Source organism: Stenotrophomonas sp. 05N37 (assembly GCF_056397365.1).
In genome coordinates this window covers 1,077,666-1,308,351 of sequence record NZ_JBFTNG010000001.1, presented here as the reverse complement: position 1 = coordinate 1,308,351, position 230,686 = coordinate 1,077,666, and the positions used below count along the sequence as shown (strand labels likewise).

187 protein-coding genes, 4 pseudogenes and 1 riboswitch (2 of these 192 only partly in view) are annotated in these 230,686 nt (G+C 67.7%); of the genes and pseudogenes, 90 read left to right on the top strand and 101 right to left on the bottom strand.

Features of this window, described 5'->3' with window-relative positions; all coding sequences use genetic code 11:
• From AC1DGC_RS05665 to AC1DGC_RS05645, 5 genes are all read right to left on the bottom strand, one after another.
• Positions 1-399, bottom strand: the 5' end (the start) of a protein-coding gene (locus AC1DGC_RS05665) for a family 43 glycosylhydrolase (RefSeq protein ID WP_478047392.1). The gene continues 1,179 nt to the left of window position 1, outside the view; only the first 399 of its 1,578 coding nucleotides appear in the window; it begins with the start codon at positions 397-399; the stop codon falls past the left edge of the window.
• A gap of 68 nt (positions 400-467) precedes the next feature.
• The gene (locus AC1DGC_RS05660) at positions 468-1,751 is read right to left on the bottom strand and encodes a TRAP transporter large permease (RefSeq protein ID WP_259207959.1); all 1,284 of its coding nucleotides are present in this window, start codon (positions 1,749-1,751) and stop codon (positions 468-470) included.
• A 3-nt stretch (positions 1,752-1,754) separates the two neighbouring features.
• On the bottom strand, positions 1,755-2,294 hold the full coding sequence (locus AC1DGC_RS05655) for a TRAP transporter small permease (protein WP_259207961.1): 540 nt from the start codon (positions 2,292-2,294) through the stop codon (positions 1,755-1,757).
• 11 nt (positions 2,295-2,305) lie between these two features.
• Positions 2,306-3,310: a TRAP transporter substrate-binding protein gene (locus tag AC1DGC_RS05650; RefSeq protein WP_259207963.1), complete on the bottom strand. Its 1,005-nt coding sequence runs from the start codon at positions 3,308-3,310 to the stop codon at positions 2,306-2,308.
• Between the two features lie 38 nt (positions 3,311-3,348).
• Positions 3,349-4,170 (bottom strand): 2-keto-4-pentenoate hydratase, encoded by an 822-nt coding sequence (locus tag AC1DGC_RS05645; RefSeq protein WP_478047391.1) that lies wholly within the window; start codon positions 4,168-4,170, stop codon positions 3,349-3,351.
• Between the two features lie 154 nt (positions 4,171-4,324).
• On the opposite strand from AC1DGC_RS05645, the gene AC1DGC_RS05640 reads away from it, so the two are divergent.
• The 5 genes from AC1DGC_RS05640 (at position 4,325) to AC1DGC_RS05620 (ending at position 8,971) form a co-directional block, all read left to right on the top strand.
• Positions 4,325-5,326, top strand: a complete 1,002-nt coding sequence (locus AC1DGC_RS05640) for an alpha/beta hydrolase (protein WP_478047390.1) — start codon at positions 4,325-4,327, stop codon at positions 5,324-5,326.
• Complete coding sequence (locus AC1DGC_RS05635; RefSeq protein WP_478047389.1) at positions 5,323-6,951, top strand: carboxylesterase/lipase family protein; 1,629 nt, start codon at positions 5,323-5,325, stop codon at positions 6,949-6,951. The genes AC1DGC_RS05640 and AC1DGC_RS05635 overlap by 4 nt, the downstream gene beginning before the upstream one ends.
• Positions 6,952-7,104: 153 nt before the next feature.
• Positions 7,105-7,695 (top strand): cysteine dioxygenase family protein, encoded by a 591-nt coding sequence (locus tag AC1DGC_RS05630; RefSeq protein ID WP_478047388.1) that lies wholly within the window; start codon positions 7,105-7,107, stop codon positions 7,693-7,695.
• A 49-nt stretch (positions 7,696-7,744) separates the two neighbouring features.
• Positions 7,745-7,951 carry a hypothetical protein gene (locus AC1DGC_RS05625; protein ID WP_478047387.1) on the top strand — a complete coding sequence of 69 codons (207 nt, stop codon included), beginning with the start codon at positions 7,745-7,747 and terminating at the stop codon, positions 7,949-7,951.
• Positions 7,952-8,131: 180 nt separating this feature from the next.
• Positions 8,132-8,971, top strand: coding sequence for a PhzF family phenazine biosynthesis protein (locus AC1DGC_RS05620; protein WP_478047386.1), 840 nt, complete (start codon positions 8,132-8,134; stop codon positions 8,969-8,971).
• A 123-nt stretch (positions 8,972-9,094) separates the two neighbouring features.
• On the opposite strand, the gene AC1DGC_RS05615 is transcribed toward AC1DGC_RS05620, so the two are convergent.
• Positions 9,095-12,910 (bottom strand): LamG-like jellyroll fold domain-containing protein, encoded by a 3,816-nt coding sequence (locus AC1DGC_RS05615; RefSeq protein ID WP_478047385.1) that lies wholly within the window; start codon positions 12,908-12,910, stop codon positions 9,095-9,097.
• A 204-nt stretch (positions 12,911-13,114) separates the two neighbouring features.
• On the bottom strand, positions 13,115-15,862 hold the full coding sequence (locus AC1DGC_RS05610) for a TonB-dependent receptor (RefSeq protein ID WP_259207975.1): 2,748 nt from the start codon (positions 15,860-15,862) through the stop codon (positions 13,115-13,117).
• 270 nt (positions 15,863-16,132) lie between these two features.
• On the opposite strand from AC1DGC_RS05610, the gene AC1DGC_RS05605 reads away from it, so the two are divergent.
• Complete coding sequence (locus tag AC1DGC_RS05605; RefSeq protein ID WP_478047384.1) at positions 16,133-17,149, top strand: sugar kinase; 1,017 nt, start codon at positions 16,133-16,135, stop codon at positions 17,147-17,149.
• A complete protein-coding gene (gene eda, locus AC1DGC_RS05600) occupies positions 17,136-17,774 on the top strand; it encodes a bifunctional 4-hydroxy-2-oxoglutarate aldolase/2-dehydro-3-deoxy-phosphogluconate aldolase (RefSeq protein ID WP_478047383.1) in 639 nt (212 codons plus the stop codon). Before AC1DGC_RS05605 ends, eda begins: the two co-directional genes overlap by 14 nt.
• A gap of 14 nt (positions 17,775-17,788) precedes the next feature.
• On the opposite strand, the gene AC1DGC_RS05595 is transcribed toward eda, so the two are convergent.
• Positions 17,789-19,675, bottom strand: a complete 1,887-nt coding sequence (locus tag AC1DGC_RS05595) for a sigma-54-dependent Fis family transcriptional regulator (protein WP_478047382.1) — start codon at positions 19,673-19,675, stop codon at positions 17,789-17,791.
• A 236-nt stretch (positions 19,676-19,911) separates the two neighbouring features.
• On the opposite strand from AC1DGC_RS05595, the gene adh reads away from it, so the two are divergent.
• The 4 genes from adh (at position 19,912) to AC1DGC_RS05575 (ending at position 23,476) form a co-directional block, all read left to right on the top strand.
• Complete coding sequence (gene adh, locus AC1DGC_RS05590; RefSeq protein WP_478047381.1) at positions 19,912-21,441, top strand: aldehyde dehydrogenase; 1,530 nt, start codon at positions 19,912-19,914, stop codon at positions 21,439-21,441.
• Between the two features lie 81 nt (positions 21,442-21,522).
• Positions 21,523-22,551: an alcohol dehydrogenase AdhP gene (adhP, locus tag AC1DGC_RS05585; protein WP_478047380.1), complete on the top strand. Its 1,029-nt coding sequence runs from the start codon at positions 21,523-21,525 to the stop codon at positions 22,549-22,551.
• 111 nt (positions 22,552-22,662) lie between these two features.
• Positions 22,663-23,040: a DUF779 domain-containing protein gene (locus AC1DGC_RS05580; RefSeq protein ID WP_394164354.1), complete on the top strand. Its 378-nt coding sequence runs from the start codon at positions 22,663-22,665 to the stop codon at positions 23,038-23,040.
• A 19-nt stretch (positions 23,041-23,059) separates the two neighbouring features.
• Positions 23,060-23,476: a hypothetical protein gene (locus AC1DGC_RS05575; RefSeq protein ID WP_259207993.1), complete on the top strand. Its 417-nt coding sequence runs from the start codon at positions 23,060-23,062 to the stop codon at positions 23,474-23,476.
• A gap of 79 nt (positions 23,477-23,555) precedes the next feature.
• Here the strand turns inward: AC1DGC_RS05575 and ligD are convergent, their stop codons facing one another.
• From ligD to AC1DGC_RS05560, 3 genes are all read right to left on the bottom strand, one after another.
• Positions 23,556-26,111, bottom strand: coding sequence for a DNA ligase D (gene ligD, locus AC1DGC_RS05570; RefSeq protein ID WP_478047379.1), 2,556 nt, complete (start codon positions 26,109-26,111; stop codon positions 23,556-23,558).
• 6 nt (positions 26,112-26,117) lie between these two features.
• Positions 26,118-27,065, bottom strand: coding sequence for a non-homologous end joining protein Ku (gene ku, locus AC1DGC_RS05565; RefSeq protein ID WP_478047378.1), 948 nt, complete (start codon positions 27,063-27,065; stop codon positions 26,118-26,120).
• A 91-nt stretch (positions 27,066-27,156) separates the two neighbouring features.
• Complete coding sequence (locus tag AC1DGC_RS05560; RefSeq protein WP_394164351.1) at positions 27,157-27,552, bottom strand: hypothetical protein; 396 nt, start codon at positions 27,550-27,552, stop codon at positions 27,157-27,159.
• A 145-nt stretch (positions 27,553-27,697) separates the two neighbouring features.
• On the opposite strand from AC1DGC_RS05560, the gene AC1DGC_RS05555 reads away from it, so the two are divergent.
• A complete protein-coding gene (locus AC1DGC_RS05555; protein ID WP_259208002.1) occupies positions 27,698-28,024 on the top strand; it encodes a hypothetical protein in 327 nt (108 codons plus the stop codon).
• 30 nt (positions 28,025-28,054) lie between these two features.
• On the opposite strand, the gene AC1DGC_RS05550 is transcribed toward AC1DGC_RS05555, so the two are convergent.
• A complete protein-coding gene (locus tag AC1DGC_RS05550; protein ID WP_478047377.1) occupies positions 28,055-30,181 on the bottom strand; it encodes a TonB-dependent receptor family protein in 2,127 nt (708 codons plus the stop codon).
• Between the two features lie 174 nt (positions 30,182-30,355).
• Here AC1DGC_RS05550 and AC1DGC_RS05545 point away from each other — a divergent pair, with 174 nt between their 5' ends.
• The 3 genes from AC1DGC_RS05545 to AC1DGC_RS05535 all read left to right on the top strand — a co-directional run bounded on the left by AC1DGC_RS05545 (position 30,356) and on the right by AC1DGC_RS05535 (position 34,389).
• On the top strand, positions 30,356-31,558 hold the full coding sequence (locus AC1DGC_RS05545) for an amino acid aminotransferase (protein ID WP_394164349.1): 1,203 nt from the start codon (positions 30,356-30,358) through the stop codon (positions 31,556-31,558).
• A 980-nt stretch (positions 31,559-32,538) separates the two neighbouring features.
• Positions 32,539-33,555, top strand: a complete 1,017-nt coding sequence (locus tag AC1DGC_RS05540; protein WP_394164895.1) for a class 1 fructose-bisphosphatase — start codon at positions 32,539-32,541, stop codon at positions 33,553-33,555.
• A 123-nt stretch (positions 33,556-33,678) separates the two neighbouring features.
• The gene (locus AC1DGC_RS05535; RefSeq protein ID WP_394164894.1) at positions 33,679-34,389 is read left to right on the top strand and encodes a 2OG-Fe(II) oxygenase; all 711 of its coding nucleotides are present in this window, start codon (positions 33,679-33,681) and stop codon (positions 34,387-34,389) included.
• Positions 34,390-34,829: 440 nt separating this feature from the next.
• Here AC1DGC_RS05535 and AC1DGC_RS05530 read toward each other — a convergent pair whose 3' ends face one another.
• Positions 34,830-35,195, bottom strand: coding sequence for a hypothetical protein (locus tag AC1DGC_RS05530; RefSeq protein WP_449335616.1), 366 nt, complete (start codon positions 35,193-35,195; stop codon positions 34,830-34,832).
• A gap of 101 nt (positions 35,196-35,296) precedes the next feature.
• Positions 35,297-36,151: pseudogene (locus tag AC1DGC_RS05525) on the bottom strand (PA0069 family radical SAM protein); the annotation flags it as partial.
• A gap of 593 nt (positions 36,152-36,744) precedes the next feature.
• Here AC1DGC_RS05525 and AC1DGC_RS05520 point away from each other — a divergent pair.
• Positions 36,745-36,933, top strand: a pseudogene (locus AC1DGC_RS05520) (hypothetical protein); the annotation flags it as partial.
• 21 nt (positions 36,934-36,954) lie between these two features.
• Here the strand turns inward: AC1DGC_RS05520 and AC1DGC_RS05515 are convergent.
• The 5 genes from AC1DGC_RS05515 to AC1DGC_RS05495 all read right to left on the bottom strand — a co-directional run bounded on the left by AC1DGC_RS05515 (position 36,955) and on the right by AC1DGC_RS05495 (position 44,634).
• Positions 36,955-37,446 (bottom strand): hypothetical protein, encoded by a 492-nt coding sequence (locus AC1DGC_RS05515; protein WP_478047376.1) that lies wholly within the window; start codon positions 37,444-37,446, stop codon positions 36,955-36,957.
• Positions 37,431-42,035: an RHS repeat-associated core domain-containing protein gene (locus tag AC1DGC_RS05510; RefSeq protein WP_478047375.1), complete on the bottom strand. Its 4,605-nt coding sequence runs from the start codon at positions 42,033-42,035 to the stop codon at positions 37,431-37,433. Before AC1DGC_RS05510 ends, AC1DGC_RS05515 begins: the two co-directional genes overlap by 16 nt.
• Positions 42,036-42,135: 100 nt before the next feature.
• Entirely contained in the window at positions 42,136-42,417 is a 282-nt protein-coding gene (locus AC1DGC_RS05505; protein WP_478047374.1) for a hypothetical protein, read from the bottom strand.
• 639 nt (positions 42,418-43,056) lie between these two features.
• A complete protein-coding gene (locus AC1DGC_RS05500) occupies positions 43,057-44,148 on the bottom strand; it encodes a PA0069 family radical SAM protein (protein ID WP_478047479.1) in 1,092 nt (363 codons plus the stop codon).
• Positions 44,149-44,298: 150 nt separating this feature from the next.
• Entirely contained in the window at positions 44,299-44,634 is a 336-nt protein-coding gene (locus AC1DGC_RS05495; protein ID WP_478047373.1) for a hypothetical protein, read from the bottom strand.
• Between the two features lie 80 nt (positions 44,635-44,714).
• Here AC1DGC_RS05495 and AC1DGC_RS05490 point away from each other — a divergent pair, with 80 nt between their 5' ends.
• Positions 44,715-44,939 (top strand): helix-turn-helix domain-containing protein, encoded by a 225-nt coding sequence (locus tag AC1DGC_RS05490; protein ID WP_478047372.1) that lies wholly within the window; start codon positions 44,715-44,717, stop codon positions 44,937-44,939.
• 158 nt (positions 44,940-45,097) lie between these two features.
• On the opposite strand, the pseudogene AC1DGC_RS05485 reads toward AC1DGC_RS05490, so the two are convergent.
• From AC1DGC_RS05485 to dnaA, 15 genes and pseudogenes are all read right to left on the bottom strand, one after another.
• A pseudogene (locus AC1DGC_RS05485) lies at positions 45,098-45,334 on the bottom strand (PA0069 family radical SAM protein); the annotation flags it as partial.
• Positions 45,335-45,614: 280 nt separating this feature from the next.
• Positions 45,615-46,358 carry a pyridoxine 5'-phosphate synthase gene (locus AC1DGC_RS05480; protein ID WP_259208021.1) on the bottom strand — a complete coding sequence of 248 codons (744 nt, stop codon included), beginning with the start codon at positions 46,356-46,358 and terminating at the stop codon, positions 45,615-45,617.
• Between the two features lie 4 nt (positions 46,359-46,362).
• The gene (locus AC1DGC_RS05475) at positions 46,363-46,620 is read right to left on the bottom strand and encodes a hypothetical protein (protein WP_259208023.1); all 258 of its coding nucleotides are present in this window, start codon (positions 46,618-46,620) and stop codon (positions 46,363-46,365) included.
• A gap of 64 nt (positions 46,621-46,684) precedes the next feature.
• Positions 46,685-48,145 carry a cardiolipin synthase gene (cls, locus tag AC1DGC_RS05470; RefSeq protein ID WP_259208025.1) on the bottom strand — a complete coding sequence of 487 codons (1,461 nt, stop codon included), beginning with the start codon at positions 48,143-48,145 and terminating at the stop codon, positions 46,685-46,687.
• 122 nt (positions 48,146-48,267) lie between these two features.
• Positions 48,268-48,681, bottom strand: coding sequence for an ExbD/TolR family protein (locus AC1DGC_RS05465; protein WP_038691524.1), 414 nt, complete (start codon positions 48,679-48,681; stop codon positions 48,268-48,270).
• A gap of 3 nt (positions 48,682-48,684) precedes the next feature.
• Positions 48,685-49,110, bottom strand: a complete 426-nt coding sequence (locus AC1DGC_RS05460; protein WP_259208030.1) for an ExbD/TolR family protein — start codon at positions 49,108-49,110, stop codon at positions 48,685-48,687.
• A gap of 57 nt (positions 49,111-49,167) precedes the next feature.
• Positions 49,168-49,926, bottom strand: coding sequence for a TonB-system energizer ExbB (gene exbB, locus AC1DGC_RS05455; RefSeq protein WP_259208031.1), 759 nt, complete (start codon positions 49,924-49,926; stop codon positions 49,168-49,170).
• Positions 49,927-50,012: 86 nt separating this feature from the next.
• A complete protein-coding gene (locus tag AC1DGC_RS05450) occupies positions 50,013-50,681 on the bottom strand; it encodes an energy transducer TonB (RefSeq protein WP_449335620.1) in 669 nt (222 codons plus the stop codon).
• Positions 50,682-50,827: 146 nt separating this feature from the next.
• Positions 50,828-52,024, bottom strand: a complete 1,197-nt coding sequence (locus AC1DGC_RS05445; protein ID WP_259208033.1) for a heme biosynthesis protein HemY — start codon at positions 52,022-52,024, stop codon at positions 50,828-50,830.
• Between the two features lie 132 nt (positions 52,025-52,156).
• Positions 52,157-52,963, bottom strand: a complete 807-nt coding sequence (locus AC1DGC_RS05440) for a M48 family metallopeptidase (protein ID WP_259208035.1) — start codon at positions 52,961-52,963, stop codon at positions 52,157-52,159.
• Positions 52,964-53,035: 72 nt separating this feature from the next.
• Entirely contained in the window at positions 53,036-53,878 is an 843-nt protein-coding gene (locus AC1DGC_RS05435; RefSeq protein ID WP_478047371.1) for a lysostaphin resistance A-like protein, read from the bottom strand.
• A gap of 73 nt (positions 53,879-53,951) precedes the next feature.
• Positions 53,952-56,411, bottom strand: coding sequence for a DNA topoisomerase (ATP-hydrolyzing) subunit B (gene gyrB, locus AC1DGC_RS05430; protein WP_259208039.1), 2,460 nt, complete (start codon positions 56,409-56,411; stop codon positions 53,952-53,954).
• 114 nt (positions 56,412-56,525) lie between these two features.
• A complete protein-coding gene (gene recF / locus AC1DGC_RS05425) occupies positions 56,526-57,623 on the bottom strand; it encodes a DNA replication/repair protein RecF (RefSeq protein ID WP_478047370.1) in 1,098 nt (365 codons plus the stop codon).
• A 928-nt stretch (positions 57,624-58,551) separates the two neighbouring features.
• Positions 58,552-59,652, bottom strand: coding sequence for a DNA polymerase III subunit beta (gene dnaN, locus AC1DGC_RS05420; protein WP_019184048.1), 1,101 nt, complete (start codon positions 59,650-59,652; stop codon positions 58,552-58,554).
• 276 nt (positions 59,653-59,928) lie between these two features.
• Positions 59,929-61,263: a chromosomal replication initiator protein DnaA gene (dnaA, locus tag AC1DGC_RS05415; protein WP_259208052.1), complete on the bottom strand. Its 1,335-nt coding sequence runs from the start codon at positions 61,261-61,263 to the stop codon at positions 59,929-59,931.
• A gap of 252 nt (positions 61,264-61,515) precedes the next feature.
• On the opposite strand from dnaA, the gene rpmH reads away from it, so the two are divergent.
• The 7 genes from rpmH (at position 61,516) to AC1DGC_RS05380 (ending at position 70,268) form a co-directional block, all read left to right on the top strand.
• Positions 61,516-61,656 (top strand): 50S ribosomal protein L34, encoded by a 141-nt coding sequence (gene rpmH, locus AC1DGC_RS05410; protein ID WP_006404565.1) that lies wholly within the window; start codon positions 61,516-61,518, stop codon positions 61,654-61,656.
• A gap of 5 nt (positions 61,657-61,661) precedes the next feature.
• Complete coding sequence (rnpA, locus tag AC1DGC_RS05405; RefSeq protein ID WP_259208055.1) at positions 61,662-62,153, top strand: ribonuclease P protein component; 492 nt, start codon at positions 61,662-61,664, stop codon at positions 62,151-62,153.
• Positions 62,153-63,853: a membrane protein insertase YidC gene (gene yidC / locus AC1DGC_RS05400; RefSeq protein WP_394164889.1), complete on the top strand. Its 1,701-nt coding sequence runs from the start codon at positions 62,153-62,155 to the stop codon at positions 63,851-63,853. Before rnpA ends, yidC begins: the two co-directional genes overlap by 1 nt.
• Positions 63,854-63,991: 138 nt before the next feature.
• Entirely contained in the window at positions 63,992-66,667 is a 2,676-nt protein-coding gene (locus tag AC1DGC_RS05395; protein WP_478047369.1) for a polysaccharide deacetylase family protein, read from the top strand.
• 3 nt (positions 66,668-66,670) lie between these two features.
• Positions 66,671-68,020, top strand: a complete 1,350-nt coding sequence (mnmE, locus tag AC1DGC_RS05390) for a tRNA uridine-5-carboxymethylaminomethyl(34) synthesis GTPase MnmE (protein ID WP_478047368.1) — start codon at positions 66,671-66,673, stop codon at positions 68,018-68,020.
• Positions 68,021-68,183: 163 nt separating this feature from the next.
• Positions 68,184-69,236 (top strand): glycerophosphodiester phosphodiesterase, encoded by a 1,053-nt coding sequence (locus AC1DGC_RS05385; protein WP_259208242.1) that lies wholly within the window; start codon positions 68,184-68,186, stop codon positions 69,234-69,236.
• 120 nt (positions 69,237-69,356) lie between these two features.
• Complete coding sequence (locus tag AC1DGC_RS05380) at positions 69,357-70,268, top strand: hypothetical protein (RefSeq protein ID WP_478047367.1); 912 nt, start codon at positions 69,357-69,359, stop codon at positions 70,266-70,268.
• Positions 70,269-70,271: 3 nt separating this feature from the next.
• Here the strand turns inward: AC1DGC_RS05380 and AC1DGC_RS05375 are convergent, their stop codons facing one another.
• Entirely contained in the window at positions 70,272-71,054 is a 783-nt protein-coding gene (locus AC1DGC_RS05375; protein WP_478047366.1) for a rhomboid family intramembrane serine protease, read from the bottom strand.
• Positions 71,055-71,151: 97 nt separating this feature from the next.
• The gene (locus tag AC1DGC_RS05370) at positions 71,152-72,111 is read right to left on the bottom strand and encodes a TerC family protein (RefSeq protein ID WP_259208073.1); all 960 of its coding nucleotides are present in this window, start codon (positions 72,109-72,111) and stop codon (positions 71,152-71,154) included.
• Positions 72,112-72,471: 360 nt separating this feature from the next.
• On the opposite strand from AC1DGC_RS05370, the gene AC1DGC_RS05365 reads away from it, so the two are divergent.
• Both AC1DGC_RS05365 and AC1DGC_RS05360 read left to right on the top strand, forming a co-directional pair.
• A complete protein-coding gene (locus tag AC1DGC_RS05365) occupies positions 72,472-73,641 on the top strand; it encodes a class I SAM-dependent rRNA methyltransferase (protein ID WP_394164885.1) in 1,170 nt (389 codons plus the stop codon).
• 543 nt (positions 73,642-74,184) lie between these two features.
• The gene (locus AC1DGC_RS05360) at positions 74,185-75,438 is read left to right on the top strand and encodes a dipeptidase (protein ID WP_478047365.1); all 1,254 of its coding nucleotides are present in this window, start codon (positions 74,185-74,187) and stop codon (positions 75,436-75,438) included.
• A 192-nt stretch (positions 75,439-75,630) separates the two neighbouring features.
• Here AC1DGC_RS05360 and AC1DGC_RS05355 read toward each other — a convergent pair whose 3' ends face one another.
• The 4 genes from AC1DGC_RS05355 to AC1DGC_RS05340 form a co-directional block, all read right to left on the bottom strand.
• Positions 75,631-77,043 carry an amino acid permease gene (locus tag AC1DGC_RS05355; RefSeq protein ID WP_259208078.1) on the bottom strand — a complete coding sequence of 471 codons (1,413 nt, stop codon included), beginning with the start codon at positions 77,041-77,043 and terminating at the stop codon, positions 75,631-75,633.
• A 142-nt stretch (positions 77,044-77,185) separates the two neighbouring features.
• A complete protein-coding gene (locus AC1DGC_RS05350) occupies positions 77,186-77,596 on the bottom strand; it encodes a hypothetical protein (RefSeq protein ID WP_478047364.1) in 411 nt (136 codons plus the stop codon).
• Between the two features lie 45 nt (positions 77,597-77,641).
• Entirely contained in the window at positions 77,642-78,316 is a 675-nt protein-coding gene (locus AC1DGC_RS05345) for a suppressor of fused domain protein (protein ID WP_478047363.1), read from the bottom strand.
• Positions 78,317-78,386: 70 nt separating this feature from the next.
• Positions 78,387-79,382 (bottom strand): aldo/keto reductase, encoded by a 996-nt coding sequence (locus AC1DGC_RS05340; RefSeq protein ID WP_259208084.1) that lies wholly within the window; start codon positions 79,380-79,382, stop codon positions 78,387-78,389.
• 144 nt (positions 79,383-79,526) lie between these two features.
• Between AC1DGC_RS05340 and AC1DGC_RS05335 the strand changes: the two genes are divergently transcribed.
• The gene (locus tag AC1DGC_RS05335; RefSeq protein ID WP_478047362.1) at positions 79,527-80,429 is read left to right on the top strand and encodes a LysR family transcriptional regulator; all 903 of its coding nucleotides are present in this window, start codon (positions 79,527-79,529) and stop codon (positions 80,427-80,429) included.
• A 9-nt stretch (positions 80,430-80,438) separates the two neighbouring features.
• Here AC1DGC_RS05335 and AC1DGC_RS05330 read toward each other — a convergent pair whose 3' ends face one another.
• From AC1DGC_RS05330 to AC1DGC_RS05320, 3 genes are all read right to left on the bottom strand, one after another.
• Positions 80,439-80,807: a hypothetical protein gene (locus tag AC1DGC_RS05330; RefSeq protein WP_259208087.1), complete on the bottom strand. Its 369-nt coding sequence runs from the start codon at positions 80,805-80,807 to the stop codon at positions 80,439-80,441.
• A 187-nt stretch (positions 80,808-80,994) separates the two neighbouring features.
• Positions 80,995-81,621: a leucine efflux protein LeuE gene (gene leuE / locus AC1DGC_RS05325; protein WP_259208089.1), complete on the bottom strand. Its 627-nt coding sequence runs from the start codon at positions 81,619-81,621 to the stop codon at positions 80,995-80,997.
• Between the two features lie 61 nt (positions 81,622-81,682).
• Positions 81,683-82,606, bottom strand: a complete 924-nt coding sequence (locus AC1DGC_RS05320; RefSeq protein ID WP_394164735.1) for a LysR family transcriptional regulator — start codon at positions 82,604-82,606, stop codon at positions 81,683-81,685.
• 90 nt (positions 82,607-82,696) lie between these two features.
• On the opposite strand from AC1DGC_RS05320, the gene AC1DGC_RS05315 reads away from it, so the two are divergent.
• Both AC1DGC_RS05315 and nfsB read left to right on the top strand, forming a co-directional pair.
• Positions 82,697-83,704 (top strand): zinc-binding alcohol dehydrogenase family protein, encoded by a 1,008-nt coding sequence (locus AC1DGC_RS05315; protein WP_478047361.1) that lies wholly within the window; start codon positions 82,697-82,699, stop codon positions 83,702-83,704.
• Positions 83,705-83,729: 25 nt separating this feature from the next.
• On the top strand, positions 83,730-84,383 hold the full coding sequence (nfsB, locus tag AC1DGC_RS05310) for an oxygen-insensitive NAD(P)H nitroreductase (RefSeq protein ID WP_478047360.1): 654 nt from the start codon (positions 83,730-83,732) through the stop codon (positions 84,381-84,383).
• Positions 84,384-84,389: 6 nt separating this feature from the next.
• Here nfsB and AC1DGC_RS05305 read toward each other — a convergent pair whose 3' ends face one another.
• Entirely contained in the window at positions 84,390-85,013 is a 624-nt protein-coding gene (locus tag AC1DGC_RS05305) for a glutathione S-transferase family protein (RefSeq protein ID WP_478047359.1), read from the bottom strand.
• 50 nt (positions 85,014-85,063) lie between these two features.
• On the opposite strand from AC1DGC_RS05305, the gene AC1DGC_RS05300 reads away from it, so the two are divergent.
• From AC1DGC_RS05300 to AC1DGC_RS05285, 4 genes are all read left to right on the top strand, one after another.
• Complete coding sequence (locus AC1DGC_RS05300; protein ID WP_449335634.1) at positions 85,064-86,647, top strand: DNA recombination protein RmuC; 1,584 nt, start codon at positions 85,064-85,066, stop codon at positions 86,645-86,647.
• Positions 86,648-86,721: 74 nt separating this feature from the next.
• Positions 86,722-87,090, top strand: a complete 369-nt coding sequence (locus AC1DGC_RS05295) for a hypothetical protein (RefSeq protein ID WP_259208100.1) — start codon at positions 86,722-86,724, stop codon at positions 87,088-87,090.
• 57 nt (positions 87,091-87,147) lie between these two features.
• Positions 87,148-87,708 carry a glutathione peroxidase gene (locus AC1DGC_RS05290; protein WP_259208102.1) on the top strand — a complete coding sequence of 187 codons (561 nt, stop codon included), beginning with the start codon at positions 87,148-87,150 and terminating at the stop codon, positions 87,706-87,708.
• 99 nt (positions 87,709-87,807) lie between these two features.
• Positions 87,808-88,098 (top strand): DUF6916 family protein, encoded by a 291-nt coding sequence (locus AC1DGC_RS05285; RefSeq protein ID WP_394164732.1) that lies wholly within the window; start codon positions 87,808-87,810, stop codon positions 88,096-88,098.
• On the opposite strand, the gene AC1DGC_RS05280 is transcribed toward AC1DGC_RS05285, so the two are convergent.
• The 4 genes from AC1DGC_RS05280 to AC1DGC_RS05265 are packed head-to-tail and all read right to left on the bottom strand — an operon-like array spanning position 88,091 to position 90,340.
• Entirely contained in the window at positions 88,091-88,654 is a 564-nt protein-coding gene (locus AC1DGC_RS05280) for an N-acetyltransferase family protein (protein WP_478047358.1), read from the bottom strand. The genes AC1DGC_RS05285 and AC1DGC_RS05280 overlap by 8 nt on opposite strands.
• Entirely contained in the window at positions 88,654-89,193 is a 540-nt protein-coding gene (locus AC1DGC_RS05275; RefSeq protein ID WP_394164730.1) for a phage tail protein, read from the bottom strand. Before AC1DGC_RS05275 ends, AC1DGC_RS05280 begins: the two co-directional genes overlap by 1 nt.
• A gap of 30 nt (positions 89,194-89,223) precedes the next feature.
• Positions 89,224-89,754, bottom strand: coding sequence for a phage tail protein (locus tag AC1DGC_RS05270; RefSeq protein WP_259208108.1), 531 nt, complete (start codon positions 89,752-89,754; stop codon positions 89,224-89,226).
• A 52-nt stretch (positions 89,755-89,806) separates the two neighbouring features.
• Positions 89,807-90,340: a phage tail protein gene (locus AC1DGC_RS05265; protein ID WP_259208110.1), complete on the bottom strand. Its 534-nt coding sequence runs from the start codon at positions 90,338-90,340 to the stop codon at positions 89,807-89,809.
• Between the two features lie 269 nt (positions 90,341-90,609).
• Here AC1DGC_RS05265 and AC1DGC_RS05260 point away from each other — a divergent pair, with 269 nt between their 5' ends.
• On the top strand, positions 90,610-95,889 hold the full coding sequence (locus AC1DGC_RS05260; protein WP_478047357.1) for a putative Ig domain-containing protein: 5,280 nt from the start codon (positions 90,610-90,612) through the stop codon (positions 95,887-95,889).
• Between the two features lie 650 nt (positions 95,890-96,539).
• On the opposite strand, the gene AC1DGC_RS05255 is transcribed toward AC1DGC_RS05260, so the two are convergent.
• Positions 96,540-97,595: an NAD(P)-dependent alcohol dehydrogenase gene (locus AC1DGC_RS05255; protein WP_259207707.1), complete on the bottom strand. Its 1,056-nt coding sequence runs from the start codon at positions 97,593-97,595 to the stop codon at positions 96,540-96,542.
• A gap of 107 nt (positions 97,596-97,702) precedes the next feature.
• On the opposite strand from AC1DGC_RS05255, the gene AC1DGC_RS05250 reads away from it, so the two are divergent.
• The 3 genes from AC1DGC_RS05250 to AC1DGC_RS05240 all read left to right on the top strand — a co-directional run bounded on the left by AC1DGC_RS05250 (position 97,703) and on the right by AC1DGC_RS05240 (position 99,553).
• Positions 97,703-98,593 carry a LysR family transcriptional regulator gene (locus AC1DGC_RS05250; protein ID WP_394164148.1) on the top strand — a complete coding sequence of 297 codons (891 nt, stop codon included), beginning with the start codon at positions 97,703-97,705 and terminating at the stop codon, positions 98,591-98,593.
• Between the two features lie 69 nt (positions 98,594-98,662).
• Positions 98,663-99,331: an SMI1/KNR4 family protein gene (locus AC1DGC_RS05245; RefSeq protein WP_478047356.1), complete on the top strand. Its 669-nt coding sequence runs from the start codon at positions 98,663-98,665 to the stop codon at positions 99,329-99,331.
• 9 nt (positions 99,332-99,340) lie between these two features.
• Positions 99,341-99,553, top strand: coding sequence for a hypothetical protein (locus AC1DGC_RS05240; protein ID WP_478047355.1), 213 nt, complete (start codon positions 99,341-99,343; stop codon positions 99,551-99,553).
• A gap of 92 nt (positions 99,554-99,645) precedes the next feature.
• On the opposite strand, the gene AC1DGC_RS05235 is transcribed toward AC1DGC_RS05240, so the two are convergent.
• Positions 99,646-100,749, bottom strand: a complete 1,104-nt coding sequence (locus AC1DGC_RS05235; RefSeq protein ID WP_478047354.1) for an alkene reductase — start codon at positions 100,747-100,749, stop codon at positions 99,646-99,648.
• Between the two features lie 127 nt (positions 100,750-100,876).
• On the opposite strand from AC1DGC_RS05235, the gene AC1DGC_RS05230 reads away from it, so the two are divergent.
• Together AC1DGC_RS05230 and AC1DGC_RS05225 are read left to right on the top strand one after the other, a co-directional pair.
• Positions 100,877-101,785 (top strand): LysR family transcriptional regulator, encoded by a 909-nt coding sequence (locus AC1DGC_RS05230; protein ID WP_478047353.1) that lies wholly within the window; start codon positions 100,877-100,879, stop codon positions 101,783-101,785.
• 150 nt (positions 101,786-101,935) lie between these two features.
• Positions 101,936-102,226 carry a hypothetical protein gene (locus AC1DGC_RS05225; RefSeq protein WP_478047352.1) on the top strand — a complete coding sequence of 97 codons (291 nt, stop codon included), beginning with the start codon at positions 101,936-101,938 and terminating at the stop codon, positions 102,224-102,226.
• 30 nt (positions 102,227-102,256) lie between these two features.
• On the opposite strand, the gene AC1DGC_RS05220 is transcribed toward AC1DGC_RS05225, so the two are convergent.
• Positions 102,257-105,265: an autotransporter outer membrane beta-barrel domain-containing protein gene (locus tag AC1DGC_RS05220; protein WP_478047351.1), complete on the bottom strand. Its 3,009-nt coding sequence runs from the start codon at positions 105,263-105,265 to the stop codon at positions 102,257-102,259.
• 289 nt (positions 105,266-105,554) lie between these two features.
• On the bottom strand, positions 105,555-105,893 hold the full coding sequence (locus AC1DGC_RS05215) for a DUF4240 domain-containing protein (protein ID WP_478047350.1): 339 nt from the start codon (positions 105,891-105,893) through the stop codon (positions 105,555-105,557).
• 146 nt (positions 105,894-106,039) lie between these two features.
• Between AC1DGC_RS05215 and frmR the strand changes: the two genes are divergently transcribed.
• Genes frmR through fghA form a run of 4 tightly spaced genes read left to right on the top strand, consistent with a single transcriptional unit; the run spans position 106,040 to position 108,688 of the window.
• Positions 106,040-106,315, top strand: a complete 276-nt coding sequence (frmR, locus tag AC1DGC_RS05210) for a formaldehyde-responsive transcriptional repressor FrmR (RefSeq protein ID WP_256777333.1) — start codon at positions 106,040-106,042, stop codon at positions 106,313-106,315.
• A 55-nt stretch (positions 106,316-106,370) separates the two neighbouring features.
• Positions 106,371-107,480, top strand: coding sequence for an S-(hydroxymethyl)glutathione dehydrogenase/class III alcohol dehydrogenase (locus tag AC1DGC_RS05205; RefSeq protein ID WP_394164141.1), 1,110 nt, complete (start codon positions 106,371-106,373; stop codon positions 107,478-107,480).
• Positions 107,481-107,487: 7 nt separating this feature from the next.
• On the top strand, positions 107,488-107,847 hold the full coding sequence (locus tag AC1DGC_RS05200) for a YqcC family protein (RefSeq protein ID WP_478047349.1): 360 nt from the start codon (positions 107,488-107,490) through the stop codon (positions 107,845-107,847).
• 10 nt (positions 107,848-107,857) lie between these two features.
• On the top strand, positions 107,858-108,688 hold the full coding sequence (gene fghA / locus AC1DGC_RS05195; protein WP_259207688.1) for an S-formylglutathione hydrolase: 831 nt from the start codon (positions 107,858-107,860) through the stop codon (positions 108,686-108,688).
• Positions 108,689-109,352: 664 nt separating this feature from the next.
• Here the strand turns inward: fghA and AC1DGC_RS05190 are convergent.
• The 3 genes from AC1DGC_RS05190 to AC1DGC_RS05180 form a co-directional block, all read right to left on the bottom strand.
• The gene (locus tag AC1DGC_RS05190; RefSeq protein WP_259207686.1) at positions 109,353-110,213 is read right to left on the bottom strand and encodes a PA4780 family RIO1-like protein kinase; all 861 of its coding nucleotides are present in this window, start codon (positions 110,211-110,213) and stop codon (positions 109,353-109,355) included.
• A 124-nt stretch (positions 110,214-110,337) separates the two neighbouring features.
• On the bottom strand, positions 110,338-111,036 hold the full coding sequence (locus AC1DGC_RS05185; protein ID WP_478047348.1) for a M23 family metallopeptidase: 699 nt from the start codon (positions 111,034-111,036) through the stop codon (positions 110,338-110,340).
• Between the two features lie 4 nt (positions 111,037-111,040).
• Positions 111,041-112,006, bottom strand: coding sequence for a L,D-transpeptidase family protein (locus AC1DGC_RS05180; protein WP_394164136.1), 966 nt, complete (start codon positions 112,004-112,006; stop codon positions 111,041-111,043).
• A 183-nt stretch (positions 112,007-112,189) separates the two neighbouring features.
• Here AC1DGC_RS05180 and AC1DGC_RS05175 point away from each other — a divergent pair, with 183 nt between their 5' ends.
• Positions 112,190-113,644: a GGDEF domain-containing protein gene (locus tag AC1DGC_RS05175; RefSeq protein WP_478047347.1), complete on the top strand. Its 1,455-nt coding sequence runs from the start codon at positions 112,190-112,192 to the stop codon at positions 113,642-113,644.
• Between the two features lie 130 nt (positions 113,645-113,774).
• On the opposite strand, the gene AC1DGC_RS05170 is transcribed toward AC1DGC_RS05175, so the two are convergent.
• Both AC1DGC_RS05170 and AC1DGC_RS05165 read right to left on the bottom strand, forming a co-directional pair.
• On the bottom strand, positions 113,775-114,251 hold the full coding sequence (locus tag AC1DGC_RS05170) for a hypothetical protein (protein ID WP_394164134.1): 477 nt from the start codon (positions 114,249-114,251) through the stop codon (positions 113,775-113,777).
• Between the two features lie 18 nt (positions 114,252-114,269).
• Positions 114,270-114,716, bottom strand: a complete 447-nt coding sequence (locus tag AC1DGC_RS05165) for a universal stress protein (protein ID WP_478047346.1) — start codon at positions 114,714-114,716, stop codon at positions 114,270-114,272.
• Between the two features lie 150 nt (positions 114,717-114,866).
• Here AC1DGC_RS05165 and AC1DGC_RS05160 point away from each other — a divergent pair, with 150 nt between their 5' ends.
• The 4 genes from AC1DGC_RS05160 to AC1DGC_RS05145 all read left to right on the top strand — a co-directional run bounded on the left by AC1DGC_RS05160 (position 114,867) and on the right by AC1DGC_RS05145 (position 120,065).
• On the top strand, positions 114,867-115,781 hold the full coding sequence (locus AC1DGC_RS05160; RefSeq protein ID WP_449335811.1) for a LysR family transcriptional regulator: 915 nt from the start codon (positions 114,867-114,869) through the stop codon (positions 115,779-115,781).
• A gap of 176 nt (positions 115,782-115,957) precedes the next feature.
• Complete coding sequence (locus AC1DGC_RS05155) at positions 115,958-117,505, top strand: MFS transporter (RefSeq protein WP_478047345.1); 1,548 nt, start codon at positions 115,958-115,960, stop codon at positions 117,503-117,505.
• Between the two features lie 17 nt (positions 117,506-117,522).
• Positions 117,523-118,578, top strand: coding sequence for an HlyD family secretion protein (locus tag AC1DGC_RS05150; RefSeq protein ID WP_394164130.1), 1,056 nt, complete (start codon positions 117,523-117,525; stop codon positions 118,576-118,578).
• Positions 118,575-120,065: an efflux transporter outer membrane subunit gene (locus tag AC1DGC_RS05145; protein ID WP_478047344.1), complete on the top strand. Its 1,491-nt coding sequence runs from the start codon at positions 118,575-118,577 to the stop codon at positions 120,063-120,065. The genes AC1DGC_RS05150 and AC1DGC_RS05145 overlap by 4 nt, the downstream gene beginning before the upstream one ends.
• Here the strand turns inward: AC1DGC_RS05145 and AC1DGC_RS05140 are convergent.
• The 6 genes from AC1DGC_RS05140 to AC1DGC_RS05115 form a co-directional block, all read right to left on the bottom strand.
• Positions 120,030-120,464, bottom strand: a complete 435-nt coding sequence (locus AC1DGC_RS05140; RefSeq protein ID WP_394164128.1) for a hypothetical protein — start codon at positions 120,462-120,464, stop codon at positions 120,030-120,032. The genes AC1DGC_RS05145 and AC1DGC_RS05140 overlap by 36 nt on opposite strands.
• A gap of 87 nt (positions 120,465-120,551) precedes the next feature.
• Entirely contained in the window at positions 120,552-120,890 is a 339-nt protein-coding gene (locus tag AC1DGC_RS05135) for a hypothetical protein (protein WP_259207665.1), read from the bottom strand.
• Between the two features lie 64 nt (positions 120,891-120,954).
• Positions 120,955-121,899, bottom strand: coding sequence for a DegV family protein (locus tag AC1DGC_RS05130; protein WP_259207664.1), 945 nt, complete (start codon positions 121,897-121,899; stop codon positions 120,955-120,957).
• 80 nt (positions 121,900-121,979) lie between these two features.
• Entirely contained in the window at positions 121,980-122,618 is a 639-nt protein-coding gene (locus AC1DGC_RS05125; RefSeq protein WP_259207662.1) for a 2-hydroxychromene-2-carboxylate isomerase, read from the bottom strand.
• Positions 122,619-122,674: 56 nt separating this feature from the next.
• Positions 122,675-123,955 carry an amidohydrolase family protein gene (locus tag AC1DGC_RS05120; protein WP_394164126.1) on the bottom strand — a complete coding sequence of 427 codons (1,281 nt, stop codon included), beginning with the start codon at positions 123,953-123,955 and terminating at the stop codon, positions 122,675-122,677.
• The gene (locus AC1DGC_RS05115) at positions 123,952-125,364 is read right to left on the bottom strand and encodes an amidohydrolase (RefSeq protein WP_394164125.1); all 1,413 of its coding nucleotides are present in this window, start codon (positions 125,362-125,364) and stop codon (positions 123,952-123,954) included. Before AC1DGC_RS05115 ends, AC1DGC_RS05120 begins: the two co-directional genes overlap by 4 nt.
• Positions 125,365-125,822: 458 nt before the next feature.
• Between AC1DGC_RS05115 and AC1DGC_RS05110 the strand changes: the two genes are divergently transcribed.
• The 3 genes from AC1DGC_RS05110 (at position 125,823) to AC1DGC_RS05100 (ending at position 131,211) form a co-directional block, all read left to right on the top strand.
• On the top strand, positions 125,823-129,230 hold the full coding sequence (locus AC1DGC_RS05110; protein ID WP_478047343.1) for an autotransporter domain-containing protein: 3,408 nt from the start codon (positions 125,823-125,825) through the stop codon (positions 129,228-129,230).
• 611 nt (positions 129,231-129,841) lie between these two features.
• Positions 129,842-130,618, top strand: a complete 777-nt coding sequence (locus AC1DGC_RS05105; protein WP_259207652.1) for an AMP nucleosidase — start codon at positions 129,842-129,844, stop codon at positions 130,616-130,618.
• Between the two features lie 53 nt (positions 130,619-130,671).
• The gene (locus tag AC1DGC_RS05100; RefSeq protein ID WP_478047342.1) at positions 130,672-131,211 is read left to right on the top strand and encodes a DUF924 family protein; all 540 of its coding nucleotides are present in this window, start codon (positions 130,672-130,674) and stop codon (positions 131,209-131,211) included.
• A gap of 403 nt (positions 131,212-131,614) precedes the next feature.
• Here AC1DGC_RS05100 and grxD read toward each other — a convergent pair whose 3' ends face one another.
• Positions 131,615-132,541 (bottom strand): Grx4 family monothiol glutaredoxin, encoded by a 927-nt coding sequence (gene grxD, locus AC1DGC_RS05095; RefSeq protein ID WP_259207648.1) that lies wholly within the window; start codon positions 132,539-132,541, stop codon positions 131,615-131,617.
• 58 nt (positions 132,542-132,599) lie between these two features.
• Between grxD and AC1DGC_RS05090 the strand changes: the two genes are divergently transcribed.
• Positions 132,600-133,388 (top strand): polysaccharide deacetylase family protein, encoded by a 789-nt coding sequence (locus AC1DGC_RS05090; RefSeq protein ID WP_259207647.1) that lies wholly within the window; start codon positions 132,600-132,602, stop codon positions 133,386-133,388.
• Here AC1DGC_RS05090 and AC1DGC_RS05085 read toward each other — a convergent pair.
• Genes AC1DGC_RS05085 through AC1DGC_RS05065 form a run of 5 tightly spaced genes read right to left on the bottom strand, consistent with a single transcriptional unit; the run spans position 133,381 to position 136,759 of the window.
• On the bottom strand, positions 133,381-133,704 hold the full coding sequence (locus tag AC1DGC_RS05085; protein ID WP_259207644.1) for a hypothetical protein: 324 nt from the start codon (positions 133,702-133,704) through the stop codon (positions 133,381-133,383). The genes AC1DGC_RS05090 and AC1DGC_RS05085 overlap by 8 nt on opposite strands.
• Before the next feature lie 29 nt (positions 133,705-133,733).
• A complete protein-coding gene (locus tag AC1DGC_RS05080; RefSeq protein ID WP_259207642.1) occupies positions 133,734-134,102 on the bottom strand; it encodes a hypothetical protein in 369 nt (122 codons plus the stop codon).
• A 60-nt stretch (positions 134,103-134,162) separates the two neighbouring features.
• Positions 134,163-134,804 carry a methyltransferase domain-containing protein gene (locus tag AC1DGC_RS05075; RefSeq protein WP_478047341.1) on the bottom strand — a complete coding sequence of 214 codons (642 nt, stop codon included), beginning with the start codon at positions 134,802-134,804 and terminating at the stop codon, positions 134,163-134,165.
• Between the two features lie 56 nt (positions 134,805-134,860).
• The gene (locus tag AC1DGC_RS05070; RefSeq protein ID WP_259207639.1) at positions 134,861-135,484 is read right to left on the bottom strand and encodes an SGNH/GDSL hydrolase family protein; all 624 of its coding nucleotides are present in this window, start codon (positions 135,482-135,484) and stop codon (positions 134,861-134,863) included.
• Positions 135,485-136,759, bottom strand: coding sequence for a pyridoxal phosphate-dependent aminotransferase (locus AC1DGC_RS05065; protein WP_259207637.1), 1,275 nt, complete (start codon positions 136,757-136,759; stop codon positions 135,485-135,487).
• Between the two features lie 186 nt (positions 136,760-136,945).
• Here AC1DGC_RS05065 and rsgA point away from each other — a divergent pair, with 186 nt between their 5' ends.
• Together rsgA and AC1DGC_RS05055 are read left to right on the top strand one after the other, a co-directional pair.
• Complete coding sequence (gene rsgA / locus AC1DGC_RS05060) at positions 136,946-138,043, top strand: ribosome small subunit-dependent GTPase A (RefSeq protein WP_394164118.1); 1,098 nt, start codon at positions 136,946-136,948, stop codon at positions 138,041-138,043.
• A gap of 274 nt (positions 138,044-138,317) precedes the next feature.
• Positions 138,318-139,559: a flavohemoglobin expression-modulating QEGLA motif protein gene (locus AC1DGC_RS05055; RefSeq protein ID WP_478047340.1), complete on the top strand. Its 1,242-nt coding sequence runs from the start codon at positions 138,318-138,320 to the stop codon at positions 139,557-139,559.
• Between the two features lie 28 nt (positions 139,560-139,587).
• Here the strand turns inward: AC1DGC_RS05055 and AC1DGC_RS05050 are convergent, their stop codons facing one another.
• On the bottom strand, positions 139,588-140,139 hold the full coding sequence (locus tag AC1DGC_RS05050) for a DUF4274 domain-containing protein (RefSeq protein ID WP_478047339.1): 552 nt from the start codon (positions 140,137-140,139) through the stop codon (positions 139,588-139,590).
• Positions 140,140-140,339: 200 nt separating this feature from the next.
• Here AC1DGC_RS05050 and AC1DGC_RS05045 point away from each other — a divergent pair, with 200 nt between their 5' ends.
• Positions 140,340-142,631, top strand: a complete 2,292-nt coding sequence (locus AC1DGC_RS05045; protein WP_478047338.1) for a TonB-dependent receptor — start codon at positions 140,340-140,342, stop codon at positions 142,629-142,631.
• 147 nt (positions 142,632-142,778) lie between these two features.
• Complete coding sequence (locus AC1DGC_RS05040) at positions 142,779-143,882, top strand: DUF4274 domain-containing protein (RefSeq protein ID WP_478047337.1); 1,104 nt, start codon at positions 142,779-142,781, stop codon at positions 143,880-143,882.
• A 68-nt stretch (positions 143,883-143,950) separates the two neighbouring features.
• Here AC1DGC_RS05040 and phbB read toward each other — a convergent pair whose 3' ends face one another.
• The 3 genes from phbB to AC1DGC_RS05025 are packed head-to-tail and all read right to left on the bottom strand — an operon-like array spanning position 143,951 to position 147,219.
• Positions 143,951-144,691, bottom strand: a complete 741-nt coding sequence (gene phbB / locus AC1DGC_RS05035; protein WP_128097684.1) for an acetoacetyl-CoA reductase — start codon at positions 144,689-144,691, stop codon at positions 143,951-143,953.
• 25 nt (positions 144,692-144,716) lie between these two features.
• Positions 144,717-146,045 carry a CitMHS family transporter gene (locus tag AC1DGC_RS05030; RefSeq protein WP_394164181.1) on the bottom strand — a complete coding sequence of 443 codons (1,329 nt, stop codon included), beginning with the start codon at positions 146,043-146,045 and terminating at the stop codon, positions 144,717-144,719.
• A gap of 40 nt (positions 146,046-146,085) precedes the next feature.
• On the bottom strand, positions 146,086-147,219 hold the full coding sequence (locus tag AC1DGC_RS05025; RefSeq protein ID WP_478047478.1) for an OprO/OprP family phosphate-selective porin: 1,134 nt from the start codon (positions 147,217-147,219) through the stop codon (positions 146,086-146,088).
• Positions 147,220-147,455: 236 nt separating this feature from the next.
• On the opposite strand from AC1DGC_RS05025, the gene AC1DGC_RS05020 reads away from it, so the two are divergent.
• The 7 genes from AC1DGC_RS05020 (at position 147,456) to AC1DGC_RS04990 (ending at position 156,858) form a co-directional block, all read left to right on the top strand.
• Entirely contained in the window at positions 147,456-148,154 is a 699-nt protein-coding gene (locus AC1DGC_RS05020) for a response regulator (RefSeq protein ID WP_394164094.1), read from the top strand.
• Positions 148,144-149,526 (top strand): sensor histidine kinase N-terminal domain-containing protein, encoded by a 1,383-nt coding sequence (locus AC1DGC_RS05015; protein ID WP_478047336.1) that lies wholly within the window; start codon positions 148,144-148,146, stop codon positions 149,524-149,526. The genes AC1DGC_RS05020 and AC1DGC_RS05015 overlap by 11 nt, the downstream gene beginning before the upstream one ends.
• Entirely contained in the window at positions 149,523-150,581 is a 1,059-nt protein-coding gene (locus AC1DGC_RS05010) for an ABC transporter substrate-binding protein (RefSeq protein ID WP_259207619.1), read from the top strand. The genes AC1DGC_RS05015 and AC1DGC_RS05010 overlap by 4 nt, the downstream gene beginning before the upstream one ends.
• Before the next feature lie 39 nt (positions 150,582-150,620).
• Positions 150,621-151,277 carry a LuxR C-terminal-related transcriptional regulator gene (locus tag AC1DGC_RS05005; protein ID WP_478047335.1) on the top strand — a complete coding sequence of 219 codons (657 nt, stop codon included), beginning with the start codon at positions 150,621-150,623 and terminating at the stop codon, positions 151,275-151,277.
• A gap of 414 nt (positions 151,278-151,691) precedes the next feature.
• On the top strand, positions 151,692-151,961 hold the full coding sequence (locus tag AC1DGC_RS05000) for a hypothetical protein (protein ID WP_478047334.1): 270 nt from the start codon (positions 151,692-151,694) through the stop codon (positions 151,959-151,961).
• A gap of 27 nt (positions 151,962-151,988) precedes the next feature.
• Entirely contained in the window at positions 151,989-156,515 is a 4,527-nt protein-coding gene (locus tag AC1DGC_RS04995) for an RHS repeat-associated core domain-containing protein (RefSeq protein WP_478047333.1), read from the top strand.
• Positions 156,484-156,858 carry a DUF6984 family protein gene (locus AC1DGC_RS04990; protein ID WP_394164090.1) on the top strand — a complete coding sequence of 125 codons (375 nt, stop codon included), beginning with the start codon at positions 156,484-156,486 and terminating at the stop codon, positions 156,856-156,858. Before AC1DGC_RS04995 ends, AC1DGC_RS04990 begins: the two co-directional genes overlap by 32 nt.
• A gap of 711 nt (positions 156,859-157,569) precedes the next feature.
• Here the strand turns inward: AC1DGC_RS04990 and AC1DGC_RS04985 are convergent.
• Positions 157,570-157,752: pseudogene (locus tag AC1DGC_RS04985) on the bottom strand (hypothetical protein); the annotation flags it as partial.
• A gap of 221 nt (positions 157,753-157,973) precedes the next feature.
• Here AC1DGC_RS04985 and AC1DGC_RS04980 point away from each other — a divergent pair.
• Positions 157,974-158,384 (top strand): DUF4279 domain-containing protein, encoded by a 411-nt coding sequence (locus AC1DGC_RS04980; RefSeq protein WP_394164089.1) that lies wholly within the window; start codon positions 157,974-157,976, stop codon positions 158,382-158,384.
• Between the two features lie 545 nt (positions 158,385-158,929).
• Here AC1DGC_RS04980 and AC1DGC_RS04975 read toward each other — a convergent pair.
• Positions 158,930-161,575, bottom strand: coding sequence for a hybrid sensor histidine kinase/response regulator (locus tag AC1DGC_RS04975; protein ID WP_394164088.1), 2,646 nt, complete (start codon positions 161,573-161,575; stop codon positions 158,930-158,932).
• 59 nt (positions 161,576-161,634) lie between these two features.
• Positions 161,635-162,801, bottom strand: a complete 1,167-nt coding sequence (locus AC1DGC_RS04970) for an OprO/OprP family phosphate-selective porin (protein ID WP_259207615.1) — start codon at positions 162,799-162,801, stop codon at positions 161,635-161,637.
• A 300-nt stretch (positions 162,802-163,101) separates the two neighbouring features.
• Between AC1DGC_RS04970 and AC1DGC_RS04965 the strand changes: the two genes are divergently transcribed.
• Both AC1DGC_RS04965 and AC1DGC_RS04960 read left to right on the top strand, forming a co-directional pair.
• Complete coding sequence (locus AC1DGC_RS04965) at positions 163,102-164,451, top strand: dicarboxylate/amino acid:cation symporter (RefSeq protein ID WP_394164087.1); 1,350 nt, start codon at positions 163,102-163,104, stop codon at positions 164,449-164,451.
• Positions 164,452-164,697: 246 nt separating this feature from the next.
• Complete coding sequence (locus tag AC1DGC_RS04960; protein WP_449335797.1) at positions 164,698-166,992, top strand: NADP-dependent malic enzyme; 2,295 nt, start codon at positions 164,698-164,700, stop codon at positions 166,990-166,992.
• 999 nt (positions 166,993-167,991) lie between these two features.
• Here the strand turns inward: AC1DGC_RS04960 and AC1DGC_RS04955 are convergent.
• From AC1DGC_RS04955 to AC1DGC_RS04945, 3 genes are all read right to left on the bottom strand, one after another.
• Entirely contained in the window at positions 167,992-168,177 is a 186-nt protein-coding gene (locus AC1DGC_RS04955) for a hypothetical protein (protein WP_478047332.1), read from the bottom strand.
• A 373-nt stretch (positions 168,178-168,550) separates the two neighbouring features.
• Positions 168,551-169,252, bottom strand: coding sequence for a basic secretory protein-like protein (locus AC1DGC_RS04950; protein ID WP_478047331.1), 702 nt, complete (start codon positions 169,250-169,252; stop codon positions 168,551-168,553).
• A 44-nt stretch (positions 169,253-169,296) separates the two neighbouring features.
• On the bottom strand, positions 169,297-172,647 hold the full coding sequence (locus AC1DGC_RS04945; protein WP_478047330.1) for a GH92 family glycosyl hydrolase: 3,351 nt from the start codon (positions 172,645-172,647) through the stop codon (positions 169,297-169,299).
• A gap of 389 nt (positions 172,648-173,036) precedes the next feature.
• On the opposite strand from AC1DGC_RS04945, the gene AC1DGC_RS04940 reads away from it, so the two are divergent.
• Genes AC1DGC_RS04940 through AC1DGC_RS04930 form a run of 3 tightly spaced genes read left to right on the top strand, consistent with a single transcriptional unit; the run spans position 173,037 to position 175,662 of the window.
• A complete protein-coding gene (locus AC1DGC_RS04940) occupies positions 173,037-173,234 on the top strand; it encodes a zinc-finger domain-containing protein (RefSeq protein ID WP_128097818.1) in 198 nt (65 codons plus the stop codon).
• A 15-nt stretch (positions 173,235-173,249) separates the two neighbouring features.
• Positions 173,250-174,362, top strand: coding sequence for a glycosyltransferase (locus tag AC1DGC_RS04935; protein WP_478047329.1), 1,113 nt, complete (start codon positions 173,250-173,252; stop codon positions 174,360-174,362).
• A complete protein-coding gene (locus AC1DGC_RS04930) occupies positions 174,325-175,662 on the top strand; it encodes an O-antigen ligase family protein (RefSeq protein WP_394164081.1) in 1,338 nt (445 codons plus the stop codon). The genes AC1DGC_RS04935 and AC1DGC_RS04930 overlap by 38 nt, the downstream gene beginning before the upstream one ends.
• A 157-nt stretch (positions 175,663-175,819) precedes the next feature.
• Here AC1DGC_RS04930 and AC1DGC_RS04925 read toward each other — a convergent pair whose 3' ends face one another.
• Entirely contained in the window at positions 175,820-176,740 is a 921-nt protein-coding gene (locus AC1DGC_RS04925) for an LpxL/LpxP family Kdo(2)-lipid IV(A) lauroyl/palmitoleoyl acyltransferase (protein ID WP_259207597.1), read from the bottom strand.
• Positions 176,741-176,826: 86 nt separating this feature from the next.
• Between AC1DGC_RS04925 and waaA the strand changes: the two genes are divergently transcribed.
• Complete coding sequence (waaA, locus tag AC1DGC_RS04920; protein ID WP_259207596.1) at positions 176,827-178,125, top strand: lipid IV(A) 3-deoxy-D-manno-octulosonic acid transferase; 1,299 nt, start codon at positions 176,827-176,829, stop codon at positions 178,123-178,125.
• Positions 178,126-178,143: 18 nt separating this feature from the next.
• On the opposite strand, the gene mgtE is transcribed toward waaA, so the two are convergent.
• The 5 genes from mgtE to AC1DGC_RS04895 all read right to left on the bottom strand — a co-directional run bounded on the left by mgtE (position 178,144) and on the right by AC1DGC_RS04895 (position 183,811).
• A complete protein-coding gene (gene mgtE / locus AC1DGC_RS04915; protein WP_478047328.1) occupies positions 178,144-179,523 on the bottom strand; it encodes a magnesium transporter in 1,380 nt (459 codons plus the stop codon).
• 134 nt (positions 179,524-179,657) lie between these two features.
• Positions 179,658-180,323 carry a hypothetical protein gene (locus AC1DGC_RS04910; RefSeq protein ID WP_449336468.1) on the bottom strand — a complete coding sequence of 222 codons (666 nt, stop codon included), beginning with the start codon at positions 180,321-180,323 and terminating at the stop codon, positions 179,658-179,660.
• A gap of 652 nt (positions 180,324-180,975) precedes the next feature.
• A complete protein-coding gene (locus tag AC1DGC_RS04905) occupies positions 180,976-182,337 on the bottom strand; it encodes a TolC family outer membrane protein (protein WP_259207593.1) in 1,362 nt (453 codons plus the stop codon).
• Between the two features lie 16 nt (positions 182,338-182,353).
• On the bottom strand, positions 182,354-183,001 hold the full coding sequence (locus tag AC1DGC_RS04900; RefSeq protein WP_259207592.1) for a protein-L-isoaspartate O-methyltransferase family protein: 648 nt from the start codon (positions 182,999-183,001) through the stop codon (positions 182,354-182,356).
• A gap of 138 nt (positions 183,002-183,139) precedes the next feature.
• A complete protein-coding gene (locus AC1DGC_RS04895) occupies positions 183,140-183,811 on the bottom strand; it encodes a TetR/AcrR family transcriptional regulator (protein ID WP_259207591.1) in 672 nt (223 codons plus the stop codon).
• A gap of 124 nt (positions 183,812-183,935) precedes the next feature.
• Here AC1DGC_RS04895 and AC1DGC_RS04890 point away from each other — a divergent pair, with 124 nt between their 5' ends.
• Together AC1DGC_RS04890 and AC1DGC_RS04885 are read left to right on the top strand one after the other, a co-directional pair.
• Positions 183,936-185,066: an efflux RND transporter periplasmic adaptor subunit gene (locus AC1DGC_RS04890; protein ID WP_394164078.1), complete on the top strand. Its 1,131-nt coding sequence runs from the start codon at positions 183,936-183,938 to the stop codon at positions 185,064-185,066.
• A gap of 4 nt (positions 185,067-185,070) precedes the next feature.
• A complete protein-coding gene (locus AC1DGC_RS04885; RefSeq protein ID WP_478047327.1) occupies positions 185,071-188,241 on the top strand; it encodes an efflux RND transporter permease subunit in 3,171 nt (1,056 codons plus the stop codon).
• Between the two features lie 918 nt (positions 188,242-189,159).
• Here AC1DGC_RS04885 and leuB read toward each other — a convergent pair.
• The 9 genes from leuB to ilvC form a co-directional block, all read right to left on the bottom strand.
• Positions 189,160-190,224: a 3-isopropylmalate dehydrogenase gene (gene leuB / locus AC1DGC_RS04880; protein WP_478047326.1), complete on the bottom strand. Its 1,065-nt coding sequence runs from the start codon at positions 190,222-190,224 to the stop codon at positions 189,160-189,162.
• Positions 190,214-190,792 (bottom strand): 3-isopropylmalate dehydratase small subunit, encoded by a 579-nt coding sequence (gene leuD / locus AC1DGC_RS04875; protein WP_478047325.1) that lies wholly within the window; start codon positions 190,790-190,792, stop codon positions 190,214-190,216. The genes leuB and leuD overlap by 11 nt, the downstream gene beginning before the upstream one ends.
• Positions 190,792-192,213, bottom strand: a complete 1,422-nt coding sequence (leuC, locus tag AC1DGC_RS04870; RefSeq protein ID WP_478047324.1) for a 3-isopropylmalate dehydratase large subunit — start codon at positions 192,211-192,213, stop codon at positions 190,792-190,794. Before leuC ends, leuD begins: the two co-directional genes overlap by 1 nt.
• 34 nt (positions 192,214-192,247) lie before the next feature.
• The gene (locus AC1DGC_RS04865; protein ID WP_478047323.1) at positions 192,248-193,030 is read right to left on the bottom strand and encodes a methyltransferase domain-containing protein; all 783 of its coding nucleotides are present in this window, start codon (positions 193,028-193,030) and stop codon (positions 192,248-192,250) included.
• 9 nt (positions 193,031-193,039) lie between these two features.
• A complete protein-coding gene (locus AC1DGC_RS04860) occupies positions 193,040-194,593 on the bottom strand; it encodes a 2-isopropylmalate synthase (protein ID WP_478047322.1) in 1,554 nt (517 codons plus the stop codon).
• The gene (locus AC1DGC_RS04855; protein WP_259207807.1) at positions 194,590-195,687 is read right to left on the bottom strand and encodes a threonine dehydratase; all 1,098 of its coding nucleotides are present in this window, start codon (positions 195,685-195,687) and stop codon (positions 194,590-194,592) included. The genes AC1DGC_RS04860 and AC1DGC_RS04855 overlap by 4 nt, the downstream gene beginning before the upstream one ends.
• Positions 195,688-195,897: 210 nt before the next feature.
• Positions 195,898-196,158: an ACT domain-containing protein gene (locus AC1DGC_RS04850; protein WP_128095641.1), complete on the bottom strand. Its 261-nt coding sequence runs from the start codon at positions 196,156-196,158 to the stop codon at positions 195,898-195,900.
• On the bottom strand, positions 196,142-197,875 hold the full coding sequence (ilvG, locus tag AC1DGC_RS04845; protein WP_478047321.1) for an acetolactate synthase 2 catalytic subunit: 1,734 nt from the start codon (positions 197,873-197,875) through the stop codon (positions 196,142-196,144). The genes AC1DGC_RS04850 and ilvG overlap by 17 nt, the downstream gene beginning before the upstream one ends.
• A gap of 39 nt (positions 197,876-197,914) precedes the next feature.
• Entirely contained in the window at positions 197,915-198,889 is a 975-nt protein-coding gene (ilvC, locus tag AC1DGC_RS04840; protein ID WP_449336362.1) for a ketol-acid reductoisomerase, read from the bottom strand.
• A gap of 655 nt (positions 198,890-199,544) precedes the next feature.
• Here ilvC and ggt point away from each other — a divergent pair.
• The gene (ggt, locus tag AC1DGC_RS04835) at positions 199,545-201,263 is read left to right on the top strand and encodes a gamma-glutamyltransferase (RefSeq protein WP_478047320.1); all 1,719 of its coding nucleotides are present in this window, start codon (positions 199,545-199,547) and stop codon (positions 201,261-201,263) included.
• A gap of 650 nt (positions 201,264-201,913) precedes the next feature.
• On the opposite strand, the gene AC1DGC_RS04830 is transcribed toward ggt, so the two are convergent.
• Positions 201,914-203,482 carry a BCCT family transporter gene (locus AC1DGC_RS04830; protein ID WP_259207568.1) on the bottom strand — a complete coding sequence of 523 codons (1,569 nt, stop codon included), beginning with the start codon at positions 203,480-203,482 and terminating at the stop codon, positions 201,914-201,916.
• 245 nt (positions 203,483-203,727) lie between these two features.
• A riboswitch (TPP riboswitch) is annotated at positions 203,728-203,829 on the top strand.
• A 113-nt stretch (positions 203,830-203,942) separates the two neighbouring features.
• Between AC1DGC_RS04830 and thiC the strand changes: the two genes are divergently transcribed.
• From thiC to AC1DGC_RS04800, 6 genes are all read left to right on the top strand, one after another.
• On the top strand, positions 203,943-205,820 hold the full coding sequence (gene thiC, locus AC1DGC_RS04825; RefSeq protein WP_478047319.1) for a phosphomethylpyrimidine synthase ThiC: 1,878 nt from the start codon (positions 203,943-203,945) through the stop codon (positions 205,818-205,820).
• Positions 205,821-205,924: 104 nt separating this feature from the next.
• Complete coding sequence (locus AC1DGC_RS04820) at positions 205,925-206,602, top strand: ion channel (RefSeq protein ID WP_259207565.1); 678 nt, start codon at positions 205,925-205,927, stop codon at positions 206,600-206,602.
• 251 nt (positions 206,603-206,853) lie between these two features.
• Positions 206,854-209,163, top strand: a complete 2,310-nt coding sequence (locus AC1DGC_RS04815) for a winged helix-turn-helix domain-containing protein (RefSeq protein ID WP_478047318.1) — start codon at positions 206,854-206,856, stop codon at positions 209,161-209,163.
• Between the two features lie 121 nt (positions 209,164-209,284).
• Positions 209,285-210,166: a helix-turn-helix transcriptional regulator gene (locus AC1DGC_RS04810; RefSeq protein WP_259207562.1), complete on the top strand. Its 882-nt coding sequence runs from the start codon at positions 209,285-209,287 to the stop codon at positions 210,164-210,166.
• 68 nt (positions 210,167-210,234) lie between these two features.
• Positions 210,235-213,102, top strand: coding sequence for a TonB-dependent receptor (locus tag AC1DGC_RS04805; protein ID WP_478047317.1), 2,868 nt, complete (start codon positions 210,235-210,237; stop codon positions 213,100-213,102).
• 179 nt (positions 213,103-213,281) lie between these two features.
• Positions 213,282-213,485 (top strand): hypothetical protein, encoded by a 204-nt coding sequence (locus AC1DGC_RS04800; protein ID WP_394164588.1) that lies wholly within the window; start codon positions 213,282-213,284, stop codon positions 213,483-213,485.
• A 60-nt stretch (positions 213,486-213,545) separates the two neighbouring features.
• On the opposite strand, the gene AC1DGC_RS04795 is transcribed toward AC1DGC_RS04800, so the two are convergent.
• Positions 213,546-214,664, bottom strand: a complete 1,119-nt coding sequence (locus AC1DGC_RS04795) for an HDOD domain-containing protein (RefSeq protein ID WP_259207556.1) — start codon at positions 214,662-214,664, stop codon at positions 213,546-213,548.
• Between the two features lie 152 nt (positions 214,665-214,816).
• Positions 214,817-215,353: an inorganic diphosphatase gene (ppa, locus tag AC1DGC_RS04790; RefSeq protein ID WP_259207554.1), complete on the bottom strand. Its 537-nt coding sequence runs from the start codon at positions 215,351-215,353 to the stop codon at positions 214,817-214,819.
• 220 nt (positions 215,354-215,573) lie between these two features.
• Here ppa and AC1DGC_RS04785 point away from each other — a divergent pair, with 220 nt between their 5' ends.
• From AC1DGC_RS04785 to AC1DGC_RS04765, 5 genes are all read left to right on the top strand, one after another.
• Complete coding sequence (locus AC1DGC_RS04785; protein WP_478047316.1) at positions 215,574-216,050, top strand: hypothetical protein; 477 nt, start codon at positions 215,574-215,576, stop codon at positions 216,048-216,050.
• 44 nt (positions 216,051-216,094) lie between these two features.
• The gene (locus AC1DGC_RS04780) at positions 216,095-216,595 is read left to right on the top strand and encodes a hypothetical protein (protein ID WP_478047315.1); all 501 of its coding nucleotides are present in this window, start codon (positions 216,095-216,097) and stop codon (positions 216,593-216,595) included.
• Positions 216,596-216,824: 229 nt separating this feature from the next.
• The gene (locus AC1DGC_RS04775) at positions 216,825-217,325 is read left to right on the top strand and encodes an RNA polymerase sigma factor (RefSeq protein WP_449335936.1); all 501 of its coding nucleotides are present in this window, start codon (positions 216,825-216,827) and stop codon (positions 217,323-217,325) included.
• A 120-nt stretch (positions 217,326-217,445) separates the two neighbouring features.
• Positions 217,446-218,414: a FecR family protein gene (locus AC1DGC_RS04770; RefSeq protein WP_478047314.1), complete on the top strand. Its 969-nt coding sequence runs from the start codon at positions 217,446-217,448 to the stop codon at positions 218,412-218,414.
• Between the two features lie 170 nt (positions 218,415-218,584).
• Positions 218,585-221,509, top strand: a complete 2,925-nt coding sequence (locus tag AC1DGC_RS04765) for a TonB-dependent receptor (RefSeq protein ID WP_478047313.1) — start codon at positions 218,585-218,587, stop codon at positions 221,507-221,509.
• A gap of 92 nt (positions 221,510-221,601) precedes the next feature.
• Here the strand turns inward: AC1DGC_RS04765 and AC1DGC_RS04760 are convergent, their stop codons facing one another.
• Positions 221,602-221,859: a DUF2789 domain-containing protein gene (locus tag AC1DGC_RS04760; protein ID WP_259207541.1), complete on the bottom strand. Its 258-nt coding sequence runs from the start codon at positions 221,857-221,859 to the stop codon at positions 221,602-221,604.
• A 165-nt stretch (positions 221,860-222,024) separates the two neighbouring features.
• Between AC1DGC_RS04760 and AC1DGC_RS04755 the strand changes: the two genes are divergently transcribed.
• The 3 genes from AC1DGC_RS04755 to AC1DGC_RS04745 all read left to right on the top strand — a co-directional run bounded on the left by AC1DGC_RS04755 (position 222,025) and on the right by AC1DGC_RS04745 (position 223,699).
• Positions 222,025-222,618: a biliverdin-producing heme oxygenase gene (locus AC1DGC_RS04755; RefSeq protein ID WP_478047312.1), complete on the top strand. Its 594-nt coding sequence runs from the start codon at positions 222,025-222,027 to the stop codon at positions 222,616-222,618.
• Entirely contained in the window at positions 222,618-222,995 is a 378-nt protein-coding gene (locus tag AC1DGC_RS04750) for a YbaN family protein (protein ID WP_394164580.1), read from the top strand. The genes AC1DGC_RS04755 and AC1DGC_RS04750 overlap by 1 nt, the downstream gene beginning before the upstream one ends.
• 389 nt (positions 222,996-223,384) lie before the next feature.
• Entirely contained in the window at positions 223,385-223,699 is a 315-nt protein-coding gene (locus AC1DGC_RS04745) for a hypothetical protein (protein ID WP_449335932.1), read from the top strand.
• Positions 223,700-223,773: 74 nt separating this feature from the next.
• Here the strand turns inward: AC1DGC_RS04745 and AC1DGC_RS04740 are convergent, their stop codons facing one another.
• Positions 223,774-225,801, bottom strand: a complete 2,028-nt coding sequence (locus AC1DGC_RS04740; protein WP_259207531.1) for a sodium-translocating pyrophosphatase — start codon at positions 225,799-225,801, stop codon at positions 223,774-223,776.
• Between the two features lie 558 nt (positions 225,802-226,359).
• Between AC1DGC_RS04740 and AC1DGC_RS04735 the strand changes: the two genes are divergently transcribed.
• Positions 226,360-226,863, top strand: coding sequence for a hypothetical protein (locus AC1DGC_RS04735; RefSeq protein ID WP_259207529.1), 504 nt, complete (start codon positions 226,360-226,362; stop codon positions 226,861-226,863).
• 93 nt (positions 226,864-226,956) lie between these two features.
• Here AC1DGC_RS04735 and AC1DGC_RS04730 read toward each other — a convergent pair whose 3' ends face one another.
• Both AC1DGC_RS04730 and AC1DGC_RS04725 read right to left on the bottom strand, forming a co-directional pair.
• Entirely contained in the window at positions 226,957-227,754 is a 798-nt protein-coding gene (locus AC1DGC_RS04730; RefSeq protein ID WP_259207527.1) for a hypothetical protein, read from the bottom strand.
• A 170-nt stretch (positions 227,755-227,924) separates the two neighbouring features.
• Positions 227,925-229,184, bottom strand: coding sequence for a 6-phosphofructokinase (locus AC1DGC_RS04725; protein WP_259207523.1), 1,260 nt, complete (start codon positions 229,182-229,184; stop codon positions 227,925-227,927).
• A 141-nt stretch (positions 229,185-229,325) separates the two neighbouring features.
• Between AC1DGC_RS04725 and AC1DGC_RS04720 the strand changes: the two genes are divergently transcribed.
• Positions 229,326-229,889, top strand: a complete 564-nt coding sequence (locus AC1DGC_RS04720) for an adenylate kinase (RefSeq protein ID WP_259207520.1) — start codon at positions 229,326-229,328, stop codon at positions 229,887-229,889.
• Positions 229,890-230,215: 326 nt separating this feature from the next.
• Positions 230,216-230,686, top strand: the start of a protein-coding gene (mpl, locus tag AC1DGC_RS04715; protein WP_478047311.1) for a UDP-N-acetylmuramate:L-alanyl-gamma-D-glutamyl-meso-diaminopimelate ligase. It continues 894 nt past the right edge of the window; only the first 471 of its 1,365 coding nucleotides appear in the window; it begins with the start codon at positions 230,216-230,218; the stop codon falls past the right edge of the window.

Here is a 230,686-nt window from a genome sequence, read left to right as displayed (position 1 = left end):
CACGAAGTTGCTGCGGGCCTCGGCGGTGCGCGCGGGAAAGTAGATGAAGTAGCGGCCCTGGTGCTTGACGATGTCCGGTGCCCAGATCGCGCCCACGTTCCTGGTGATGGCATGACCCAGCGGCTGCCAGTTGACCAGGTCGCGCGAGTGCCAGATCGGCAGGCCGGGGTAGGCGTCGAACGAGGACAGGGTGAGGTAGTAGTCCTCGCCATCCTTGAGCACGGAGGGGTCGGGATGGTCACCGGCCAGCACCGGGTTGAGGAAGGTGCCATTGCCGAGGTCGGCCTGGCGCTGGTGCTCGATGCCCCGCTTCCATGGCGTGGTGGGTGGGGCGGCGTGTACCGCCGTGGCCAGCAGCAGGCCGGCGGCGAGGCCGGCCAGGGTCTTGCACAGGGTCATCGCAGGTCTCCGCAGTTCAATGGCGGGACGCGCGCGTGCAGGCCGCGTCCCGGGCACCCCAGCCCGGCTCAGCCGCGCAGCAGCGCGGGCAGCCACAGCGACAGTTCGGGGAAGAAGGTGACGATCACCAGTACCCCCAGCGCGGCGAACCAGAACGGCCAGATCGACCGCATGCTCTCGCCGACGCTGATCTTGCCGATCGCCGTGCCGATGAACAGCACCGAGCCCACCGGCGGGGTGACCAGGCCGAGGCCACCGGTCAGCACCAGCACCAGGCCGAAGTGGATCGGGTCGATCCCGTAAGCCTTGGCCACCGGCAGGAAGATCGGCGTGCAGATCAGGATCATCGGCGCCAGGTCCATGAAGGTGCCCAGCAGCAGCAACATCACCACGATCATCAGCAGCACCATGAACTGGCTGTGCGCGAAGGACTGCAGGAAGTCCACCGCGGCCGCCGGTACCTGCAGGTAGGCCAGCAGCCAGCCGAACACGGCGGCGGTGGCGATCACGAACAGGATCACCCCGGTGCTGCGTGCGGCATGGGTGACCGTGCCGAGGAACTCGCGCCAGTTGAGCTGGCGATACAGCACGGTGGTGACCAGCAGCGCGTAGACCACCGCGATCGCCGCGCTCTCGACGGCGGTGAAGATGCCGGCGCGGATACCGATGAAGATCAGCGCGACCAGGCCCAGGCCGGGCAGGGCCGAGACCATCCGCAGCAGCACCGCGCGCCAGCCCGGGAACACTTCCACGCCGTAGCCACGGCGGCGCGCCACCACGTAGCCGGTGACCATCAATGCGAGGGTCATCAGCAGGGCCGGCACGATGCCCGCGGCGAACAGGTCGGCGATCGACAGCCCGCCCCCGGCCGCCGCCGAGAACAGGATCAGGTTGTGCGAGGGCGGCACCAGCAGCGCGACCAGCGCGGCGGTGATGCTCACGTTGACCGCGAAGTCGCGGTCGTAACCGCGCTTGACCATCTGCGGGATCATCGTGCCGCCCACCGCCGAGACATCGGCGATGGCCGAGCCGGACACGCCGCCGAAGAACAGCGAGGACAGGATCGAGACCTGGCCCAGGCCGCCGCGCATGCGTCCCACCAGCGAAGACGCCAAGGAAATCAGGCGCTCGGAGATGCCGCCGCGCATCATGATTTCACCGGCGAAGATGAACAGTGGAATGGCAATCAGCGAGGCCGAGCCGGTGCCGGCGGAGATCTGCTGGACCAGCACCAGCGTGGGCAGGTCCAGGTACCACAGGGTGGCCAGCGCGGCGGCGGCCAGGGCGTAGGCGACCGGCACGCCGAGCAGCAGCAGTAGCGCGAAAACAGTAAAGAGGATCGTGATGCCCATGGTTCAGCGGTCTCCCTCGGCAACGGTGGCGGCGTCGGCGGGTCGCACGGCCTGCACCATCTGGTTCACGGCGAAGATCGCCATCAGCGCGCCGCCCACCGACAGCGGCAGGTAGTTGATGCTCTGCGGCAGGTTGGCGCCGGCGGCCTTGATGTCCAGGCCGTCCAGCAACAGCACGGCGGCCCACCAGGCGATCACCACGCCCAGCACGGCCACCACCAGCGCGGAGAACACCTCCACGGCGCGACGCAGGCCGGCGTGCATGTGCGCGGCCAGCAGGAAGAAGCCGAAGTGGCGGCGGGTATGTACGCCGGTGGCCGCGCCCAGGCTCATCGCGGTGGCCAGCAGCAGCAGCGTGACCGGCTCGGTCCAACTGGGCGAATCGTTGATGACGTAGCGGGCGAAGACCTGCCAGCCCTGCACCACCACCAACCCGAGCAGGGCCAGCACGGCGATGTGGATGGCCACCTCGGCGATGCCATTGAGCAGGCGTTGGGGCGCGCTGGGGACGATCACGAGCGGTTCGGAAGCGGTATCGGACATCGCGGCAGGCCTCAGGCGAAGTCGCGGATGCGACGGGTGAGCGCGGCCAGCTCCGGCTGCTGCAGGTACTGCTGCAGCAGCGGATCGGCGGCCTTGCGGAAGGCGGGCATGTCGACCGCGTTGAACTGGATGCCGAAGTCGGCCACCGCCTGGCGGGCGCTGTTTTCCGAGGCATCCCACTGCTGGCGCATCACGTTGACCGATTCGCGCGCGGTCTCCAGCAGCAGCTGGCGGTCGGCCGGGCTGAGCTGCTCGAAGCTGTCGCGCGACATCAGCAGCACGTCCGGCGCATAGGAATGGTCGCTCTGCGACCAGTAGTGCGCGGCCTCGAAATGGCGGCTGGAGTGGAAGCTGCGCATGTTGTTTTCCGCACCGTCGATCATGTGCGTCTCCATGCCGGAGAAGGTGTCGCCCAGCGACATCGGCGTGGGATTGGCACCGAGCAGGCGCATCAGCTGGATGAAGATGTCCGAGGACGCCACGCGCAACTTCAGGCCGTGCAGGTCCTTGGGTTCAACGATGGGATGCTTGGTGTTGTAGAAGCAGCGCGCGCCGGAATCGTAGATGGCCAGGCCGACCAGGTCGCGCGTCTCGAAGCCACGCAGCACCGCATCGGCGATGCCGCCGTCCAGCGCGCGGCGCATGTGCGCCACCGATTCGAACACATACGGCAGGCACAGGGCCTGGGTCAGCGGGAACGCGTTGTTGAGCGCGCCGGAGTACACCCGGGTGATGTCGATGGCGCCGAAGCGGGCCATGTCGATCGCCTCGGATTCGCGACCGAGCTGGCCGGAGTGGTACTGGCGCAGCTTCAGGCGCCCCCCGGTCTTCTGTTCGAGCTGCTGGCCGATCCACTTCACCGCGGTCACGGTGGGGTAGTCGGCCACGTGCACGTCGGTGGCGGTCAGCAGGTGCGCGCCCGGCACGTCGCTGCCGGTGCTGCGCGAACACGCCGACAGCACGGGCACGCTCAGCGCGCCCAGACCGGTGGCAAGGAAATTTCTGCGAGTGAACATCTGCGCCCTCCCAAGCGGACTGTCCATGGCTGCGCGGTTTACCCGGCAGCGATGGCCCTGCAGGTAATGTCGCCGTAGCCGGCGAAACGGATCAATGCCTGTTGCCCAACGGCGATGTCGTGGATGCCGGTGGCGTTGCCGCTGGCGATCAGGTCGCCGGCCTTGAGCGGCCGCCCACGCTGCGCCGAACGCGCCAACGCGAAGGCGTAGGCGGTACGCAGCCCACCGGGCAGCAGGGTGGCACCGCCGGTGCCGACCACCTCGCCCTCGATGCGGGTTTCCGCGCGCAGGTCGGCGTCGTCCATGGCGGTCCAGTCGGGGATTTCCCCGCCCAGCACCAGGCCGTTGTTGTTGCCGAAGTCGGACACCACCACGCGCGGGCCGAGCTGGTTGATGGTGGCCAGCGGGCTGCTGGCCACTTCCACGCCGTAGAACAGCTTGGCCGGCAGGGCTTCGGCTTCCTCGGCGGTCCAGTGCAGCTTGTCGGCCGGCGCGTCTTCCAGCAGCTGGATCACGAACTCGGCCTCGACCGCGCCGAAGCCGCCGACGAACACCGGAATGTCCACTGTTCCACCGGTGGCATTCCAGAGCCGGCGGGAGAAGATCGGGCCCAGCAGGCGGTCGTCGCCCGAGCTGTCACGGCGCTCGGCCGCGATGTAGCCGACCTTCCAGCCGACCACCGTGTCGTCCCACAGATCGATGGCCTGGTCCTGCACGCGGTAGGCGGTGACCAGGTCCGGCGGGATCTGGCCGGGGAAATCGGGCACTGCGCGGCCCTGCTGGCGGGCGCCGACGAAGGCGCGGGCGATCTCGCCCAACCCCTGGTCTGGCAGGTCGTGTGTGCCGTGATCGTTGCTCAAGCGGGTCTCCCGGTGAATGGTGCACTGCCCATCGACAGCGTCTGGATGTGCTGTATATGGTAAACCGGTGTCATTGGCAATGTGCAGCGCGTCAGAACGCTGCGGCCGGGGCACCATGGACCCGATGCCCCTGATCACGAGGACACCTGCCGCTATGTTCCGCGCCGTTCTGCTGCCCTTGCTGGCCTGCCTGTTGCTGGCAGGCGCTCCGTCGCCCCTGCGTGCCGCCGAACGCAGCGTGCCGGCCACCGAACCCGCCGTCGGCAGCGCCGACCGCATCGCGCTGTGGCCGGCCGGGCAGGTGCCGGGCGAATCCGGGGCGCCGCGCACGCCGCACGTCATCGAGCGCAGCGATGACCCGACATTGCCGGACCGCTACATCGACGATGTGGATGCGCCCTATCTGGTCGCCTACCGGCCCAAGCACCCCAACGGCAGCGCCCTGCTGGTGATTCCCGGCGGCGGCTACCAGCGCATCGTGCTGGACAAGGAAGGCACTGCGCTGGTGCCGGCCTTCGTCGAGCGCGGCGGGGTAACCCTGTTCGTGCTGCGGTATCGGCTGCCGGCCGGGCGCAGCGATCGCCAGGCCGCGCTCGCCGATGCGCAGCGCGCACTGCGGCTGATCCGCGACGGCGCGAAACGCTGGCAGCTGGATCCAGGCCGCATCGGGGTGATCGGCTTCTCCGCCGGCGGCCATGTCGCCGCACGCTTGAGCACCGGCTTCGACCTGCCGGCGTACCCGGCGCGCGATGCGGTCGACCGCCAGAGCGCGCGGCCGGACGTGGCCCTGCTGCTGTACCCGGTGATCGACATGGGGCCGCATGCACACAGCGGCTCGCGCGCTCGACTGCTCGGCGAGCATCCGGATGCGGCCTTGGTGGCGCAGTTCTCGATGCAGGACCACGTGCGCGCCGACATGCCGCCCACCTTCCTGGTACATGCGCAGGACGACAAGGTGGTGTCGGTGCACAACAGCCTGGTCTATTACCAGGCGCTCACCCGGGCCGGTGTTGCCAGCGAGATGCACCTGTTCCCGCAGGGCGGGCATGGCTTCGGCGTGCGCATCCAACCCGGACTCACCACCGCGCAGTGGCCCACGCTGGCCCTGCAGTGGATGCAGGCACGGTACGCACCGGTCGCGGAGGCCCGCCCATGATCGATTCGCCCGCCGATCTGCAGCGCCGCCGCTTCCTGCGCGACAGCGCGCGTTACGCAGCGATGCTCGCCGCTGGCAGCGTGCCGCTGCTGTCGACCGCCGCCCCTGCCGTGCCCGGTCCGCGCCAGGCCGCCGCGCCGCTGGCGACGGTGCGCAGCGGACGCCTGCGCGGCCAGGCCGAGCACGGGGTGAACGTGTTCCGCGGTGTTCCCTACGGGGCCGACACGCGCGCGCGGCGCTTCCTGCCGGCGCTGCAGGAGCTGCCGTGGCGCGGCGTGCGCGATGCCAGCGCGTACGGGTCGTCCGCCCCGCAGGGTGGCAGCGATGGCCCGGGCAGCGAAGACTGCCTGTACCTCAACGTGTGGACGCCGGCGCTGCGCGACGGCGGCAAGCGGCCGATCCTGTTCTATATCCACGGCGGTGCCTACAACAACGGCTCGGGCAGCGATCCGCTGTACGACGGCAGCGCGCTGTGCCGCCGCGGCGACGTGGTGGTGGTGACGGTCAACCACCGCCTCAACGTGTTCGGCTATCTGTACTTGGGCGCCTTCGGCGACCCGGCCCTGGCCGGCTCGGGCAACGTCGGCCAGCTCGATCTGGTGCAGGCGCTGCAGTGGGTGCGCCAGCACGCGCAGGAGTTCGGCGGCGATGCCGGCAACGTCACCGTGTTCGGCCAGTCCGGCGGCGGTGCCAAGATCGCCACGCTGATGGCGATGCCGGCCGCGCGCGGGCTGTTCCAGCGCGCTTGGACCATGAGCGGCCAGCAGGTGACCGCGGCCGGGCCGCGTGCGGCCAGCCAACGCGCACGGATCGCGATGCAGGCAGTGGGTGCGAATGATGTGGCCGCGCTGCGTGCGCTCTCGACCGAGGCGCTGCTGGCGGCCACCCGCGCGCGCGATCCGTCGCGGGTGGAAGACACCGGCCTGTATCTCGGCCCGGTGCTGGATGGCGCAGTGCTGCCGGTGCATCCGTTCTGGCCGGAGGCAGCCGCGCAGTCGGCGGGCATCCCGATGGTGATCGGCAACACCCACGATGAAACCCGCGCCTTCCTCGGCAACGACCCGGCCAACTTCGCCCTGACCTGGGAAACCCTGCCGGCCAAGCTGGAGAAGGAGCAGTACACCGACCTGCTGCCGTCGACCGTGATCGCCGAATACCGGCGCCTGTACCCGCACTACACGCCGTCGGAGGTGTTCTTCGCCGCTACGACCGCCGGGCGCTCCTGGCGCGGCGCGGTCGAGGAGCTGGAGGCGCGCGCACGCCAGGGCGCACCGACCTGGGCGTACCAGCTGGATTGGGGCTCACCGCTGGACGGCGGCCGATTCGGGGCGTTCCACACGCTGGATATCCCGCTGGTGTTCGACACCACCGGCCAACCGGGATCGCGCACGGGCGGGGGCGATGACGCCCGGCAGGTGGCCGCGTCGATGAGCGAGGCGTTGATCGCGTTCGCGCGGCACGGCGATCCCCACCATGCGGGCCTGCCGCGCTGGGACAGGTATTCGCTGGAGCGCCGCGAGACGATGCTGTTCGACCGGGTTCCGCGCCAGGCCAACGATCCCCGCGGTGGCGAGCGCGAACTGTACCGGCAGGCGCCTTTCATCCAGCGCGGTACGTTCGGGTGAGGCGCAGGGGGTGAATACGTCATGGCACGCGCGTCGTTTGATAGACGTTTGGGACTTTTTCGTCGACTTTGATCGGCGCTGCGCTTGATTTGACCCGATCTGTCGTGATTCCCGTCAAACACCGCGTTCACCGCAATCGCCTAGACTGGGGGCATGCAAGATTTCCGCGACCCGTTTCCCCCGTTTCATGGACGTGATCGATTGATCGCCGCCGTCGATCACGCGGTCCAACACGATGATGCCCACCAGATCGCCGCGACGCTGCGCCATGCGCTGCGGGAGGCGATCGCCGACAGCCGCATCCAGTTGCCGGCCTGCGTACACCACCCGATCGAGGACCACTACGCGCGCCGCGAGCTGTACCGCAGCGCGGCGCACGGCTACAGCATCGTGGCGATGAGCTGGGGGCCGGGGCAGGGCACGCCACTGCACGACCACAGCGGCCTGTGGTGCGTGGAAGGGGTGTGGCTGGGCCAACTGGAAATCACCCAGTACCAGCTGCTGGAACGCGACGGCGAGCGCTTCCGCTTCCGCGCACAACCGGCGATCCTCGGCGACTGCGGCAGCGCCGGCAGCCTGATCCCGCCGCACGAGTACCACACCATCCGCAATACCAGCGCGGACGACCTGGCGATCTCGGTCCACGTCTACCAGGGCGAAATGACCCGCAGCGCGGTGTTCGAGCCCGACGGGGGCGACTGGTACGCGCGCCGCGTGCAGGTGATGGACACCGACGCGGCATGACCCGGTAGTGCCGAGCCATGCTCGGCAGCAGCGCAATGCGGCGTGGGTCATGCGCCGCTCTCCACGTGCGGGCCGGTTGTCTTCTGCCAAGGGCAGCCGAGCGTGGCTCGGCTCTACCGGGGGTGGCGTGGGTGTGGGCGTGGGCGTGGGTCATCCCGCGGTGCTTGGCGAAATAACCCGCAGCGCGGTGTTCGAGCCCGATGGCGGCGACGGGTACGCGCGCCGCGTGCAGGTGATGGAAACCGACGCGGCGTGATCCGGTAGTGCCGGGCCATGCTCGGCAGCAGCGCAATGCGGCGTGGGTCATGCCCTCTCTGCGTTTCGACCGGTTGTCTTCTGCCAGGAGCAGCCGAGCGTGGCTCGGCTCTACCCGGCGTGGCGTGGCGTTGGCGTTGGCGCGGGCGTGGATAATCCCGTGATGCTTCCGGAGTTTCCGATGTCCATTCATCCGTTCCAACAGGTCAACGTGTTCAGCGCCGATCCGCTGCTGGGCAATCCCCTCGCGGTCGTGCTCGATGCCGCCGGTATCGACGAGTCGCGCATGGCGGCGTTCGCGCGCTGGACCAACCTGAGCGAGACCACCTTCGTGTTGCCGCCCACCGATCCGCGCGCGGACTACCGGGTGCGCATCTTCACCACGCTGGAGGAACTGCCGTTTGCCGGCCACCCGACCCTGGGCAGCTGCCATGCGTGGCTGGCGCAGGGCGGGGTGCCGAAGGGGCAGGAGATCGTGCAGGAGTGCGGGATCGGCCTGGTGCGTATCCGCCACGGCGAGGCCGGGCTGGCGTTCCTGGCGCCGCCACTGCTGCGCGGCGGGGCGCTGGACCCGGCGTTGCGCGAGCGCGTGCGCGCCGGTCTCGGCGTGCGTGTGGAGGACGTGGTGGACGCGCGATGGGTGGACAACGGCACCGGTTGGCTGGCACTGCGCCTGCGTGACCGCGCCACGGTGCTGGCGCTGCAGCCGGACTACACGCAGCTGGACGGACTGAAGGTCGGGGTGTTCGGGCCGTGGCAGCCAGGCGACGGCGACGCGGCACAGTTCGAGAGCCGCGCCTTCATCGCTGGCGACGGCGCGCCGGAGGATCCGGCCACCGGCAGCCTCAATGCGGGTATCGCGCGCTGGTTGCTCGAGGAAGGGCAGGTGCCGGACCGCTATGTGATCAGCCAGGGCACCGTGCTGGGGCGTGCCGGGCGGTTGCAGGTGGAACGGGTGGGCGATGCGCTGTGGATCGGCGGGGCCTGCGTGACCTGCATTGCAGGCACGGTCACGCTGTAACGGGGATTGGGCGCGGCAGGGTCGCACCCCGATCGACCGCCGGTATCCTCCGGCGGCACGGGAACGGGCTGAGCCCCACCGTACGCCGCATTGCTGCGTTGTTGCGCTGCGCCGCTACGCGCGTCAGTCCAGCACGACCACATTGTTGCGCTGGGTCACTTCGGCCCCCCCGTCGGCCAGCATCACCCGCACGCGCAGGCCGCGGTGCTTTCCCGACGGCAACGGCAGGCTCAGCGTATGGGTCTTCGGCAACAGGTCGCTGGGCGCGGCCATCGCCGGCACGTCGGCACGCGCGAGTTCGCGGCCGTTGCCGTCCTCCAGCAGCGCCACGCCTGCGCCAGTGCCCACATGCCCCAGGCTGTGCACGGTTACCTGCACCTGGCCGGCGTCCACGCGTACATCGCCGCGGCCGATGCCCAGGTCCGGGCGCTGCTCGACCGGCTGCCCGGCCTGCACCAGTTCGAACTCGAACACCTGTGCCTGCCCCGGCACGAACCGCAACGTGGTGGACGCGCTGCGTTCGAGCGCCAGCTCACGCACGCTGGCCTTGCCGTCGATGCGGTCATCGCCATCGCGATCCACGCCGCTGGTCATCCGCCACTGCCCCGCCGTGACGTTCCAGGCGGTCATGTCCGCATCCACCGCACGCTTGCCGAGGTTGTAGGCGATCACCTTGAAGCGCGCCGGCGACGGCGCGTGCACCAGCAGCGCCACCTGCTCGGCGGCATCGGGCTGGGCGAAGCGCCAGCTCACGGTGTGCCCCGGCCAACTCTGGTTGCGCTTGAGCGCGATACCGCCGAGCCGCGCGCGCTGCAGGAACTCGCTCGGCGCTTCGACCCGGTCGGACCACCAGTGGCCTTCGGTATTCATGTACTCGCGCTGCGCCTTGGCCTGGATGCCGTCGGCGTGCAGGGCTTCGAGGTATTTCTTGTCGCCACTGGCCTGCCACGCCATCAGGCTGGAGAAGCCGGTGTTGCCGGCGTCGGCATCGGCGATCAGGCGTGGGTTCCATTCCGCGCCACGGCCCAGTACTTCCACGTAGTTCTCGCCCAGGTTGGCCAGCGCGCCGGGGCCGCCGCGTTCGACGCGGTAGTCCAGCGCCTTGAGGTACCTGGCGTCGCCGCTCCAGCGCCACGCGGCCCAGAAGGTATGCATGACATCGCCACCGCCGGAACCGTTGTTGAGCTCGCCGCCACGGGTCTTGCCGGTGGCCCAGCTGATCTCGTTGGGCAGGGTCCAACGGCCTTTGTCGTCGGTGTAGGCGTGGGCCAGGTAGCTGTCGGCCAGCCCGGTGACGAGTTTGCGGCTGGTGGCATCGGCGTTGTACTGGCCGACCAGGAACGCCGGATGCAGCGCGGGGAACGAGTACGGCTTCTGCCACTGCCAGTTGGGTTCGCGGTAGACCTTGTTGCCGCCGTACCAGTTGCTGGAGAACAGCAGGTGGCCCTGCGGGTTGGGCAGGATGATGCGTTCGTCGAACGCCTTCACCGTCTCCATCAGCCGCTCGACGGTGAGCGGGTCGCCCCAGTTGAGGTAGAGCATGGCGCTGTTGGTGTTGATGCCTTCCTCGTAGGCATGCAGTTCGTCGGTCTCGATGCTGCTCAGGCCGTTGCTGAACATGCCATTGCGGTACACCGCATCGGACAGCGCGGTGAGCGAGGCATTGAGCCGGTCCGGCTGCACGCCCATCAACGCCAACCCGGGCCATTGCTGGGTGAGGTCGGAATCATCGGAGATGCCGCCACCGAAATCGCCGTAGGCGATCTGGCGGTTGTCGATCCACCAGTCCACGAAGCGGCGCACGTACTTCAGGTCCTCGGTCTGGGCGAACGCCCACTGCGGCACGCCCTTGGGTGCTACCGGCGCGGTGAACGGCGGTTTGCCCTGGCTGTTGTAGCTGATGTAGTTCCAGTAAAGGCGGCCGAGTGCGTGGTCCGGGTCGACCCGCAGCAGATCGGTCAGGTCGGCGTAGACGCGTGCATACAGGCGCTGGCGCTTGGACGTGGTGTGCTCTTCGACCAGGAAGCCCCAGTTGTCGCGCGCCTGGTTGAAGCGGTCGGCCACGTGTTCCTGTTTTGCCGCTTCGCGATCCTTGTAGACCATGCGGATCTCCGCACCGTCCAGCGAGGTGGCATTGAAGCCCGGCGCGGCCGAGGCGATGGACACCCACAGGCTGTCGGCGGTGAGGATGCGGTCGCGCAGGTCCAGCCACAGCGTGCGCCTTTCGCCCGGCTTGACCGATACCGACACATCGATCATGTCGCGCGCCGGCCAGATCGGGTCCTTGATGCGGATGTTGAGCGGGATCAGGCCGTTGTTGGTCGCCGGCAGATCCAAGGCGGGCAGGTCGATGGCCACGCCATCCAGCCCGTCGTGCATGTTCTCCCAGCTGTAGGCCCAGCTGCGGATCAGCGGCTGGGCAGCCGGCGCGTCGCCCACGCCCGAGGGAATCAGCACGTGCACGATCGGCAGCGGCTGCGCGGGCAGCGTATCTGCGCTGCGGCGGCGCGAACCGGCGCCCTTGGGCAGGGCCATCACCGTGCTGCGTTCGGCCACCGGGAAGCGCCCGTCGATGTACTGCCGCAGGCTGGCGATGTTGAGGTAGTCGGGCAGGGCCTGGCTGTCGATGACATAGCGCTGCTTGACCGTGCCGGCGGGCTCGGCCGCCGCACCGACGTCGTAGGCCCAGATTTCCTGGATCGGGGTTTCCTGTTCGGTATTGCGGAAATGCAGTACGCCGCCGGTCTGCGCGGGGATGTCATCGACGCTGCGCACCACGCCCTGGCGGCGCTGCAGCAGCGGCGTCGGCGGTTGGCCGTCGTCGCTGTGGCTGAGCGAGCCGAACGCAGCGCCGCGCACTTCGATGCGGTTGACTGTCTCGCCCGCCGGCAGGGTCAGGTCGAGCTGCTTCCCGCCGTCGACGTAGGTGTTCCAGTCCGGCAGCTGGAAATAGTCGTTGCGGCCGGGCAGTCGCGAGCGGTTGTAGACGCCGGGCCAGGTGGTCTCGGCGATGCCGTCGGTGGCCTTCCACATCCACTGCTTGTGGTCCTTGGTATCGGCGAACTCGACCTTCCGGATGCGCGTGGTCGGTGCGGTCAGCGCCGGTGGCGCCGCGCTGTCCCAGCCGAAGCGATGGCGCCAGGCACGCATCGGATCGGGCGCGGCCACGGCCGTGATCGGTGCCGTATTGCGTGCCAGCGCAGCCATGCCGGCCGGGTCGAGCAGGCGATCGTAGACGCGGATCTCGTCCAGGTCGCTGCCACGCAGGAAGTTGTAGCGGCTCTGCACCTGGTAGGGCGCCATCACCCGCCCGGCCAGGCCCAACTGGTCGAGCGCGGCGTCGTAATCGGCAGTGGTGTCCTGGCGTGCCACTTCCTTGCCGTCGACGTACAGGCGTACGCCGTGGTCCTCGTCCCAACCGAAGGCGATGTGCTGCCACTGCTGCGGCGAGGGGGCATGGTCGAGCGCGAAGGAAACCCGCGTGCGCGCGAGGTTGGCGTCGGTGACGAACGCGTCGAAGCCGTGGCCGTTCCAGTCGATGCGCAGCCAGGCCATGTCCCAGCTGCTGTGGTCGGCGTAGCCGACCCGGAAGATCACGAACGGCGCTTCACCCACCGCATAGCGCGGGCGCCAGAAGAAGCCGAGCGTGCCACGCTGGGCCTGGATGTTGCCGGGCGCGTTCCACGCGAGCACGCCGTCGTCTTCCCACTGGATCGCCGATCCGCGCGCGCCATCGGGCACGCGTTTTACCTTGTCCAGGAAATTGGGGACCGCATCGCCCTGCGCGGTGTCGGCGGTGAAGCCGTTGTCGGCCGAGACGTGGAACAGCAGCTGCGGTGCCGGCTGTGCCCAGGCCCCGGCGCTGCCTCCCAGCAGCATCCACAGCAGGCTGGCCGAAAGACGGGTGCGACGGAGCGAACGGACAGCGTGCAGCGGCATGGCAGGTTCCTTTCGACAGCTCAACGTTACGGCGGTGGCGCGGGGAGCTGGATCGACGGCAGTGCCAATGCGCTGCGTGCGGGCGCGCAGCCTCCCCGCCGCGTGTCCTGCACGCAACGCACGCTAGCAAAGCCGACGTTCCCCAACATCTTGCGACGCAACAGCGGCGGCGCGATCGCTCACGCCGCCGCCGTCTGGCGTGGATCAGAACTTGTAACGCACGCCGAGCATGAATTGACGCCCCGTCTCGGTGTACTGCAGCGGTAGCTGGCCGGTGGACGGCGAGTAGACCCACTCGTCGCTGGCTTCGTTGGTCAGGTTCATGCCTTCCAGGCTCAGCTCCAGCTTCTCGTTGATCGCGTAGCGGATCGAGGCGTCGATGAAGGTGGTGCCGGTCATGCCGTGGTAGCCGTCGAGGTTGAAGCCGGCTTCCGTACCCGTCACCTGGGTCAGGTAGTCGTCGCGGTTGGTCGCCGAGACGCGGCCGGAGAACACCTTGCCCTCGTAGAACAGCGTGGCGTTCCACGAGTTGCGCGACAGGCCGGTGAGATCGGCCTTCAGCACCGGCTGGCCGCTGGAGTTGATGTACTGGATCTGCGAATCGACCCAGGTGTAGTTCAACTGCACGCCCAGGTTGGACCACTTGCCCGGCAGGAAGGTGAACGGCTGGGTGTAGTTGACTTCCACGCCCTTGAGCTCGCCGCCCGGCGTGTTCACCGGCTTGGTGTAGGTGAAGTCGCTGTCCGGGCTGGCGCCGGTGCCGATCAGCAGCGCGTCGGGCAGGCCGCTGAAGCTGTACGGGTGGGTTTCGCGGGTGGTCTGGATGAAGGTCTCGATGTCCTTGTAGAACAGACCGACACCGGCCATCGCGCCTTCGGCGAAGTACCACTCGAAGCCGAGGTCCACGTTGGTCGCGCGGATCGGGTCCAGGTCCGGGTTGCCGGTGGCGATGGTGCGCGCCGCGCCGGCCACGGCCACGGTGGAACCGGGGGTCAGGTTGCCCAGGCCCGGACGGCTCATCACCTTGGCCGCGCCGAGGCGGATCAGGAAGTCCGGGGTGATTTCCGCCACCAGGTTGAACGAGGGCAGGGTGTCGTCGTAGGTGCGCTCGGCGGTGGTGGACACCGTGGTGGTGGTCAGCGTGGACAGGCCGGTGGCGGTCTGCTTCGTGCGCACATAGCGCACGCCGACGTTGCCCGAGAACGGGATGCTGCCCAGCTCGGTGGAGAACTCGCCCATCAGGTAGCCGCCACGATCCTCTTCGTCCACGCTGCGCACGTTGTTGGCGCGCGGGGCGACGGCGAAGATGCCGCTGTTGCTGTAGATGTCGAACTGGTCGGCGATCGCGTCGAGGTTGGGCACTACCCAGTTGTTGGGGCTGCCGGTGATGCCCTTCAGGCCTTCCTGCTGGGTCATGTCCACCGGCACGATCTTGCTGCCGTTGGGGAAGTTGGGCACGGCCAGCTCGCTGGCGCGGCGCAGCTCGACCGTCTTGAAGGTGTAGTTCTTGGCCAGGATGCCGCCCTTCAGGCGGAAGCCGGGGCTGATGTTCCAGTTGAAGTCGATCTGGCCGGTATCGAAGTCATTGTCCACGTACTGCGGGCGCAGGCGGATTTCGGCCAGTTCCCAGCCCGCCGGATTGGTCGGGTCGATGCCGTAGTTCAGCGTCGGGAACCGGCTGTTGCCCCGGTAGTCGTAGCTGTAATTGTCGACGTCGTACTTGTCCATGATGATCGTGGTCTGGATCGGGTTCTCGTGCTTGGAGCGCGAGATGCCGACCTTGCCGGACAAGGTGAAGTCATCGCCGAAACGGTGCTGGCCGTTCAGTGCGATCTGCTTGAATTCGGTGCTCCACTCGTCATGGCGGTTTTCGGTGCGGATGTCGACGTTGTCGAACTCACCGTAGACCAGGGCGTTGTTCTCGATCGCGCCGTTCTTGACGATCATCGCCGGCTTGCCGACCAAGCGCGGGGTGGTGCTGGTGCCGCGGCTGAAGGAAATCGCCTCGATGTAGTGCTCGTCGCGCTTGGCGTCGATCTTGGAGTACAGCGTGTCCAGCGAGATTTCGGTCGATTCGGTCGGCTTCCACTGCAGGGTGCCGGTGACGCCCAGGCGCTTCTGCTCGTGTTCCATCTGCACGTAGCGCGGGAAGCGCGGATGGTAGACGTTGGCACTGCGCGCGGCGGCGAACGGCGAGGCGGCGTTGAAGTTGTTGTTGCTCGGGCCGTTGGCCCAGCGGCCGGTGTTGGAGCCTTCCTCCAGCGCCTGGCGCTCGGAGTAGGCCACCGACAGCAGCGCGCCGAAGGTGCCATCGGCGAAGGTGTTGGAGATCAGTGCGGCCACGCGCGGGTCGGCCTTTTCGGCCATGGCGTTGTAGCTGGCCTGGCCGCTGGCGGCGAACGTGAAGCCGTCGTAATCGAACGGGCGCGCGGTGCGCAGGTCCACGGTGGCGCCCAGCGAGCCTTCCTCGACATCGGCCGAGGCGGTCTTGCGCACCAGCAGCTGCGAGAACAGGTCCGAGGCGAACACGTTGAAGTCGAAGCCGCGGCCGCGGTTGGTACCGCCGCTCTGGTCGCCGGCGCCGACGGTGGTCAGCGCTTCCATGCCGTTGATGCGCACGCGGGTGAAGTCCGGGCCCAGGCCACGCACGGAGATGTTGCGGCCTTCGCCGGCTTCGCGGGTGATGACCACGCCGGGGATGCGCTGCAGCGATTCGGCCAGGTTCAGGTCCGGGAACTTGCCGATGTCTTCGGCGACAATCGCATCGACCACGCCGGCTTCGCCGCGCTTGATGTCCAGCGCCTTCTCGACGCTGGCGCGGTAGCCGGTGACCGTGACCGTGTCCAGGTCGGTGGGCGTTTCCTGGGCCAGCGCGGTACCACTCAGCGCCAGGCCGATCGACAGGGCAAGCAAGGTAACCGGTGTCTTTTTCTGGATGTTTCGAGATTGCATGTTTTCCCTCTCCCAAGGTGCTACATGAAACAGCTATCCGGCGACATGTCAGTGCAATGACACCGCTGGTCAGGGCGGACGTTAACAGCCCGCTCCAGAAGGAGCATCTTGCAGCGCAACAGATTTTGAATGTCCCCTGGAGGCTTGCGGGACAATGCTTTCGACATTCCGCCCGGTGGAAGGCTGGCGCCGCAAGGCTAGAATGACACCGCTAGCCATTCCGCTTGGGCGGCTTTCCACCGGCCCTGGCCTTCACAAGGATCCACCACCATGAGTCGTGTCGTCTGTTTTGGAGAATTGTTGCTGCGCATGAGCGCGCCCGGCCGTGAGCTGCTGCTGCAGAGCGCGCAGCTGGCGGTGCACGCCGGCGGTGCGGAGGCCAATGTCGGCGTCTCGCTGGCGCACCTGGGGCACGCGGTGGCGATGGTCAGCACGCTGCCGGACAACCCGCTGGGCAGCTTCGTCGCCGGCGAACTGCGCCGGCACGGCGTGGACACCGGCCACGTGCGGGTGCGGCCGGGGCGCATGGGCCTGTACTTCCTCACCACCGGCGCGGTGCAGCGCGCCAGCGAAGTGGTCTACGACCGTGCCGACTCGGCGTTCGCCAGCGGCAGCGCCGCCGACTACGACTGGGACGCGCTGCTGGTCGGCGCCGACTGGCTGCACCTGTCCGGGGTCAGCCCGGCGCTCAACCCGGCGATGGCCGAGGCCACGCTCGCCGCGGCGCGCGCGGCCTGCGCGCGCGGGGTGAAGGTGTCCTTCGACGGCAACTTCCGCCCATCGCTGTGGGCGCGCTGGCAGGGCGACGCGGCCGGCATCCTGCGCGACCTGTTCGCCTGTGCCGACGTGGCCTTCGCCGACTACCGCGACATCGGCGTGGTCCTCGGCGGGGACTTCCCGCAGGCGCAGCTCGCCGAGCGTGTCGATGCGGCGGCGGCGCAGGCGTTCGCCGCCTTCCCGCGGCTGCAGTGGATGGCCTGCACCCAGCGTACGCCGCACAGCGTGGACAACCATGCGCTCGGGGCGATGCTGCTCGGGCGCGACGGTACCCGTGCGGTGGCACCCACGCGCGAGATGATCGGTATCGTCGACCGCATCGGCGGTGGCGATGCCTTCGCCGCCGGCATCCTGCATGGCATGATGCGCGGCTTCGCGCCGGACGCGATCGTGCGCTTCGGCCTGGCCGCGGGCTGCCTGAAGCACTCCATTCCCGGCGACTTCAACCCTGTCAGCGAGGCTGACATCATGGCCCTCACGGGCGAGGAGCGATTCGATGTCCGGCGCTGATCCGCGCGTACGCGCAGTCCTGAAACTGGCCCCGGTGATTCCGGTGTTCACCCCGGAAAGCGTCGACGATGCCGTCGAGGTAGCGCGCGCGCTGTTCAACGGCGGGCTGCCGGTGATCGAGGTGACCCTGCGTACGCCGGTGGCGATGGAGGCGATCAAGGCGATGGTGGACGCCGTGCCCGACGCGGTGGTCGGCGCCGGCACCGTGCTCAGTGCCGCGCAGATGGAACAGGTGAAACAGGCCGGTGGCCGCTTCGCGGTGGCCCCGGGCGCGACCCCGCGGCTGTATGCCGCCGCGCGCGATAGCGACCTGCCGTTCCTGCCCGGCGTCGCCACGTCCTCCGAACTGATGCTCGGACTGGAACAGGGCCTGGATACCTTCAAGTTCTTCCCGGCCGTGCAGGCCGGTGGTGCCGCGATGCTCTCGGCCTGGAACGGGCCGTTCGGCGACGTGAGGTTCTGCCCCACCGGCGGGATCAGCGCGCAGACCGCGCGCGATTTCCTGCACCTGCCCAACGTGCTGTGCGTGGGCGGTTCCTGGCTGACCACGCGGGCGCTGCTGCAGGCCCGCGACTGGGCCGGGATCGAACAGCTGGCGCGCGATTCGGCCGCCCTGGTCGGCTGAGGCGGAGCGCCGGCTCAGCGCCGGTGGGCGGCCTCGCCGAGGCGGCGGTACAGGGTGCTGCGGCTGATGCCCAGCGCCCGCGCCGCCTGCGCCACATTGCCCTCACTGGCGGCCAGCGCGTCGCGCATCGCCGCCAGGGTCATCGCCTGCAGTCCTGCGTCAGCGCCACGCGCCGGCGCCACCGCTGGCGCGGGCATGCGGACCTGGGCCGGCAGTGCGTCCAGGCCGATGGCCTCACCGGGTTCGCTCAACGCCACCAGCGTGCGCAGGCACGCGCACAGTTGGCGTACGTTGCCTGGCCAGGCATGCGCGGCCAGCGCCGCCTGCGCCGCGGGCTCCAGCACGCGGCCCTGGCCCAGGCGTGCCCACAGCCCGGCCACCAGGGCGGGGCGGTCGGCATGCTCGCGCAACGGCGGCAAGGTGACGGTGTGGTCGGCGATGCGGTAGTACAGGTCGCTGCGGAACCCGCCGGCCTGCATGGCCTGGTCCAGGTCGCGGTGGGTGGCGCAGATCAGCGCGAAATCCAGTTGGACCGGCTTTCCACCGCCCAGCGGCGACAGCGTGCGTTCCTGCAGGACCCGCAACAGGCGCGGCTGCAGGGCCAGCGGCATGTCGCCGATTTCATCCAGGAACAACACCCCGCCCTGCGCCTGGCGCAGCAGGCCCGGGCTGCCTTGCCGGCGCGCACCGGTGAACGCGCCCTCTTCGTAGCCGAACAACTCGGCTTCGATCAGGCCCTCGGGCAGCGCCGCGCAGTTGACCGCCACGAACGGCTTGCCGGCACGCATGCTGCGCCGGTGCAGTTCACGCGCGACGACGTCCTTGCCGGTCCCGGTCTCGCCCTGCAGCAGTACCGGTAGCTGCGCATCCAGCACGCGGCAGGCCCGTTCCAGCACGCGCTGCTGGTCGGCATCGAACAAAGGCGTGGCATCCACCGGGGCGACACGGCGCGGCGGCACCGGCAAGGCGGCGGGCGCACGCCCGGGGGCAGGTACCCGCGACGGCGCGTGGCTGCGATCGTCCAGGTGACCGTACAGCGCGCGGCCCTGGCGGTCGATCAACGCGCCATCGTCGTGCAACCGCGCCAGCGGCCCATCGAACAGCGCCGCATACGGTGCGTGGCCGATGTCGGCATGCTCCAGCCCGAACAGCGCCAGCCCGGCGCGGTTGGCCGCCACCAGCCGCCCGCTGCGGAAGCCGAGGATGCCTTCGCGGGCGGTGCCCAACAGGGCCGCATCATGGTGAAGGCGCAGCAGCTGGCAATCGGCCAGCCCGCTGTCGAAGTAGCGGTGCTCGATGTGCGCCACGGCCTGCCGCGCCAGGACCCGGGCATGCAGGTGCTGCAGGCGCGCGTCCCCGGAGATGTCCAGCACGCCCACGCGCTGGCCGTAGGGGTCGAAGATCGGCGTGGCCGAGCAGGTCAGGATGCCGTGCGGGGCGAAGTAGTGTTCGCCGCCGCGCACTTCCACCGAGCGGCCTTCGACGATCGCGGTGCCGATCGCGTTGGTGCCCACCGTGGTCTCATCCCAGCGCACGCCCGGCATCAGCGCCACGCGCCCGGCTTTGTCCAGGAAGCCAGGATTGCCTTCTGCGTCGAGGATCCAGCCATCCTCGTCGGTGAGCAGCACGATGCTGCCGGCCGCGGCGATATCGGCCGCCAGGCCGTCCAGCTCCGGGCGTGCCAGGCGCCACAGCTTCTGCTGGCGCTCGCGCAGTTCGCGCAGGCGCGCATCCGGCAGCGGCTCCACCTCCGGCTGCGCATCCACCGACAAGCCGCCACGCAGGCAGCGTTGCCACGACTGCAGGATGGTATCGGGGACGATGCCGACCGGCGCCGCGCCGCGCTCGAAGAACGAGCGGCGCGCATTGCCGACGCGGTGCTGGAGCGGAAGCTGGGACACCTGATTCTCCAGTGTCGCACTCTGCGACAGTTGTAGCGGGACCTGTTCCGATAAACAGCACAGCCGGCGTTACCGCGCAATGACCTGCCGTGCTGCACTGCCACAGATTCGATGGGTCGAGTGCGGCACCGCACCGCATGAGCGGGTGCCGCAGTGCAGCAGGGCAAAGCTGGCATCGTCCTTGCGGCAGGGAAGGGACCCCGATGGGCCTTTCCACCTCTGCCGGAGACACCCCGATGAACGCTGTCACGTCCGCCAAGCCGCACGCCACCGATCCCCAGTCCATCTTCAAGCCGCGCTACGGCAACTACATCGGCGGGGAGTGGGTGGCCCCGCGCAGCGGCCAGTACTTCGAGAACACCACCCCGGTGACCGGCAAGGTGTTCACCGAGGTGGCGCGCTCCAATGCCGAGGACATCGAGGCCGCCCTCGACGCCGCGCACGCCGCCAGGGCCGCCTGGGGCCAGACCTCGACCACCGAGCGCGCCAACATCCTCAACCGGATCGCCGACCGCATCGAAGAGAACCTCGAGCTGCTCGCGCATGCCGAGACCTGGGACAACGGCAAGCCGATCCGCGAGACGCTCAACGCCGACGTGCCGCTGATGGCCGACCACTTCCGCTACTTCGCCGGTGCGGTGCGCGCACAGGAAGGCAGCCTGTCGGAGATCGACAAGGACACCGTCGCCTACCACTTCCATGAGCCACTCGGCGTGGTGGGGCAGATCATCCCGTGGAACTTCCCGATGCTGATGGCCGCCTGGAAACTCGCCCCGGCGCTGGCGGCCGGCAACTGCGTGGTGCTCAAGCCGGCCGAGCAGACCCCGGCCTCGATCCTGGTGCTGATGGAGGTCATCGGCGACCTGCTGCCCAAGGGCGTGCTCAACGTGGTCAACGGCTTTGGCGTGGAGGCGGGCAAGCCGCTGGCCTCCAACCCGCGCATCGCCAAGATCGCCTTCACCGGCGAGACCACCACCGGCCGTCTGATCATGCAGTACGCCAGCCAGAACCTGATCCCGGTGACGCTCGAACTGGGCGGCAAGTCGCCGAACATCTTCTTCGCCGACGTGATGGCCGAGGACGATGACTTCCTCGACAAGGCCGTTGAAGGCTTCGTGCTGTTCGCCTTCAACCAGGGCGAGGTGTGCACCTGCCCCTCGCGCGCGCTGATCCAGGAATCGATCTACGAGAAATTCATGGAGCGTGCGCTCGCGCGCGTGGCCGCGATCAAACAGGGCAATCCACTCGATCCCACCACCATGGTCGGCGCACAGGCCTCCTCCGAGCAGTTGGAAAAGATCCTCTCCTACTTCGACATCGGCCGGCAGGAAGGTGCGCAGGTGCTGATCGGCGGCGAGCAGGCCAAGCTCGACGGCGACCTGGCCGGCGGCTTCTACGTGAAGCCGACGGTGTTCAAGGGCCATAACAGGATGCGCGTGTTCCAGGAGGAGATCTTCGGGCCGGTGGTCTCCGTGACCACGTTCAAGACCGAAGAGGAAGCGCTGGAGCTCGCCAACGACACCCTGTACGGCCTGGGTGCCGGCGTGTGGAGCCGCGATGCCTCGCGCCTGTACCGCATGGGCCGCGGCATCCAGGCCGGGCGGGTCTGGACCAACTGCTACCACGCCTACCCGGCGCACGCGGCCTTCGGTGGCTACAAGCAGTCGGGCATCGGTCGCGAGAACCACAAGATGATGCTCGACCACTACCAGCAGACCAAGAACCTGCTGGTCAGCTACTCGCCGAAGAAGCTGGGCTTCTTCTGAGCCCCCGGTTGATTCCGATCAAGGCGCCGGCATGAGGCCGGCGCCACAGTGCCGTCATTGGCAATCCACGGAGATCCACGCATGAACAAGACCATGAAGGCCGCGGTCGTCCGCGAGTTCGGCACGCCGTTGCGCATCGAGGAGGTCGAGGTGCCGCGTCCCGGCCCGGGCGACATCCTGGTGAAGATCGAAGCGTGTGGCGTGTGCCACACCGACCTGCACGCGGTCGACGGCGACTGGCCGGTCAAACCCAATCCTCCGTTCATCCCCGGCCATGAAGGCGTCGGCCACGTGGTCGCGGTGGGTGCCGGTGTGCGCCATATCCGCGAAGGCGACCGCGTCGGCATCCCGTGGCTGTACTCGGCGTGCGGCCACTGCGAGCACTGCATGGGCGGGTGGGAAACCCTGTGCGAAGCCCAGCAGAACACCGGTTACTCGGTCAACGGCGGCTTCGCCGAATACGCCCTGGCCAACGCCGATTACGTGGGCCTGCTGCCCAAAAACGTGGGCTTCATCGAGGTGGCGCCGATCCTGTGCGCCGGCGTCACCGTGTACAAGGGCCTGAAGGTCACCGACACCCGGCCCGGGCAGTGGGTGGTGATCTCCGGGATCGGCGGGTTGGGCCACATGGCCGTGCAGTACGCCAAGGCGATGGGGTTGAACGTGGCGGCGGTGGATATCGACGATGGCAAGCTTGCGCTGGCCGAGCGACTCGGCGCGACGATCACCGTCAACGCGCGCAACACCGACCCGGCCGCCTTCCTGAAGAAGGAGATCGGCGGTGCGCATGGCGCGCTGGTCACGGCCGTCTCGCCGAAGGCCTTCGAGCAGGCGCTGGGCATGGTCCGCCGTGGCGGCACGGTCTCGTTGAACGGCCTGCCGCCGGGCAACTTCCCGCTGGATATCTTCGGCATGGTGCTCAATGGCATCACCGTGCGCGGCTCGATCGTCGGCACCCGGCTGGACCTGCAGGAATCGCTGGTATTCGCCGAGCAGGGCAAGGTGGCCGCCACGGTCACAAGCGATTCGCTGGAGAACATCAACGATATCTTCGCGCGCATGCACGCCGGCAAGATCGAGGGCCGCGTGGTGCTGGACATGAGCGCGTAACCGGCTGCGCGTTGCCGTCCTGCGTCGCTCCCCTCTCCCGGCGGCAGCAGGACGGCAGCGCCGGTTCTTCCGTCCTGCCGGCCATGGGCCGGCGCCCATGGCACCCCGATCATGACCGACCTCCCGCTCCAGGTAATGGCCACGCTGCCGGCGTTGCGACTGATCGAGACGCTGCAGGCTCGCCATGGCGACCTGCTGTTCCACCAGTCCGGCGGCTGCTGCGATGGCTCCTCGCCGATGTGCTTCGCGCAGGGCGACTTCATCGTCGGCGATCGCGACGTGCGGCTGGGGGACATCGGCGGCGCGCCGTTCTACATCAGTGCCTCGCAGTTCGAGTACTGGAAGCACACCCAGCTGATCATCGACGTGGTGCCCGGGCGTGGCGGCATGTTCTCGCTGGAGAACGGCGAGGGCGTGCGCTTCCTGGTGCGCTCGCGGCTGTTCAGCGATGCCGAGTTCGCCCGGCTCAGGGCCGCCGGCAAGGCCTGAGCCGGCGCAGGCGTCCATAATGGGCGCCCTGCCCGTGCCCTGGATCGCCATGTCCGCGTTGTCGCTTGCCAAGACCGCCGTGCTCTCCGTGCTGTGCGTGGTGGTGGCGCTGTTCGTGCTCGGCATGGTCAGCGGCGCCGCCGGCTGGATCGCGCCGTGGATCGGGCTCGGCGAGGGCGGGCAGGCACGGCTGGGCTGGGACCTGGCCTGGACCATCCTCGGTGGCGCGGCCGCCACCGCGTTCGCCGCGCGCTATGCACCGAAGGCGCCCTACGTGCACGGGGGCGTGGTCTGGGCGGTGATTGCCGCCGCATCGGTCTATGCGGCCTGGGACCTGGGCAGCGAGTTCCCGTTCTGGTTCGTGGTGGTGCTGCTGGTCTCGCTACCGGTGCAGGCGGCCGGGATCTGGCTGGGCGCGCGCTGCCGACCGCGTTGAGGGTCATGCACGGCGAGGCAGGGCCGCCTCCGCGCGCGTGTCCGGAAGGCGGGTGGAAGGGCGACGGTGCTGCGGTGGATCAGGCCCCGGGCAGGACCTGCTTCACCGTGTCGATGCCCTCCCACGGGTCCTGCTTCAACCGCTGCGCCCGCTGCAGGGCCTTGGCCAACGGGAACGCATCCGGTGCGCTTACCCGGCCCAGCTCTTCCCAGCGCAGCGGCACCGCCACGCCGGCACCGGGCCGCGCGCGCAGCGACCAGGAACACACGCTGGTGGCACCGCGCGCATTGCGCAACCAGTCGATGAAGATCACCCCCGTGCGCTTGGCCTTGCTCATGGTGGCCACGTAGCGGTCCGGGGCATGCTCGGCCATGGCCTGCGCGAAGGCCTCGCAGAACACCTTGGCCTGCGCCCAGTCGGCCTTGGGCTGCAATGGCACCACCACGTGCACGCCCTTGCCGCCGGACAGGCGTACGAAGCTCTGCAGGCCGGTCTCCAGCAAGCGGTCGCGGATATCGCGTGCGGCGGTCTTGACCTGCGCCCAGCTGACGCCCTCGCCAGGGTCCAGGTCGAACACCAGCCGGTCCGGGTGCTCGGGGTCGGCCACCGTGGCGCCCCATGGGTGCAGCTCCAGCGTGTTCATCTGCACCAGCTGCAGCAGGCCCTGCACATCCTCGATGTAGAGGTAGTCCTCGCGCCCGCTCTTCTGTTCCAGCGGGATGGCCTGCACCGCCTCGCCCAGGCCGGTGCCGTGGTGCTTCTGGAAGAAGCAGGGTTTGTCCACCCCATCCGGGCAGCGCAGCAGCGACAGCGGCCGGCGCGCCACCTCGGGCAGGATCCACCGTGCCATCTGCCGGTAGTAGTCGGCCACCTCGCCCTTCGTGATTTTCGCCTTGGCGAACACCACGCGCTCGGGGTGGCTGATGTTGACGTCACCCGCGTCGTCATCGGCACCGCGGGTTGCCGCCGCGGCGCTGGCCTTGGTCCGGGTCTTGCTGGCGTGGGGTTTTTTTTCGGCGGTAGAGGCTTTCCGCGCGCCGCCCAGATCTTTCGCGGCCTTGTCCTCGCGCAGGCGCTTGAAACTGGCCTGGCGCAACAAGCCTTCCTTGGCCCAGCCGCGGAAGGCAACCTCGGCCACCAGTACCGGCGCCACCCAGTGCACGCTGCGCGCGGGGAACGGCACATGCGCGGGCAGGGTGACCGCCGCATCGTCCACGGCCAGGGCGGCGAGCTGCCGGGTCAGCGTGCGCAGCAGCGCATCGTCGAACCCGGTGCCGACACGGCCCACGTAGCGCAGGCCGCCCTTGTCCGGGGTGGCCATCAACAACGAACCAAACCCGCTGCGTGCGCCCTTGGGTTCGGTGTAGCCGACGATCAGGAACTCATCGGTGTTCTCGTGCTTGATCTTGATCCAGGCCGGCGATCGCGCGTTGACGTAGGCGGCATCGATGCGCTTGCTGATGATGCCTTCGAACCCGGCATCGCCGCTGGCCGCGAACACCTCAGGCCCGTGATCGATCACGTGCTCGCTGTAGGCCAGCGTGCCGGGCGTGGGGCCGATCAGGTCCTTGAGCAGCGCCTTGCGTGCCAGCAACGGCGAGCGGCTGATGTCCACGCCGGCAAGGCCGGGCATGTCGAATGCCACATAGCGCAGCGGTTGTTTCGCCGTGCCGTCGATGACCTTCTGCAGCGCGGTGAAATCGCTGCGACCCTGCGCATCCAGCACCACCAGCTCGCCGTCCAGGCGCAGGTCGCGCACCGGCAGCGCCGACAGCGCCTGCACCACTTCGGGGAAGTCATCGGTCCAGCTCAGGCCACCGCGCGAGCGTAACGACACCACGCCATCGCTGACCTCGGCCAGCAGGCGGTAGCCGTCCCATTTGATCTCGTGCAGCCAGCCATCGCCGTCCGGGGCGGTGGCGCGGTGATCGGTCAACTGCGGCTTGAAGCCGGGCGGATAGGGTGTGTCCCGCGCGTCCGGGAGCGCCAGCGCGCGCGCGTGCCAGCGCGCGTCGGCCTTGCGCACCGCCGGTGCCTTGGCGGCCTTCTTCACTGCCTTGCCGGTGCCAGCGCGGGGCGTCGAGGCGGCCGTCCGCTTGCCAGCCGTACGCCGTGCAGGCGCCGTATCGAGCAGGTCGTCGGCCTCCGCATCGCGTGCATCGTCATCGTCGCGTTTGATCAGCAGCCACTGGTGCTGCTTGCCCTTCATCGCGGTACGCACCAGCTTCCAGCCGCCCTTGAGCCGCTCACCGTGCAGGACGAAGTCGAGCTTGCCGGCGGCCATCGCCTCGAGCGGATCGCCGTCGCACGCCCAGGTGCCGTGGTCGTACACATCCACGTGTCCGGCGCCGTAATGGCCGGTCGGAATATCGCCTTCAAACGTCGCATAAGACAGCGGATGGTCTTCCACTTCCACGGCCAGGCGCTTCTCGCCCACGCGCAGCGACGGCCCCTTCGGCACCGCCCAGCTCTTGAGCACGCCATCGGCTTCCAGGCGAAAGTCGTAATGCCGTGAACTGGCGTGGTGCAGCTGCACCACGAAGATCGGGCGGCGTGCCTGTGCGCCGCGACGCTCGGCGTCGGGTTCGGGCGTGCCATCGAAACGGCGTTTGCGACGGTATTCCTGCAGTGACATGTGCGCTTATCCGGCCTTGCGCGTGGTGCTGCGCGTGGCGGTCTTTTTGGTCGCCTTGGCGGCTTTCCCGGCAGGCTTGGCCTTTTTCGCCGCGGCCTTCTTCGCCGCCGGCTTCCTGGGCGCGGCGGTCACCGCCGTCTTCTTCGCCGGCGTGCGCTTTTTCGCATCCAGGCTTTTCTGCAGCAGCGACATGAAGTCGACCACGTTGGTGGCATCGTCCTCGCGCGGGACAGGCTCGTCCTCCACCCGGGTGGTGCCGCCTTTGGATTTGATCCGCTTGGTCAGCAGCGTCTGCAGGCGCTCGCGGAACTCGTCGTGGTAGTCATCCGGCTTCCACTCACCGGACATCGAATCGATGAGCTGCTCGGCCATCGCGGTTTCCTTGCTGCTGATCCGGTACTCGGCCAGGCTGCCGCTGGGCAGCTTGTAATCGTCCGGGTCCACCAGCTCCTGCGGGTAGCGCAGGATCATCAGCACCAGGCCGTCGCCGTGTGGCATCACCGCGCACAGGTACTCGCGCGTGCGCACCACCACCCGGGCGATGCCGACTTTTCCGGTCTTGCGCAGCGTCTCGCGCAACAGCACGTAGCCCTTCTCGGCCTTTTTGGCCGGCACCAGCAGGTAGGGCTTCTCGTAGTACCGCGGATCGATGGTGGTGGCATCGACAAAGGTTTCCACTTCCACCGCCTCGTGGCTCTCCGGCGCGGCCGAGCGGATGTCGTCCTCTTCCAGCACGACGTAGCTGCCCTTGTCGTACTCGTACGCTTTCACGATGTCCTTCCACGGCACTTCCTCGCCGGTGTCCGCGTTGACCCGCTCGAAGCGGATCGGCTTGCGGTCGCGCGAGTCGAGCATGCGGAACTGCAGGTCGACCTTGCGTTCGCCCGACATCAGCGACACCGGGACGTTGAGCAACCCGAACGACAAGGTGCCGGTCCAGATCGGTCGGGCCATGGCGGTGCTACTCCAGCGTGGTAGAGAACGCAGCTGTACCCCGGCCCACGTGAAACGCCCGTGTCCGCACCGTGCAGGTGCCCTTTACGCGCTACTGCAGCAGGCCGTGCACCGCCGTGGCCGGCATGTGGTCCAGCGCCAGCCAGGCGTCCTCGACGATGCCGCGCGCCTGCGCCCAGCCCAGCCGCGACTGCCCGCGCATCTGTTCCCAGTGCTCGGCCAGCTCGCCATCGGTGTCATCGCTGCCGCGCGGCCAGTCCGCGTAATGGGTGGTAAGCGCGAAGGCATACGCGGGGTACAGGTCGCGCCAACTGCGGTGGCCGTGGCCGCGCCGCTGCTCGTAATCGTTGCGCATGTACTGCAGGTAGTCCTGGGCCACCGCCTGGGCTTCCTCGGTGCGGTCGCGGCGCACGCGACGCGCGCTCCGGACCGGCTCCAGGTAGGCGTGGAACAGCGCGGGGGCGGCGCGGCGGTCGAGGCGGGGCATGGCACGACTCCGGCAGTGCGTGGGGCAGGCAGGAATAGCCCCGCCGCCGTTAGCCAGCCGTGACAGATCCGTTCAAAGCGGGCGATTCGCAGGGACTTCACCTGGCAAGCGCTGTAGTGGTTGCCCCCGTCCTGGAGATACCCCCATGCAACGCGATCCACTGCGCGAAGCCACCACGCCCGTTCCAGGCGAACAGCGCGCCAAGCACGACAACCAGGACGCCGAGGACCGCGGCGCCGGCATGCCCGCGCCCGCCGACCCGGACCACCTGCCGGTGGTCGCCGGCCCCAGCCATGGCTATCGCGACCGCAAGGACCCCACCGGCACCCCGCACCCCGGCGGCCGCGAACACCCCGAGCAGCGCCAGGCCCGCAAGGACCACGCCAGCGACAACCAGGACGAGGCACTGGACGAGACCTTCCCGGCGAGCGACCCCACCTCGCCGTTCGTGCCGGCCAAGGTGCCGCGCTGACCCACCCGCCGGCGCCGGCTCAGGCGCCGGTCACGGCGCCCACTGCCACTGCAGGCCGACGCTGTAACGGCGGTCCGGGCCCGGCTCGAAATAGCGCTGGTTGCCATCGTTGACGATGACCGAGCCGATGTAGCGCTGGTCCAGCACGTTGTCGATCCCGGCGAAGGCGCGCAGCGTGCCTTGGGCGGTGCTCCAGCGGCGCGCCACTTCCAGGTTCAGCAACGCGTATCCAGCGGCTTTCTCGGTGGCCAGGTCGTTGACCACGGTGTCGCTGGAGGCCACCACCTCGGCGGCCCACTGCCAGGGCCCGGGCCGGTACTGCAGACGCACGTTCCACTGCTGCTGGGGTACCCCGGGCAGGCGCGCGCCGGCGGCGACGGTCGTGCAGCCGGAGCTGCCGCACAGCGGATACGGATCACGCACCGTGGCCTCGATCCAGGTGTAGGCCAGCGACAGGTCGGCCTGCGTGCCCAGCGGTTGCGCATAGCGGGCCTCGGCACCCTCACGGCGGGTGCGGCCGATGTTGCGGTAGGTGCTGCGGCCGCCGCTGTTGCTGGCCACCGCCAGCTCGTCATCGGTATCGGCGCGGAACAGCGCCGCCTCGACCTGCGCGCCGCTCTGCGCATGCCACTTGCTGCCCACCTCCACGTTGCGGCTGCGCGCGGCGGACAGGTCCAGCGCCAGCCCGGCCTGGCCGTCGGCGCGATAGCCCAGCTCGTTGAAGGTCGGCGTCTCGAAGCCCCGCCCGGCCGAGGCGTACAGCCGCCAGGCGTCGCTTGCACGGAACACCACCCCGGCGACCGGGGTGGTGGCGTCGTAACGCCGCGAACCGCTGTCGTCGGGGTTGCCGGCGGTGATGTAGTGATCGCTGGAGCGGAACCGCACCGTGCTATGCCGCACGCCGAGCAGCAGCGACCAGCGCGGCGCCCACCGCCACCAGGCCTGGGCGAACTGGTCGACGTTCTCGACGCGGTCGGCCTGGTCGCGACGCAGGCGTCCCTTGATGCCCACCTGATCCCCGACGAAGTTCTCGTAACCGCGGCGATCCTGCGCCTGTCGGTCGGCATTGGCGCCGATCACCAGATCCAACGGCCGCCCGGCCCAGTCGCCATGCCAGCTCCAGCGCGCATCCACGCCACCGTAGTCCCCGTCCAGGTCGATCACCCCGCCGGCATGCAGCGGGTTGGCCTGCGGCGCCGGCGGGATCGCCAGGAACTGCTCGACGCTGCGCTGCCCGGCGTAGCCCATCGCGCGCCAGGTGTGGGCGCCGTCGGTACGGGTGAAGACCAGCCCGGCCTGGGCCTGGCGCACCGATTTGCGGGTGTTGTACTGCGTGGCCACCGACGTGGCCTGGCGCGGGTCGGCGTTGACCTGGGCCCGGCTCAGCCCCAGCGGGTCCTGCGCGTCGGGCGAATCGAAGTAGTTCAGGACCAGGTCCAACTGGCCGCCGCCCACGTCGGCCCCCAGCCGTGCATTGAGCGATTCGCGCCGCGCGGCGCTGTGCTCGCGCCAGCCATCGGTGCGGAAATGGTTGGCCGCCACGTTGTAGCGGATCGGCCCCTGCTGGCCGCGCAGCTGCGCGCCGGCGCTGACGGTGTTGTCGCTGCCGGTGTCCAGGCGCAACCGCCACGGGTCATCCGCTGCGCCCTCGGCGCTCCAGACCTGCACCACGCCGCCGGAGGAGTTGCCATACAGCGCGGAGAACGGGCCCCGCAGCACCTCCACCCGCTGCGCCGAGAGCAGGCTGGCGTGGGAGAGCTGGCCCTGGCCATCGGGCATGGTCGCCGGCACCCCGTCGACCAGCACGCGCACGCCGCGCACGCCGAAGGTGGAGCGCGCACCGAAGCCGCGGATCGACAGCTGGGTGTCCTGCGCATAGTTCTGGCGATCACGCGCGACCACCCCGGGAATGCCTCCCAGCACCTCGGACAGCTGGGCCAGCCTCCCGTTGGCCTCGTCATCCAGCCACACCGTGGTGAGCGACGCCGGCAGGTCCACATCCTCCACCTGCTGTACCCGCGCGGCCTGCACCTGAACGGTGGGCAGTCGCTCCACGGGCGGGGCACCGTCGGCGGGGGGTGCAGCCTGTGCCAGGTTCGGCAGAAACACCGCCGAAAGCAGCGCGCAGGAGGGAACGAACGGGGGCAAACGGCGCATACGGTACGAGGTCCTCGGCGGGGTGGGGGCCGCACGCCATGGTACGGGAAGCGGTTGTGACGGCGGCCGCCGCGCCCTCGGCGTGGCTTTGTTACGATGGGTCGGTTTTGGCTGATTCTGCCGCAACCTGCGTCGCGACATCCTCCCCCTTCCGTCATCCGAATGAGTACCGCCGTGTCCTTCTTTGCAAATGTGGAACTGGTCCCAGGCGACCCGATCCTGGGCCTGACCGAGGCATACAACGCCGACAGCCGCCCGACCAAGGTCAACCTGGGTGTGGGCATCTACTACGACGAGAGCGGCCGCATTCCGCTGCTTCGCGCCGTCAAGCAGATCGAGCAGCAGCTGGCCAATGACGCCAAACCGCGCGGCTACCTGCCGATCGACGGCCTGCCGGCCTACAACCAGGCCACCCGCGAACTGGTCTTCGGCAAGGATTCGCCGCTGCTGGCCGCCGGCCGCGTGGCCACCTCGCAGACCATCGGCGGCAGCGGTGCGCTGCGCGTCGGCGCGGACCTGCTGCACAAGCTGCTGCCGCACGCCACCATCGCCATCAGCAACCCGAGCTGGGAAAACCACCGCGCCGTGTTCGGCGCCGCCGGCTTCGAGGTCGTCGAATACAGCTACTTCGATCCGTCCACCCATGGCGTGGACTTCGACGCCATGCTGGCCGACCTCGGCAAGCTGCAGCCGGGCACGGTAGTGCTGCTGCACGCCTGCTGCCACAACCCCACCGGTGCCGACCTCACCCTGGCCCAGTGGAAGCAGGTGGCCGAACTGCTGAAGGACCGCCAGCTGTTCCCGTTCATCGACATGGCCTACCAGGGCTTCGACAAGGGCATCAGCGAAGACGGCGCCGCGGTGCGCATCATCGCCGAAGCCGGTATCGACAGCTTCGTGGTCGCCAACTCGTACTCCAAGTCGTTCTCGCTGTACGGCGAACGCATTGGCGCGCTGTCGGTGGTGGCCCCGGACGCGACCGCGGCCAAGGCCGTGCAGTCGCAGGTCAAGCGCATCATCCGCACCATCTACTCCAGCCCGTCCAACCACGGCGCGGCGCTGGTGGCCGGCGTGCTCAACAGCACCGAACTGCGCCAGGTGTGGGAAGCGGAACTGACCGAGATGCGCGAGCGCATCCACGCCCTGCGCCACGGCCTGGTGGAGAACCTCGTCGCCGCCGGTGCACCGCAGTTCGCCTTCATCAACGACCAGGCCGGCATGTTCTCGTACTCGGGCCTGACCCGCCCGCAGGTGGACCGCCTGCGCGACGAGTTCGGCATCTACGCCGTCGGCACCGGCCGCATCTGCGTGGCCGCGCTCAACCAGGGCAACCTGGCGTACGTGGCCCAGGCCGTGGCGACCGTCGCCAGGGGCTGATGCGTTCGGTAGTGCAATGAAGAACGGCCGCCTTGTGCGGCCGTTCTGCTGTTCGCCGCGCGGTGGGACGGGGAGGGACGGGGAGGGACGGGATGGGACAGGACGCGGCGGGACTGGACTGGACGGGGCGCATCCCTGGTAGAGCCGAGCCATGCTCGGCTGCTCTTGTCCCTCGCGAAAGGCAGCCGAGCATGGCTCGGCTCTACCTGGCGTTGTGCCGTATCCCCGCCTGCCTCGTAATGCCGTGGATGACCGGCGACAGTAATGAAGACCGGCCGCCTCGTGCGGCCATTCTCTTGTTCGCGGCGGGTCGGGTCGCGGCGAGATGCGGCGGATCGGGTCCGGTCGCGGCGGCGCGCATCCCAGGTAGAGCCGAGCCATGCTCGGCTGCTCTTGTCCCTCGCGAAAGGCAGCCGAGCATGGCTCGGCTCTACTTGGCGTTGTGCCGTATCCCGCCTGCCTCGTAATGCCGTGGATGACCGGCGCCAATAATGAAGAGCGGCCGCCTCGTGGGGCCGTTCTCTTGTTCGCGGCGGATCGGGTCGCGGCGCGATGCGGCGGATCGGGTCCGGTCGCGGCGGCGCGCGGCCCAGGTAGAGCCGAGCCATGCTCGGCTGCTCCTGCTCCGCGCGAAAGGCAGCCGAGCATGGCTCGGCTCTACCTGGCTTTTTGCCGAATCCCCGCCTGCCTCGTAATGCCGTGGATGACCGGCGCCAATAATGAAGACCGACCGCCTCGTGGGGCCGTTCTCTTGTTCGCGGCGGATCGGTTCGCGGCGCGATGCGGCGGATCGGGTCCGGTCGCGGCGGCGCGCATCCCAGGTAGAGCCGAGCCATGCTCGGCTGCTCTTGCCCCGCGCGAAAAGGCAGCCGAGCATGGCTCGGCTCTACCTGGCGTGGTGCCGTATCCCCACCTGCCTCGTAATGCCGTGGATGACCGGCGACAATATGGCCCCCAAACGTCTTTGGCAGCCACAGTCCATGTCCCGTACGTCGCTTACCCGGTACCTGATCGAAGAGCAGCATGCCGGCCGCATCAACGCCGATCTGCGCCAGCTGATCGCCGTCGTCGCCCGCGCCTGCACCAGCATCTCCATCGCGGTCAGCAAGGGCGCCCTGGGCGGCGTGCTTGGCGAGGCCGGTACCGGCAACGTACAGGGCGAAGCGCAGAAGAAGCTCGACGTGATCAGCAACGAGATCCTGCTCGAGGCCAATGCCTGGGGCGGCCACCTCGCCGCCTGCGCCTCGGAAGAAATGGACCACTGCCAGCCCGTCCCGGACACCTACCCGCGCGGCGACTTCCTGCTCCTGTTCGATCCCCTCGACGGCAGCTCCAACATCGACGTCAACGTCTCGGTCGGCACCATCTTCTCCGTGCTGCGCTGCCCGCCGGGCACCGAGCAGCCCAACGATGCCAGCTTCCTGCAGCCAGGCACCGCGCAGGTCGCGGCCGGCTACTGCATCTACGGCCCGAGCACGCAGATGGTGCTCACCGTCGGCCACGGTACGCACGCCTTCACCCTGGACCGCGAGAAGGGCGAGTTCGTGCTGACCACCCCGGACATGCAGATCCCGGCGGACACCCAGGAATTCGCCATCAACATGTCCAACCAGCGCCATTGGGAAGCCCCGATGCAGGGTTACGTGCAGGACCTGCTGGCCGGCAAGGAAGGCGCGCGTGGCAAGAACTTCAACATGCGCTGGATCGCCAGCATGGTCGCCGACGTGCATCGCATCCTGACCCGCGGCGGCATCTTCATCTACCCGTGGGACAAGAAGGATCCGTCCAAGGCCGGCAAGCTGCGCCTGATGTACGAAGCCAACCCGATGGGCCTGCTGGTGGAGCAGGCCGGCGGCGCCGCCACCACCGGGCGCGAGCGCATCCTGGATATCCAGCCCGACCAGTTGCACCAGCGCGTGCCGGTGTTCCTCGGTTCGCGGCATGAAGTGGCCGAAGCCACCCGCTATCACCGCGAGCACGACAGCGCGCAGGGCTGATCGCCATCGACGGGGCCGATGCGATATCGGCCCCGTCGATCCCTCCGCGCCCCGCACATGGCAACGGCGTGACATCGGCGAGCACAGCGTTCACCATCGGCCCAGATGCCCAGGGACGACACCATGACGGCCGACACGCAACACGACTTCATCGAAGTAATCCACAACGCCATCCCCGTCGAGATGTGCGCAGCCATCCAGGCACGGATGCGATCCAGTGCACAGTTGCGACCGGGGGAAGTAGGCAGTGGTGTGTTCCCGGAACTCAAGCACAGCAAGGATCTGCGCATCAGTGGCGATGCCGCGTGGCGCGATGTCGACATCCAGCTGCAACAGGCGGTTTTCCGCGGCGTATTGAGTTATCTACGACGTTATCCACAGGCACTGATCTCGCCGTTGATGTTGCAGATCCAGGACAGCGACGGTAAGCCGCGCCGATTGGCCGCCGAGGATTTCCCCGGCATGGACGATGCCACGCTGTCCGATCTGGCGCGCACGTGCCTGCGCCCCGGTGCCATCAATCTGCAATGGTATGCCGCAGGCGAGGGGGGCTATCCCTATTGGCATTGCGAGCTGTACCCGCGCGATCCGGCCGGCGAGACCCTGCATCGCCACCTGCTATGGACGCTCTACCTCAACGATGATTTCGAACAGGGCGAAACGGAGTTCCTGTTCCAGGATCGCAAGATCGCCCCGCGCACCGGCAGCCTGCTGATCGCACCGACCGCGTTCACCCACACCCATCGAGGCAATCGACCGCACGGCGGCGACAAGTTCATCGCCACCAGCTGGGTGCTGTTCCAGAACGCACAGAAGCTGTTCGGCGGGAACTAAGCGTCGTGCCGACTCGAGATCCCATGAGGCAGGTTGGACGAGTTTGGCTTTCTCGCCGCTGGAGTCGTGCAGTGCCCGACATACGTACGGAGGTCTGTGCCGGCACGACAATGACCGGCGTTCGGGGGTCGGCCCAGGCAGGCGGACACTGCGCGCGCATCGAAATTTCGACGCCGGTCTATTGCGAGCGAGAGACGCGCAACTCGACCGTTTCTGCCAAGCTCTTCGAGCCGTCAACCTGCAAGCTTTAGCCCATGCGGATACGAGGCCTTCACCACTCAATGGCCTGAGCGCATGAGCCGGCGGGCGATGAAAGGCGTGGGCCCCGCGTCTTCTTCTCAATGGAACGGGTGTTGAACTCCGTCGCCAGGACCGTCTGGCATCGGCATAGCGCTTCAGTGCTTGGCAAGACCGGGGCGGAGATACCGCGTGGTCGCCCCTCAGCGCGCCAACACCAGCAGTACGGCACCGACAACCACCACCACCGCCAACACCATCACTGTGATCAGCACATTGCGACCGGTGCGCTTCGCCTTGGCCTTCAACGTCGCCAGCCGGTCCAGATCCAGATAAAGACGATCACCGCCCGCATCGCGGATGACGCCGTTGTCGCGGTAATACGTCAGCGGCGCATGCAGTGCCGTGTCGATGCTATCCGCCGCGATTGCGCTCTGCGGTGACAACGCCTGATGGCTGGTGAAGTGCGCGATCAAGGCATCGCGCTGCTGCTGCACTGCTGCGGCGACGGCGGCGTTGATCGCGATGTTGGCCGCGTTCGACGCGGCCGAGGTGGCTGCCGATGACATGTGGTTCCCCTGCATATCCGATGTGGACGTCAGACCACCGCGGCGCGGCGCCTTGGCCCGATTGTTAGGCGGGCGCGTCCCAAAGTCCACCGGGGCACTGACTAGAACAATGAGCCCTGCGGTGAGTCTGCCCGCGGCGGCAACGGCTTTACAAACCGCGCGCAGTCCAGCTTCGGCCAGTGACTGTGCTGCGCATCGAATCCGAGCCGCTTGCGCGCCAGCTTGAACCGGCTCGACAGCAGGTCGGCGTAGACGCCTTCGCCGCGCATGCGGCTGCCGAACTCGCTGTTGTAGTCCTTGCCACCACGCAGCTGGTTGATGGTGCTCATCACGTGCGTGGCGCGGTCGGGGTGATGGGTGTCCAGCCAGTCGCGGAACAGCGGCGCCACTTCCAGCGGCAGGCGCAGCAGCACGTAGCCGGCGGTGGAGGCACCGGCATTACGCGCGGCTTCGAGCACCGCTTCGAGTTCGGCATCGTTGATCCACGGGATCACCGGCGCCACCATCACCCCGACCGGGATGCCAGCCTCATGCAGGCGACGCATCGCGCGCAGGCGTGCGTGCGGCGCCGAGGCGCGCGGCTCCAGCTTGGCCGACAGGTGCGGGTCCAGCGAGGTCACCGAGAAGTGCACGCTGACCAGGTTCTGCTTGGCCAGGGGCGCGAGCAGGTCGATGTCACGCTCGACCAGCGCGTTCTTGGTGATCAGCGAGAACGGATGCCGCGTTTCCAGCATCACCTCGATCAACTGCCGGGTCAGTTTGAGCTTGCGCTCGATCGGCTGGTAGGCATCGGTGTTGATGCCCAGCGCGATCGGTTGCGGCACGTAGCCCGGCCGCGAGAACTCCTTGCGCAGCAGCTGCGGCGCATTGGTCTTGGCAAACAGCTTGGTCTCGAAGTCCAGGCCGGGCGACAGGTTGAGGTAGGCGTGCGAGGGGCGGGCGAAGCAGTAGGAGCACCAACACTATATGTGTTCGAGGAAAAGTGTTCAGCACTGCGTCCCCTACGGCGGCTTCCCTACAGACTACCTGCGGGGATCCGTCCTCTTGCATTCCAGCCCAGGGCGGTAAAGGGTAGGTTAGCGGGGCATTGCGGCTACCCCCGGACTTGAGGCTCCGCGAGCAGAGGGTCGGCAGGGAATCATTACGTCCCGGGCCAAAAGCCGCCTAAGCGCCTGAAATGCAAGGATGATTGCCTCACCCCAGTGGCGGATCTCCCCATTTATGGGGAATGTTCAAGAACCTTGGCCGTGTAGCTCAATGGCGCCACTTCCCTATCAATTTCGCATCGGGCGCGGGGAGGCCGGACTCTTGTCACCCGAGGAACTCGAGCGCTGGACGAACGCAGAGTGGCCTGATCCACAGTGGTAACTGGACTGACCGAGAGAGTGCGTCTGGAAACACTGGAACAAGGGGTAGACCCAACAGTTGTGTCACCAGCCGCCATCTGACGGCATAGCGAGTTGACTGACCCTGTGAGCCCGGAACTCGGGCCGCCGGCACTCAGGTGGCCCGCTTCGCCAACTTCACAGAGTTTGCGGACTTTCGGCCCCTGGCCGATGCCGATTGCGCGTTGAGCGGGTTGCGAGTGGTGCTGGAAATGCTGCTGGCGGCGGAACGCACCCGGCAGAACGGCGAACCCGAGCGGTACGTGGGCGACCGGGTGATGAAGGGATTGGTCATCGTCTGCCAATCGTTATGCGTGCAGGCGGCCGGGGGGGCAGCGGGAGGGGGAGCGTAGTGCACACCGCTCCCAGCAGCGTCAGCCAGCATCTCGTGGATGAGAGACATTCCTGCCAATTCTTCGCCCACTCTCCTTTCCGCCATAGGTTCTCTTGAGCTTCAACCACGCAGCGCAGAAAGAAAGTGCCCCGACAACCCAGCTGCCAAGTAGCAGCGATACCGGAACGTCCCAAAGAGCAGCAATTGCCCCATATCTTTCGAAGCTGACAACGAGCCGATGAAAGCCATCAACAATTACCAAATTGGACAGCGTAATGGCAAAAGTCCCGCCTACCAACCCGGCGGCGGCCCCGATCCCAGCAACCGCGAGCACCGTCCACTCTTTGCGAATCAATGCAAAGCCATAGAATGCGAAAGACAGAATTAACGAAATCAGCACGACGTATGGAACCCGCATTCCCTCAATCTTCACAAATGCCGCAATCCATCTCCATGCCGCAATGTTGATAACAACACAAAGCACGAAACAAACTGAAGATGCCACCAACCTATCTTTCACTTGACGGGGCATTCGGCCTCCTTCGCCATATCGTTCAGGACACCAGGACGGAACGTTTGAGTGATACCACACATTCCACTCAACGCACCCGACACAGAGGCTGCACACCCGAAACCACGAGGATCGCCCCATTCCTCTGCATTCTGGACCAGAGTAGCTTCCTGCTCCGGGGTCAGGTGAATAACGGTGAACTCAACACGGCTTCCAGTCCCGCGCTGATACTTACTGTATCCAGCCAAGCTAGCATCATCCCCCTCAAAAAGCCCACCAGTTCCCCGACGTCCACCGGGCGCGTACGAACCTGCTGGATCGTATAGGAAGTCGGGTTGTCCGGGCCTTGCGACATGGATCGCAGAGTGACTCCCAATTCCAAAATCGTAGGTGGTTATCAAGGTGGTCTTTAGCCCACTCGGATCGGTAAAATTTATCGGCCTTGATAATACATAAACATAGGTATTCACACCAGAATTCAACCCAATCGGATCACTCTGCGAGTACCGCCCCACCGCCGGGTCATACTCCCGCTGGTAGTTGTAGAACAGCCCACTCGCATCTGTCGCCTGCTGCCCCGGGAAGCGCAGCGCCAGTTCAAACGCCACACCATCTCCATCCGGATCAGCACTAGGAATCTGATCACCGAACACTTCGCTCTTGTTGCTCCACTCCCAGATCGCGACATTCCGCAGCGGGTCGATCACCACGCGCGGCGTGCCCAGGTGATCCGGCTGGATGTAGGCCAGTTCCGGCACGCCGGTGCTCGGCACGTTGATCAACGCCACCGGATAGTTGTCCAGCCAGATGGCCTGCTGCTGCACCTGGCCCGTGGCCGAGTAGTTGCCCAGCCACTGCCCTGCTTCGTCGTACAGCGTGATCTGAGCTGCACCGCCGGCAGGGGTGCGCAGCACGCGCTCACCACGGTGGTTGTAGGCGTAGCTCTCCAGCAGAGTATTGCCTTGCTTCACCGCATTCATGCGGCTGGCATCGTTGTAGGTGAACGCCTTGCTGCCGATGCTGGTGGTGTTGCCCACTGCGTCATGGTTGCGTGCTTCGCCATCCACGGCGGCCAGTCGGTGGCTGGTGGCCGGATAGGTGTAGCTGGCGGTACCTGCCGACGTGGTCAGCGAGGTGCGGTTGCCGGTGGCGTCGTAGCCGTAGGTTTCGATCGGCGTGCCGGTCGCGCCGTCCTGGGTCTGGGTCAGACGGCCCAAGGTGTCGTAGGCGTACTTAGCCAGCACGTCGGACCCTGCGCCGTTCTTCAGCTCGACGATCGAACCGACTGGGTCATAGCCATAGCTCAGGGACAGGCCACCTGCTGCCGGGTCATGGACCGCCAGCGGCCGATAGTCCAAGTCCAGCGAACGCTGCAGCTGGCGGCCGTTGCCGTAGGTCCATCCGATCGCCGGGCCGAAGGCCGCGTAGGTCACGTTGTTGACCACGATCTGGCGCGGCTGGCCGGTGCGCGTCAGGCCAATCTGGCTGACACGGCCCTGGGTGTCACGTACGTAGTCAGCCACGCTGCCGTCGGGGTAGGTCAACGCCGTCAGGCGACCCGACTTGCTGTAGGCGTAGCGCAGCGTGCTGGCGACGCCGTTGACGGTCTGCACCTTGCGGGTGACCTGGCCGAAGCGGTCATGGCAGTACTGGGTGCTGCCATTGGCGTGCAGCACCTGCCCCAAGCGTCCCTTGGCAAAGCGCTCGTCGGCGGCGCAGGCAGCCGGTGCCACGTCATAGCCGTAGCCCACGTCCAGATTGGGGTCCGGGTAGGCGATGCCGATCAGGCGGTTGAGTGCATCGTAGTGATAGGTGGCGGTGACACCGCGCGCGTCGGTGGCGGTCTTGCGGTTGCCCGCCGCATCCACGGTGAAGCTGCTGGCGCCACTGTCCGGGCTGATCTGACCGGTCAGGTCACCGAAACCGTTGTAAGCGTAGGTGGTGTGTAGGCCTTTGGGGTCGGTTACCTGGGTGACCTGGTCCAGCGCGTTGTACTGGCTGCGGATCTCCGCTGCCACGCCGCCCACGTCCTGCAGCGTCCGAGCAAGCCGGTTCAGCGGGTCGTACTGCTGGCTGGAGACGCGCTGCAGGGCGTCGGTCACCGTCTGCGGGTTGCCGTTGGCATCGTAGGTGAAGCCGGTAGCGTGGTTGCCGGCGTCCTTCAGCGCCGTAAGCTGGCCAATCGTGTTGAAGGTGCGTGCCAGGGTGCGGCGCAGGGTGCCGCCGGCATCCAGCGTGTCTTCCTTCAGTCGGTTGCCGGCATTGTCCAGCGCGTAATGGATGGTATTGCCGGTGTTGTCCGCAATATCGGTCAGCCGCTGTGCCGCGTCGTAGACATAGGTGACGCTGCTGCCGTCGGGCTCGGTGATCTGCTGTACCTGACCGGTGGGCCAATAGCTCAGCTGGGTGACCCGATCCTCTGCAGTGCTGGCACCGCGCACGGTAACCGAGGTCGGCCAGCCGCGGGAATGGTAGGTGTAATCGGTGACCACGCCGTTGGCGTCCTTCACCGACAACGGCCGTCCGAATGCGTCGTAGGCCAAGGTCTCGACCGTCTGACCGAGTGCGTTGGTGACGCTGCGCAGATCTCCCTTGCGGTAGGTGCAGGCACCGCCGGTCGGGCACCCTGCGTCATCCGCCGGGTAGTAGGCATAGGTAACGGTATCGACCACATCGGTACGCGGGCCATCCACGCTCTTCAGCAACCCTTCCACGGGGCAGCTGCCTGCCGCAGCCACGTCCGCGGCTTCGCAGTAGGTGTAGCTGGTGATGCGCGCCTGACCGGAAGCAGCGTCGGTCACCGTGTTGGCCGTGGGCTGGCGTCGGGCATTGAAGGCCGTACGCACTTCTCGGCTACCGATCTGGGTGGTCAGTACCGCATTGGTTTCGACGTCGCGCGCGGTGGTTACCACGCGCTGCTCGGGCAGACCGGCCGCTTCGGTCACGGTATGGATGCTGACGGCACGACCGCTCACCGGATCGGTGCCCTGCGCATAGGTGTGCTTGGTCTGGATGCCGCGACGATCAGTATAGGTATCCAGTCGGCGACGGAAGTCTACACTACGATCATAGTAGGCGCGGCTGATGGTTCCCTGGGAGTCGGTCAGCCCCGTTACCTTTCTCCCAAGCCCACTCGCAGCGCTGGACAACTGATAGATTGACTGCTTACCCAACGCATCCGTGACAGTCGTCGTGCCATCAGCCGCGTAACTCAGCAGGACGCCGTCAATGCCGACCGATTGAGAATCGCAGGCCGCGCCATGCCGGCTGCAGATTACCCGTCCCTTCGAATCGTAGGCAACCCAACTATAGCGACCTCCGTCTTCCGCCGTTATTCCCGTGAGATGGGAGGGGAACTGAGCGTTCTCGTAGTGGTAGATTCGATCGCCGCCGTCCACATAGTCAACCAATGTCAACTGCTCGTTGCTGCCATAGTGATAGACCACATATGGTCGACCATTGATCGACAGGCCGGCGACCCGGTCATCGAATTCAGACAGATAGGTGAGCTCAATCCTCCGACCCGTAGAGTGCGTGATCGACGCCAATCGACTGAAACCGTCATAGCTGTACGCAAGCGATGTACCGTCGTCAAATAAACGAGCCAGAAGCTGCCCATTCGCGTTGAACCGCAGCACCTCATCTTCGCGATGGACAATCCACTGCTCTCCCTGCTGGACAGCTCTATCGCCGCTACCATCGACCGCCTCATAGATCTGCCCGACCTGCTCGAACGCAACCTGCGTCCCGTCGCCATTGATCAGGCCAACATGAATGTCTGAAACGGGCGGATAAACCGATAGATCAGGGCCCACGGAAAGATGGACGTTATGTGAATGCGTCCAGTTCTGACCGAACGGGCCACGTGCAGTGCTGGACGACGAGTGATAGTGGCGTGAGAAGCGAATCCACCCGGCATCGAGGTCCACCTCGGTTTCCAGCTTGTCACCGGTGGTCGGATCACAGGGATTTCCGACGATGTCGCATTGTTCCGGCAACGCCGTCGTCCAGTACGCGTAATTCCCGAGAACAGAGGCGCCCACGCACCTCTGCTGCGACTCCGACCACTCCATCACCAAGGAGTTCGGGCAGTAGATATCCCGCGATCGTGAGACGGTGTCGTAGGTCTGCGAGGGAGGCTCGTCTACTGCGCAGTAGAGCGTCAGCGGAACTCTGGCCTCTTCGTCGCGAAAATTCCCGTCGGGCCCAGGCGCCCAGCCGCTCCATTCCTGGAGCGCTCCTGGTTCGACCACGCAGTCGGGATTCTCAGCACGATTCCTTGCCACAAGAGCGGCTATCGCTGCAGATACGTCCGGCACCTCCCCATTATAGAAGTAGCGCCATTCCGTAGTGGTCAACGGACCAGGCTTGATTGTGTAGTGTGAAACAAGCTTCTCACCCACAACAGACTGACTGGCGACTTCAAAGCCGAAGGATCCAAATGCCTGAAAACCCTTGAACACTGCCTCGATCTCAACTTGCGCCCCCCGCTCGGCATCATGACCAGCAGGCTCATAGGCGTACCATCGCTTCTCAACCTCATCCGCCGCCAAAGCGCATGCAGGAAGCGCGCAAGTGACCAGTAGAAGTCCGCCGGCCAGCAAACGCATGAAATTCCCGAACAATCTTCCGCGTCCTTGCACCACCACTCTCCTTTCTTAGATTTCGCGAAACCTGGAAACTGAATATTCCAACTCGCCCCACATCTGATCACTCAAGATCCGAAGGCTGAGGCTTGCCCATCCAGTATGTAATCGATGTCGTGCTGTCCAGTCCGGCCGCTTTCGACATGATCTTGTCGACAGACTGCCCGCCGAACTGGAGCGCCGGCGGAAATGGGCTGGGTTTCGGCAGGTTCTTGATGGCAGCTACCGCCTCCTGCTGGGCCTTGTACTGCGTCGAATTGCCGCCGGACTGGGAAATAGGCCAAGTCATCTTGCTTTCCTGCGCCTGCGCGGCACATAACAATAGGGCCTTTAGTCGTTCCAACATCCCTGTTCTCCTTCCTGGACGAACATAGTGCCGGCGGGGAACGAGAACGCGGAGATGTAAGCCCTCACGTCATGCTTCGGATCGTCCCTGGTCCGGAATGCGGCTCAGCCGCACAAAGTCCTTATCTCCTAAATCGGTGACACATTCAAGTCAAATGCTGTGGAATCGATCACATTCCGTGCCAGTCCTTCCACGAGGTATTGATTGATCGAGACTTGGCGACCATCGGAAGGTCCTTTCGGATGACCTCTTTGCCTCGGGCATTGAATAACGTCGCGGGTCCTTCGGCGCTTGGCACAATGGGAGCGCCTGCGAGCGGAAAGCCGTCAAATCCCAGCATCGCCCCTTGGTGTTCTGTGAGTGGACCGCTAAGAAGACGAAACTGTGGTAGTCGCTCAATCGTGCTTCGGTAGACTGATAAAACTCTCACTTGCTTGGGCATACGCTGGTCCTTTTCATGAGGAAGCGGGATAACCAAATATGTTTGGAGAGCCGTCTAAGCTCGCTGCGGAGGAGATGCTATTTCCTTTTCGGGGAGATGGTATCAGTACTCAGAAACCTAGGACGCCCTGTCCCTGTAGGCGCCGCTCGGACTGCATCCATAGCTTTGTACTGATGCTAGCCACGTTTTCCGTTCGGCTAGAAAAGTTGCCCCTGTGGCGACTTTTCTTGGGGAGGTTGAAAAAGATGAGTGGCCAGCGCTGGCAGCCTAGTGAAACCGAGCTCACGATGCTTCTTTTCAAAGCGCTTCCGGATCAAGTCCGCTACAGGGCCAGTTCCGGACATCCTTGTGCCAAAGCTGGCGTCATATTCCTTTCCACCATGCATCTGTCGCATCAAGCTAAGCACATGCGCGGCGCGGTCCGGGAAGTGCAGCTCGAGCCATTCTCTCCAAATGTCCTTAATCTCGTTAGGTAGCCTGAGAAGCACGTAGCCTGCTGCCCGAGCGCCGTGTTCGCGAGCAGCCTCAAGGATGGCTTCTAGGTCATGGTCGGTGATCATGGGAATGACCGGCGCGATCAAAACCCCTACCGGTACTCCTGCCTCGTGCAGCTGATTCATTGCTCGCAGCCTTGCGTGGGGAGCAGCAGCTCGTGGTTCCAGTTTTGCAGATAGCTTCCTGTCGAGCGTGGTGACCGAGAAGTAGACCGTAACCAACCGATCCTTGGCCATCGACGCCAGCAGTTCGATGTCCCTGGTGATCAAGGCGCTCTTGGTGACAAAGCTCACCGGATGCTTGGCATCGGCAAGCACCTCAAGGCATTGGCGTGTAATCTGGTAATTCCTTTCAATCGGCTGATAGCCGTCTGTGTTTATCCCCAGGGCAATCGGGGTGCACTTGTAGTTCGACTTGCTAATTTCTGCTCTGAGCCGCTCCGGGGCATTTGTCTTTGCAAACAGGCGCGTCTCGAAGTCTAAGCCTGGTGAGAGGCTCAAATAGGAGTGAGAAGGGCGAGCAAAACAGTAAACGCACCCATGCTCGCAGCCGCGGTACGGGTTGACCGACGCACTAAACCCAACGTCAGGGGATGAGTTGTGGCTGATCACTGTGCGCGCTCGCTCTTCCTGCACCTGAGTTCTCAGCCGTGGCGCGTTTTCCATCTCCTGGTAGACCGATTCCCAGCCATCGTCGACTCCCACTGTTGCAGTGGTATCGAAACGGCTTGGGACACGCGATGCGGCCCCTCTACCTTTGAGGGGAACTTGGGCCTTTCGAGCATCCTGTTCCATGGCAACAACTTGGGGTGGACGGGCTGTTAGTATTATTGCTAACCACAGGCGCCGCAACACCGTGAAATTCAGGTAGCTGTAGGCCATACGGTCATCTGGCGAAGTGGTTTTGCCCAAGCTTATCCACAGCTTCGGCTGGCAAGGCCTTTGTCATCTGCGTTGGCCATGGAGCGCTTTGGCTTCCGCCAAAAAGATCTGCATCAATGCCCGCGATAGACGTGTTGCTGCAGGCAGTGGAATGCCCAGCTGTGCGCAAAGCGAAGTCGCGTATGCCATCTGCGCACCCGTGGGCGGCTTGATGTCCCAATCCGTTAGTTGGGGAATTAGCTTTGAGAGCTCTTCTGCCAGGCGGCACTCAAAGCCTCTTGCTTGCCCTTCCTCTTCTTGCATTCGACGCACCTGCATTGCGACTTGCTCCCTGCCCATGGGAGAAAAGGGAAGCTCAAGAGTGAACTCCAGTTCCGGACATACGAGGTAAAAGTTCATGGGAGAGGTGATTAGTACTTATAAGTAGACTACCTTTAGAGGCGTAGTCTTTAAAGTACTGGAACCACAAGCTGCTTCGTATGGTCGAGCATACGAACCAAGCGAAACTTGCAGATGTGATCCGAGCGCATCGTATTGATCTGGGTGTCAGCCAAGAAGCCTTTGCTGACCACATCGATATGCACCGCGCCTACTACAGCAAGATCGAACGTGGCGAAAAGAACCTCACTCTCGCTACCTTGGAGCGAGTGGCTAAAGGCATGGGTACGTCGATGTCGGCCCTGCTACGCGCCGCAGGGCTCTAACTCTCTTTGCAGACCACGAAGGTTGGCCAACACCTCCAGGATGGGCGTGTTGGCCGGCGCTGCGCGGAGGCTTGTGCCGACAGCAATGTGTTTGCTGATTCTTACCTAAGCTGTTGATCTATAGACATTTATCTAGTGAACAATCAGGGGGTATTGATACCATGCTCGCAGCCGCGATACGGATTGACCGATTGGCTGAAGCCCACGTCCTGCGACTTGTTGCGGCTGATGATGCTCCGCGCGGTTTCGGCGCGCACTTCGGTGCGCAGCCGTGGCGCGGCGAATTCCTCGCCCTCGTCGGCGTCCCAGCCGTCATGCACGACTTCGCTGACGGTAGCCTCGAAACGGCCCGCCAGATGCGTGGTGGAACCTCGGCCTTTGATCGCGATACCCATGGTCAAAGCCTATCGCCGCTGCATCTCAGGGACTGAGACGTACGGTCGGCGCTTCGGGAATAGCCGGTTTGGAGCGCGCGGAGGCGGGTGTTCATGGCAGGCGGCTGCAGAGGTTAATCTTTGGTTAGCAGTATTACTAACCACAGCCCCACTATATCCCGAAAGTCCTGCTGCGGCGGGCCTCTGGCGGTACAGGCGCGATTTCGTCCCCAAACTTGTCCACAGGCCAGGCGGACAGGACATCGTGGGTCATGGCGCCAGTCAACGGTCGGTGGCCGCCCTACAGCAGCGCCAGGTATCCCTTCACCGTCGCGTCCAGCCCGGCGTACAGGGCCTCGCTGATCAGCGCATGGCCGATCGAGACTTCCAGCACGTCCGGCACGGCCTGCAGGAAGTCGCGCAGGTTGTCCTGCGACAGATCATGGCCGGCGTTCACCCCGAGCCCGGCGGCCTGGGCGCGCCGGGCGGCATCGGCGAACAGGGCCAGCATCGCGCTGGCATCGCCACCCGCATGCGCTTCGGCATACGGGCCGGTGTACAGCTCGACGCGGTCGGCGCCGATCGCCGCGGCCTGGGCGATGTCGGGGTTGCCGGCGTCGACGAACAGGCTCACCCGGCAGCCATGCGACTTGAGCGCGGCGATCAGCGGGCGCAGGCGCTCGCCGTCACGGCTGAAGTCGAACCCGTGGTCGGAGGTGAGCTGGCCATCGTCATCGGGCACCAGGGTGGCCTGGGCAGGGCGGGTCTGCGCGCACAGCGGCAGCAGGCCGGGGTAGCCCTCGCGCGGGGGCGCGAACGGGTTGCCCTCGATGTTGAACTCCACCCCGCGTTGCGCCGTCAGCGCCGACAGTGCCAGCACGTCCTCGGCATGGATATGGCGGCGGTCCGGACGCGGATGCACGGTGATGCCGTGCGCGCCCGCGTCCAGGCAGGCCGTCGCAGCCTGCAGCACATCCGGGTCGGTGCCGCCGCGCGAGTTGCGCAGCACGGCGATCTTGTTGACGTTGACGCTGAGCTGGGTCATGGCACTACGGGGTATCGGTATCGTCGGCGCCGGTCTGGCGGCGGGCCTGGGCCTGCTCGCGCAGCCGGCGCAGTTCGGCGGGGTCGATGACGCTGGAGATGTCGCGTTGCAGGGTGCCGAAGCGGGCCACGTACATGCCGCGCACCCAGATCAGCAGGAACACCAGCGCGCCCAGCAACGCCAGCAGCATCAGCCCCCATTGGGGCGTTTTGAGCGCGAGGCCGAAGCAGCCCAGCGCCAGCAGCAGGAACAGCCAATGCATCATCGTTCTCCCCGTGGTGCCGGCAAGTGTAGCGCCGCCGGCACGCGGGGTTCCACGTGGCCGGTCACAACAGCGGCGAGGCCAGCCGCGCGAACGCCTCCGGGACCCGGTGCAGCCACAGCGACCGTTTGCGGTCATTGCGGACCTGGACGGCGGCATCGAACTCGGCGGCGAGGATCGCCTCCAGCGCGGCCACGCGGTCGGCGTCCACCAGCATCATCGACAGCTCGAAGTTGAGCCGGAAACTGCGGTGGTCGAAATTCGCACTGCCGACGATGCACACGTCGCGGTCGGCGATGAACGCCTTGGTATGCAGCATGCGCGGGCCGTACTCGTAGATCTGCACCCCGGCCAGCAGCAGCTCGTCGAAGTACGAACGGGCGGCCTGGGTGACGAACCACGAGTCGCTCATCTTCGGTACCAGCAGGCGCACGTCCAGGCCGCCGAGCGCGGCCGAGGTCAGTGCCATGCGCGCCGCCTCGCCCGGGACGAAGTAGGGCGTCACCAGCCAGACCCGTTCGCGGGCTTCGTGGATGGCGGCCACCTGCAGGCGGTGGATGGTTTCCCAGGCCGAGTCCGGGCCGGACACCAGCACCTGTGCGTCGATGCGGCCGTCCTTGCGGCTGGGCATGTCGTGCGGCCACAGCTGCGCGATGGCGAAGCGCTCCGGCGGCTGGCCGGTCGCATAGATCCAGTCCTCGATGAAGACCAGCTGCAGGCTGCGCACCACGTGTCCGGCCAGGCGCATGTGCAGGTCGCGATACGCATCGGCGCGGCGGCTCTCGTCTTCCTCGTCGGTGATGTTGATGCCGCCGGTGAACGCGACGCGGCCATCGATGACCACCAGCTTGCGGTGGGTGCGCATGTTCATCCACGGGCGCTTGAACGGCTTGAGCAGCTGGCGCGGGTGGAACCAGGCCACTTCACCGCCGGCCTCAAGCAGCGGCTGCAGGAAGCGTTTGCGGATCGCCGACGAGCCCACCGCATCCAGCAACAGGCGCACGCGCACGCCGGCGCGGGCGCGCTCGACCAGCGCATCGCGCAGGGCGGTGCCGGCGTGGTCGGGGTTGAAGATGTAGTACTCCACGTGCAGGTGGTCCTGCGCGGTGGCCACGGCAGCGAGCAGGGCCCGGTAGGTAGCGGCGCCATCGACCAGCCACTCCACCTCGGTGGCCGAGGTGGGCGCCAGCCCGGTCGTGGCCTGGGCGATCTTGGCCAACTCCGTGCAATCGGCATCCGGCGGGCAGACGCTGCTGTAGTGCTCCATGCCGGACCGCGCGCGGCCGCGGCGCAGGCGCTGGCGCTTCACCTTCTGCGGGCCCAGCAGGTAGTAGATGAAGAGCCCGAGGTAGGGCAGGGCGGCCAGCGACAGGATCCAGCTCAGCGTGGCGACCGGTTCGCGCTTCTGCAGCATGATCCAGCCGGTCAGCCACAGCAGGTAGAGGATGTAGGCCGCCACGAGCAGGGGACGGAGATGCGGGACGGCGTCGAGCCAGGCCGCAAGGGCAGGGTAGGTGGCGAGCATGGGCGGATGATAGCGGGCCGCGGGCATCCGGCGCGTGCGCGAAGCGCATGGGCCCACACAAAAAAAAAGCGCCCCCGTTTCCAGGGGCGCTTTCCAGTCGCGTCATGACTGCGTCGTGCGATTTACTGCTGTACGAAGCCGATCTTTTTCATCTGAGCATTCTTCGCGGCAGCCAACACCTTGGCCATCACGTCGTACTCCGAGTCCGGGCTGGCGTCGATGCGCAGTTCCGGCTGGTTCGTCGGGTCCTTCTGGACCTCCTGTTCCATCCGCTGCTGCAACTCACCGGTAGCGACCGGGCTGTTGTTCCACGAGACCTGGTTGCTTGCGTCGATCTTGAGTTCGATCGGCGGCGGCGGCTCGACCAGCTGCGGCGGTGGGTTGAGCACGCGCTGCGGCAGGTCCACGGCGATCGGATAGGTCATGATCGGCGCGGTGACGATGAAGATGATCAGCAGCACCAGCATCACGTCCACGAGGGGCGTGACGTTGATGTCGGCCATAGGGCCCTTGTTACCACCAGTACTGAACGCCATGGCTTACTGCCCCTTCTCTTTGGTGGCAACGAAGCCAACGTCGAGCATGCCCTGTTCCTGCGCGATCTTCGTCATCTCATTGATGACGCGCATCTTGGTGGTGCGGTCACCACGCAGGTTGAGCGGCGGCTGCGGGGTCTGCTGGGCGGCGGTCGCCAAGCGCGACTCGAGAGTCTGCTTGTTGATTTCCTCGTCGTTCCAGTAGATCGAGCCGTCTTCCTTGACTGCCAGGGTGATCGGGCCCGAACGCTTTTCAGCGTCTTCCGGGTTCTGCACCAGGTTGGCCTCCGGCAGATCCACCTTGACCTTGTGGGACATCAGGGGCGCCGTGATGATGAAGATGATCAGCAGCACCAGCATCACGTCCACGAGGGGCGTAACGTTGATGTCGGCCATGGGGCCGCCGCTGTTACCACTACTGAAAGCCATAACGGGCTCCGTCTAGATCGTGTTGACTACGTTCTCGCCAGGTGAAGCGCGTCGCAATTAGCGAACGCGCGAACCGGTGGCGAAGAAGTCGTGCAGGTCGTGAGCGAACGTATCGAACTTGCTGATCGTGGCGCTGTTGATCTTGCTGAAGAAGTTGAAGGCGAACACGGCCGGGATAGCGACGAACAGACCGATGGCGGTCATGATCAGCGCTTCACCCACCGGGCCGGCAACGGCGTCGATCGAGGCGGAACCGGTGGCACCGATCTTGATCAGCGCGCCGTAGATGCCCCACACGGTACCGAGCAGACCGACGAACGGAGCGGTTGCACCGACGGTGGCCAGCAGGGTCATGCCCGACTGCAGGTTGTTGCTTTCGCGGGTCACGGCCTGACGCAGGGCGCGATCGACGAATTCCGAACGGCTCAGGTTCTCACCCAGGCCACCGGTGGCGCCGCCTTCGGCACGCTGGTGGTGGGCAGCTGCCTGGGCAGCGTCCAGGGCGATCTTCGAGAAGGGTTCCGAAGCCGGCTGTTCTTCCATCGCACGGATGGCGTCCTGGGCGTTCGGGGTATCCCAGAACAGGCTCACGACCTTGTCGGCAGCGCTCTTCAGGCGGGTAGCACGGAAGATGTTGATGACGGTCCAGTACCAGGACATGGCCGACATGATGATCAGGGTCAGCAGCACGACCCAGGAGACGGCGAAGTCACCCGGCTGGGTGGTCATTTCGTGGATCAAGTGCTCGAAGCCCATCTGCGACAGGGCGTTGGAGTTGCCCCCGGCAGCAGCGGCGATGAAGAGTTCCTGCAGCATGACGCTTACCTTTGTTGTGTGTGGTGATGAATGGTGTAGCTACAAATAACCGATGGAGGCGGTGGCCGGCGGGCCACCTGCAACCATCAGTTCAGCGCAAAGTTGACCGGGACGCGAACGCGACCTGCGACCTTCTTCCCGCCCGACTCCGCAGAACGGAAGCTCCACTTGCGAGCGGCTTCCATCGCGGCGCGGTCGAGGTCACGGTTACGGCTGGACCGTTCGACCGACACATTGGTGACGTTGCCATTGGCGTCGACATCAATGATCAGGATGACTTCACCCTGGATACCTGCACGGAATGCGGCCGGCGGGTAACGCGGGGGGTTCATGTTCTTCGAGGAGATATCGACGCTTGCCTCGATCTGGCTCGGCGGCGCGGGCGGCGACGGCGGGCTCGGCGGCGTAACGATGTCGTTCGGACGCGGTTCCGGCACGTCGATCACCGGCGCTTGCGGCGGCGGCGGGACGGGCGACGGCTTCGGCGGCGACAGGTTCTTGACCGGCGGCGGCGGCGTTTCAGTCGGCGGCGGCGGCGGCGGCGGCGGTGGGGGCGGCGGCGGAGCGTCGACCAGGGTCACCATGATGTTGCGTTCCTTCTCCGCAGCGGCCTTGGGAGCCACGGCCGGGATCAGAAGCATCATGAAGGCGGCGAGATGCAGTGCGATTACAAAAGCGATACCCACGATACGCGGCCAGCTGAAGCCGGTGTCATCGCGTTGTTCGTACCTGTGAACGACTAGTTGTTCCGTCATGCGCCAAGAGCTCATTAGTGGGGCCGGGATACCCGGGGACAGGTAGCCCATGATCAGCGGTGCATGACACCGCAGGAACCTCCAAGCTTATACCAATCCTGAGCGCCTGCGCATCAATGTAGCAGGCGTTCAGGCGTTATTCCTACTTACTTCAGGTTGATGATTTTGTCAGCATCCTTGGGGTTCTTCACGCCCTTGGCTTTCGCCTGGCGCGCCGCTTCCTTGGCCTGCGGGACACGCCCTTCCTGGTACAGCACCTTGGCCAGGTTCAGGTAGGTTTCACCGTCCTTGGAAAGCGGGGCGGCGTTCTGCCACGCTTCGATCGCCTTGTCCGTCTGCTGGGGGTCGGAGTAGTAGTACGCCTGGGCCAGGGCCAGGTAAACCTGGTAGTCCGGCTTCAGGATGCCCTTCTGCAACCCATCATTGATAACGGCAATAACGTCCTTTTCTTTGCCCTCGGTGTTGGCATAGATCGAATACAGCTGCTTGTACTCGCGTTCGTCGGTCAGCTGACCGGCGGCGTACAGCTTGCCGATCACCGCGCCGGCCTTGTCCATCTGGTCAGCCTGCATGTACATGCTGGCCAGGTTGATCTGGGCCTTCTTGTCGTTCGGGTTCTTGGCGGCCAGCGCTTCGGCCTGCTTCACGGCTTCACCGGTCTGGCCGGCTTCGGCCATGGCGGCCATCAGCAGCTGGTTCCAGTTGTCCTTCGGCTCGGTGGCGCCGGCGATGGCCTGCTGCAGCACCGGGATGGCCTCGGCGTAGCGTTCGGCCTGGTACAGCGCCTGGCCCTTGATGACCAGCTCTTCCGGCTTGGCCGACTTGCTCTCGGCGAAGTACTTGTCGAGGGTGGCAAGGCCGGGCACGGTCTCGTTGTCCTGCAGCTGCAGCTGGGCCAGCATCAGCATGGACTGGAAGTACCCGTTGTTTTCCAGGCTGTTGAGCTGGAGCACCTGCTGCAGGTACTTCTTCGCTGCAGCCGAGTCGTCCAGGTTGTAGGCCGCCTGCGAGGCCAGCTGGGCGGCCAGCGACTTGTCGTAGTCGTTGGCGGCGCTGTTGGCCAGGATCTCGTCGGCCAGCGTCCGGGTCTCCGGGAACTTCTGGTCGTTGTAGGTGTCAATCAGCTTCTGCAGCTTGCTGCCGAGCTTGGCCGACGCCTTGGCGTTCGGCTCCTGACGGGTAGCGTTCGGGAACAGCACCTCGGCCTTGGCCTGCTTGCCACTGCGGGCACCGCGCTCGGACGAGCGCGAGGACTGGGCAAAGGCATCGGTGACCACGGCGCCACCAATGGCGGTCGCGATGAGGACGGAAAGCACGGCTTGCTTGTGATTGCTGAAAATCATCTTTCACCTCGATCGAACCGCCGCAGCGGCATCAAAACGGACTGTCAGAAAAATCTGAGCCGCCAAACGTATCAGAAACTGATGGCGTGAGAAATCGTTTCCGATGCTGCAATACAGCATCCTTTGGTCGAATCAGCCGCACTTCGGTCGCCGACCGGCCGCCTGCGCCTGCTGGTACACGCCGGCCAGGGCCGGCGCGTCGCGCTGCAGTTCACGGATACGGTTGGCGGGATCGGGGTGCGTGGACAACCATTGCGGTGAGCGACCGCCGCTGGCGGCCATCATGTTCTGCCACAGGTTGACCGCCTGGCCGGGGTCGAACCCGGCCTCGGCCATCAGCCGTTGGCCGACCACGTCGGCCTCGTTTTCCTGGACGCGCGAGCCCGGCAGCAGGAATACCGCCTGCGCGGTGGCGCCGCCGAACTGGTTGACCGTGTTGGCCGCGCCTTCGCCGCCGGCCGCGCCGGCCAACAGGCCCGCCACGGCCAGCCCGGTCTGCGCGTTGATCTGGCGGGTCATGCGCTCATCATGGTGGCGCGAGATGACGTGGCCGATCTCATGGCCGATCACCGCCGCCAGCTGGTCCTGGTTCCTGGCCACGGTGAAGATGCCGGTGTTGACCCCGACCTTGCCGCCGGGCAGGGCAAACGCATTGGGTTCGTTGTCGACAAACACCGCCGTTTCCCAACGTACGCCACGGTACTGTGGCGGCAGCTGCGCGACCAGGGCATTGACCACGCACTGCACATAGCCGTTCTGGCGACCATCGCTGCTGATCTTTTCTTTCTGCTTGGTCTCGTTGAAGGCCTGCGCGCCGAGCTGATCCAGCTCGGCCTGCGAGACGCCGCCCACCATCTGCCGTCGCCCGGTGGGCGAGGTGGTGGTCGCGCAGGCACTGACCAACAGCGCAAGCGCGACGCCGAACAGTACTGGTTTCATCGCAGGTCCCCCGTGTTCATGTGCCCAGTGTGTATCGCGCCGACGTAAATTTTCGTCAAGCGGGCGCACGGGTCAGTGAAGGCCCAGGAACACCAGCGCCGCCAATGCGATGGCGTTGTTCAGCGCGTGCGCGGCGATCGGGGCCCACAGGGTGCCGGTCCGCTGGTACAACCAGGCGAAGGCCGCGCCCATGCCGCCGTAGACCAGCCACAGCTGCGCGATCTCCCACGGGCCATTGCCGCTGGCACCCGGGACTTCATGGATCAACGCGAACGCCAGGCTGCTCAGCAGCATGCCCAGGCTGATCCGGCCGGCCTGCCAGAGGCGGCCGAACAGGACGCGGCGGAACAGCAATTCTTCATAGGCCGGTGCGAGCAGGATCGCGAACACCGCCAGGAACCACGGGAACTGCGCCAGCGACTGCTCCATGAGCAGCAGGTTGGTCGGGACCGGTTCGATGCCGGCCTGTTTGCTGAGGTAGGCGATGAGGTTGCTGATGACCACGACGCCGGTGGCGACCAGCAGCGTCCAGCCCCAGGTGGACGGGCGCCGCGCGGCCGCCCACGAGGCACGCCGTTCGGCCGCATCGGCGCGACGGCGCAGGACATACAACAACAGGGCCGCGCCGCCGGTGGCGAACAGGGCCATCAGGATCTGCGCGAGTGGGCCGGGTTGACCCAGTTGCTGCGCCAGCGCACCCGCGTCGAGCGTGCCGCCCTGGCGGGTGGCTTCGGCCCCGACCACGGCGCCGCGATACAGGCCCCAGGCCAGCCCACCAAGCATGCTCAGGCCGAGCAGCGCCACGATGGCGATGACCAGGTCGAGGAAGAACCCGGCAACCGGCCGGCCGGACGTGCCGCCCGAGGCGGTGGGGGAAACAGGGGGCGTGCTGGACGCCGGGGACGTAACGGACATCGGATTCCTGGCATCGAAAGGCGATGGCCGGCCCGGTTGCAGGTCGCAACGGGCCGGCCTTGCCCCGATTGTGTCAGATATCCAGGTTGGCGACCTTCAACGCGTTGTCTTCGATGAAGTCGCGCCGCGGTTCGACCACGTCACCCATCAGCGTGCTGAAGATCTGGTCGGCGGCGACCGCGTCTTCGATGCGCACCTGCAGCAGGCGGCGGGTGTCCGGATTGACCGTGGTATCCCACAGCTGTTCCGGGTTCATTTCACCCAGGCCCTTGAAGCGCTGGATCTGGCGACCCTTCTTGGCTTCGTCCAGCAGCCAGTTGCGTGCCTCGGCGAAGCTTTCGATCTCGGCCGACTTGGCGCCGCGACTGATCTTCGCACCGGGCCGGACCAGGCCGTGCAGCAACAGCGAGGACTGGTGCAGCGCACGCAGCTCGCCGGTTTCGAACGCGGCCAGCGGCAGGACCTGGATCAACTGTTCGCCCATGTGGCGACGCGTCACCAGCAGGGCGGCCGGACGTTCGTCGGTCGGTTCCTGCAGTTCCAGGGTGAAGCGCGGCGAGCCCAGGCTGCTGCGGTTGAGGCGCGCGGCCAGTGCGGCCAGCCCTTCATCCGCGCCGGCCTTGCGCAGGTGCTCCAGGTCCATCGGGGTGAAATCGATCAACGCCTCAAGCACCTGGCGATCGTAGCGGTGCGTGTTGCGACTGATCGCTTCCTGCGCGGAGGCGAAGGCGAGCAGCAGCTTTTCCAACGCCACGCCTTCGATGCCCGGTTCGCTTTCCGCCGGGATCAGCGAGGCGTTTTCGACCGCGCTGCTGGCCAGGTAGGCGTCCAGCGCCGGGTCATCCTTCAGGTACAGCTCCTGCTTGCCCTGCTTGATCTTGTACAGCGGCGGCAAGCCGATATAGACGTGGCCACGCTCGATCAGCTCCGGCATCTGCCGGTAGAAGAAGGTCAACAGCAGCGTCCGGATGTGCGCGCCGTCGACGTCGGCGTCGGTCATGATGATGATGCGGTGGTAGCGCAGCTTGTCCGGGTTGTACTCGTCGCGGCCGATGCCGGTGCCCAGTGCGGTGATCAGCGTACCGACCTGGTCGGAGGCGAGCATGCGGTCGAAGCGTGCACGTTCCACGTTGAGGATCTTGCCGCGCAGCGGCAGCACCGCCTGGTTCTTGCGGTTGCGGCCCTGCTTGGCCGAGCCACCCGCCGAGTCACCCTCGACGATGAACAGTTCGGACAGCGCCGGATCCTTTTCCTGGCAGTCGGCCAGCTTGCCGGGCAGGCCGGCGATGTCCAGCGCGCCCTTGCGGCGCGTCAGGTCGCGGGCCTTGCGCGCGGCTTCGCGGGCGCGCGCGGCGTCCACGATCTTGCCGGCGATCGCCTTGGCCTCGTTCGGGTTCTCCTGCAGGAACTCTTCCAGACGCTGGCCGAATGCGCTTTCCACGGCCGGGCGCACATCCGAGCTGACCAGCTTTTCCTTGGTCTGGCTGGAGAAGCTGGGATCGGGCACCTTCACCGACAACACGGCGATCATGCCTTCGCGCATGTCATCGCCGGTCAGGTTGATCTTGGCCTGCTTGGCGATACCGTTCTGCTCAATGTAGTTGTTGAGCACACGGGTCAGCGCGCCGCGGAAGCCGGCCAGGTGGGTACCACCGTCCTTCTGCGGAATGTTGTTGGTGAAGCAGTACATCGTTTCCTGGTAGGAATCGGTCCACTGCAGCGCCACGTCCACGGTGATGCCGTTGGACTCGCCGGTCACCGAGATCACGTTGGGGTGCAACGGGGTCTTCAGCTGCGCCAGATGCTCCACGAAGCTGCGGATGCCGCCTTCGTAGTGGAAGTCGTCGCGACGCCCGTCACCGCGCTCATCGGCCAGGACGATCTTGACGCCGGAATTGAGGAAGGACAGCTCGCGCAGGCGACGGGCCAGGATGTCGTAGTGGAACTCGACGTTGTCGTGGAACGCCTTCACCGACGGCCAGAAGCGCAGCGTGGTGCCGCGCTTGGTGCTGGCTTCCAGCTGCTTCAGCGGATTGACCGCCGCGCCATCGGCGAATTCCTGCTGGTAGTGGAAGCCGCCCTGGAAGATATCCAGCAGCAGCTTCTGCGACAGCGCATTGACCACGCTGACGCCGACGCCATGCAGGCCACCAGAGACCTTGTAGCTGTTGTCGTCGAACTTGCCGCCGGCGTGCAGAACGGTCATCACCACTTCGGCAGCGGAGACCTCGCGATCGAGCTTCTTGCTCATCTGCTCGTGCTTGCCGGTGGGAATACCACGCCCGTTGTCGGACACAGACACCGAACCATCGGCGTGGATGGTGACGGACACATGGTCGGCATGGCCGGCCAAGGCTTCGTCGATGGAGTTGTCGACGACCTCGAACACCATGTGGTGCAGACCGGTGCCGTCATGGACGTCACCGATGTACATACCAGGACGCTTGCGCACCGCCTCCAGGCCTTCCAGGGCGGTGATGCTGTTGGCGTCGTAGTTGCCGTTGTTTGCCGGGGTGTTCTGTTCTTCAGTCATTGCGCTTGCCATAGGCTCCGCAGGTCGGGCCACCGCCGTGAGGCAGGGCGCCGAGGGATAAGGGGTTGCAACAGAAATTATACCAGCCGGGCGCTGCCGGCCCTTGGGACCCCACTATGGCACAGGCAGGACCTGCCCATGTTCCACGTGGAACCGAGTGACATCGGCAACGCCCTGCAACGCGGCAGGTGGTTCAGTAGCGGTGATGAAGACCTGTGCCGGGCCAGCCTTCAACCGCTCCAGCACGCGTGCCTGGTGATTGCGGTCCAGCTCCGAGGCGAGGTCGTCCAGTGCGATGACCGGCCATTCCCCGCGTTGCTCGGCATAGTCTTCCGCCTGTGCCAGGAGGCAGGTGAGGGCGGTGAGCTTGGCCTGACCACGCGAAAGCGCATCCCGGCCCGGGATGCTGGCGTAACCCACGCTCCAGTCCGCCCGGTGCGGTCCGACCGAGGTATACCCGGCCAGGCGGTCGCGCTCCCGCGCCAGCAGTAGCGCATCGGACAGGGACACCTCCTGCTTGCGCCAACCGGGACTGAGGGTCAGTGACTGGATGTCCAGATTCGGCGCAAGTACCTGGGCCAGCGCGATGGTCCGCGTCTGCAGCCGCTCCAGGTAGTGCTGGCGGCGGGTGGTCAGCGGCTCACCGGCTTCCGCCAGCTCGTGGTCCCAGGCATCCAGGGCATGCGGATGGCCCCCCTGTTTGAGCAGCGCATTGCGCTGCTTCAGCGCCCGGGAGTAGCGGCGCCACAAGGCCAGGAAATCTGGTTCCACGTGGAACAAGCCCCAATCGAGGAAGCGCCGACGCGGCTCGCCGCCACCACTCACCAAGGCATGGCTGCCCGGCTCGAAGGTCACCACGGCCAAGGCCGCGCAGAGATTCCCAAGCTGGGCGACGTCTTCGCCGTCCAGCCGGCCCTTCCACTCCTGGCCGCTATGACGGAGCCCAGCCTTGCGTCGCGTGGAACTCCCCGCGCCTTCGCGTTGTTCATCCCATTCCACGAACACTTCCAGCGCCTCGCGGCCTTGCCGTACAAGGCCATCCCGGACCCGGCCACGGAAGCTGCGCCCATAGGCCATGACGTGCAATGCCTCCAGCACGCTGGTCTTGCCAGCCCCGTTGTCGCCGGTGATCAGGTTGATGCCCGGCTGGGGCGCCAGTTCCACGCTGTCGAAACGGCGAACCTGGTGCAGGGACAAGCGACGGATATGCATGCGGTCGATCAAGGCCGCGCGAGGCGGCAGTCGGGTAGGGGGAATCGATCAGCTTACTGCATTGCACTGGTTCCACGTGGACTCGATACCGCCATGCCGGAAGCGACGCTACCGCACTGGATCTGCGGACGGCCACCTTCCGGTGCTGCCGGTCACCCCATTTCGCCCCCTGAATTGCTTGAAATCTGTACAGCGGGCAGGGCTGGAGCCGTGCAGATTTCGAGAAATTCCCGCCACTCTCAGGGGCCGAGCGGACCCGCGTTGCGGATGGCCGCGTGCTTTCCTTGAAATCTGCATGCCCTGGCAAGCCACTCGTATTCAGATCTGACGCCACGAGCGGGCGTGGAAGTGACTGTCCACACAGGGCATGTATGACGTATGCACAACCCATGTACGACCTGTGGATAAAAACAGCCCCTCGCACACGCCTGAAAGATATCCACAGGCTCACCCCCAGCCCCAGGGCCTGTTTTACAGGGGGTTTCGAGGCCAAATAACCCTTTGTATTCAACGAGATAAGGTACTTTTCAACCAAATCTGGCCCTACCACCACCACCTAGCTTTAGATTTATATACAGTTTTTAAAGCATAGAGCTGTGATCCAGCGGGCAACGAAGGCACTCGAAGACGTGGTCCCCGACGAACCAACTGGCAGCGAAGAAATCCAGACACACGATGGCTCGATAGCGTGCAGCCGGGTTGATCTGGAAGGCGATGGCCGGTGTACTGGCTAGACTTGAGGAACGCACATCCATGCGGGTGCCGGCGACGAAGCATCGGAACTCGCGAACGAACCCATCTGCGGGATACGCACCGAATTTCCCGACATGCTCCACGTGGAACACCGCAGATCACCAGGCAAAAAGAAACCCGGCGCAGGGCCGGGTTTCTTCAGACGTCGGTTCCACGTGGAACCAAGTGCTTCAGGTCACAGACGCAGCGGCATGACCACGTGACGCGACTTCTCGCTGCTGGCCTCGCGAACCAGGGCGGACGAGTTCGAATCGCGCAGCTGGATGACGACGTGCTCATCGCGCAGGGCGGACAGCGCATCCAGCAGGTAGTTCACGTTGAAGCCGATGGCCAGGTCGCTGACCGTGGTGTCCGCCTCGATCTCTTCCTGGGCCTCTTCCTGCTCCGGGTTGTGCGCGCTGATCTTGAGGTTGCCCGGCGAGACTTCCACGCGGATGCCGCGGTACTTCTCGTTGGACAGGATCGCGGCGCGCTGCAGCGAGGCACGCAGGGCTTCGCGGTCCACCTTCACTTCGCGATCGGCACCGATCGGGATGACGGCTTCGTAATCCGGGAAGCGACCATCGATCAGCTTGGAGGTGAAAGTCACATCGTCGCGCTTGACCCGCACGTGGCTGCGACCGACTTCCAGCTCGATCTCACGATCGCCGCTTTCCAGCAGACGCTGCAGTTCGGTCACGCCCTTGCGCGGCACGATGATCTGACGCTTGGCGCCGCTGGCCTTCTCCAGCTCGGTCTCGCACAGCGCCAGGCGGTGGCCATCGGTTGCGACGGTGCGCAGGGCATCGCCACGCAGGTCGAACAGCAGGCCGTTGAGGTAGTAGCGCACGTCCTGCTGGGCCATCGCGAATGCGGTGCGTTCGATCAGCTCCTTCAGGGTGGCTTCGCCGATGGCGACACGTTCGGTGGCTTCCACTTCGTCCACCGACGGGAAGTCGTTGGCCGGCAGGGTTGCCAGGGTGAAGCGGCTACGGCCGGCCTGCACGGTGATCTTGTCACCGGTCTGCGAGACGGTGATCCGGCTGCCATCGGGCAGGGCGCGGATGATCTCGAACAGCTTGCGGGCGGGGATGGTGGTCTCGCCGTCCTGGGCATCTTCCACCGCGATCCGCGACACCATTTCCACTTCCAGGTCCGTACCGGTCAGCGACAGCTGCCCGTTCTGCACCTGGACCAGGAAATTAGCCAGAACCGGCAGGGTCTGGCGGCGTTCGACCACGTTGACGACTTGTGCCAACGGCTTGAGAAAGGCTTCGCGCTGCAGTGTGAAACGCATGTGGTTCCGTGCCCCTATGCTTTAAAAAAATGTGGAATAAATCAAAAGCTTGGTGGTGCTGGTAGCGCCAGAATCGCGGGAAAACACAGCTAAGTCTTTGTAATCAAACAGGTTTCAGGCCTCGAAACCCTCTGCATTACTAGCCCCAAGGGGGAGGGCAAACCTGTGGATAAATCTGCGTTCGAATCGAACAGCGTTTTTATCCACACCCTGTCCCCTGCTTGCTACCGGATTCTGCACCGTTTTATGCGATGACGCCTTAGCGGCGTACATGCATCATTCGCTCAACTTCCGGATCAGCTTGTCCCAGTCTTCCCGCAACTTGCCGTCCGCTTCCATCAACGTCCGGATCTGCCGGCAGGCGTGCAGCACCGTGGTGTGGTCCCGGCCGGCAAAGGCGTCGCCGATTTCCGGCAGGCTGTGCTCGGTCAGTTCCTTGGTCAGCGCCATGGCGACCTGGCGCGGACGGGCCAACGACCGGGTCCGGCGCTTGGACAGCAGATCCTTGATCTGCAGCCCGTAGTAGTCGGCCACGGTTTTCTGGATGTTGGGAATGCTGATCGCCTGCTGCTGGGCGCGCAGCAGGTCGCGCAGGGTTTCCTGCGCAAAATCAGTGGTGATCGCACGGCCGGTGAAGTTGGCGCGTGCGGCCAGGGTATTCAGCGCACCCTCGAGGTCGCGGACATTGGAGCGCATTTTCTTGGCAATCAGAAACGCCACATCGTCGGGGATCTCGGTGCCACGCTCGCGTGCCTTGGCCAGGACGATCGCGGCGCGGGTCTCGAAGTCCGGCGGCTCGATGGCCACCGACAGGCCCCAGGCCAGGCGCGACTTCAGCCGTGCTTCCAGGCCTTCGACTTCGCGCGGGTACCGGTCGCAGGTCAGGATGATCTGCTGCTTGCCGTCGAACAGGGCATTGAACGTATGGAAGAATTCTTCCTGGGTACGGTCCTTGCCGGCGAAGAACTGGATGTCATCGATCAGCAGCGCGTCCACCTGCTGGAACTGGCGCTTGAACTGATCCATGGTTTTTTCCTGCAACGCACGGATCATCGCGCTGAAGAACTGTTCCGAGCGCAGGTACAGCACCTTGGCGCCGGGGTTGGCCTGGCGCATCGCATTGCCGGCCGCGAACATCAGGTGGGTCTTGCCCAGGCCGGTGCCGCCGTACAGCAGCAACGGGTTGTGCGCCCGGTCGCCCGGTTTCTGCGCCGCCTGGAACGCCGCGGCCAGGCCCAGCTGGTTGCTGCGGCCTTCCACGAAGTTGGCGAAGGTGTAGTGCGAATCGAGGTTGCCGGCGAACGGCACCAGCGGCTCGGCCGCCACCACCGGCGCAGCAACGCCCGGATTCGGCGCAATCTGCGCCTCGACGGCCCGCGGACGCGAGCCGATTTCAAGAAAAACGTCGCCGAAGCCGGCGAAGTGCGCCAGCAGTTCCTTGATGCGCGGCAGGTACAGCTCGCGCACCTGGTCGACGATGAAGGCATTCGGCGCATAAAGCACCAGGCTGTCCACGCGCAGATCGGCCTGCAGCGGCTTCAACCAGGTGTGAACATCCTCGGGCGGGAACTCCGCTTCAAGGCGTTCGAGACAACGGGACCAGGCATCCATCGGCAATAATCGTCTGGGGCCAGTGCGCAGGCGTCAAAAACCGCCGCACCGCAGGCCGGAAGGGGGAAGAATGGATGGCGCAGACTACCACCGACGAGAGGGGCCGGGAATGGTTGTCCCGAAGTTATTCACAAAATGATCCACAGCTATTGCACAGCCCGATGAATTCCCGTAGTGCCAAGCACTTGACGGCACCTCGGGAGGGTCTATAGAATTTCCGGTTCTTTCCGTCCCCTTCATATAGAGGCCCGCATGGCCACCAAGCGCACTTTCCAACCCAGCAACCTCAAGCGTAAGCGCGACCATGGCTTCCGTGCCCGTATGAAGACCGCTGACGGCCGCAAGATCCTGTCGCGTCGCCGCGCCAAGGGCCGTAAAGTCCTGAGCGCTTGATTGCAATGCCGCTTCCTGCGGCAGACGCAATCCTGACTGTGAGCAGTTCCGACCCGCGCAAGCGATTTCCTCGCTCTGCGCGGGTTCGTACGCGTGCCGAATATACAACGGTCTTCAACGGCGCCCGCCGTGTGTCCGATCCGCTGATGACCCTGCACTGGCTGAAGAGCGATACGCCAGCCAGGTTGGGTCTTGCGGTGTCGCGCAAAGTCGATCCCCGAGCCGTGGGTCGCAACCGAGTGAAGCGTGTGCTGCGCGATGCCACACGCCACCTACGGCCGTGGATGAGTGCCGGCGATTTTGTCGTCGTGGCCCGTAGCGCAGCCCGTACCGCCAGCAATGTCGAGATCCGCCAGGCCTTCGAACGCCTGCTGCGCCGCCTTGGCGCATTGCCCATGCCGGGCGCGGACGGCACAATGCCGCCGCCCCTGGGCGTTGCATCCCTTTCCCAGTCCGAGCCGGCATCACCTGCCGGCCCCGTCGAGCCTGCCCGCTGATGAACCAGACCCGCGTTTTCCTGATTTTTGCCTGGCTGATGGTGGCCGTGTTGCTGTGGATGGAGTGGGGCCGCGACAAGGCCGCACCGACCCCGCCGCCGGTTGCCGCGCAGACCCAGGCAACCGTGCCGGGCGCGGCGGGCGCGATCCCGGGCGCGACCGTGCCGCAGGCCCCGGGCAGCACGCCGGCGACCCAGCCGGCCGCCCAGGCCCAGGCCGGTGCCGCCCGTGTGACCGTCACCACCGACGTGCTGCGCCTGGTGCTGGATGGCGGCACGGTGCTGGATGCCGAGCTGCTGCAGTTCCCGCAGACCAAGGACGACGGCAGCCCGCCGGTGCGCCTGCTCACTGAAGAGGCCACCCACCCGTATCGCGCGGTGAGCGGCTGGACCAGCCAGGACAAGAGCATGCCGGTGCCGGAAGCCAATGGCTTCACGCTGGTGGGCGACAGCCGCGACTTCGTGCTCGCCAAGGGCCAGAAGGAACTGCAGATCCCGTTCGTGTGGAATGGCCCGAACGGCATCAGCATCCGTCGCACCTATACGCTGGGCCGCAACGAGTACGCGATCAAGGTGAAGGATGAGGTCATCAACGGCAGCACCGCGCCGTGGAACGGCTACGTGTTCCGCACCCTCGACCGCACCCCGACCATCCTGTCGCGCAGCATGACCAACCCGGACTCGTTCAGCTTCAACGGCGCGACCTGGTTCAGCCCGCAGGACGGCTACGAGCGTCGTGCGTTCAAGGATTACCTGGACGACGGCAACCTCAACCGCACCATCACCGGCGGCTGGCTGGCGATGCTGCAGCACCACTTCTTCACTGCGTGGATCCCGCAGGCCGACCAGGCCGCGAACTACGCGCTGTCCCAGCATGACGGTCGCGACCAGATCCAGGCCACCGGCCCGGCCTTCACCGTCGCGCCGGGCCAGCAGGCCAGCACCGAGGCCCGCCTGTGGGTGGGCCCGAAGCTGGTCAACCTGATTGCCAAGGAAGACGTGAAGGGTCTGGACCGCGTGGTCGACTACAGCCGCTTCTCGCTGATGGCGGTGATCGGCCAGGGCCTGTTCTGGGTGTTGAACCAGGTCCACAAGGTGGTCAACAACTGGGGCTGGGCGATCGTCGGCCTGGTGGTGCTGCTGAAGCTGGTGCTGTATCCGCTGTCGGCGGTGCAGTACAAGAGCGGCGCCAAGATGCGTCGCTTCCAGCCGCGCATCGCGCAGTTGAAGGAACGCTACGGCGATGACCGCCAGAAGTTCCAGACCGCGATGATGGAGCTGTACAAGAAGGAAAAGATCAATCCGATGGGCGGCTGCCTGCCTATCCTCATCCAGATGCCGATCTTCTTCGCGCTGTACTGGGTGCTGGTGGAGTCGGTGGAACTGCGCCAGGCGCCGTGGCTGGGCTGGATCCAGGACCTGACCGCGCGTGACCCGTACTTCATCCTGCCGGTGATCAACGTGGCGGTGATGTGGGCCACGCAGAAGCTGACCCCGGCCCCGGGCATGGACCCGATGCAGGCCAAGATGATGCAGATGATGCCGCTGGTGTTCGGCGTCATGATGGCCTTCATGCCGTCCGGCCTGGTGCTGTACTGGGTGGTCAACGGTGGCCTGGGCCTGCTGCAGCAGTGGTGGATGACCAAGCGCCACGGCAGCGACCCGGTGCCGGCCACCACCGCCCCCATCAAAAAGAAGTAGAGCCGACCGTTGGTCGGCTGCACCAGGACGTAGAGCCGACCGTTGGTCGGCTGCCCTGAAAAACCCGCCATCCGGCGGGTTTTTCTTTGGCGGCGATACAATCGCCGCCACCGTTGCCCCGTTGCCCCGAGCCACCCCATGCCCCCTGCGTCGTCGCTGCTCCGCCTGCCCGTGCCCCTGCTGCTGCTCACCCTGGCGTTGGCCGGCTGCGGCGACAAGGAGGCGGCCGACAGCGGCGCGATGACCCAGCCCAGCGCGCAGGCCGCCGCCGCGGCAGACCCGGCCGCCGCGCCACTGCTGGCCGCGCTGCAGAAACAGCTCGACGGCCACCGCCGCATCATCGTGCTGCTGGCCGACGAGGCCCGGCAGTCGCCGGCCGACCGCGCCACCTCCAGCCGCATCGGCCAGCAGCTGTTCCACGATGGCCTGGAACAGCGCCGCGCGATCGCCGCGCAGTTCGACACGCTGCTGCGCGACACCCGTCCGCAGCGCTTCGCCAGCCTGGGCACGGTGCTGGACTACATCGAATCGGCGCCGGAGCTGTTCGATGCCGACCGCCTGGCCTTCCGCGAGGTGCTGCGCGACCTGCAGGAGCGGGTCGGCAAGGATTCGTCGCTGCCTGCGGTGAAGCTGCACCAGCGCATCGGCGAGGACCTGGAGGCGCTGGACGAGATCGAGCGCAACTACAACCAGGAAATCACCCGCATCTTCAGCCGCTTCGACCGCACCCGCGCGATCGCGCTCAAGCGCGAGAAGTGGGACGACTACCTGGCCCACCTGCATGCGCAGTACCGCCGCGAGGCGATCCTGCGCGACTACGGCGTGATCGAGCCGTACCCGATGTCGATGCAGGACAGCGAGCGCGAGATCTTCGGCCGCGACCTGCCGCCCAAGACCGTGGTGCTCACCTTCGACGACGGCCCGCACAAGGCCTATACCGATGAAGTGGTGGCCATCCTCAAGCGCTACGACGTGCCCGGGGTGTTCTTCGAAGTGGGCCGCAACCTCGGCGAGGTGCAGGCCGATGGCACGGTGAAGCTGGGCCCGATGGCGGGGATCAGCCGCAACCTGATGGAGCAGGGCTACGCGGTGGGCAACCACAGCCTCACCCACGCCCAGCTTTCGCGCACCACCGGCGATGCACTCCGCGAACAGGTGCTGTCCACCGATACGCTGCTCAAGGACGTGGACGACAAACGCGCGCCGCTGTTCCGCTTCCCGTATGGCGCCCGCAACGCCGAAGGCCTGCAGCTGCTCAACGAAGCCGGGCTGAAGTCGATCATGTGGAACATCGATTCGATGGACTGGGCCGACCCGGTGCCCGAGTCGATCGTGCAGCGCGTGGTGGACCAGGTGCAGAAGGAACAGCGCGGCATCATCCTGTTCCACGATATCCACGACCGCGCGGTGAAGGCGCTGCCGCAGATCCTGGACCGGTTGATCGCCGACGGGTACCAGTTCGCCGGCTGGAACGGGCGCGACTTCAGCGTGGCGCGGCCGCGCAAGGGCGCCGCCACCGATGCCACCGTCACCAGCGGCTACGAGAAGTCGTGGGCGATCGTGATCGGCATCGACGACTACGCCAAGTGGCCCAAGCTGGAATACGCCAGCCATGACGCCCAGGCGATCGCCGACACCCTGACCGGACAATTCGGCTTCCCGGCATCGCAGGTGATGACGCTGAAGAACCAGCAGGCCACCCGCAACAACATCCTGGCCGCCTTCCACGACCGCCTGGCCGACGAGCGCACCGGCAAGAACGACCGCGTGTTCGTGTTCTTCGCCGGGCACGGCGCCACCCGGCGGCTGGCCTCGGGGCGAGACCTGGGCTACATCATCCCGGTGGATTCGGACCCCAACGAGTTCGCCAGTGATGCCATCGCCATGACCGACATCCAGAACATCGCCGAGAGCCTGCAGGCCAAGCACGTGATGTTCGTGATGGATGCCTGCTACAGCGGCCTCGGGCTGACCCGCGGCGGTGGATCGTCGTCGGCGTTCCTGCGCGAGAACGCGCGCCGCAGCGCGCGCCAGATGCTCACCGCCGGTGGCGCCGACCAGCAGGTGGCCGACAGCGGCCCGAATGGCCATTCGGTGTTCACCTGGGTGCTGCTGCAGGCGCTGGCCGGCAAGGGCGATCTCAACGGCGACGGGCTGATCACCGGCACCGAGCTGGCCGCCTACGTGGCCCCGGCGGTGTCGGCGGTGTCGCGGCAGACGCCGGCGTTCGGCAGCCTGCCCGGGTCGCAGGGCGGCGAGTTCGTGTTCCAGGTGCCGGACAGCCAGGAATACCTGACCGCCGATACCCGCCAGCTGTCGGCCGACGCCATCGCGCTCAATACCCGGGTCGATGCAGCCCAGGGGGGCAAGGCCGAAGGCGAGGCGCCGGTGACCGTGGCCGATCTGCAGGGCGGCAAGAGCACGCTCGTCGTGCCGGCCGCGCAGCCCACCTCCGACCGCCAGCGCGCGCAACAGGCCAACGACCGCGGCCTGCAGCTTTACCGCGAGAAGCGCTACGACGCGGCGGCCGCGCAGTTCACCGAGGCGCTCAAGCTGCGCCCGGACTTCGCCCAGGCCGCCAACAACCTGGGCTTCGTCTATTACCGCCAGCAGCGCTACGCCGAAGCGGCGCGTTGGCTGGAGAACACCTTGAAGATCGACCCCTCGCGCGCGGTGGCCCACCTCAACCTGGGCGATGCCTACCTGCATGTGGGCGACACGGCCAAGGCCAAGCAGGCCTATACCACCTACCTGGCCCTGCAGCCGCAGGGCAGCGGTGCCGCCCAGGCGCGCGCCCAGCTGGAGAAGCTGTAAGCCATGCACGCCTCCGCCAACATCGACACCATCGTGGCCATCGCCAGCGCGCCCGGCGCCGGCGGCGTCGGCCTGCTGCGCCTGTCCGGTCCGCGTGCGCGCGACATCGCCCAGCGGATCGGGGTGCGCACGATGCGCCCGCGGCACGCGCACTACGCGCGCTTCCGCGATGCGAATGGCGAAGTGATCGATGACGGCATCGCCCTGTGGTTCCCGGCGCCCAACAGCTTCACCGGCGAGGAGGTGGTGGAGCTGCAGGGGCATGGCAGCCCGGTGGTGTTGCAGCAGCTGGTCGCGCGCTGCATCGCGCTCGGCGCGCGCCAGGCGCGGCCCGGTGAATTCAGCGAACGTGCCTTCCTCAACGGCAAGCTCGACCTGGCCCAGGCCGAGGCCATCGCCGACCTGATCGCGGCCAGCGACACCCGCGCGGCGCGCGCGGCCCGGCGCTCGCTGGACGGGGTGTTCTCGCAGCGGGTGGAGGCAGCCGGCGAACAGCTGGTGCTGCTGCGCATCCACGTCGAGGCGGCGATCGACTTCGCCGACGAACCGCTGGACACCCTCGGCGGTGACCAGGTCCGCGCCGGCCTGGGCCAGGCGCTGCGCGCGCTGGTGCAGCTGCGCGACGATGCCGAGCGCGGTCGGCGCCTGCGCGATGGCCTGCACGCGGTGCTGGTGGGGCCCCCCAACGCGGGCAAGAGTTCGCTGCTCAATGCGCTGGCCGGCAGCGAGCGTGCCATCGTCACCGACATCGCCGGCACCACCCGCGACACCCTGCGCGAGACCATCCGCATCGACGGGCTGGAGCTGACCCTGGTGGACACCGCCGGGCTGCGCGACGGCGGCGATGCGATCGAACGCGAGGGCATGCGCCGGGCCCACCTGGAGATGCAGCGCACCGACCTGGCCATCATCGTGCTGGACGCGCGCGACCCGCAGGCCGGGCGTGCCGCGGTGGCCGACGCCCTGGCCGGCGTGCCGCAGCAGCTGTGGATCCACAACAAAAGCGACCTGCTGGCGCAGTGTCCCGCCGATAGCGATGCGAACGTCGTCCACGTCTCCGCCGCCACCGGCCAGGGTCTGGAGCGCCTGCATGCCCGCCTGCGTGAACTGGCCAGCGGCAGCGCCGGCGACAGCGTGGAGGGCGAGTTCTCCGCGCGTGCCCGCCACGTGGAGGCGATCGTGCTGGCCATCGGCCACGTCGAGCGTGCCGATGCCGAGCTGGTCCACGAACACCTGGAGCTGGCCGCCGAGGAACTGCGCCTGGCCCATGAGGCGCTGGGCGAGATCACCGGGCGGATGAGCGCCGATGACCTGCTGGGGCGGATATTCTCCAGCTTCTGCATCGGGAAGTAGGGGGCGTTACTTCCCGCTGTCACACCACACCACCACAATGCGCCGGTCCTTTCCACGCCCCCGCCGCGTCGGCGCGGGCCGCATCAAACAGGGGTTTGCAGTGTCGAAGTCGTTGTGGGGTTGTGCGTTGCTGTTGTCGCTGGCCGTGGCACCATCGGTGGCCATGAGTGCCGAATCCACCTCCCCATCGCGCAAGGCGGCCGTCTACGGCCACCGTGGCGCCAGTGCGCTGCTGCCCGAGCACACCCTGGCCAGCTACGCGCAGGCCATCGCCGACGGCGCCGACTACATCGAACCGGACCTGGTGATGACCAGGGACGGCGTGCTGGTGTCGCGCCACGAGAACGAGATCGGCGGCACCACCGATGTGGCCGCCCACCCCGAGTTCGCCAGCCGCAGGACGGTCAAGACCATCGACGGCGAGCGCGTGGAGGGCTGGTTCACCGAAGACTTCACCCTGGCCGAGCTGAAGACGCTGTACGCCCGCGAGCGCCTGCCGCAGCTGCGCAGTACCGCCTATGACGGCCAGTTCCGCATCGCCACGCTGGAGGAGATCCTTGCTTTCCTGGTGCAGCAGGCCGGCCGCGCCAACCGCGGCATCGGGCTGGTGCCGGAGATCAAGCACGGCACCTACTTCAAGGGCATCGGCCTGCCGATGGAAGACAAGCTGCTGGCCGCGTTGCAGGGCAACGCGTACACGCGCGTGGCACCGGTGACGATCCAGTCGTTCGAGGTCGGCAACCTGCGCTACCTGCGCAGCACGCTGGGCCGTGAGTCCAACATCCGCCTGCTGCAGTTGCTGGGCGATCCGAAGCAGCAGCCGGGAGACGTGCTGGCCGCCAAGGGCAGCCAGCGCTATGCCGACATGCTCACCCCGGCCGGATTGGAGCAGGTGGCGGCCTATGCCGACGGCATCGGCCCCAGCCTGCGCCAGGTCATTCCGCTGGATGCGGCCGGCAAGCTGGGCGCGCCGACCCCCCTGGTCCGCGACGCGCACGCCGCCGGCCTGATGGTGATCCCGTACACCTTCCGCCCGGAGAACTATTTCCAGGCGGCCGAGTTCCGCAAGGGCGAGGCCAACGCACGCAATGCCGCCGGTTCGGTGGCCGAAATGCGCGCCTACCTGGCCACCGGCATCGATGCGTTCTTCACCGACGACCCCGCGCTGGGCCGGCGTGCGGTGGATGGGGACGGCGCCGCGACCGCCGGAAACTGACCGGCCGCGATCGCGCGTGATCCGCGGCCACGCAGGCGCTGCGCTGCGCGGATCCGCCGCGCGTGACCTTGTTGCGACAGACGGCCGCGGCTACCGTGGTCGCTGGACAAGGAGGTCTACATGCTGATCGGACATCGCTACGAACGCACGCCAGGCGGCGATCTGCACATCCATTCGCACAATCGCGTGCAGGCAGGCCTGGTGCTGTTCGTGGCCATCGTCGCGTTGGCGGTTCCCGGCGCCTTCGTGGTCGGTGCGCTGGTCGACGATCGCTCACCGCTGGCCCGCCTGGCCCCGCTGTCCTGGCTGCTGGTGGTGGTGGCGTTCCTGCTGCTGGTCGCGCTGGCGGTGGTCCTGCTGGTGTACACCGAGACCAGCGAAACGCTGACCCTGTCGCGCCGCGACGGCGTTGGCCAGCGCCATACCCGCACGCTGTCCGGGCGCCGCACGCCGGTGAATGCCGCCTTCGCCCTGCACGGGCTGTCCGGACTCCAACTGCGCTGGCACGGTACCCTGCACCGCGGGACCACCCAGCTGTGGCTCGTGCACCACGACGGCAGCGAGACCCTGTTGACGCCCGGCAACGTCGCCGTGCTGCCCGGCACCCGGCGCACCGACCGCTGGCTGGGCGTGCTGGCCGATTACCTGCAGCTGCCCGTGCCCGTGGCGGTGCTGGAGGCACCACGCGCCGCGCCGGCGCGGGCGGCGGAAGAGGACACGGACACGGTGGCCCCTGCGCCAGCATCGGCGGACAAGGCCGGCGCTGGCGTCCGCCTTTTTTTCGGCCTGCTGGGGGCGTTCCTGGCAGTGCTTGAACTCACGCAGCTGCTCTCGCTGCTCACCGCCCTGGCCACGGCGCGGATCCGGGTGGGCGGCTATCGCGTCAGCGCGCACACCTACTATTGGAGCGAGCAGCCGCTCGCCTATGCGTTCAACGTGCTGTTCGGGGTGGCGATGGTGGGGCTGGTCGGCATGTTCGCCATCGGCTGCCTGCGCCTGGCGCTGTTCGGCCGGCTCGGATCCGCCAGGTGAGCGCTACTCGCGCGGCCCGGCCGGATCGCGCGGCCGGAACGGCAGCACCACGAAGTCCTGGCCCTCGCGCGGTTGCCACAGCACCGGTACGCGCTGCGGTGAGGGTGGCTCCAGGTCGCCATCGCGCTGCAGGTCCAGCTCGTCCTCGTCTTCCTCCTCCCAGCTGTAGCGCTTGCGCGGGGCCATCGGGTCGGACAGGCGGAACAGCAGTGCGCTGACGATGCCGGCCAGGGCGCCGCCCATGTGCGACTGCCAGGACACGCCCGGCTCGTGCGGGAGGATGGTGATCAGCATGCTGCCGTAGAACAGGAAGGCGATCAGGCCGGCGGCGATGGCCGGGCGATCACGGCGCAGCAGGCCCAGCACGAACACGAGGAACATCAGCCCGTGGGTGATGCCGCTGGCGCCCAGGTGGTGGCTGCCCAGGTCGCCCAGCAACCAGGCACCCAGCCCCGAGCCGACCCACAACAAGGGCAGCGCGCGCAGGGTCGCCTTGGGATAGACGCTGCCGGCCAGGGTGCCGAGGATGAGCAGGGCGACGGCATTGGCGCCCAGGTGCTGGACCGAGCCATGCAGCAGGGGCGCGCCGAGGATGCCGAGCAGCCCGGCCCTGTCCAGCGGGGCGACCGACCATGGGCGCCAGTCGAAGTGGCCCTGGGCGGTGAACACCGCCACCAGCACCAGCACGAAGGCCAGGCTCAGGTTGAACGCCCGCATCACGCGACCTCGGTCGTTGCGGGGCGGGTCCGGCGTGTCGCCGGCGGGCAGGGGCAGGTTGGCGTTCATAGCCTTAGGGATTGCGTCGCCCGGGCTGAACACAAGGGCAACGCAGTGGGAGAGAGAGGTGCCGCCTGCGGGACAATCCCGCAGGCGSCACGATCGGTCAGGCGTGGCCGCCTTCCTTCGGCGGGTTCTTCAGGCTCAACACCACGGTGGCGGCGATGATCACGGCCACCACGCCCAGCGAGATCGGGGTGGGGATCTTGAAGATGTCGATCAGCATCATCTTGATGCCGATGAAGGCCAGTACCAGGGCCAGGCCGTACGGCAGCAGGTGGAAGCGATCGGCCATGCCGGCCAGCAGGAAGAACATCGCGCGCAGGCCGAGCACCGCGAACACGTTGGAGGTGAGCACGATGAACGGGTCGGTGGTGATCGCGAAGATCGCCGGGATGCTGTCCACCGCGAAGATCACGTCGGTCACGGCGATCAGGATCAGCACCACGAACAGCGGGGTGAACCAGCGCTTGCCGTCGCGCATGACGCTCATCGCGTTGCCGGCGTAGTCCGGCAGCAGGCGCAGGTGCTTGCGCATCCAGCGCAGCGCGGGATTGGTCTCCAGGTCCGGCTCGCTGCCGGCGGAGAACCACATCTTCCAGCCGGTGAAGAGCAGGAACGCGCCGAACACGTAGAGCAGCCAATGGAACTTGGTGAGCAGCACGCTACCGGCGAAGATCATGATCGTACGCAGCACGATCGCACCCAGGATGCCGATGATCAGCACCTTCTGCCGCTGTTCCTCGGGCACCGCGAAGTAGCCCATGATCATCAGGAACACGAAGATGTTGTCCACCGCCAGGGCCTTCTCGACCAGGTAGCCGGTCAGGAATTCCAGGCCGACCTTGTTGGCCACCACCTGGCCGGCGGTCTCGTTCAGGTAGTACCAGAGGCCACCGTTGAAGGCCAGGGCCAGCACGACCCAGCCGATGGACCACCACAGGGCCTCCTTGAAGGTGACCTTGTGTGGTCCGCCGTGTCGCATCAAGACCAGATCGACCAGCAGCGCGATGACCACCACCGCGCCGAAGCCGCCCCACAACCACACATTACCGATCGTCTGCATTGGGTTTATCCGTTGGAAAAATGAATGCCTCAAGCCGGACGGCGAGGATCTGCAACGGAGGATCGGGGGGATCCGGGGAGACAGAGCTTCGCCATACGGCGAAGGTCTCGCTCGCAGTCCCGATGGGTGGGACTGCCGTTGCACCGGAGCCTGCGGGCTCGAATTGACGGCGACAACGTCTGGGAGCTACTCCCCTTCTGGGGCCGATTCTGCGGGGTGGCCGGGCCGCCGTCAACTGGATGGGAAGGCCCTGTGCCCGCCTACCCGCGGGCACACCGGCGCGCGGCTGCGGCCCGCGCGAGGGCGGGCCGCATCGCCCGCAGTGCCGAGGGGTGTGGGCTTCCCGGATACAATAGGCGGATGAATACCCCCCTGCCCGTAGTCCGCCTCAAGAACGCCTGGCGCTCCAGCCACCCGTGGATTTTCCAGAAACTGGTCGAAAAGCCCGCCGTCCGTCCCAAGCCCGGTGCCATCGTCGACGTCGTCGGCGTGGACGGGGAGTGGATCGGCCGCGGCTTCTACAACGGGCATTCGCGCATTGCCGTGCGCATCCTGGAAACCGACCAGGCCGTTCCGGTGGACGCGGGCTGGTTCTCGCGCAAGATCGCCCAGGCCGTTTCGCTGCGTCGCGACGTGCTGAAGCTGGATGCGGTGTCCGACGCCTGGCGCGTGGTCCACAGCGAGGGCGATGGCCTGTCCGGTCTGGTGGTGGACCGTTACAACGACCTGGTGGTGGTGGAGTTCTTCGCCGCCGGCATGTTCCGCCACCGCGAATGGATCTATGAGGCGCTGCGCGAGCAGTTCCCCGGCTGCCGTTTCCACAGCTTCGCCGACGAACACGTGCAGAAGCAGGAAAGCTTCGATTTCCACGGCAACACCACCACCGAAGCGTCGGTGATCACCGAGTACGGCGTGAAGTTCCGCGCCGATCCGGCCGGTGCGCACAAGACCGGTTTCTTCGCCGACCAGCGCGAGAACCGCCAGTGGCTGAGCGAGCAGGTGGACGGCAAGACCGTGCTGGACCTGTGCTGCAACACCGGTGGTTTCGCGGTGTATGCGGCCGCGCGTGGTGCCTCCGAGGTGGTCGGCATCGACATCGACGAGGACGTGATCGCGATTGCCAAGGGCAATTCGCGCCTCAACAACGTGCGCCCCAAGTTCATCCAGTCCGACGTGTTCCCGTGGCTGCGCGATGCGGCCAACCGCGGCGAGCAGTTCGACGTGGTGATCCTGGACCCGGCCAAGATGACCCGCGACCGCGACCAGGTGATCACGGCGCTGAAGAAGTACCTGGACATGAACAAGCTGGCACTCGGCGTGGTCAAGCCCGGTGGCCTGTTCGCCACGTTCTCCTGCACCGGCCTGGTGGCCGAGGACCAGTTCCTGGACATGCTGCGCCGTGCCGCGTTCTATTCCGGCCGCACCATCCAGATCCTGAAGGTCGCCGGCGCCGGTCCGGACCATCCGTTCATGGCCCACGTGCAGGAATCGCGCTACCTCAAGGCCGTGTTCTGCCGCGTGCTGGATTGATGGCACCGCGTATGCCGACCGGCGGTCGGCATACGCCGGCCGGTCTGCCGGCCGACCGACCCAACGCCAGGCGCGCCTGGCGGTGTGCCTGCCGATGGTCCACGGCGTTCGGCACGCCTGACGGTGTGCCTGCCGATGGTCCACGGCGTTCGGCACGCCTGGCGGTGTGCCTGCCGATGGTCCACGGCGTTCGGCACGCCTGACGGTGTGCCTGCCGATTGGTCCACGGCGTTCGGCATGCCTGGCGGTGTGCCTGCCGATGGTCCACGGCGTTCGGCACGCCTGGCGGTGTGCCTGCCGATTGGTCCACGGCGTTCGGCATGCCTGGCGGTGTGCCTGCCGATGGTCCACGGCGTTCGGCACGCCTGGCGGTGTGCCTGCCGATTGGTCCACGGCGTTGGGAACGGGTAGAGCCGAGCCATGCTCGGCTGGCCGCGCGCAGCGCGGCAATGCGCCACGCAGCAGCCGAGCATGGCGCGGCTCTACCGCGTGTCTTCCGACAGCGCTATCGTCCTACGCTTCCCATCCAAGGTGATGGCATCCATGACGCTGCGCAGTCTGTCGTTGCTGGTATCGCTGGCGTTGTGCACGCCGCTGGCCGCCCACGCCATCGAGTTCACCCCGCAGGAGCTGGCCAGGGCGTCCACGCTGCAGCAGCGGCTGCTGACGCTGGACAGCCACCTGGATACACCGGCCAACTTCCACCGCGACGGTTTCGACATCCGCCAACGGCACGACCGCAACGCGTTGTCGCAGGTGGATTACCCGCGCATGGTCGAGGGCGCGTTGGATGGTGGCTTCTTCGCGATCTACACCGACCAGGGCGATCGCAGCGCGCGGGCGCACCAGCACGACCGCGATGCCGGCCTGCTGCGGCTGACCGAGATCCGCGAGATGCTCGCCGCGCACCCGGACAGCTTCCAGCTCGCGCTGACCCCCGCCGATGCGGCCAGGATCAAGGCGGCCGGCAAGCGCGTGGTCTACATCAGCATGGAGAACGCCAGCCCGCTGGTCGATGATCCCTCGCTCCTCAGTTACTACCACCTGGCCGGCCTGCGCCTGCTCAGCACGGTGCATTTTGCCAACAACGAGTTCGCCGATTCGGCCACCGATCCCAAGGGCGCCGAATGGAAGGGCCTGAGCCCGGCCGGCAAGGCGCTGGTGGATGAGGCGGTGCGGCTGGGCATCGTCATCGACCAGTCGCACGCGTCCGACGCGGTGTTCGATGACCTGATCGAGCGCATGCCGGTGCCGTTCGTGCTGTCGCACAGCTCGGCCAAGGCGATCTACAACCACCCGCGCAATCTCGACGACACGCGCCTGACGCGGCTGGCCCAGGCCGGTGGGGTGATCCAGGTCAACGCCTACGGCGGCTACCTGATCGACACCGGCAAGAGCGAGGCGCGCAAGGCGGCCGAGACGGCCTTGATGGCGCGGCTCGGCACCGATTACGACGGGATGAGCATCCAGCAGGGCGTCGCGCTGAAGAAGGGGCTGGAGGAGATCGACACGCGCATCCCGCTGCGCAAGGCCACGCTGGAGGACTTCTTCGCCCACCTCGAGCACATCCTCAAGGTGGTCGGCCCCGAACATGTCGGCATCGGGCTGGACTGGGATGGCGGCGGTGGCCTGGCCGATCTGCAGGACGTGAGCCAGCTGCCGAAGATCACCGCGTGGCTGCTGCGCAAGGGCTACAGCGAGAAGCAGATCGCCGGCATCTGGGGCGGCAACCTGCTGCGCGTCATGCAGCAGGCGCAGGCGCATGCCGACAAGGCAGCGACCGCAGCGACCCCCTGACACGCGCAGTGCCGAGCCATGCCCGGCAACCGCAGCAATCGCAGCAATCGCAGCAACGGCGCGGTGAAAGCTCCCGGCACGCGCACATGCGGTGCCGGGACATCCAGTGGACAGCGGCCGACGCCGCCGGTCAGTCCTTCATGACGACCGGACGAAGCGCAACCGGGCGTGGCTCGGCGCTACCCGCACCGATCAGGCCTTGCCCAGCACCGCATGGCGACGCCCGTAAGCGAAGTAGGCGATCAGGCCCAGGACATTCCAGGCCAGGAAATACAGCTGGGTCTTGCTCGGCAGGCTGAAGAACAGGTACAGACAGCCGATCACCGCCAGCGGGCCGACCACGTAGGCCAGCGGGGTGCGGAACTTGCGCACGCGGTTCGGCTCGCGCTTGCGCAGCACCACCAGGCACAGGCCCACCGCGGTGAACGCGGCCAGCGTGCCGGCGTTGGCCAGTGCGGCGATTTCATCCAGGCGGGCCACGCCGGCGAGCGCGGCGACCAGCACCGCGGTGAACAGCGTGGTCGCGATCGGCGTGCCGGTGCGCGCGCTGACCTTGGACAGGCCACGCGGCAGCAGGCCATCGCGCGACATGACGAAGAAGATCCGGCTCTGCCCGTACAGGAAGGCCAGCAGCACCGTCGGCAGGGCGATCACCGCCGCCGCGCCGATCCACTTGGCCGCGCCCGGGCTGCCCAGCTCGCGCAGGATCAGCGCCAGCGGCTCGGCGCTCTGGCCGAAGATCGTGTAGCTCATCGCGCCGACGGCGGCCAGCGCCACCAGCACATAGATGATGGTGCAGCCGACCATCGAGCCGATGATGCCGATGGCCAGGTCGCGGTCGGGCTTCTTGGTCTCTTCCGCCGCGGTGGAGATCGCGTCGAAGCCGTAGAAGGCGAAGAAGATGATCGCCGCGGCCGCCATCACACCGTGCTCGACACCATCGGCACCCACCGACTTGGCGAAGCCGAACGGCATGAACGGCTCCATGTGGCCGGTGTCGAAGTGCGGCAGCGCAATGGCCACGAACACGGTCAGCGCGATGATCTTGACCACCACCAGGATCGCGTTGAGGGTGGCGCTCTCCTTGGTGCCGGCCATCAGCATGCCGGCCACCACGAAGGTGATCAGCACCGCTGGCAGGTTGATGAAGCCGCCCTCGACATGGGGGCCGGCGGTCAACGTCAACGGCAGGTCGATGCCCCATCCGTGCAGGAAGCCGACCGCGTAGCCGGACCACCCGACCGCGACCGTGCTGACCACCAGCGAGTATTCCAGGATCAGGCTCCAGCCCACCACCCAGGCCACGGTCTCACCGAGCGCGGCGTAACTGTAGGTGTAGGCGCTGCCGGCGGCCGGCATCATGGTCGCCAGTTCGGCGTAGGACAGTGCCGCGCAGGCGCAGACCGCGCCGGCGATCGCAAAGGAGATCAGCACGGCCGGGCCGGCCAGGTTGGCGCCCACCCCGATCAGGGTGTAGATGCCGGTGCCGACGATGGCGCCGATGCCCAACGCGATCAGATGCGGCCAGCTCAGGGTCGGGACCAGCTGCCTGCCGGCTTCGTGGACGGTGACCTGGTCGATGGACTTGCGCCGGAGCAATGACATGGGGCCTCGCGGGAATGACTGTTAAAGACAAGTCAGCGAGTTTTACCGAACGCGGTGCAGCATTACTACTGCCAAGCGTCCCGGCAAGCCGCATGGCGCATCTGACTGGGGCAGGGGTGACGAAATCGGCACAACACGCCGATCACGGCCACTGGCACCCGTTGTCGGTGGTGGCGCCGATGTCCTCGTGGAACGCGGTCTGCCGGCCACTGCGCGCATGGACGTAGTCGAAGCCGTAGATCCGCGCGCCCTGGGTGCTGATCAGGTAACGGCCGTTCACCGTGCCGTCCAGGTGTTCCAGCCATACCGAATCGAACTGCCAGGGGCGGCCCTTGGCCATCTCGGTGCTGTCCTGCGACAGCAGGGTCAGGCGCAGCCATTGGGTCTTGCCGGCGTAGCGCACGTAGCTGACGCGTTCGTTGCCCGCGCCGGCCTCGGGCAGCTTCCAGGCCAGGTGGATGCGGTCGCCGTCGCCGCCGGTCAGGCAGCGGACTTCACCGGCGTGGGCCGGGGCGATGGCCAGCAGCAGCGGGAGCAGGGCGGGCAGGCGCATGTGGGCGTATCCGGCAGGCAGGGCAGGCGGGGGCACGGTAGCCAATCAACCGGGCGGCTGCAGCACGATGCCGCGGCGACCGGCATCGATGACCGGCGCCGCGTTGGCCGCCTGGAGCTGGTCGACCACGCACGCGAAGTCGTGCTGCTGGCCGAACGCATGTTCGTCCAGGGTCAGGGGAATGAGCTGCAGGAACCGGAACTGGCCGCTGTGCAGCCGCTGCACGTCGCCCAGGTGATGGGCCGGGGCGAACACCAATGCCTGCAGCACGCTGTCGGCGTGGTCGATCGGGCTGCCGATGCGCATCCGGTCCCACAGGTCCAAGGGCGCGTGGTCGCCCATGCGGCCGGCGGCCAGCAGCAGCTGGTAGGCGCAGAAGCGCTGCACCAGGGTCATTGCCCACGGCGCACGCTCGCGGGTCTGCAGCAGGAACTCCATGCCCAGCCCGGAGACGTCATCGGGGTCGGCTTCGGTCGCCTCCCAGGGATTGGACAGCCCGGAGCTGACATACGCCCAGCCCGCACGCGTGGGGCTGGGCGGGCACTCGAACACCCCGATGTGCAGCCAGCGCGGGTCGACATCGTCCTGGCCGAACACCGCGGAGAACACCGCGGGGTCGAGCGGATGGATGCCCGGCCCCAACGCGCCCAGCAATGACGGGTAGAGGGTTTCCTCGCGCTGTTTCCAGGCGCGGCTCAGCAGGTCATCGTGGTCGGACATCCGGTTACTCGCAGGCGATGGGCGCGCCATTGTCGCCCATCACCCCTCGCTGCCCGCGTGCCACCGGAACTCAGCGGTCCAGCGTGGCCATCGCCGCAGGGGCGTAGCGCATGCCCGCGGCGGCGTTGGCCGGGAAGATCGCGTCGATCTTCGCCCGTTCGTCCGCGCTCAGCTGCACCTGCAGTGCGCCGAGGTTCTCTTCCAGGTAGGCGATCCGCTTGGTGCCCGGGATCGGCACCAGGTCCTCGCCCTGGGCCAGCACCCAGGCCAGCGCCAGTTGGCCGGGGGTGATGCCCTTGGCGCGCGCCATCGCGGTGACCGCGTCCACCAGCGCCAGGTTGCGGCCGAAGTTGTCCCCCTGGAAGCGCGGCGACTGCCGGCGGTAGTCGTCGGTGTCGAAGTCGTCCGGGCTGCGTATGGCGCCGGTGAGGAAGCCACGGCCCAGCGGCGAGTAAGGCACGAAGCCGATCCCCAACTCGCGTACGGTGTCCAGCACGCCGTTGTCCTGTGGCTCGCGCGACCACAGGGAGAACTCGGTCTGCACCGCGGTGATCGGGTGCACCGCATGCGCGCGGCGGATGGTGGCCGCCGAGGCCTCGGACATGCCGAGGAAGCGCACCTTGCCCTGTTCGACCAGGCGCGCCATCGCACCGATCGTGTCCTCGATCGGGACGCTCGCATCCACCCGGTGCTGGTAGTACAGGTCGATGTGATCCACGCCCAGCCGCTGCAGGCTGGCCTCGCAGGCAGCGATCACGTAGTCCGGGCGGCCATCCACGCTGCGTGCGGCGCTGTCGCTCGGCTCCAGCCGGATGCCGAACTTGGTGGCCAGGAAGACCTGGTCGCGGCGCCCGGCGATCGCCTTGCCGACCAGCACTTCGTTGGTGTGCGGGCCGTACATGTCGGCGGTGTCGAGCAGGGTGACGCCGAGCTCCAGCGCGCGGTGGATGACCGCCGTGGCGTCGGCATCGCTGCCGCGCCCGCCGTAGAAGGCGCTCATGCCCATGCAGCCCAGGCCGAGCGCGGAAACGGTGGGGCCGTGGCGGCCGAGGGTGCGGGTCTGCATGGGGGAATCTCCAGGGAAGCGGGGGAAAGGATGACGCGGGTGGCCGCCATGCCGGGGCGGGGCGGCGCGGAGGTCCAGCATCCTCCCGTGGACTATGTGGATAAACTGCCCGTTCCTTCATCTGCCATGAAGCTGGTCTTCATAATGAGCGCCCAACGCCCGTTGTCCGCCGTGGTCGCCTTCGCCCGCGTGGCCCACCATGCCAGCTTCACCCGGGCGGCCGACGAGCTGGGTGTATCGCCATCGGCGCTGTCGCAGACGGTGCGCGCGCTGGAAGTCGGGATGGGCGTGCGCCTGCTGCATCGGACCACGCGCCGGGTGGGCCTGACCGAACACGGCGCCCGCTTCCTTGACCGCGTGCGCGCGGGCCTGGCCCAGATCGACGCCGCGTTCGAGGACCTGGACAGCGTGCGCGATGTCCCGGCCGGCAAGCTGCGCATCAACGTGCCCCGGATTGCCGCCGAACTGCTGGTGTTGCCGCACCTGCCGGGCTTCCTGGCGCGGTACCCGCAGGTGGAGGTGGAGCTGTTCGTGGAGACGGCGCTGACCGACCTGGTCGCCGGCGGCTTCGATGCCGGGATCCGGCTGGGCGAGAGCCTCGCCCGCGACATGATCGCAGTGCCGATCGGCCCACTCGAGCGCCAGGTCGTGGTGGCCACCCCCGCCTATCTGGCCCGGCACGGCGTGCCTGCCACCCCGGCCGCGCTGGTCGGGCACGAGTGCATCGTGCACCGCCTCAGCAACGGCAGGCCGATGCCCTGGGAGTTCACCCGCGACGGCCGCGACTTCGACGTGGAAGTGGCCGGCCGGCTGGTGTTCAACGATGCGGGGCTGATCCACGCCGCCGTGCGCGCCGGCCTGGGCATGGCCCAGGGTTTCGAGGCGCTGATGGCGGCCGACATCGCGGCCGGGCGGCTGCAGTGCGTATTGCAGGACTGGCAGGCGCCGTTCGCCGGTTTCCACCTGTACTACCCGGCGCGCGAGCAGATGGCACCGAAGCTGCGGGTGTTCATCGACTACCTGCGCCAGGCCCTGCGCAATCGCTGAGCCGCGTGCTCAGGCCGGGTGGGCGCACGAGGCGCCCCTGACCAGCGCGTGCAGCCGCTCATCCAGGCTCGAGGGGCCCTGCGGGAACACCGCGTGGGCATCCTCGGGAAAGCGCTTGCAGCGCAGCGTGCCGTGCGCATCGAACACCCGCCAGCCCTGGCCGGCACGCTCGGCCTCGCCGATGTGCCGGCACAGCGCCCGTTCCAGGCTGGCATCGCAGTCGAAGCGCCAGGTGCTCAGGTCGATGCGGTCCAGTGGCTGCAGGCTGGCGAGGATGCGGCCCACCGCAGGACTGGCCAGGTCGGTGCGGCCGGTGGCCATGCACAGCAGTCGTTCGTCATGGCCGATCAGGTGCTGGACGAAATACACAGGGGGCATCGCTCCAATCTCCGTGTAGCGCGCGGACGCGGGGCGCCCGTCGGCGATGGGCCGATTGGACACGTCGGACACGCGCTGCGGAATCTGAAATTATTGATTGAGGTGCCGCGCTTGCATGGCACGGTCTATTCGCGCAGCGGCACGAGAGCCTGGCTGCATCGCCGCAGACGCATGCAGGGCAGGGGTGTCAGCCGCTGACGCCGAGGCGGACGCCGAACCCGATCAGGAAGACACCCGCGATCCGTCGCAGGAAAAGCCCTACACGCGGATGCTGGAGAATCCGGCGGCGGAGCAGGTTGCCGACCCCGATCAGCACCGAGCAGTACGCCAGGCCCATGACGAAGATGATCACCGCCATGGTCGCGAACGTGGCCATGCCCTGGTGGCGGGCCGGGTCGATGAACAACGGCAGGAAGGCCATGTAGAAGATGATCGCCTTCGGGTTGAGCAGGTTGATCAGCACCGCTTGGCGGAAGTAATGCCCCGGCTGCAGGCGGATGCCGCCCTCCTCGCCGCTGCTGCGCGGCGCGCGCAGCAGCCCGATGCCGATCCACACCAGGTAGGCGGCGCCGAGGTACTGCACCGCGTGGAACACCAGCGGGTTGGCCTTGAGCAGCGCGGCCACGCCGGCCACCGCCAGCCACATCAGGATCTGGTCACCGAGCAGCAGCCCGAACAAGGCGGTATAGCCGCCGCGCACGCCGCCACGGCCGGTGGCGGTGAGCAGGGTGAAGGTGCCCGGGCCCGGCAATGCCAGGAACACCAGCACGGCGGCAATGAAGGTCCACAGGTCCTGGATGCCCATCCACGGCATGGCGGCGACTCGACTACGGGGGGAGCGCCATTGTCCGGCACCGCCCGGCGTACCGATAGCGTCAGGCGTCCAAGCGCGGCAGGTCGGCCAGCAACGGCTGCAGGCGCTGCGCCAACAGGGCATGCAACTGCCGGATGGCCGGCGAGAACTGCTTGCGGTGCGGGCACACCAGGTTCAACGGCAGGCTGTCGCCGGCACCGCCCAGCAGCACCTGCAGGCGGCCGGCACGCACGTCCCCGCACACGTCCAGCCAGGACTTGAACACGATGCCTTCGCCGGCCACGGCCCAGCGGCGCACCACGTCGGCATCGTCGCAGACCATGTTGCCGCGCACCGGCACCACCACGCGGCGGCCATCGACCTCGACGTTCCAGCGGTCGTAGGCGCGCCCGGCCAACTGGTAGAGCAGGCAGTGGTGGTCCTTGAGCGCCTCCAGGGTATCCGGCGTGCCGTGCCGTGCCAGGTACGCCGGCGCGGCCGCCAGCACCCGGCGGTTGCCCGGCAGCAGCGGCAGGGCGACATAGCTGGCGTTGTCGAAGCGGCCGAGCCGGAACGCGACGTCGACCGGGTCGCGGAACACATCGGCGACCTGGTCGGACAACTGCAGCCGCAGCTGCAGCTTCGGGTGGGCAGTGCGGAACTCGGTGAGCCACGGCAGCAGCACGTTGCGACCCAGGTCCGAGGGCGCGGCCACCTGCAACACCCCCCGCAGTTCGGCATCTTCGCCGCGGACCCGGGCCTGGCCCTCGCTGAGGGTGGCCAGCACTTCCTGCGCATAGGGCAGGTAGAGCGCGCCTTCGGCGGTCAGGCGCAGGCTGCGGGTGGAGCGCACGAACAGGCGCAGGTCCAGTTCGCGTTCCAGCCGGGCCACGGCCGCGGCGACCTGGCCGGGCAGGAGGTCGGCCTCACGTGCGGCGTTGGAGAAACTGCCCAGCGCGGCGGTGCGGACGAACAGGCCGAGATCGTCGATCCGGATCATTTTCATTCCTGCAGTGAAAGTGCTGACCGATTCTGCGCCTTTCCGACGGCGGCGGCGGAGCGCAGGCTGTGTTTCTTCCCGAACGGACCCGCCCCGATGAAAGCCATCGCCTACACCCAGCACGGCCTGCCGATCAGCGACCCGCGCGCGCTGCAGGACATTACCCTGCCGATCCCCAGCCCCGGCCCGCGCGACCTGCGCGTGGAAGTACGGGCGATCTCGGTCAACCCAGTGGACACCAAGGTGCGCAACGGCGTGGCCGTGGACGAACCGCGCGTGCTGGGGTGGGATGCGGTCGGGATCGTGGATGCGGTCGGCAGCGAGGTGCAGCTGTTCCAGCCCGGCGATGCGGTCTTCTATGCCGGCGCGATCGGTCGCCCGGGCAGCAATGCCGAGTACCAGCTGGTGGACGAGCGCATCGTCGGGCACAAGCCGGCCAGCCTGGACGATGCCGCGGCCGCGGCGCTGCCCCTGACCGCGATCACCGCCTGGGAGCTGCTGTTCGACCGCCTGCGCATCCCCGAAGGCGGCGGCGAGGGTCAGACCCTGCTGGTGATCGGCGCGGCCGGCGGGGTGGGCTCGATCCTGGTCCAGCTGGCCCGCCAGCTGACCGGCCTGACCGTGATCGGCACCGCCTCGCGCCCGGATACCCAGGACTGGGTCTACGGCCTGGGCGCGCACCATGTGATCGACCATTCGCAGCCGCTCACCGACGGCCTGCAGCGACTGGGCATCGCCGAGGTCAGCCACGTGGCCAGCCTCACCCACACCGACCAGCACTACGACCAGATCGTGGCCGCGCTGGCCCCGCAGGGACAGCTGGCGCTGATCGACGACCCCGGCCAGCTCGACGTGATGGCGCTCAAGCGCAAGAGCCTGTCGCTGCATTGGGAGTCGATGTTCACCCGCTCCAGCTTCAGCACCCCGGACCTGCAGCGCCAGCACGACCTGCTCGAACGCGTGGCCGCGCTGGTCGATGCCGGCGTCCTGCGCACCACGCTGGGCGAACACTACGGCCGCATCAACGCCGCCAACCTGCGCCAGGCGCACACCCTGATCGAGAGCCACCGCGCGCGCGGCAAGCTGGTCCTCGAAGGCTTCTGACCCCCATCCGATGGACGACCCGCACATGACCCTCGCACCGGTGGCCCGCCGCCGCCATACCCCCAAGGCCTTCGACCCCACCCGCACGCTGCCGCCGGCGGTGCTGGATGACCTGCTGGACGTGCTGCACCACGCGCCCTCGTCAGTGAACGCGCAGCCGTGGCATTTCCTGGTGGCCGGCAGCGCCGAGGCACGCGCGCGCATCGCCCGCGCCACCCAGCCCGGCCAGCCCTACAACACCGCCAAGATCACCGATGCCTCGCACGTGATCGTATTCGCCACCCGCACCGCCATCGATGACGCGTACCTGGCCCAGGTGATCGACCAGGAAAGCGCCGATGGCCGCTACCCCACCCCGGAGGCCCGCGAAGGCCAGCGCGGCGCGCTGCACCACTACGTCGACCTGCACCGACACACGCTGGGCGATGTGCAGCACTGGATGCAGAAGCAGACCTACCTGGCGCTGGGCACGCTGCTGCTGGCCGCCGGCGTGCATGGCGTGGACGCCACGCCGATGGAAGGCTTCGATGCGCAGGCACTGGATGCCGAACTGGGCCTGGGCGAGCGCGGCCTGACCAGCGTGGTGCTGGTGGCGCTGGGCTACGGCAGCGCGGCCAATTTCAATGCGGGCCTGCCCAAGTCGCGGCTGCCGCGCGACCAGGTGTTCACCCGACTCTGAAGGCGCTCAGGGCACGCCGTTGTCCACGTGCAGGGCGAAGCCCGCACGGGGGCGCAGGCGCGCGAACCACGCATCCACGCAGGGCAGCACCGGCTTGTCGCCCGGCGTCATGCGCCAGCGCTGGGTGGACAGGCCGAGCACGATGTCGGCCAGGCTGAAGCGTTCGCCGGCCACGTGGGCGCCGGTCTGCGCCAAGTGCCGGTCCAGCACGCCCATCAAGCGGTTCCAGTGCGCCTGGCTGGACGCGGCCGCCGCATCATCCTGGTAATCCGGGTGCCGGCGCACGCCGGCCATGAACGCATAGCGCCAGGCGCTGTTGAGATCGGTGGCCTGCCAGTCCATCCACTGTTCCACCCGCGCGCGTTCCCGCGGCGCCTGCGGCAGGAGGTCGGCCCGCTCCGCGCGGGCCGCCAGGTAGCGGCAGATGCTGTTGGACTCCCACAGCACGAAGTCGCCATCGCACAGCACCGGCACCTGCGCGTTGGGGTTGAGCCTGCGCAGGCGGGCATCGGCGGCCGCGTCGGTCGATGCCCCGGCCGCGTCGTGCCGATACTCCAGCCCCAGCTCGGCAAGCACCCACAGCACCTTGCGCACGTTGATCGAGGTGGGCTTTCCGTACAACTCCAGCATGTACCCGTCCGGCGCAGCCAATGAGACCGGCTCAGCCTACACTTGTGCACATGCAAACCGAATTCCTGATCCTTGGCGGCCTTGTCTGTGCCGTCCTCGTCCTGCAGCTGGTGGTCCTGCTGCGGCGTTCCCAGCAAGGTGGCCTGGAGCAGGCCCTGCGCGATGAAGCGCGGGTGGGGCGCGGTGAACTGCGCGAGCAGCTCGAAGGCCTGGGCCGGCAGCAGGACGCGCGCTTGGAGAGCTTCGCGCGCGCGCTGACCGACCTGTCCACCCGCACCGACCAGCGCCTGGACCTGCTGCGCGACGCGCTCGGCGATGATGCGCGCAAGGCGCGCGAAGAAAGCGCGCAGGCCCAGCAGCGCACCGGCGAACTGCTGGCCCAGCGCCTGCACGACATGCGCGCGCAGTTGGAGGTGTTCGGCCAGCAGCAGCAGGCGCGCATCGAGGCGTTCGGCCAGCAGCTGGTGGAGCTCACCACCCGCACCGATGGCCATATGGCCGCGCTGCGCCAGGCCCTGGCCGACGACGCACGCAAGGGCCGCGAGGAAACCGCGCAGTCGCAGCAGCGCCTGGCCGAATCGCTGGGCCTGCGCCTGCAGGAGCTGACCCAGCGCAACGAGGCCCGCATCGGCGAGATGCGCGCCACGCTGGAGCAGCAGCTCAAGAGCCTGCAGACCGACAACGCCGAGAAGCTCGACCAGATGCGGGTCACCGTGGACGAAAAGCTGCAGACCACGCTGGAAGCGCGCCTCGGCGCCTCGTTCCAACTGGTCTCCGATCGCCTGGAGCAGGTGCAGCGCGGGCTCGGCGAGATGCAGCAGCTGGCCACCGGGGTGGGCGACCTCAAGCGCGTGCTGACCAACGTCAAGAACCGCGGCAGCTGGGGCGAAGTGCAGCTGGACAACATCCTCGAGCAGACCCTCACCCAGGAACAGTACGCGCGCGGGGTGAAAGTGCGCCCGGACAGCGGGGAGATGGTCGACATCGCCGTGCGCCTGCCCGGGCGCGGCCACGACGACACGCCGGTGTGGCTGCCGATCGACTCCAAGTTCCCGCGCGAAGACTACGAACGCCTGCTCGATGCCCAGGAGCAGGGCGACGTCGATGGCGTGCGCGTGCAGGGCGCGCAGCTGGAACGCGCGATCCGCATCCAGGCCAAGTCGATCTGCGACAAGTACATCGTGCCGCCGCACACCACCGACTTCGCGGTGATGTTCCTGCCCACCGAAGGCCTGTACGCCGAAGTGATCCGCCGCCCCGGCCTGGTCGACCTGCTGCAACGCGAACATCGCGTGGTGGTGGCCGGGCCGACCACCGTCACCGCGCTGCTCAACAGCCTGCAGATGGGCTTCCGCACGCTGGCCATCGAACAGCGCTCCAGTGAAGTGTGGAGCCTGCTGGGCGCGGTCAAGAGCGAGTTCGGCAAGTTTGCCGGCATCCTGGAAAAAGCCGAGAAACAGATCAGCACGGTCGGCCGCAGCCTGGGCGAAGCCAGCCGCAAGACGCGCACGATCGAGCGCCGCCTGCGCGGCGTGGAGTCGCTGACCGCCGAACAGACCCAGGACCTGCTGGAAGACGCCACGGGCGAGGACGAGGACGGCGGCATGGACGAGGGCAGCGCCGCACAGGACTGACACCTGGCGTACATGCAACGCATGCACGTGATCGCGCATGCTGTGCCCCTGTCGATCGTTCGAGGAAGTACCGCATGCGCCTGACCCTGTTGTTGTCCCTGCTGCTGGCCGTGGCCGGCTGCGCCAGCACCACCCCGCCGGTTGCCCCCGTGCCTGCCGATGGCGCCGTGACCGCGCCCACCGACGCGGCCGCCTGCCGGCAGGCCGGCGGTGAACTCGCGCCGCTGGGCCGCCTGCAGCGCGTGCAGTGCGTGGTGCCCTACGCCGATGCCGGCAAGGCGTGCAGCGCCAAGGCCGACTGCACCGGCCAGTGCCTGGCCCAGGGTGAGATCGCCCCGGGTGCCAAGGCGCGTGGCACCTGCCAGGCCGACATCCGCCAGAACTTCGGCTGCCGCCAGCGCATCGATGGCGGCGTGGCCCTGGGCACGATCTGCGTCGATTGATTCTTTCCAGCCACGGGTCCGCCCGTGGCGCCTACGTCCCAACCCAAGGAAGCTGCAGTGAGCCAGACCGTTTACGAGATCCCCGTCACCACCATCGAAGGCCAGCCGTCCTCGCTGGCCGACTACCGCGGCAAGGTGCTGCTGGTGGTCAACGTCGCCTCCAAGTGCGGCCTGACCCCGCAGTACGAAGGCCTGCAGAAGCTGTACGCCGACAAGCACGACGCCGGCCTGGAAGTGTTGGGCTTCCCGGCCAACAACTTCCTGGCCCAGGAGCCGGGCAGCGAAGCGGACATCCAGCAGTTCTGCCAGCTGGAATACAACGTCAGCTTCCCGCTGTTCGCCAAGATCAGCGTGGCCGGCGATGACGTGCACCCGCTGTACCAGCAGCTGACCGCCGCCCAGCCGGCCGCCACCGGCGAAGGCCCGATGCGCGAAAAGCTGCAGGGCGCGGTGGCCAAGTACCCCGAGCTGGTGGTCAACCCGGCGCCGGGCGTGCTGTGGAACTTCGAGAAGTTCCTGATCGGCCGCGACGGCCAGGTCATCGCACGCTTCGCCCCGGACGTGCCGGCGGACGACGCGCGGCTGGTGGCGGCGATCGACGCGGCGCTGGCGGCCTGATCCAGGCGCCGTGCATCGCGTGGCGCTTGTGCGCGCCACGCGATGCGGCGAGGATGACGCACGCCGCTATGCCTGCGGTGCGCACCCGGGGAAGGGGACATGGAGTTGTTGACGCTGGAACACTTTGCCGGCTGCGTGAACGAGACGTTCGCCGCCGAGTTCGATGGCATGCAGATGGAGTTCGTGCTGGTCGAGGCGCGGCCGCTGCAGCAGACGCATGCGAATACAGCGCGCGCGCCGTTCTCGCTGTTGTTCCGCAATGCCGCGGCGATCGTGTTCCCGCAGCAGATCTACCCGATGCGCCACGCGCGGGTGGGTGAGGTTGGCATCTTCCTGGTGCCCATCGCGCAGGAACGTGCCGGGTTCCTCTACCAGGCCGTGTTCAACTGAGGGGACGGTGCGTGGGCTCCCAGCGCATGGGCAGGTAAAGCTCGCCGGCCGCCGCCGCCGCGCTGGCGACAAACCCCATCCGCTGGTACAAGCGCAACGCAGCGTGGTTGTGCTGCATCACGTGCAGCCGCAGCGCGCGACCTCGCGCCGCACAGGCCTGTTGCTGGCAACCGATCACCGCCGTGCCGGTACCGGTGCCGCGCGAAGACGGCAACAGGCTGATGTCCACGATGAGATCCTCCTCGCCGTCTTCATCGACATAGAAGCGCCCCACCGGCTGGCCCTCGCGCAGGATCGCCAGGTAATGCGCGCGCGGGTGGTGGGCCAGATAGTGCTGGTGCTGGGCCACGAACTGCTGCGACAGGAACTGCCGCTTGGCAGCGTCCGGCCAGGGCACCGACCGGAGTTCCTCCTCGCGCGTGCTCGCATACAGCGGCACCAGCCAGGGCAGGTCATCGCCGCGCAGCGCGCGCCATTGCCATCCGGTGCCGTCGGCGACCCCGGCCAGCGCCGGGCGCCGCTCCGGAGGGAACGGCGCCAGCGTCGCGGGCAACATCAGTCGAACGCAGGGTAATCGCCCTGCAGGGCAATGCAGAAGTTCACCGCCAGGTAGGGCTGCTGGTTGTCGTGTGGCTGGTTGCCACCGCTGCTGGGGAGCAGCATGGACGGGGACAGCGGCGTATCCGGCGTCGCATTGCTGAAGGGCTTGACGGCGTTGGACCCGGGCTGGGAAAGACCACCACCGGCCACCGGTACGCCGCTGCGCTTGCTGGTGTCGGTCTGGGCGAACGCGGTCAGCGTGTGCTGATGGGCGGGCATTTCCAATGTGCTCAACGCCACCTGGGAGACGCCGAACGTGCCGCCGATCAAGCGGGGGGTCAGGCCGTTGCCGGTGCCCGTCCCTCCGGCAGCGCGGGCGCTCAAATTGGGCAGCTGGAAGGTGCTGGTACCGTTGCCGCCGTACTGGATGCCGAGCAGCGAAAACAGGGTGGTATTTTGCTGGATCGCCAGCGTAGCGCCGTTGCAGAACGCCCACCCGTTCGGGGCGAAGTTGAAGCCGAACGGCTGGATCTGTCCGATGTAAGGTTCGGTCATGTCGGTTCTCTGCGCGTAACGAAGGAAGGGTCAGGACTGCGAGGGGAAGACGCCGGCCCAGGCGATGCAGTACTGCACCGTCAGGGTGGGCATGCAGTTCTCGTGCGCCTGGTTGCCACCACTGCTGGTCACGGCCAACGCCTCCATCGCCAGTGGGGTCGCCCCGTTGGTGTCGGTGACATAGAAGGTCTCGCCACTGACGGCGCCCGGCAATGCGGTGGCGGCAGGCGTCTCCAGGGTGGCTGCCGCGGTGCTGACCGACAGTGCATGGGTGTGGGCCGGCATCTGTGGCAGGGTCAGCGTGACCGTCTCGGACCCGGACATCATGCCGGGCAGGCGATTGCTCAGCCCCGGGCCCTGGCCCATGTGCAGCGGCACGCGGCCGCGCAGGTCCGGCACGCCGAACGTGCTTTGGCCGTCACCGCCGTAGGTCGTGCCGAGCAACATGAAGAGCACGTCGTAGTCTGCGATCGATACCACTGCGCCGTTGCAGGCAAGCCATCCACTGGGAACGCGGTTGAATCCGAACATCCGGATTTCGCCGATGAAAGGTACGCTCATCTGATCATGCTCCTTGTGAGTAACGCATGGCCGGCCACGGCCGGCCCCGTGATCAACCGCGGGAGGGGAAGATTCCCTGCAGCGCGATGCAGAAGTTGAGCGTGGTGTAGGGCTGCATGTTCGGATGGGCCTGGGTGCTGCCTGCCGGGGCGACCGACGACGGTGCCTGTGCAACCAGGGCGCCGCCCTGGGCTGCATACAGCTTGGCCGTGCCGCCGCCGGCGAACGTGCGCCCGGTGGGGTTGCGGTTGTCGCCCGCGGCGGCCACGCCCACCACCTGGTGGCCATGCGCGGGCAACTGCGTGGGCAACAGCGTCACGTTCTCGGTCCCGGCCCGCTGACCGATCTGCAGGGTCGGTGGCTGCCATGTCGCATCGACCGAGGGCGCATACGCGACGGGTGTGCGCCCGCGCAGGTCGGGCAGGGCGAAGTTGGTGACGCCATCGCCGCCGTACTGCGTGCCCAACAGCGAAAACAAGGCCTGGTTCTGGTTGATGGGCAGCAATTGCCCGTTGCATTGCGCGAAATACCTGGGTGCAAAATTGAACCCGGCCATCATGATCTGGCCGACGAAGAATTCGCTCATCTGATCCCCCTTGGATGCTGAGCGCGGCGCCGGACTGGCGCGCAACTACTCTGAACGCCATTCAGGCTGTTCACAAGTCCCTCCGCCGCGCCCCTTTCCTCGCCACGGGGACTCTGTTCCAATGGCGCCAAAGGGGGGAGGCGTGGAATGCCTGCCGCTGGCGACGTCAGGGAACGACGGGAGCATCATGCTCCCGGGGCAGCCGGCACGGGACGCGCACCTCGATGGTGTTCTGCATCCAGGTGGATTCTTTCCAAGGGGGAAAGGTCATGGCATTCCGTACCCGATACGCGCGTACCGCGCGTGTTTTCTCGACCCTGTTCGTCCTGTTCTGCGCCGCGCTGTGGTCCACCGCCGCGTGGGCCGCGCACACCTCGCTGATCTGTCCGGCCCAGTCGGCGACCGTCGGCAATGGCGGCACGGTGGCGATCAACGTCTCGGCCTGCGCCAATCCGGTCGCCCTGGCCGGCGAGGGCCCCGTGGACGGTCCGCAGTTGCCGCAGCACGGCACCGCCAACCTGCGCATCACCGGCGGCAACTGGTTCGTCGATTATGGTCACGGCGGCGACACCGCCACCAGTGATGTCTTCGAATTCTCCGACACCGATGGCGACACCGTCCGCGTCACGGTCACCATCACCCCGGCCAACTCCACGATCGTGGTCGCACCGGCCGCGCTCACCCTGACCGCCGGCACGGCGGTATCGCAGACGCTCAGCGCCAGCGGCGGCACCGCGCCGTACACCTTCACGCTGCAAGCCGGTACCCCACCGCCTGGCATTACCCTCAACGCCGGAGTGATCAGCGGCACGCCCACCCAGCGCGGTGCGTACACCTTCACCGTACGCGCCACCGATGCCACCACGGCCACCGCCGACAAGACCTACAGCGGCACCGTGCAGAACCCCAGCCTGAGCCTCACCCCGGCGGCGGCCACGGCCATCCAGGGCGTACCGTTCTCGCAGACGCTGGCCACCACCGGTGGCGTTGCGCCCTACACCTACGCGATGGAAGCCAGCAGCCTTCCCGCCGGTTTGACGCTCAATGCAGGCGTGATCAGCGGTACCACCGCCGTGGCCCCCGGCGCCTATCCGGTCACCATCCGCGTCACCGACAGCAGCACCGGCACCGGCAGCTATTTCGAGGTGGAGAACTTCACCCTGACCGTGAGCGCGGCGCCCAGCGTCAGCATCGCCGTGGCGCCGGCCAGCGTCAGCGAGGACGGGGCGACCAACCTGGTCTACACCGTCACCCGCAGCCTCAACCTGTCCTCGCCGACCGTGGTCAACCTGACCACCGGCGGCACCGCGACCAGTGGCGTGGATTACACCGGCGGCGTGGCGACGGTGAGCATTCCTTCGGGCGCGACCACCGCCACGGTCACGATCAACCCGACCGCCGATGCCACCGTGGAGGCCAATGAAACGGTGATCCTCACCGTCGCAGCGGGCAGCGGCTACACCGTCGGGGCCCCGGCCAGCGCCACCGGCACGATCCTCAACGACGACGTGCCGAGCGCGTCGATCACCGTGGCCCCGTCCTCGGTCAACGAAGACAGCGGCACCCCGCTGGTCTACACCGTCACCCTGGACCAGCCGAGCCTGGTGCCGCTGTCGGTCGCCTACACCGTGGGCGGTACCGCCACCAGCGGCACCGACTACGCGGCGGTGTCCTCGCCGCTGTCGATCGCAGCCGGGGCCACCAGCGGCACGATCACCGTCACGCCCACCGCCGACAGCGCCGTGGAGGCCAATGAGACCGTGGTGCTGACGCTGGCTGCAGGCACCGGCTATGCCGTCGGTGCACCGACAAGTGCGACCGGCACGATCCTGGATGACGACCAGCCGGCGTTGAGCATCAGTGACGTCAGCCTCAATGAGGGCGACAGCGGCACCACCGCCTTCACCTTCACCGTGTCGCTCAACGCGGCGGCGGGCCCGGGCGGGGTCAGCTTCGACATCGCCACGGCCAATGGCACCGCCACCGCCGGCAGCGACTATGTCGCCCAGGCGCTGACCGGGCAGACCATTGCCGCCGGCAGCAGCAGCGCCACCTTCACCGTGCTGGTCAACGGCGACACGTTGCACGAGCCCAATGAAACCTTCTTCGCCACCGTCAGCAACGTGACCGGTGCCACCGTCGCCGACGGCCAGGGCACGGGCACGATCGTCAACGACGACGCCGTGCCCTCGCTGTCCATCAACGACACCACGGTGACCGAAGGCAACAGCGGTACGGTCACGGCCACGTTGACGGTGACGTTGTCGGCGGTGAGCGGGCAGACGGTCACCGTCAACTACGCCACCGCCAATGCCAGCGCCGTCGCGCCCACCGACTACATCGGCGCCAGCGGGACGCTGACCTTCGCACCCGGCGCGACCACCCAGACCATCGCGGTCACCGTCAACGGCGATACCACGCCGGAGGCCGACGAGACCTTCGCGATCAACCTGACCGCCCCCACCAATGCCACGCTCGCCAATGCGCAGGGCATAGTGACCGTGCTCAACGATGACCAGCCGGTCACCGTCGCGCCGACGGTGCTGCCGTCCCCGGCGATCGCCGTTGCCTACAGCCAGACCCTCGTTGCCAGCGGCGGCAGCGGCAGCTACACCTATGCCGTCACCACCGGCTCGCTGCCGCCGGGCCTGACCCTGAGCGCGGGTGGCGTGCTGGCCGGTACGCCCACCGCGGGCGGCTCCTACCCCTTCACCGTGACCGCGACCGATACCAGTGCAGCGCCGGGTCCTTACACCGGCGTGCAGACCTATGTGCTCACCGTGGGCGCGCCCACGCTGGTGCTGCCCGGTGGAGCCCTGCCGGGGGCGACCCTCGCCCAGCCATATACCGCCACCGTCGGCCCGGCCAGCGGCGGCACCGCGCCGTACGCCTACACGGTCACGGCCGGCAGCGTGCCGCAGGGATTGAGCATGGCGGCCAACGGTGTCTTCAGCGGCACGCCGACCGCGTTGGGCACGTTCAACTTCACCGTGACCGCCACCGACAGCAGCACCGGCGTGGGTGCGCCGTATTCGATCGGCACCCCGATGTCGATCACGGTGGCCGACGGCCTGCCGGTGGCCGGCAACGTCAACACCGCGGTGGCCTACGGTGCGCCCGCCGCGCCGGTGGCGCTCGCGCTGTCGGGCGGGGCGGCCAGTTCGGTGGCGATCGGTACCGCCCCGTTGCACGGCACCGCCACGGTGACCGGCCCGACCGCGATCAGCTACCAGCCGGCAGCGGGCTTCGCCGGCAGTGACAGCTTCACCTACACCGCCAGCAACGGCACCGGTACCTCCGCGCCGGCCACGGTCACCGTGACGGTGGGCAACCCGACCATCACCGTCAGCGCCAACAGCGTGTTTTCGGCCGTGGCCGGCGCGCCTTACAGCCAGACCTTCACCTGGTCCGGTGGTGCGGCCCCTTATAGCGGCTACCAGGTGACCAACCTGCCGGCCGGCCTGTCGATCACCGCCAGCACCGCCGACAGCGTCACCGTCAGCGGAACCCCGACGCAGGCCGGCAGCTTCAACCTGGTGGCGTCGGCCACCGACAGCAGCACCGGCACCGGTCCGTTCACCGCCGGCCAGGGCTTTACCCTGAGCGTGGCCAGCCCGACCCTGGTCGTGGGCCCGCCGACCCTGCCGTCGGCCATGGCCGGCACCGCCTACCAGCAGGCATTCACCACCAGCGGCGGCGTGGCGCCTTACAGCTACGTGTTGACCGGCGCGCTGCCCAGCGGCGTGGCCTTCGACGCTAGCACCGGCGTGCTGTCCGGCACCCCGACCCAGTCGGGCAGCTTCGCGCTGACCCTCACCGTGACCGACAGCACCACCGGCACCCCGGCCAGCGTGGTGCAGAACTACACCCTGCAGGTGGCGACCCCGGCACTGACGCTGACCCCCGCCGCGGGCGCCCTGACCCCGACCACGGCGGGCAGTGCGTACCAGGTGGCCTTCGCTGCCGGCGGCGGCGTGGCGCCGTACACCTTCGCCGTCACCACCGGCACCCTGCCGGCAGGCCTGGCCCTGGATGCCGCCACCGGTCGCCTGTCGGGAACGCCCACCGCGGTGGGCACGGTGGCCTTCAGCGTGACCGCCACCGACAGCACCCGCGGCACCCCGGCCAGCGTGACGCAGGCCTACACGCTCAGCGTGGCCGCGCCGGTGCTGACGCTGACCCCGGCTACCCTGCCGGCCGGGTTGTTCGCCAACGCCTACCAGCAGCAGCTCTCCACCAGCGGTGGCACCGCGCCGTATACCTACGCGGTCACCACCGGCGCGCTGCCCGGCGGCCTGGCGCTGGCCGCGTCGGGTGCGCTGACCGGCACGCCTACCGCGGCCGGTGCGTTCGCCTTCACTGTCACCGCCACCGATGCACTGGGTTTCACCGGCACCCGCGATTACACCGTGCAGGTCACCCAGCGCCCGGACCCGACCCGCGACCCGGAAGTGCGCGGGCTGCTGTCGGCGCAGGCCGACGCCGCGCGGCGCTTTGCCACCTCGCAGATCGAGAACTTCCAGCAGCGCATGCAGCGCCTGCACGGGGCGAGCCGCAGCAACGGTTTCAGCAACAATCTGGGCCTGGCCTACGGGCCGCAGCGGTGCGATCCGGCCGTGGGCAGCCTGCCCGGCAGCGACTGCGACGCCCAGCGCCGCCAGCCGTTCGATCGGGAGCCGGGGCTGGATGCACCGGCCGCGGCCGGGACGGGCGCGCAGGCACCGCTCGGCCTGTGGGTGGGCGGTACGATCCGCACCGGCCGGACCAACGGGCGCGGCAGCGCCGGCGGTGACTTCAATACCGATGGCGTGACCCTGGGCAGCGACCTGCAGGTGGGCGAGGACCTGGCCCTGGGCGTCGGCCTGGGCTACGGCCGCGACCGCACCGATGTGGGCGAGAACGGCAGCCGCAGCGATGGCCAGGCCTTCACTCTGGCGGTGTACGGCAGCTACAGCCCGGGGCAGCACCTGTTCGTGGATGCGCTGCTGGGCCACCAGTTGCTGGACTACGATCTGCGCCGCTACGTGACCAGCGACGGCAGCTTCGTGCATGCCCGCCGCGATGGCAGCCAGTGGTTCGGTTCGCTGTCCGTCGGTGCCGACCTGGTGCGTGGCAGCTGGCAGTTCACCCCGTATGCGCGACTGGATGCGTCGCGCGGCACGCTCGACCGCTATGTCGAGCAGGGCAGCGACCTGTTCGCCCTGCGTTACGGCGACCAGGACGTGGACACCAGCACCGGTAACGCGGGCCTGCGCATCGAGTCGCGCAAGACCGCGGCCTGGGGCGCCTGGACGCCGCAGCTGCGGGTGGAATACCAGCACGACTTCAGCGGCAGTGGCACCGCCACGATGCAGTACGCCGATCTGGTCGGGGTGCCGTTCTACCGGACCTCGCTGGATGGCTTCGACCGCAATCGCTGGATGCTGGGGGCGGGGGTGATGTTCGACTTCGGTCGCGACTGGGGTCTGCGCGTGGACTACCGCGGGTTGGTGGGCAGTGGTGAAGACCGCGACCACGGCGTGCAGATCAGCCTGGACAAGCAGCTGTAAGCGGTACGCGCCACCGGTTGCCGGTGGCGCGATGCCGGGGGGCACGAAGTTCTTCTCGCTGCGTGTGGCAAACACCTCGCGCGCTCGGAGTTTTTCTTGCGCGGCGGTCGGTGGGTCGGTCGCTGGGTCCCCAGACCCTTTCCGGCGACGCCTCCGGCGTCGGCCTGCGGCCGCACCTTCTCTTTTATTTCGCCTCAAGCGGCAGTCGGTGGGTCGGGCGCTGGGCCCCCAGACCCTTTCCGGCGACGCCCCCGGCCGCTGCGCGGCCTCCTCCTTTATTTCGCCTCCAAGGGCATGGGGGCCCAGCGACCGACTCACCGACGGAAGTGAGAGAAGCCTCGCTCCTCGCGTGTACCGCGAGCCGAGTCCCGTAGCGGGCGGCGGGCTCCTGGGCAAAATATAGGAGGAGGCCGCTCGGCGGCCGGGGGACGCTACGCCAGGGGCCTACCGGCCGCTACGGGGCCCCGACGCGCGCGACAGATCCGATCGGAGACGCCGCTGGATCCATACAGCGGCGCGCCATCCAGCCACGGTGGATATAGCCGTGCCCCATCTTGCTGCAGCCTTGGGACATGACGCTCCTTGGCATTGGCCGAAGAATAAAAAAACCCCGGCAGTGCCGGGGTTTTCTTCATGCCAGTGCGGAAGGATCAGGCCGCCTTTTCCAGCGTGGCCATGTCGATCACGAAGCGGTAGCGGACGTCATTCTTCGCCATGCGCTCCCAGGCTTCGTTGACGGTCTTGATGTCGATCACTTCCACGTCGCTGACGATGTTGTGCTCGGCACAGAAGTCCATCATCTCCTGCGTTTCCGCCATGCCACCAATCGCCGAACCGGTGATGTGCTTGCGGCCGAACATCATCGCAGCGCCCATCAGCGGCGGGTCCAGCTCGGTCAGCACGCCGACCAGGCACATGGTGGCGTCGCGCTTGAGCAGGCCCATGTACGGGTTGGTGTCGTGGCTCACCGGGATGGTGTTGAGCAGGAAATCGAAGCTGCCCGCATGCGCCTGCATCTGCGCCGGATCGCGCGAGACCAGCACCTCATCGGCGCCCAGACGCTTGGCATCGGCACCCTTTTCCGGCGTGGTGGTGATCATCACCACGGTGGCGCCCATCGCCTTGGCGAACTTCACGCCCATGTGGCCCAGGCCACCCAGCCCGATGATGCCGACCTTCTGGCCGGGGCCCACTTTCCAGTGGCGCAGCGGCGAGTAGGTGGTGATGCCCGCGCACAGCAGCGGCGCGGCGGCCTTCAGGTCCAGCTTCTCGGACACCTTCACCACGAAACGCTGCTCGACCACGATGTGGTCCGAGTAACCGCCGAAGGTCGGCTGGCCGTCGCGCTCGGTGCTGTTGTAGGTGTAACTGGCACCCTTCTCGCAGTACTGCTCCAGGTCTTCATCGCAGGCCGCGCAATGGCGGCAGGAATCGACCATGCAGCCGACGCCGGCGAAATCGCCGACCTTGAAGCCGGTGACACCGGCACCGACTTCGGTCACCCGGCCGATGATCTCGTGGCCGGGCACCATCGGGAACTTGGAATTGCCCCAGTCGTCGCGGGCCTGGTGCAGGTCGGAATGGCAGATGCCGCTGTACAGGATCTGGATGCGGACGTCGCCGGCGGCGACCGGGCGGCGCTCGAAGGAGAACGGCACCAACGGCGCGGTCTGGTCGTGGACGGCGTAACCATGGGCGAGGGACATGAGGAATCCTTGGCGGGTTTTGTAGAAAGGCGCTTTACAATACGTCCGCATCCTGTGCGTATACAGTCAATATATCGGCATGATTCATCAAGGCAGACTGCACAATCGTGGCCACTGACAACCTGACCCACCTGGCCGCGTTCGCCGCCGTGGCCCGGCACCGCAACTTCCGCCGCGCCGGTGCCGAGCTGGCCCTGTCGACGTCCGCGGTGAGCTACGCCATCCGCGCGCTGGAAGAACGGCTGGGCGTAGGCCTGTTCCACCGCACCACGCGCAGCGTGGCGCTCACCGAGGCCGGCCAGCGCCTGCTCGAGCGCCTGCAGCCGGCGCTGGACCAGGTGCACGACGCATTGGAGGAGATGAACCACTTCCGCGCCGCGCCGGCCGGACTGCTGCGCATCAATGCCACCCGCGCCGCCGTGCAGACCCAGCTGGGCCCACGCCTGGCGCGCTTCCTGCAGGCCCACCCGGACGTGCGCATCGAACTGGCGCAGGACGATGGCCTGGTGGATATCGTCGCCAGCGGCTTCGATGCTGGCGTGCGCCTGCACGAGTCGGTGCCCGAGGACATGGTGGCGGTGCCGCTGGGCCCGCCCCTGCGCGGGCTGATCGTCGGCGCGCCGGCCTACCTCGCGCGCCGGCCGGCACCGCGCCACCCGCGCGAACTGGCCCAGCACGAATGCGTGCGCTTCCGCTTCGCCAGCGGCCACCTCTACAAGTGGCAGTTCGAGCGCGACGGCCAGGAGCTGGAAGTGGACGTACCCGGCCGGCTCACCCTGGGCGACCAGCACACCATCCTGCAGGCCGTGATCGACGGCCTCGGCCTGGCCTACGTGCTGGAGGATTCGGCGCGCCCGTACCTGGACGATGGCCGCCTGGTGGCGGTGCTGGAGGACTGGGCCGAGCCGTTCCCCGGCTTCGTGCTCTATTACCCGCGCCAGCGCCAGATGTCCTCGGCGTTGCGCGCCTTCGTGGACATGGTGCGGGCGACGGTGTAAGACGCGCGGCGGTTGCCGTGGTCGCACCAGTGATGGCACGCTTGCCCGCCGCATCGGATGCATCGGCCCATGACCGCAGCCACACCCGGCGACATTGAACAGCAGCTTGGTCAGCGGTTTCCCGCGCTTTACCACCAGTTGCATCGCGATCACATGCTGGACTGGGGCGCGCTCTGTCATGGCTGGGTCACTAGCGTGTATCCCACGCTGCGCGCACGCCCGCCCCTGCTGTTGTATGCGCGCGAGTTCGAACTGATCGCGCCGGCCGATATCGTGGGCCACGCCGAACAGTTCACCGATGAAGACAGCCACGTGCGCCTGCGCGAGGGCCTGCAGCTGTTGCCCTTCGGCAGTACCGGCGCGGGCGACTACTACTGCTTCTGGCCCGATCCGAATGCACCTGCCGAGCCACGCGTGGTGCTGCTCTGGCACGACGACGACCGCGTGGACGTGCTGGCGGCCAACCTGCAGGATTTCATCTTCCGGATGATGGTCGACGCGGTGGCCGACCTCGGCGACAGCCTGCTGGAAGAGGGTGAGGTGGCTGACAACCTGCAGCGTTGGCTGGAGTCGCATCGCCCCTATCTGCGTGCGGCGCAGGTGCAGGCGCTGGACGCGTTGTACGCCGATCCTGCGATCCACGCCGGCGGCGTGGGTGAGGACGCCGCGGCCGCGCTGATCCAGCGCAGCATCGGCTTTGACGGGATCGATACCCGCTTCAACTACGTGCCGGCATGACGGTGATGCATGCCGGCGCCTGACGCACTGAGCGACGCGGATTTCCGCCAGCTGGGCGACCACCTGCTGGCGCTGGACGCCGGGCGGTTGCCGCCGCCATTGCCGCCGCACCTGCACGCGCACCCGGTGGCCGGCCTGGCCGCCACCGGGCAGTTGGATCGCGCGGTGGTGGCCCTGATGGGCGACGTGCCCAACCCGTGGCGGGGCCTGATGTTGCGGTAGACCGGCGGGGTAGCGCCGCCCCATGGGGGCTGCATGCAGCCGCCGAACCGGGAGCGGCGACCGGCACGATCCCCGGCCGCCGCCGCCCGGGATCAGCTGGCCGCCGGGTAGTCGGTATAGCCCTCCGCCCCGCCACCGTAATACGTCGCCCGGTCCGGCACGGCCAGTGCCACGTCGCGCTCCAGTCGCGCCACCAGGTCCGGGTTGGCGATGAACGGCTGGCCGAACGCGGCCAGGTCGATGATGCCGTCGTCCACCAACTGCAGCGCCCGCGCGCGGGTGAGGCTGCCGGCCAGGATCAGGGTGCCGCCGTAGCTCTGCTTGAAGGTGCGCAGGAACGCCTCGCTCAGCACCGACACACCGCGCGCGTGGTTGTCGTTGAGGTGCACATAGGCCAGCCCGCGCTTGCCCAGTTCCTGTGCCAGATACAGGTAGGCCGCTTCATTGCCGACATACTCGGGCATGTCGAACTGCAGGTTGTTCGGCGCCAGCCGCACGCCCACGCGGTGCGACCCGATCCGCGCGGCCATCGCATCGACGGTCTCCAGGATCAGGCGCGCGCGGTTCTGCAGCGTGCCGCCGTAGCCGTCGGTGCGGTCATTGGTGACCGGGTTGAGGAACTGTTCGAAGAGGTAACCGTTGGCCGCATGCAGTTCGATGCCGTCGAAACCGGCAGCGATCGCGTTGTCGGCCGCGCGCGCGAAGTCGTCGACGATGCCCGGCATTTCGTCGCTGCGCAGGGCGCGCGGCGGGGTCGGATCGGCCTGCCCACGGCTGCCGTCTTCGAGGTACACGAACGCACGGCTCTTCGGGTTGCCCGCGACCGGACGCGTTCCGGCGCTGACCGGCTGGCCGCCGTCGGGCTGCAGCGAGGCATGCGACATGCGGCCCACGTGCCAGAGCTGGGCGAAGATGACGCCCCGTTCGGCATGCACGGCCGTGGTGACCTGCTTCCAGCCGGCCACCTGTTCGGGCGACCAGATGCCCGGCACGTCGATGTAGCCCTGGCCCTGCGCCGACACGGGGGTGCCTTCGCTGACGATCAGCCCGGCACTGGCGCGTTGCCGGTAGTACGCCGCGGTGAGGTCGTTGGCCACGCTGCCGGGGTTGCGGGCGCGGGTCATCGGGGCCATGGCGATGCGGTTGCGGAGCGGGGTGCCGGCGAGGTCATAGGGCTGGAAGAGCAGGGCGGTCATAAGTCGGAACTCGTGGGGAAGGGGGCGCCAGCGGCGCGACCCGTTCAAGATAAGGTTGACCTGGAGGCGCATAAAGGCCTTCAATTTCCCGGCAAGCGGGACATTCTGTCCCCAATGGAGCGCGACAATGCTGCCAGTGGAATCGTTGAACGGGCTGGCCACCTTCGTCACCACCGCGCGCTCGGGGACGTTCACCGAAGCGGCCCAGACCCTGGGGATATCGCGCTCGGCGGTCGGCAAGGCGATCGCGCGGCTGGAAGAGCGGCTGGGCGTGCGGCTGTTCCATCGCACCACGCGGCGCATTTCCTTGACTGCCGATGGCCAGGCCTACTTCGCCTCCTGCGCCACCGCGCTGGAAGAGATCGCCTCGGCCGAGGCGTGTCTGGGCTCGGCGTCGCATCTGCCTGCAGGCCGCCTGCGCATCGACATGCCGTCCTCGTTCGGGCGGTTGATGATCCTGCCGGTGCTGTTGCGCATCTGCGCCGACCACCCCGAACTGCAGCTCACCATGACCTTCACCGACCACTTCGTGGACCCGCTCGAGGAGGGCATCGACCTGTTGATCCGCTTCGGTGGGCTGGACCAGGCCCAGCACCTCGTCGCGCGACGGCTGGGTTGCCAGCGACTGATCACCTGCGCATCGCCGGCCTACCTGGACACGCACGGCACCCCCGTCACTGTCGACGACCTGCATGCCCACCGCAGCATCGTCGGCTACCGCTACGGCCAGCCGGTGGCGTGGCGGATCGGCGAGGACGATGCGCAGGCGCGCTTCATCCCCAGTGGCACCCACCAGCTCAACGATGGCGATGCGGTGATCGAGGCGGCCATCGCCGGGCTGGGCATCTGCCAGATGCCGCACTTCCTGGTCAAACAGCACCTGCAGACGGGCGCGCTGCAGCAGGTGCTGGGGCAGTGCATGCAGCATCACGTGGAGATCCACGCGTTGTGGCCGCAGACGCGCCATCTGCGGCCGAAGGTGCGTTACGTGGTGGATGAACTGACGCGGTTGGCCGATGCGGGCGCATTCGACTGAGCCGGGCGGACCGCCCGAACGATGACGCGGTCAGTCCGCCAGCGTAGTGGGTGGGGCGGGCGCAGGGTCTTGTCATGCAGCAGCACGCCGGGCGTGATCCCGATGCACGGCGAGGTGGCGCAAGCCGAGGCGGGTTATTCGTAGCGCAGGGTGACCGACGCCGTGGCGGCGGCATGGGCCAGTCGCCTGGATGCGGTGGAAGCCCACGTCCTCCGCGACCTGGAGGCGCCCCTGCGGGTGGTCCATGGCGAGCGCGACGGCTCGGTGCCGGTGTCCTCGGGCAGGCGGCTGGCCGAGGACGTGAAGCCATCCAGGGGCGCGTTCCAGTATCGGGAGGTGGCGGACATGCACCACGGTCTCTGGAGCGTGGCGACCGGGACGCAGGCCGCACAGCTCCAGTCGGAGGTGCTCGGCTGGTTGATCGGCCAGGCGGACCTGTAGTGGCCGCGTGCCGTGCAAACCCAGGCGAGACTACCAGCGGGCGTTGAGCCCCATCTGCGCCGAGACGCTGCGGTAGGCATTGTCGCCGCGCTGCAGGCCGAGGTCGCCCCACGCCGACCAGCGCGTGCCCAGCTGCAGCACGGCGCCGCCGCGCAGTTCGTAGCGGGTGGTCGGCACGGCGCCCTCGATCCGGCTGTCGTCCAGCCAGACACGGTTGCGGCCGGATGCGCGCAGCCAGTGGGCGGACACGAACGGCTGCACGTGACGCTCCTCCGTGCGTACCGCGCCCGTTACCCGCATGCCCAGCCGCGACGACAGCCCGCCCGCCGCATCCGCGGCGACCTGCGTGCCGTTGTGCTCGACCACGCGATCGGCGCGGTAGTCGGTGTAGCTCAGCTGCAGCTGCGGCTGGACCTGCAGGGTGGCGGTGTCACCCAGGCGAAGCGACCAGGCGTAGCCGGTTTCCAGCGACGCGGCAGTGCTGCGCGCGTCCTGGCGCTCCCTGGCCAGGCCGATGCCCTGCACGCTGGTGCGGTAGCGGCCGTGGTGCAGCCCGCCGTCCACGTAGGCGCCGTCTTCGCCACCGGGGTGCTGCATCCAGCTGGCGTATGCGCCCAGCGCCGTGCCCGTCACCGTGCCGGTGGCGGTGTAACCGCTGCGCCGCGAGCGAACCTCGGTGACGGTCCTGCCGGTAGCCAGCAGAAGGCCGAGGCGGCCTGCGCTGGCGCCGCCCCATTGCAGCACGTCCACGCCGCTCATCACACTGGATGCCCGGCCCGTCAGGGCCAGCTGGCCGCCGATATCCTGGCGGGTCTGGGTGCGGTTCACGCGTAGCCAGCCGGCGTCGCGTGCTTCGCCGTTGGCGTGGCCGCCATCGCGGTCGTGCAGGCGGTGCTGGAACATCGCCACGGCGGCTGCCTGGTTGGCCAGGTATGCACCGGCCTCGGGGCGCAGCACCTGTGGCGGTCGCGGTCGCGGGCGGTGGCAGGTGTCGGTCGTGTCGGCCTCGCACGGGATGGGCGGCGGCACGCAGCCGGGACCGCCGGGATCGGTCGCGCAGGGCGTGGGCGGGGGGACGGCGCAACCGGGCCCGTTCGGATCGGCCTCGCAGGGGTCCGGCGGGATGACGATGCAGCCGGGGCCGGTCGGGTCGCTGGCGCAGGGATCGGGCGGTGTGACGCAGCCCGGACCCTCGGGATCGACCTCGCATGGGTCCGGCGTGGTCGCCAGCGCCGAGCGCAGGTACCAGCCGCCGTCGCCGGGCGTGGTCACCCCGCCCTTGTGCAGGAAGTAGTCGTACTGGCCCGCGACGGCGCGACCGCGCAACTGGTACACCGCGGTGGACGCGCCATCGACCTGGATCAACGCGATGCCGTCCACGGTCTGCGCGCCCAGGCCGTGCACGTTGTTGACCTGGATGGCGGCCGTGCCGCGGGTGTCGCCGCGCACGTGCAGGGTATCGACGGGCGACGCATCGCCGGCCAGCGCGCCGTTGAAGATCAGCAGCGCATTGTCGGTGTCGACATCGCCGTCCACGGTGAGGCGATTGAAGCCGCTGGCGCCGACCGCGGACAAGGCCAGCGTGCTGTCGCGCAGCGTGAGCTGGCCGACGCGGGAATCCCCGGTCAGCGTCCAGCGGCTGGCATCGCCGAGCGTGACCTGGTTGACCACGCTGCTGGCGCCGCGCCAGTGCGAACGGCCGTTGAGGTGGACCCGGATGTCGGCCTGGACGGGAATACCGGCGGCGACATCGGCCGGGGTGATCGCGATGTTGCCGAGGGCGATCACGTCTTGGTCCAGGGTGACATCGAGCGGGGTGGCGAACGCCGCATCGACGTGCATCAGGGCCCCGTTGCCACCGATCAAGCGGGCGCCATTGCGGGCGGCCACGTGGCGCGCCGCGCGCACCCACAGCGCTTCGGCGCGCTCGCTCATCAGCGTGCCGCCGTCGATGTCCAGGCTGCCATCGGCATTGACCACGGCAGCGGCGGCCCCCTGGCCGCGGGTGGTGACATCGGTCGCGCGCAGGGTCATCACGCCGGTGCCGCCGCTCAGCACGCCGTAGCTGTTGGCACCGGTGGTCGCGATGGTGCTGTCGCGCAGGTGGGTGCTGCCGCCGGCGCGGGCGAGGGCACCGATGGCGCCATCGCCGTCGGTGAGCACCTGGGTACGGTCGGCCTCCAGCAGCGCGGCGTTGGCGCTGAACGTCGAACTCATCGCGTGTGCGGCCGCGCCGGCAGTAGTCACGTGCACGCCGTCCAGGCTGACCCTGCCGGCGCGGTTGTCGACGGCCACGCCGTCGGTGGCGTCGGTGATGATGCTGCCGCCACGCATGGCCAGGCTGGAGTCCTTGAGCAGCCAGACACCCATGCCCCCAGCCCCGACCGTATGAATATCCACGTCGATCAAGCGGACATCATTTCCGAGGCCGTCGATGTTGAGCCCGATCCGGCCGGCGTTGATCCGCGTGCCGATCATGTCCACCTGGTTGCCGTTCAACAGATGGACGGTGCTGCTTTGTGGATGGTCGGCCTGTATCACGCCGTCCTCGACCCGGAGCGTGCCTCCCGTCATCGACACGGCAGTCGAAGAAACACCGGAAACCCGCACATCCGTATTGCGCAGGGTGATGGCCCCGGCGCCGAAAACGCCCGTGCTCTCCTCGTCGAGTGCTTCGATGGAACTATTGGACAACGTCAGTCCTCCCCCGGACGCGATCAGCGCGCCGGTCACGCCGAACGCCTGCGCGTTGATCGTCAAACCATCGCCGTCGATATGGCCGCCGGACAGGGCGAACAGGGCGTAGGACTGAGGGCCGCTGACGTCGATGGTGGCACCGCGCAGGAGCAGCGTACCGCCCGCTACCCGGGTGGCATGACTGCGGAGGCCGCTGGTGGACAGGGTCAGCCCTTGCCCGGCGCCATCGGCCAGCAGTTCGACGTGCCCGCCGGACGCGACCGATACGCCGATGGCGTTGTCGCCCCGCGTGGTGATGCTGCCGCCCTGGAAGGCCACCGTCCCGTTGGTTTCAGCGAGCACGGCGGATGTGTCATGGCCGTTCGCGCTCACCGCGACCGCGCCGGTGGCCCGGAGGGTGCCGCCGTTCAGGGCATGAAAGACGTAGCCAGCAGGGCCATCGTGGGACGTGCTGTAGTCACCGGGGGCAGGTTCCTCGTGGGTGCCGTCGGCGACAACGGGCCCCGCGCGTTGGGCAAGCGCACTGGGCGTGCTGCAGGCCAGTGCGGCGGCGATGGCAAGGGAGAGCAGGTGCAGCGGGAGCGGCGTGGGCGAGGTCAATGGGCGGCACAGGTGCGTGAGGCCGCGAACTCTAGGGGTGTAGCGCTCCGGGTGATATGCAAATGCTGGGAAAGCGCCATGCAAACCGTTGCAAATACATGTTCTCGCCGCCGCCTTGTGCAGAGGCCGGGACGCGCGGGTGCGCGCAACGTGAATCCGGATCGCGCAGTGCGTCGCGCAGGCATGCTGCTCCGCAACCGGTCCACCCGCCGCGAAAGCAGTCGGAACCATCCTCGCTGCACCCGCCATGGATCACAGACGTGGCGGCCCACAGCTGCTCCGGCAGGAGAGGGGGGCGCTGGAAATGCCCGCACCATCGCACGATGGCGCGGACCAGCGCCTCCAGCAGCGTCGGGGTCTCCAGAGGCATGGCGGCACGGTGGCGGGCCGACGCGGATAAGCGCCCAGAAGTGGGATCGGGCCATGGCGCGCGTTCGCGGAGGGGGCATGAGCCTGTCGCTGGGTCCGGCGCCATGTGTATACTATCCCCCAGTATAGTTCACCGGTCCTCGGCCCATGCCGCACTCTCCTGAAGAAAAGAAGAAGGTCCTGGCCCGCGTCCGCCGTATCCGCGGCCAGTGCGACGCCCTGGACCGGGCGCTGGAGGGCGGTGCCGAATGCGCACCGGTGCTGCAACAGATCGCCGCCATCCGCGGGGCGGTCAACGGGCTGATGTCCGAGGTGATGGAAGCCCACCTGCGAGAAGAATTCGGCCAGCCGGCGCAGTCCGATGCGCAGCGCGCCGAGCGTGTGCGCGACATGAGCGCGCTGATCCGTTCCTACCTGAAATAAGCGGGCGGGTGACCGCGCGCGACCCCGTCTCGTCCCTTCCCTTGGAGAATCCCCGATGAAATCCCGTGCCGCTGTAGCGTTTGGTCCCGGCCAGCCGTTGAAGATCGTCGAGATCGACGTCGCCCCGCCGAAGAAGGGCGAAGTGCTGGTCAAGATCACCCATACCGGTGTCTGCCATACCGATGCGTTCACCCTGTCCGGCGATGATCCGGAAGGCCTGTTCCCGGCGGTGCTGGGCCATGAAGGCGCCGGCATCGTGGTGGAAGTGGGCGAGGGCGTCACCAGCGTCGCCCCGGGCGACCACGTGATTCCGCTGTACACCGCCGAGTGCGGTGAGTGCCTGTTCTGTACCTCGGGCAAGACCAACCTGTGCGTGGCCGTGCGCGCCACCCAGGGCAAGGGCGTGATGCCCGATGGCACCACCCGCTTCAGCTACAACGGCGAGCCGATCTACCACTACATGGGCTGCTCGACCTTCAGCGAGTACACGGTGGTGGCCGAGGTCTCGTTGGCGAAGATCAACCCGGAGGCGAACCCGGAGCACGTGTGCCTGCTCGGCTGCGGCGTCACCACCGGCATCGGCGCGGTGCACAACACCGCCAAGGTGCAGGAAGGCGATTCGGTGGCCGTGTTCGGGCTGGGCGGCATCGGCCTGGCGGTGATCCAGGGTGCGCGCCAGGCCAAGGCCGGGCGCATCTTCGCCATCGACACCAACCCGTCCAAGTTCGACCTGGCCCGGCAGTTCGGTGCCACCGACTGCATCAACCCCAAGGATTACGACAAGCCCATCCAGCAGGTGATCGTGGAGATGACCACCTGGGGCGTGGACCATACCTTCGAGTGCATCGGCAACGTCAACGTGATGCGTGCCGCGCTGGAATGCGCGCACCGTGGCTGGGGCCAGTCGGTGATCATCGGCGTGGCCGGCTCGGGCCAGGAAATCTCGACCCGTCCGTTCCAGCTGGTCACCGGCCGCTCGTGGAAGGGCACCGCGTTCGGCGGCGTGAAGGGCCGCAGCCAGTTGCCGGGCATGGTCGAAGACGCCATGAAGGGCGACATCGAACTGGCCCCGTTCGTCACCCACACCATGGACCTGGAGCAGATCAACGAGGCCTTCGAGCTGATGCACGAAGGCAAGTCGATCCGCTCGGTGGTGCATTACTGAGCCGCACATGCGACTGACCGACCTCTGGACGCGTCCGGCCGTGCCGGCGCGTGATGCCCTGGTCGACCAGATCGAGCAGGCATTGCGTGCGCTCGGTTGGTTGCAGGGCCCGGTCGGCCCGCCGCGTCACGTCGATTCACCGTTCGGTATCGATGAGATGCCGTTCGAGCATTGGCTGGTGCAGGTCTTCCTGCCGCGGCTGCACGAAGCGCGCCGCGACGGGCAATGGCCGCCGCAGAGCCAGGTGGCGGTGGCGGCGCGACGCAACCTGGACGGCCGGGACGACTGCGAGCCCTTGCTGCACCTGCTGGCGGAACTGGACCATGACATCACTACCGGCGGCGCGCCTGCGCGCGGCCGCCCCTGAAGGAACTCCCATGGAACGCATCGAACATCGCGCCGCCTTCGGCGGTTGGCAGGACGTCTACCAGCACCGCTCGCAGGTGCTGGGCTGTGACATGAAGGTGGCGGTGTACCTGCCACCGCAGGCCGCCTCGCAGAAGCTGCCGGTGCTGTACTGGCTGAGCGGGCTGACCTGCACCGAGCAGAACTTCATCACCAAGTCCGGCGCGCAGCGCTACGCCGCCGAGCATGGGGTGATCCTGGTGGCGCCGGATACCAGCCCGCGCGGTGACGACGTCGCCGACGCCGAAGGCTACGACCTGGGCAAGGGGGCGGGTTTCTACCTCAACGCTACCGAGCAGCCGTGGGCCGCGCACTACCGCATGTACGACTACATCGTGGACGAACTGCCGGCGCTGGTGGAAGCCCACCTGCCGGCAAGCGGTGCGCGCAGCATCAGCGGGCATTCAATGGGCGGGCATGGCGCGCTGGTGATCGCGCTGAAGAACCCGGGCCGCTACCGCAGCGTCTCGGCGTTCTCGCCGATCGTCGCACCGACCCGCGTGCCGTGGGGCCAGAAGGCGTTCACCGCGTACCTGGGCGAAGACCGCAGCCGCTGGGCGGCGTGGGATGCCAGCGAACTGGTGGCCACGGCCGAAGAGAAGCTGCCGCTGCTGGTGGACCAGGGCGGTGGCGACGAATTCCTGGACACCCAGCTGCAGCCGCAGTGGCTGCAGGCCGCCTGCACCGCCGCCGGCCACCCGCTGCAGTTGCGCCTGCAGCCCGGGTACGATCACAGCTACTACTTCATCAGCAGCTTCATCGGCGACCACATCGCGCACCACGCCAAGGCGCTGCACGCGTAAACGCCACCCAACGGATGGCTGCCCGGGCGCGGGACCGATCCCGGGCGTTTCATCCACGCATGGCGTGGATCTACGCAACCAGCCACCACGCATCCCGTGGATCAACCCAACGGACCACGCGTAGAGCCACCCCATGGGTGGCTGGCGCCATGCCGAACCGTGACACAGCCACGCATCGCGTGCGGATCAACCAACGGAGCACGCGTAGAGCCACCCCATGGGTGGCTAGCGCCATGCCGAACCGCGACGCAGCCATGCATCGCGTGCGGATCAACCCAACGGATCACGCGTAGCGCCACCCCATGGGTGGCTAGCGCCATGCCGGATGGCTGCCCGGGCGCGGGACCGATCCCGGGCGTTTCATCCACGCATGGCGTGGATCTACGCAACCAACCACCACGCATCCCGTGGATCACCCAACGGATCACGCGTAGAGCCACCCCATGGGTGGCTGCCGCCATGCCGGATGGCTGCTCGGGCGCGGGACCGATCCCGGGCGTTTCATTCACGCATGGCGTGGATCTACGCAACCAGCCGCCACGCATCCCCTGGATCAACCCAACGGAGCACGCGTAGAGCCACCCCATGGGTGGCTGCCCCCATGCCGGATGGCTGCCCGGTCGTGGCGCCGATCCCGGGCGTTTCATCCACGCATGGCGTGGATCTACGCGTCTTCTTCTTCGGCCGCCTCGCGGCCCTGCTGGCGGATCAGCGCTTCTTCGCGCGCATCGTTGATGGCGTGGCGCACGCTGTCCAGGTCGATGGTCGATTCGTCGTGCACGAAGGTGCCGGTCAGCGCGCTGTCGGGCAACAGCTCACCCGCTTCGAACAGCGCCCACATCTCCTCGCCGTACCAACTGTCCAGCAGCTCCGGGGCGAAACGGCCGAGGTAGGCGGTGAGGTTGTTGACGTCGCGCAGCAGCATGCTGCGTGCGGCATTGTTGCCGCCGGCACTGACCACCTGCGGGAAGTCGATCACCACCGGGCCATCCGGGCCCACCAGCACGTTGTACGGCGAGAGGTCGCCGTGGATCAGGCCGCAGCAGAGCATGCGTACCACCTGGCGGACCAGGGTCTGGTGGAACTCCCGGGCCTGGTCAGGCTCTAGTTCCACTTCGCCCAGCCGCGCAGCGGAGAAGCCGTCGGCGTCGGTGACCAGTTCCATCACCAGCACGCCATGGTAGTAACCGTACGGCTCGGGCACGCGCACGCCGGCGTCGCGCAGCTGGTACAGCGCGTCCACCTCGGTGTTCTTCCAGGCGGTTTCCTGCTGCTTGCGCCCATACTTGCTGGCCTTGCCCACGGCACGCGCCTCGCGGCTGCCGCGCACCTTGCGGCCCTCCTGGTACTGCACGCGCTGCTGGAAGCTGCGCTGGGCCATGTCCTTGTAGACCTTGGCGCAGCGCACGTCGTCGCCGCTGCGCACCACGTACACGGCCGCTTCCTTGCCGCTCTTGAGCGGGCGCATTACTTCATCGATCACGCCGTCGTCGATCAGCGCCTGCAGTCCTTGGGGGGTCTTCACGGAATCTCGGGAATGCGGCCGGCGCCGATGCGCCCGCCTGGAAGGGGAAGGGATTTTCGCATCTTCGGGGCGGGCCGGCCATCGGCGGCCCGTTCAAGCGGTTCAGGCGTGGCCCCGGGGCGGCTTACGGCAGCCCCTGATCCCCGCGCAGAACCGGGTAGGGGTTGAGCGATTCGCCCTTCCACCACTGCTTTTCCGGCCCCAGCCGGTGGATCTCGAAGTGCAGGTGCGGGGCCTCGGGGCTGGCATTGCCGGTGCTGCCCACGTAGCCGATGACCTGGCCGCGGGTGACCGCCTGCTTCTCGGCCAGCCCGTCCGCGTAGCGCTGGAGGTGGGCGTAGTAGTAGCAGTAGCGGCCGCCCGGCTCGAACTGGTAGACGGTCAGGCCGCCGCGATCGCTGTCGAACAGCTTCTCGATGGTGCCATCGGCCACCGCCAGTACCGGGGTGCCGGCGGGCGCGAGGATGTCGATCGCATCGTGCACCCGACCCTCGCTGCGGGCGTCGGTGAAGGTGTCCTGCAGCTGCGCGGCGCCGATGCCCTGCACCGGGAGCAGCAGCGCGCCCGCGCCACCAGGGCTGCCGGCCGGGGCCGCCAACGGTGCAGCGGGCGCGGGTGCCGTCGGTGCCGGCGTCGTGCCGGCCATCGCTGCCGGCAACGCACGCGCCGGCGCGGTGAGCGCGGCGGGCTCGGCGCGTGCGGCGGCGGGCAGGGCGCTGGCAGCGGGCGCCGCCAGTCCCGGCGAGGGCGCGCGCGGGCCCAGCCACCACCAGCCGACCACGCCGATCACCAGTCCCAATGCAAGCAGCTTTGGCAGGCTCATCGGCTCACTCCTGCATGACCACCGGTACCGAGGCGTCCACCGCGTCGGCCACCAGCAGTGCATCCCAATTGGTCATGCGCACGCAGCCGTGCGATTCGGTCTTGCCCACGTGGCCCGGCTCGGGTGTGCCGTGCAGCCCATAGTGCGGCTTGGAAATATCGATCCAGACCCGCCCGACCGGATTGTTCGGGCCGGGCGGCAGCAGCGCCTTGCTTTCCTTCTTGCTCGCGTCCCAGAACAGCTTGGGGTTGTAGTGGAAGGTGGGGTCGCGCGAGATGCCGAGGATCTTCCATTGCCCGATCGGCAACGGGTCGTGCTTGCTGCCCGAGGACACCGGGAACTGCGCATACACCTTGCCCTGCGCGTCATACAGGCGCAGCGTCGAATCGGACTTGTCGATGACTAGCTTGGCCGCCTTCGGCAACGTGGCCGCGGCGATGTTGGGCACCTGGATCTCGCTGCCGGCCTTGCCCAGGTCCACGCCGGGATTGAGGGCGCGCAGCAGGTCCGGCGAGGCGTGGAAACGCTCGCCCAGTGCTTCCTCCACCGAGGCGAAGCCCAGCGCCTTCAGCTTGGCCTGGTCGGCCGGTTTCTTCGGCACCGGCTGGAACGGGCCAGCCACGTCCTCGGCGGTGAGGGTGTAGCGCGCCAGCGCCGGGGTGGCCTCCGGCTGCAGCGCCTGCCAGGTGGCATCGTCCAGTTCACCGGTCACCTTGAGCCCGCGCGCGGCCTGGAAGCCGGCCACCGCGCGCTTCTGGTTGGAGCCGGGCAGCGCGTCGATCTGGCCCGGCGAGAAATGCGCCCGGTCCAGCAACACCTGCGCGTGGAAGTCAGAGCGCGGCCCGGTGGAGGGCGCGCTGGATTCGGCGATCGGGGCCGGCAAGGTGGCCGGCTGCTGGGCAAGCGCGGGCACCGCGCTGGCCAGGGCAAGGACGAGAAGCGAAAGGGTGGCACGCGGGCGCAAGGGCATCGAAGGCTCCACTACAGGGTCGCCTGCACCTTGCCGCAGCGGCCTGCACGCGGGCCGTGAAATCGCTGACGCGCAGCTGAGTGTCCTGTCGTGCACAGGTTGTGAAGCGCATCACATCGCGGATCGGCGCCGCTCCACAAATGCGGTAGGGTGGGCCGACACCGCATCCGGACAGGGGATCGCATGGCGGCAGGCTTGGCGGCGTTGTACATGCTGTGCCACGGAGTGGCCCTGGTGCTGTTGCCTGGCCACGCGCAGGCGGTCTCGTTCTCGTTCCTGGTCGGCGCACCGCTGCTGGCGGCGCTGGCCTGCGCGCGGCGGGCGTGGCGCAGCGACATGCGGGTGGGCTGGCTGTCGCTGGCGCTGGGCATGCTGCTATGGGCTGGCGGCATGGCGCTGAACATGTACCAGGAGATCGGCCTGGGCAACGCCGATGCCACGCCCGGGGCGAGCATGCTGCTGTACGTGTTGTACGGGGTGCCGCTCACCTTCGCGATGGCCCATCCGCGCCACGAGCCGTGGTACCTGATCGTCATCGATGGTGCGCTGGCCCTGCTGCTGGGCTACCTGTTCTTCGTGCACACCTTTTCCTTCGCCACCCTGAGCGACGCGCCGGCGCCGGGCGTGGACAACCTGCGCCTGATGTTCGACATCGAGAACCTGTTCATCGCGGTGTTCGCGCTGGTGCGCTACCTGGCCAGCGGGGATGCCGCGCGGCGCGTATTTTTCCGCACGCTGGCGATCTACGCGTGGCTTTACATGCTGATGGCCCTGTACATCAACCACGTGGCCACCGAGGCCAGCTACGGTGGGCTCACCGACGTGCTGATCGATGCACCGTTCCTGCTGCTGGCGGGGATGGCGCTGCGTGGCGATCCGGAACGCGCCGACACCTCGCCGCGCCGGCTCACCCTGGCGGTGCGCGCGGGCAGTCCGTTGATCCTGCCGGCCGCGTTGCTGGTGGTCTCGGCGCTGATGGTGGACACGCACGCAGGGTTGGCGGTGGTCGGGTTCGCGATGGCCACGCTGGGCTCCGGCCTGCGCGGGGTGGTCATGCAGGTGCGCGCGATGGAGCGCCAGGACCAGCTTGACGTGCTGGCGCGGGTGGATGACCTGACCGGGGTGGCCAACCGCCGCCAGTTCGACCAGGTGCTGCAGGCCGAGTGGAGCCGGGCGCGGCGCAGCGGGCAGGGCATGGGGTTGTTGATGGTGGACATCGACCACTTCAAACAGTTCAACGACCGCTTCGGCCACCCGCTGGGGGATGCCTGCCTGCGTGCGGTCGCCACCGCGCTGGCCGGTTGCGCCACCCGCGGCACCGACGTGGTGGCCCGCTATGGCGGCGAGGAATTTGCCGTCGTCGTGCCGTCCACCTCGCGCGAGGGCGTGCTGGCGCTGGCCGAGACGATGCGCCGCGCGGTGGAGCGCCTGCGCCTGGCCGCCCCCGATGCGGTCGGCCAGATCGGCGTGACCGTCAGCATCGGCGTGGCATGGGTCGGCCAGGTCGGCCTCGCCGATCCCGGGTCGCTGCTGGCCGCAACGGACGTGGCGCTGTACGAGGCCAAGCACGCCGGCCGCAATCGCGTGGTTGAAGGCCACCCGCCCGATGCCATGGCCCATGCTGCCCGCCCCACCTGAGCGGTTGCGCGGTGTCGTCGTTCTGGTGGGGCAGCCCGGGGTCCACGGCGGCTGCCCTGCGAGGCCTGGCCAGCACCGGGGTGGGGGCCAATGCGGCGCGAGGCTGCCTGCGCAGCAGCTGGCGATCCAGTCAGGTGCGTACCCACGCCGATGGATCAAGCAGGCGCAGTCCCACCGGCGACAGTGTGGTCAGGCGCAGGCCGAGGCGTGCATCGCGGGCACTGCGCGCGCAGCGTGCCAGTTGGCTGCGCAGGGCGGTGACCTCGGCCGTGTCGCGGTCCACGCGCGGCTGCGGCCGCCGCCATTGCGACAACCGGTGCACGCAGGCAAGCAGGTCCAGTTCGGTGGCACCGATGAATGGCGAACCCGGTTGCAACAGGTCGATCGGTGCCTGGCCGGTCGGCAGCAGGGGCACCAGCTCGGTGAAGGCACGGGTGCCATCGGCGTCCAGTCCCAGGCCATCGAGCAGCGCGACGGCCTCGACGCGGGTGGCCGGGTCGCCGACACGGCGCAGCGCGCACAGCAGGCGTTGCTCGACCAGGTTGCAGCGGCGGCCGATGGAGTGATAACTCACCCGCGTGGGCGAGGTGGGGGAGCGATAGGGCATGGCGGGCCTGCAGAAGGATCAGGGGGCGGCGTCACGAACTTCCACCAGCACCGGGCAGGGCGCGTGGTCGATGGTCCAGCGGCCGACGGAACGCTCGAACAGCCGTTCCATGCCGGAAAGATGCCGGTGGCCGATGACAATGAGATCGCAATGGTGTGCGCGTGCGTAGTCGCACAGCACCTGCGCCGGCTCGCCCGCCGGGTGGCTGGCCACGCCGTCCACGCCCTGTTCGCGCAGCTGCGCCAGGGCACTGTCCAACAGGCGCCGGGCCTGGTGGCGCTGGTCCTCGGCGGCGGGGTATTCACGGCGATCGTTGCGTGGGGCGTCATCGTCCAGCGCATAGGCCGGGTCGAGCACGCAGACCAGGTGCAGGCGGGTGCGCGGGGTCGCCATCGAGGCGGCCAGGGCCAGCACCTGGGCGTGCTGGGGGCCGCCATCGAGGGCGACCAGGAGGGTCTGGAACATGGGCATCTCGCCAGGGGGGAGGCCGATGGTGGCGCAAAGCCAGCACCGCACCCATGCCGTGCGCCGCAGGCATGGGTTGCGTGAAACGCACGGGTGGCGAATTTGGCATGCCGTAAAGTGGATGCCTTCCCGCCCTGACCTGCCGCCGCCATGCCTGACCTGAACCTGCTGCTCGCCCTGGACGTGTTGATCGAGGAGTGCAGCGTGGTTGGCGCGGCGCGGCGGATGAACCTGAGCGCGCCGGCGATGAGCCGCACCCTGGGCCGCATCCGCGAGGCGGTCGGTGACCCGGTGCTGGTGCGCTCCGGGCGCGGGCTGGCGCCCACTCCGCGCGCGTTGCAACTGCGCGAACAGGTGCGCGAGGTGATCGAGCAGGCCCACCTCGTGTTCAACGCCGGCCGCGCGGTCGACATGCTCACCCTCGAGCGCACCTTCAGCATCCGCGCCAACGATGTGTTCATCGGCACCTACGGCGGGCGCATGCGTGAGCTGTTCCAGACCCAGGCGCCGTGTGCGGTGTTGCGCTTCGTGCCCGAGGGCGACGGTGACGACGACGCGATGCAGCAGGGGCGCATCGATCTGCACATCAGCACCGCCGGCCGGCATGGCGCCGACACCAAGGTGCAGAACCTGTTCAGTACCTCGTTCCTGGGCGCCGCGCGCGACGGCCACCCGATCTTCGCCGAGGAGATCAGCGCCGAGCGCTTCGCTGCGTTCCACCACATCGCGGTGTCCCGCCGCGGGGTGTCGCACGGCCCCATCGATGAGGAGCTGGCCGCGCTCGGCCTGGGCCGGCGGGTGGCGCAGATCATGCCGACCTTCCACTCGGCGATCTTCGCCGCCGCCGATTCGGATTTGATCCTGCCGCAGATGCCCAGCGTGATGCTGGGCCGGCTGGAGCGGCTGGGCGTGCCGCTGCGCCTGTTCGCGTTGCCCATCCCGGTGCGCAGCGTGGTTGTCGTACAGGCATGGCATCCGCGGTTGGACAGCGATCTGGCGCATCGTTGGCTGCGGCGCAGCATCAAGGCGATGTGCGACGGGGAGTCCAGCCTCGCGGGCATCTGAGCGCGATCGACCGCGCTCCCGGGGGCGACTTCAGGCGTGCGCCTGACGCATTCCAGGATTGGTCGACACAGCATTTTTCGCAGCATCGGCGCTGCCTAGACTGCCGCTCCCTGTCCCGGAGTGGATGCGATGTCCCTGTTGTTTACCGTGCACCGCCCCACGGCCGGTGATGCCCGATGAGTACGCCGGCCGCCGCGTCGATCGCCGCGACCCTGCCGCCGCCCGCGCCCGCCGCGCCTGTGCAGGCGCTGTTCGGCGTGCGCCTGGGCGTTGGCCTGTGCGGCGTGCTGCTGGCGGTATTGATCTCCGGCATCAACGAAAACGTCACCAAGGTGGCGCTGGCCGATATCCGCGGCGCGATGGGCTTCAGCGTCGATGACGGCAGCTGGATCGTGGCGCTGTACACGGCGATGTCGGTCAGTGCGATGGCCTTCGCGCCCTGGTGCGCGGTGACTTTCTCGCTGCGCCGTTTCGCGGTGTGCATGATCGCCGCCTTCATGCTGCTGGGCGTGCTGTGCCCGCTGGCGCCGGACCTGCCGTCGTTCCTGATCCTGCGTGCGCTGCAGGGCCTGGCCGGGGGCGCGCTGCCGCCACTGCTGATGAGCGTGGCGCTGCGCTTCCTGCCACCGGGCATCAAGCTGTACGGGCTGGCCGGTTATGCGCTGACCGCTACGTTCGGCCCGAGCCTGGGCACGCCGATGGCCGCCCTGTGGGTGGAGTACGTGGGCTGGCAGTGGGCGTTCTGGCAGATCGTGCCGTGGTGCTTGGCGGCGATCGCCATGGTGGCGTGGGGACTGCCGCAGGATCCGCTGCGGCTGGAGCGCCTGGCCCAGTTCAACGGGCTGGGCCTGGCGCTGGGCCTGCCGGCACTGGTGATGCTGGTGCTCGGCCTGGTCCAGGGGCCGCGGCTGGACTGGTTCGCCTCGCCGCTGATCTGCACGTTGCTGGGCGGCGGCAGCGGGTTGCTGGTGCTGTTCCTGTACAACGAATGGTCGCACCCGTTGCCGTTCTTCAAGCTGCAACTGTTGGCCAACCGCAACCTGAGCTACGCGCTCATCACCCTGGGCGGCGTGCTGTTCGTGCTGCTCGCGGTGATCCTGATTCCCTCCAGCTTCCTGGCCAAGGTGCACGGCTACCGGCCGCTGCAGATCGCACCGCTGTTGCTGTGGGTGGCCATCCCGCAACTGCTGGCGCTGCCACTGGTGGCCACCCTGCTCAACCAGCGCCGGGTCGATGCGCGCTGGGTGCAGGCCATCGGCCTGGCGATGCTGGGGCTGGCCTGCTGGATGGGGGCGCAGCTCACCACCGAGTGGAACCGCGACAACTTCATCGTGATGCAACTGGTGCAGATCTTCGCCCAGCCCATGGCTGTGCTGCCCTTGCTGATGCTCGCCACCGGCGGTCTGGCACCGGCCGACGGTCCGTTCGCCTCGGCCTGGTTCAACACGGTCAAGGGCTTTGCCGCCGTGCTGGCCGGTGGCGTGCTGGAGGCAGCCACCACCGTGCGCAGCCACTTCCATTCCACCGTCCTGGTGGACCGCCTGGGCAACGCGCCGGGACTGGACATCGGCGCTGCGCCGTCGCTCGGCACGCGCCTGCATGCGCAGGTGGTCGCCCTGACCTCGGCCGATCTTTACCTGCTGGTCGCCATGGTCGCGATCGCGCTGATCGCGCTGATCCCGTGGCTGCCCACCCGCATCTTCCCGCCACGTGCCGTGGCCTGAGTTCCAGGAAATCCCCCATGTCCGAGTCCAGAAAACACGTTCCCCTGATCATCGCCCTGGGCGTGGTCGTGCTTGCCACCGGCGGCTGGCTGCTGCTGCGTGACGGCCGCCACCAGCGCACCAACAATGCCTACGTCAGCGCCGACTTCACCGTGGTGGCGCCCAAGGTGGCCGGCTTCGTCAGCGAGGTGCGGGTGGCCGACAACCAGACGGTCAAGGCCGGCGATGTGCTGGCGCGCATCGACGACCGCGATTACCAGGTCGCCTTGACCGCCGCGCGCGCGGACCTGGCCAATGCACGCGCGCAGCTGGCCAATGCGCAGGCCGCGTTGGCCCAGCAGGGCTCGCTGATCGACCAGGCGCGTGCCACGCTGGCGGTCAGCGAATCCGAACTGACCCTGGCCCAGGCCGACCAGCAGCGTTACGGCGCGCTGGCCCGCGATGGCGCCGGCACCGTGCAGAACGCGCAGCAGGCGCAGTCGCACCAGGCGGTGGCCAGCGCGCACCTGCAGCAGGGACGCGCGGCACTGCTTACCGCACGCCAGCGCACCGGCATCCTCGACGCCGGCGTGCAGGCGGCGCAGGCGGCGGTACAGCGCGCCGAAGCCGCCCAGGCGCGGGCCGAGCTGGACCTGTCGCACACGGAACTGCGCGCGCCGATCGACGGCGTGGTCGGCCGCCGCGCGATCCGGGTCGGCGCCTACCTCACCCCGGGCACCGCCGTGCTCGCGGTGGTGCCGTTGCAGCAGGCGTTCGTGGTGGCCAACTTCCAGGAAACCCAGATGACCCGCATGCACGCCGGCCAGGCGGTGGCCCTGCAGGTGGATGTGTTTCCCGGGCAGCCGTTGCGCGGCCACATCGACAGCATCGCCCCGGCCACCGGGGTGACCTTCGCCGCGGTCGCGCCGGAAAACGCCACCGGCAATTTCACCAAGGTGGTGCAGCGCATTCCGGTCAAGATCGTGCTGGACAAGGACCAGCCGCTGCTCGGCCAGCTGCGTGCAGGCATGTCGGTGGAGGCCAGCGTGGACCTGGACAGTGGCCGCCGCGGCCTGCCGGGAGAAGGGGCGTGACCGGCGCGGTGCAGTGGCGGGCGCTGTCGCTCGGCGCGCTGTGCGTGGCGCTGTCGGCCTGCACGCTCGGGCCGGATTTCGTCCGGCCAGCCGCCGCGTTGCCCACCCGGTGGGACGGCGTCGCGGTGGAGCACGATGCGTTTGCCAGCGACGCGCAATGGTGGGCAGGCTTCGAGGATCCAACATTGGCTGCCTTGGCTGTGCAGGCCCGGCTGGCCAACCTGGACATCCAGTTGGCCGCCAACCGCGTGCAGCAGAGCCGCGCCGCGCGTGGCGTCAGCGCCGCCGACCGGCTGCCCGCGCTCGGCGCGACGGCCAGCGGAGTGCGGGCCCGCAACAGCGAAGTGGGGCTGAGTGATCCGTCCGGCCATGGTGGGCGCGAAGACTACGGCCTGTTCCAGGCCGGAATCGGGTTGAGCTGGGAACTGGACCTGTGGGGCCGCGTGCGCCGCCAGCTGGAAGCGGCCGATGCGCGCGTGCGGATTGCCGACGAGGACGCGCATGCGGTGCAGACCGTGGTGCTCGCCGAGACCGCGCGAAGCTACCTGCAGTTGCGTGCCACCCGCCAGTTGCTGGCGATCACCGAAGACAACCTGCGCATTGCGCGCGACATCGCGCGGCTGACCGGGGCGCGCCAGCGCCAGGGCGTGGCCAGTACGCTGCAGGTGGCCAGCGCGGCGGCGCAGGTGGCCGCGCTGGAGGCGCGCGTGGCGCCGTTGCAGCACCGCGACGCGCAGCTGCGCAATGCCCTGGCGATGCTGCTGGCCCAGCCGCCGCACGCGCTCGACGCCCAGCTCGCCGACGCCCGCCGCGATTGGCCGGCACTGCCGGCGATGGCCACCGGCCTGCCCAGCGAACTGGCCGAACGGCGCCCGGACATCCGCCGCGCCGAGGCGGCGCTGCATGCCGCCACCGCCGCGATCGGCGTGGCCAAGGCCAGCTTCCTGCCGCGCATCAGCCTCACTGGCGATGCCGGGTTCCAGTCGCAGCAGCTGGATGCCCTGGACGGCTGGAACGCGCACCGTTTCAGCATCGGGCCGGCGATCAGCCTGCCGCTCTTCCAGGGCGGTCGCCTGAAGGCCACCCTCGCCGTGAGCCGGCTGCAGCAGCAACAGGCGGCGATGCAGTTCCAGCGCACGGTGCTGCAGGCCTGGCACGAAGTGGACGATGCGATCGATGGCTACGCAGCCGAGCAGCAGCGCGGAGCGGCGCTGCAGGAGGCCGTGGCGGAGAGCGAGCGCGCACTGGGCGCGGCGCGACGCCAGTACCAGGCTGGCGTGGTGGACATGCTCGACGTGCTCAGCACCCAGCGCATTGCGCTGGACAACCAGGCTGCGCTGGCCAACAGCCAGGCCGCGGCGGCGATCGCGCGGGTGGACCTGTATCGCGCGCTGGGCGGGGGCTGGCAGCCGGTGGCCGACGGGGCGGGTGCGTCGCGCGCATCGTCCGCGTCAGGGGCGCCGGGCCTGCACGCTTCTGCCAGGTGAGGGCGTGGCCACCGGCGTGTCCGGGCGTCGGCCGAGCAGGCGATAAGGGACGGCCGCGATCATCAGCAGTGCCACCCCCGTCCCCATCATGGACAACACCGGGTGTTCGACCGGCCCGCTCCAGCACTTCTCCATCAGCAGCAAGCCCATGCCGATGCATGGGCCGCCCAGCATGAGCAGGATGCAGCCACGCGCGATCGGGCTGCGGATCTCGTAGTCGACGGCGGCGGCCCGGGGGGCGGGCGGTTGCGGCGCGCGGGACGGGGTGCGGGGCCGCGGCCGGGTCGAGGGACCGTCCACCGGCCCGTCGCCGGGCGCAGGCTTTTCCGGCGCCAGCAGTTCGTCGAGGTTGGTGCGTTCGAGCAGGGACGTGAGCGTCGGATCCACGGGAAGGCCCATGTGCAGAGGCCGCCTGTGTGGCGGCCCCGTTGGCTGGCGGTGACAGCGGTGGCAGGTGCGGTCGGCACGTTACCACCGTGACGTCCTTCAGCGCACGTCGCGCAGTTCCCAGTGGTGGCCGGCCAGCATGCGCAGGCGCTGCTTGAACACGTCGCTGTCGATGCGGGTGGTGGCGACCAGGTTGATCCGCAGGTCATCCTGCGAACCGGTCACGGTGGCGTCGGGGTCGGTTGCGCCCCACTGCGCTTCCACCGCGTCCGGGTCGGGCTGCTTGGCGCGCCACTTCTCGAACAGCGCGGTGCTGCGCAGCGCGTCCTGCAGTTCTTCGGCGAAGCCGGCCGCGCTCTGCGAATGGAAGGAAAGGTCGGAATCGTTGCCGCGGGCCTTGGACGGGTCCGGCAGGCTGATGTGGTACTGCGCTGACATGGTTACCTCCGTTGAATGCTGCAAGGCTGGCAGAGGCGCAGTGCAATCGGCGTGCACATCGCGCTCAGCCGCTGAACGTATGCGGGCCATCGGCGAAGCCGACGGTGACCGCGCCCTTGCCGACGTTGACCATGCCGGTCAGGCTCATCACCGCCTCGAACACCTGCACCCCGTGTGTCTCGCAGGTCTGGCGCAGGTTGGCGTAGCCGGGCAGGGCCTGCAGGTCGGCCAGTTCGCCGCCGTAGCTCAGGCACACGGTGGGCGTCATCAGCCCGGCCGTGACCCGCTGCCCGACGAAATCGAACAGCTTCTGCACCGCGTTGTCGAAGCCCTTGATCTTGGCCACCGGTCCGGTTTCGCCGCGGTAGCCATGCAGCACCGGCTTGATGTCCAGCGCGCTGCCCAGCGCGGCGCTGAGCAGGCCCACGCTGCGGTCGCCCTTGTGCCGGGCGCGGGCGCGCATGTAGTACAGGTCGCGGGTGACCATGTAGCCGTGCACGTTCTGCGCCAAGGCTTCCAGCCGCTCACGGATCTGCTGCACGCTGGCCCCGCTCTCGCGCAGGCGCACCGCTTCCACCGCGGTCACGCCCTGGGCGGCGAACAGGTTCTGGGTATCGAGCACGCGCAACGCGAACGGCGAGTTGAACCCGGCCGCCTGGCGCACCGGCTTGTAGTCGTTGAGGATCGCGAAGCTGGCCTGCATGGCGTTGTCATGGATCGGGCTGCGGGTGCGGGTGATCGTCATGCAGAACACATGGTCGTAATCGATCACCAGCTTGCCCAGGAACAGATCCCGGATCTGGGTGACGCTGAACGGGATGGTCTCCGCCTCGGCGCCGTGTTCGGCAACGTGGGCGTGCAGGAAACTCAGCGTGGCCTGCTCGTCGCGGTGGTCGGCAAGCACGGCTTCGCCAATGCGCACTGTGATCGGCAGCAGCACGATGTTGTGCTGTTCAATGAAGTCCTGCGGCAAATCGCAGGCAGAGTCGACGACAATTCCGATGCGCATCCTGGGCCCCCTCCGGGCAGGTTGTAGGTTCGGAAATGTGAAAGCTATCCCAAAAACGGCCGGCCTGCCTGAGCCGCCAGTCAGCTTGAGGGGCGGCTGCGCTCGACGGCGACCGGCAGGGCGTCGATCCGGCTCCATTCGCCGCGCTGCAACATGCCGGGGTCGGCCAGCACTGCCTGGATCAGGCCGTGCGCTTCGTTGCCCCAGAACAGTTCGCCGTCGATGGAGAGGGTGGGCACCCCGAATACGCCGGCGCTGATCGCCGCCTCGGTGTTCTGCCGCAGCTGCTCCTTCACCGAGGGCGCCGAGACCGCCGCAGCCACGTCGGCCACGTCCAGCATGGCGCCGGGCAGGGCCAGCGCGGCGGCGCTGTCGGCGGCATGGCCATCGCGCCAGATCCAGTTGAACAGGATGTCCACTGCCCGGTGGCTGGCCTCGGCGGCCAGGCACAGCCGCAAGGCCGCGAGCGGGTTGAACGGGTGGCCCGGCGGGAAGCGCAGCGGCACCGCCTGCTGCTGCGCCTGCCACAGCACCTGGCGGTAAGTGAAGCGGCGCTTGGCCGGGATCTCGGCCGGGCCGAGGTTGCCCAGGTGGTGCAGCACCGCCCCGAGCGCGATCGGCACCGGGATGATCTGCTCGAACTGCGGCAGCGCCTTGAGCTGCTGCCAGTGCAGGTAGGCGAACGGGGAGACGAAATCGAAGTACCAGCGCAGCGCCATGGCGCGTCCTTTCAGGCAGGGGCGGCGAGGGGAGCTCCCCCGCCGCGGAAGGGGGCTCAGCGCGAGTATGCGCGCGGCTCGGCGGTGGCCGGGGCCAGGTAGCGGTCGCGCAGCTCGGTCTGGCGCGAACGCATCGGCATTGCCCGGCCACCCAGCCAGACCTGCTCGGCATAGTGGCCGACGTCCAGCGGATCGCCTTCCCACAGCACCAGGTCGGCCAGCTTGCCGACCTCGATGCTGCCGATCCGGTCGCCCACGCCCAGCACCTGCGCCGGCACCCGGGTCAACCCGGCTAGCGCGTCCTGCCACGGCAGCCCGTTGGCCACCGCGTTGCCGGCCAGTTGCCGCATCTTGCGCGCGTTGTGCGAGGCATCGTCGCGCTGGGCGAAGCTGACCTGCACCCCGGCCGCGCGCAACCGCGCGGCGTTCTCCAGGGTCGCGCCGAGCTGGTCGAAGCTGCTCGGCAGGTTGCCCAGCGCATCCACGAACACCGGCACGTTGGCCTGCGCCAGTTGCGGTGCCAGGCGCCAGGCCTCGGCGCCGCCGGCGATGGCGATCTTCAGTTTCTCGCGCGTGGCCCAGCGCAGCAGCTGGCGGATGTCGGCGGCGCGGTCCACCTGCACCACCAGCCGGCCCTGGCCCGCGAGGTAGCGGGCCAGCGTGGCGCGCCCGGCCGGCGTCAGCAGCGCATGCGGCGAATCGGCCGGCACCCGGCCGCGGGCTTCGCTGACCATCTGCTCCAGCAGCATCCACTGCGCGGCACGCGAGCTGCCGGTCAGCTCCGCCCCGGATGCGCCCAGGCGGATGTACAGCGCCAGCGGCCCGATCGGATCGGCGCTGCCATCCAGCCGCACCACCCCGCCCTGGCCGGCGATGAAGCCACCGCCGCTGTTGGCCCCCAGCGCGGTGAACCCGATCCCGTCCAGCCGCGCCACCGGGATCAGCACCGAGGCCGGGTTGTAGGCCAGGCTGACGTCGAATTCCGGGCGCAGCGGCTGGTCGGCCAGCTTCAGCGCGCTGTCCACCGTGGTCGATTCACCGGAGACCTCGTCGATGCCGATGTCGGTGATGCCGCCGAACAGGGCCGGGGTCAGCGGCTTGCCGGCGGCCTCGACCACGCTGGCCCCGGCCGGCGCCGACAGGCCCGTGCCGACCGCGCGGATGATGCCGCCCTGGACCAGGACGTCGGTGTGTTCCAGGCTGCCGCGCGCGCTGGCGGTATGCACGGTGGCGTTGCGCACCAGCAGGTCCTGCGCCTGCGCCGGCAGGACCGCCAGCAGCAGGGTGGCGCCGAGCCATGCCCGGCAACGCGCGGGAATACCCGACGACCGGCTCATGGCTGCGCCTCCTGGCCCAGCATGAAGTCCGACAGCGGCTGCCGCCGCGCATCGCCCCGCTCGTAGACCTGGTGGCCGTCGATGTAGACCTGCTCGGCCTGCGCATAGGAACTGAACGGGCTGCCGTTCCACACCACCACGTCGCCCATCTTGCCCGCCTCCAGGCTGCCGGTCTGTTTCTCCACGCCCAGCGCGCGCGCGGCGTTGTAGCTCAACCACATCATCGCGCGCTCGGGCGCGATCTGGATCCCGGCGCGGCGCGCATTGGCGATCACCTTGGCCGCTTCCTGGTTGAGCCGCTGGATGCCTTCGGGCGAATCGGAATGCACGATCGCGCAGCTGTTGGGCGGGCGGTCGACCAGGGCGATGTTGTCCTGGATGCCGTCGAAGGCTTCCATCTTGAAGCCCCACCAGTCGGCCCAGAGCGCGCCGCAGACGCCCTCGGCCGCCAGCCGGTCGGACAGCTTGTAGGCCTCCACGGCATGGTGGAAGGCGGCGATCTTGAAGCCGAACTCCTTGGACAGGTCCAGCATGGTGGCCATTTCATCGGCGCGATAGCAGTGGATATGCACGCGGATGTCGCCCTGGATCGCGCCGGCCAGGGTGTCCAGCTTGAGGTCGCGCTTGCCACCGGCATCGCCGGCGCTGTCGCCCTTGTCGTCGCCGCCGAACCAGCGCTTCTTCTTCGCCGGCTTCTTCGGCGCGTTCTTGGCGAGGTACTCGCTGGCGTCGATGAAGGCGGCGCGGTAACCGGCCACGTTGCCCATGCGCGTGCCCGGGGCCACGCCCTTGCCACCGCCATAGACACGCTTGGGGTTTTCGCCGCAGGCCATCTTCAGGCCCCAGGGCGCCCCCGGGAATTTCATCGCCTGGTAGGTGGTGGCCGGTACGTTCTTCAAGGTGACGCCACGGCCGCCGACCAGGTTGGCCGAGCCGGGCAGCACCTGCATGGACGTCACCCCGCCGGCCAGCGCCGCGGCAAAGCCGGGGTCCTGCGGCCACACCGAGTGCTCGGCCCACACATTGGCGGTGACCGGCGCGGTCATCTCGTTGCCGTCGCTGTGGGCGCTCACGCCCGGGCTGGGGTACACGCCCAGGTGCGAATGCACGTCGATGATGCCGGGGGTGACCCACTTGCCGCGCGCGTCCACTTCACGCGTGCCGGTCGGGGCGGCAAGCGCCGTGCCGACTGCGGCGATGCGGCCATCGCGCAGCAGCACGTCGGTCTGCTCCAGGCGGGCACCGGTGCCGGTGAGCACGGTCGCATTGCGGATCAGCACCGGCGCCGAGGCGATCGCCGCGTAGGTGCTGGGGTAGGGGTCCTGCACGAAGCGCGACGCCGCGGGCGCCGACGGTGCGGCGAGCGAGAACAGCGCCAGGCCCAGGCCGGCGGTCAGTCGTGTGCGCATGTTTCCCCGGTGCGGCATGGACGGATCGGGCGACGCTAGCCGGTACCCGGTGCGTTTGCCAAGTGGCGAAGCTCATGCGCGCGGTGCCGCCCGCGGTGACGGACGCATCACTGTGGGGGATTCCCTGATACTCATTTGCTTCGCCAATGGTTAGCGTGTTGATGTCCGAAATTTTGGATGGCGCGTCGTACGGGTTGTGTATGCCGCGTCACACCGTGGCAGGGCCGCCCTCTGCGACGGTGCAGGAGGAGGAAGCAGGTCGCCCGCAGGCGATCCACACGGACGTACACCGACGGGCATCCGTCGTGTCGGCTTATGCCCACAAATTGTAAAAGTTTTGTGAACAATCGATTACGCTTGGCGTGCGTGTCATATGGAATGGCATGCATTTTTCTGTGCGGCTGCCGATATCGCTTGCGGTAGTGCAGCCCGAATCACTTCAAGGAAGTAGTCTCAAGATGACCCACGTTTCTTCGTCCCGCGTCACCGCACGTCGTCGTCCGTCGCCGAGCCTGCTGGCATCGGCCATCACCGGAACCCTGCTGGCCGCCCTCGCGGTACCCGCGCTGGCCAGTCCCGCCGCCGACACCCTTTCCACCTACCAGCAGCAGCGCGCCCTGCAGCGCGCGGCCTTCAGCCTGGACCTGCCGACGGCCACGGTCGCCAACATCGGCGGCATCCAGCCGGCGGCCGCCCCGGCCCCGGGCCCGATCAACGGCATCCCGGGCAACGCCGAAAGCTGGCGCAGCGCCGAGTTCAACGCCGACTGGGGCCTGGGCGCGATCAACGCCGATGCCGCCTACGCGCGCGGCCTGACCGGCAAGGGCATCCGCCTGGGCGTGTTCGACAGCGGCTCTGGCCTGGACCACCCGGACTTCGCCGGCAAGGACCACCGCAGCCTGCGCATCGCCGACCTGCTGCCCGACGGCACCCGCTGCACCAACACCACGCTGATCGATGGTCCCGATGCCTGCTTTGCCAGCGACGGCGACGACGTCTCGATCGAGTACGTCACCTACGATCCCAGCGTGCCGCAGGCGATCCGCGACATCATCGAGTCCGATCCACGCTACCTCCAGGCCGGTATCCATTTCCAGACCCATGGCACGCACGTGGCCGGCACCATCGCGGCCAACCGTGATGGCAACGGCACCCATGGTGTTGCCTTCGGCGCGGACCTGACCGCGGCCAAGCTGTTCTTCAACAGTGCCCAGATGTGGACGGACGTGGGCGGCGGCGATTACCGCGTCGTCAGCGTGGGCGGCATCGGCCCGGACGACAGCGCGTTCGAAGACATGTACGCGCAGATGAACGACCAGGGCGTGCGCGCGATCAACCACAGCTGGGGCCTGACCAACGAGCCGACCGACCTGGCCACCCTGGACCTGCTGTACGCCAACAATGCCGAGTACCTGGACATCTTCGCGGAAGGTTCGCGTAGCAAGGGCATGATCCAGGTGTGGGCGGCCGGCAACAACAATGCCAACGCCGCCACGCCGGAACAGGCACCGATCGCCGGCATCTACGCCTCCCTGCCGCGTCTGTTCAGCGACATCGAGCAGGACTGGCTGAGCGTGGTCAACGTTCGCCAGGACCAGGCCGGTGGCTACGTGCTGGACATCAGCTCCAACCGCTGCGGCTTCAGCGCCAACTGGTGCCTGGCTGCACCGGGTACCGACATTCTGTCGACCGTCTACGGCAGCGATTCGGCGCTGGATGCGCAGCTGCTCGCGGACGCGCAGGGCAATGTCCTGCTGGACGTGCTCGAGCGCGTGCCGACCTACAGCTACGACGTGATGACCGGCACCTCGATGGCGGCACCGCACGTCACCGGCGCGCTGGGCCTGCTGTTCGAGCGCTTCCCGTACCTGACCAGCGCGCAGGTGCGTGACGTGCTGCTGACCACCGCCACCGATCTCGGTGCGACCGGCGTGGACGACGTCTACGGCTGGGGCCTGATGAATCTGGCCAAGGCCGTCGAAGGCTACGGCGAGCTGCGCGTGGACACCGACGTGGTGATGAACACCAAGGCCGGCGGCCTGAAGGTGTGGGAAGGCGATGCGTGGGACGACTGGACCAACGACATCGGCGGCCCGGGCAAGCTGACCAAGTCGGGCATCGGCTGGCTGCGCCTGAGCGGCGACAACAGCTTCAATGGCGCGATCGTGCGTGAGGGCGTGCTGGAGCTGGACGGCGTCAACACGCTGACCTCCTCGCTGGACGTCACCGGTGGCCAGTTCCTGCTCAACGGCACGCTGCGCGACATGACCTTGATCAACATCGGCGGCAGCAGCCGCGTCAATGCTAGCGGCGTGCTCGACAACACCGACCTGTACATCACCGGTGGCGTGGTCTCGTTCAATGGCGTGCAGACCGGCGGCACCACGCTCGTGGGCGCCAAGGGCACCCTGAAGGGCGTCGGCACCCTCGGCGACACCCGCGTCGAGGGCATCATCGCGCCGGGCAACTCGATCGGCACGCTGACCATCAACGGCAACTACGTGCAGACCGCCAGCGGCGTCTACCAGGCCGAACTGGCCCCGGGCAGCCGCAGCGACCAGCTGCACGTCACCGGCACCGCCACCCTGGACGGCACCCTGAAGGCACTGCCGGAAGCGGGCTATTACTACCTGGGCGAGCAGTTCAACTTCCTGGTGGCCGATGGCGGCGTCAACGGTCGTTTCGCGACCACCGACTTCAGCGCCTTCTCGCCGTTCCTGCAGTTCAACATGACCTATGACGCACAGGGCATGCGCATCGACGTGACCCGTGGCAACGCGTTGTCGGCCGCTGCCGAAACCGCCAACCAGCTGGCGGTGGCCAATGCCGCCGATGGCCTGGCATTCAACCAGGGCCTGCCCAAGCCGCTGACCCAGCTGTTCCCGGCGCAGGTCGGCGCGGCACTGGATGCGTTGAGCGGTGAAGTGCATGCCGCCGCGCCGATGGCGCTGGTGGAAAGCAGCCGCTACCTGCGCGATGCCGCGCTCAGCCGCAGCATCGGTGCACGTGCACCGGGCGCTGACGATGGCGCGGTCAGCGGTGCCTGGGTGCAGGCGATCGGTGGCAGCGGCAAGCTGGACGGCGACGCCAACGCGGCGCGTACCGAAAGCAACAGCAACGGCCTGCTGGTCGGTGCCGACCACCAGTTCGGCAACGGCTGGCAGGTGGGCGGGCTGATCGGTACCGGTCGTACCGACAGCAAGCAGGGCCAGGGCCGTCGTGCCCGCGCGGAAATCGACAACACCCACTTCGGTGCCTACGTGGGCAACCAGTGGGGCGGTTTCGGCCTGCGCGCCGGCCTGGGCTACACCCGTCATGACGTGGACAGCAAGCGCGAACTGGCCTTCGCCGGTTACCAGGACACGCTGACGGCCCGTTACGACGCCAAGACCCGCCAGGTCTTCGTCGAGGGTGCCTACCGCATCGGCGGCGCCGAAGCGGGCCTGGAGCCCTACCTGCAGCTGGCCCGCGTCGAAGTGGACGTGGACGGCATCAACGAGCAGGGCGGCGCTGCGGCGCTGCACGGCAACGTGGGCGACACCCGCAGCAACGTCGGCACCGCCGGCGTGCGCTTCGACCGTGGCCTGAAGGCATCCTGGCAGCAGGAGAGCTGGCTGCACGTGCGCGGTGGCGTCGGCTACCGTCGCGCCTGGGGCGACCGCAACCAGGTCGCCGACCTGGCGCTGGGCAGCGGCAACGGCTTCACCGTCAGCGGTGCCGCCATCGCCGACCACGCGGTGGTAGCCGAGCTGGGCCTGTCGGCCTGGCTGAGCCCGCGCAACCAGCTGGAACTGGGCTACAACGGCCAGTTCGGCAGCGAGTCGCGCGACCACGGCGTGACCGCCCGCTGGTCCGTGCAGTTCTGATCGGGCACTACCGGTAACGGGAAAAAGGCGGCCAATGGCCGCCTTTTTCTTGTCTGTCTCCCAGCCACGTTGCAGGGACGAAGCGCGTTCTTGAGCTTTCCAGGCGCTGGTCGGTGGGTCGGGCGCTGGGCACCCAGACCCTTTCCGGCGATGCCTCCGGCGTCGGCCTGCAGCCGCCACCTCCCCCTTTATTTCGCCTCCAGGGGCAGGTGGGCCAAGCGCCCGACCCACCGACGGCCTTCCGAAACCAGCTTTCCTACTTGTTTCCGCAAGCCGAGCCCCGTAGCGGCCGGTAGGCCCCTGGGCAAAATAAAGGAGGAGGCCGCTCCGCGGCCGGGGGACATTTGCACCAGGGGCCTACCGGCCGCTACGGGGCCCTCACGCGCGCGACAGGGCCCTCACGCACGCGACAGACCCGATCGGAAACGCCCCCGCAATCCACGCGCCGCACGAACTGCATGGCGCGCACGCGCACCGTCGTCCACCGTGCGCCACGGCCCTTGGAACCGATCGCTCCCTGCCACGGGAAGAAGAACCTTTTTTGCTTGCTTGTTGCTTCCCCATCCCCAGAATAGGCGCACATGAATCATGTGCCGGACGGAAATCGCGGGATGAAGAACAAGCAGGAAATCGTTGAAAACTGGCTGCCGCGTTACACCGGCGTGCCCCTGGATAAATTCGGCCAGCACATCCTGCTGACCAATTTCGGCGGCTACCTGCACACGTTCTCGCACCTGACCGGTGCGCCCGTGCAGGGCATGGACCGGCCGATGGCCAGCGTGACCAGCGACGACATCACCCTGATCAACTTCGGCATGGGCAGTCCCAACGCGGCCATCGTGATGGACCTGCTGTCGGCGGTGATGCCCAAGGCGGTGCTGTTCCTGGGCAAGTGCGGTGGCCTCAAGCGCAAGAACCAGTTGGGCGACATGATCCTGCCGATCGCCGCCATCCGCGGCGAGGGCACCTCCAGCGACTACCTCCCGCCGGAAGTACCGGCCCTGCCGGCCTTCGCACTGCAGCGCGCGGTCTCCACCACCATCCGCGACCTGGGCCACGATTACTGGACCGGCACGGTCTACACCACCAACCGCCGGGTCTGGGAACATGACGAGGCGTTCAAGGAAAAACTGCGGCTGATGCGCTGCATGGCCATCGACATGGAAACCGCCACCCTGTTCGCAGCCGGCTTTGCCAACCACATCCCGATCGGCGCCCTGCTGCTGGTGTCCGACCAGCCGATGATCCCCGACGGGGTCAAGACCGAGGCCTCCGACGCCAAGGTCAGCTCGCAGTTCGTCGAAAACCATATCCAGATCGGTATCGAGGCGCTTAAGCTTATACGGCGCAACGGCAAGTCGGTCCGCCACCTGCGCTTTGACGAGTGATGGCAATCGCACCGGCGGGCGTCTTGGGGACGCACCGCCCTCAGGGGTAGTGAATGGACGTGGCGGCACAAGTGGTGGAGTTCTGGCGCAACGCCGGCCCACAACAATGGTTCAGGCGCGATGACGCGTTCGATGCGCGGTTCCGCCAGGCGTTCCTGGACGAACACGTCGCCGCGGCCCGGCGTGCGCGCGAGCATTGGCTCGGCAGCGCCGACGGCGCGCTGGCGTTGATGATCCTGCTCGACCAGTTCCCGCGCAACTGCTTCCGCGACACCGCCCACTCCTACGCCACCGACGGCCTGGCCCGGCACTACGCCATGCGCGCGGTGGAGGAGGGCCTGGACCTGCAGCTTGTGCCCAAGCTGCGCGCCTTCATCTACCTGCCGTTCGAGCACTCCGAGGATCCGCAGGACCAGGAGCGTTCGGTGGCCATGTTCGACGCGCTGGGCGACAAGGAATACCTGCAGTACGCCGAACTGCACCGCGACATCATCCGTCGCTTCGGCCGCTTCCCACACCGCAACGCGGTCCTGGGCCGCATGCCGACCGCCGCCGAGCTGGACTACCTGGCCGAGGGCGGTTTCGCCGGCTGACGCCTGCGGAATTCAACTACGCAGGGACGTCAGCGAGTCGTGGGTGCCCCAATGGCGCGAAGGCTGAACGTCTGCGCGCCCGCGCGGTTGCCCGGTGGCCTTGGAAGAGCGAAGGATCGAAGCATGCATCGCGCGTTTGCTGCCGCTGCGTTCGAGCCGCTTTTTCAACGCGCACCAGCCAACTGTCCAAGGGCGGGTGCGGGTGGGCGTGCGGGACCCGTTTTGCGCCATGGATGGCGCAAAAGGAGCCTACAGGGATGTACTTGCGGCGTGTCCCGCATGCCCGCCCGTATCCGCCCAAGCCAGTACAGCCGTGCACTCGCCGCCGTTGCCCCGGCCGTTGCGTTCAACAAAAAAACGCCGGCATTGCCGGCGTTCTTGTTCAAAACATCGCAACCGACGATCAGTACTTCGGCACGCTGTTGTCCACATCGTTCGACCAGGCGTCGATACCGCCGGTGATGTTGTGCACGTTGCTGAAACCCAGCGCACGGAACTGCTCGGCTGCCTGCGCGCTGCGGCCGCCGTGGTGGCACAGGAAGCCCAGCGCGGTGTCCTTCGGCAGCGCTTCCAGGCGCGCGCGGTTGTCGCCGTCGAACGTCTCGAACGGCGCGTCGATCGCAGCGATCGCACGCTCGTCGGCCGGACGCACGTCCACCACCATCAGGCGGCCCGCGCGACGCTGGTCGTCCGCATCGCGCACCGACAGCTCCTTCACCGCGCGTGGCGCGTTCGGGTTGTCGATCGCCAGGCCCTTGCCGCGGATATCGTCCACCCAATCGATGGTGATGCCCTCGGCGCGGCGCGCGCTGGCCAGATCGAACTGCACCCGCAGCCCGTTCGATTCGGCCGCGATCGCGTTGTCGTCATGCGGTGCCAGCTGGAAGTTCGGCTGGAAGTTGGCATCGATGCCCAGCTGCAGCGACGCGCCCGGCGCGTCGGCCAGTGCGCCACGCAGCATCTCCACCGCCGCCGGCGTCACCGTGATCGACGGCGCCGTGCGGTCCGGCGCGGCCAGCCCGAGCATGCTGCTCAGCTCACCGCTGCCGGCCATCTGCAGCAGGATGTCGCTGCCACCCACCAGCTCGCCATCGATGTACAGCTGCGGGATCGTCGGCCAGTCGCCGTAGGCCTTGATACCTTCGCGGATTTCCTGGTCGGCCAGCACGTTGACGTGGGCAAAGTCCACGCCCAGGTCCTGCAGCGCGCCCACGGCCTTGGCCGAGAACCCGCACTGCGGCATGCCCGGCTGCCCTTTCATGAACAGCACGACGCGGTTGGCGTTGAGGATGGTTTCGATGCGCGAGCGCAGGGCGGGATCAAGGGACATGACGGTCAGGGTCCGGCGTTTGGAACCGGACATTCTACGCGGCATGGCATCATGGGGCATGACCGTACCGGAAACGTTGCATCGCATTCCCCGGCGCCCCTGGCGCTGGCTGCCGTGGCTGCTGCTCTCCCAGCTGCTCGTCGCGGCCGCCTGGCTGCGCCTGGGCTGGCCCGTCGGCCTGCCCCTCATGGTGGCCTCCCATGCCCTGTTCATGGTGCCCGTCTTCCTGCCCAACAGCCGCTTCTATGCGCCCGTGCTGAGCCGCCTGCCGGGCAGCGCCCCGCGGGTCTGGCTCACCATCGATGACGGCCCGTCCGACCAGACCCCGGCCGTACTGGACCTGCTCGACCGCTACCAGGCCAAGGCCACCTTTTTCCTGGTCGGCGAGCGCGCCCTGGCCCAGCCCGACCTGGTGCGGCAGATGCTGGCGCGCGGGCACACCCTGGGCAACCACAGCCACCGCCATCCGCAGACCCGCTTCTGGCGGTTGGGGCTGGCCGCGATGGCCGCCGAGATTGGCGAGTGCCAGAAGGCCTTGACCGCCATCACCGGGCAGCCGCCGCGCTGGTACCGCTCGGTGGTGGGCATGACCAACCCCTTCGTGGCGCCGGCCCTGCAGCAGTGGCAGCTCACCCGGGTTGGCTGGAGCGCGCGCGGCTACGACGGCGTCGATTGCCAGCCGGCGGCGGTGGTGGAACGCATCGCCGCCCAGCTCGGGCCCGGCGCGATCGTGCTGCTGCACGAGGGCGCCGCCCACGGGCACAACCTGGCCATCATCGAAGCGGTGCTGCAGGCGCTGCAGGACCGTGGCCTGCGCGCCGAACTGCCGGACGCCACGCTCAGCTGAGCAGCCCCAGCAGCAACAGCCCGGCCGTGCCCAGCAGCGCGCCGCAGGAGAACACCAGGCCGAGAATCGCCAGCACCTTGCGCCGGTCGCGCTGCAGCACCCCGGCCACGCCCAGCGCCAGCGCCACCAGCTCGACCAGGCCGGCGCCGATGATGCCCAGCCCGATCATCACGGTCGCCGGCGCGCCTTCGTCCATGCCGCCCGGGGTACTGAGCTCGGCGACGCCGGCCAGCACGATCAGCAGGAACATCAGCACCCCGCCGCCCAGCGACAGGATGAACGAGGCAATGCCCAGTCCGGAATGACGGATCTGCATGGGAACTCCTTGCAAGCAGACGTGCGGGCTCAGGCCCGCGACAGCGGTTGGCTGGCGCAGGCGGCCAGCGGGTGCGAGTGGATCCACTGCTGGCGCATCCAGCTGCCCAGCGACAACTGCGCCAGCAGCAGGGTGATCGACAGCCCCAGCGCCAGCACGCCGGTGACCCGACGGCGGCGATGCTGCAACAGGCTGCCGATACCGATCAACGTGGCCAGCACCGCCAACCCGACGCTGACGCACAGCACCACCAGCAGCACCACCGGCACCTCACGCATCTCGGCATGGGCCGGGGTATGCGCGTAGTGCGCGCTGATGGCGAACATCACCAACCCGCACACGCTGATCACCAGCGCGGCGATGCCCAGTGCGGAATGGCGGGGCGAAGGTGGGGTCATGCGGGCTCCATGCCGGTATCGGGGCGCGAGTATGCGCGCGTGCGGCGCGCGACGCGACCCTCAGCCGGCCGCGGCACGTTCGGCGCAGACCAGCCAGTTGTTGAACGGCGTGTTGCCGTACAGCGGGGCCATCTGCAGTTGCAGGCCGGCCGCTTCCAGCGGTGCGCGCACGCTGGCCGCATCGGGATAGTGGCGCGGGCGGGTGCCCATCCAGCCCACCAGGTGCGCCAGCATGTCGGTGATGCGGGTGGTGCGGTCGCGCCCGCTGTTGTCGGCCAGGGTGGTGCGGATCACCAGCCGACCGCCCGGCGCCACCCGCGCGGCCGCGGCCTGCAACAGGCCGGCCTGGGCCTCGGCCGGCAGGTACTGCAGCACGTCCAGCAGGGCCACGCTGCCGTGGTGGGCGGGCAGGGTGGCGCTGGCGTCCAGCGTGTCGAAGCGGGTCTCCGCCAGCGCCGCGCGGGCGGCGGCGCGGCGGGCACGTGCGATCTTGTCCGCATCGATGTCCACGCCCAGGTAGGGCCGCTGCTGGTCGGCCTGGCGCAGCACGTGCGCCAACAGCCCCAGGCCGCAGCCGATATCCAGCAGCGCGCCCCGCGCCGGCAGCAGCGCGGCCAGCACGCCCGGATACAGCGGATCGCTGCCGAGCTTGCCGCGGCTGTAGTAGTAATCGCGTCGGTTGCCGAAACGCTGCGCCGGCATGAAGGCGGCAGCGATGCGGCGGGCCTGTTCCTTGGCCAGTGGCAGGGCGTCCGTGCTCAGCGCGGCACCTCGTCGGCCAGTTGCACCCGCGCCACCTGGAAGGCGCGCTCGGTCCACAGCGCGTACATCGTCGCCGAGGGGTGCAGGCCATCGTCGACCAGCATCACCGCTTCGGCGCCCGGAACGCGGCTGAGGTCGGTGATGTCGATGAAGGCCACCTGGTGCCCGGCGCAGATCGCGGCGGCCGCGGCGTTGTAGGCGTCCAGTTCGCGCCCCACCTGCACGCGGTCGCGACCGGCCTCGCGCGCATACGGGGTCACCCCCCAATCGGGGATGGACAGCACCAGCACGCGGTCGGCGCGCCCGCCGGCAAAGCCCAGCGCGCGCTGCAGCAAGGCGGTGAAGCGCGGGCGGTAGTCATCCACGCTGCGGCCGCGATACTGGTCGTTGACCCCGATCAACAGGCTGACCAGGCCGAACGGACCCTGCGGCGCGGCGGCATCGATGCCGGCCTCGAGTTCGTCGGTGGTCCAGCCGGTGGTGGCGATGATCTGCGGGTCGTCCACCGCCACGCCGATGTCGCGCAGGCCGGCGACCAGTTGCAGCGGCCAGCGTGCGGACGGCGCCACGCCCTCACCGATGGTGTAGGAGTCGCCCAGCGCCAGGTAGGACAGCGCCACTCAGGCCACCGCGCTGCGTGGCTTCAGCGGCACCACCTTGGTGTTGGCCTCGGCACGCCGCGCCAACGCGCGATCGATGCGGGCGAACACATCGCGCATCACGTCCGCTTCGGGCAGCAGGGTGACCCGGAAGTGGTGGCGGTAGGGCACGTTGAAGCTCGAGCCCGGCACCACCAGCACGCCTTCCTCGTTCATCAGTTCCAGCGCGAAATCGTGGTCGTCGAAGCTGCGCGCCGCCGGCCCGACCACGGCCGGGAAGGCGTACAGCGCACCGGCCGGCGCCACCAGCGACAGATGCTCGCTGGCGTTGCAGGCCTCGATCACCGCGCGGCGGGTTTCGTACAGGCGGCCGCCCGGGGCGCACAGGGCGGAAATGGTGTCCGGGCCGTTGACCGCCGCATCGATGGCGTACTGGCCGGGCACGTTGGCGCACAGGCGCAGTGCGCTGAGCAGGTCCATCGCCGCGCGGAACTCGCCCAGCCGCTCGGCCGCGCCGGACAGCATCGCCCAGCCCACCCGCCAGCCGCAGGCACGGTGCACCTTGCTCAGGCCGCTGAAGGTAATGCACGGATGCTCGCCGGCCAGGGGCGCGACCGGATGGAACTGTGCGTCGTCGTAAAGGATCTGGTCGTAGATCTCATCGACCATCAGCAGCAGATTGTGCTTGGCGGCGATGGCCACGATGCGCTCCAGCAGGTCGCGCGAGTAGCTGGCGCCGCTGGGGTTGTTCGGGTTGATCAACACGATCGCGCGGGTACGCGAGGACACCAGCGATTCGATCTCGACCGGGTCCGGCTGGAAGCCGTTCTCCGGCGCGCAGCGGTAGTACACCGGGCGGCCGTCGTTGAGGATGGTCGCCGCCGACCACAGCGGGTAGTCGGGCGAGGGCACCAGCACTTCATCGCCGGGGTTGAGCAGGGCGCGCAGCGACAGGTCGATCAGCTCGCTGACGCCATTGCCCACGAACACTCGGTCCGGGTGCGCATCCGGTGCACCCCGGCGGGCGTAGGCGGCGGCGATCGCCTCGCGCGCCTCCGGCAGGCCCTGCTGGTGGGTGTAGGGGTCGGTGCGGCCCATGTCGTCGGCGATCGCGCGCTGCAGGTGTTCCGGCGCGCGGAAGCCGAAGTTGCCGGGATTGCCGATGTTCAGCTTGATCAGCTTGCGGCCTTGGGCCTCCAACTCCCGCGCTCGCCGCGCCAGCTCGCCCCGGATCTCGTAGCGGACTTCGGACAGGCGCTCGCGGGTGGCGAGCGGCTTCAGCGGGGGCGTGGACATGAACGGGCCGTCATTTCGGGCATGGAAACCGCATGGTAGCGGAAATGTTGCGTTGCAGGGCAAGCCTTTCGGGCCAAATTCCGAGCGCTGGCAAGCAGTTGCGGATGCGGGGGCGGCCAGCGTGTCCCTGCGCCTGGCCGGGCACTGCGACGACGCCCGGTCGCTACACCCTCTAGAATGGGCAGGATGAGCGAACCCACTGATTACCTTGCCCTGCAGACCATTGGCTGGCCCTGGCCGGGCGGCCCCGAACTCCCGGACTGGCAGGCCCTGTTCGAGCAGTTCCCGCAGGCACGCCCGGGGCGGGTGATCGAGCAGCATCGCACCGGCTACATCGTCTCGGACATGCCGGACGCGGCGATCAAGACCGAATCCCCGCCGGAGTGGCAGCGCCCGCGCTTCCCCAGCCATGAGCGCGCCGCGGTGGGCGACTGGGTCCTGCTGGAGGGCATCAAGATCGTGGCGCTGCTGCCGCGGCGGACCGCGATCAAACGCGGCGCGGCGGGCGAGCATTACCACCAGCAGGTGATCGCGGCCAACATCGATACCGTGTTCATCGTCTGTGGCCTGGACGCGGACTTCAACCCGCGTCGGATCGAGCGTTACCTGCTGCTGGTGGGCGGTGGCGGCGCGCAACCGGTGGTGGTGCTGACCAAGGCCGATCAGACCGAATACAGCCAGGACGCCCTGGACGTGCTGGAAGAACTGGCCGCGCAGGACATCCCGCTGCTTGCCATCAACGGCAGGGACCCGGCCAGCGCGTCGGCGCTGCTGCCGTGGCTGGGCGCCGGCCGCACCGTGGTGCTGGTGGGGTCGTCCGGTGCCGGCAAGTCGACGTTGACCAACACACTGCTGGGCGAGGAGCGGATGAAGACCGCCGATGTGCGGGTCAACGACTCGCGCGGCCGCCACACCACGACCCACCGTGCGTTGATTCCGCTGCCGGCCGGCGCGTGCCTGATCGATACCCCGGGCATGCGCGAGCTCAAGCCGACCGGTGAAGAGGCCTTGAGCGAAGGGGGCTTCTCCGATGTGGAAGCCCTGTCGGCGCAATGCCGTTTCCGCGACTGCGCCCACCAGCGCGAGCCGGGCTGCGCGATCCGCGCGGCCATCGACGACGGCACGCTGGATGAAGAGCGCCTGCTCAACTACTTCAAGCTCAAGGAAGAAGTGGCTGCCGCGGCGGCCAAGCTGGCCGTCCGCCAGGCGCAGCAGGCGATCGAGCGCAAGCACGTGGGCAAGGGTGCGCAGTGGCGCCCGGGCGGAAAGGGCGGACGCCGATAACCCAACGCCGTAGAGCCACCCCATGGGTGGCTGCGCGCGGTGCCGGAGCGAAATGCAGCCACCCATGGGGTGGCTCTACGGGGCGTCGGAGCGGAATGCAGCCACCCATGGGGTGGCTCTACGAGGCGTCGGATCAGAATGCAGCCACCCATGGGGTGGCTCTACGTGGCGTCGGAGCGGAATGCAGCCACCCATGGGGTGGGCCTGCGCCACCTCAGGCGCTGCGTGCAGCGCGCCCCGCGTGGCTGCTATTGTCCGCCCCATGAGCACACCAATGACCGTGGATCGTGAGGTGGCCCACCACACCGCGCTCGATGCGCAGCTGGTGGAGGCGGTGGGCGGCATCAAGCTGCTCGGCCTGACCAGTTGGCCGGCGGCGCTGCAGGCGCCTTTCCTGGCCAGCGTGGCGCGCGGCCAGCCGGTGTTGCCGCAGGTCGCCTACCCGCGGCTGGACTTCGGCGACACCCGCCGCGCGCTGGCCGCGATCAGCGCCCAGTGCGACCCGTCCCATCCGATCGGCCTGTACGTGCAGCGCTCGGCGCACAGCTGGGACCTCGCCGCGGGCCTGCTCGAATCGCTGGGCACCGCCGAAGTCGACCGCTACTCGGTCGCGTTGTTCGGTGCACCCGAACAGCCGCTGCCCGGCAATGGCCCCAGCACCCGCGATGCAGCCCGCCACTTCATCCAGATCGCGCAGGAACTGGACCACGAACTGCTCGCGCCCGAGGAACAGGTACCGGTCTCGGCCACCGCGCTGCAATTGCAACTGCAAAGCGATCTGGACGCGTTCTTCGAGTCGCGCATCATCAGCGTGCAGCTCGATCCGGAGCTGATCTCCAAGGCGGCCGCCGGCCCCACGCGCATCCGCCTGCGCACCAGCGCGCGCTTCAGCGCCTACGACCGTGCACAGTTGTTCCACCACGAGGCACTGGTCCATTCGCTGACTGCGCTCAACGGCCGCGAACAGCCGCACCTGCCCAGCCTGGCGCTGGCCTCGCCGCGGGTCACCGCCACCCAGGAGGGGCTGGCCACCTTCGCCGAGCAGATCACCGGCAGCATCGACATCGAACGCCTCAAGCGCATCAGCCTGCGCACCGAAGCAATCGCGATGGCACGCGAGGGGGCGGACTTCATCGAGGTATTCCGCTACTTCTGCGATGCCGGGCAGAACAACGAAGAGAGCTTCGCCTCGGCCCAGCGCGTGTTCCGCGGCGTGCCGCCCACCGGCGGCGCGGCGTTCACCAAGGACACGGTCTACCTGCGCGGGCTGGTCTCGGTGCATACCTTCTTCCGCCACATGCTCGCCGAAGATCGCCTGCAGGTATGCCGCTGGCTGTTCGCCGGCAAGATGGCGCTCACCGACGCGATCGCGTTCGCGCCGCTGTTCGAAGAAGGCATCCTGCGCCCGCCGCGCTGGCTGCCGCATTGGGTCAGCCGGGCCAATGGGCTGGCCGGCATGCTGGCGTTCTCATTGTTCGCCAACCGTATCCGCATGGACCAGCTGGCGCCGGAATAGCGCCGGCCGCGGGCTGGCGCATGCGGGATCACTCCGCCTGCGGGTGGGCTTTCTCCCAGGCGATATGCACGTCGGCCAGTTCGTAGAGCTGCTCGACCAGCGCCATCGGCAGGCCGTCGTCGTAGTCCTCGTCGTAGGCTTCATCAAACGGATCGATCTGATGCTCGCCGTCCACGGCCTGCAGCATCTGTGTCGGGACGCGCCGCAGTTCGTCTGCCGAATGCTCGCGCGGGCCGGCACCGTCCCACGCGTTCGGATCGAAACCGATGCCGTGGTCGGCATAGAAGCCATCGAGGTAGCGCTGCTGCACCAGGCCGATGAACGCATGCGCATCGCGCTCGTAGTCGGGCACTGCATCCAGTGTGTCGTACTGGGCATGCCAGCCCGCGCCCACGCTCCAGAACAGCATCAGCGCCGTGGCCCGGTCCAGGTCGGGCTGGTCGGCCAGCCATTCCAGCGCGCGCAGATTGTCGCTGTAGTTGGAGCGGGCCACATAAAGATGGCGCTGTTCCGGCGTGGCCTGCAGCAGGTGCGCGTGCAGCAGCGCCCACTTGGCGGCGTCGTAATCCTGTTCGTTCATTGCCTGCTGTCCAAGCCGTTGCGGTACACCACGCATTGTACGTGCGGTGCCTGCGGCGATCATGCTCGTGCAGGTTTTGCGGGCAGGTTCGCATTTCATACGCCGCACGCCGTCGCGTAAGAATGCTTTCATCTTCCGCTCGCATGATGGTCACGCACCTGCATCGCGCAGGTCACCACCTCATCATGCAACGGATCACCATGCTTACCCGACCCCTGACGATCGCCGTGGCGATTGCGCTGTGCGCCGCCAATGCCCACGCTGCCGATGTGGACGCCACCACCGAGGCCAACGTCGCGCTCAGCGCGCAGACCCTGGACACCGTGTCGGTGATCGGCCAGGGCGAGACCCGTCAGGTCCAGCGCATCACAGCCGTGGACAAGGAAGTGCTGCCGCCGGGCACCAGCGGCCAGAAGATCCTCGACCGCCTGCCCGGCGTGTCGGTGCAGTCCAATGACGCGTTCGGGGCCAACGAGGAATCGCAGAGCATCACCCTGCGCGGCTTCGACAAGAGCCGCCTGGGCTACACACTCGATGGCATTCCGCTGGGCGACAACAGCTACGGCAACTACAACGGCCTGAGCATCGCCCGCGCGCTGATCGCCGAGAACCTGGCCGGTGCCGAACTGTCGCAGGGTATCGGTTCGCTGGGCGTGGCCTCCACCAGCAACCTGGGCGGCACCATCCAGTACTTCTCGCAGGATCCGTCCACCGAGTTCGGCGGTCGTGCCAGCGTCACCGTGGGCGATGACAACCAGCGTCGCGGTTACCTGCGCGTGGACACCGGCGACCTCAACGGCTTCTCGGCCTATGTCTCCGGCGTGCACCAGGAGGCGGACATGTGGGCCGAGCCGAACCAGAACCAGACCACCCGCCAGTTCAACGCCAAGGCCGTGTGGGCCGTGGGCGACAACCGTTTCGGCGCGTTCGCGGCCACCTCGCGCGTGAGCCAGGCCAACTACGCCTACCTGTCCAAGAGCATGCTCGCGCGCGGGCTGGGCTACGACTGGAACATCTACGCCCCGGACTGGGATCGGGCGGTGGCCGCGGCCTACTGCGCCCCAGGCACCTACAACGCGCAGAAGTGCGCCTTCAGCGGCGGCGTCAACAGCATCGACGATGCGTACTACCAGAGCCGCGCGCTGCGCGACGACAACCTGTATTCGCTGGATGCCGACCTGGCATTGGGCGAGACCTCGCGCCTGAAGCTGCTGGCCTACCACCACGAGAACCGCGGCCAGGGCCACTGGTGGGCACCGGGCCAGCCGTCCAACCCGGGCACCGCGCAGGCGCTGCCGATTTCCATCCGCAGCACCAACTACACCATCAACCGCCAGGGCATCACCGCGGCGCTGAGCTGGCAGTGGGGCATCCACGCGCTGGAAGCGGGGCTGTGGTATGAGCGCAACGACCACAATGTCGAGCGCAATTTCTACTACATCACCGGGCCGTTCCTGGATGACGGCTACCTCAACTACCCCGACCGTCGGCTGTTCGACCAGGACTTCGACATCCGCACACGCCAGTTCTACGTGCAGGACCGCATGCGTTTCCTCGATGACCGCCTCACCGTGGATGTGGGCATCAAGAGCCCGAACACGCGCATGACTGCCAACGCCAAGCCGGGCACGGAAGCCAGCTATGCCTCGGGCACGCTGACGGCCAAGGAATCGGTGCTGCCGCAGGCGGGTATCGGCTTCAAGCTGAGCCAGAACCAGGAGCTGTTTGCCTCGTACTCGGAGAACATCGCGGCCTTCGTGGGCGGCGGCAGCGGTGGCCCGCTGCAGGTCTCGCCGGAATCGTTCGCGGCCAGCGCCGGGCTGGAGCCGGAGAAGTCGAAGACGCTGGAAGCCGGTTTCCGCACCTTCGGTGAGCGGTACCAGGCCTCGATCGCGGCCTACCACGTGATGTTCGACAACCGCCTGCTCTCGCTCAACCCGTGCACCAGCATCGAGGTGGGGACGCGGCCGGAGTGCATCACCCGCTTCATCAACGTTGGCTCGGTGAAGAGCCAGGGCGCGGAGCTGACCTTCATCCTCAAGCCGGTCGACGGCCTGCAGTGGTACAACGCGCTGTCCTGGAACAAGTCCACCTACGAGGATGACTACACCTCGGGCGGGGCGATCGTGCCGGTGGCGGGCAAGATCACGGTGGACACGCCGCAGCGGATGGCCTCCAGCGAGATCAGCTGGAACCGCGACGGCTGGTCGGCGAGCCTGCGCGCCAAGTACACCGGCAAGCGCTACTACACCTACACCAACGACCAGTCGGTGGCGGGGGTGACGACGTTCGATGCGGGCGTGGGCTATTCGTTCGGCCCTGGCCTCGGCCTGCGCGACGTCAAGGTGTCGCTCAATGCGACCAACCTGACCAACAAGCGCTATGCCGGCCAGCTCAGCTCGTTCGCGCCGACCGATCCCACCGGCACCCGTTACGCCATCCACGCCAGCGCGCCGCGCCAGCTGTTCATGACGGTTGCTGCGGAGTTCTGATCCGGTGGGGTAGCGCAGCCACGCATGGCGTGGACCTACTGAAACCCAGTAGATCCACGCCGCGCCTGCACAGTCCGCAGGACAGGGCTCTGAACTCGTTGGCAAGGGAGCACTAAACTGCAGGTGTCCCGACAATGGAAGTGCCCCTTGACCCCCGACGAGTTCGACCGCGCCTCCCGCGCGCTGCTGCAGGACTACCTGCTGAAGGCATCTCCCGAGCAGCGCCACATCTATGTCGCGCGCTGCAACTACGATGACAGCCCCGAGCTGCTGGCTTGGCTGGCGGATCGCAGCGAGCTGGATCGCGCGACGGCGCTGATGATGTACTGGTCGCTGGGCGCGGCCTGGTTCACCCAGTACGCCGCTGACGGCGACGTACCCGAGCATGAGCGCGAGGCCCATGCGATCGTCCGCCGCATCGAGCAACGCTACATCGATGGATTCTATGCGGGCCGTGGACTCGCCTTCGACCCGGGCAACTGGCCGGGCCCTTCGATGGGTGATTATCCCGGCTTGGTCATGCGTCGCAACGTCCCGGATGCCATGAGGGTCGCGGTGGTCGGCGGGCAGGCCTGCGATCCCTTTGCAGAGGCCGTCGACACGGTCTTTGATGACGGCCTGCCGCTTGCGCTCGCAGCGCAGCTGCACGACATGGCCGCTGGCGTGCAGCCTGATCGTGGTCCGGCCTTGGGCGATGCCGTAGCCGGCGAGATCGACATCTGGGCCGACGTGACGCCGCCGACGCTCTTGCCGTTGGCGACGGCCGCGGATCCGGGCTGGGCGGTACTTGAGACCTTTCTTCGCCAGGCATCACCACAGGAATGCCACCAACTGATGCTGTTCGCTGACACCAGCGCGCTATCAGACGCGCTGCAGTGGTTGCTGGAGCAGCCGACACTGGCTGCGTCCAGCGCACTGGCGTTCTACTGGAACCTGGGCGCGTCGTGGTACGTCCCCTTCGCTACTATCGAGGATGTGCCGGAATCGCACCGCTACACGGCGGCGGTGCTGAGACGGATCGAGCAGCGCCTGGCTGATGACGGTTACGCGGACCACGGGCTGGGTTTCGACCTGGCTCGGATCCGGCCGCGTTTCCCCACGCGTTGGCCGGGGCGGGACGAGCGGCGCGCCATCCCCGGGCAGATGTGGCGGCCACGTCCGGGCCAGATCGTGGACGAGTCGGACGACGTGGATTTCATCACCGGCCTGCCGGAAGACATTGCCGAGGCGCTGGCGAACGCCCGCGGGTAAAGGATGAAGCATCCGCGGGTGGCGTGGATCTACGGAACCGGCAGATCCACGCCGCGCCTGCAGAGGCTTCAGAACATGTGCAAGCCACCGTTCACCGCGTAATCGGCACCGGTCACGTAGGCCGCGTCATCCGACGCCAGCCACGCGCACAGGCTTGCGACTTCCTCCGGCTTGCCCAGCCGGCGGATCGGCACCGAGCCGGCCAGCCGGTCCAGGACGTCCGGCGGGAAGCTGCTGATCGACTGGCTGGCGATGTAGCCCGGCGAAATCGTATTGACCGTCACCCCGCGCGTGGCCACCTCATTGGCCAGCGCCCGGCTGAAGCCGTGCATCGCCGCCTTGGCGGTGGCGAAATTGACCTGGCCGATCTGGCCCTTGTGCGCGCTGACCGAGCCGATGTTCACGATCCGGCCCCAGCCGCGCGCGGCCATGCCGTCGATGACCTGCTTGGTGATGTTGAACAGCGCGTGCAGGTTCGAGCCCATCACCGCGTTCCAGTCGTCCGGGCTCATCTGCCGGAACAGCACGTCGCGGCTGCCGCCGGCATTGTTGACGAGCACGTCGATCTCGCCGACCTCGGCCTTGACCTTGGCGAAGGCGGCCACCGTGGACGACCAGTCCGCGGCGTTGCCCTCCGAGGCGATGAAGTCGAAGCCCAGCTCGCGCTGTTCGCGCAGCCAGCCGGCCTTGCGCGGCGAGTTCGGTGCGCAACCGGCGACCACCGTGTGGCCGTTGCGGGCCAGCTTCTGGCAGATGGCGGTGCCAACACTGCCCATCCCGCTGGTGACGTAGGCGATGCGAAGAGTCATTGCAGAACGCTCCTTGGTAGGCGGATCAGGACGCAAGCGGGTACAGGCCGAACAGCAGGCCGCCGAGCATCAACAGCATCGAAATGGCGATGGCCCACTTCAGCGTGAACTTCTGGTGGTCGGCGAACTCGACCTTGGCCAGGCCCACCAGCAGGTAGGTGGACGGCACCAGCGGGCTGAGCAGGTGCACCGGCTGCCCGGCCAGCGAGGCGCGGGCCATCTCCACCGGGGTGATGCCGTAGTTGCCGGCCGCCTCGGACAGGATCGGCAGCACGCCGAAGTAGAAGGCGTCGTTGGACATGAAGAAGGTGAACGGCATCGAGGCGATCGCGGTGATCACCGCCAGGTACGGGCCCCAGCTGTCGGGGATGATCGCCAGGAAGCTGTGCGACATCGCCTCCACCATCCCGGTGTTGTTGAGGATGCCGGTGAAGATGCCGGCGGCGAAGATCAACGCCACCACCGACAGCACGTTGCCGGCGTGGTTGACCACGCGGCGGCGCTGCTCGGCCAGGTTGGGGTAGTTGATCACCAGCGCCATCGCGAAGCCCACCATGAACAGCACCGGCATCGGCAGCACGCCCATGATCAGTGCGGTCATCAGCGCCAGCGTCAGCACCAGGTTCACCCACAGCAGCCTGGGGCGCTTGATGTCCTCGGCGTCTTCCACGGTGGGCAGCGCATTGCCGTCGTCGGACACGCTGTTGTCCATCCAGCTGCCGCCCTCGGGCAGGCTCACCACGCCCAACCGACGGCGCTCCTTCATGCCCAGGTACCACGCCAGCAGCAGCACGCCGGCGCAGGCGATCACCATCGAGGGGATCAGCGGCACGAACACGTCGGCCGGGTCCACGTGCAGTGCGGTGGCCGCGCGCGCGGTCGGCCCGCCCCACGGGGTGAGGTTCATTACGCCGCCGGCGAGGATGGTCACGCAGGTCATGTTCAACGCGCTCATGCCCAGCCGCTGGTACAGCGGCAGCATCGCCGACACCGTGATCATGTAGGTGGTCGAGCCATCGCCGTCGAGGGAGATCAGCATCGCCAGGATCGCGGTGCCCAGCACGATCTTCATCGGGTCGCCCTTGACGAAGCGCAGGATGATCCGCACCAGCGGATCGAACAGACCCGCATCGATCATCACCCCGAAGTACAGGATGGCGAACATCAGCATCACGCCGGTGGGCGCGATCTTCTTGATGCCCTCCAGCATCATCTCGTCGATGTCGGCGCCGAAGCCGCCGAACAGCGCAAAGATGATCGGAATGGTGATGAGGGCGACCAGCGGCGACAGCCGCTTGCTCATGATCAAGTACATGAATGTAATGACCATGCCAAAGCCGAGGATGCTAAGCATCATCTGCAGACTCCAGGAGGGGTAGTGCGGAAGGGAAGGCTCAGAAATCGAACTGCAGGCGGCCGGTCACCGCACGGGTGCGGTCCAGGTTGGCCGCGGCCAGGCGGTCGCGGTTGCGGCTCTCGATCAGGTTGAGCATGAAGCGCAGGTTCTCGCGCATGTACCAGTTGCCACCCAGCGTCCAGGCCTGGGTCTGCGCATCGCGCAGGTCCGGCTGGCCGATCAGGTGCTGGTCGCCGCGCATCTGGTCGTAGCGCAGTGCCACTTCGACGGCGCCGGCCTTGTGCTGGAAATCCTTGACCCGGCCGAAGCGGCCGGTCTTGCGGTCGTACACGCGCGACTCGCCGGTGACGAACCAGCTCACCAGCCCGTAGCCGGCCAGCACCTTGCCGCGCTGGCTGCCGTCGTCGAAGGTGGCGCCGCTGAACTCGCCCTGCCAGGACAGCGGCCCGCGCACCTGCGCGTACTCCAGCGACCACTTGTTGACGTCGGTGTCGCGCCCGGCCGAGAAATCGACCAGGGTCAGGCGGCTGTTGTCGGACAGGTGGCCGGCGGGGCGCGGCCGGATCTTCAGCCCCGGCACGCCATTGGCGCCTGGAGTGTCGTAGCGCTCATGCGCCAGCGACAGGCCAAGGTGCAGCACGTCGCCGGCGGTGGCGCCCGGTGCCCAGGTGGCACGGCCGCCGGCGGCGCGGCCCTTGACCTGCCAGGCATCGATGCTTTCCAGGCTGTAGGCGCTGGCGGCCCAGGTCATGTCGCCGTGGGCGGCCTGCCAGGAGGCGCCGAGGCGGTACAGCGGCGCCAGCGTGGTGCCGGCGTTGCCGCGCTCCAGGAAGGTGCCGTAGTTGGAACTGGTGCGGTCGTCCAGCGAGAAGAACTGCTTGAACTGGCCCACGGTGAGCTTGCCGGCATCGCCGAAGCTGCGACTGACGAACACGTCCTTGGCCTCGACCCGGTCGCCGGAGAAGTCCGCTTCCAGCTTGTAGTCGACCACGAAGAACCTGCCCGACACATCCACCCAGGCACGGCGGATCTCGGTGTCGTCCTTGTTCGGCGTGCCGCGGCCGTCGTTGTCGAAATCGGCGAAGTCCAGGTGCAGGCGGCCGCCGAGCGTGGCGGTGACCGGACGGTCGTCCTCGCCGGCGTCAGCGGCCCAGAGCGGCGCGGCCAGCATCAGCAGGGTGCAGGCGGCCGGCGTGCGCCAGCGGGTTGCGTTCAGTTCCACGGACCCTCCCAGGTACTCGTTCGTGCAGTGGTGTCGTCAATGGCAGCGCAGGGGACTGCGGTGCGATGGCGCAGCCTAGTGCCGGGAAGCTGTCATCCACCTGTCGGGGGTTTGTGCACTGCAGCGAAGCCCACGAGGGCGGCCGCTCGCGCTAGCATTCGTGCACCTTCGACGATCCCTGCCCGATGCGCCTGCTGTTGGTGGAAGACAATCCGGACCTGGCCGATGCCATCGTCCGCCGCATGCGCCGCAGTGGCCACGCGGTGGACTGGCAGCGCGACGGGCTGGCCGCGGCCAGCGTGCTGCGCTACCAGAGCTTCGACCTGGTGGTGCTGGACATCGGCCTGCCCAAGCTCGATGGCCTGCGCGTGCTGGCCGGCATGCGCGAGCGCGGCGACAGCACCCCGGTGTTGATGCTGACCGCGCGTGACGGCATCGAAGACCGCGTGCAGGCGCTGGACGTGGGCGCCGATGACTACCTGGGCAAGCCGTTCGATTTCCGCGAGTTCGAAGCACGCTGCCGGGTGCTGCTGCGGCGCACCCGTGGCCAGGCCAGCGAAGTGGTGCAGATCGGCACCTTCCAGTTCGACAACGCCTCGCACCGGGTGAGCCTGGAGGGCCAGCCGATCGAGCTGCCCAACCGCGAGTACCGGCTGCTGGAAATCCTGATGGGCCGGCTCGGGCAGGTGGTCGGCAAAGACGAGATCGGCAATGGGTTGTTCGGCTTCGATGACGAGGCCGGCCCCAATGCGATCGAGCTGTACGTGGGGCGGCTGCGCCGCAAGCTGGCCGGGGCGCCGCTGCGGATCGTCACCGTGCGCGGCAGCGGCTACCTGCTGGAGGCCATCGAAGACCCCGCCGGCGCTGCGGCCGATGGCGACTGACCCGCGCACCTCCGGCTCGATCCGGCACACCCTGTGGCTGTACCTGGGCGCGTTCCTGGCCCTGTTCGCCGTCGCCCTGCTGTTCGGCGCACGCGATTACGGCCAGCGCGCGGCCAACCGTTCCTACGATCACCTGCTGGTGTCCTCGGCGCTGTCGATCATCGACTCGGTGGCCCTGGTGGAGGCGCAATGGCAGGTGGACCTGCCGTATGCCGCGCTGGACCTGCTGGCGATGGCCCCGGAGGATCGCGTGTTTTACCGCGTCTCCGACGCACGCGACGCCACCGTCACCGGCTACGCCGACCTCCCGGCGCCGCCGCATCCGCCCAGCGACCGCCCGCAGCTGTTCGACGCCCCCTACAGCGGCGAGCAGGTGCGCTTCGTGGTGGTGTCGCGGCGCGTGTCCTCGCCCTCGGCACAAGGCGAGGTGCGCGTGCAGGTCGGGCAGACCCGGCGTGCGCGCGAAGCACTGGCGCAGGACATGGTGACCCGCGCACTGCTGGCCATCGCCGTGCTGTCGCTGCTCTCGCTGGCCCTGGTGGGGCTCGGCGTGCATCGCGCCCTGCGCCCGCTGGTGCGCATGGAGCGCGACCTGGCGCGGCGCGAGCCGTCCGACCTGAAGCCGCTCGATGCCAGCGTGCCACGCGAGATGGACAAGATGGTCGGCGCGCTGAACCACTTCATGGGCCGGTTGCAGAGCAGCAACGAGACCCTGCGCGCGTTCATGGCCGAGGCCGCGCACCAGATGCGCACGCCGCTGGCGGCGCTGCGCGCGCAGGCGCAGCTGGCGCTGGACGAGGAAGATCCCGAGGACATGCGCCGCAGCCTGCATGCCATCGAGCGCAATGCCACCCACATGAGCCGCCTGCTCAACCAGCTGCTCAGCGATGCCAGCGTGATCCACCGCGCCAACCTGCAGCATTTCGGCCCGGTCGACCTGGCCGAGACGGTGCACCAGGCGCTGCACGAAGCGCTGCCGCAGGCATTGCCCGCCCCGCGCGTGCAGCTTGCGGTGAGCGCGCAGACGGCCTGGGTGCGCGGTGACGCGCTGCTGCTGCGCGAGGCGATCAAGAACCTGATCGACAACGCCATCAAGTACGGTGGCGACGGTACGCTGCAGGTGGCGCTCACCGAAGAAGCGCAGCACTGCGTGCTGACCATCGCCGACCACGGCCCGGGCATCGCCGCGGCCGACGCCGAGCGGGTGTTCGAGCGCTTCGCGCGCGGCGAGGGCGCGGCGGCCGGCGGCGCCGGGCTGGGCCTGGCGATCGTCAAGCGGGTGGTGGATGGCCATGGCGGCCAGATCGACCTGAGCAACCGGGTGGGCGGTGGCCTGGTGGCCACCATCCGCCTGCCGAGGATGCATCCATGAAAACACGAGGGTGGTGGCTGCTGCTGGTGCTGGCGGCCGGCAACGCGTTGGCAGCGCCGGGCGACGTGCAGCGTTTCCCGGCCAAGGGCGCGCCGGTGGCGCAACTGCGCATCCACGGCTCGACCGACATCGAGGTGTTCGCCACGGTGATCGCCGATTACCAGCGCCTGCATCCCGGTACCGAGATCCTGTACGAGGACGTGATCACCCAGGACATCTACGCCCGCTACCTGCGTGACCGCGGCGGCGCGCAGGCGCCGGACATGCTCATCAGCAGCGGCATGGACCTGCAGACCAAACTGGTCAACGACGGCCACGCGCTGCCGCACCGCTCGGCGCAGACCGATGCGCTGCCGGCATGGGCGCAGTGGCGGCACGAGGCCTTCGGGATCAGTTACGAGCCGGTGGCGATGGTCTACAACACCCGCACGCTGCCAGCGGCGCGGGTGCCGCGCACGCGCCGCCAGCTGCTCGAGCTGCTGCGTGCGCCGGATGCACCGCTGCAGGGCAGGGTGGGCACCTACGACGTGGAGCGCAGCAGCGTCGGCTACCTGCTGGCCACCCAGGACGGCCAGCGCGGCAGCATGGCCGGCGCGCTGCTCGGCGCACTCGGCGACAACGGCGTGCACCTGGAGGAGCGCACCGGCGTGCTGCTGGACCAGGTCAGCAGCGGCAAGCTGTCGCTGGTCTACAACGTGCTGGGCTCCTACGCGCAGGCGCGCATCGAAGCCGGTGCGCCGCTGGGCATCGTCGAGCCGGAGGACTACACCCTGGTGGTGCTGCGCACCGCGGTGATCCCGCGCAGCAGCCGGCACCCGGAGGAGGCGCGGCGCTTCCTGGACTACCTGCTCTCGCCGCGTGGCCAGCAGGTGCTGTCCCGCGAGGCCCGATTGATGCCGATCCTGCCGGCGCAGGGCCAGCAGCGCGGCCGCTCGCCCGAGCGCAGTTACCGCCCGATCCAGCTGGGGCCGGGCCTGCTGGTGTACCTGGACGCGCTCAAGCGCCGGCAATTCCTGGACGCCTGGAATGGCAGCATGCGCCAGCAAGGCCGGTAGCCGCGGCGGCTGGCCGTCAACCTCATTACAATTGGCCGCATGAGTGAACTGACCGTCCTGATCGCCGACGACCATCCGCTGCTGCGCGCAGCCGTGGTGCACTCGCTGCGCCAGTCCCTGCCGCAGGCGCAGGTGCTGGAGGTGGCCAGTGCGTCCACGCTGGAGGCGGTGCTGGACCAGCATCCGGAGATCGAACTGGTCCTGCTGGACCTGACCATGCCCGGTGCACGGGGCTTCTCCTCGCTGCTGCACGTGCGCGGCGCACATCCGGACATCCCGGTGGTGATCGTGTCGTCCAACGACCATCCGCGCGTCATCCGCCGTGCCCAGCAGTTCGGTGCGGCCGGCTTCATCCCGAAATCCGCGCCGGCCGAGACCATCGGCCAGGCGGTGGCAGCGGTGCTCGATGGCGGGGTGTGGTTCCCGGCCATGGCACCAGAGCGCTCCGAGTCCGACGCGCTGCTCGCCGCGCGTCTGGCCCAGCTCACCCCGCAGCAGTTCCGCGTGCTGCTGTGCCTGGCCGACGGATTGCTCAACAAGCAGATCGCCTACGAGCTGGGCCTGGCCGAGAACACGGTCAAGGTGCATGTCACCGCGATCCTGAAGAAGCTGGAATGCCACAGCCGCACGCAGGCGGCGGTACTGGTGAAGGCGCTGGAGCCGGAAGGGAATGCCAGCACGGGGTTGGATGGCTGAGGCTGCGGGGCGGGTAGCGATTGCCTTCTAGGGTGGGCGCCCGCCAAGCACCGCGCGGCGTTACCCGTAATGACCGCGCCAGACATCTCCTCCGTCGGCCGCAGGGTCCGGTAGAGCCGAGCCATGCTCGGCTGCTCTTGAACGCAACCAGGCAAACTATGATGCGACACATGAAATGCTCGTGTCCGCTGGAGTGGGATGCGGGCGTGGTGCGCGTCGGCGTGCCTGGCACGCTTGCGCGCAGCGTCTCTCGCGTTGCCCACTGCGCAGTCAAGCTTGGATTCAGTGCGAATCTTGAGCGCTATTGTAATAAACGTGACCTGTCCGCCAATTCATATTGGCGAATCGGTATAGTGTTTCCTGACAGGTCGCACCTTCGAAAGGGCGCAGCAGGCCAAGGGTTACGGAGCACGTATGATCCGCTTCAGGGCGAAAAGGGCGGCCCCACCCGCTCTTTTCTTCTCTTCATTCTTTCTCGTCTGGAAGAATTACAAGGACGTTGTATATATGCAAAAGACGCTCTTCTGCTTGGCGCTCGCTGCGCTCTTCTCTACCACTGTCATTGTGCCGGAAACGCACGCCCAGGAAGTGGAAAAGGTCTGGGGTACGATCGCTTCCTTTGACCAGCCGCGGCCATCTGAGCGGGCGGTGCAGTTGGAGATCGAGCAGCAGTTTTATCCATAGCAGCAAGAAGGCGAGTTTTCATGGGAGGTGCTTGCGCCAGTCATCCTTGAGGACAAGGTTGTCTACGAATACGGAATCAAGTCTGACAAGTTGGTCACGACAGACTGGGCGTACATCTCCCTTTCCGGTGCGGAACTTGACACCGAGCAGGAGTTGATCAGCACCGTTCTTGCAGAAGTCACAGCAACCGACCATCCGCAGGAGCCGGGATGCCCCGCGCCGACTGCAGTGCTGAAATCGCCTTGGACGGTAACTATTCATGGGAATGCCGGTGCTGACGGCAGCAACACGGAAGAAGAAAGTGAAATAGTCGTCTCCTACTACACGTACGTTTCTGATGCAGAGCCGTGTGAGATCGATGAGGGCACGTATAGCGTTGAGCGTACTCGTATCGCCGAGTGCCCCAACGTGAATCGCTCCATCATGGAATGGAGCGAATCTGAAGGCATGTGCGTAATGTCGGCAGTGCAACGGGAGTACGCATTTTCGGTAATAAGGAAGTACTACTCCTCACATTCGAATGACAGCTGCAAGGTTGGCAATCCATGCAACCCGACCACGGGAGAGAAGTCCCAGCCGGAGCCGGATCTTGAGCTGGGCTGGATCAGTTTCGAGAGGCACTACCGCTCACAAAGCACCACCGCAGGCGGTGCCCTCGGCGCCGGGTGGACGCACTCCCACAACGTACGTCTGACGAGTGGTACGGACGACACCGCTTGGCCCCCCAGCGCTTACCCTAGCGTCGGCCTCGTCAAGGAGAATGGTAGCCATCTGGGATTCCGTCGACAGGAGGGCTACCACGAAGCCATAGACGGCAGTGGAGACCGTATCGTTCAATTGGCCGACGGCTGGAAGCTGTCACGGGCAAGCGAGCAGATCACATTTGATGATCGTGGTCTGATGCAGCGAAGGGACATGGAGGATGGCACGTCGCTCATCTATGAATATGACGTACGGAGGCGCTTGGCTCGCGTCGTTCATTCAACCGGACGAGCATTGGAGTTTCAGTACGAAGCTGCTGGTGACGATCAGTTCATTTCCTCGCTTTCGATCAATGGCGAACGGGTGGTCAACTATGATTTCACCCTCGACGGACGACTGAGCTCCGTTACCCATATCGATGGAGGTTCAAGGGTCTATCACTACGAGGACGCTCGATACCCAACTTATCTTACCGGAGTCACAAGCGAGGACGGCCGTCGCTACAGCTGGTTCGGCTACGACGACAAGGGGCGGGTGGTTTGCAGTCGTCACTCCGAGAACTGCAGCCAGCCGGACGTCGGTATTGATGGGGTGCGTCTTGAGTACACTGCTGCCGGCACCACGCTTGTCACAGACGCGTTGGGCAATCAAAGTACGTTTGGCCTTACTCCGGTCGCTGCTGGTACTGGATCGCGGAAGGTTACTGACGTAACCGATGCGCAGGGAAGCGTCAGCCATGTTTACTTCCCCGTAAGCACCGACTTTCGGCGGCGGCTCCAGTCTTCGACGGATCGTCGGGGCGTTCTGACCACCTATTCCTATAGCGAGGCTGTTGATCCCGCCGCAGGTAACGTGAGCATCACCGTTATGACCGAGGGCTCCGGGAAGCCGGAGCAGCGCACTACCGAGGTGCGTACATTGGCTGATGCCAATCGAGTCATCCAACAGGCTGTAGGTGACCGTGAGGTCCAGATAACACGCAACGCGCGCCTGCAGCCTGCGATGATCACCGTGCGCGATATTGCGACGGGCACGTCCCGTGCGACCACTTACACGTATTGCGAGGCCGTGGGCAGCGACTGTCCGAAGATTGGCGTGCTGCGAATGTTCGATGGTCCGCGAACCGATGTTGCCGACACCCTTACATATGCCTGGTACACCACCGACGACACGGGGTGCGCTGCTGGTGGTACCTGCGCCTACCGAGCCGGTGACCTGCGCAGCATTACCAATGCAGCAGGGCACAGTGTGGAAAGGCTTGCATACGATTCGTTTGGTCGCCCCCTATCGGTCAAGGACTCAAACGGCGTGGTAACCGACTATGCCTATCATCCGCGCGGCTGGCCCGCGTCGGTTACAGTCCGCGGTGAGACAGCGGCCGAGAATCGTGTCACGCAGCTGAGCTATTGGCCCACGGGGCAGGTGCAGCAAGTGACCGGGCCAGACGGCAGCAGCGTGACCTATTTTTATGACGCCGCCCAGCGCCTGACCGACATCGCCGATGATGCGGGCAACACCATCCACTACACGCTCGACAACGCGGGTAATCGCATCAAGGAAGACACCGTTGATGCAGGCGGTACGCTGCGCCGCACGCTCGCCAGTGTGTACAACACGCTGGGCCAGTTGATCACGCTCAAGGATGCAGGCAACCACGCCACCGAATTCACCTATGACGTCAATGGCAACGCGCAATCGATCACGGACGCGCTGCAGCGGGTGACTGCCCGGGAGCACGACCCGCTGAATCGCCTGGCGCGCACCCTGCAGGATGTCGGCGGTATCGAGGCCGAGATCCGCACCCGCTACAACGCGCTGGATCAGGTCACTGAGGTTACCGATCCCAAGGGGCTGCACACCACCTATGCCTATAACGGTTTTGGTGATCAGACCACGCTGGTGAGTCCGGATACCGGGACCACCGTCTTTACCGTAGACGCTGCCGGTAACCGCAAGACCCGCACGGACGCGCGTGGCGTGACTTCCACCTATCACTACGACGCGCTCAACCGTCTCACCGGCATTGCCTATCCCGACCCCAACCTGGACGTTGGCTACAGCTACGACATCGCGCCGAGCGTCTGTGCCGCCGACGAGCGCTTTGCAAAGGGGCGCATCGGCACCGTCCTTCACGCAGGCGGTAGCACCGCCTACTGCCACGACCGCTTTGGCCAGGTCACCCGCAAGGTGCAGACCGTCAACGGAGTGGCCAGCACGCTGCGCTATGCGTACACCAAGGCGGGGCGACTGGCGTCGCTGACCTACCCGGATGGCAGCGTCGCCGACTACGTTCGCGACGGCCAAGGTCGTATCAGCCAGATCGGGCTGACTCGCCCAGCGTGGGGGCGTGAGGTGGTGATCAGCCAAGTCACCCACGCCGCGTTCGGGCCGCCCACCGGCTGGACCTACGGGAATGGGCGCCAACTGCAGCGCCCGCTCGACCTCGACTATCGCCCGCAGGCCGTGCATGACCCGGCTTCAGGTGGGCTTTCGCTGAGCTATGGCTACGATCCGGTGGGGTCAATCACCGAGCTCAAGAACGGCACGGGCACCTCAGTGCTGGCCAGGTACGGCTACGACACGCTGGGTCGACTGACCCAGACCAAGGACGGCGCCACCGACGTGGCGATCGAGACGTATGCCTACGACGCCACTGGCAACCGGACCGCGTTGACCACTGCCGCTGGTACGGCCGCCTACACCTATCTAACCACCAGCCATCGGCTTGCAGCAGTTGACGGCCAGGCGCGCGACTACGACGCGGTGGGCAATACGGTCGGCATGAGCGGCAAGGAGTTTGCCTACAGCGATGCAAACCGTATGAGTGCGGTGAAGCAGGCAGGTTCCGTGGTCGAAGGCTATGGTTACAACCATCGCGGCGAGCGCGTATTTCGGGCCCCTGCAGTAGGTGATGCACAGCTCACGGTCTATAACGAAGCTGGGCAGTGGTTAGGCAACTACAGTGTTACAGGGCAGCTGCAACAGCAGGCAATCTGGCTGGATAACTACCCGATTGCCCTGATCAGCGGACTGAGTGCTGGCGTGCCTGAAGTCACTTACGTTCAGCCAGACCACCTTGGCACGGCGCGAGTGGTGATCGATCCTACGCGCGACGTGTCAGTCTGGGAGTGGAGCAACAAGGGCGAGGTGTTCGGTGATCAGGTGCCGGCAAATGACCCAGATGGCGATGGCATGGTGTTCGATCTCGCTTTGCGCTTCCCCGGGCAACAGTCGACGGATGCGAGTGGCCTGCTCTATAACTATCAGCGAGACTATGACCCGTCTGTAGGTCGGTACTCGCAGAGTGATCCGATTGGGTTGAACGGAGGCATCTCAACCTTCAGTTATGTTGGTGGCCGGCCCGCTTCATCGATAGATCCACAAGGACTTCAGGTTTTCGGAAGCCCGCGAGAAATGGCCAATCCTCTCGATGAATCGCAAGCCAGAATGCTGCTTCCCTGGGTCGCGGACATGACGCCAGTAGTGGGTGACATTAAAGGCATTCAAGAAGCTTGTGAAGATCCTACGCCTACAAACATCTCAATGGCGGTGCTCAGTTTTGGCCCATTTAAGATAATTAAGCTGCCGATAAAAGTTGGGCGGGTTCTCGTTACGTTTGGACGGGTGGAGAATCAGGTTTATCATACTTTTAGGCATGTTGAGAAGGCAGGCTTGGATCCTGTTAGCGTGCAGAAGGCAGTTACGGCCGATATAGGTAGAGTCGGTGAGAGCCTTCCCGCTGGGCAGTATTCCGGCTCCGTGGTAGTTGACGGTGTTAAAATCGACTACAGTTCGTACAAATTACCAGACGGAACCATCAATGTCGGAAGAATCACCCCGCCAAGGCAGTGAATCTGTGTCTAGAGTTTTATCAGCCGCTGAGTTGTCGGTGATAAGAATGATGCTCCTGGGCGTCCGGTCTTCCCTCGATCTCAGTCCGGAGGCGCTGTCGATTGTTGGAGTTGAGGATATGGATGACGGGGGAATGGGGAGCATAAGATTCGTGTCAGACAAGCCGGATCGGCGCCTCGGGGAGGAGTTGGCTAGAGAGACGTTTCTGGACGAGGATGACGTGGAGGTGATCGCCACGCTTTCATTGGACAATTACGGCGACCTTTTTGAGTTGGATATTTGGAAAGTTGACTTCTCGCCTGTCGTCAGCCTTCGTCTTAAAGTTCCATCCGCGGCGAGCTAGGTGATTTGGAGTTTTGATCTGACGTACCAGCCCTGGTGGGCGTCCCCGCGTTGGGCTCCCGTGCTGGCCAGTCTAAATCGCCTGAACGTTCTAGTGGATTTATTGAAAAATTTGAATTTGTGGGCCTTCATGAGATTGGTTCTAGTAACTATTTATCTGCGCGTATGGCACGCCGTTCTCATGTTGGAGAGGGATCATTGCTGAATTTGGCCTGGCTCCGAGATTTTTCCACAATCAAGGCGAGCGGAGAACTTCTCCGGCTGGCGCACTGTTGGATGGCTGTAACGAACTGACGTACGCTTCAATCCAGCTTGTAAGAAAGGTCGACGTTGAACTGGGCCATGAGGTCGCTCGTTGGTGTGAGACGCCAAGGTCCCACCATAATTACATGCGGATACTGGTAGATTCCGGGGCAGTATCGAACTTTATGTGAGCGTCTTCCTTAGAGGCCTTGGTGGACTCGAGTTTGACTATCGGGCACTGCAGTAGATGTGTGCATTGGGTCTTGGCCTCGCAATAGAGTTGTATCCAGGCGACGAGTAACATACCTGGGCGGGGGGCGTAGGAAGTGGTGGGAACCTTGAAAGGGAGTTGAACCGTCAATGTGCGCCGGACGGCCGTGCGCTTGTAGCGCCGATAGTCTCCCTCGGCGGTTGACAGCAGGCGTCCCTGACGCCCCGGCGATCTGGGTCGCAGCATTGCGCAGCGGACTCACGCCCGATGCCGCACCAACACCTGCGTCATCAACGCCCGCAGCGCCGGCGGCCGCACCGGCTTGGACAGGAACCCCCAGCCGTTCTCTGCAGCCTGCGCCTTCAATGCGTCGTCGCGTTCAGCGGCGACCAGAATCACCGGCGGTCGTGCCTGCCACAGGCCACAACGGTGCTCGTACAGCTCCTGCTAAAGCCGTCCTGAGAGCAGAGACCTGACGACTGCCCTGTCGGGACCAAGCCAATCGACCAATGGCTAGGTCCGAGTATCGACGACATTCACGGCATCAAAAGAGGTGTAAACGCCAAGGCCGAGGATTGGGTTGGAATCAGCCCTGATGGAAAGGTCTGGATAAATGAAGGAGAAGAGGGTAGTGAACAAGGTTATTTGGATGATTACTTGCTATGAATGAAAAGGCGCGATACAGAATTTCGCTTCGAATTACACATCCCAACATTCGAAGTATTGAGATAAGTAGTCGACTTGGCCTTGAGCCGGATTTTTCGTACACGGCAGGAGATAGGAGGCTTACCCCAAAGGGGAATGAGATCGGTGGTATCAGGAAGGAGTCCTTCTGGTGCCATGAGTTAAGGTCGGATGATCTGACATTCGAGCTTGCGATATCGAATCTCAGTCAGCAGCTTGCGAAGAGCAAGGGCTTTCTCGACAGTCTATCTTCCACTGGGGGGCATCTGGAGTACTTCATCGGGTGGTTTTCTGCGGAGAACTCCGGTTTTGTCTTGGAAGGCGGACTCTTGAGGCTGCTGGCTGATTTGAGAATAAGCTTGGCGTTTGACGTTTACGTCGGGCCTTAAGGATGCTCTGGACAACGGTGGCAGTGACGTGCGGCATCGTGGAAAGGTGGGAAAAAATTCGCTCATGCCGTGGGGGGGTACGAGGACTTCTCCTTCTGGATCTCTCTTGGGCGTCACTGATGTGTGGGAGGAGGTAGGGGTGCATCCCTATCGACTGCCGATGACCTGCGCAACGTTCGGTGGTGGCATGACCCATGTCGAAGGCAGCTTCGTTGTAGAGCATGCATTCGCCGCGCGGATCGGCAGGGTCGGCAGTCGATTGGAAACCGAGCCTACCTTGGCAAGGTGCAAGGTGTTGATCGTCGTGGGTGCGCATCCTGATCGACCGTCGATACCCCGCGTAATCCGCGATACGTCGATCAAAGTAGAGTCGCATCCCTATCGACTGCCGATAACCTGCGCAACGTTAGCTGGTGGCATGACCTGTCTCGGAGGCGGCTTCGGCGCAAGTCATGCTTTCGCCGCGTTGATCAGCATGGTCGGCAGTCATTTAGGAACCGACCCTACCTGTGCGGCACTCGGTTCCGCAGAGGTGCGCGGCCGATTCATGCCCTGTGTCTTACCAGCACCTGCGTCATCAACGCGCGCAGCGCCGGCGGCCGCACCGGTTTGGACAGGAACCCCCAGCCGTTCTCCGTCGCCTGCGTTTTCAACGCATCATCGCGCTCGGCGGTCACCAGGATCACCGGTGGCCGCGCCTGCCACAGTCCACACAACTGCTCGTACAGATCCGGGCCGTGCCACTGGCCCATGCGCACATCCAGCAGCAGCAACTGCGGCACGTTGAGCGCCGAGGCAATTTCAAGCGCCGCCTGGGGCCCATCGGCCAGTTCCACTGCGCAGTCCCAGCGCTCCAGCAGGGCGCGGGTGGCGGCGCACACGCGCGGGTCGTCATCGATGCTCCAGACCCGGCAATGCCGCAGCGGGCTGTCATCGCCTGCGTCAGTCGCCACGGCCGGAACCGGCGCCGGCGCCGGAATGGCCGCCGCATCGCCCAGCGGCACGCTGACCGCGAACACGCTCCCGCGTCCCAGCGTGGAGTGCAGGGTGATGCGATGCCCAAGCAGGCGCCCGATCCGCTCTACGATCGCCAACCCCAGCCCGGCGCCGCGTTCCTGCTCGACGCCATCATCCAGCCGCCGGAATTCCTCGAAAATCTCGCCCTGCAGGCTCTCCGGAATGCCCGGCCCCTGGTCATGCACCTCGATGCGCAGCTGGTCGCCCTGCCGTCGGCACCCGATCAGCACGCGTCCGCGCGGGGTATAGCGCAGCGCATTGGACAGGAAGTTCTGCAGGATGCGGCGCAGCAGCGCCTCGTCGCTGACCACCACCGCACGCGTATCCACCCAGCGCAGCTGCAGCCCGCGACTGTCGGCGGCGATGCCGAACTCGCGGGCCAGCGTCTCCAGCAACGGCGACAGCGCGAATGCGCGCACGTGGGTCTGCAACGCCCCCGATTCCAGCCGCGAGATATCCAGCAGGCTGGTCAGGATGGCATCCTGCGCGGCCAGCGCCGCGTCCACGTGTTCGCTCAGCTCGCGCGCGTCGCCGTGCAGCTTGCCGCGCAGCACCGAGACGAACATGCGCGCGGCGTTGAGCGGCTGCAGCAGGTCGTGCACGGCCGAGGCGACGAAGCGTGACTTGTAGCGGTTGGCGCGCTCTGCCTCACGGCGCGCCTCGTCCAGGTCGCGGGTGCGCTCGGCCACGCGGTGCTCCAGCGCATCGGCCAGCGAGCGCAGTTCGCGCGCGGTGTTCTTGTAGGCGGTGATGTCGGCATAGCTGGTGACAAAGCCGCCGTCGGGCAGCGGGTTGCCACGGATTTCCAGCACGGTGCCGTCGTCCTTCTCGCTCTCGCGCATGTGCGGGCGGCCGCTGCGCAGGTGGTTGAGGCGGCGCTCGATGGCCTCGTCGATGGGCCCGGGGCCGAGCAGGCCGCGCCGCGCGTTGTACTGGAAGATCTCCTCGATCGGCCGGCCCACCCGGATCAGTCCGGCCGGGAACTTGAACAACTCCAGGTAGCGCGCATTCCACGCCACCAGTTTCTGTTCGTTGTCGATCACCACCACGCCCTGCGGCAGGTGCGCCAGGCTGCGGCTGAGCCCGCTGTCGGCCTGCTGGGCGGCCTGCAGCACGCCGTCCTGCGCAGTGCGCAGCTCCTCGGCATGCTGGGCCAGTACGCTTTCCAGTTCGCGCCGGCTGCGCTGTCGGTGCGCATCCAGCCGCCGCCGCTGCTGCACGAACAGCACCAGGAAGCCCAGCGCCAGCCACGCCGCGCCGCCGCCGATGGCCGCGCTGCGCCCGGCGCTGGTGGCCGCGCCGGCATCATGCAGCAGGTGCAGGTTCCAGTGTTCCTCGGGCAGGGCCAGGCTCTGCCACAGCATCGGCCCGGGCAGGACCGGCTCGAGCAGGCGCACCATGCGTCCGCCGTTGTCCAGTACATCTTCGGTGCGCACCCGCAACGGTTGCAGCGAGCGGTCGGCGTATTGCCGGGCCTCAAGCATCTCGCGGCGCTCGCCGTTGCCCAGCGGACGCAGCAGGCGGTAGCGCCAGGCGTCGCGGTTGGCCAGGAACACCACGTCGTGCTCGTCACTGGCCAGCACCACGTCCGGGCTGGGCAGCCACTCCTGCTCCAGCGCGGACAGTTCGATCTTGATCACCACCACGCCCAGCCGCGTGCCGTTGTCCTCGATCGCCTGGGACATGAAGTAGCCGGGCACGCCGGTGGTCATGCCGATGCCGTAGAAGCGCCCACGGCCGGTCGCCAGTGCCTGGCGATAGTAGGGGCGGTAGCTGTAGTCCTCGCCGACGTTGCTGCTGGGCTGGTCCCAGTTGCTGGCCGCCACGGCCACCCCGTCGTGCCCCACCAGGGTCAGCGTGGAAGCGCGGGTGACCTGGTTGGCGCGCTGCAGTTTGAGGTTGAGGCGCTGGCGCGCCGCCGGATCGGGTGCCTGCAGCAGGGCAAGGCGCAGGTCCGGGTCCAGTGCCAATACCTGCGGCAGGGTGCCGAAGCGGTCAATTCGCTGCTGCAGGCCCTGGCCGTACAACTCCAGCTGCCGTTGCACCTGCTCGCTCTCGGCGGCCAGTGCACGCCGCCATGCGTAGTGGCCGGCGGCGGCCGCGCACAGCAACGTGCCGCCGATCATCAGCAGCAGGGTCAACAGCAGGGTGCGATGGCGGCCGAGCCAATACATGGCGGCAGTCTACGGGCGTGCGGCGGGCGTGGTGTGCACGCCCGCCGCAGGCGACCGGATCAGAAGTGCATCTGTGCGCGCAGTTCGACGATGTCCGGCTTGGTATGCACGCCACGACGGCTGGCATCGGCCTTCACGTAGTTGGCCTGGAATTTGAAGTGGCTGGTGAGGTACCAGTTGGCGCCCACGGTCCAGTCGTGCTGGCGGCCGCCGAGCACATCGGCATCGTCCAGGTCCAGGCGGCTGTAACGGGCCACCAGTTCCACCGCGCCGTAATCGTGGGCTGGCTTGATGTTGGCCACCGCGCCGGCGTTGTACGGGCGCGACTCGCCGGTGAGCACCCAGCTGGCCATCGCGTACTGGCCATTGCCGGTGTAGTCCGGCTTGCCCTCGCGGGTAACGGTGGTCTGCAGCACTTCGCCCTGCAGCGAGAACGGGCCACGGATCCAGATGCCTTCCAGGCCGGTGCGTCGGATCTGGTCGGCGGTGGCCAGGGCGCCGGAGTCGACCAGGCGGATGTCGGTCAGGCCCGCTTCCGGGCGCGCACGCAGGCGCGCGCTGGCTTCATGGTGCACGTCGCGGCCATCGCGGTAGCCGCGCGGGTTTTCCTGCGAGTAGGCCAGGCCCAGGTGGAGCACGTCGCCAGCGGCCTTGACCGGGGTCCATACCGCGCGCACCGCCTGGGTGGTGCCGGGATTGTCGCCCTGCAGGTCCTTGCCGCCGTAGGCACCGGCCTGCAGCAGGTATTGCGGGCGCTCCAGCACCCATTCGGCGCCGGTGCGGCGGCCTTCGTAGAACGCCTGCACGGGCAGGGCGGTCTCCAGGAAGCTGCCGGCGCGCGAGGAGGTGCCCGCGTCCAGGCCGACCGGGGTCTTCATGTAGCCGAAGCGGAAGCGGCCCACGTCGCGGCCGAAGAACGCCTTGCTCTCAAAACGCACGAACACGTCCAGCCAGGTGTCGGCCTGGAAGTCGTAATACACCATGGCGTCGTAGACGCCCTTCTTCTTCAGAGTGGCGCCGAATTCCTTGCGGCGCACGGCGTCGGCATCCTCGATGCCGCTGTCGCCGGAGAAATCATTGAGGTCGTAGGCGATGTTGGCGGTGGCGGCCAGCTCGGTTCCATCGCTGAAGGCGACCTTGGTCGGCCAGTTGTCGAAATCGGCGGCCGAGGCCAGGGCGGGGGTAGCGGCCAGGCACAGGGCCAGCAGGGTCGGGGTCGGGCGCATGGAGGAGCGGCTCTCTGGTTTCTTGAAGCGGACAGGACAACAACGGCCGCAGCGCCGGAAACTGTTGCCCTTCCGGGCTGCGCGCGGTCACCAGCCGCCGTGGGGGAGGGCGGGATGGGGGCAGTGTAGGCACTCCTCGCTGTCTGAACCGGGGGGCTAGTACCAATAGGTTATCTGCGCGGCGGTGAGTCGCGCGTACAAATGCGTCCATCACCCGCCGCCGTGGCGGGATTCACCTGGACCTGGCCTGCCGCTGCCGAGCGGGCCGGACGCAACAACACCGCTTCTCCGGAGTCCGCCATGCACGTACCCACCGCCGCCCCGCTGCCGGCCAAGCCGCTGCCCTTCTACCGCCAGCTGTATTTCCAGGTGGTGGTGGCGATCGTCCTTGGCGCCGTCCTCGGCCACTTCGAGCCGGCCTTCGCCGAATCGCTCAAGCCGCTCGGCGATGCCTTCATCAAGCTGGTGAAGATGATCATCGCCCCGGTGATCTTCCTCACCATCGTCACCGGCATCGCCGGCATGACCCACCTGCGGACCGTGGGCCGGGTGTTCGCGAAGTCGATGGCCTACTTCCTGTTCTTCTCCACCCTGGCCCTGATCGTGGGCATGGTGGTGGCGCACGTGGTCCAGCCCGGCGCGGGCATGAACATCAACCCGGCCGACCTGGACCAGACCGCGGTCCACAGCTACGTGGAAAAATCCCACGAGCTGACCCTGACCGGCTTTGCGATGGACATCATCCCGGCCACCCTGGTCAGTGCCTTCGTCGATGGCAACATCCTGCAGGTGCTGTTCGTGGCGGTGCTGTTCGGCATCGCGCTGGCCCTGACCGGCGAGAAGGGCCGCCCGGTGCAGACCTTCCTGGAGGCGCTGACCGCGCCGGTGTTCCGGCTGGTGCACATCCTGATGAAGGCCGCCCCGATCGGCGCCTTCGGGGCCATCGCCTTCACCATCGGCAAGTACGGGGTGGGGTCGCTGATCAACCTGGCCTGGCTGGTGGGCTCGTTCTACCTCACCGCGTTCCTGTTCGTGGCCGTGATCCTGGGCGTGGTGTGCCGCCTGTGCGGGTTCTCGGTGTTCAAGCTGGCCCGCTACCTCAAGGCAGAGCTGCTGCTGGTGCTGGGCACCTCCTCGTCCGAGTCGGCGCTGCCTTCGCTGATGGAGAAGATGGAGCGCGCCGGGTGCGCCAAGTCGGTGGTGGGCCTGGTGGTCCCGACCGGCTATTCGTTCAACCTGGACGGCACCAACATCTACATGACCCTGGCCGCGCTGTTCATCGCCCAGGCCACCAACACCGAACTGACCCTGGGCCACCAGATCGCGCTGCTGGCGGTGGCCATGCTCAGCTCCAAGGGCGCCGCCGGCGTCACCGGCGCCGGCTTCATCACCCTGGCCGCCACCCTGGCCGTGGTTCCGGAAGTACCGGTGGCCGGCATGGCGCTGATCCTCGGCGTGGACCGCTTCATGAGCGAATGCCGCTCGCTGACCAACTTCATCGGCAATGCAGTGGCCACGGTGGTGGTGTCGCGCTGGGAAGGCGCGCTGGACCGCGACCGCCTGGCCCTGGCCCTGGACGGCCGCGAGGCCGAGCTGCCGGCGCTGGCCACCGACGACCTGCCGTCGCCGTTGACTGCCCCGGCCCGCTGAGCCGCTGCCCGCGTGTGTGTGTGCAGGGCCCGCCCGCTCCCCCTGGAGGGCGGGCCCTGCGTTTTTCACCCTGCTTGACCGGTGATGTGCTTTGTCATCGGGGTCGGTCACGCTGGCCGCATACGCTGCCGAACGGCCTGGGATATGTGCGGTTGCAGCATGGCCGCGACAGCGTAGCGACAGGTCCATCCACGCCAACGGGGGTATGATCCCCTGTTCCTCTCGCCCATTCATCTGCAGAAAGCGATGTCCAACGAAGATTTCAAACAGGCTGCCCTCGATTACCACCGCATGTCGCCGCCGGGCAAGATCCGCGTCGCAGCGACCAAGCCGATGCTGACCCAGCGCGATCTGTCGTTGGCCTATTCGCCGGGCGTGGCACACGCCTGCGAAGCGATCATGGCCGACCCGCAGCAGGCCAGCGAGCTGACCGCGCGCGGCAACCTGGTCGCGGTGATCTCCAATGGCACCGCCGTACTCGGCCTGGGCAACATCGGCCCGCTGGCCGGCAAGCCGGTGATGGAAGGCAAGGGCGTGCTGTTCCAGAAGTTCGCCGGCATCGATGTGTTCGACATCGAGATCGACGAGAACGACCCGGACAAGCTGGTCGACATCATCGCCTCGCTGGAGCCCACCTTCGGCGGCATCAACCTAGAAGACATCAAGGCCCCGGAATGCTTCATCGTCGAGCGCAAGCTGCGTGAGCGGATGAACATCCCGGTGTTCCATGACGACCAGCACGGCACCGCGATCATCGTGGGCGCCGCGGTGCTCAACGCCATGGTCGTCACCGGCAAGCGCATCGAAGACGTCAAGCTGGCCACCACCGGCATGGGCGCGGCGGGCATTTCCTGCGTCAACATGCTGGTCTCGCTGGGCCTGAAGAAAGAGAACATCCTGGCCTTCGACCGCGACGGCGTGATCCACACCGGTCGCACCGATCTGGACCCGGAAAAGGCGCGTTACGCGCGCGACACCGAGAAGCGCACGCTGGCCGAGATCGTCGACGGCGCGGACATTTTCCTCGGCCTGTCGGCCCCCGGCATCCTGACGGCGGACATGGTCAAGACCATGGCCAAGGACCCGGTGATCTTTGCCCTGGCCAACCCCACCCCGGAAATCATGCCGGAAGTGGCGCGTTCGGTGCGCCCGGATGCACTGATCGGCACCGGCCGTTCGGATTATCCGAACCAGATCAACAACGTGCTCTGCTTCCCGTACCTGTTCCGCGGTGCGCTGGACGTGGGCGCGACGGCGATCAACGAAGAAATGAAGATCGCCTGCGTGCACGCGATCGCCGCGATGGCGCGCCGCGAGGCCAGCGACCTGGGCTCGGCCTATGGCGATGAAACCCCGAGTTTCGGCCGTGACTACCTGATTCCGCGTCCGTTCGACCGCCGCCTGCTGGTGGAGCTGTCGGCCGCCGTGGCGCAGGCCGCGATGGATTCGGGCGTGGCCACGCGCCCGGTGGCCGACATGGGCGCCTACCGCGAGAAGCTGGCCCAGTTCGTCTACCGCACCAGCCTGATGATGAAGCCGGTCTACGATCGCGCGCGCTCGGACAAGCAGCGCGTGGTGTATGCCGAAGGCGAAGAAGAAGTGGTGCTGCGCGCGGTGCAGAACGTAGTCGATGAAGGCCTGGCGCAGCCGATCCTGATCGGCCGCCCGGACGTGATCGAGTCGCGTATCGAACGCCTGGGCCTGCGCATGAAGGCCGGCGTCGATTTCGATATCACCAACATCAATGACGACCCGCGCTTCAACGAGTACTGGCAGTACTACCACAACCTCACCGGGCGTCGCGGCGTGACCGTGGCGGCGGCCAAGAACCTGATGCGTTCACGGCCGACGTTGATCGCCGCGGTGATGGTGGCGCGCGGCGAAGCCGATGCGATGCTGACCGGCGTGGTGGGCCGCTTCCACAAGAAGCTGGGCTACGTGCGCAGCGTGCTGCCGCTGGAATCCAAGGTGACCTCCACCTCGGCCATGACCGGCGTGATCAACCAGCAGGGCGTGTTCTTCTTCGTGGACACCCACGTGCAGGAAGACCCGACCGCCGAGCAGATCTGCGAAGCGACCCTGCAGGCGGCCTACCGCATGAAGCTGTTCGGGATCGAGCCGAAGGTGGCGCTGCTGTCGCACTCCAACTTCGGCAGCCACGATTCCAGGGATGCGCTGAAGATGCGTACCGTGCGTTCGCTGCTGCTCAAGCGCAATCCGCGCCTGAACGTGGACGGCGAAATGCAGGGCGACACCGCGTGGGACGAGGCGTTGCGCCACAAGTTGCTGCCCGACAGCACGTTGAAGGGTCGTGCCAACCTGTTCGTGCTGCCCAACCTGGAAGCGGCCAACATCGCCTACAACCTGGTGCGCGTGTTCACCGATGGCGTGGCGATCGGCCCGATCCTGATGGGCGTGGCCAAGCCGGTGCACATCCTGACCACCAGCGCGACCTCGCGCCGCGTGCTCAACATGACCGCGATCGCGGCGGTGGATGCGCAGATCCGCAAGCAGCTGGAGGCTGAAAAGAACGGCGCGTAACGCGCCGGTCTTTTGACCGCCAGCTACCAGAACGCGCCCTTCGGGGCGCGTTTTGGTTTCACGTAGATCCACGCCATGCGTGGATGCAATTCGCTCGGGATCACGCACGCCGTGATGCGGCTTTGCTGTGGCTTCAACGCCGGCCAGAACCCGGCACGCATCGATGCCGCCAGCCCGGACACATGCGCCGCGCTGCGCGCGGTATCCACGCATGGCGTGGATCTACGGGATTGTTACGTCGCTGATCGTTGTGCCGATGGTTATGTCGCCGCCAAACCGCGCCCCGGGTTTCGCGATATGTGGATGGAAACGCGTTCGCGGTGCCACGTAGATCCACGCCATGCGTGGATGCATTTCGCGGTGGAAACAGGCATGCCGCGATGCGGCTTCGGTATGGTTTCAACGCCGGCCAGAACCCGATATGCGTCAATGCCGCCAGCCCGGACACATGCGCCGCGCTGCGCGCGGCATCCACGCATGGCGTGGATCTACGGGGATTGTTACGTCGCCGGTCGTTGTGCCGATGGTTATGTCGCCGCCAAACCGCGCCCAGGTATCGCGACACGCCGATGGAAACGCGTTCGCGGTGTCCCGTAGATCCACGCCATGCGTGGATGCATTTCGCGATGACAACAGGCACGCCGCGATGCGCCTTCGGTATGGTTTGAATGTCGGCCCGAATCCGATATGCGTCAATGCCGCCAGCCCGGACACATGCGCCGCGCTGCGCGCGGCATCCACGCATGGCGTGGATCTACGCCGATTGTCACGTCGCTACCTGACGGCGTTCTTGGTGCCACGTAGATCCACGCCATGCGTGGATGCATTTCGCGATGACAACAGGCACGCCGCGATGCGGCTCCGGTATGGTTTCAACGCCGGCCAGAATCCGATATGCGTCAATGCCGCCAGCCCGGACACACGCGCCGCGCTGCGAGCGGCATCCACGCATGGCGTGGATCTACGGGATTGTTACGTCGCCGATCGATGTTTCGATGGTTATGTCGCCGCCAAACCAGACCCTGGGTTTCGCGATACGCCGATCGAAATGCCGATGGTCGTGTCGCGGATCGATACGCGGATTGTCACGTCGCGGATCGAAATGCCGATGGTCGGATCGCCGATCAATCCGCCGATGGTCTGATCGCCGCTCAATGCGCCGATGGTGATGTCACCGATCGACATGCCAACGGTCACATCACCGGTCTACATGCCGTCGGCGGCCTGTCCGATCAATACGCCGGTAGCCCACCGGTCAACAGCCTGCAATCTCGGCAAGGCCCAATACCCCCACGCGGCCCGGCCGCGGCGGAGGGCCACCGGCTCCCGCCGCCCTGGGCCCGACCAGTCCCCCCAATGGCCAGCCCGGAGCGATCCCATGCGCAGTCGATCGACCAAACGCTATTTCCAACAGTTGTTCGCGCTGTACGCCGGCCTGGTCGGCGCGCGCTGACCGAGCGTCCGCGATCCCGGTCGTGCCGGCCATACCGGCAATGGTCGGCTCCGCCAGACCCTTGATCGCCGCGCGCCCGCCCATGCCTGGTGGGCGCCCGCCGCATCAACGTGCCTGCACGTACGCCGCCCACAGCGCCGGCAACGCCAGCCCGGTGCGCTGGTCCCACAGTGCCGGCGTATACCGACCCTCGCGCAACGCCGCGTCCAGCGCCTTCACCAGCCCCGGGTTGCGCGCCTCGCTCCACTTCAGGAACGCCCCGGTCACCCGGTAGCCGGTATCGAAATGCTGCCCCGGCTTCACTACCGTCGGCAGTGCCCAGCCCGCCGCGGCATTTTCCCGCCCATAGCGGTCGCGCGCGTAGTCGGCGATGCCTTCCACCAGCCAGCCGGGCACGCGCTCGTTGGCGTATTCGGGGCAGCCCTGCACGATGTGCATCGCTTCGTGGGTGACCAGGTCCACGTCGTCGGGATGTTTGGCCAACCACCCCGGGTTGATGGTGATCGTGGCGGCCCCGTCGCCTTCGCCGACAAAGGCGACGCCGTCGTACGCCGGGTCGATCACGATGTGCGCCTGCGCCGGTGCGCGCGGATGGAAATCGGCACGTTCGCGCAGATACGCCGTGAAGAACGTCTCGATGATCCGCGCGCGCATCGTCGCATCCAGCGCATCAGCCGGGTCGCGGTAGGTCAACGTCACCCCCTCGCGTTGCTGGTTGCCCTCGAACGCCGTTGCATCGAACGCCAGCAACGCCAGCAACGCCAGCATCAGCACCGCGGTAGTACCGGCCGCTGGCCGGCTCCCCATGACCGCATCCGCTACCCGCCTGCAGAACGCCATCGCGACCATGCTCATCGCTCCCCGACCGGTGCCAGCAATTCCACCTCGGCCAGCTGCAGCCGCCCAGGCCCGGCGATGCGCAACCGGTACTCGGCGTACCGGCCCGGGGCGGTGATGCCGAACGGGCGGGTCTGCTGTGCCCAGGCGAAGTCCTCGCCCCGGCGCTGGTCCAGCGTGATCCAGCGTCCACCACTGCGGCGTGCTTCCAGCGTCCACTCGCCGCCCCGGATCGGGGCGTTGCCGCTGGTCAGCGTGTACATCGATGGCACGCCCTCGCTGACGCCGGTGAACGACACCGCGCTGGCACCCAGCGGCACCACGGTGCCGGCATCGTCATCCACCAGCGCCTGCAGCGACCGCCCATCGGCACCCTGCGCACGCGCACCGCTGCCGAGCAGGTCATGCAGCAGGGCGGGGCGCTGGCCGCGCGCGGTGAGCGAGCGGGGGGCATCGTCCGGGCCGCTGCCCCAGGTGGATGGCTTTGGCCCCATCACGAAGTCCAGGGTGGCGCCCTTGGCGATCACCTCGTGGGGCACCCAGGTTTTGGTCCACGATTTGCCGTTGATCTTCAGCGACTGCACGTAGACGTTCTCGCGCGAGTTGTTGGCCGCGTTGACCGTCAGCACCGCGCCGCCTTGCAGTACCACCCGGGCGTGGCGGAAGGCCGGCGAGCCGATCGCGTATTCCGGCGAGCCCATGCGCAACGGGTACAGGCCCAGCGAGGCCAGTACGTACCAGGCCGAGGTTTCGCCGTTGTCCTCATCGCCGGGGTAACCCTGGCCGATCTCGCTGCCCACGTACAGCCGCGCCAGGATCTCGCGCACGTGCTGCTGGGTCTTCCACGGCTGCCCGGCGTACAGGTACATCCAGGGGATGTGGTGCGCCGGCTGGTTGCTGTGCGCATACATGCCCATGCGCACGTCGCGCGCTTCGGTCATCTCGTGGATGGTGCCGCCGTAGGAGCCGGCAAACGCCGGGTCGGCGGTTTCCGGGGTGGCGAAGAATTCGTCCAGCTTGGCGGCCAACTGCGCGCGACCGCCGTACAGCCCGGCCAGGCCTTCGCCGTCGTGGGCAGCAGTGAAGGCGAAGGTCCAGCCGTTGGACTCGGTGTAGTCATGGCCCCACACACGCGGATCGTAGTCCTTGGCCGCCAGGCGCCACTGGCCGTCGGCGGTGCGGCCCTGGAAGAAACCGGCCGCCGGATCGAACAGCGTGGCGTAAGTGCCGGCGCGGTGGCTGAAGTAGTTGGCCTCGGTGGTGTAGCGCTCGCGCGCGGCGGCGCTGGTCGCGCGCTTGGCCAGCGCCTGCGCCATGTTGGCGATGCCGAAGTCGTTGAGCGCCCCTTCCATCGTCCACGACATGCCCTCGTGCACGTCCGCGCTGGCGTAGCCGCGGAAGGTGGAGCGATCCATCCCCTTGCGCCCGACATGCCGGTCCGGCGGCACCACGGTCGCGTTTTTCAGCGCGGCCGCATACGCCTCTTCCGGGTCGAAGCCGCCGATGCCCTTCAGCCACGCATCGGCGAAGGCCACATCCGAGCTGGTGCCCACCATCAGGTCGGCATAGCCCGGCGAGGACCAGCGCGCGACCCAGCCACCGGCGCGGTACTGCTCCAGGAAACCCTGCACGAGCGCGCCGGCGTCGTCCTTGGTGAACAGCGCATAGGCCGGCCAGGTGGTGCGGAAGGTGTCCCAGAAGCCGTTGTTGACGTAGACCTTGCCATCACGGATCGGCGCGAAGCTGCGGGTGGCGCTGCCATCGGTGTTGTCGTCCGCCGCGCTGGCCTGGCTGGCATAGCGCCAGTCCGGCGCAGCGGCGGTGCCGGCGTTTTCATGCCCGGCGTTGGGGTACAGGTACAGCCGGTACAGGCTGGAATACAGCGTGGTCTTCTGGTCGTCGCTGGCATCGCCGATGTCGAACGGCGCCAGGCGCGCATCCCAGGCGTCCTGGGCACGCGCGGCCACGCGCGCCAGGGTGTCATCGCTGGCCAGTTCCAGCGCCAGGTTGTGGCGCGCCTGATCGAGAGAGATCAGCGAGGTGGCGATGCGCATGCTGACCTGGCGATCGCTGCCGGCATCGAACTTGATGTAGCCGGTCGGGCGACCGGTGTCGATGGTGCCGCTGCTGCGCCAGGGCCTGTCGAAGCTGGCCACCACGTACATGCGCGTGGCGCCATTGGACAGGCCGCTGCGCGTATCGGTATAGCCGGACAGGGTCTGCGTGGCCGCCTCCAAGGTGAGCCCGCCACGCGCATCGACGTTGTCGAACAGCAGGTTGGCGTCGCCCTTGTCCGGGAAGGTGAAGTGGAACAGCGCGGCGTGGTCGGTCGGCGCGATCGCCGCGGCGATGCCGTTGTCGAAGCGCACGTCATAGCGGTAGGGACGGGCCACTTCGTTGTCGTGCGAGAAGGACAGTGCGCGCTTGGCGCGGTCGGCCTCGGGCACGCCGCGACTGCTGGAGGGCATCACCTGGAACGTCTGGCGATCGCCCATCCACGGGCTGGGCTGGTGGCTGAGCGCCAGCGCCTGCAGCTGCGGCCGGTTGCGCGCATCGTTCTGTTCGTTCCAGCGATACAGCCAGTTGAGCGCGCCGGCGTCGGTGACCGGCGTCCAGAAGTTGAACCCGTGCGGGACCGCCGTGGCCGGGAAATTGTTGCCGCGCGAGAAGGTGCCATTGGCCTGGCTGCCGCGCGTGGTCAGCACCCAGTCCGAGGGGCGCTGCGGCGCACTGCGCGGCTGTGCATCGAGGCGGACATCGTCGATCCAGCCCGCGACCGGCGCACCGGCGGCGCTGGCCACCTGCAGGTCGACGCCCACCACGCGGCGCCCACGCAGCGCCGCGACCTCGCCCAGGCGTACCGCCTTGCGCGCCCACTGCTGCGGGTACAGCGTCTTCGATTCGCCCTGCGCGGCCGCGCCCAGCGCGACCCCATGCTGGTCGCGCGCGGCGCTGGCCGAGACCCGGCTGCCGTCGTCCAGTACCAGGTCCAGCGAGACATACGTGGAGGCAACCGTATCGTTGCCGACGATCTCCGGCAGGACCAGCCAGCTCAGCGTGGTGTCGGCCTCGATCGCCACGTCGGTGTCGAACAGGCGGCGCTGCAGGGTGCCGCCCGGACTGGCGTAGTGCAGCGCGCGCAGGCCGCTGTAGCCGACCCCGGCCTTGGCCGCATACGGCGCGCGTGGGCCGTTGCCGATCGCCACCTGCAGCGACTGCTCGCCGACGGCGGGGGCCGGCTCGCCGGGCTCGAAGGAGGTCTGCAGGCCCTGGCCGAACGCGGGCAGGGCGAGCGAGGCGCAGGCCACGGCGAGGGCGAGCGGCAGCAGGGCGGGGCGGGCGGGGCGCGGAGCGGTCAGGGACATGCAGGAAACTCCCGGGAAGGGCAGGCGGCAGGCAGAGCCCGCATCGGCGACCACGGCAGACAGCATCACCCCGGCCGCCAGGCGGCGGCGGACAGGAGGGCGATGCAGGTCCGGCGGGGGACGGGCCATGCGATCGGGACAGGAATCGAACCGGACCGATGCTGCAACAGGCACGGTGACGCTGGCAAGTGCCATTTAGTTCGATCCAAACCCGGAAAATCCGTCGGATCCCGGCCCGGTTGACAGCACCTTTGGATCGATTTAAAAAGAACGGTGCTGTGGTGCGGGACCCGCGCCAGCGTTGGCAGGCCGCCTCCATTGCCAGCGGTGATGCACCGGCGCCGGATGCTAGAATCACTCCCTTCGCAATTCCTTTGTGTGTCCACGCCATGAGCCATACCGCCACTGCGCCCGCCAACGCCGAGAAGCGCTACACCGTGCATCGCGCCGACCTGCCGCTGAGCTGCCCGACTCCGGAAATGGCGCTGTGGAACTCGCACCCGCGCGTGTACCTGCCGATCGAAGACGAGCCCAACGGCGAGGCCAAGTGCCCGTACTGCGGCGCCGTGTTCGTGCTGGCCGACTGAGCCACGGTCGTCTCCGTGCGCCGACTGACCGTGGTGCAGCTGCTGCCGGCGCTGCACTCCGGCGGGGTCGAACGCTCCACCCTTGAAATCGCCTCCGCCCTGGTTGCCGCCGGCCACCGGGCCATTGTCGTGTCCGCCGGTGGGCGCCTGGTCGAGCCGTTGCTGGCCAGCGGCGCCGAGCACCTTACGCTGGACATCGGCCGCAAGTCGCTGCTGACCCTTCGCCATGTGCGCAGCCTGCGCAACCTGTTTGCCGAGGTCGGCGCGGACATCGTGCACGCGCGTTCGCGGCTGCCGGCCTGGCTGGGCCTGTACGCGGTGCGCAATCTGCCGCCGGCGCAGCGCCCGCATTGGGTCACCACCGTGCACGGGCTGAACTCGCCGGGCCGCTACAGCGCGGTGATGACCAGCGGCGAGCGCGTCATCTGCGTGTCCAACAGCGTGCGCGACTTCGTCCAGCGCCACTATCCGGGCGTGCCGGCCGAGCGCCTGCAGGTGATCCCGCGTGGCGTGGACGTGGCGCAGTTCCCGCGGGTGGCGCGCAACGACCGGCGTGCGCGCCTGGCCGTGGCCGCGCAGCACCCGCTGCTGGGCACCGATGCGCCACTGTTGCTGCTGCCCGGGCGCGGCACCCGGTTGAAGGGCCATCGGCATGCGCTGCAACTGCTCGCCGGCCTGCAGGCGGCGGGCATGCCGGCCAGGCTGTGGATGCCCGGCACCCGCGAGCCCGGGCGCGAGACCTATGTGGCCGAGCTGGAGGCGCAGGCGCGGGCGCTCGGCGTGGCCGATGCCGTGCTGATGACCGCGCCCACCTCGCGCATCGCCCAGGCCTATGCGGCCAGCGAGCTGGTGCTGCAGCTGTCGGACAAGGCCGAAGCCTTCGGCCGCACCGTGCTTGAAGCGCTGTCAGTGGGCCGCCCGGTACTGGGCTGGGACCACGGCGGCGTGGGTGAGCTGCTGGCCCAACTGCAGCCGTCCGGTGCGGTAGCCTTGCACGACGATGCGGCATTGCTGGCGCGTGCGCAGCACCTGCTGCAGCACCCGCCCAGCCTGCCGCCGCGGATCCCCTTCACCTTGCAGGCGATGCAGCGTGACACGCTCCAGCTCTACACCTCTCTCGCCGGTTGAACCGGCCCTGGCGCCCGGCTCTCCGGCCTCGCGTGCCGGCCGCTGGGCGCCGTGGTGGGTGCTCGCCTTCGTGGCGTTGTGGCCGTTGCCGGGCATCGCCGAGAGCGTCCTGGTGCTCGGTGCGCTGTATGCGGCCGTGCGCATGGTGCAGTTGCGCATGCAGGGCAAGCAGCGCCTGCTCAGCGCACCGGCGTGGGCGCTGACCAGCATCCTGTTCCTGGGCTATTGGCTGCCGCAGGCGTTTTCCGCATTCGATGCCATCGACCCTGGCACGGCGTGGCGCAAGACCGCCGCCGGCCTGCGCTACCTGCCCTTCATGTGGCTGGTAGCCATTGCGGTGGCCACCCCGCAGCGACGGAGGCTGACGCTGGGGGGCATCGCGTTGATCGCGGCGGTGTGGACGCTGGATGCGTTGGCGCAGGCAGTGTTCGGCAGCAGCCCGTTGTTCTGGTCGATGGACCAGCTCAAGTGGGTGGTGAGTGGGCATGGCCTGTGCAGTGCGCAGGAAGTGGCCGCCGCCGACCGGCTCAGCGGCGTGCTCGGTCCGTGCAATCTCAAATTCGGCCAGGTGCTGGCCAGTCTCTCACCGTTCCTGCTGTTCGCTGCGGCGCGGCGTGGCGGTGTGTGGGGCTGGGCGCTGGCGGCTGCCGCCGTGGGCGTGGTGCTGGTGCTGGCCGGCTCGCGGGCGGCGTGGCTGACCTATGCGTTGGTGGTGGTGTTCTCCGGCTGGCGCCTGTTGGGCGCGCGCGCCCTGGTGGCCTGCGTGGCGATCGGCCTGGTGGCTGCGGTCGCGGTCGGGCTGGGCTCGGCGCAGGTCCGCGAGCGCGTGGCGCGCACCGCGATGGCCTGGGAAGGCGAGGGCGACGGCGTCAACCAGGCCTTGTCCGGGCGCGCGCAGATATGGGAGGCGGCCGGCTGCATGATCGCCGGCCATCCGATCAACGGCGTGGGCGCGCGGGGTTTCCGCGATGCCTATCCCGGTTGCAACCCGGCCCCGCGGACGGAGGTGTGGGGCGAAGGCCCGGCCCTGCATGCGCACCAGATCGTGCTGGAAATCCTTGCCGAGACCGGCGTGCTCGGTCTGTTGTTGTGGCTGGCCGCCGTCGCCCAGGCCTGGCGGGCGTGGCGCTTCGCCCCGCTGCCGGCGCGCGAGCGTGCGCGCCCGGCGATGCTGGCGTTGGCGGTCACGGTGTTCCCGCTCAACACCCACCTGGCGTTCTATTCCACCTTCTGGGGCGGCCTGACCCTGCTGCTGGCCGCGTTGTATGCCGGCAGTCTGCTGGCCAGGGACGACGCGTAGCGCCACGCCGTGCGTGGGCGCGGGGTAGCCGGCATCACGGGGCAGCCACCCATGGGGTGGCTCTACGTGGCGCTGGCATGCGCACGTTGCGCCACGCTCTGGGTTGTTGCGGGGTGTCGGGTGTTACGGGGCAGCCACCCATGGGGTGGCTCTACGGCTAGCGGTAATAATCGCTGCGGCCGCCCGGCTGGCGCTTGAAGCGGCGGTGGATCCACAGGTACTGGTCCGGGGCCTCGCGCACCATGGCTTCGATGGCCTGGTTGACGCGGGCGGTATCGGCTTCCACGTTCTCGCTGGGGAAGTTCTCCAGCGGCGCACCGATCTTCAGGAAGTACTTCCCGCCTTCGCGACGGTGGAAATACGGCACCACCGCGCAGCCGGTCATCCGCGCCAGCTGGTGGGTGGCGGTGATGGTGGCGGCGGTGTGGCCGAAGAACGGCACGAACACGGTGTCCTTGCCGCGCATGTCCTGGTCCGGCGCATACCACAGGAAACCGCCCTTCTTGAGGTGGCGCACGGTGGCGCGGATGTCCTCGTTGGCGTACATCGCCTTGGCATAGCGCAGCCGGCCGAACTTCACCGCCCACTCGTACACCGGGTTGCGGTGCTTGCGGTACATGCCGGACAGGTCCACGTGGTCGCACAGCAGACGCCCGCACATCTCCAGGGTCATGAAGTGGCCCGATACCAGCAGCACGCCGCGGCCCTCGGCCTGCATGCGCTGCAGGTGTTCCAGGCCTTCGACCTGCACGTGGGGGCGGATGCTGTCGATGCTGCCCCACCAGGCGCGGGCGAACTCGAAGATGCCCACGCCCAGCGCGTCGAAGCTGTCGCGCAGCAGGCGCTGGCGCCAGGCCTCGTCCTTTTCCGGGAAACACAGTCGCAGGTTGACCTCGGCCGCGCGCCGGCGGCTGCCGGCCAGTCGGTAGGCCACGGTGCCCACGCCGCGGCCCAGTGCGCGCTGCAGCAGCCAGGGCAGGCGGGCGATGCCGAAGGCGGCGAACATGACGGCGAACATCGGCCAGTTGCGCGGGTTGCGCAGGGACGGGCGGGTGGCGGTGGAAGCGTTATCTGACATGGATCGGATTCTAATGGATGCATCCCGGCAGGCCCATCACGGCAGTGCGGGATGCCTTCCCCGCGCCGCTCCCGTATCCTCTGCGCATGCGCAAAAGCCCTGTCGAATGGATCCTGCGCGGCCTGTACTCGGCCGTGCTGTACCTGTTGCTGCCGATCACCGTGTACCACCTGGTCTGGCGCGGGTTCCGGGTGCGCGAGTACTTCCGGCGCTGGGACGAGCGCTACGCCTCCTATCCGCATTCCAGTGGCCAGCCGCGGGTATGGCTGCACGCGGTGTCGGTGGGCGAGGTCAACGCGGCGGCGCCGTTGGTGAATGCGCTGCGCACGCTGCGCCCGGACATCCGCTGGGTCATCACCACGATCACCCCGACCGGTTCGGAGCGCGTACGCGCGCTGTGGGGCGATGCGCTGGACCACGTCTACCTGCCGTATGACGTGCCCGGCAGCGTGGGCCGCTTCCTCGGCCACTTCAAGCCGAGCCTGGCGCTGATCCTGGAGACCGAGCTGTGGCCCAACCTGCTGTTTGGCTGCCGTGACCGCAACATCCCCGTCTACATCCTCAACGCCCGCCTTTCGGCGCGCTCGCTGCGCGGCTACCGGCTGCTGAGCGCCCTGATCGGGCGCGCGCTGCGCACGGTCACCTGCGTGGCCGCGCAGTCGCAGGATGATGCCGAGCGCTTCATCCACCTGGGCGCGCTGCCCGAGCAGGTGCAGGCGCTGGGCAACCTCAAGTTCGACATCGCCGCGCCCAACGTGCAGTCCTTCGTGGCCCAGTTCCATGCCCTGGTGCCCTCGGATCGCCCGGTCTGGATCGCCGCCAGCACCCACGAAGGCGAAGAGCAGGCCACCCTCGACCTGCACCGTCGGTTGCGCGAGGCGCTGCCCGGTCTGTTGCTGCTGTGGGCGCCGCGCCACCCCGAGCGTTTCCCGCGGGTGGAAGCGCTGGCCCGCGAACAGGGCTGGAAGGTCGCCACGCGTCGCCAGCAGCAGTGGCCGCAGGCCGACACCGACGTGTTCGTGATCGATACGTTGGGCGAGCTGATGTCCTTCTACGGCTGCGCGCAGGTCGCGTTCGTCGGTGGCAGCCTGCAGCCGATCGGCGGGCACAATCTGCTGGAGCCGGCCGCGATGGGGACGGCCGCCGTGACCGGCCCGCACCTGCACAACTTCGCCGAGATCTCCCGGCGCATGCGCGAAGCGGGCGCGGTGGTGATCGCCGAGGACGCGCAGGGCGTCGGCGATGCCCTGCTGACCCTGCTGCGTGACCCGCAGGCGCGCGAAGACATGGCCCGCGCCGGATGCATGCTGGTCAGCAACGGACGCGGCGCGCTGGAGCGCACCGTCGCGCTGATCGCCCCGCACCTGCCGCCCCCGGTGGAGTGAACGGCCGGCGGCGGCCCCTTACGCCGCCAGCAGCAGGTCGCCAAGGAACAGGTAGGCGAAGCCGAAGTAGATGAACACCCCGAGCAGGTCCATCACCGAGGTGATCATCGGCGAGGACAGCGTGGCCGGGTCGGCGCCGATGCGGCGCGCGGCGAACGGCAGCAGCGCGCCGATGACGCCGCCGAGGGCGGTGCACACCAGCATGCTCGAGCCGACCACCAGCAGCACGTCCATGCCCACGCCCTTGCTGAACCAGGCCAGGATCGCTTCGAGCACGGCGATGCTGATGCCCAGCGCCGCGGCGACCGGCAGTTCGCGCCGGATCACGAACCACACGTCGCGCCAGCCCGGCTTCACCTCGCCCAGCGCCATGCTGCGGATCACCAGCGTGGCCGACTGGCTGCCGGTGTTGCCGCCCATGTCCACGATCGGCGCGATGAAGGCGGCCAGCACGATCACCTGCGACAGCAGTTCTTCCTGCGCGGCGACGAAGGTACTGGTGAGGATGCCGAAACCGGTGAGGATCGCCAGCCAGAACACGCGCACGCGGAACATCTGCTTCAGCGGCGTGGTGCGCACGTCCAGGTCGTTGCCGTGGGCACTCACCGTGCCACCGAAACGGGCCAGCTGCGTGGCGTCCTGTGCTTTCTCGATGTCCATCGCGTCATCGACGGTGACGATGCCGAGCATGCGCCCGGATGCGTGGGTCACCGGCAGCGCGAGCAGGTCGTAGCGGCGGATCAGCTCGGCCGCCTGCAGATCCGGCAGTCCTGCGTCGGCGCGGACCGGATCGGCATGCATGATCGCCCGGACCGGGGTGGCCGCATCGGCCAGCACCAGGTCGCGCAGTGACACCGTGCCGCGCAGTGCATTGTCAGGGTCCAGCACGAAGACGATGTTGACCGTTTCCTTGTCCAGCGCGGTGGCGCGCAGGTGCGCCATCGCGTCGGCTACCTGCATCTCCGGCCGCACCCATGCGTAATCGGAGGTGGCCACCGCGCCCGCGGTGCCTTCCGGATACGCCGCCATCGCCAGGATGTCATCGCGCTCCATCTTGGCCAGCGCCGGCAGCAGCGACCGCCGGGCACGCTCGCCGAGACGGTTGTACAGGTCGGCACGGTCGTCGGACGGCATGTGCTCGAACACCTGTACTTTCGCCGCGGGCAGCATCGCCGCCAACAGATGGTCCTGCCGGGCGGGCGGGAAGTGCGCGAACAGGTCCGCGCGTACGGGTGGGGGCAGCAGCATCAACACGTCCAGGCAGGTATCGGTATCGAGTGCGTCGAGGGCGTCGACCAGGTCCGAGGCATGGGTGCCGGCGGCGATGCGGGCGAATGCGGCGGCATCGTGGGAAAGGGACAGGGTACGGATGGAGGACAGGAGGTCGTTGCGGTTCATGGGGGGCTCCAGGTGCAACAAGGGTATTGGATGGCCCGCGCGGCGCGTGCGCGTTCACCGTGCGCGAGCGGCGACGCGATGCAGGCGGAAAACGCGGTGGCGAAGCTGCGGGACGATGACGTCGGTGCGACCGCTCAGGGCGGCGCGGCAAGGTTGAAACCGAGCGTGATCCAGCGGCTGTCGCGTTGCCGGTGCAGGTGGCCGGCGAGCAGGTCCACGCTGGCACCGGGCCACAGCACGCGGCGCAGGCCGAGCTGGCTGCCGCGCTCGCGGGCGGCATCCTGTGCGGTCTCGGCCAGCAGCGACCAGCGGCGTGTCATGCCGATCTCCACGCCGATGCCATCGGTGCGACCGTGCACGGCGCCTTGCTTCGCCCAGCCCAGGTTGAGGTGCAGTTGCACGCGCTCCTGCGCGCCGGGTGCGATCGTCAGCGGCAGGTTGAGGGCCCAGTCATCGGCACGCGGGCGGTACGTATTGCCACCGATGCCGGCGCTGAGGGCCAGTCCCCACTGCCGTGGTGCACGCGCGACCAGGACGTGCTTGGCACCCAGTGCCCAGTGGCGAGCGGCCTCGCCGGGCGCGCGCGTCAGGCCCAGTGACCACTCGGTGTCGGCCAGGGTGCAGGCCGGTACGGCGGTCCATTCCTGGCCGGCATCGGTGTGGCGCACCCAGCTTTCCAGTTGGCACTGTTGGGCGTCGGTGATGCCGGCATCGTCGACCAGCAGGCTGGCGGCGGCGTGGGTGGTGAAGGGAAGCATCGGTGCGCTCAGCAGCAGCGGCAGTGCTCGGTAGACATGCATGGGCCATCTCCAGGCGATCGGAAACGCCAGCGGCACCCTCGTCGGGGTCTGTCGGGAAAGCGGTACGGGTGATGCGAGGCAGGCGCGTGGGCTGCGCCGGAAGGCCCCGTCCTGTGTGCGGACGGAACCGACCTTGGGGTCAGCGGGTCCGTCGGCTCAGGTGCCGCGACACGATCGACTGTGACTGTCCAAGGAGGGGTCTCTGGGGGCGGGAAGGGGAGTGCGGGGCGGAAGTTAGAGCGTGTGGCCGGGGCGGTCAAGCGCTTTTCGGCGGTCTATACCAAGGTATTCAAGGCCTATGCCGATGCTCGCCCGAAGACGGTGCGGATCGGTGTTTCGGGGGCGGCATGCCCTGTTGTCGGCGAATGCGAGGAATGTCGTGAGTGGCCGGCACGGCGCTTGTGGCGGCGGGTCATGGGGAGCTGCGTCGCGATGCCGGGGCCGCGTGCAGCCACCCATGGGGTGGCTCTACGAGGGGGGCGATGACACCTGCGGTCGGATTGGGCGACGACGTTGCGTCGTGCCGTGCGTGGCTGCGGGGTGATGCCGGGGCTGCGTGCAGCCACCCATGGGGTGGCTCTACGAGGGGTGTGCCAGAAAAGAAAAAGCCACCCGCCTGCGGGTGGCTTTTTCGTGTGCGGCAGGGCCGGACTCAGTTCACCTGGGTGCTCGGCGTTGCCGCGGCCTGGGTCAGCAGGCGATTGATGTCCTGCAGTTCGGCGATGTCCAGCGTGCCGACGGCCTGGCCCAGCTGCAGGCGGTTCTGCAGGAAGGTGTAGCGTGCGTTGGCGTAGTCCAGCTGCGCCGAGAACAGGATGCGCTGGTTCTGGATCACGTCCAGCACGGTGCGCGTACCCACTTCCAGGCCGACCTGCGAGGCGTCGTAGGCGCTCTGCGCCGAAACCACGGCCAGGCGGCGCGCTTCCACTTCGCTGATGCCGGCGACCAGGGTCTGGTAGGCATTGCGGGTGTTGCGGTCCAGGGCACGCTTCTGCTGCTCGTAGCCGTCCTGGGCGATGTCACGCTGGGCCAGTGCCTGGCGCACGCCGGACTGGGTGGCGCCGCCAGAGAAGATCGGCACGCTCAGGGTGAGGCCGACGCTGTTGCTGCGACGGTCCGGGCTGAAGCTGTCGCCGCTGCCGACCACGTCGCCCCAGCTGGCCGACTTGCCGGCCGTGGCGCCCAGCGACAGGGTCGGGTAGTGACCGCCACGGGCGGCGGCGACGCCGGACTCGGCTGCGGTGACCTTCAGCTGCTGCGCTTTCAGCGCCGGGTTCTGCGCCACTGCTTCGCCCACCAGCTGGTCGATCTGCGCGTACTTGGCCGGCAGCTCCGGGCGGAAGTCGGCCGGCAGGGCACGCAGGTCGGCGACCGGCTGGCCGGTCAACTCGGTCAGGGCCTGGTAGCTGTCGGCGAGGGTGTTCTGCGCGACGATGGTGTTGGCGCGGGCCTGGTCGTACTGGGCGCGCGCTTCATGCACGTCGGTGATCGGCGCCAGGCCCACTTCCAGGCGCTTGTCGGCGAAGTCGAACTGCTTCTTGGCCGCCGCTTCGTTGGTCTGTGCGGCGGTCAGCGATTCGATCGCCACCAGCACGTTGAAGTACGCCGCCGAGGTGCGCACGATCAGGTCGTCGTTGGCCGAATCCAGGGTGAAGTCGGCCGCCTTGCTCAGGTCGCGCTGCGAACGCAGGTTGGCGAACTGGGTGAAGTTGAACAGCGTCTGGCTGCCGTTGACCGTGTAGTTGCGGCTCTTGGTGGTGAACGAGCTGGACGTCAGGTCGTGGTTCGGGTTGGTGCGGGTGCGGTTGAGCGAGGCCTCGCCGTTGAGCTGCGGCAGCAGCGCGGCACGCGCCTGCACGGCGCCTTCCTTGTCGTACAGGCGGGTCGATTCGGCGGCGGACAGCTGCGGATCGCCATTGCGCGCCATTTCGTAGACCTGCAGCAGGTCGGCGGCGGAGGCGGTCATCGGCAGCAGGGCGGCGGCCAGCGCAATAGCGAGGGATCGGCGGATCATTGCGGCTTCCTTGGACTCAGAGTTGGAACTGGGGCGCCGGAGCGGCACCGCGCAGGTAATCGATATCGGTTTCGAACAGCGACTCGGTGCTGCCATCGGCCTTGACCAGCACCGCTTCCATGACCGGCGAGCGGCCGCGGATCACGAACAGGCGGCCACCCGGACGCAGCCACTGGGTGAAACGTGACGGGATGGTGTCCACCGCGGCGGTCACGCAGATCGCGTCGAAGCGACGGTCGGTGTCCCAGCTCAAGGCGTCGGCGGTTTCGATCCGCACGTTGTTGCCCAGGCCGGCGGCATCCAGGCGCGCGCGCGCGCTGGCAGCCAGTTCCGGCTGGATTTCCAGGCTCAGCACTTCGCGGGCCAGCTCGCCCATGCAGGCGCTCAGGAAGCCGCTGCCGGTACCGATCTCCAGCACTTCATCCCCCGGCTGCAGGTCGAGCGCCTGCAGGGTCCGGCCTTCGATGACCGGCTTCATCATCTTCTGCGCGAAGCCCAGCGGCAGTTCGATGTCGGCGTAAGCGAGGGCCTTGTGCGATTCAGCGACGAACGCTTCGCGCGGCAGGCGTGCCAGTACGTCGAGCACGCGGATCTCCAGCACGTCCCAGGGACGGATCTGTTGTTCGACCATCAGTTCGCGGGCGTGGGAGTAATCGATCGTCATGAGGTTTCTAGTTCCAGCGCAGTGGGCCGGCCATTTTACCGGTGCCGGGAGCCGGCGGCGCGCTGAGAGCATCGCTGCCGTCGCGCCGGGGTCGCAGTGCCGGAAGTCACCGCGACCTCCGGTCCATTCATGTTGATGTCACGCCGGTGGGCGTGGCGCGTACGCCCTCAGGAAGAAGTCGACGCTGGCGCCCACCTGGGCGTTGGCATCGCACTCGGCCGGGGTCGGTCGCAGCCCGCACATCATATGCGTATGCAGCTCGCCTTTGAGCAGCGTCATCAGTTGCAGCGCCGCCGTCTGGCAGTCCTCGATCTCAAGCTCGCCACGGGCCACGCGGGCCTGCAGGAAGTCGGCCAGGGCGTCCGTGGTGCGTTGCGGGCCGGCCACCCAGAACATCTCGCGCAGCCGGTCGTCGGTTTCCGGGGCCATCATCACCCGCTGCACGGCCACCGCTTCGGCCGAGGTGATCATGCTGAAGAAGGCATGGCCGATGCCCATCAACTGGTCGCGCAACGGGCCTTCGGCGTCGGGCACGAACAGCGCGTCGGGCAGCATGGCGACGCAGGTGGATTTGACAGCTTCGGTGAAAAGGGTCTCTTTGTCGCCGAAATGACTGTAAACCGTCAGCTTGGAGACGCCCGCCTGTGCGGCGATGCTGTCCATGCTGACGCCGTTGTAGCCCTGCTCGACGAACAGTGACTTGGCCGCGTCCAGGATCGCGGCGCGCTTGCCCAGGTCCTTGGGTCGGCCGGGCCCGGACGCCTTGGCAGGCGGCTTGGCGGGGGCGACGGGAGAGGTCGGATCAGTCATCCAAACAATACTAGACCAATCGGTTCGATATTTATACTATACCGGCTGGTTCACTATTGGCCGTGCTGCAACAGTATGTGTTGCCAGCGCGTTCTTCCGGATTTCCTTTCAGGTCCTGTACCTCATGAAAAACATGCGATGGGTGGGCGGCGCTGCGCTGCTGGTGATGTTGGCGGCGTGTGGCAGGCAGGATGCCGAACCGGCGGCGGCGATCCCGGTGCTGGTGGTGCATCCGGGCACCGTGGCCGGCCAGGAAGCGGCCGCCTATCCCGGTGAGATCCATGCCCGCCAGGAAAGCCCGCTGTCGTTCCGGGTCGGTGGCAACCTGGTCAAGCGCCATGTCGATGCCGGCCAGCGCGTGACCCGCGGCCAGCTGCTGGCCGAACTGGACGCGGCCGACTACGCCTCGCAGGCCGCTGCCTCGCAGGCCCAGCTGGCCGCGGCCGAAGCGGACCTGGTGCGCGCCCGCGACGACCAGAAGCGCTACGCCACGCTGGCCGAGGACCAGCTGGTGAGCCGCTCCGCGCTGGACCAGCAGACCGCCGCGTTCAAGGCCGCGCAGGGCCAGGCCAACGCCGCCCGCGCCAACCTGGCCGTGGCCCGCAACCAGGCCGAGTATGCGCAGCTGCGCGCGCCGGCCGATGGCGTGATCGCCAGCCGCCAGGCCGAAGCCGGGCAGGTGGTCAGTGCCGGGCAGACCGTGTTCACCCTGGCTGCCGATGGCGGCCGCGAGGTGCTGATCGCGCTGCCGGAAAGCAGCATCCGCGACTACCAGGTGGGCCAGCCGGTCCAGGTGGAACTGTGGAACCGTCCGGGCCAGCTGCTGCCCGGCACGATCCGCGAGATCGCCCCGGCCGCCGACGCGCAGGCGCGCACCTATGCCACCCGCGTGAGCCTGGCGCCGGAGGCGCAGGGCGAAGTGGAGCTGGGCCAGAGTGCGCGCGTGTTCGCCACGGCCGGCCGTAGCGGCACCCGACAGCTGCCGCTGGCGGCCGTGCTGCGCGGCGCCGATGGCAAGGCCAGCGTGTGGGTGGTGAACCCGGCCAACGGTGCGATCAAGGCGACCCCGGTGACCGTGGGGGCCTATGGTGCCGAGACGGTGCCGGTGCTGTCCGGGGTGAGCGCCGGCGACTGGGTGGTCGCCGCGGGCGGGCACCTGCTGCGCGAGGGCCAGGTGGTGACCCCGGTCGACCGCCAGAACCGCCCGGTGCTGGCACCGGCAGCCGCCCCCGCTGCCGCCGGCAAGGGGCACTGAGCCCGTGCGCCGCTTCAATCTCTCCGAATGGGCGTTGGGCAATCGCCCGCTGGTGCTGTTCGCGATGCTGGCCTTCGCGATCATCGGCGCGTGGTCCTACAAGCACCTGGGCCAGTCCGAGGATCCGCCGTTCACCTTCAAGGCGATGGTGGTCCGCACGATGTGGCCCGGTGCCACCGCCGAGCAGGTCTCGCGCCAGGTCACCGAGCCGATCGAAAAAGCGCTGATGAACACCGGCGAGTACGAGTTCATCCGCTCCTACTCGCGCCCGGGCGAATCGCAGGTGATCTTCATGGCGCGCGACAGCCTGCGCTCCAAGCAGATCCCGGACCTCTGGTACCAGGTACGCAAGCGCGTTGGCGACATCCGCGCCACGCTGCCGCGTGAGATCGTCGGGCCGTTCTACAACGATGAGTTCGGCGACACCTTCGGCAACATCTACGCGTTGACCGGCAAGGGCTTCGATTACGCGGTGATGCGCGACTACGCCGACCGCATCCAGCTGGAGCTGCAGCGCGTGCCGGACGTGGGCAAGATCGATCTGGTCGGCCTGCAGGACGAGAAGGTCTGGATCGAGCTGTCCAACACCAAGCTGGCCACCCTGGGCGTGTCGCTGCAGCAGGTGCAGCAGGCGCTGGCCGACCAGAACGCGGTCGCCGGCACCAGCTTCTTCGAAACCCCCACCGACCGCGTGCAGCTGCGCGTGACCGGCCAGTTCGATTCGATCGAGGACATCCGCATGTTCCCGATCCAGGCCGGCGAACGCACCCTGCACCTGGGTGACATCGCCGAGGTCAAGCGCGGCTTCGCCGACCCGGCCTCGCCGAAGATGCGCTTTATGGGCGAAGACGCCATCGGCCTGGCCGTGGCGATGAAGGACGGCGGCGACATCCTCAAGCTCGGTGCCACCCTGGATGCCGAGTTCGAGCGCCTGCAGAAGACCCTGCCGGCGGGCATGCAGCTGCGCAAGGTGTCCGACCAGCCGCACGCGGTGGAAGAGTCGGTGGGCGAGTTCGTGCAGGTGCTGACCGAAGCGGTGGTGATCGTGCTGCTGGTCAGCTTCTTCTCGCTGGGCCTGCGCACCGGCCTGGTGGTGGGCGTGACCATTCCGCTGGTGCTGGCGATGACCTTCTTCGTCATGCATTACTTCGGCATCGGCCTGCACAAGATTTCGCTGGGCGCGCTGGTGTTGGCGCTGGGCCTGCTGGTGGACGATGCGATCATCGCGGTGGAGATGATGGCCACCAAGATGGAGCAGGGCTACGACCGCCTGCGCGCGGCCAGTTTTGCCTGGGAATCCACCGCCTTCCCGATGCTGACCGGTACGCTGATCACCGCGGCCGGCTTCCTGCCGATCGCCACCGCCGCGTCCAGCACCGGCGAGTACACCCGCTCGCTGTTCCAGGTGGTGACCATCGCGCTGGTGGTGTCGTGGATTGCCGCGGTGCTGTTCATTCCGTACCTGGGCGACAAGATGCTGCCGGACCTGTTCAATCCGCAGCTGCCCAAGCCGACCAGCCTGGCCGGGCGCTGGCGTGCCAGGCGCCTGCAGTGGGCCGACCGCCATCCCGCGTTCGCGCGCTGGATCGCGCCGAAGCAACATGCGCACGACCACGACCCCTACCAGCGACCGTTCTACACGCGTTTCCGCGGCTTCCTGGATACCTGCCTGCGCCATCGCTGGTGGGTGATCGGCGCCACGATTGCGTTGTTCATCTTCTCGCTGGCGATCTTCCGCTTCGTGCCGCAGCAGTTCTTCCCCGATTCGACCCGGCCCGAACTGATGGTGGACATCGAACTGGCCGAAGGCGCGTCGCTGGCCGCCACCCAGGCCCAGGCCAGCAAGCTGGAGAAGCTGCTGCAGGGTCGCGAGGGCATCAGCAACTACGTGGCCTACGTGGGCACCGGTTCGCCGCGTTTCTACCTGCCGCTGGACCAGCAGCTGCCGGCCACCAACTTCTCGCAGTTCGTGGTGCTCATCGCCGATGCCAAGGCGCGTGAAGCCACGCGCGACTGGCTGATCAAGGACGTGATCAAGCAGTTCCCGGACGTGCAGATGCGCGTGACCCGTCTCGAGAATGGGCCGCCGGTGGGCTATCCGGTGCAGATGCGTGTGTCCGGCGAGCACATCGCGCAGGTGCAGGCGATCGCGCGCCAGGTCGAGGCCAAGGTGCGCGAGAACCCGCACGTGATCAACGTCAACCTGGACTGGAGCGAGCCGAGCAAGGTGGTACGGCTGGTGATCGACCAGGACCGCGCGCGTGCGCTGGGCGTGAGCAGTGCGCAGGTCAGCCAGTTCCTGACCAGCTCGCTGGCGGGCATGAGCGTGAGTACGTACCGCGAAGGCAATCGCCAGATCGAGATGCTGCTGCGCGGCCCGGACAACGAGCGCGCCCAGCTGGGCATGCTCGGCAGCCTGGCCATCCCCACCGCCAGCGGTACGTCGGTGACGCTGTCGCAGGTGGCGCGGCTGGAATACGCCTTCGAAGACGGCATCATCTGGCACCGCAACCGCCTGCCCACGGTGACCGTGCGCGCCGATATCGGCGATGGCATGCAGCCGCTGGACGTGGTGCAGCAGATCCTGCCCACCCTGGAGAGCATCCGCGCGCAGCTGCCCTCGGGCTATCTGCTGGAAACCGGCGGCACCGTGGAGGATTCGGCACGTGGGCAGAACTCGATCAAGGCCGGCATGCCGCTGTTCCTGATCGTGGTGGCCACGCTGCTGATGCTGCAACTGCGCAGCTTCTCGCGTGCGGCGATGGTGCTGGTCACCGCGCCGCTGGGCATCATCGGCGCCACGCTGTTCCTGCTGCTGTTCCGCGCGCCGTTCGGCTTCGTGGCGCTGCTGGGCACCATCGCGCTGGCCGGCATGATCATGCGCAACTCGGTGATCCTGATCGACCAGATCCAGCAGGACATCGACGCCGGGCACGACCGATGGCACGCCATCATCGACGCCACCGTGCGCCGCTTCCGCCCGATCGTGCTGACCGCGCTGGCCGCGGTGCTGGCGATGATCCCGCTGTCGCGCAGTGCCTTCTACGGCTCGATGGCGATCTCGATCATGGGCGGGTTGATCGTCGGTACCGTGCTGACCCTGGTGTTCCTGCCGGCGCTGTACGCGGCGTGGTTCCGGGTGAAGCCGGATGAAGGGAAGACCGGCGAGGGGTGATCAATGGCGGGAGAGCCCACCGTTGGTCGGCTCTCCCGACGCATCCCGTAGAGCCGACCGTTGGTCGGCTGCCCGATACATCCCGTAGAGCCGACCGTTGGTCGGCTGCGCCCGATGCATCTCGTAGAGCCGACCGTTGGTCGGCTGCACCGATGCATCTCGTAGAGCCGACCGCTGGTCGGCTGCGCTCAATCCCGGCGCGGAGAGCAGCCGACCAACGGTCGGCTCTACAGGCGAGGCCGCTTTTCAGCCGCGCAGGCGTGCCAGCACCGCGTCGGTGGCCTGCGTGGTGCTTGCCGCCAGCTCTGAAGTAGAGCCGACCGTTGGTCGGCTGCCCGATACATCCCGTAGAGCCGACGGTTGGTCGGCTGCCCCGATACATCACGTAGAGCCGACCGTTGGTCGGCTGCCCTCAATCCCGGCGCGGAGAGCAGCCGACCAACGGTCGGCTCTACGGGCGTGGCTGCTTTCAGCCGCGCAGGCGTGCCAGGACCGCGTCGGTGGCCTGCGTGGTGCTTGCCGCCAGGTCTGAAGTAGAGCCGACCGTTGGTCGACTGCGCCCGATACATCCCGTAGAGCCGACCGTTGGTCGGCTGCGCCGATGCATCTAGTAGAGCCGACCGTTGGTCGGCTGCCCTCAATCCCGGCGCGGAGGGCAGCCGACCAACGGTCGGCTCTACGGGCGTGGCTGCTTTCAGCCGCGCAGGCGTGCCAGCACCGCGTCGGTGGCCTGCGTGGTGCTTGCCGCCAGGTCTGAAGTAGAGCCGACCGTTGGTCGGCTGCCCGATACATCCCGTAGAGCCGACCGTTGGTCGGCTGCGCCGAGGCATCCCGTAGAACCGACCGTTGGTCGGCTGCGCTCAATCCCGGCGCGGAGAGCAGCCGACCAACGGTCGGCTCTACGGGCGTGGCTGCTTTTCAGCCGCGCAGGCGCGCCAGCACCGCGTCGGTGGCCTGCGTGGTGCTCACCGCCTGGCCCTTGGCAGCCAGGTCTGCAGTGAACACGCCGGCATCCAGCGCCGCATGCACGGCCGCTTCCACCGCGGCGGCTTCGTCCTCCAACCCCAACGAATGGCGCAGCAGCATCGCGGCGCTGAAGATGGTGGCGTAGGGGTTGGCAATGCCCTTGCCGGCGATGTCCGGGGCCGAGCCGTGGATCGGCTCGTAGATGCCCACCGCGCCCGGCTCGCCCAGCGAGGCCGACGGCAGCAGACCCAGCGAACCGGCCAGCATCGAGGCTTCGTCGGTGAGGATGTCGCCGAACATGTTCTCGGTGACGATCACGTCGTACTCGCGCGGCTTGGCCAGCAGGTGCATGGCCATCGAATCGACCAGCTGGTGCTCCAGCGCAACCTCCGGGAACTCGTCGCGGCCGATGCGCGCGGCCACGTCACGCCACAGGCGCGAGGTTTCCAGCACGTTGGCCTTGTCCACCGACGTGACCTTGCCGCGGCGGGTCTGCGCCAGGCGGAAGGCGCTGCGCAGCACGCGCTCGATCTCGCCCACGCTGTAGCTGCACAGGTCGCTGGCGGTATCGGCGGTACGGGTCTTCTCGCCGAAATAGATGCCGCCGGTCAGTTCACGCACCACCACGAAGTCCACGCCCTTTAGCAGCTCGGCCTTGATCGGCGACGCGTCCAGTGCGGCTTCATGGGTGCGCACCGGGCGCAGGTTGGCGTACAGGCCCAGCGCCTTGCGGATCGCCAGCAGGCCCTGCTCCGGGCGGACCGTGGCATTCGGGTCGGACCACTTCGGGCCGCCCACGGCGCCGAGCAGAATCGCCTGGGCGTTGCGGCAGGCGTCCAGCGTGGCGGCCGGCAGCGGCTCGCCATGGCGGTCGATGGCGATGCCCCCGATGTCGTGTTCGCTGAAGTTGAAGGTGTGGCCAAAGCGGTCGGCAACGGCGCCCAGCACCGCGACGGCGGCGGCGGCGACTTCCGGACCAATGCCGTCACCCGGCAGTACGACGATCTCAGCGTGCATGTTCACTCTCGTAACGTTCGATGTCAGACGTGCGGCCCAACAGATAGCCCAACTGGTCCACGCCCTCCAGCAGGCAGGTCTGCGAGAAGCCGTCGAGCGGGAAGGGGTAGACGCGGCCATCGGGCGTGCGCAGCTCGCGCGCGGCGATGTCGATGGTCAATGTGTCGTCCGGGCGCTGCATCAGCGTCTGCACGTCGGCCTCGTCCAGCACGATCGGCAGCAGCCCGTTCTTCAGCGAATTACCGCGGAAGATGTCGGCGATTTCGCTGCTGACGATCGCGCGCAGGCCCAGGTCGGTCAGCGCCCACGGCGCGTGTTCGCGCGAGGAGCCGCAGCCGAAGTTGCGCCCGGCCAGCAGGATGCTGCGTCCGGCGTTGTGCGGCTGGTTGAAGGCAAAGCCCGGGTTGGGCGTGCCGTCGGCCTGCCAGCGCCAGTCGTTGAAGGCGTGCTTGCCCAGGCCGGCGCGCTCGGTGGTGGACAGGAACCGCGCCGGGATGATCTGGTCGGTGTCGATATTGGTCTCGCGCAGCACCACGCTGGTCGAGGTCAGGGTACGGAAGCCGCTCATCAGGCCACCTCCTGGGCGGCATACAGGTCACGCGGATCGGACACCCGCCCGTTCACCGCTGCCCAGGCCGCGGTCATCGGCGAGGCCAGCAGTGTGCGCGAGCCCGGGCCCTGGCGGCCTTCGAAGTTGCGGTTGCTGGTGCTCACCGCCAGCTGGCCGGGTGCCACCAGATCGCCGTTCATGGCGATGCACATCGAGCAGCCCGGCTCGCGCCACTCGGCCCCGGCGGCACGCACGATGGCGTGGATGCCTTCGGCCTCGGCCTGCCGCTTGACGATCTCCGAGCCCGGCACCACCAGCATGCGCACGCCGTCGGCGACGCGGCGGCCCTGCAGCACCTGCGCCACTTCGCGCATGTCGCTCAGGCGGCCATTGGTGCACGAGCCGACGAACACCACGTCCACCGGCGTGCCGGCCAGGGTCTGCCCGGCGTGGAAGTGCATGTAGTCCAGGCCCTTCTGGTCGGCGGCATCGTTGGCCGCCGGGATCGGCTGGTCCACGGCGATGGCGGTGCCGGGGTGGGTGCCCCAGGTCAGCGTGGGGCGGATGTCGGCGGCCTCGATGTGGACCTCGGCATCGAAGCGTGCGCCGGCATCGCTGCGCAGCTGCGACCAGGCCGCCACGGCGGCGTCGAAGTCGGCGCCCTTGGGCCCGCGCGGGGTGTTGGCCACCCAGTCGAAGGTGGTCTGGTCCGGGGCCACCATGCCGGCGCGTGCCCCGGCCTCGATCGACATGTTGCACAACGTCATGCGCTGCTCCATGTCCATCGCCTCGATGGCGCTGCCGCGGAATTCCAGCACGTGGCCGGTGCCGCCATTGACGCCGATCACGCCGATGATGTGCAGTACCACGTCCTTGGCGCCCACGCCCACCGGCAGCACGCCGTCGACCGTAATGGCCATGGTTTTCGCCTTGCGCTGCAGCAGGCACTGGGTAGCCAGCACGTGGCCCACTTCGCTGGTGCCGATGCCGAAGGCCAGGGCGCCGAACGCACCGTGGGTGGAGGTGTGGCTGTCGCCGCAGACGATGGTCATGCCCGGCTGGGTGAAACCCTGCTCGGGCGCGATCACGTGCACGATGCCGCGGTTGGCCGACTGCAGGTCGAACAGATCGATGCCGTGCTCGGCACAGTTGCGCGCCAGCATGGCCACCTGGGCTTCGGAGGCGGCGCTGGCGTAGGGCAGCTTGCCGTCGGGGCCGGCCGGCAGGGTCGGGGTGGAGTGGTCCATGGTGGCCTTGGTCCGATCCGGCCGGCGCGGTGCCAGGCCGCGCTCGCGCAGTTCGGTGAAGGCCTGTGGCGAGGTCACTTCGTGGATCAGGTGCAGGTCGATGTACAGCACGGCGGGCGCGCTGTCCGATTCGGGCACGACGATGTGGGCGTCCCACAGTTTGTCGTACAGGGTGCGGGGAGCTGGGGTCATGGAATGGCCTTGCTGTGTTCGTGTCAAAGATAGGTCAAACGGTGCGCAGGCGCGCATCGAAGCGCAGCCGCACGTAATCGGCGGTCCACTGGCCGCGCGCGTCGCACTGGGTGGGCTCGAGCAGCGCGACCGCGTCGTCGATGACGCGCTGGCGCTGTGTAGCGTCCAGGCCGGTCAGGAACGGCGAGGCAAAGGTGCGCAGCCAGCCGCGCATGCCGGTGGGCAATGCGGTGGGACGGGCCTGCATCTCGATGTAACGCACCTGGAAGCCGTGCGCGCGCAGGCGCTCGGCGTAGTCGTCGGCGGTGGGGAAGTGCCACGGGAACGCCGGCACCGCGTGGCCGTTGCTGCACAGGGCGGCCTGCAGCGCGCTGGTGATGGCCACCACGTTGCCGTGCCCGCCCATCTCGGCCACGAAGCGGCCGCCCGGCTTCAGCGCACGGGCAACGCCGGCGATCACCTGGTCGGCACCGCGCATCCAGTGCAGGGCGGCGTTGCTGAACACCGCATCGAACTGGCGGGTGAAGGTCAGGGCATGGGCATCCATGACATGTGCCTCGATGCCACGTGCGCGCGCGCCGCCGACCAGCTCCGGCGAGGCGTCCACGCCGGTGATGTGCGCGCCGCTGAGCGCCAGGTCGACGCTCAACACGCCGTCGCCGCAACCCAGGTCGAGGATGCGTTCACCGCGCTGCGGATCGAGCAGCCGCGCGGCCGCACCGCCGAGCACGGGCACGAAGCCGGCGTCGATGGCGTAGTCGTGCGCGTTCCACTGCTGGCCGGCGTCGGGGGGGGTGTGGCTGTCGAAGGCGCTCATGCAGACTCCTCAGGCGGCGGCGCTGGCCGCGGGTTGTTCGGCGGTGGCGTTGCGCTGGCGCAGCAGGCGGTTGGCCACGTCCAGCCAGGCCAGGGCGGAGGCTTCGATGATGTCGCGGCTGGTGCCGGTGCCTTCGTACTCCACGCCGTCGTGGCGCACGCTCAGGTTGGCTTCGCCGCGTGCATCGGCGCCGATGCCCACGCTGTGCACGTGGTAGCTGTCCAGCATCAGCTGCACGCCGGTGGCGGCCGACAGCGCGCCGAACAGCGCATCCACCGGGCCATCGCCCTGCGAGGTCTCGGCCACGCGGTTGCCGTCCGGGTCGGACAGCTCGACCAGCGCGTTGGCACGGCTGCCCACGTCACTGATGGTCATCGAGGCCAGGCGGTAGCCGTTCTGGGTGGCGCTGCCCTGCATCAACACCTGCAGGTCGGCGTCGGTGACCACGCGCTGCTGCTCGCACAGCGCCTTGAACTGCTCGAACACGTGCTTCAGTTCTTCCTCGTCCAGCCAGAAGCCCAGCGCACGCAGGCGCTGCTCGACCGCCGCGCGACCGCTGTGGCGGCCCAGCACCATCTGCGAGGACTCCCAGCCCACGTCTTCCGGGCGCATGATTTCGTAGGTGCCGCGGTGGCGCAGCATGCCGTGCTGGTGGATGCCCGACTCGTGCGCGAACGCGTTGGCACCGACGATCGCCTTGTTGCGCTGTACCGGCATGCCGACCAGGCGCTGCAGCAGCTGCGAGGTGGAGACGATGCGCGGGGTATTGATGCGGGTGTCTTCCTCGTAGAAGGCATTGCGGACCTTCAGCACCATGGCGATCTCTTCCAGCGAGCAGTTGCCGGCCCGCTCGCCGATGCCGTTGATGGTGCATTCCACCTGGCGTGCGCCGCCTTCGATGGCGGCCAGCGAGTTGGCCACGGCCAGGCCCAGGTCGTTGTGGCAATGGGCACTGAAGATGATGCGGTCGCTGTCGGGCACCCCGGCGATGACGCGCTGGAACATGCCGCGGATCTCTTCGGGGGTGGTGAAGCCGACCGTGTCGGGCAGGTTGATGGTGGTGGCGCCGGCGGCCACGGCCACGCGCGCCACCTCGATCAGGAAGTCTTCCTCGGTGCGGGTGGCGTCCTCGGCGGAAAACTCCACGTCATCGATGTAGCTGCGCGCCAGGCTGACGTGCTTGTGCACCGATTCCAGTACCTGCTCGCGGCTCATCCGCAGCTTGTGCTCGCGGTGCAGCGGGCTGGTGGACAGGAACACGTGCAGGCGTGCGTTGGCCGCGGCCTCCAGGGCCTTGGCCGAGGTTTCGATATCGGCGGCCAGGCAGCGCGACAGCACCGCCAGCGTCGGCCGGCGCACTTCGCGGCCGATCATCGCCATCGCTTCGCGGTCGGACTGCGAGCTGGCCGGGAAGCCGGTTTCGATGATGTCCACGCCCAGCTCGTCCAGCGCACGGGCCATCACCAGTTTCTGCTGCGGGCTCATGCTGCAGCCGGGCGATTGCTCGCCGTCACGCAGGGTGGTGTCGAAAATTCTAATGCGGGGGGAGTTGGGCGTGGTCACCAGGAGGTCTCCTCGACAGCGATGTCGGATGGGGTCACAAAGGAAGGGGAAGCAGCGGGAATCTTGGGTGGGGCGAGCGCGGTCGGCAGGGATAGTCGCGTTCGCTCGCTGGCGCGGCGGCGGGGTTTGCGCGGCGGGCGAGGGCGGATGTCGGCCAGCAACTGCGCCAGCACCATCGCGTCGATGTTGCCGCCGCTGACCACCGCGCACTTGCGCTTGCCGGCCACGCGGCGCCCGGCTGCCAGGGCCAGGGCACCGGCGCCCTCGGCGATGACATGTTCTTCCAGCGCCAGCCGCACCAGGGTCTCGCGCAGCTCGGCTTCGCGCACGATCACCACATCGTCCAGCAGCGCGCTGCACAGCTTGCGGGTCAGGAAGCCGGGGATCTTGACCTTGACCCCGTCGGCCAGCGTGGCCACCGGGGCGATTTCGCGGACATCACCGCGGATCGCGCGGGCCATCGAATCGACGCCCTCGACCTGGGCGCCGACGATGCGCACGCCCTGCGATTTCAGCGCCAGCGCCACGCCGGAGGCCAGGCCACCGCCGCCGATCGGCACGATCACCACGTCCGGCGCATGCGGCGCCAGCTCGATGCCCAGCGTGCCTTGCCCGGCGATCACGTCGGGGTCGTCGAATGCGGACAGGAACCGGTAGCCGTGCTGGTCGGCCAGCGCACGCGCGAAGGCGTACGCCTCGTCGTAGCTGGTGCCGTGCTGGCGCACGGTGGCGCCCCAGTGGGCCACGCCCGCGATCTTGGTGGCCGGTGCGCCGTGCGGCATCACCGTGATCGCCGGGATGTCCAGGCGATACGCTGCCCAGGCCACGCCCTGGGCGTGGTTGCCGGCCGAGGCGCAGATCACCGGGCGGTCGTCACCGCGCTCGCGCCCGGCCAGCAGCGCGTTCAACGCGCCGCGCACCTTGTACGAGCCGGTGCGCTGCAGGTTCTCCAGCTTCAGCCACACGCCGAAGCGCTCGGCGTAATGCAGCGGGGTGGGTGGCAGATAGCGACGCAGCCGCGCCTGCGCGGCCAGCACGTCGGCGACGCTTACCTCGCCTACGTCCGGTTCCTGCGGGGCACCGCTAGTGGGCATTTCGCCCCCGGCCACGGTGATCGCCGGCATGCGCTGCGCGGTGCCACGACGCCCCAGCGCGGTGCGACGCCATGTATCCTGCACGCGCACCACGTGCACATCCCTGTGCTGCGCGGTGGGACGCCATGCATCCTGCGCGCGCACCACGTGTACATCCCCGTGCTTCGAGAAGAGACCTCCGTACCGGCACCGTGGAAACGGTGCGGGCGTTCATACCGATACTCCGGTACCGGGTTCCAGCGCGCTGATGCGCACCGAAACACAGTCGTAGATCTTCTCGATCTGGCGGCACAGGGTCTCCGGCGGACGGCTGCTGTCCACCACCATCTGCAGGTGCCAGCGGCCGTTGTCGGCCGCGTTGGGCGCACCGGCGATCGCGCGCGGCGCGAAGCCGCGGCGTTCGGCCATGCCGATCACGCGCAGCAGCGCGCCCTCGGCGGGAACCAGCACCAGGTCAAGCCGGTATTGCATTGGGGAACTCCTGGGACTGATGGGCTGGATTGCTTTCCAGCATGGTGCTGTTGGCGTTGTTGGGCGGCACCAGCGGCCACACGTTGGCGCGGGCATCGATGGCCACGTGCAGCAGCGCCGGGCCCGGCTGGGCCAGCAGCGCGGCCAGGCCGCCCTCGACGTCGTCGCGGGCCTCGATGCGGGTGGCGGGAATGCCGAACACCTGGGCCAGCGCGGCGAAGTCCGGGTTGTCGGACAGGTCGATCTCGCTGTAACGCTCGGCGAAGAACAGTTCCTGCCACTGGCGCACCATGCCCAGCGAACTGTTGTCCAGCAGCACGATCTTCACCGGCAGGCGGCAGCGGGCGATGGTGGCCAGCTCCTGCACGTTCATCATGAAGCTGCCATCGCCGGACACCAGCACCACGGTGCGGTCTGGGCAGGCGAACTGCGCACCCATCGCCGCCGGCAGACCGAAGCCCATGGTGCCCAGCGCGCCGCTGGTCAGGTGGTTGCGCGGGTGGTTGAAGCGGCAGTGCTGGGCCACCCACATCTGGTGCTGGCCCACGTCGCAGGCAATGATCGCATCGCTCGGGGCCAGCTCGCTCAGGCGCTTCAGCAGCGCCGGGGCGTAGATGTGCTTGCCCGGGGCGTCGTAGCGCGCGGCGAACCGCTCGCGATGGGTGCCGCACCGCTTGCGCCACGCCTCCTGCGAGGCCGGCGCGGTGGCAGCGGCGGTCAGCGCACGCAGCGCGCCGCCCACGTTGCCCGGCACGGCGATGTCGGCACTGCGCAGCTTGGAGATCTCATACGCATCGGCGTCGATGTGGATGACCCGCGCGAACGGGGCGAACTCGTTCAACTTGCCGGTGGCGCGGTCGTCGAAGCGCGCGCCCACCACCACCAGCAGATCGCTCTCCTGCACGGCCATGTTGGCCGCGCGGGTGCCGTGCATGCCCAGCATGCCCAGGTAGTGCGGGTGCTGTGGCGGCAGCGCGCCCAGCCCACGCAGGGTCAGCACGGTGGGGATGGCGCTGGCCTCGACGAACGCGCGGAAGTCCTCCACCGCGTCGCCCAGCGCCACGCCACCGCCGGCGTAGACCACCGGCTTCTCGGCGGCGGCGATCGCGGCAATGGCCTGCGCCACTGCGTCGTCCTGCGGTGCCGGCGGCGGGCTCACCGTGGCCGGGGTGTGCTCTGGCAGGTGCGAGGCATCGGCGATCTGCACGTCCTTGGGCAGGTCGATCAGGACCGGACCGGGGCGGCCTTCGCGCGCAATGCGGAATGCTTCACGGACCACGCGCGGCAGGTCGTCCACCGAGCGCACCAGCCAGCTGTGCTTGACGATCGGCATGGTCAGCCCGAATACGTCCAGTTCCTGGAACGCGTCGGTGCCCAGCAGCGGGGTGGCGACCTGGCCGGTGATGCAGACCATCGGCACCGAATCCAGCATCGCATCGGCGATGCCGGTGACCAGGTTGGAGGCGCCCGGGCCGGAGGTGGCGACACAGACGCCGACCTGGCCGCTGGCACGGGCATAACCGTTGGCGGCCAGTGCCGCGCCTTGTTCGTGGCGGACCAGGATGTGCTTCAGCCCCGAATCCACCAGGGCGTCGTAGAACGGCATGATAGTGCCGCCGGGGTAGCCGAACAGCGTATGCACGCCCTCGGCTTCCAGGGCCTGCGTCAACCAGCGTGCGCCGTTGCGGGGCGCGGTGCTGTGTGCGGAGGTGTTCATGCGGTGACCTTTACGAAAGCGGGTGGGGGAGCCGCGCGGTTACGCGGCTTGACTTTGCAACCAGACCATCTTGGCGCGCAGTTCCTTGCCTACCTTTTCGATCGGATGCTCCAGGTCGGCCTGCTTGAACTTGGTGTAGTTGGGCAGGCCCGCTTCGTACTCGGCCACCCAGTTCTTGGTGAAGGTGCCGTTCTGGATGTCGGTCAGCACGTCCTTCATGCGCGCCTTGGTACCGGCGTCGATGACGCGCGGGCCGCTGACGTAGTCGCCGTACTGCGCGGTTTCGGAGATGAACTCCAGCATGCGGGTGATGCCGCCTTCGTAGAACAGGTCCACGATCAGCTTCAGTTCGTGCAGCACTTCGTAGTAGGCGATTTCCGGCTGGTAACCGGCTTCCACCAGCGTTTCGAAACCGGCCTGGACCAGCGCCGAGGCGCCGCCGCACAGCACCGCCTGCTCGCCGAACAGATCGGTCTCGGTCTCTTCCTTGAAGGTGGTCTGGATCAGGTTGGCGCGTGCGCCGCCCAGGCCGGTGGCGTAGGCCAGCGCGTACTCGGCGGCCTTGCCGCTCCTGTCCTGGTAGACCGCCCAGATGCACGGCACGCCGCGGCCGATCTCGTACTCACGGCGCACCAGTGCACCCGGGCCCTTCGGCGCGACCAGCACCACGTCCAGGTCGTCGCGCGGCTTGATCATGTCGAAATGCACGTTCAAGCCATGCGCGAACAACAGCACCGCGCCCTGTTTCATGTTGGGGGCGAGCACGTCCTCGTAGAGCTTCTTCTGCACCATGTCCGGGGTCAGCACGGCCACCAGGTCGGCCTCCTTGACCGCCTCGGCCGGGGCCTTGACGGTGAAGCCGTCGGCCTGTGCCTTGACCTCGGTGGGACCGCCCGGGCGCAGCCCGATGACGACGTCGAAGCCGGATTCGCGCAGGTTCAGCGCGTGCGCGCGGCCCTGGCTGCCGTAGCCGACAACAGCGATCTTGATCTGGGGCAGGTCGTTGGTGCTCATGGGGGAGATCCTTTGGCGGAAAGAAAAAAATGGCCGACGGTCAGGGACACGTCGGCCAGTCAGGGGAAGGGGTGGCGCGCGCCATGCCACCAACGCACGCCGCCGCCGGGCAGGCGGTGGGCGTGGAAGCGGTGCTGGCGGGCTGGCGGGTCATGGCGGCAAGGGCAGTCGAAAAGGGGGAGGGGAGGAATCGAGGGGCTCTGAAACGAAAAAACCCGCACCTGGGTGGGTGCGGGTTTTGATGGATACCTGGCAGTCTTGCTTACACGCCGGTCCGTCCCGCACCTGTTGGTTGGGTAATAAGTACGAGGACGAGAAGCGAACGGATCGAGGCCCCGCCGGTGTCGGCGTGCTGGATGGATTCGCGGGTGGCTGTGCGCTGCAACATGAGATCGAGAAAACCACAGCGGTTTTGGCGCTGTCAACCTTTGCCGGCACATTTCCAACGGTTTCGCCTGCATCCAGCGCAAAGGCCCGCCGCACAAGGATGGTTGCGGCTGAAAGCGTTGTGGTGAACCGGAATTCACTATTTTCAGGGCCGCTTCTGCGCGGATTCCGGTCCGTTTCCCGAGCGGCAGCATGACCATTGTCGGATGCCATGGACGGGCCACTGCCGCCACTATCGGTGGGGCTACCACCCCTCCAGGAACCTTCCGTGCCCCGACGTCTTGCCCGCGGCCTGCTTGCCGCCGCCGTGCTGTGTGCCCTCCCCATTGCCGGCATCGCCGCCGACCGCATCACCGGCCACACCTTCGCCACCCGCTCGGAAGTGATCGCCCCGCACGCGATGGCGGCCACCTCCCAACCGCTGGCCACCCAGATCGCGCTGGACGTGATGAAGGGCGGCGGCTCGGCCGTGGACGCGGCGATCGCGGCCAACGCCGCGCTGGGGTTGATGGAGCCCACCGGCAATGGCGTCGGCGGCGACCTGTTCGCCATCGTGTGGGACCCGAAGACACAAAAGCTCTACGGCTACAACGGCTCGGGCCGGTCGCCGAAGTCGCTGACCCTGGCCGAGTTCCAGCGCCGCGGGCTGAAGGAGATCCCGGCCACCGGTCCGCTACCGGTCTCGGTGCCCGGCGCGGTGGATGGCTGGTTCGCGCTGCATGAGCGCTTCGGCCGCAAGCCGATGGCCGACAACCTGGCCCCCGCCATCCGCTACGCGCGCGAGGGCCACCCGATCGCCGAAGTGATCGCCTACTACTGGGACCGCTCGGTGCCCAAGCTGTCGCAGTACCCCGGCTTCAAGGAACAGTTCACCGTCAACGGGCATGCGCCGCGCAAGGGCGAGCTGTGGAAGAACCCGAACCTGGCCAACACCCTGGAGCAGATCGCCCGAGGCGGCCGCGACGCGTTCTACAAGGGCGATATCGCCCGCACCATCGGCAGCTACTTCAAGGCCAATGGCGGCTACCTCAGCTACGAGGACATGGCCAGCCACCACGGCGAGTGGGTCGAGCCGGTGAGCAGCAATTACCGCGGCTATGACGTATGGGAACTGCCGCCCAACAGCCAGGGCATCGCCGCGCTGCAGATCCTCAACGTGCTGGAGGGTTACGACTTCTCGAAGATCGCCTTTGGCTCACCCGAGCATGTGCACCTGTTTGTGGAGGCCAAGAAGCTGGCCTTCGCCGACCGCGCCCGCTTCTACACCGACCCGGCGTTCCAGCCGGCGCCGGTGGCCAAGCTGGTGTCCAAGGGCTACGCCGCCGAGCGTCGCGCGCTGATCTCGATGGACAAGGCCCTGCGCGAAGTGCAGCCCGGCACGCCCAGGCAGCTGGAGGAGGGCGACACGATCTACATGACCGTGGCCGACGCGGACGGCATGATGGTGTCGCTGATCCAGTCCAACTACCGCGGCATGGGCAGCGGCATGGCCCCGCCGGGGCTGGGCTTCATCCTGCAGGATCGCGGCGAGATGTTCGTGCTACGCAAGGACCATCCCAACGGCTATGCGCCGGGCAAGCGCCCGTTCCAGACCATCATCCCGGGCTTCGTGACCAAGGGCGGCAAGCCCTGGATGAGCTTCGGCGTGATGGGCGGGGCGATGCAGCCGCAGGGCCACGCGCAGATCGTGATGAACATGGTCGACTTCGGGATGAACCTGCAGGAGGCCGGCGACGCACCGCGCATCCAGCACGAGGGCTCGACCGAACCGACCGGGCAGGCCACCGCGATGAGCGACGGCGGCGAGGTCAACCTGGAAACCGGCTTCCCGTACGAGACGGTGCGCGCACTGATGCGCAAGGGCCACCGGGTGGTATTCGCCGACGGCCCGTACGGCGGCTACCAGGCGATCCTGCGCGACCCCGACACCGGCGTGTATTACGGCGCATCGGAGAGCCGCAAGGATGGGCAGGCGGCGGGGTACTGACCACGCGAGGGGGAGCCACGCCATGCGTGGCTGCGCCTTCCGCGCTCATTGTCATGGGGACCGATGGCTGAGGAATGTTGCTGCCGAGCATGGCTCGGCACTACCAGTGCAACGTCAACCCCAGCCCACCGGCCGTCACCCATAAAGGTCGCGAAACGCCCACGCACCATCACCCCCCAACCCCGACAATCGCAACCCATCCCAGGTAGAGCCGAGCCACGCTCGGCTGCTCTCCCCAACCGCCCAGCCATGTCCCCAAGGCCGGGGTGCACGGGATCGCGAAACGCCCACGCACCATCACCCCCACCCCGACAATCGCGACCCCTCCCAGGTAGAGCCGAGCCACGCTCGGCTGCTCGCCCAACCGCCCATCCATGTGTCCGAGGGCAGGGTGCACGGGTTCACGAAACGCCCACCCACCATCACCCCCAACCCCGACAATCGCGACCCATCCCAGGTAGAGCCGAGCCACGCTCGGCTGCTCTCCCCAACCGCCCAGCCACGTGTCCGAGGGCAGGGTGCACGGGATCGCGAAACGCCCACGCAGCATCACCCTCAACCCCGACAATCGCGACCCATCCCAGGTAGAGCCGAGCCACGCTCGGCTGCTCTCCCGCCACGCCCCACGCACGGGCCTCACGGCCACACCACTAAGGTGCCCGCGCCGCCTCGTCGCGCGTTTCTTCCTGCGCGGCGATCTCGCGCTCGATCCACTCGTCCATCATCCGTCGCGCCCGCTGGGCGCGGCGGCGCTGCAGGGCGTACTCGGTATCGAGTACCCGGTACAGCGACCACATCACCAGCAGCATCAGCAGCGCAAACGGCAGCGCCGCGATCGTGATCATGCCCTGCAGCGCGGTCAGGCCGCCGGCCAGCAGCAACACCCCGGCGATCAGCGCGATCGCCACGCCCCACACCATGCGCCGTGCCAGCGGCGGATCGCCGGCTTCCTCGGTGGACATCGTCGCCAGCACCAGCACCGCCGAATCGGCCGAGGTCACGAAGAAGATCATCAGCAGCACCAGCGCGATCACCGACAGCACCGTCGGCATCGGCAGGCTGTCGAACATGGTGAACAGCACCGTCTCGTAGCCGTTGCCCAGCGCCTGGGCCAGGTCCACGTGCCCGAAGATCTGCGACCACAGCGCGGTCCCGCCAAACACCGAGAACCACAGGAAGCCCAGCACGCTCGGCGCGATCACCACGCCCAGCACGAACTCGCGGATGCTGCGCCCGCGCGAGACCCGCGCAATGAACGAGCCCACGAACGGCGCCCATGCGATCCACCACGCCCAGTAGAAGATCGTCCAGTCGGCCACCCACGTACTGCCGGAGAACGGCGACATGCGCAGGCTCATCGTCACCAGCGAATTGAGGTACGAGCCGATGGTGGTGGTGAACGTATCGAAGATGAAGCCGGTGGGCCCCAGCACCAGCACCAGGGCCAGCAGCAGCGCAGCCAGGCCGAGGTTGAAATTGGACAGCCACTTGATGCCACGGTTGACCCCGCTGGTGGTGGAAGCCATGTACAGCACGAAGGCGACCGCGATGATGGTCAGCTGCACCGGGATCGAATCGCGGATGCCGAACACCCGCTGCAGCCCCGCGGCGATCTGGATCGTGCCGAAGCCCAGCGTGGTGGCCACGCCGATGGCCGTTGCCACCACGGCCGCCACGTTGACCACCGTGCCGATCCAGCCACGGTGGTGGGCGCCGATCAGCGGCTGCAGCAGGTCGCTGATCAAGCCGCGGCCGTTGCGGTTGAACTGGAACCAGGCCATCGCCAGCCCGATCAGCGCATAGATCGCCCACGGATGCAGGCCCCAGTGGAAGAACGCGTAGCGCATCGAGGCACGGGCGGCCTCCATGCTCTGCGGCGCCAATCCTTCCGGCGGCTTGATGAAGTGCGAGATCGGTTCGGCGGCCCCCCAGAACACCAGGCCGATGCCCATGCCCGCGGCAAACAGCATCGACATCCAGCTCGCGTTGGAGAAGTCCGGCTCGGCATCCTCGCCGCCGATGCGCAGCGAACCCAGGCGGCCGAAGGCCAGGTACATCAGGAACGACAGGGTGATGAACACCACCAGCAGGTACAGCCAGCCGGTGCTGCGGATGATGTGGCCCAGGCCACTCTGCACCACGTCGTTGAAGGGGCCGGGCGCGAGGCCGGCGATCAGCACCAGGATGACGATCAGTGCGATGGAAATGCGAAACACCATGCGGGGAGTTTCTCCGTACGAATGAGGCGAGCCAATGCCTGCCGTCTCCAGCGCGACAACACCCGCTGGGGCGATTCAAGCCGGTCGATGCCGGGCGATGCGGAACTCCGCTGCGGACGGGAGAGGCCCTGCCGCGCCGCAGCATTCTAGGCCATGCACTGTCAGCGCATTGTTCACGTTCAAACCGGCGCCGCCGAGGCGCTCGTCGGGGATGCGCCAATCGCGTCGGCGTTGTGGTCTAATTCGCCCCGAAGCGGGGGTACCGCGGCCCAACGGCCACGGTTGAGATAGTCCCTTCGAACCTGATCCGGTTGACACCGGCGTAGGGATGCTTCGCAACAGGTGACGCATTGCGCCATCGGGCCCCCGTCCGACGGCGGCCCGTGATGCGTCCGCCGTGCGCCGCCGCTTCGTCCCTTCCGCCACGTCCCGTGCGGAAACCGATCCAGGACGAAGCCAGATGAACGCACCGCACCCCACCTTGCAGCAGCAAGCCCAGCAACTCTCCACGTCGGTCACCCGGCCGATCCCGGGGTCGCGCAAGATCCACGTGCCCGGATCGCGCAGCGACGTGCAGGTCCCCATGCGCGAGATCGTGCTGACCCGCACCCCGACGCTGTTCGGCGGCGAAGAGAACGCACCGGTCACCGTGTACGACACCTCCGGCCCGTACACCGACCCGCAGGCCGCCATCGACCTTGCCGCCGGGCTGCCGGCGTTGCGCGCAGGCTGGGTGGCCGAGCGCGGCGATACCGAGCCGCTGGCCCGCTTGAGCTCCGCGTTCGGGCGTTCGCGCGCGCTCGACGCGCGCCTGGATGCGGTGCGCTTCCCGTCGCGCACCCAGCCGCGTCGCGCGCTGGCCGGCGCCAACGTCACCCAGATGCACTACGCGCGCCGCGGCATCATCACCCCGGAGATGGAGTTCGTCGCCATCCGCGAGAACCAGCGGCTGGAGGCGGTCCGCGAGGCGGCGCTGCTGCGGCAGCATCCGGGCGAGGCGTTCGGCGCCTCGATCCCGGCGCTGATCACCCCGGCGTTCGTCCGCGACGAGATCGCCCGTGGTCGTGCCGTGCTGCCCAACAACATCAACCACCCCGAAAGCGAGCCGATGATCATCGGCCGCAACTTCCTCACCAAGATCAACGCCAACATCGGCAACAGCGCGGTGTCCTCGGGCATCGCCGAGGAGGTGGAAAAGCTGGTGTGGGCGATCCGCTGGGGCGGTGACACCGTGATGGACCTGTCCACCGGCAAGCACATCCATGAAACGCGCGAGTGGATCATCCGCAACTCGCCGGTCGCCATCGGCACGGTGCCGATCTACCAGGCGCTGGAGAAGGTGGATGGGCGTGCCGAAGACCTGAGCTGGCCGATCTTCCGCGACACCCTGATCGAGCAGGCCGAGCAGGGCGTGGACTACTTCACCATCCACGCCGGGGTGCTGCTGCGCTACGTCCCGCTCACCGCCCGACGGGTGACGGGCATCGTCTCGCGCGGGGGCTCGATCATGGCCAAGTGGTGCCTGGCCCACCACAAGGAGAATTTCCTCTACACGCACTTCGAGGATATCTGCGAGATCATGAAGGCCTACGACGTGACCTTCTCGCTGGGCGATGGCCTGCGCCCGGGCTGCATCGCCGACGCCAACGACGCAGCGCAGTTCGGCGAGCTGGAAACCCTCGGTGAATTGACCAAGGTGGCGTGGAGGCACGACGTGCAGACCATGATCGAGGGCCCCGGCCACGTGCCGATGCAGCTGATCAAGGAAAACATGGACAAGCAGCTGCGCGAGTGCGGTGAAGCGCCGTTCTACACGCTCGGCCCGCTCACCACCGACATCGCGCCTGGCTACGACCACATCACCAGCGCGATCGGCGCGGCGATGATCGGCTGGTACGGCACCGCGATGCTCTGCTATGTCACCCCGAAGGAACACCTGGGACTGCCCAACCGCCAGGACGTGCGCGACGGCATCATGGCCTACCGCATCGCCGCGCATGCCGCCGACCTGGCCAAGGGCCATCCGGGCGCGCAGGTGCGCGACAACGCGCTGAGCAAGGCGCGCTTCGAGTTCCGCTGGGAGGACCAGTTCCACCTCGGCCTGGATCCGGAGAAGGCCAAGGAGTTCCACGACGAGACCCTGCCCAAGGACGCGCACAAGCTGGCGCACTTCTGTTCGATGTGCGGCCCGCACTTCTGTTCGATGAAGATCTCCCAGGACGTGCGCGACTATGCCGCCGAGCATGGCCTGGGCGAACAGGACGCGCTGCAGGACGGAATGGCCGGCAAATCGGCGGAGTTCCGCGCGTTGGGCGCGGACGTGTACCGACAGGCGTGATGGCCCGTGCCGGGGCGGCGCGCTCGCCGTCCCGGCACGCTCATGCGACCACCGCGGGCAACGCGCTAAGCTCGGCGGCAACCGGGGCAGGGAAGGGATCTGGCATGGCCATCGCACGCACCACCAAATGGCTGGCCATCGCCCGCCGGCACCCGTCGGCCTGGCTGCTCGGTGTCCAGTTGCTGGGCGTGCTGCTGTACCCGGCGATGGACGAGGCCGGGGCCAGCCGCGCGGTGTTCGGCGCGTTCGGCATTGCCGTGCTCGGCCTGGCGTTGTGGGTGGTGCGGCGCAGCCCGCTGGGCATGTGGCTGGCGTTGCTGCTCGCGATTCCCTCGGTGGTGTTCTCCATCAGCGGCGCTCTGTTGGGCCGGCCCGCACTCACCACCACCGCGCAACTGCTGGAGTGCCTGCTGTACTTCTATACCGCCGGCAGCCTCACCGCCTACATGCTGCAGGACCACAAGGTCACCCGCGACGAGCTGTTTGCGGCCGGGGCGACATTCACCCTGCTCGCCTGGGCATTCGCGTTCGCCTTCTCGGTTTGCCAACAGTGGTACCCGGGCAGTTTCCTGGCCACCAGCGAAACCGAATTGCGGACCTGGATGGAGCTGCTTTATCTCAGCTTCAGCTTGCTGTCCGGGGTCGGTTTGAGCGATGTCGTGCCGGTGCATCCACAGGCCCGGGCACTGGTCATGCTGGAGCAGTTTGCAGGCGTGATGTACGTGGCTTTGGTGGTTTCCAGGCTGGTCGGATTGACCATGCTTCGGCGTGGACGAAACTGAATCGCAGATAAAAAAGTCGCGCCCGAAGGCGCGAATACTGAAGCGATTTATGTGAATTCGTCGGCGAGAGAGAGCCTGATGTTGTCCACGCGCACAGGCGCAGTTAACCGGCATAGGCTAGTATTCGCGCGCTTCAGTTTTTTTGCGGTTTGCGCTGATGGCATGTGCGGAATCTGGCGGTTCGTTCGATCGGTGTTCGGTTGCGATGGATGCTGCGTTCCTGTTGTTCTGCATTCACTCGTAGCACCGGAATGATCAGCCCCACTAGCGAGTCTCCCCCAGTCGATGTGATCAGGATCGGCGATTGCACCGTGACGTTGTCCTCCCGTGAGGTCAGCGTGCCGGGCGCGCGCCGTCCACGTCGGCTGACGCCCAAGGCATTGGGCGTGCTGAAGGCGTTGATGCGCTCGCCGGGGGCGGTGGTCACCCGCGATGAACTGTTCGCCGAGGTGTGGCCCGATACGCTGCCGACCAACGATGTGCTCACCCAGGCCGTCACCCAGTTGCGCAAGGCGTTCAGCAGTGACGATGTCACCGGCACGCCGTACATCGAGACCATCGCCAAGACCGGTTATCGCCTGCTCGTGCCCGTCACCGTGCAGGATGCCGTCGCGGCGCCCGCGCCGGACGCACTCGAAAGTTCCGCCGACGCGGTGCTTTCGAGTGCGCCGGGCGCGGACGATGGCGTCGCCTCGTCGCCGCGCAGTCGCTGGCGACGGATGCGGCGCTACGTGCTGCTCGCGCTGGGCATCGCCATGCTGATCGCGCTGTTGGTGATGACCGCGCTGCTCCTGCAACGGCCTGCGCCGGCCTCCGCCGGCAGCGGCGTGCTCGAGGATGGCAGCCGCGTGGTCGGCAGCCCGCAGCGGCCGTATCGACTGATCACCGCCACCGCCGGCTTCGAGACCTATCCCACGCTTTCCCCGGATGGCTCGCAGGTGGCCTACGAGGCCGACAGCAGCGCACGCCAGGGCAGCACGATCAAGGTGCAGACCTCCGGCAACGCCCCCGCGCGGCTGCTTGCCGATACGCCGGACGGCTACTCGGACCGCTTTCCGAACTGGTCGCCGAACGGGCGCGAGATCGCCTTTGCGCGCTTCGGTCCCGATGCCGGCTGCGAGGTGCTGATCGCCAGTGCCACCGGCGGCGCGGTGCGCCACGTCACCCGCTGCGACGGCACCGAACTGCTCAGCTTCGACTGGACCCCGGATGGCCGTGGGCTGGTGTTCGGCTCGCTGGCCGGCCGCTTCGCTCACCGTGGCATCCGCGTGCTGGATATCGCCAGCGGGCGCTGGACGCCACTGGACTACCAGGTCGCCGAGGACAGCTTCGACTACGCCCCGCGCTACTCGCCGGACGGACGCTGGATCGTGTTCGTGCGCAACCCGCAGATCGGCGACCTCTGGCGCCTGCCTGCCGCCGGCGGGGTGCCCGAGCAGCTCACCGACGATTCGGCCGAGATCCGTGGCTGGGCGTGGCGCAGCGACAGCCGCCACATCGTGTTCGGCCGGCGCGTGGACAGCGAATCGCGGTTGTACGAGCTGGACGTGGAGACCCGCACGCTGCGCGATGTCGGCATCGACGATGCGCAGTCGCCGGCAGTGGCGCGCAACAGCGAAATGCTCGCCTTCGTCCACCGCAAGGCCCAGTTCGGCCTGTTCCGCGTGCCGCTCACCGACGGCCGGCCGGGCCAGCCCGAGCGCCTGTTCGCCTCCAACGGCCGCGATGGCCAGCCCATGCTCGCGCCCGACGGCCGGCAACTGGTGTTCACCTCCGACCGCTCCGGCAACTACGGCCTGTGGTGGGCCGACCTGGGCCGCCCGGAATCGCTGCGCCCGGTCGAGGGATTGCGCCCGGAGACCCGGCAGGCCGCCGACTGGTCGCCGGACAGCACCCATCTGCTGGTGTCCGGCCGCGATGCGCAGGCCAATCCGATCATCTATGAAGTGTCCCCGCGCGACGAACAGGTGGTGGCGCTGCCGGTGCCGGTCGCGCAACCGCTGCAGGCGCTGTATGCCGCCGATGCCCAGCACCTGCTGGTGGTCGATCGCGACGAGCACGAGCGCATGCGGCTGTCCCTGTTCGACCGCCGCAGTACGCCGTGGAAACTGCTGGGCAGCATCGACGGGGTCTCGCAGGCGCGCTTCGATCCCTCCACCCGGCGCGTGCTGTTCACCCGGCTGTCGGCGGGCGGGCTGTGGTCGGCCGATGCGCAGCTCACTGCCGACAGCATCCAGCAGGTCAGCGATGACCGGCCATCGCGCTGGCGCTACCGCACCTGGACCGTGGCCCCCCATGGCAGCGTCGATTACCTGTCCAACCGCGCCGATTGCGCCACGCTGTTCTCGCGCATCACGGCCGGCGCGCCGGGTGTCGAGTACTGCCTGGACGGCGAGCGCCTGAGCGCCGGCAACGGCTTCAGTGCGCAGCGCGATGGCAGCGCCCTGTACGTGGCCCTGGCGGTCGCCGATGGCGCCGATATCGGCGTGATGACGCTGCCCGATGCGCCTGCCCCGGTGTTTTCCGCCATCTCCAACGCCTTGTTGCCAAAGGGAAAATAGTCTTCGTGATTCCTTCGTGTCGGCCTCGTGTCGAATTCGGATGAATCTCGTTGAACCTTCCTGACCGCGCCGGCCTGATTTGGCAAAACGTTTGCCCAGTAACGGCAAACACGGTGCAGTCATGCGTCAGCTCTCCCTGGCCGATCGCGGCCAATCGCTTTCCCTGGACAAGATCGTCGACGACGGCGCGCTGCCCACCTGTCTGGGCGTGGCCCGGCTCGGCAGCCTGCAGACCGCCGGCACCACCTTCACCGTGTGGATGCAGCTGCGTGGCAGCGCCTGGGTGGAATCCAAGGAAGGCCGCTTCCGCCTGCGCCAGCGCGAGTGGATCGCCTTCGAGAAGGAATCCCGGCCGATGATCCAGGCCGGTCGCGACGGGCTGTGCATCGGGCTGAGCCTGACCCCGGATGCGCTGCGCGCGCTGGGCCAGCTGGACGACTGCAGCCTGTACGCCGGCCGCGGCAGCATGAGCCGCAGCGAAGTCCGCGTGGCCCTGCGCCTGTGGCGCGACGCGCTGGCCAGCGGCCAGCCGGCCCAGTCCCTGCGCCCGGTGCTGCTGCACCTGGCCTCGCTGCAGCGCGTGCTGGCCACCGGCGTGCAGCGTTGCCCGGGCCGCTCGCGCGTGCGCAAGCGCCAGGTGTTCGGCCGCATGCAGCGTGCGCGCCTGTTCCTGGAGGGCAACAGTCACCGCGTGGTGCGCATCGGCGAACTGGCCGAGCTGACCAACTTCTCCAGTTGGTACCTGTCCAAGACCTTCCAGAGCCTGTACGAGGAAAGCCCGCAGTCGCTGTCGGCGCGCCTGCGCCTGGAGCGTGCGGCCGACCTGCTGCGTGATACCGACATGATGATCGGCGAAGTGGCGGCCGCGAGTGGATTTGACAACTGCTGCAGCTTCGCACGGGCGTTTCGCGCGCGTTACGGGCAGTCTGCGTCAGGCTTCCGCGAGAGCGTGGGAATGCTGTCGCCAAAGTCGGCAAAGTCTCCGGTGGCATCCCGCAAATAATTAACCGTAACGCAGTCGTAACTTTCCGAGGCGTTTTAACACGCTACTAACGTACCTCGGAGAGATAAATGAATTTTCGTACTCCCGCAGTGCGGCTGGGCCTTCTGCCCGCCGGCATTGCGCTGGCGCTGGCGCCGAGCTTTGCCTCGGCGCAGGAAGCTGCCTCCGGCACCACTGACCTCGACCGCATCTCGGTCACCGGCTCGCGCATCCGCGGCGCCAACATGGAGACGCAGCAGCCGATCCTGACGATGACCCGCGAAGCCCTGGAAAAGCAGGGTTTCTCGAACGTCGCTGACGTGCTGAACAACCTGACCTCGGCCGGCTCCCCGGCCATCTCGCGTTCGGATTCGCTGTCCTCCGGCGAAAACGTGGGCGGCTACTACGTCGACATCCGCAACCTGGGCGCGCAGCGCACCCTGGTGCTGATGAACGGCAAGCGCCTGGGCGCCACCACCGCCGGCTACCAGGATCTGAGCCAGATCCCGATGGCCGCCGTGGAGCGTATTGAAATCCTGAAGGACGGCGCGTCCTCGATCTACGGTTCCGACGCCATTGCCGGCGTGGTCAACGTGATCACCCGCAAGAAGTTCGATGGCGGCGAAGCCAGCGTCCGCGTTGGCCAGTACGGCAACGGCGACGGTGACGAGCAGCAGTACTCGATGCTGCTGGGCGCTTCCGGTGAGCGTGGCAGCCTGACCCTGGCCGCCGAATACTCCAAGCAGGATCCGGTGTGGGCCAAGGACCGCTGGTACAGCCGCGATGGCGGCCGTGGCCCGAACTCGGTGGCTGCCGATGGCAGCCCGATCACCCAGCGCGGTAGCTGGTGCAACCCGCTGGAAGTGGACTGCGCCGACTCCGAAGCCGCCGTGTGGAAGACGCTGAATGCCGGTGGCAACCCGAACAACCCGAATGACTACCATGTCCTGACGGAAGACGAGTACGCGAACTCCAACGAGCAGATGAGCCTGCTGACCGGTGTCGAGCGCAAGTCGCTGTACATCAACGGCACCTACGACTTCACCGACAGCATCAGCCTGAACACCGATGTGCTCTACAACGAGCGCAACACGTTCCAGCAGATCGCCGGCTACCCGTACCAGTCCGACGCATCCAACATCCAGACCCCGATGTCGGCCGCCAGCGCTTTCAACCCGACCAGCGTCAACGGTCTCGGCGGCAAGGACATCGAGTTCCGCCGCCGTCTGTGGGAAGTGCCGCGCACCACCGAAAGCCAGCTGAAGACCCTGCGCTTCGCGCCGACCGTCAGCGGCTTCTTCGAAGTGGCCGACAAGACCTTCGATTGGGACGTGGGTGCACTGTGGAACCGCAACGAGTCGATCAAGACCCAGCGCGGCGACATGAGCCTGATCGCGTCGCAGCAGGCCCTGGGCCCGTCCTTCATCAACGCCTCCGGCGTGGCACAGTGCGGCAGCGCCGCCAGCCCGATCCCGCTGGGTGACTGCCGTCCGTGGAACCCGCTGTTGCCGTACGGCGTTGCAGGCCAGGGTTCGCTGGCCGACCCGGAACTGCAGGAATTCCTGTTCCCGACCTTCACCACCCGTGGTGTCACCAAGACCACCAGCTTCACCGCCAACCTGTCCGGTTCCATCGTGACCCTGCCGGCGGGCGACCTCGGCTTTGCCGTGGGCGTGGAGCACCGCAAGGAAGAAGGCACCTATGTGCCGGACGCCTTCGCGCAGTCGGGCAAGTCCACCGGTCTGGGCCAGAAGTCCACCCAGGGTGAGTACGATCTGAACGAGGTCTATCTCGAACTGAACGTGCCGATCCTGGCCGACATGGCCTTCGCCAAGGAACTGACCCTGAATGTTGCCAGCCGTTACTCGGACTACAGCAACTTCGGTGGCACCACCAACAGCAAGTTCGGCCTGACCTGGCGTCCGATGGACGAGCTGCTGGTCCGCGGCACCTACGCCGAGGGCTTCCGCGCCCCGACCATTGCCGATCTGTACGGTGGCCTGAGCTCGAGCTTCGAGCGCTACACCGATCCGTGCGCCGTCGGCGTGTCGGGTAGCGTGGCCGGCAATGCCGCCTGCCTTGCCGGTGGTGCACCGGCCAACTACGTGCAGCTGGGCCAGGGCAACGTGCCCTGCAAGACCACGCCGTGCCAGTCGGGTGACCAGTTCATCTCTGGCGCCAACCCGAACCTGTCGCCGGAAACCTCCAAGAGCAAGACCGTGGGTCTGGTCTGGAGCCCGCGTTGGGTGCAGGGCCTGGACATCTCGCTGGATTGGTACCGCTACGAAATCAGCAACATGATCATCGACGACAGCGTCGATCGCATCCTGCGTGATTGCTACGTGCTGGGCAACTCCAGCCGTTGCGGCAGCGTTACCCGTGCGGCTGATGGCCACATCAGCGCCATCACCTACGGCACCGCCAACCTCGGCAAGATGGAAACCGAAGGTTACGACCTGGGCATCAAGTACCGCCTGCCGGAGCTGGCCATCGGTCAGTTCAGCATCGATTGGCAGACCAGCTACCTGGCCAAGTACGACGAAGCCAACCAGAATGCCGCCGGTGACGACATCATGATCGGCAAGGTCGGTCAGGATGCGCTGTTCCGCGTGCGTTCCAACCTGGGCGTCAACTGGGCGATGGGTAACTTCGGTGTCAACTACACCGCGCGTTACTACTCGGGCCTGAACGAGCCGTGCATCGAGATCGGCTGCACCGATCCGGACCGTTACGCCTACGGCGAAACCGCTCCGCTGCGCAAGACCGGCGCCAACACCTTCCACGACCTGCAGGTCAGCTGGAAGGCGCCGTGGGATGCCACCATCGCCGTGGGCGCGAACAACGTGTTCGACCACCGCGGTCCGCTGATGTACTCGCAGCAGAACTCGAGCTTCGCCTACTACGGCGGTTTCGATATCGGTCGCTTCCTGTACATGAAGTACACCCAGCGCTTCTGATCCATCGACGCTGTGTAGCACTACACGGAGGGCGGACCGCAAGGTCCGCCCTCTCTGCGTTCAGGGGGTCAGGAAATTCTGAGTTTGCTCTTACGGTGATCGCAATCACGTTCTGCGCGGATCGTCAGTTGATACGGTCAATCGGTCCAATGACGGACGATTGAGAGATCGATATGAAAATGACGTTCGCTCAGAAACTCGCCGCCGTGTTCCTCGGCACCATCGCCATCGCCGGCAGCGCCTCGGCCGGCCTCATCGTGTGCCAGGGTGGCCGCTACTGCGAACAGCTCCGCCAGGAGTGCATCGCCTCGGGCCAGCATCTGCCGGCGTATTGCGAGGCGCTGTGGCGCGACTGCGTGCTGGACGCCTGTCCGCAGCGCTGAAACGACGATGGCGCGCCATCACGGCGCGCCATCCTGTGCCATCCCTGCCTGTCGCCAGGCTCAGGCCTCCGCAGCCACCAGCCCCATCAGCCCATTGGCATGGTCGCGCCACTGCGGCAGCTTCTGCAGCACGCCGGCCCGCTGCAGGTAATCCTCGTCCACCGGATCGCCGTTGATCAGCGCCAGCGCCACGTGCACTGCGCCCGTCACCCAGAAGCTGCGGGTGTTGGACTTCTGCGGCTGCAGGTGGAAGGCGACCGCCTCGATGATCGGCATCGGCAGGCCCCACAGGCCCAGCAGGTAGGCACCTGCCTCGGCATGCCCGGGGCGATCATCGCCGGGCTCGGCCGGCAGGCGCTCGTTGCGCACGCCCGGCAGCAGCAGGCCGATGTCGGCCAGCAGCGCCGCGGTGGCGCCCAGCTCGGCGCTGGAGTCCGGCAGCAGCTTGGCCGCCAGTCGCGAGGCCAGCAGCGCGCGCTGCTGCAGCGAGTTGCGCTCGGCACCGGACAGCGGTGGCGCGGAGAACACTTCGCTGGCCAGCACCAGGTCGCGCAGCGTGGACAGGCCCAGCCGGGTGACCGCGGTGCGCAGGTCGGAAATGGTCCGGCCACTGTTGAAGAACGCCGAATTGGACAGCTGCAGCACCTTGGCCGCAATGGCCGGGTCGGCCGCCACCAGCTTGGACACGTCGGCGGTGTTGGTGTCGTCGTCGTGTTCCAGTGCCTGGGTCAGGCTCAGGTACAGGTGCGGCGGCGAGGGCAGCTTTTCGATACGGCCGATCGCGCTGCGCAGGCGCGCGCTGTCCAGCAGCTCGCGCAGCTCTTCCAGGCTGGTGAGCGCTTCGAGCAGCACTTCCGGTGCCAGCGGCATCGGCAGGAAGCGGTGGGCCACGCCAATCAGGCGCGCCGGCGGCGGCCGGTTGCCCTGGGCCGCTTCCACCAGCGCGATGCGGATCGTCTCCGGACGCAGCGTCCGGATCTGGCCCAGCAGCGTGGTGGCGTTGAGATCGGGCAGGGTAGGGCAGGCGATCACCGCGTCGATCGGACCGGCGGCGACGATGTTCATGGCCGCCTGGCCATCGGATGCGGTCAACGGTTGCCACTCTTCCCCAAGATCGGCAATGAAATCCATCAGCTCAGCCGAGAGGCTGGCTTGGTCCCCAACAAGCAGAATACGCACGACACAGTCCCCTGGCTGACCACGGTGAAACGCACCGTGGACGGTGTGAAGACGCAATGTACCCAATCCGGCACAAATAGTGATGTGCCGCATTCAAAAAACGTGATGTTCATCGCTCCAGCGCACCTGCGCCGGAGCGATGCCGTTCAGTCTCAGGCGATGTTGCCCAGGTAGCGCTGGTGCGCGTCAACCAGGATCTGCTTGGCCTCGGCCGCGCCACCCCACCCGTCCAGCTTGACCCACTTGCCCTTTTCCAGGTCCTTGTAGTGCTCGAAGAAGTGGCCGATGCGCTCCAGCCAGTGGCTGGACACCTGCTCGATGTCTTCCACGTGGGCGTAGCCACTGAACACCTTGGAGATCGGCACGGCCAGGATCTTCTCGTCGCTGCCGGCCTCATCGCTCATCTTGAGCACGCCGACCGGACGGCAACGCACCACCGAGCCCGGCACCAGCGGCAGCGGCAGCACCACCAGCACGTCGGCCGGATCGCCGTCGCCGCACAGGGTGCTCGGCACGTAGCCATAGTTGCAGGGGTAACGCATCGGGGTGGACAGGATGCGGTCGACGAAGATCGCGCCGGTTTCCTTGTCCACTTCGTACTTCACCGGCTCGGAATCCTTCGGGATTTCGATGATGACGTTGATTTCTTCCGGCGGGTTCTTGCCGGGCGAGACGAGTTCCAGACCCATGGGTTTACTCCGAGAGGGGGTAGGGGCGCAAAGTCTGACATTTTAGGCCCTTTGCCTGTCCTCGTGCAGCGATCCGGTGGCGTCGTTGTCGCCCCGGCCCCCGCAGGGGTTCGCCCGGACCCGCCATGGCAGCGCCTTCTGACCCCGCGGCAGGGTCTGTACCGATGGGCCGCGTCGACACCGGCATAGACGATGGATGCTCTGCCCCTGGAGCCACCCGATGCGCACCCGCCTGTTTCTCCTGCCGGCCCTGGTGCTGGCCACGTGCGCGCCGCCGGGCGTGGCCCGTGCCGGCGATTACGTCGATCTGGTCGACTTCCCCGCGCAGGAAGCCAACTGGGACCGCTTCTATGCGTTGGAGGGGCGCCTCATGCAGGCTTTCGACGCGGTCTGTGCGGACACGTTCTGCGAGGGCGCCTACAGCGACTACCGCGTGCTGCAGTTCCGCTGCTCGGTGCACGCCGGGCGCGGCCACGTGCAGGCCTGCGTCTGGGTGCTGGCCGCCAGCAACCTGGCGGTGGACCCCGTCAGCGGTCGGGTCGACCTGGACAACGGCCGCTGGACCTGCCGGGTGCCGCTGGCGCCGGGCACCTCGGTGGAGGCGTTCCATGCGGCCCTGCAGGGGCCGGAGGTGCTGCGCCGTCGCCTGCCGGGCACGGACCGCAGCCTGTACGACGGCCTGATGGACTGCCTGTGAGCCGCCCCCTTGCCCGCCGTGCGGGCGCCCCTGGAGTGATCCGCATGACCCAGCCCTTCCGATATGCCCGCCCCGCTGCCCTCCAGCGGATCGCCCTGATCGCGGCAGTGCTGCTGCCCGTCGCGCCGGCACTGGCGGCAGACCGCTATGTGGACGCCCGCGAGTTTCCGGACCAGGTCGCCGGCTGGGAGCGCTTCCGCCGGGTGGAGGCGGCGCTGGTACGCGGTTTCGACGGCGTCTGTGGCGACACCTTCTGCGAGGGCGAGTACGCCAACCTGCAGCCGCAGCGCTTCCGCTGTTCGGTGCAGGCCAGCAGCGGCACCGTGCACGAATGCATCTGGACCTTCGCCGGCAGTACCGCGCGGGTGGACGCCCAGACCGGCGAGGTGGAGGTGGATGCCCGGTCCTGGGCGTGCCGGGTACCGCTCGCCGACCACACCCCGCTGGCCCTGCTGCTGGCGACGCTGGAAGGCCCGCAACCCATCGATGCCGTGCTGCCGGGCACCCGCCTCACCGTGTATGACGGCCTGACCGCGTGCCTGTGAGCGTCCGGGGCGAGCCGTGCGATCGTGGCGGCGCGCGGCGCGCGGCGCGTCAGGTGGCGATGGATGACCTCATCGCCGCCGTCGTACCTGCCGGTGGCGATGCCAGGCCGTCCGGGCCGCGACCGCGAACGATAATCCCTGCAGTATAAACGTGACGCATTCTCATTTGAGGCGTAGGATGGCGCGCCTTCCTCCCCCGGGTCCCCGCGCTCGCCCTGCGCCTGCCTGCATGTCCAGCAACGCCTCCACCCTGACGGACCTGTTGATCCGCGAACGCCCGGCGCTGCTGCGCCTGGTGCAGCGGATCCTGGGCAACGATGGCGGTGCCGAGGACGTGATCCAGGCGATCTGGTTCAAGGCCCGCGGCGTGGACGGCGGCCAGGCGATCGACAACCCGCGCGCCTACCTGTACCGGTTGGCGACCAACCTGGCCACCGACCATGGGCGCGAACGCACCCGCCGGGCGCGCCTGTTGGCCGACCATTACCTGTGGGGCCCGGACGAAGTGCTGTCCACCGAGGAGCAGGCCATGGCCCAGGATGAACTGCAGCGTGTCCTGGCGGCGGCCGCGCACCTGCCCGAGCCCACCCGCACGATCTTCCGGCTCAACCGCCTGCAGGGCCTGACCCAGGCCGAGGTGGCCAGGCGCCTGAAGGTGTCGGTGACCACGGTGGAGAACCACGTGCGCAACGCGCTGCAGCGGCTGGCCTGGGCGCGCAACGGACGCTGAGGAGGCTGCGTGGCGGCGATCACGTTGGGGAACCGCCCGCGTCGCTCGTCTTGATCATACCGGTGCGTTTTCTGCGTACCTTCTTCCTTCCCTGCGTTGCACCGCGACCTTCCGCCAGCCATGAGCCCGCCTCCCATCGACCCGGCCACGCCGCCGTCCGTTTCGTCCGAGCCCGTTGCCGTCCAGGCGCGGGCCTGGCTTGCGTGGCTGGCATCCGGCGCGGTGGAGGAGGCCGGCATGCAGGCGTTCGAACACTGGCTGGCGCTGCCAGGGCATCGACGCGCATTCGAATACGAGCGCCAACTCTGGCGCAGCGTGGGCCCGCGTCCCGCGCGGGCGGTAGTCGGCGCGCCGCGGCGCCCGCGGCAACGCGTGGCGCGCTGGTCGTTGGCCGCCGCGGCCGTGCTGGCCCTGGCCTGGGTAGCGCCGGAGACATGGCTGCGCCTGCAGTCCGACCACCGCACCCTCAACACCATCGCGCAGGTCACCCTGCCCGATGGCAGCCGTGCGGTGCTGGATGCGGACTCGGCCATCGCCGTGCACTTCGACGGCACCCGGCGGCGGATCGATCTGCTGCACGGCCGCGCCTGGTTCGAGGTGGCACCGGGCCAACCGCAGCGCTTCGAGGTGGCGGCCGCGGGGGGCGTGGTCGAAGACATCTCCACCGCCTTCGTGGTGTCCCGCGAGGCGGGCGGCGTGCAGGCCGAGGTCGAGCAGGGCAGGGTGCGCGTGGCCGCCCGCGAAGGTGGGCGTTGGACCTGGCTGCAGGCCGGCCAGCGCGCCGCGTTCGTGCCGGGCGGACCGGTGCAGCGCCTGGACGACATCGCCACCGATCGGATCGCCGCGTGGCGCCAGGGCGAACTGCTGCTGGATGCGGCAGGCGTGGCCGATGCGGTGCAGCGCATCGGCCGCTATCGGCGCGGGCCCACCTTCGTGCGCGGCGACCTCTCGCAGTTGCCGAGGGTCAACGCCGCCTTCCGCACCGATCGCCCGGAACAGGCGCTGGACGCGCTGGCCGGCAGCGCCGGGCTGCGCGTCACCCGGTTGCCGATGGGCGTGGCGATCGTGCAGGTTGCGGCCACGCCGTAGCCGCGCCACGCGCCAACCCGTTACTGCCGCGTGAATTGGTCTTGGGGGTGTGGCCACCCCGTTCGTCTCACCTCCCGAACGTACCCGCCGCCGCCACGTACGTCGCAGCGCCCGCACGCCTCGTGCGGGGACGCCGCTCCGGCGGTCTCGCCTTTTCGACAGGTTCCATCATGCGCCTCAACTCCCACCCGGGCCGTACCCTGCGCCCGTCCCGTCTGTGCATCGCCTTGTTGGCCGCGGGCCTGGCCGTTGTGCCGGCACTGCCGGTGCTGGCCCAGTCCGCTGTTGCCGGGACTGCCACCCCGCATCGCTTCGACATCCCCGCGCAACCGCTGGCCGAGGCGTTGCGGGTGTACATGCGCCAGTCCGGCGTGCAGGTGGCGTGGCCAGCCGCGCTTACCGACGGCCTGCGCTCCAGTGCGGTCAGTGGCGAGCTCGATGCGCAGGTGGCGCTGCAGCAGATGCTGCGTGGCAGTGGCCTGGCGATGCGCGCGGTGGGCACCGATGCGGTGACCCTGGAGCGCGCCCCGACGGCCAGCCGCGAGGACGGGGTGATCGTCACCGCGGCGCTGCGCGTGGCCGGCGAGCAGGCGGCGGATGGCGACAGCAATGAAGCGCGGGCACTGGATGCGTACCGTACCTCCGGCTCCAGCGTGTTCGTGCCGCGCGCCACCATCGAACGCTTCCGCGGCACCTCCACCGCCGACATCGTCAAGGGCGTGGTCGGCGTGACCGCCGGAGATCCGCGCACCGCCAATGCGCTCGACCTCAACATCCGCGGCATCCAGGGCCAGAGCCGCATTCCGGTGATCATCGACGGTGGCCAGTCCACGATGGATACCTACCGCGGCTATGCCGGCCAATCGCAGCGCACCTACCTGGACCCGGATCTGGTGTCGACGCTGACCGTCACCAAGGGCCCCAGCCTGGGCGTCAACGCCTCCGGCGGCATTGGGGGCGTGGTCGAGATGGAAACGCTCAAGATCGGTGACGTGCTGCGCGAGGGCCAGGATCTGGGCCTGCGCGTGCGCACCGGCGTCTCCAACGGCAGCGCGCGCGACGTGCCGGCCTACGATGCGGCACCCCGCACCGACCGCAACAGCCTGGGCGGGCGATTCGCCAACATCGCCGGTGGCAAGCACTGGGACCGGTTCGACCTGATGGCCGCCTACGCCTGGCGCGACACCGGCAACTACTACGCGGGTAAGCACGGCTATGACGACTTCCCGCAGACCCGCCGCACCCTGGCACCGTTGAACCCGCCCAACACCGAAGTGTTCAACACCTCCTCCAAATCCAACTCGGTGCTGGTCAAGGGCACCTGGCGGATCGATGACAGCCAGACCCTGGAAGCCGGCTACCGCCACTACAGTGGCCACCAGGGCGAGATCATGGCCTCGCAGATCATCCGCGTGGACCGCGACCGCGTGCCGCAGTGGTCGCCGGGCAGCGTGGACCTGGATGCCTACAACCTGCGCTACCGGTTCGACCCGGGCAACGACCTCGTCGACCTCAAGGCCAACCTCTCGTACACCCAGGCCGACAGCCTGATGTACAACGGCCTGACCGGCATCACCCCGTGGTACTTCGATCGGCGCACCGAGTGGTATGACGGCCCGACGTTCAACACCGACCCGGGCTACAAGGACGCCTACCGCAACGACATGACCCAGGAGCGGCTGGGGCTGGACGTGTCCAACACCACCCATCTGCTCACCGATGGCGGCGGCCTGTTCACCTTCGACTACGGCCTGTCCTTCAGCAACGAGGACGTCGGCCCGGGCAAGGGCGCGCCGATCAAGCAGGACGACCTGATCAACAACCGCTTCCTGCGCAACGCCGAGCGCAAGGAATACAGCGCCGTGGCGTCCATGAAGTGGCAGCCCGACGAACACTGGGAAGTACTGCTGGGCGGGCGCTTCAACCGGGTCGGCATCCACGACCGCAACCGCCTGGCCACGGTGGAGGAGGAGTCGGTGATCGGCCAGTACCGCTACACCCAGCTGCTCAACGGCGACCCGAAGCGGCCGGCGTACCTGGCCAAGCGCATCGCCATGCTCAACTGGTATCCCGATGCCAACGGCCAGTTCACCGAGGCCTCGCTGCTGGCGTCGCCGTACAAGAAGGGCACCGTGGCCGACATCACCGGCTGGAATTTCCATGACCTGACCAAGGCGCAGGACCTGATCGTGCCGACCCGCTGGACCTGGTCGCAGCCGATCCGCCGCACCGACCACGCCTTCATGCCCACCGCCAGCGTCACCTACCGCTTCGACGAAGACAGCATGGTGTACATCAAGTACGCCGAGGGCGTGAAGCTGCCCAGCCTGTTCGAAAGCACGCTCGGCCTGTTCACCGCGGCCAAGCCGGTCGGCGGCGAGCTCAAGCCCGAGCGTGCCGGCACCTGGGAAGCGGGCGCGAGCACGGTCAGGCAGGGCATGTTCACCGAAGGCGATACCGCCGCCTTCAAGCTGGCCTACTTCAACACCCGCATCGATGACCTGATCACCCGCGACTACCGCACGCTGTCGGCCGGCTACATCCGCAACATCGAGCGCTTCAAGGTATCCGGCCTGGAGTTCCAGTCCAGCTACGACGCCGGCAAGGTATTCGCCGACCTGTCGGCGCATTACTACATCGAGGCCAAGACCTGCGCCCCGGACATCGCCGCCGAGCGACGCGCCTACGGCGTACAGCGCAGGATCGCCGAGCTCGCCGCTACCCCGGACTGCGTGGATGGCGGCTTCGAAGGGTCGTACAGCAATACGCAGAACCCGCCGCGCTACACGGTCAACCTGACCCTGGGCTCGCGCCTGTTCGACCAGCGCCTGAGCGTCGGCACGCGGGTCATCCACAACGGCGGCCCGATCAGCAAGCTGGACAAGGAGTGGAACGTGGGCCTGTCGGCGATCCAGCAGCTGTACCGCCCGGCGACGGTGGTGGACCTGTTCGCCAGCTGGCAGGCCAGCGAGCAGTTCGCGGTCGACCTCAACGTGGACAACCTGACCGACCGCTACTACCTGGACCCGCTGGCGCTGGGCGTGATGCCGGCACCGGGCCGGATCGTGCGGCTGGCGCTGACCTACCGCTACTGATGCCCGGACACGACAGGGGCCGGCATTGCCGGCCCCTGCGTGCATCCGGCCGGCACCTGCGGCGTCGGCCGGCATCAGATGGCCGTGATCGCTCAGCCGGCGTTGGCCTGCGCGGTTGCATCCGCGTGCAAGGCTTCGCTGAGCTCATCGACCACGATCGCCCACTCCGCATCCGAGCGCAGTTGCTCGGTCAGGAACTGGCGCTGCCCGTCATTCCAGTACGGCGCTTCGATGAGGCGGATCTCGTTGGACAGCTGGTGGTCGCGGATGAAGGCGGCGATCGCCTCGTCGCTGGCGTCCAGCCCGAGCTGCAGGAACAGATTGGTCATGCGGGGTTCGGTGGTGATCATCGTGTCATTCCAGTGGCAGGGCGTGGCCCGTATTATCGGGGCAAGGCCGTGACGGTGGCATGTGAGGGACGCAGCGCTCCCCACGCGACAATGGGCTTGGGGTTGCAGCCGTGACAGACGTCTTCAACAGAGAACCGCGCCCCACTTCCCCATCCAAGCATCGCCATGATCGTCATCGATACTCCCCAAGCCACCCGCAGCCAACGCCTCAAGGCCGCCACCCGTGAGAGCCACGGCGCGCTGGACAAGCGCATCATGGCTGGCGACATCTTCGCCAGCCGCGGCCAGTTCGCCCGTTTCCTGCGCGTGCAGTACCGCTTCCACCGCGACATCGACGCGCTGTATGCCAACGCCGCGCTGGATGCGCTGCTGCCGGACCTGGAGGCGCGCCGCCGCCTGCCGTTGATCGCGCGCGACCTGGCCGACCTCGAACAGATCCTGCCCGCACCGGTGCCGTTGCGGCTGGACCCCGACCTCGCCCTGCCGGCGGCACTGGGCTGGCTGTACGTGGCCGAAGGCTCCAACCTCGGCGGCACCATCCTCTACAAAATGGCCGCCAGGCTGGGCCTGGACGCCGGTTTTGGCGCCCGCCACCTGGCCGCGCACCCGGACGGTGCCGCGCGCCACTGGCGCGAGTTCACCGCGGCGCTGGATGGCGTGGTCCTGGATGACGCACAGGAGCAGCAGGTCATCCAGGCTGCCGATACCGCGTTCCGCAGCGTGCACGGCCATGTCGAACTCGAGTTCGACCAGCGCTGATGCGCGGGCTCTGGTTCTGCCTGGGCTGGGTGATGGTGGCGCTGGGGGTGATCGGTGCGCTGCTGCCGGTGATGCCGACCACCATCTTCCTGATCCTGGCCGTGGGCTGTTTCGCGCGCAGTTCCCCGCGCTTCGAACGCACGCTCCTGGCGCACCCGCGCTATGGCCCGGCCCTGCGCCTGTGGCGCGAGCAGGGCGCCGTCAGCCGCAAGGGCAAGGCATTCGCGGCCGGCGGCATGGCCGTCGGCTTTGCGATGTTCTGCTGGGGCGCGCATCCCTCGTGGATCCTGCTGCTGGGGGTGGGCCTGTTCTTCCTCGCCAGCGCGGCTTACGTGGTGTCGCGCCCGTCGCCGCGGCTGGGCGCCGGCAACCGCTGAGCATCCGTGCCTTCCGGTGACACGCCGCGGCGGCGGTGCCCCCCGCGGCTGAGGCACGGCACGGGGCGGCCGATGCAATATGCATCGCACTGCGCATGCAGTAGCTTCGCGACATCGTCTTCAACGGAGTGAGAGGGGAGCATGATCCCGCAGGAGCAAGCGGTTGCAGATGCGTTCGACCGCAATTTCCATAGCCTTTTTTTGCTGGGAGGGCAGCACCGTGATGCGGTCGACGACTGCCTCTCTTCTGGTCCGCAAACCCGGGACCTGTTTCATGGTCCGGTTGGAATCGGTCGCGGCGGCGTACGACGGGATGCAGGGAATGTTCCCTTCGTCCAGCCTGCGCATGCAGGGTACGCAATGCAGTGCCACGATCGGGAGAACAGCGGATGACCCACGTCAATATCGTCCGCATGGCATGGAGCGCCGTGGTGAGCGCGTTGGTGGTGGCGTTGCTGTCGCTTGCGCCGTTCGTCGGGGCGATCACGCTCACCGGTGCGCTGGTACCGCTCTTCGCTTATACGGCATGGCGCGGTGCCTGGCTGCCCAGCGGCATGGGGCTGCTCCTCTGCGCGGCGGCCTTCATCGGCAGTCCGTTGCCGCGCGACGACGTTCCGGACCTGCTGCTGGCCATGGCCGCGATGTGGGGAGTGGCGGGCAGCATCCTGCTGCTATGGCGGATGCTGCGCCCCCGACGCTCGTAGGCCACGCGCCTGCCGCGATCAAAACCAACGAACACGCCCCGGCGTAGCACCGGGGCGTGTTTGCAGCACTTGCCCTACAACAGCGGCACCAGCAGCAGCGCCACGATGTTGATGATCTTGATCAGGGGGTTGATCGCCGGGCCGGCGGTGTCCTTGTAGGGATCGCCGACGGTATCGCCGGTCACCGCGGCCTTGTGCGCGTCGCTGCCCTTGCCACCGAAGTGGCCATCCTCGATGTACTTCTTGGCATTGTCCCAGGCACCGCCGCCGGTGGTCATCGAGATCGCCACGAACAGGCCGGTCACGATGGTGCCGATCAACAGGCCGCCCAGCGCACGTGGTCCCAGCAGCAGGCCGACCACCACCGGCACGGCCACCGGCAGCAGCGAGGGCACGATCATCTCGCGGATCGCCGAGCGGGTCAGCATGTCCACCGCGCGGTCGTACTGCGGCTTGCCGGTGCCTTCCATGATCCCGGGGATCTCGCGGAACTGGCGGCGCACTTCCTCCACCACCGCACCGGCCGCGCGGCCCACCGCCTCCATCGCCATCGCGCCGAACAGGTAGGGGATCAGGCCGCCGATCAGCAGGCCGATGATCACCGTGTGGTCGGACAGGTCGAAGGCGAACACCTCCCCGGGGTTGGCCGCCTGCAGGTTGTGGGTGTAATCGGCGAACAACACCAGCGCGGCCAGCGCCGCCGAGCCGATCGCATAGCCCTTGGTGACCGCCTTGGTGGTGTTGCCGACCGCATCCAGCGGGTCGGTGATGTCGCGGATCTCCGAGGGCAGCTCGGCCATTTCGGCGATGCCGCCGGCGTTGTCGGTGATCGGGCCGTAAGCGTCGAGCGCCACGATCATGCCGGCCATCGACAGCATCGCGGTGGCGGCGATGGCGATGCCGTACAGGCCACCGAAATGGTGCGCCAGCCAGATCGCCGCGCACACCGCGATCACCGGCAGGGCGGTCGACTTCATCGATACGCCGAGGCCGGCGATGATGTTGGTCCCGTGCCCGGTGGTGGAGGCCTGCGCCACGTGCTGCACCGGCTTGTACTGGGTACCGGTGTAGTACTCGGTGATCCACACGATCAGTCCGGTCAGCACCAGCCCGATCAACGCGCAGACATAGAGGTTCAGCGCGCCGTGCGCGTTGTCCGGCATCAGCTGCGTGGTGATCGGGTAGAACGCGATCGCCGCCAGCACGCCGGACACGATCACACCCTTGTACAGCGCGCCCATGATCGAGCCGCCCGGCTTCACCTTGACGAACAGCGCGCCCACGATCGAGGCGATGATCGAGACCCCGCCCAGCACCAGCGGATACAGGATCGCGTTGCGGCCTGCCTCGGCGATCATCAGGCTGCCCAGCAGCATGGTGGCGATCACGGTGACCGCGTAGGTCTCGAACAGGTCGGCGGCCATGCCGGCGCAGTCGCCGACGTTGTCGCCCACGTTGTCGGCAATCACCGCCGGGTTGCGCGGATCGTCCTCGGGAATGCCGGCCTCGACCTTGCCGACCAGGTCCGCGCCGACGTCGGCGCCCTTGGTGAAGATGCCTCCCCCGAGGCGGGCGAAGATCGAGATCAGCGAGGAGCCGAACGCCAGCCCGACCAGTGCATGCAGCGCGGTGGCGGTATCGAGCCCCATCCGCAACAGCAGCGCGTAGTAGCCGGCCACGCCCAGCAGGCCCAGCCCGACCACCAGCATCCCGGTGATGGCGCCTCCGCGGAAGGCCACGTCCATGGCCGCACTCAGGCCATGGCGCGCGGCCTCGGCGGTGCGCACGTTGGCGCGCACCGAGACGTTCATGCCGATGTAGCCGGCCGCGCCGGAAAGCACCGCACCGATCGCGAAACCGGCGGCGGTGTACCAGCTGAGGAACACCCCGACCAGCACGAACAGGATGACCCCGGCGATGCCGATGGTGAGGTATTGACGGTTGAGGTAGGCGCGCGCGCCTTCCTGGATGGCGGCGGCGATTTCCTGCATGCGGGCATTGCCAGCCGGTTGCCGGAGGATCCAGCGTGCCGACACGATGCCGTAGAGAATCGCGAGAATGGCGCAGAACAGCGCCAGAGAAAGCCCATAACGTTCCAGCATGTCCCCTCCCGGGTGATGGAATGGCATCCAGTGAACGGATGAACCTCTCCACGCGGGGGCACAACGGGCTGGAACCTTGGACCAACCCGTTCAGACCGTGCCCGGTCATCAAGCGTGTGGCGGTGTTCAGCAATCCCTGGTGGCCGCGAGTATGCGGGCATTCGCCCGCAGACCGGTAGTGCCGAGCCACGCCCGCCAGCACGCGCCCAGACGTGTAGTGCCGAGCCATGCTCGGCAGCACGCTCGCAGGCCGGTAATGCCCAGCCACGCCCGGCAGCACGCGCCCAGACTTGTAGTGCCGAGCCACGCCCGGCAGCACAGCCCGCAGACCGGTAGTGCCGAGCCACGCCCGCCAGCACGCCCCCAGACTTGTAGTGCCGAGCCATGCTCGGCAGCACGTCCCCACACCCGTAGTGCCGAGCCATGCTCGGCAGCAGTCCCCGCACCCGTAGTGCCGAGCCACGCTCGGCAGCACGCCCATCAAGACCGCACGCCTTGCCACGCCGTTCAGCCATCCGCTGGCAGCCTCGCTCCATCCCCAGCTCCCGGAGTCCTGCCATGTCCACCCGTCACCTGCTCTGGCTGGCGCTGCTGCCCGCGGTCGCGGCCAGTGCCGCCGAAACCCCCGAGCTGCAACGCGCGGCCGGCGCGCCACAGGCGGTGGGGGCGGCGCACACGCTGCGCCAGATCCCCGAAGCCTGCGCACGCCTGGAAGGCATGTTCACCACCAATGCCGCCCAGCCGTACACGTTCGCGGTGGTGCGTACCAGCGAGCAATGCCAGCCGCGCGCGCGCTTCGTCGATTTCGCCAAGGCGCAGCCGAGCGAAGCCAAGGGCTGGAAGCTCAATGACGTGATCCGCGTGCCCAATGCCAGCTGCCCGGCGCAGCAGGCGGTGGTGCGCGTGTGGCGCCTGCCGGTGGCCCAGAAGGCCGAGCTGGACGGGCAGGGCCAGTCGCGCATCTACCTCGAAGAAGCCAAGCAGCAGGCCGCCGCCGGCAAGATCGCGCAGATCCCGATGTTCGCCGCGCAGATGGCGGTGGAAGGCAAGGCCTGCCGATAATCCGCTCCGCCCAGGGCGGTTACCGGCACAAGCACGAAAAAGCCCGGATGGCAGTGCCGATCCGGGCTTGGGTGTCATCCGCGACGGGCAGACTCAGTTGCCCTTGCAGTCCTTCAGCCACAGCACCCGGCCGATCTGGTCGTAATGGTCCACCACGCCGACCAGGGTGACCTTCTCCTTCGGGCGCAGCGCCAGCGCGAAGGCGGCCTGGCTCGGGGCGAAGGCGCAGGTGATGGCCACGCTCTCGAAATCGATGCCGCTCGAACCGCTCGGCAGCTCGAAGCCGGTGTTGTAGGTGCCACCGCTCTTCAGCACGCCGTTGACCCGCCCGGTGATCGAGTACACCTTGCCCTTGTAGCGCGGCTCGATCGCGGCCGGGTTGTCCTTGTTCTGCGTACGCAGCTGGAAGCCGAAATCGCTGGCCGAAATGTTCACCGTCGAGGCCTTCGGCGCGGATGCCGCCAGCTGGTCGCCGGCCTTGCCCGGCTTGACCTGGGTCAGCATCTTGCACATCTCGGCGCGGACCGCGTCGGCCTTGGCGAAGGCGCCCGGATTGAGCTTGACCGTCATCGCCACGGTGCCGGTGCGGCCTTCGCTGGTGGCGCTGATGATGATCGGAATGGTCTTGTGCATCGCCGTCTGCGGATCTTCGATCAGCATCGCGCCGTTCTCGGCATCCAGGCTCAACACGTCCATGTTGTTGCCCTTGGCGATCACGTTCATCTGCCCGATCGCGCTCTTCACGGTCAGGTCGGGCACGGTCACCGAGGCGGTGTAGGTGGTGCCCGAAAGGGGATTGCCCTTCTTCTGGAAGCTGCTTTCGCAGGTATCGGCGAAGGCGGGAGCCGCGGCGGCGAGCAGCAGCACGGAAAACAGGGTTTGGCGCTTCATCGGTACAGTCCTTGTCATCGCACGCAAGTGCGGAGGTGGGTCGCGGGTGCGAAGGCCGACATGTCCTGCCGGCTGGGCGCGATTGTATGAGGCGTCCGGGTGCGCCGCAATTGCCGATCGGCGCGGTTCGGCGGTGGCAGGCCCGCGGGCGTGCCACCGTCCGGCGCGGCTCAGCCGTCCTGCCAGGCCGGCAGTTTCTTCTTCACGCCCACGTTCTTGAGCGTGACGTACTTCGGCAAGCCGTCGGCACCATAGGGCAGCGGTGCCTCGCCCTTGATCAGCGGCGACAGGTAGGCGCGGGCCTTGGCGGTGATGCCGAAGCCATCCTTGCGGATGAAACCGGCCGGCATCTTCTTCTCGTGGTTGGCCACCTTGTGCAGCGGCGCCGCCTCGATCTTCCAGCGGTACGGCGCGTCGCTGCCGCGCACGATCACCGGCATCACCGCGTTCTGGCCCTTCAGCGCGAACTGCACCGCGGCCTTGCCTACCGCCTGCGCCTGTTCCCAGTCGGTCCTGGAGGCGATGTGCCGCGCCGAGCGCTGCAGGTAGTCGGGCAGGGTCCAATGCACCTTGTAGCCGAGCGCGTCCTTGACCCGGGCCGCCAACTGCGAGGCCACCCCGCCCAGCTGGGTATGCCCGAACGAATCCTTGCCGCCGCCGGCGTCGGCGACGAAGCGGCCATCGGCGGTCTGGATGCCCTCCGAGGCCACTACCACGCAGTGGCCAACGCGCTCGACCACCTGCTTGACCTTGGCCAGGAAGGCGGCCTCGTCATAGGCCCGCTCGGGCAGCAGGATGATGTGCGGTGCATCGTCGGGGCCTTCCCCGGCCAGCCCGGCGGCCGCGGCCAGCCAGCCGGCGTGGCGGCCCATCGCCTCGTAGACGAACACCTTGGTGGAGGTCTCGGCCATCGCGGCCACGTCCAGCGCCGCCTCGCGCACCGACACCGCGGTGTACTTGGCTGCCGAGCCGAAGCCGGGACAGGTATCGGTGACCGCCAGGTCGTTGTCGATGGTCTTGGGTACGCCGATGCAGGTCAGGTCGTAGTCGAAGGCCTTGGCCAACTGGGAGACCTTCCATGCGGTGTCGGCCGAATCGTTGCCACCGTTGTAGAGGAACCAGCGCACGTCGTGGGCGCGCAGCACCTCCAGCAGGCGCTCGTAGCGGGCCCGGTCGGCCTCCAGCGACTTGAGCTTGTAGCGGCACGAGCCGAAGGCCCCGCCCGGGGTATGGGCCAGCGCGGCGATGGCGGCCGCCGTCTCCCGGCTGGTGTCGATCAGGTCTTCACGGAGCGCGCCCAGGATGCCGTTGCGCGCGGCCAAGACCTTGATTCCCTTGGCCCGGGCGGTGCTGATGACCGCCGAGGCGGTGGCGTTGATGACGGCGGTGACGCCGCCTGACTGGGCGTAGAGCAGGGTACCTTTGGACATGGGTCGACCTTGGTCTGGGGGAAGGACATTGCAGAGACATTACCGGTATGGGGTAAAGTGCGCGTATTGCGGTGCAGCGTGATTGTGGACAATCCCGGGGCGCGCGCCCTTCCATTTTTTTACCAAGTTGGAGTCAGGTTGATGCGATTGGTTCTGTTGGGACCGCCCGGTTCGGGCAAGGGGACACAGGCGACGCGCCTGAAGGAACACCTGTCGATTGCGCATATTTCCACCGGCGACCTGCTGCGTGCCGAAGTGGCCGCAGGCACCGAGCTGGGCACGCAGGCCAAGGCGGTGATGGATGCCGGCAACCTGGTGTCCGATGACATCCTGCTGGGCATGCTGGAATCGCGCCTGGGCCAGGCCGACGTGGCCAACGGCTTCATCCTCGACGGTTACCCGCGCAACGTGGCCCAGGCCAATGCGCTGGACACCCTGCTGGCGAAGATCGGCCAGCCGCTGGATGCCGTCGTGCAGCTGGACGTGCCGACCGAACTGCTGGTCGAGCGCATCGCCGGTCGTGCCGCCGAACAGGGCCGCGCCGATGACAACCCCGAGTCGGTGCGTCAGCGCCTGCAGGTCTACAACGATCAGACCGCTCCGGTGGTGGATTTCTACGCCGGTCGCGGCACGCTGGCACGCGTGGATGGCGTGGGCGAGCTGGACGACGTGGAAGCGCGCATCCGCGCCGCGATCCACGGCTGAGCCCGCGGCGGCGCTGCCTCGGCAGCGCTGCTGTTCGGCCAGGCCGCATAAACACACACGCCCGGCCCCCGAAAGGGCCAGGCGTGCGGTTTAGGTGCCAGCGAACGGGCTTGCTCAGAGCCCCGCAGCATGAGCTCCCCTGGGGACGGCCTCTTGGGGAGTAGGACCAATGGGGTACCACGGCTGGCCAGCGCAATTGTGTCCGTATTCACACTAGCTCGCTATCGGGGATTCCCCGACACCCCGCGAAATTCTTCCTATGATCGATTGAGGAATTGTCTGACGACAATGGCCGACGACGCAGGGGATCGGCGACAATCCGACGCATGAGCACGATTCACATCCTTGGTATTGCCGGCACCTTCATGGGCGGCGTGGCCGCGTTGGCGCGGGAACTGGGCCAGACGGTCCGTGGCAGCGATCAGGCGATCTATCCGCCGATGTCCACCCAGCTGGAACAGCTGGGGATCGCGTTGGATCCCGGCTACCGGGCCGACAGCGTCGCCGCCGACTGCGACGCGGTGATCGTCGGCAATGCGTTGTCGCGCGGCAACCCGGCGGTGGAAGCGGTACTCGATGCCGGCCAGCGCTATATTTCCGGCGCGCAATGGTTGTCCGAACAGGTGCTGCCCGGCCGCGACACGCTCGCGGTGGCCGGCACCCACGGCAAGACCACCACCACCACCATCCTGACCTGGCTGCTGCAGGCCGCCGGCCGTGAGCCGGGCTTCCTGATCGGTGGCGTCGCCGAAGACTTCGGCGTGTCCGCGCGCCTGGGCCAGGGCCGTGAGTTCGTG

Bases quoted from the DNA above. Each gene is read 5' to 3' on its own strand.
- AC1DGC_RS05370 (WP_259208073.1), bottom strand. From the start codon at position 72,111: ATGCAGACGATCGGTAATGTGTGGTTGTGGGGCGGCTTCGGCGCGGTG.
- ilvG (WP_478047321.1), bottom strand. From the start codon at position 197,875: ATGAACACCTCCGCACACAGCACCGCGCCCCGCAACGGCGCACGCTGG.
- waaA (WP_259207596.1), top strand. From the start codon at position 176,827: ATGCGCAAAAGCCCTGTCGAATGGATCCTGCGCGGCCTGTACTCGGCC.
- AC1DGC_RS04785 (WP_478047316.1), top strand. From the start codon at position 215,574: ATGCGCACCCGCCTGTTTCTCCTGCCGGCCCTGGTGCTGGCCACGTGC.
- rpmH (WP_006404565.1), top strand. From the start codon at position 61,516: ATGGCCACCAAGCGCACTTTCCAACCCAGCAACCTCAAGCGTAAGCGC.
- AC1DGC_RS05270 (WP_259208108.1), bottom strand. From the start codon at position 89,754: ATGAGCGTACCTTTCATCGGCGAAATCCGGATGTTCGGATTCAACCGC.
- AC1DGC_RS05170 (WP_394164134.1), bottom strand. From the start codon at position 114,251: ATGCCCTATCGCTCCCCCACCTCGCCCACGCGGGTGAGTTATCACTCC.
- AC1DGC_RS05500 (WP_478047479.1), bottom strand. From the start codon at position 44,148: ATGGAACAGGATGCTCGAAAGGCCCAAGTTCCCCTCAAAGGTAGAGGG.
- AC1DGC_RS04830 (WP_259207568.1), bottom strand. From the start codon at position 203,482: ATGGTGTTTCGCATTTCCATCGCACTGATCGTCATCCTGGTGCTGATC.
- nfsB (WP_478047360.1), top strand. From the start codon at position 83,730: ATGACCCTCGCACCGGTGGCCCGCCGCCGCCATACCCCCAAGGCCTTC.
- AC1DGC_RS04895 (WP_259207591.1), bottom strand. From the start codon at position 183,811: ATGACTGATCCGACCTCTCCCGTCGCCCCCGCCAAGCCGCCTGCCAAG.
- AC1DGC_RS04755 (WP_478047312.1), top strand. From the start codon at position 222,025: ATGATCGTCATCGATACTCCCCAAGCCACCCGCAGCCAACGCCTCAAG.
- AC1DGC_RS05315 (WP_478047361.1), top strand. From the start codon at position 82,697: ATGAAAGCCATCGCCTACACCCAGCACGGCCTGCCGATCAGCGACCCG.
- AC1DGC_RS04945 (WP_478047330.1), bottom strand. From the start codon at position 172,647: ATGTCCCTGACCGCTCCGCGCCCCGCCCGCCCCGCCCTGCTGCCGCTC.
- AC1DGC_RS05515 (WP_478047376.1), bottom strand. From the start codon at position 37,446: ATGCCCCGTCAAGTGAAAGATAGGTTGGTGGCATCTTCAGTTTGTTTC.
- AC1DGC_RS05350 (WP_478047364.1), bottom strand. From the start codon at position 77,596: ATGCGCCTGCCCGCCCTGCTCCCGCTGCTGCTGGCCATCGCCCCGGCC.
- AC1DGC_RS04965 (WP_394164087.1), top strand. From the start codon at position 163,102: ATGCACGTACCCACCGCCGCCCCGCTGCCGGCCAAGCCGCTGCCCTTC.
- AC1DGC_RS04720 (WP_259207520.1), top strand. From the start codon at position 229,326: ATGCGATTGGTTCTGTTGGGACCGCCCGGTTCGGGCAAGGGGACACAG.
- AC1DGC_RS05080 (WP_259207642.1), bottom strand. From the start codon at position 134,102: ATGACCCCACCTTCGCCCCGCCATTCCGCACTGGGCATCGCCGCGCTG.
- AC1DGC_RS04770 (WP_478047314.1), top strand. From the start codon at position 217,446: ATGAGCCCGCCTCCCATCGACCCGGCCACGCCGCCGTCCGTTTCGTCC.
- AC1DGC_RS04980 (WP_394164089.1), top strand. From the start codon at position 157,974: ATGAATGAAAAGGCGCGATACAGAATTTCGCTTCGAATTACACATCCC.
- AC1DGC_RS04760 (WP_259207541.1), bottom strand. From the start codon at position 221,859: ATGATCACCACCGAACCCCGCATGACCAATCTGTTCCTGCAGCTCGGG.
- leuE (WP_259208089.1), bottom strand. From the start codon at position 81,621: ATGCCGTGGATGGGCATCCAGGACCTGTGGACCTTCATTGCCGCCGTG.
- AC1DGC_RS05030 (WP_394164181.1), bottom strand. From the start codon at position 146,045: ATGCTTAGCATCCTCGGCTTTGGCATGGTCATTACATTCATGTACTTG.
- AC1DGC_RS05510 (WP_478047375.1), bottom strand. From the start codon at position 42,035: ATGCGTTTGCTGGCCGGCGGACTTCTACTGGTCACTTGCGCGCTTCCT.
- AC1DGC_RS05155 (WP_478047345.1), top strand. From the start codon at position 115,958: ATGAGTACGCCGGCCGCCGCGTCGATCGCCGCGACCCTGCCGCCGCCC.
- AC1DGC_RS04850 (WP_128095641.1), bottom strand. From the start codon at position 196,158: ATGCAATACCGGCTTGACCTGGTGCTGGTTCCCGCCGAGGGCGCGCTG.
- AC1DGC_RS05385 (WP_259208242.1), top strand. From the start codon at position 68,184: ATGAGTGCCGAATCCACCTCCCCATCGCGCAAGGCGGCCGTCTACGGC.
- dnaN (WP_019184048.1), bottom strand. From the start codon at position 59,652: ATGCGTTTCACACTGCAGCGCGAAGCCTTTCTCAAGCCGTTGGCACAA.
- AC1DGC_RS04855 (WP_259207807.1), bottom strand. From the start codon at position 195,687: ATGCCCACTAGCGGTGCCCCGCAGGAACCGGACGTAGGCGAGGTAAGC.
- AC1DGC_RS05465 (WP_038691524.1), bottom strand. From the start codon at position 48,681: ATGGCGTTCAGTACTGGTGGTAACAAGGGCCCTATGGCCGACATCAAC.
- AC1DGC_RS05295 (WP_259208100.1), top strand. From the start codon at position 86,722: ATGCGCCTGACCCTGTTGTTGTCCCTGCTGCTGGCCGTGGCCGGCTGC.
- eda (WP_478047383.1), top strand. From the start codon at position 17,136: ATGTCCGGCGCTGATCCGCGCGTACGCGCAGTCCTGAAACTGGCCCCG.
- AC1DGC_RS05255 (WP_259207707.1), bottom strand. From the start codon at position 97,595: ATGTCCCTCGCCCATGGTTACGCCGTCCACGACCAGACCGCGCCGTTG.
- AC1DGC_RS05375 (WP_478047366.1), bottom strand. From the start codon at position 71,054: ATGAACGCCAACCTGCCCCTGCCCGCCGGCGACACGCCGGACCCGCCC.
- AC1DGC_RS05655 (WP_259207961.1), bottom strand. From the start codon at position 2,294: ATGTCCGATACCGCTTCCGAACCGCTCGTGATCGTCCCCAGCGCGCCC.
- frmR (WP_256777333.1), top strand. From the start codon at position 106,040: ATGCCGCACTCTCCTGAAGAAAAGAAGAAGGTCCTGGCCCGCGTCCGC.
- AC1DGC_RS05330 (WP_259208087.1), bottom strand. From the start codon at position 80,807: ATGCCCCCTGTGTATTTCGTCCAGCACCTGATCGGCCATGACGAACGA.
- AC1DGC_RS04865 (WP_478047323.1), bottom strand. From the start codon at position 193,030: ATGAGCGCCTTCGACAGCCACACCCCCCCCGACGCCGGCCAGCAGTGG.
- grxD (WP_259207648.1), bottom strand. From the start codon at position 132,541: ATGTCCCTTGATCCCGCCCTGCGCTCGCGCATCGAAACCATCCTCAAC.
- thiC (WP_478047319.1), top strand. From the start codon at position 203,943: ATGAACGCACCGCACCCCACCTTGCAGCAGCAAGCCCAGCAACTCTCC.
- AC1DGC_RS05265 (WP_259208110.1), bottom strand. From the start codon at position 90,340: ATGAGCGAATTCTTCGTCGGCCAGATCATGATGGCCGGGTTCAATTTT.
- AC1DGC_RS05115 (WP_394164125.1), bottom strand. From the start codon at position 125,364: ATGCGCACACGACTGACCGCCGGCCTGGGCCTGGCGCTGTTCTCGCTC.
- AC1DGC_RS05620 (WP_478047386.1), top strand. From the start codon at position 8,132: ATGTCCATTCATCCGTTCCAACAGGTCAACGTGTTCAGCGCCGATCCG.
- AC1DGC_RS04910 (WP_449336468.1), bottom strand. From the start codon at position 180,323: ATGCATGTCTACCGAGCACTGCCGCTGCTGCTGAGCGCACCGATGCTT.
- AC1DGC_RS05580 (WP_394164354.1), top strand. From the start codon at position 22,663: ATGACCGACCTCCCGCTCCAGGTAATGGCCACGCTGCCGGCGTTGCGA.
- ku (WP_478047378.1), bottom strand. From the start codon at position 27,065: ATGGCCCGACCGATCTGGACCGGCACCTTGTCGTTCGGGTTGCTCAAC.
- AC1DGC_RS05120 (WP_394164126.1), bottom strand. From the start codon at position 123,955: ATGAGCCGGTCGTCGGGTATTCCCGCGCGTTGCCGGGCATGGCTCGGC.
- adh (WP_478047381.1), top strand. From the start codon at position 19,912: ATGAACGCTGTCACGTCCGCCAAGCCGCACGCCACCGATCCCCAGTCC.
- AC1DGC_RS05165 (WP_478047346.1), bottom strand. From the start codon at position 114,716: ATGTTCCAGACCCTCCTGGTCGCCCTCGATGGCGGCCCCCAGCACGCC.
- AC1DGC_RS05275 (WP_394164730.1), bottom strand. From the start codon at position 89,193: ATGACCGAACCTTACATCGGACAGATCCAGCCGTTCGGCTTCAACTTC.
- AC1DGC_RS05160 (WP_449335811.1), top strand. From the start codon at position 114,867: ATGCCTGACCTGAACCTGCTGCTCGCCCTGGACGTGTTGATCGAGGAG.
- AC1DGC_RS05135 (WP_259207665.1), bottom strand. From the start codon at position 120,890: ATGTCAGCGCAGTACCACATCAGCCTGCCGGACCCGTCCAAGGCCCGC.
- AC1DGC_RS05180 (WP_394164136.1), bottom strand. From the start codon at position 112,006: ATGCCCTTGCGCCCGCGTGCCACCCTTTCGCTTCTCGTCCTTGCCCTG.
- AC1DGC_RS05015 (WP_478047336.1), top strand. From the start codon at position 148,144: ATGGCGACTGACCCGCGCACCTCCGGCTCGATCCGGCACACCCTGTGG.
- AC1DGC_RS05055 (WP_478047340.1), top strand. From the start codon at position 138,318: ATGACCGTGGATCGTGAGGTGGCCCACCACACCGCGCTCGATGCGCAG.
- AC1DGC_RS05505 (WP_478047374.1), bottom strand. From the start codon at position 42,417: ATGTTGGAACGACTAAAGGCCCTATTGTTATGTGCCGCGCAGGCGCAG.
- AC1DGC_RS04810 (WP_259207562.1), top strand. From the start codon at position 209,285: ATGCGTCAGCTCTCCCTGGCCGATCGCGGCCAATCGCTTTCCCTGGAC.
- AC1DGC_RS05205 (WP_394164141.1), top strand. From the start codon at position 106,371: ATGAAATCCCGTGCCGCTGTAGCGTTTGGTCCCGGCCAGCCGTTGAAG.
- leuC (WP_478047324.1), bottom strand. From the start codon at position 192,213: ATGACCCCAGCTCCCCGCACCCTGTACGACAAACTGTGGGACGCCCAC.
- AC1DGC_RS04890 (WP_394164078.1), top strand. From the start codon at position 183,936: ATGAAAAACATGCGATGGGTGGGCGGCGCTGCGCTGCTGGTGATGTTG.
- AC1DGC_RS05365 (WP_394164885.1), top strand. From the start codon at position 72,472: ATGAATACCCCCCTGCCCGTAGTCCGCCTCAAGAACGCCTGGCGCTCC.
- AC1DGC_RS04725 (WP_259207523.1), bottom strand. From the start codon at position 229,184: ATGTCCAAAGGTACCCTGCTCTACGCCCAGTCAGGCGGCGTCACCGCC.
- AC1DGC_RS04820 (WP_259207565.1), top strand. From the start codon at position 205,925: ATGGCCATCGCACGCACCACCAAATGGCTGGCCATCGCCCGCCGGCAC.
- AC1DGC_RS05130 (WP_259207664.1), bottom strand. From the start codon at position 121,899: ATGCGCATCGGAATTGTCGTCGACTCTGCCTGCGATTTGCCGCAGGAC.
- AC1DGC_RS05185 (WP_478047348.1), bottom strand. From the start codon at position 111,036: ATGAGCCTGCCAAAGCTGCTTGCATTGGGACTGGTGATCGGCGTGGTC.
- AC1DGC_RS04750 (WP_394164580.1), top strand. From the start codon at position 222,618: ATGCGCGGGCTCTGGTTCTGCCTGGGCTGGGTGATGGTGGCGCTGGGG.
- AC1DGC_RS04955 (WP_478047332.1), bottom strand. From the start codon at position 168,177: ATGTCGATCGGTGACATCACCATCGGCGCATTGAGCGGCGATCAGACC.
- AC1DGC_RS05090 (WP_259207647.1), top strand. From the start codon at position 132,600: ATGACCGTACCGGAAACGTTGCATCGCATTCCCCGGCGCCCCTGGCGC.
- AC1DGC_RS05240 (WP_478047355.1), top strand. From the start codon at position 99,341: ATGCCGGCGCCTGACGCACTGAGCGACGCGGATTTCCGCCAGCTGGGC.
- AC1DGC_RS05230 (WP_478047353.1), top strand. From the start codon at position 100,877: ATGCTGCCAGTGGAATCGTTGAACGGGCTGGCCACCTTCGTCACCACC.
- AC1DGC_RS05340 (WP_259208084.1), bottom strand. From the start codon at position 79,382: ATGCAGACCCGCACCCTCGGCCGCCACGGCCCCACCGTTTCCGCGCTC.
- AC1DGC_RS05640 (WP_478047390.1), top strand. From the start codon at position 4,325: ATGTTCCGCGCCGTTCTGCTGCCCTTGCTGGCCTGCCTGTTGCTGGCA.
- AC1DGC_RS05085 (WP_259207644.1), bottom strand. From the start codon at position 133,704: ATGCAGATCCGTCATTCCGGACTGGGCATTGCCTCGTTCATCCTGTCG.
- AC1DGC_RS05200 (WP_478047349.1), top strand. From the start codon at position 107,488: ATGCGACTGACCGACCTCTGGACGCGTCCGGCCGTGCCGGCGCGTGAT.
- AC1DGC_RS05320 (WP_394164735.1), bottom strand. From the start codon at position 82,606: ATGAAAATGATCCGGATCGACGATCTCGGCCTGTTCGTCCGCACCGCC.
- AC1DGC_RS05335 (WP_478047362.1), top strand. From the start codon at position 79,527: ATGAGCGCCCAACGCCCGTTGTCCGCCGTGGTCGCCTTCGCCCGCGTG.
- AC1DGC_RS05345 (WP_478047363.1), bottom strand. From the start codon at position 78,316: ATGTCCGACCACGATGACCTGCTGAGCCGCGCCTGGAAACAGCGCGAG.
- AC1DGC_RS05140 (WP_394164128.1), bottom strand. From the start codon at position 120,464: ATGGGCCTTCCCGTGGATCCGACGCTCACGTCCCTGCTCGAACGCACC.
- AC1DGC_RS05490 (WP_478047372.1), top strand. From the start codon at position 44,715: ATGGTCGAGCATACGAACCAAGCGAAACTTGCAGATGTGATCCGAGCG.
- AC1DGC_RS04780 (WP_478047315.1), top strand. From the start codon at position 216,095: ATGACCCAGCCCTTCCGATATGCCCGCCCCGCTGCCCTCCAGCGGATC.
- AC1DGC_RS05625 (WP_478047387.1), top strand. From the start codon at position 7,745: ATGCGCCGCTCTCCACGTGCGGGCCGGTTGTCTTCTGCCAAGGGCAGC.
- AC1DGC_RS05105 (WP_259207652.1), top strand. From the start codon at position 129,842: ATGAAGAACAAGCAGGAAATCGTTGAAAACTGGCTGCCGCGTTACACC.
- leuD (WP_478047325.1), bottom strand. From the start codon at position 190,792: ATGAGCGGCTTCCGTACCCTGACCTCGACCAGCGTGGTGCTGCGCGAG.
- gyrB (WP_259208039.1), bottom strand. From the start codon at position 56,411: ATGACTGAAGAACAGAACACCCCGGCAAACAACGGCAACTACGACGCC.
- AC1DGC_RS04775 (WP_449335936.1), top strand. From the start codon at position 216,825: ATGTCCAGCAACGCCTCCACCCTGACGGACCTGTTGATCCGCGAACGC.
- AC1DGC_RS05605 (WP_478047384.1), top strand. From the start codon at position 16,133: ATGAGTCGTGTCGTCTGTTTTGGAGAATTGTTGCTGCGCATGAGCGCG.
- mnmE (WP_478047368.1), top strand. From the start codon at position 66,671: ATGCACGCCTCCGCCAACATCGACACCATCGTGGCCATCGCCAGCGCG.
- AC1DGC_RS05635 (WP_478047389.1), top strand. From the start codon at position 5,323: ATGATCGATTCGCCCGCCGATCTGCAGCGCCGCCGCTTCCTGCGCGAC.
- AC1DGC_RS05245 (WP_478047356.1), top strand. From the start codon at position 98,663: ATGACCGCAGCCACACCCGGCGACATTGAACAGCAGCTTGGTCAGCGG.
- AC1DGC_RS05630 (WP_478047388.1), top strand. From the start codon at position 7,105: ATGCAAGATTTCCGCGACCCGTTTCCCCCGTTTCATGGACGTGATCGA.
- AC1DGC_RS05550 (WP_478047377.1), bottom strand. From the start codon at position 30,181: ATGCGCCGTTTGCCCCCGTTCGTTCCCTCCTGCGCGCTGCTTTCGGCG.
- AC1DGC_RS05175 (WP_478047347.1), top strand. From the start codon at position 112,190: ATGGCGGCAGGCTTGGCGGCGTTGTACATGCTGTGCCACGGAGTGGCC.
- ligD (WP_478047379.1), bottom strand. From the start codon at position 26,111: ATGTCACTGCAGGAATACCGTCGCAAACGCCGTTTCGATGGCACGCCC.
- recF (WP_478047370.1), bottom strand. From the start codon at position 57,623: ATGCATATCCGTCGCTTGTCCCTGCACCAGGTTCGCCGTTTCGACAGC.
- AC1DGC_RS04950 (WP_478047331.1), bottom strand. From the start codon at position 169,252: ATGGGGAGCCGGCCAGCGGCCGGTACTACCGCGGTGCTGATGCTGGCG.
- AC1DGC_RS05355 (WP_259208078.1), bottom strand. From the start codon at position 77,043: ATGTCATTGCTCCGGCGCAAGTCCATCGACCAGGTCACCGTCCACGAA.
- AC1DGC_RS05050 (WP_478047339.1), bottom strand. From the start codon at position 140,139: ATGAACGAACAGGATTACGACGCCGCCAAGTGGGCGCTGCTGCACGCG.
- ilvC (WP_449336362.1), bottom strand. From the start codon at position 198,889: ATGAGCACCAACGACCTGCCCCAGATCAAGATCGCTGTTGTCGGCTAC.
- AC1DGC_RS05215 (WP_478047350.1), bottom strand. From the start codon at position 105,893: ATGCCTCTGGAGACCCCGACGCTGCTGGAGGCGCTGGTCCGCGCCATC.
- AC1DGC_RS04925 (WP_259207597.1), bottom strand. From the start codon at position 176,740: ATGTCAGATAACGCTTCCACCGCCACCCGCCCGTCCCTGCGCAACCCG.
- fghA (WP_259207688.1), top strand. From the start codon at position 107,858: ATGGAACGCATCGAACATCGCGCCGCCTTCGGCGGTTGGCAGGACGTC.
- AC1DGC_RS05280 (WP_478047358.1), bottom strand. From the start codon at position 88,654: ATGTTGCCCGCGACGCTGGCGCCGTTCCCTCCGGAGCGGCGCCCGGCG.
- AC1DGC_RS04960 (WP_449335797.1), top strand. From the start codon at position 164,698: ATGTCCAACGAAGATTTCAAACAGGCTGCCCTCGATTACCACCGCATG.
- AC1DGC_RS04990 (WP_394164090.1), top strand. From the start codon at position 156,484: ATGTCGGAAGAATCACCCCGCCAAGGCAGTGAATCTGTGTCTAGAGTT.
- AC1DGC_RS05000 (WP_478047334.1), top strand. From the start codon at position 151,692: ATGATCCGCTTCAGGGCGAAAAGGGCGGCCCCACCCGCTCTTTTCTTC.
- AC1DGC_RS04940 (WP_128097818.1), top strand. From the start codon at position 173,037: ATGAGCCATACCGCCACTGCGCCCGCCAACGCCGAGAAGCGCTACACC.
- AC1DGC_RS05495 (WP_478047373.1), bottom strand. From the start codon at position 44,634: ATGAACTTTTACCTCGTATGTCCGGAACTGGAGTTCACTCTTGAGCTT.
- phbB (WP_128097684.1), bottom strand. From the start codon at position 144,691: ATGACTCTTCGCATCGCCTACGTCACCAGCGGGATGGGCAGTGTTGGC.
- AC1DGC_RS05650 (WP_259207963.1), bottom strand. From the start codon at position 3,310: ATGTTCACTCGCAGAAATTTCCTTGCCACCGGTCTGGGCGCGCTGAGC.
- AC1DGC_RS05150 (WP_394164130.1), top strand. From the start codon at position 117,523: ATGTCCGAGTCCAGAAAACACGTTCCCCTGATCATCGCCCTGGGCGTG.
- AC1DGC_RS05480 (WP_259208021.1), bottom strand. From the start codon at position 46,358: ATGACCCAGCTCAGCGTCAACGTCAACAAGATCGCCGTGCTGCGCAAC.
- AC1DGC_RS05535 (WP_394164894.1), top strand. From the start codon at position 33,679: ATGACGGCCGACACGCAACACGACTTCATCGAAGTAATCCACAACGCC.
- adhP (WP_478047380.1), top strand. From the start codon at position 21,523: ATGAACAAGACCATGAAGGCCGCGGTCGTCCGCGAGTTCGGCACGCCG.
- AC1DGC_RS05540 (WP_394164895.1), top strand. From the start codon at position 32,539: ATGTCCCGTACGTCGCTTACCCGGTACCTGATCGAAGAGCAGCATGCC.
- dnaA (WP_259208052.1), bottom strand. From the start codon at position 61,263: ATGGATGCCTGGTCCCGTTGTCTCGAACGCCTTGAAGCGGAGTTCCCG.
- AC1DGC_RS05380 (WP_478047367.1), top strand. From the start codon at position 69,357: ATGCTGATCGGACATCGCTACGAACGCACGCCAGGCGGCGATCTGCAC.
- AC1DGC_RS05300 (WP_449335634.1), top strand. From the start codon at position 85,064: ATGCAAACCGAATTCCTGATCCTTGGCGGCCTTGTCTGTGCCGTCCTC.
- cls (WP_259208025.1), bottom strand. From the start codon at position 48,145: ATGCTCGCCACCTACCCTGCCCTTGCGGCCTGGCTCGACGCCGTCCCG.
- AC1DGC_RS05110 (WP_478047343.1), top strand. From the start codon at position 125,823: ATGACCCACGTTTCTTCGTCCCGCGTCACCGCACGTCGTCGTCCGTCG.
- AC1DGC_RS04730 (WP_259207527.1), bottom strand. From the start codon at position 227,754: ATGAAGCGCCAAACCCTGTTTTCCGTGCTGCTGCTCGCCGCCGCGGCT.
- rnpA (WP_259208055.1), top strand. From the start codon at position 61,662: ATGCCGCTTCCTGCGGCAGACGCAATCCTGACTGTGAGCAGTTCCGAC.
- AC1DGC_RS04905 (WP_259207593.1), bottom strand. From the start codon at position 182,337: ATGATCCGCCGATCCCTCGCTATTGCGCTGGCCGCCGCCCTGCTGCCG.
- AC1DGC_RS05615 (WP_478047385.1), bottom strand. From the start codon at position 12,910: ATGCCGCTGCACGCTGTCCGTTCGCTCCGTCGCACCCGTCTTTCGGCC.
- AC1DGC_RS05075 (WP_478047341.1), bottom strand. From the start codon at position 134,804: ATGCCGGCGCAGCGTTTCGGCAACCGACGCGATTACTACTACAGCCGC.
- AC1DGC_RS05235 (WP_478047354.1), bottom strand. From the start codon at position 100,749: ATGACCGCCCTGCTCTTCCAGCCCTATGACCTCGCCGGCACCCCGCTC.
- AC1DGC_RS05460 (WP_259208030.1), bottom strand. From the start codon at position 49,110: ATGGCTTTCAGTAGTGGTAACAGCGGCGGCCCCATGGCCGACATCAAC.
- AC1DGC_RS05610 (WP_259207975.1), bottom strand. From the start codon at position 15,862: ATGCAATCTCGAAACATCCAGAAAAAGACACCGGTTACCTTGCTTGCC.
- AC1DGC_RS05360 (WP_478047365.1), top strand. From the start codon at position 74,185: ATGACGCTGCGCAGTCTGTCGTTGCTGGTATCGCTGGCGTTGTGCACG.
- AC1DGC_RS05450 (WP_449335620.1), bottom strand. From the start codon at position 50,681: ATGACGGAACAACTAGTCGTTCACAGGTACGAACAACGCGATGACACC.
- AC1DGC_RS04900 (WP_259207592.1), bottom strand. From the start codon at position 183,001: ATGACGATCGATTACTCCCACGCCCGCGAACTGATGGTCGAACAACAG.
- AC1DGC_RS05045 (WP_478047338.1), top strand. From the start codon at position 140,340: ATGCTTACCCGACCCCTGACGATCGCCGTGGCGATTGCGCTGTGCGCC.
- ppa (WP_259207554.1), bottom strand. From the start codon at position 215,353: ATGGGTCTGGAACTCGTCTCGCCCGGCAAGAACCCGCCGGAAGAAATC.
- AC1DGC_RS05125 (WP_259207662.1), bottom strand. From the start codon at position 122,618: ATGGCGCTGCGCTGGTACTTCGATTTCGTCTCCCCGTTCGCCTACCTG.
- AC1DGC_RS04970 (WP_259207615.1), bottom strand. From the start codon at position 162,801: ATGCGCCCGACCCCGACCCTGCTGGCCCTGTGCCTGGCCGCTACCCCC.
- AC1DGC_RS05530 (WP_449335616.1), bottom strand. From the start codon at position 35,195: ATGTCATCGGCAGCCACCTCGGCCGCGTCGAACGCGGCCAACATCGCG.
- AC1DGC_RS05660 (WP_259207959.1), bottom strand. From the start codon at position 1,751: ATGGGCATCACGATCCTCTTTACTGTTTTCGCGCTACTGCTGCTGCTC.
- mgtE (WP_478047328.1), bottom strand. From the start codon at position 179,523: ATGAACCGCAACGACCTCCTGTCCTCCATCCGTACCCTGTCCCTTTCC.
- AC1DGC_RS05065 (WP_259207637.1), bottom strand. From the start codon at position 136,759: ATGTCCACGCCCCCGCTGAAGCCGCTCGCCACCCGCGAGCGCCTGTCC.
- AC1DGC_RS04745 (WP_449335932.1), top strand. From the start codon at position 223,385: ATGACCCACGTCAATATCGTCCGCATGGCATGGAGCGCCGTGGTGAGC.
- AC1DGC_RS05100 (WP_478047342.1), top strand. From the start codon at position 130,672: ATGGACGTGGCGGCACAAGTGGTGGAGTTCTGGCGCAACGCCGGCCCA.
- rsgA (WP_394164118.1), top strand. From the start codon at position 136,946: ATGAGCGAACCCACTGATTACCTTGCCCTGCAGACCATTGGCTGGCCC.
- exbB (WP_259208031.1), bottom strand. From the start codon at position 49,926: ATGCTGCAGGAACTCTTCATCGCCGCTGCTGCCGGGGGCAACTCCAAC.
- AC1DGC_RS05435 (WP_478047371.1), bottom strand. From the start codon at position 53,878: ATGTCCGTTACGTCCCCGGCGTCCAGCACGCCCCCTGTTTCCCCCACC.
- AC1DGC_RS05555 (WP_259208002.1), top strand. From the start codon at position 27,698: ATGCAACGCGATCCACTGCGCGAAGCCACCACGCCCGTTCCAGGCGAA.
- AC1DGC_RS05010 (WP_259207619.1), top strand. From the start codon at position 149,523: ATGAAAACACGAGGGTGGTGGCTGCTGCTGGTGCTGGCGGCCGGCAAC.
- AC1DGC_RS05440 (WP_259208035.1), bottom strand. From the start codon at position 52,963: ATGAAACCAGTACTGTTCGGCGTCGCGCTTGCGCTGTTGGTCAGTGCC.
- AC1DGC_RS04815 (WP_478047318.1), top strand. From the start codon at position 206,854: ATGATCAGCCCCACTAGCGAGTCTCCCCCAGTCGATGTGATCAGGATC.
- AC1DGC_RS04800 (WP_394164588.1), top strand. From the start codon at position 213,282: ATGACGTTCGCTCAGAAACTCGCCGCCGTGTTCCTCGGCACCATCGCC.
- AC1DGC_RS04765 (WP_478047313.1), top strand. From the start codon at position 218,585: ATGCGCCTCAACTCCCACCCGGGCCGTACCCTGCGCCCGTCCCGTCTG.
- AC1DGC_RS05305 (WP_478047359.1), bottom strand. From the start codon at position 85,013: ATGCTGGAGTTGTACGGAAAGCCCACCTCGATCAACGTGCGCAAGGTG.
- AC1DGC_RS05005 (WP_478047335.1), top strand. From the start codon at position 150,621: ATGAGTGAACTGACCGTCCTGATCGCCGACGACCATCCGCTGCTGCGC.
- AC1DGC_RS05445 (WP_259208033.1), bottom strand. From the start codon at position 52,024: ATGATTTTCAGCAATCACAAGCAAGCCGTGCTTTCCGTCCTCATCGCG.
- AC1DGC_RS05395 (WP_478047369.1), top strand. From the start codon at position 63,992: ATGCCCCCTGCGTCGTCGCTGCTCCGCCTGCCCGTGCCCCTGCTGCTG.
- AC1DGC_RS04805 (WP_478047317.1), top strand. From the start codon at position 210,235: ATGAATTTTCGTACTCCCGCAGTGCGGCTGGGCCTTCTGCCCGCCGGC.
- AC1DGC_RS04740 (WP_259207531.1), bottom strand. From the start codon at position 225,801: ATGCTGGAACGTTATGGGCTTTCTCTGGCGCTGTTCTGCGCCATTCTC.
- AC1DGC_RS05260 (WP_478047357.1), top strand. From the start codon at position 90,610: ATGGCATTCCGTACCCGATACGCGCGTACCGCGCGTGTTTTCTCGACC.
- AC1DGC_RS04735 (WP_259207529.1), top strand. From the start codon at position 226,360: ATGTCCACCCGTCACCTGCTCTGGCTGGCGCTGCTGCCCGCGGTCGCG.
- AC1DGC_RS05560 (WP_394164351.1), bottom strand. From the start codon at position 27,552: ATGCCCCGCCTCGACCGCCGCGCCGCCCCCGCGCTGTTCCACGCCTAC.
- AC1DGC_RS04975 (WP_394164088.1), bottom strand. From the start codon at position 161,575: ATGTATTGGCTCGGCCGCCATCGCACCCTGCTGTTGACCCTGCTGCTG.
- AC1DGC_RS05575 (WP_259207993.1), top strand. From the start codon at position 23,060: ATGGGCGCCCTGCCCGTGCCCTGGATCGCCATGTCCGCGTTGTCGCTT.
- yidC (WP_394164889.1), top strand. From the start codon at position 62,153: ATGAACCAGACCCGCGTTTTCCTGATTTTTGCCTGGCTGATGGTGGCC.
- AC1DGC_RS05475 (WP_259208023.1), bottom strand. From the start codon at position 46,620: ATGCATTGGCTGTTCCTGCTGCTGGCGCTGGGCTGCTTCGGCCTCGCG.
- AC1DGC_RS05285 (WP_394164732.1), top strand. From the start codon at position 87,808: ATGGAGTTGTTGACGCTGGAACACTTTGCCGGCTGCGTGAACGAGACG.
- AC1DGC_RS05025 (WP_478047478.1), bottom strand. From the start codon at position 147,219: ATGCTGGCCGCGCCGCTCTGGGCCGCTGACGCCGGCGAGGACGACCGT.
- AC1DGC_RS05020 (WP_394164094.1), top strand. From the start codon at position 147,456: ATGCGCCTGCTGTTGGTGGAAGACAATCCGGACCTGGCCGATGCCATC.
- leuB (WP_478047326.1), bottom strand. From the start codon at position 190,224: ATGCACGCTGAGATCGTCGTACTGCCGGGTGACGGCATTGGTCCGGAA.